Source organism: Sulfurospirillum halorespirans DSM 13726, assembly GCF_001723605.1.
GTDB classification, from domain to species: Bacteria; Campylobacterota; Campylobacteria; order Campylobacterales; family Sulfurospirillaceae; genus Sulfurospirillum; species Sulfurospirillum halorespirans.
Genome location: NZ_CP017111.1, coordinates 804,803 through 1,035,488 on the forward strand (window position 1 = coordinate 804,803; position 230,686 = coordinate 1,035,488).

Consider the following 230,686-nt stretch of genomic DNA (forward strand, 5'->3'; position numbering starts at 1 on the left):
AACAAATCACGCAAGATTTTGAAGCGAAAATTATCAATATTCACCAAAGTGATTTGACCGAAATGATTGGGGAAGAGATCCCTAAAAATAAGATTATTAAAATTTTAAAACAGTTAGGATTTGGTGTTAACTTTGCGTTTGAACAAGATGTCATTAATGTCAAAGTACCACAATTCCGATCGGATGTTGTGAATACACAAGATATTTGTGAAGAGATTGTGCGTATTGTGGGCATTGATAATATCACCTCAAAACCTTTTGTTTTTGCCGAAAAACTCAAAATTAATCAGCCCTATATTAACTTCAAAAAAAGACAAATGTACCGTCACCGTGCCGTTTCTGCAGGATTTTTTGAGACCTTGCATTTCGTTTTTGATGATCGTGAAAAGGCTGGAAAATTTCATTTACCGCTTTTAAATGAAGGCCTGGATGTTGCCAATCCGATTACGAGTGAGCTTAACACGCTTCGCAGTTCGTTGTTACCCAATATCTTAAATGCGGTTTCCAATAACCTCAAATTTGGTAAAAAACGTGTGGCACTTTTTGAAGTGGGCAGTGTGTTTGACTCTGAAAGAAATGAGAGCAAAAAAATGGCGTTCGTGTTTAGTGGCGAGAATGGCATCGCTGAGATTGCAAATCACGGGAAGCCTAGCGAGATTGACTTCTTTGCTTTTGCCAGTAAAATCCAGAGTATTTTAGGGAACTTTACCCTGCTTCCTTTAAACGATGTCAATGGCCTGTGCAGCCCGTATGAAGCTGCTCGTGTGCTTATTGACGGTGTGGAAGCGGGTTATATGGCGCGTGTGAATGTTCAAGTCGAAAAAGAGCTTGATTTGGTACGTACGTACATCTGCGAACTTGATTTTGATGCCCTGGTGTATCAACGTAAAATTGCCAAAGAGTACTCCAAACTTCCTTCTTCGTCACGTGATCTCAGCTTGCTTGTCGATGCGAAAATGCAATATTCTGAGCTAGAGCAGTTTATCGCGTCTATTGCTCCCAAAGCGTTGGTGAAATTTGCGGTCATTGATCGTTACGTGCATGAGAGCCTTGGCGATAAGGTCAGTTTGACGCTCAAACTTCAATTCCAATCAATGGAAAAGACCTTTGAAGAAGAAGAGATCGCTTCGATGGTCGAAGAGATACTTTCCAAAATTCACGAAAAATTTGGAATTTCTATCCGATGAAAACCTTACATGTAAACCCAAAAGGACACTTTTCGTTTACAACCGATCAAATCGCTAGCGATAAGTCGATTTCGCATCGCTGCGCGATTTTCTCCCTCCTCAGTGACCGACCTTCCATCATTCAAAATTATCTGCCTGCGGAAGATACGCTCTGCACGCTCAGTATCGTTCAATCACTCGGCGCGCAGGTTGAAAAAGCCATTGATGGCACACTCACGATTATGCCACCTCTGAGCATCGTGGAGCCTCCACTCATTTTAGACTGCGGCAATTCGGGTACAGCGATACGTCTTTTGATGGGCTTTCTCTCTACATGTAAAGGCTTTTTTGTCTTGTATGGCGATCAATACCTTTGCTCTCGCCCGATGCGTCGCGTGGCAGACCCGTTGCGCAGTATTGGCGCGCAGATCGATGGCAGAAGTAATGGTAATTATGCCCCTCTTGGGATTCGTGGTGAAACGCTGAAAGCGTTTCATTACGAGAGTAAAATCGCCTCCGCACAAGTTAAAAGTGCGCTGATTTTAGCCGCTCTTCAAGCGGATGGTATCTCCACCTTTAGTGAGCCCGAACTCAGTCGTGACCATAGCGAGCGCATGCTACGTGGCATGGGCGCAAATGTCATCTCTAAAGGTTTACATGTAACCATTCATCCCCAATCTTCACCGCTGAAACCGTTGCACATGAAAGTTCCCAATGACCCCTCCAGTGGCTTTTTCTTTGCGGTTGCGGCGGCGATCAATTTTGGAAGTTCTGTTACATTGCACAATATGCTCTTAAATCCTACGCGCATCGAAGCCTACAATGTGCTGAAACGCATGGGCGCTGAAGTTGTGTTTATCGAAAAAGAGAACGTGTACGAGAGTGTGGGTGATATCATCATTACGGGCAAAGAACTGCATGGCGTTGAAGTGAGTGAAAACATCTCATGGTTGATTGATGAACTGCCAGCACTCTCCATCGCTTTTGCCTGTGCAAAAGGTAAAAGCCTTGTCAAAAATGCTGGGGAACTGCGTGTCAAAGAGAGCGATCGCATCTCCAGTGTTGTTAAAAATCTCCGTTTATGTGGCATTGATGTCGAAGAGTTTGAGGATGGCTATGAAGTCAGTGGAGGAGCGCTTAAAAGTGCTACGATTAACAGCTTTGGTGACCATCGCATTGCGATGAGTTTTGCGATTGCAGGAACACGCGTACCGATGAAAATTGAAGATATTGAGTGCATTAATACCTCTTTTCCCAATTTCATTGAGCTTCTGTCTCAAATAGGAGAGGTGGAGCAATGAAAATTAAACTCGCTGAGAGTTACGGCTTCTGTTTTGGTGTCAAACGTGCGATCAAAATTGCGGAAAATACCAAAAATGCTTCGACGATTGGACCGCTTATTCACAACAACGAGGAAATTAATCGTTTGCGTGAGAATTTTAATGTTAAAACCTTGCACCATATCTCTGAAGCTGAGGGTGTTGGTAAAGCAATTATAAGGACGCATGGGATTCCTAAAAAAGATCTTGAAACGCTTCTCAAAAGTGATGTTCAAGTGATCAATGCGACGTGCCCTTATGTGACAAAACCCCAAGAAATTTGCGAAAAAATGAGTACGGAAGGGTATGAAATCGTCATCTTTGGCGATGCCGATCATCCCGAAGTTAAGGGTGTTGAGAGCTATGCGATTCATGGTGCTCACGTCGTTCAAAGTGTAGAAGAGCTTGAAAAAGTAAGGTTTAAAGGCAATAAAATTGCCGTCGTTTCACAAACCACACGAAAAATCAGTGAATTTTTAGAAATCACCAATTTTTTAGAGACACGCTACAAAGAGGTGCGCGTCTTTAACACCATCTGCAACGCAACCTTTGAAAACCAAGATGCGGCGCGTGAGCTTGCCAAAGAAGCGGATGTCGTGATCGTTATCGGAGGAAAAAACTCGTCCAATACGAAGCAATTGCACAGCATTTGCAAAGAGTATTGTAAGGATAGTTTTCTAGTCGAGAGTGAAAAAGATTTAGATCCGAGTTGGTTCGTAGGAAAAACGCTTTGTGGCGTGACTGCGGGCGCTTCGACACCGGATTGGATTATCGAAAAAATAGTTGGAAAAATCAGCGAAATTAAAGTATAATAGACAACTTTTACATGTTTACATGTAGCTAAATGTGTCAAAAATCAATCAAAAAAGGGTATAAAATGGTAAATGAGGCGAACAAAGCTGTTCATACTGACGCCGTAGACGAACATGAGGAGATGGATTTTGCGGCTATGTTGGAAGAGTCTTTCAAAGATTCTGAGAGAGATGCACTCATCAATGGTGTTGTTGTAGCGATCAAAGAAGATGTTATCTTAGTTGATGTGGGTAAGAAGTCTGAAGGACGTCTAAACGCATCTGAGGTTACAGATGAAAATGGTAACATAACATGCAAAGTGGGAGATGTCATCGCTGTAGTTATTACAGGATTCAGAAACGAAAGACCAGCGGTTTCGCACAAAAAGGCCCTTCGTAAAGGTCATATTAAATCATTTATCGCTGAATATAAAGAAGAAGACGATGTGGTTCTTGATGTTAAAATCACGGGTAAAAACAAAGGTGGATTTATCGCTGAGAACACTGAAGGTATTGAATTTTTCCTTCCACGTTCACAAGCAGCGGTCAAAGATATGAACGCACTTTTAGGTAAATCACTTAAAGTTAAAATCATCAAAATTGACACCGACACAGAATCAATCATCATTTCTCGCAAAAAATTCCTTGATGACGAGCGCAAAAAACGCAAAGAAATCGTTCAAGAGTTGATCGACCGTGACGAAGTGGTAGAAGGAACGATTAAAAAAATTACAACCTACGGTATGTTTGTTGATGTGGGTGGTATTGATGGTTTGGTTCACTACAGTGAGATCAGCTACAAAGGCCCTGTAAACCCTGGTACGCTCTACAAAGAGGGTGAAGTGATTCCTGTTAAAGCGATCAAATACGACAAAGACAAACGTCATCTTTCTCTCTCCGTCAAAGCGGCGATGCCTGATCCTTGGGATGAGATCAAAGATGAGTTAGAAACAGGTGATTCGATTCAAGTTACGATTAGCAATATTGAACCATATGGTGCCTTTGTTGATCTTGGTAATGACATCGAAGGTTTCCTTCACATCTCTGAAATTTCATGGGATAAAAACATCAAACACCCACGCGATTACATCGAAGAGGGACAAGTGGTTGATGTTGAAGTCATTGAAATTGATGCTAAAGAGAGAAGACTTAGAGTTTCTCTTAAAAACGTACTTCCAAAACCATTTGATGATTTTATGAAAAAATTCAAAGTGGGTGATGTGGTTAAAGGTGCTATTACGACCATTACAAACTTTGGTGCATTTGTTAAAATCGGTGGAATCGAAGGTCTTTTACACAATGAAGATGCCTCTTGGGATCGTAATAACAAATGTAAAGAGCTTTTCGCTGTAGCGGATGAAGTTGAAGTGAAGATTGTTAAAATTGACGAAGAGAATGAAAAAGTATCTCTCAGCAAAAAAGAGCTTGAAGATAGCCCAATCCAAAAATACGCAAAATCACACGAGAACGGCGACATCGTTCATGGTAAAATCAGAGATATTAAAGAGTTTGGTATCTTTGTTGAGCTTGAAGAGAATGTTGATGCGTTGATTCGTAAAGAAGATTTGGGTCAAGTGAATGAAGCTGATCTTAAAATTGGTGATGAAATCGAAGCTGCCATTACCTTTATTGATGACAAGAAAAACCGCATTCGTCTCTCCGTAAGACGTCTTTCAAAACTGAAAGAGAGAGAAGCGCTTAAAGAGATCAATAAAGAAGAGAAGATGACACTTGGGGACATCCTTAAAGACCAATTGAAATAATCAATGCAAAAAAAAGTACTTGGCGCACTCTTTTTGCTCCTCTTTGTAGGAGTAGGATTTTTTCTTTCAAAACTTCTGAATCACGAGACAGATGTGAAGGAAGAGGTCGCCAAGTACGAACCTTCCAAAACGCAAGAAATCAAACAAGAAACATCCCAAAACGTTTGGATCAAAGAGATGGCGCATAAAGACGCTAGGGAGTTTATTTTCCCTGTCAATGAGCTTTTTATGCAAATCGATGCGTATGGGCAAAAAGGCGGAACTGCAGGCAAATTAAAGTCGTTTCGCTTGGTGATTGATCGAGCAGATCGCTACTCACTTTTTTGCATTGTTCAGACACTCACCGCTTTGCACCTACCGTATATGGTGATTAAGGAAGATAAAATTCCTATTATCTATATAGAAGAAAAAAGTGAAAAGCAACTTGAAAATGTTGTTCTAGAGCTTGAAAAATACGATATAAAATCAAAAATTGTCGAGGTTTGGTTATGAAACAGAAGAAAATCATTGTATGCGATGCGATTCACGAAAAAGGTTTTGCAATCTTACGTGCTGAAAAAGATATCGAAGTTATTGACGCTGTGCGTTTGCCTAAAGATGAACTCCTCAAAATTATTGGCGAGAGTGATGTTGCGATTACACGAAGCTCCACCGATGTGGATGAAAAATTTTTAAACGCAGCCACAAACCTTAAAGCGATTGTAAGAGCGGGTGTAGGCGTTGACAACGTGGATCAAGATGGCTGTAGCAGACGTGGTATCATCGCGATGAACGTTCCAACCGCCAATACCATTGCTGCGGTTGAGCTTACGATGGCGCATCTTTTAGGCTGTGCACGAAGCTTTACCAACGCCAACAATCACCTCAAAATTGATCGTGTATGGAACCGCGAAAAATGGTACGGTGTTGAGCTGTGTGAGAAACGTCTTGGTGTCATTGGTTTTGGTAATATCGGTAGTCGCGTTGCGATTCGTGCCAAAGCCTTTGGCATGGAAGTGGTTGCGTATGATCCGTATATCTCTGCTTCCAAAGTAACCGATCTTGGCATGACCTATACCGAAAATTTCAATGACATTTTAAGCTGTGATTTTATTACAATTCATACGCCTAAAAACAAAGAGACGATTAATATCATTTCTCACGATGAAATCGCAAAGATGAAAGATGGCGTACGCCTCATCAACTGTGCGCGTGGTGGTCTTTACAATGAAGAGGCTTTAGTGGAAGGCATTAAAAGTGGCAAAATCGCTTTTGCGGGCATTGATGTTTTCTCCAAAGAGCCAGCAACCAACCATCCTTTACTGGATCTTGAGCATATTTGTGTGACCCCACACCTTGGTGCCAATACGCTAGAGTCTCAAGAAAAAATTGCAATTCAAGCCGCAGAAAATGCGATCAGTGCGGCACGTGGCATTAGTTATCCTAATGCACTGAATCTTCCGATTAAAGCCGAAGACATTCCTGCTTTTGTTGAACCTTACTTAGAACTTGTACAAAAAATGGGTTTTTTAGCTGCACAATTGAACCGCTCAGCGATCAAATCCATTAAGCTTGAGCTTGAAGGAGAGATTGGTGGCTACGCTAAATCCCTCTTAACCTTTGGTATCGTAGGCTCTTTGAAAGAGGCGAATGAAAACAAAATCAACTATGTCAATGCTGAATTTGTTGCTAAAGAGAAAAACATTGAAAGTAAATTTGAAGTAGCCGCAAGCTCAAGTGGCTATAAAAATAAAGTAACACTTGTTTTAACCACTGAAAAAGATGTTGTCAGTATCAGCGGAACCGTTTTTGGTGAAGATGAACAACGCATCGTTGGCATCAATGGCTTTAAGTTTGACTTTAAACCAAAAGGTAAGATGATTATCTTTAAAAATAATGACGTACCAGGTGTTATTGCCCATATCGCTACGATTTTAGCCAAAGAGGGCATTAACATTGCTGACTTTAGATTGGGTCGTGGTGCGCACCAATTTGCAATGGCAGTCATCTTGGTCGATACCGATATTGATAAAAAGATCATTACCGAACTGACAAAACTTGAGTCATGCATTTGGGTTGAGTACGCTGTTTTATAATTTTTTCAAATCTTCCATGGGAGTACCACTTTAGAAGTGGCACTCCTTTTTTTTATGTTAAATATAGTTAACTTATCTCTTCTTTTATTCTCATTATTATGCTTTAATAATGCTTTTAAAAAGTAAAATTTTATTATCTTTTTATAAAATGATCTGCTTAATATTTTTCAATAAATAAATAAACATTATAGTTTTGATAATATGAGTAGAATAAAACAATGAGATAAGGGATTTTGCATGCGAATCATTTTGCTTGTTCTTCTTGCATTGCGTCTCTGCTTTGCAGAGGAGGGGCTTCATTTAGACGATGCGATCCAAAAAGTCAAAGAGCACAACAGCGAGATTGTGATTGCCAAGTTTGATGAAAGAATTAAACTGCTAGAACACCAAGCTGCATTGGGTGCAAACTATGGAAGCTTGGAGCTCTCCCAAGCGGCACTTCGTAGTAATGATGCGCTGAACATTTTTGGTTATAAACTCCAATCGCGTGAAGCCACATTTGCGGACTTTGGCTTCAAGCAGTTTAGTGGAAGTAACTACATGTTAACACCCAATGATCTTAATAATCCCTCTGATCGTAACCATTTTCAAACTAAAATTGAATACACGCTTCCTATTTACACGGGTGGAAAAATCGAGCAGTATGGCAAAATTACCCAAGCATTGCAAACCATGAGCACGCTGGATAAAGAGGCACTAATCCTTCAAAAAATTTATGAGCTCAAAAAGAGTTTTTTTGCCATATCGCTTTTAGATGCTCACCTTTACACCCTTCATATTATTGCTTCCAATACCGCCAAACTCGAAGCAAAAACAGCAATGATGCTGGAAGAGGGCTATGTTAAAAAAGTCGATCTTTTAGAAGTTCAGAGCAAACAAGCCGATGTCGATCGACTGATCCATCAAGCCGAAGCCAACAGAACGCTTTTATATGCCTTTGTTTCCTTCTTGGTGGATGAGCCAGTGACGCAAATTTCGGGAAAGGATGAAGAGGCACCTACGCTTCTAAGCAGTGATGCGCAGATTTTGAGCGACAATCTTGAGATCAAAAAAGCCGAGCAAGGTGTGGAAATCTCTAAGATGGGCATTGCGCTTCAGCAGAGTGCTTTTCTCCCACAGGTGGGTGCGTTTGCAAACTATGGCAGCAGTGATGATAAACTGATGAATGACTTCTCAAAAAACGATGCTTATACGGTTGGGCTTCAAGTGAAATGGAACCTTTTTAACGGCGGAAGTGATAACAATAATTTGGAAAAAGCGCGCGTCGAAAACCTCAAAGCTTCGCAACAACTGGTGTTAGCAAAAAAGCAAATTGCTTTACATGTAAAGCAAATTCAAACGCAGATTCAAAATGATGAGTATGAGATCAATAGCCTTAAAAAAGAGGTGGAACTTTCCCATCTCATCTATGAAAACTATGCAGGAAGATACGAGCAAAAACTTGTCTCGATCAATGATGTTTTGATAAAACAATCCGAAGAGCTCACCAAAGTACTCAGGCTCAAAGAGGTGCAAAATGCACGCAATGAGAAGATCTTTGAGCTTCAAAAATTAGCCAGTAAGGAAGTGCAATGAAATCTTTACATGTAAAAGCGCTCATGCTTATTTTCATCACGACAGGAGCGCTTCAAGCCGGAAGTTTGACTCTCAGTGGTAGCGTGATTTCGGAGAACCAAAAAACGATTTCAAGCCGTTACATGGGCTTTGTGCAAACGGTCAATGTGAACGAAGGTGATGTCGTTAAAAAGGGCGATTTGCTCTACACCATTGACTCAAAAGAGGTCGATACGTCGCTTGCGCAAAGTGAGCTTGCCATTTCCCAAGCAGAGATTAGCCTAAAAATGTACGAAAACCAGTACCAAAATGCAAAGCTCAATTTAGAGCGTTATCAGCGCTTGCTTGAAAAAGATATGGTCTCAAAATACGAAGTCGAAAACTTAGAGCTTTCAACCTCTAATCTTAAAGGAATGGTTGAGATCGTCAACAAGCAGGTTTCCCAAGCCAAGCAAAAATATCAAGAGGTTCAAAACCAGTACCAATACCTCAAAGTCAAAGCGCCCAATGAGAGCGTGGTGATCGAAAAGCACATCAAAGCAGGCGAGATGGCACTCTCGGGAGTTCCCACATTGGTTTTAGCCGACCTTAGCGCACTGAGAGTGAGCACGGAGATTGCGGAAAGTTATTTAAGCAGTGTCAAAGTAGGCGATAAGGCGCGTGTGGAAGTGCCTTCCATTGGGTGCATTAGCGAAGGAAAAGTGGAAGCGATTATCCCCAGTTCCAACCCCATGGCGCACACGTTTCGAGTGAAACTCTCCTTTACATGTAACGATGCCAAAGCGTACCCTGGCATGTACGCGGTTGTGACGGTAGGTGAATAGCAATGAAGTACAAAGAGCGATACCTCGCAGGCTACTTAGCGCGCCTTTTTTTGAAAAATCCGCTGACAATGATTTTAGGGGTCAGTTTGATTGCTTTGGGGGTGATCGCACTCTCGTTAATGCCCAGAGAAGAAGACCCGCAAATCTCGATCAGCGGTGGTGTGGTGATTGTCTCAATGCCTGGTGCGAGTGCGGCAGAAATCGAGCAGATGATTGTCCGCCCACTCGAGAGGCGCATCAAAGAGATTAAAGGTGTGGAGCACATTTACGGGATTGCGAGCGATAATGTGGGCATTGTGAACGTGATGTATTTTATCGGTGAAAACCGCGAGGCGTCGAACCTCAAATTCTACGATAAAGTGATGCAAAATATGGACCAACTCCCCCAAGGTGCAGCAACACCACTGGTGCGTCCTTTTGACATCGACATTGACATTCCCATTCTTTCCATCGCTTTTTACGCCAAAACGCCTCAAGGGGTGGATAACGTAAGCCTTTACAAGCGCGTGGAAGCCTTTCGCAATTCTTTGGGCAATGTGGACAATGTCGCTAAAACGCAGATCAAAGGTGAGTACAAAGAGCAGTTTAACATCGAGATTGATCTTCCTAAACTCTCCGCTTATCATCTCTCTTTGGAGCAGATCGTAGGCTCGTTAAAATCACTCACTGCCTCCTCTCCTGAAGTAAAAAATAGAACGCACGAGGGAAAATTGATCGTTTTTGGTGTGAAAAATGCGTTAGAAAAAGTCGAAGATATTCAAAATCTGATCGTGGCAAATGTGGGCGGTTCGGTGGTGTACCTAAAAGACATTGCCGCCGTTTCGTTAGGAGAAGAGGTTCAAAACAAACAAAGTGCGCAGATCAGCTACAAACAAGGCGAGACCTTTACCACTTTGCAAGATCAAGTCACGCTCAGTGTTTCCAAACTCAAAGGCTCCAATGCTGTTGTGATCGCACGTGATGTGATCACCCGTCTTGATGCTTCCAAAAGTGCTCTGGAGCGTGAAGGCATTGGCTACATCGTAACGCGAAATTACGGTGAGCGCGCCAACGAAGCGGTGAATGAGCTGGTCTTTCACCTGCTGATTTCCATCGTGATTATTGCCCTTTTGCTGATCTTTATTTTGGGTTGGAGAGAAGGGTTGATCGTCACCCTCACGGTTCCTGCCATCTTGGCGATTACGATTTTTATCGCTTACATGAGTGGGCAAACGATCAACCGCATTACGCTTTTTGCCTTTTTACTGAGCCTTGGGCTTTTGGTCGATGATGTCATCGTTGTCATCGAAAACATTCATCGCCATCTGCACGCGAAAGAGGCAAAAGACAAAGCAATGGATGAGTTGCTGATTGAAGCAACCGACGAAATAGGCGCTCCAACAAACTTAGCAACGATTGCGATCATCTTAACGATGGTGCCGATGGCATTTGTGGGGCAGATGATGGGTGAGTTTATGAAGCCGATTCCACTCAATGTCCCTGTGGCGATGCTCTCTTCTTTATTGATTGCGTATATTTTTACACCATTTTTAGCGCGAAAGCTTCTTAAAAAGCCAACAAAAGGAGAGAGTCATGCAAAAATTTGAGTCGTTTGTCTACTCTCTTTTAATGGAAAAGCGTAAGAAAAAGCTCGTGCTTCTTTTAACATTTTTAGCATTTGTTTTAGCCGTGCTGATGTTTCCTACTAAAATTGTCTTAGCTAAAATGTTGCCGGGGAAAAGTACGAACACATTTTCGATCTATATTGATCTTCCGAGTGGAAGTTCGTACCAAGAGACCGACAGGGTCAATGCGTGCGTTGTGGGTATTTTGCAAAAAGAAAAAGAGATTCAAAACATCGAAGTCTTTAATGGCATGGGCTCTCCTTTGGATTATGCAGGGTTAGTGAAAGGCTCGGGGCTTAAAAGCGGCGAGCAAAGCAGTGAAATTGTGGTCAACCTCAGTGGGATTCATGAACGAGATGAGCGTTCCTTTGCGATGGTTCATCGTTTGCGTCCTCTCATCCACCAAGCATGTGAAACCTTAATCCCAAAGACCTCCATCAAGATGGTCGAACAACCCGCCGGTCCTCCAACGATGGCAGCCGTGGTGGTCGAGTTGTATGGAGAAAAAAGTGAGCCTTTAAACGCTTTAGCCGGAAGAATCAAGCAAATTTTAGCGCAAACCAAAGACCTCGTCGATGTGGATATTCTTTCCGATGAGGTGTATGAGAAGTACGCGCTTATCCTTGATAAAGAAAAAGTTACCCGCTCTCATCTTAGCATCGCGCAGATCAATGCACTTTTGTACCTTGCCTTTGAGGGCTCCCATGTAGCCCATAAAAACAGTGAAAATTCCCCTGAACAAATTCCGCTTTATCTGGTACTTAGCTCGCCTTCCAAGTCGCTTCCACATGCTTCCAAAGAGGAGCTCAGCGCAAAACTGAGTGAGCTTAAACTGCTGAATGCTCAAGGAATGATGGTGCCGCTCTCCGAGATGGTGCGTGTTGAGAGAGTCGCTTCGAGTCCGACGATAATGTCCAAGAACCTTCAAAAGATGGTCAGCATCGTAGCCGAAGCCGATTTGGTTTCGCAAGTCTATCCGCTTTTAGATGCACGCTCTAAAATCAAAGAGTCATTGGGAGAGGAGTTTGAAATAAGCAGAAGTCATCTGTTCGATCTCACGCTCAGAGATAAAAAGAGTGGTGACGTGTATGAACTGGTTTGGGATGGCGAGATGAAAGTGACGATGGACACGTTTCGTGACCTCGGCGCTGCGTTTATCGCAGCACTTCTTTTGATTTTTTTGTTGATGGTCGTTTACTACAAAAGCTTTGCGCTCTCTGGCATTGTGCTCTTGGGGAGTTTTCTTTCGATTATTGGCGTGATCATCGGGCATTGGATCATGGATCTTTTTTCCTCGACGACCTTTTTTCTCACCGCGACATCACTGATTGGGTTTATTTCACTGATGGGAATTAGCTCTCGAAATGCGCTTTTATTAATTGATTTTGCGCAGACATTGATCAAACAAGGCACTCCAAAAAAAGAGGCAATAGCAGAGGCGAGTGCGACCAGAGCGAAGCCGATTATGCTGACGGCGGCTGCGATTATTTTAGCCAGCACGCTTCTTGCGACGGATCCTATTTTTGGGGGATTGGGGGTTGCGTTGATCTTTGGAACGATAGCGGCTGTGATCGTATCGTTGATCGTGGTTCCGGTTCTTATGGACAGTACGAAGGCACTTTAGAAATTCTTACATGTAAACGATTGGGCAACTTAGCGTTTTACATGTAAGAGTTTTCGACGCGTTGAAACCAACAGGCGCATCATACGGTAGACAAAAAAACGTTTCGTCATGATGTTTATTTTACGGCAATTCTTATCTTTCAAACACTCAAATACCTCTTCTAACGCCAACTTCTCACTCACGGATAGATTTGTCATACCGTTCCTTTTTGCCCATCGTTTATTTTGCGCACTAATCTCACAATATCTTCATCTTTTAACATTCCGAGCATATTGAAAACCACAGGAATGCCCATAGGCGCGCTACTTCCAAGTCTCCACTCTTGATAGGTACGCATGGAAATACCAAAGGTTTCCGCCATCTTTTTTTGAGAAATTTTCTTCCCCATATTTTCGGCTTCAATGGCATTATGCAAAAGATTAATAATATCGCTTGTTTTCATCGTGTGATGATACTGAAAAATGTATTAAATATAAATTAAAAGGTATAAAATATGCTAATTAATTTATATATTAAATAATATAATGAATTATATATCTTTTAAAATGTTAATTATATCATTTATTTTGTTTTAAACATACACTATATTGTATAAAAATAGGTCGCTTTGTAGTCGTAACTTTTTTCGCTATAATGACGAAAACTAAAATTTAGGAGAATGTATGGCCTCTATAGGAATGGGCGACTTAAAAAAAGGGTTAAAGATCGAATTAAACGGTACACCGTATAAAATCGTCGAGTATCAACATGTCAAACCAGGCAAAGGTGCAGCCTTTGTACGTTGTAAAATCAAATCATTTATGGATGGCAAAGTCATCGAAAAAACATTCCATGCGGGTGATAAATGTGAAACGCCACATCTTGAAGATAAAATCATGCAATTTTTATACGATGATGGCGAATTTTTACAGTTTATGGACAGCGTTACGTATGAGCAAATCGCGCTAACACATGATCAAGTCGGTGAAGCATCAGACTGGATCATCGATGGTATGAATGTCGATATGCTTTACCATAATGGTAAACCAATCAGCGTTGAAGCGCCTCAATTTGTTCAGCTTAAAATTGTCGAAACACCACCAAACTTCAAAGGCGACACCCAAGGTGGTAAAAAACCAGCAACGCTTGAGAGTGGTGCGGTTGTTCAAGTGCCTTTCCACGTCGTTGAAGGCGATGTCATCAAAGTTGACACCGTTCGTGGCGAATACTTAGAAAAAGTAAAATAGTGCCCAAAGTTCTTCTTCCTTTAGCCATTGGCTTTGAAGAGATAGAGGCTATTGCCATAGTCGATATTTTAAGACGGGCTAGCGTAGAAGTGGTGATGGGCTCACTTGAGGGCTTACATGTAAAGGGTGCGCATGGCATAGAAGTCATAGCAGATACTCTTTTGTGTGAGCTTGAACATCAAGACTTCGATATGATAGTCCTCCCCGGAGGACTCCCTGGAGCTACCAATCTAGCCAAAGATTCCAAAGTTCAAAGTTTACTGCAAGACTTTGATAAAGCAAACAAACACATTGCTGCCATTTGTGCAGCGCCTTTAGCGCTTAAAAGTGCAGGTGTGCTCAAAAATCACTACACCTGTTATCCCTCTTTTGAAAATCAGATTAAACATCAAGGTTATAATGCCGATATTAATGTTGTTTGTGATGCCAATATTACGACTTCCAAAGGACCTAGTACGGCGATGGAGTTTACACTCAAACTCGTTGAAATTCTTTGTGGGGAAGAGATGGCTCAAAAACTCTCAAAAGATTTATTGCTCATTAAAAAAATAGGAGATAGAACATGTTAACAACTATTAAAGGTAAGCTCACATTACTGCTTGCTGTAGTGATTTTAGGTTTTGGTATTTTGGGTTATGAGATGATTAAACTTAGCCATGATGGTAAAATGGCAGCTACAAGGCATTTGACTATTTCCGAAGTTGATTTATCATTGGCGCAATGTATGATGGAACTTAGAGGTTATCAGCTTTTAGGTAAGCCTGAGAGACTCAAAGGGTTTGAAGATAATTATCAAATAGCGATAAAATCTATCGATTCACTTGTTCCTATTTTACCTTCCAAAGTCAATCAAGACAAAATTGCCAGTATCAAACAAGGTACTGAAGCGTGGTACAAACTCAATGTCCCTCGCCTTGAAATTTTAAAAAAATATGGTGCAAAAATTAATGAAAGCTCTTTTGCACAAGAGCATAAAGCTGAGTATGAAACACTTGCAACTTTAACTAAAGAATCAGCTAGTACTTTTGATAAGGTAATGAATGAGACAGATGCCTTAAAAGAAAGTGTCAAAAAAATCAACTTTGAGAGACTTGATACCAATGAAACGATTGGTGAAATAGTTCTAGGTATCGTGCTTATTGTCATTTTAATCATATGTTTCATCATTACTAACTCTATCAAAGCTTCTGTGGCAAAAGCAAAAGAGGGCTGTGAAAAGATTCGTCGTACAAAAGACTTGAGTGCGAAAATAGAATCAGGAGCAAAAGATGAGATTAGTGAAATCGTAGAGGCTATCAATGCCGTTGTTTCAGATGTCGCATTTGCTTTAAATGAAGCCAAAGGCAATGCGGTGGAAAATGCTTCGGTAGCAGAAGAACTCTCCAACACCAGTCTTCAAATCGGAAAAAGAGCAGAAGAAGAGTCAAATGTAGTCTCTCAAACAACACACGATGTTAGCGTTGTGGCGCAAGAGATGGATGAAGCAAGTAGCCAAGCTAAAAAAGTTAAAGAGGTTACTTTCCAAGCACAAAAAAGTCTTTCTATTGCGCAAGATTTGCTAGACGAAACTATTACGCAACTAGGTCAAACAGTACAAGCAGAAGCTGCTATCAATGAACGACTCAATCATCTCGCAGGCGAAGCACAACAAGTTAGATCTGTATTAGATGTTATCGGTGATATAGCAGACCAAACCAATCTTTTAGCCCTTAACGCTGCTATTGAAGCAGCGCGAGCAGGAGAACATGGGCGTGGATTTGCCGTCGTTGCCGATGAAGTGCGAAAATTGGCGGAGCGAACCCAGAAAAGTTTGGTAGATACCAACGCAACGGTGAATGTCATCGTTCAATCCATCGGCGATATCAGCGGCGAGATGAATGGCAATGCGAAATGCATCCATGAGTTAACGGAATTTTCCACCAAAGTCACGACTCAAACGAGTGATGCAGTGGCGATGTTGGCACAAAGCGTTGAAGCGACGGACGAAGTGGTTAACAAAGTCGATTCCAATGTTAAATTGATTCAAAGTGCAGTTATTGAAAAAATTAGCACGATTAATGAACTCTCAAGCTCGAATGCAAGAAGTGTCGAAGAGATCGCCTCTGCGGCTGAACATCTCTCCAAGTTAGCCGGTTCACTCAGCAGTACGCTCTCCCAGTTTAAAACCGCGTAAACTTTACATGTAAAGAGTAGAAATACTCTTTACTTCTCTTCGTAGTGGAGTTTTAAACCGTCACTGCCCATCACAAAACCGCTAATGACGATCTTTCCCTCATGCACCAGTTTATGATGTTTTGCACACAATGGGATAAGGTTGTAACGGTGATTTTGGTGAAAGTGGTCGATGTTGCCGTGCTCATCCGCACACTCTTGCGCTTTGATGTGATGCACTTCATCCACGTATTCATCGCACAGCGCACACTTGGCAAGGTAGAGGTTTTTGTTGTATTTACTGCGTTTTTTCTGCTTTAAAAGCTCTACATCACCCAGTTCTCCCGCAAGGCTACGACGAATGTCGTACGCGGTTTTGATGAACGTTGGATCCATATGCAATGACTTGGCAAACTCCAAACCATAGAGCGAACTACCACTGCCAAGCTCTAGTTTTCGATTGTAGAGGAGCTTGTCATTCTCTTCATCGTAACTCACGCCTAGATGCAGGTAAATCACTTTTTTGAGTTCCGCAATCAGAGGCAGGTTGTTCAGTTGATGCAGATGGGTGGCAAAGACGAAAAACGAGCCCAGCGTGTGCATCTTCACCACGCTACTCGCGACAATCGCCAACGCCGATTCGGTCTCCGTTCCATGGCTGATCTCATCGCCCAAGACGAGGGAAAACTCCGTAGCACGGTTGAAAATATTTTTAAGCTCTAACATCTCAACGGTGAAGGTCGAAAGCCCTTTGTAAAGATTGTCGTGACTAATGATACGCGTAAAGATTTTATCAAAGAGATGAAATCGCAAACTCGCGCACGGCACAAAAAATCCCGCTTGTGCCATGATGACCGCGATACCAAGACTTTTCATTAACGAAGATTTTCCACTCGAGTTGATGCCATAAAGCAAGATGCCTTGCACATCGTTTTCACGGCACGCTTCAAGGGTCACATGATCGTGGGTGATCTCTGGCGCACTGTGTCCTAGGAAAAGATCGTTGGGAATATAGATGCCATTCTCTTCGCGTGATTCGATGAGAGGATGGCGCAGTCCAATGGCTTCAATAAAGCGGTTTTTCTCCTGCATCGGCAAAAGTTCAGGGCGGACGTAGTTGTATAAAATAGCGCATTTGGCATTGCTGAGGGCTACATCAAGCGTTCCCACAAACGAGATGAGGTGCTCTAACGTCAGAGCATAATGCGTTTCGATTTTTTCCAACATCTCATCGTAGCGCTGTTTGACCAACGCGATCATTTGAAGGTTGCTCAGCGTAATCTCTTGAGAAATCTCCTCAATCAACGAGGCGGAAATCTTCACGCTGTTTTTGAGGTGTTTGTAGCTAAAATCTTTGAAAAAGTAGTGCTGCTCACCAATGGTGATAAAGCTTTGCATGAGCTTTTCTTCAATGAGTGCAAAACGGTTTTTGCTCATCGCGATGTAATGCCCTTCGCTCTCTAGCCATTCGATGCTCAGCGTCGTACGATTGCTCTCTTCAAAGAGTGCTTCGATGTGGCTTGCGATGTGTTCAAGGGCACTAAAACGCTCCTGTTTGCTCTGTTCGATCTTGTCGATTTGCGGAAAAACACCTTTTTGAAAGAGGTTTTCACTGATCTGGTCTTTACGAAACTTCGCGCAACTGTCTAAAATAAAGGTGTTTTTGAGCATTAAAAGCAGCGCTTCACTCTCATCAAAAAGCTCTTTGGGCGTAGGTACTTTCTTTAGCTCTGCTTCTTTTAAGATGCCCAAAATCGCCTCAAGCGAAGTGCCGAGGTAATCGAGCTCCAACGGGTGCAATTTTTTAAGCGCAATGCGTCTTAAAATGCGCTCCAAATCATACACTTGCTTGAGCGCGATCTCAAATTTTTTAGAGTCGCTGATCAGCTGAGCACTGAGATCAAAACGCTCATTGAGGGTTTTAAGATCACAAATGGGATTAAGCAGGCGCTCTTTCAACAGTCGTTTTCCAATGGCGGTCGAGGTTTGATCGATCAGGTTTAAAAGCGTCATCTCCGAAGGGTTTTTGGAGATAATGTCGAGCTGTTCTAGGGCGTTGTTGCCAATGTAGAGGTAGCGACTGTTACCAAGCAGGATAGGGCGGCTCATCTTCTCGATGATATTGGCATCGTGCTCGATGATAAAATCGCACAAAATTGCTAACGATTCACTCGCGTAAGGGTAGCGCTCGATGTCGAGGTATTCGATAGGCGAGAGCAGGGAGCGAATCGCGTAAATGCGCCCAAAGAGTTCATTTTGATAGGTTACTTTGAGGCGCTCTTTGTTGATGCTGTGCGCGACACTGGGGGTGATTTCAAGGTAATTTTGAACCCACTCTTTATCGATACTTTCTGTGTTAAACGTGAGTACAATTTCGCTGGTTTTATAGGTCTGAAGTAGGTTGAAAATCTCATCCAGCGCGTAGGTTTTATCTTCCCTTGTGCCGTGCACTTCGTTGATGATGGTCTTGCCCGTTGTGACATCAATCGCGCTGTAGCCGATGGAATAGATTTGATGGTTGCAGTCTACGAGCAGTGAAACAAGGTAGTTTTCACTGGGCTCAATGAGATAATCAAAGTTGGTACCAGGGCTGATGATATTGGAGATGTAGCGCTTGACGTGGGGTGGCTCGCCTTTTTGGCGGACTAAAACGATCGTGTATTTTTTCGCTTGTACCAGACGACTCAAATAGCGATCGAGCGAAACGGAGGGGATGCCTGCAAGCATGGGATTTTGTATGGAATTTTCTAAAATGGATTTGTTTTTGCGCGTGAGTTGGATGTTTAAAAGCTCACTGACTTCTTTGGCTTTGCCGATTTGATGGGTTTCATTATTGACTTCGTAGGTTTCAAAAAAAGAGCCAATTTCCATAAACACAATCGTATTTTTGCCATATTTTGCTTCAAAAAAGAGCTGAAGATCGAAGTAAATTTCAGTCAGGAGTCTCTCTTTGGAGCAGAGCATTTGCGCAATATTTTCAAGCATTCGTGTTGTTTCCACTTCGTTAAAGTGGCTAGATTATAGCGCAGGAAAGCATAAAGTTTGGTTTGGTAAAAGCCGTTTTAAGGTACAATAAAAGCACTTATTGTAAAAGGATAACTATGGAGATTGAAATCTCAACCCCCGCCCTTTTGTTCCCTGCCGTTTCACTTTTGCTACTGGCATATACCAACCGTTTTTTAGCGGTTGCGCAACTGATTCGCATGCTCCACCGTCAATCCAGTGAGCGCGAAAATTGCGAAGAGTACAAACAGATCGGCAACCTTAAACACCGTTTGGAACTCACCAAATGGATGCAATTTTTTGGCGTACTTTCCATCTTGCTCTGCACGCTTTCGATGTTTGAGCTTTTTTTAGGACTTTTTGGCATCGGCAAACAGATTTTTGGGCTGAGCCTCATTGCAATGTGCTTCTCTCTTTTCATCTCCCTTTGGGAAGTGATGATCTCCACTAAGGCTCTCAATATGGAGCTCAGCGATATGCACGATCGCTGTAAAATAATCGAGGATAAATGAATCAATATTTACTAGTAGGCGAGAAAAATCGTCTTAAAATCAACCGTTACACCGACAATGGCGTTTACCTGATCTGTGATGATCAAGACGAAGTTCTCATGCCCAACCAATACGTCACCTACGCGATGAAAGAGGGCGATGAGATCGATGTTTTTGTCTATTTTGACTCGGAAGATCGCATCGTGGCAAGTACCACCTTTCCCAAAGCAATGCTCGATCAATTTGGCTGTTTTGAAGTGGTTGATGTGACGGCATTTGGTGCCTTTTTAGACTGGGGTTTGCCTAAAGATTTGTTGGTTCCCAAAGCACTTCAAAAGTTTCCGTTTTATGTGGGAATGAAGGTGATTGTTCAGGTCAGTTTGGACGATGAGACGGGGCGCATCATTGGCTCTCAAAAGTACAACGACTTTTTGAAAAAAGATTTGAGCGCACTCAAGCTCAAACAAGAGGTCACAGTATTGGTGCGCGAGCGTACCCCGCTTGGCTTTAAAGTCATCGTCAATAACCTTTACGATGGGCTAATTTTTCACAATGAGATTTTTGAAAACATCGAAGTCGGCGATGAAAAAGTGGGTTACATCAAAACCCTTCGCAAAGACGGCAAACTGGACATTGTGTTGCGTCCTATTGGCGATAAAAGCGACGAGGTCGCAGTCGCTAAAATCGTTGAGATTTTAAGCCTTACGGGAGGTGCGTGCGAGATGAATTACAAGAGTACGCCTGAGCTCATTTCGGAACGTTTTGGGTTGAGTCGTAAGGCGTATAAACGCGCCCTTACGAAACTCATTGAGGCGAAAAAACTTGAAGTGAACGATGAAGGTATGAAGCTTTTATGAGTCGTATTGCCATCATTGGAGCGGGAGCATCTGGGCTTGTCTGCGCCATCGAAGCTTCCCGCAAAGGACATAGCGTCACGCTGTTTGAAAAAAACAGCAAAGTTGGGCGCAAAATCCTCGCCACCGGCAATGGCAAATGCAATATCTCCAATGAAAAAATCAGCATCGAGCGCTATCATGGCGAATCTGCAAGCTTTGCCAAAGAGGCGCTGAGACGTTTTGACACCTTTACATGTAAAACGTTTTTTCGCACGTTAGGACTGGAAATGCGCGAGGGCGAAGAGGGCCGTCTCTACCCGATGAGCCATCAAGCGTCCAGTGTGGTCGACATGCTGTTGCATGAAGTGAGGTCTTTACATGTAAACATTGTGCTGGAATCTGAAGTGACCAAAATCGAGAAAAAAGATGCCACATTTGTTTTACATGTAAACGCTCAAACGCACATTTTTGATGCCTGCGTGATTGCCACAGGAAGCGTTGCGATGCCAACCCTTGGGAGTTCTGGCAGTGGATATGGTTTTGCAAAAACTTTGGGACACAGCGTCATTGAGCCGTACCCTTCCTTGGTGCAGTTTGTGTGCGATGAGCCGCATCTCAAAGAGGTGAGCGGTGTGAAGATGGACGCAAATGTCGAGCTTTACATCGACAACCAAAAATGCCAAAGCGTGCAGGGCGATCTGCTTTTTACCGCGTACGGGCTCTCAGGTTCGGCGATTTTAGATCTAAGTCGCAAAGCGTCTCATGCGTTGGTTAACCATGAATCCGTGCATGTCGTGCTCGATCTTTTTCCCACGCTTTCGCGTGAAGCATTGACCTCTCTGCTTCAAAAAAGACTGTGTGTTGCCAAAGACAAATCGCTCTCGTTGTGGCTTGAGGGGATGATTCCTAAAAAATTAGCCCATTTTATCATCGAAAACACAAAAATAACGCATATCAAAGAGGCATCTTCTTTGGGAGCGAAAGAGATCAAAAAGATCGTCTTTGCTTTGAAAGCACTGCGTTTACATGTAAGGGCGACCAAGGGATTTGAAAGTGCGGAAGTGTGCGCAGGTGGCGTGGATGTACGAGAATTAGACGCTAAAAATCTAATGTCAAAAAAGATAGCCAATCTCTATTTCTGTGGCGAAGTTTTGGACATTGATGGCGATTGTGGAGGGTTTAACCTTCATTTTGCATGGGCTTCGGGTTATGTGGTCGGACAATCTTTGCATTGATATGAAAACATTTTTCGCTCTTTTGTGTATGGTTCTGCTGTGTGGTTGCGCAAGCTCTTCGCTTTCGATCGCATCGCTTCAAGCTCCCTTTTTTACCCCTGAAACACTTCCAACATCGCTTCCCCTAAAAGCGCAACATCGCCATCTCAATGCCACAGAGCCTCTTTGGATCGTGATCGAAGGTGATGGGTATGCGTGGAAAAGCGCTTCGATTCCTTCTTCTAACCCAACTCCGCATGATCCTGTGGGCTGGAGATTGGCTACGTCCATTCATGCGGACAATGTGCTCTATCTTGCGCGTCCATGCCAATATTTGAATGAAATAGAGCTCCAAGCGTGCAGTGTCAGTGACTGGACGGATGGACGGTTTGCGCAAAAATGGGTTCTGATAATGAACGAAGCGATCTCCACCATCAAAGCACGCTATGGTTACTCCGAGATTATTTTGGTGGGCTATTCGGGTGGAGGGACGATGGCAGCACTCTTAGCGACAAGGCGCAATGATGTCAGTTTGCTGATAAGTGTGGCTTCGCCTTTGGACGTAAGTGCGTGGAGTGCGTATCATCGTGTTTCGCCTCTTTTGCAATCGCTTGATCCTAGCGATGAGCGTGCTAAACTCTCGACTATTGCGCAGATTCATATCGTGGGACAAAATGACAAGGTTGTGCCACCTTTGTTGGCGCGAGAGTTTATCTCAGGGTATGTGAGTTCGAAAAAAGCGCGTATCATCGAAGTGGAGGCAGACCATACGATGCGTCTGCCTCTGGATCTTGTGGAAATTAGAAGGTCATTCTTAAACTCAATTGATGCGCAAGATAATCCTCTTTAGCTTCTAGGGTGTAGCCGACGCGAACGGTGTTCTCTTTGTCGCGTATACATTCATACGAGAGGTCTAATTGCACCGCGTCTCTTGGTGCTTCGGCATTGGTGACACTAAAGGTCGAGCCGCCACTGATAAATCCTGCTGTTGTGGTGGCTTCATCGGCAAATTCATGCAAGTAGCGAAGTCCCACAAGATAGGTTGCATCATTGCCATCGCGATACGCATATTCCGCTCCTACAATACTCTTAATTGAAGAGGCGTCATTGGCGTTTACATGTAACGCTCCCGAGCCTCCTTTTTCAGTGTAGCTTTGCGTCCAGTTGTAGCTGTATTGCGCTCCTATCAAAGGTTTGAAACCACCTTTTAAAGGGATTCCCGCTTCCACTAAGGCACCGAGTGCATAACCGTTGTATGAGCTCTCTTCGGTTTCATCAAAGCCCGAAAATGAGACGGCACGTTTGCCATTGTAGTGGTTAAAGGTTCCAATCACTGAACTGTTTAACGTATAGTCTTGGTCTGTTTTCCCATAATAAGCGCCTACATGTAAAGAGTTAATGGAGGTGTTGTCGCCTTGGCTTTCATCTCTGCCGTAACTTTTGGCACCTGTGTATCCGCCAGAGAGTCCAAAAATCTCTGTGGAGCTTAGCTCCAACTCATGCCCAAGTGCAACGCCCACGGCGTCTACTCGGTAGCCATCTGAGCCTTTGTAACTCTTTTGTTTTGCCGTATTGCCCAAGATCTCCATCCAGTAGGTTCCCTCTGCTTCATCCCCTGCAGAAAGACCGCTTTGTGTTGGAGAGCTGACATTATTCATTCGGTGTGAAAAGGCTCCAAAGAGTGTATTTTGCGCGACATTAACGGTTTGTGCAACGCTATTGTTGGTCGTTGGACTGAGCTGTTTCATCGCATTTTTAACCTCTTCGTTTGAGGAAAGCGCATAGAGGCTGTTTAAAAGCGATGAGGAGTCATCGGAACCCAATGCGTTAAAAAGTGCTTGATTGTTGGAACTCATCGCATTGAGCGTTGTGGTATCGTAGGTAGATGTCACTATAAGATCATTGCCTGTTTGGCTCAGTGAAAAATTGACAAGGGCTGAAGTATCGAGAATGCTGAGCTGAGAAACATTCGCATTCAGCGTGCCTGCCGTTAGAATGGTGGAATTTAAACCATTTGAGACACTGCCTACAATAACGGGTTTAATGATAGTTCCATCGGCTAATGTGACCGTCCCTGAAAAACTGAGCGTCTCTGCAGACGTTCCGCTCAAACGTGTCTCAAGAATCGCGCCGCTTTGCGTTGTCAAATTTTCAAATCCACTGAGCGATGTACGAGCACTCAAGGTTTGGGCGCTGCCTAAAACAACCGTATCATCACCCAATCCTCCCACAATGGTTCCGCTAATCGTGCCCCCTAAGAGAGACAGCGTATCATCGCCACTTCCCAGATCAATCGCAAGTCCATTTTGCCCTGTAATCGCTCCATAATTGGTTAAAGTATCGTCTCCCGCTCCCATTTGAATCGCCGCACCTGCGGTTGTGGATGAGAGTGCATCGACCAAAACGGCACTGCTTCCGCCGATTATGACACCCGTAGCGTTATTGACAATCACATCATCGTAATCCCCAACCAATCCAATCGCCGCTTTGGTTGCTCCTTGAATCGTACCGCTATTTGTAATTATAGCTGCTCCGCCCACTGCAGTCGAGGTTCCTCTGCCTGAACTCATTACCGTACCATTGGCGCCATCATCGATCAGAATACCCACGGATTGTCCGTAAATCATTGCACCAGCATAATTGGTAATCGTACCGCCACCCGCAGCAATTCCTTCAGCACCGTTGGCATAACCTGATGAATCCACTCCACCCGCACCTAAGCCTTGAATCGTTCCATAGTTGGTAATGGTCGCAATACCATCAATGTCAACACCGTCACCGTCGCCGTTAAGGGATGTCGGATCATTTCCTGTGTAAACGTTCCATGCTCCTGCATAACTTCCTGTAATGGTTCCATAGTTTATGACGGTTGCGGTACTATCACTGCCAACACCTGAGCCATTATTGCCTGTAATAACGCCTGTTGCATAGTTGGTGATCGTAGCGCTACTCCCATCGCCCAAATCAATACCATGACGAGGACCACTAATCGTACCCCAATTGTTAATAACGGCATTGGTTCTATCATCTTCTACTGCAACACCGTCGTAAGCACTAATATCATCATGCGAGCCATCTGCATCTTTCGTGTTTACGATACCTGTAGAAATAATTGTTCCATAGTTATTTAATGTCACATTGCTACCAATGCGGATTGCATCATTATTGCTTGCAGAAATTAAAGCAGAAGAACCGATGGCAGAGCCATTGTTAATAGTGCCACCTACTGAAAAGTTTTTATCGGCTTTAATAGCACGACTACCATCAAGTGCCGTACCACTTTGAATGATGGAACCTTCGTTATTAAGAATAAACGTAGTAGCGGCTCGATCAAAACGGATTGCTTCTGAAGAGCTACCTCCTGAAGCTTCTATCACAGCACCTTCGGCGATCGAAATAGTAATATTGGGTGTTCCAGCGCTACTATCAATAGCCCTTCCTGAACTCACCAAAAGTGTTGCATCTTCTTGAAGCGTAACAGTGCTTGTTCCTGTTAGAATACTGATAGCACTTGTACTCGTTGTGTTGCTTGCAATTGTAAAATCAGTTGCATGTAACAGGGTGGCAGATAAAGTCAAAGAGAGCAAAGCATAGCGACTGTAGCGAATCATAAAATCCCCTTTGTGTGATCAAATCCAAATTTGCTAATAATCCTAAGAAAAGAGTATTACCATTTAATTACATTTTGGAAAATTTATTTATAATATCAACCCAATAGGTTTAACTATAGCTTTGTATTTTCTTTGTGAATTAAGGTACAGACAAGTAGAATAACAGCCTTAAACTCATAGTTTAGTGAGAGTAAGTCTTACGTATTATGTTCAAAAGAGGTGCCGTGTTTACGCTGAAATACGATAGTTTTGATAAAATTAAAAATAGCATTATTGCGAGGGTTATTTTATTTGCATGTGTTATGATTCTTATTGGGGGATTAACACGGTATTACCTCTCCGTCAATACCATCCATTCAAATCTTTTTAAAATTATTTCGATTCATCAAGAAGCGCTTGCCAACGAGGCGGCTAAAGAGATCACGCATGATATAGATGTTCGCAAAACGTTGCTTTCACACATCGCTTCTCGCATGCCTTTAGGATTGCTTGAAAGTCCAAGTCAACTTCAAAGATGGCTTGGTGAGTTGCATGGGTTTAATCCGCTCTTCTCCAGTGCTTTGTTTGTGCTCAATGAAGAGGGAAGTTTGATCGCAGGGACGGGTTCTGAACTGTTAGAGGGTGAAAAAGCGTATGCTAGTGATGATTTTTTTAAGCGTGCGTTTACCCACGAGTTTGTGATTGGAACCCTGAAGGTCAGTAAGCGTTTAAACGAGCCCGTTCTTTCTATGGCGATGCCGATCAAAGATGCTTTGGGGCATGTGCGTGCCATTGTGGTAGGGATGACGTATTACGATGCCACGTTTTTCAATCGTGTCCTCAATGGGCGCATTGGCAAGACAGGCGGTTTCTTGCTGATTGATGCGAAACAGCAAATTTTCATTGCTGCGGCGAACAAAGAGCTGATACTCAAGCCCACACCTCCAAAAGGGAAAAACCTCTTGCATGACAAAGCGTTGGAGGGTTTTAGAGGCAGTGATATCACGATCAACACCGATGGTATCGAAGAATTATCGGCGATTGCCTCCATTCCCAACACCGACTGGTTTGTTGTTTCTCGCATCCAAACTAAAGAGGCTTTTGCGATGGAAGGTAATATTAAAACAACCCTAATTCAAGCTCACATTATTAGTCTCATCATTGCTCCAACCATACTGTTTCTTTTCTTGTTTTTCTTTTTTAGACCGCTTCGAACGTCGGCTTCTTTGGCAAACAAAATGTCTCTTGGCGAAGTTCCTCTCAAACCACTGCCGATCAAGAGAATGGATGAAGTGGGGTATTTGACGGTTGCGTTTAACCGCTTGATGGCGATGCTTTTAGCGAGTCAAAAAGAACTGAAAGAGATCGCACACTATGACTATCTGACCAAGCTTCCTAACCGTTTTTTGATGGTCGATCGGTTGGAGCAAGCTTTGGCACGGTGTGCACGAAATAATACACACGTGGCGCTATTTTTTATGGATTTGGATGGATTTAAGGCGATCAATGACTCTTTGGGGCACAGTGCAGGAGATGAAGCACTGGTTGAGGTTGCAAAGCGTTTTTCAGCATTGATACGCGAGAGTGATACATTAGCGCGTGTGGGCGGTGATGAATTTGTAATGGTGCTGAGTGACCTTGATAGCGATCTCGCTTCTGCAACAAATGCCGCACATTTAGTTGCACGAAAGTGTATTGAAGCCTTAAAAGAGCCCTTCTTATTTCAAGGCAATGCCAAAATCTTGGGAGTCTCCATCGGTATGGCAATGGGCGACAAAGAGAGCAGGGTTGATACCTTGATAGTTGAGGCGGATACAAAAATGTATAAAGCTAAAAATGCAATACATTCCAATTTTACTGAATAGTAATGCAATACATTACATTTTGTTTACATGTAACGCTATTTAAGTGATAAAAGGGAAAATCATCCTTTATGTTTCGGTTGCTGGAAAATCATGTAAATGACAAAGGCAAAAAAAGCGATCGTAATGGAAGTAAAAAGCAGTGAAAACGTTTTGACCACAACGTAAGCGACGATCAAAATAGAGAGCAGGGTTGGCACTTCATTGTATGCGCGGAAGAATTTGCCACTTTGAGTGCATTCATCGTTTTCCAACTGCACACGGTAGTATTCCAATGAAAAGGAGTAAGCGGTTAAAAGCGCAACTACCGTTAATTTAGCGTAAAGCCATTCGCCTGATTCAAATAAAATAGGGTTGATGATCAGCATCGCCGCACCGCTTAAAAGTGTTGCCCAAAAGGCAGGCAGACCGATGTACTTATAGATTTTGTACTCTTGAATCTTCACCACTTCGACAAATTCGCTTTTATGTGCGTGTTCAACATGGTAGACAAAAAGACGCGGCAGATAAAAAAGCATCGCCATCCACGACATAAACGACATAACGTGAAAGGTTAAAATCCAACTGTAATACTCCATCGCTCACTCCTGCAAAATAGTAAAGCAATTATAGCAAGTGTGAGAGGTTTTTTAAGGGATTTTTAACAGCATTCCATTTCAGCTTTTTCCATCAATTCGATTCCTTTTTCAAACGCATACGTTTCAAAAAGAGCCGAAAGATAAAAAACATGCGAGCAGATGTGGTACAAAATGTCCTTAGAATCATGCTTAGCAAAAATAGCCTTGTAATCTTTAGGTATCAACGTCTCAAAACGAATCCACAAACCATCTTTCGCTTCAGGGTAAAGCTCAAAAAGCTCATACATCGCATCTAACACTTGGGTCGCATTTTCATAGCAGTCGATGTTATGAAAACTGACATATCGATCGCGAATTTCGTCCATCTTATTGTGCCTTTTTAAGCTGTTTATGCACGTTGTGTTCCATAAGCTTACGTGATGTTTGAAGCTTTGTTTTTTAAAGTTTTTAAAGTTATTAAACGCGGAGGGTTTGCTGAAATGGTCGTCATAAAAATAGAGTAGAGACTTTTTTAAAGCTTTTTTCCCAAGTCATTTTGCATCTGCTTAAGCACCATCAACACATCAGCAATATTGTTTTTACAAATACCAAATATCATTTCTGCATCCAAATCAAAATAGTGATGCGATATAAAATCTCGAATCCCTTTTATCTTTTTCCACTCAATCTGTGGGTAAGCGGTCAAAAGCTTTTTATCGGTGATTTTGTCGATGTTTTTTAAACTTTCACCTATGGCGATGAGCTTCATACAAATGCTGTCTAATTTTTCTTGTCCCTCTTTGGTGTCCATAAAGTCATTTTGACAGGTTGCAAACGCACATCGCTCTTGTACGATCACGATAGCTTCGATAATCTGTTCTAAAATATCAAGAACGAGCTCTTTATCATACATAGATGCCATCCCTTAAAATCCTCTTTTTTAAAGCAGGATTCATCTTTTCTCGCAGTCTTACGACATCTACTTTTGTATCAAATGCTTTTTCTAAACGCTCTTTGAAATCATAAAGCAAAAAATAATCACTCAGGCTCGTGTCTATGGCTATGTCGATGTCGCTGTCATCACGGTTTTCATCTCGTGCAAATGAACCAAAGAGGGCAATGTTTGAAATATGGTATTTTTGAGCAAATTCATCTTTGTGATTTTTCAAGTACACCAAAATCGCATCTTTTTTCACTATTTCCCTCCTTATATCATTCATGTTCATTTTTTCTTAAGGAAGTATAGCAAAAATGCAATAGCTTATCGGTTCACATTTGCGCGATAGAAACAGGAAAATAGACTACTTTAAATGATTCCCCACTTTCTTTACATGTAAACAGGTTACCGAAGCACTAAACTCGCAAACGGCTTAGGTTCACTGAAATGGTACCCCTGAAAATAGTCAATCCCAAGCTCTTTACATGTAAGGTATATCTCTTCGTTTGCGACGAATTCTGCGACAGTTTGCATGCGCATTTTTTGTGCGAAGGTGACCATGGTTTCGACGACGGCTTTGTGGATGGCGTTTTTGTGGATGTTTTTAATTAAGCTTCCATCGATCTTGATGAAATCGGCTTGGAGTTTGACGAGGTATTCAAAATTCGAGTAGCCTGTTCCAAAATCATCGATGGCGATTTTCACACCTTGGCTTTTGAGTGAGCTTAAAAACGAGATCACTTCGGGGTGATTTTCGATGCCTTCGCCCTCGGTGACTTCAACGGTCAAGCGATCTGCTACGTTAAATTCGTACATTTTTTCAAACAAAAAGTCGATGCGGTTTTGATCTAGTATATCACTGAGTGCGAGGTTGATCGAAAATTCGGCGTGTTTGTCAGCAAAAAAAACAAACGATTTTTGAATGACGATTTTGGTGATCGCGCCATACAGATTGGCACGTTTGGCATGGTCTAAAAAAAGGTACGGCGAGATAATGCGCCCATCGGGGTGATGCAGACGCACCAAGCACTCAAATTTGGGGATTTTACCCCCTTCGATACTTTGCGCAAAGACATCAAAACGCCCTTTTTTCAGCCCCTCACGAATCGTCCGCTCCCACTCAACATCGGCTCTTGCAGTGGATTGGGGCGTGCACAACGAAGGAATCGCAGCATCGTACACCATCAAATCTTTGCCAATGCGTTTAGCCTGTTTGATCGCAAATTCGGCGTTGAGAAAAAGGTCGTCGTAGCCGATGGCAACACCGATGCGAAGCGGTGTGTAGATGCGCTCATTCGCCACTTCGATGGGCGAGTAACCAAAATACCAGAGGCATGATTCGATATTTTGCAAGAAGTGTTCAAGCGCGACCTCTTTTCCTGCAAGAATCGCAAAAAGATCGGCACCCAAGTGAAAAACGACGGCTCCTGAAAAGCGACGTTTGAGTCTTTGTGAGATGGTTTTTAAGATTTGATCGCCGACTTCGTAGCCAAAGGTGTGATTGAAATTCCAAAAGCCATTGACGTTGAGGAGGGCGAGTTTATTGGCGGTTGAGTTTGCAAGGGTGTTGACAAAGCGCTGACGATCGGGCAGTTCGGTGAGAGGGTGAATTCTGCCGTATTTTAATTCGTACTTGAGCTCTTTTCGCATCCTTGCTTAACCCTTATAGTAATAATTTTGTTATTGTACTATCACACTCTTTAAAAAATCATCGACCGCTTTGGTGTAGGTGGCGTCATATCCCAATAATTGATTGATCTCTTTGTGGCTCATATTCTCTTTAAGCAACAGCGTCTTGGTTCCAAGGGAAGCCGCTTTTTGAAGAAATTTCTCGGCTTGGGAGCAAGAGTCATCCCGTTTGGTGGAGCAAACCGCGAGAAGCGGCATACGAGCGGAGCTTAGTTGATGAAACGGTGAGAGGCTTTGCCAATACGCAGGATCGCTTCCAAACGCGTGATCGTACAAGCGCATATGCTTGGCACTCATCAGGGCTGGTGTGTCCATCACCGCGCTGTCGAGTGAAATAGCTGCGATGGGTGGTGTGATAGCGTTAGTAGCGTACAAGGCGTTTGAAGAGGCGATCATCACGATGATATGCGCTCCAGCGGAGTGTCCCATCACAATAAATTGAGCTCTGTTCCCGCCCCAAGAGGCACTTTTTTCTTGCGCAAACCCGAGCGCTTTCGCTACTTCTTTGACCTGCTCGCTCACCGGTGCATCGGGGAGCATTTTGTAGTTGGTGGAGATGACGATGTAGCCTTTTTTGACCCAATAATTGACCTTGTTTTCCACCACGCTTTGAGACGTTTTATCGCCAATGCGCCATGCCCCGCCGTGTACCATAAAGATGACGGGTGAGAGGGAGGAGGTGTTTACATGTAAAGGGGTGTAAACGTCCAAACGCTCTTTGGCATCTGCTCCATAGCTGACATTGGCGATGAGACGAATCTCTTTGGAAAACCGTGCTTCTTTCTCTTCATCCTCTTCGCCTCCAAGACTCAAACGATCGCGCAAAATGCCTGCGTGCAAACTTTGAAAGAGTACAAGCGTTAAAAGCGCAAAAAAGAGTTTCTGAACCATTTAAAACTCCTTACATGTAAAGTTAAAAGGCTCTCAAATACGAAGGCTCGATCAATGCTTTTTTCCCCTCATCTTTGGCTGTGAAAAAGACAAAATTGGGGTTGCGCAACAGCTCTCTTCCGTAAGCAACCAAATCGCAAAAACCGCCGTTTAAAAGCTTTTCGCCTTCTTCGGCAGTGGTAATGAGTCCGACGGCAATCGTTGGAATCTCAACACTTTCACGAATCACTTTGGCGTAAGCGGCTTGGTAAAGGGGAACAAGGGGAGGCATCTTTTGCGCTTCATTGTTACCACCTGCTGAGACGTGAATCATCGCAACACCAATGCTTTGAAGCTGTTTGGAGAGGTAAATACTCTCTTCAACATTCCAACCCTTTTCCATCCATTCATCGGCACTGATGCGCACAAACAGAGGCACCTCTTTGGTCGCATCTAAGATCGCTTGCGCCACTTCGAGGACAAATGCACAACGGTTTTCCAAACTGCCACCGTACTTATCGGTGCGTTGGTTCGAAAGAGGCGATAAAAATTCGCACAACAGATAACCGTGTGCGGCGTGCAATTCAAGGAACTCATACCCTGCATACGTCGCGCGAAGGGCGGCTTGCACAAAGTGTTTTTTGACAGTTTCTAACTCTTCAAGGCTGAGCTCATGCGGGAGTTTGTACCCGTTTGTTGCACTAAATGCAATCGCACTAGGTGCGACAGGCGAGGAAGAAGCGCAGATACTTTTGCGTCCTGCATGCGCGAGTTGTATGCCCATTTTGGCACCGTATTCATGGCACAACTGAACCAACTGTTGATGCCCTGGCACTTGCGCGTCATCCCAAAGACCCAGATCGGTTTCGCTGATGCGACCACGCGCTTCAACCGCCGTGGCTTCAACGATGATCAACCCCACACCTCCGATTGCACGCGTCGTGTAATGCACAAGGTGAAAGGGAGTCACTTCGCCATCACTCTCGGCTTTATACATGCACATCGGTGGCATCACCACGCGGTTTTTAAGGGACAGTCCGTTCTCTTCGTAAGGGCTTAACAGTAGGCTCATTTTCACTCCTTTAGTTTACATGTAAAAGTTCAGCTTCATTCCAACCGCCACCGAGGGCTTTAAAGAGTTCGGCTTGGTCGGTCAAAAGGGCTTGCTTGGTGGCGATGACACTCAAAGAACTACTGAGCACCCCTTTTTGTGCGTCTAGGACTTCAAGCTGGTTCGCAACGCCTTGATTGAAACGTTTGGTCGAGAGGTCTAACACTTTTTGGTAGGCTTTGAGTTCTTCTTGTTGAAAGACAAGGCGGCTTTGGGCTAGATTCTCTTTTGCAAGGGCGTCATGCACCTCTTTGTACGCTTTCTTCACGGTTTGCTCATAGCTTACTAAAGACGATTGCAAATCGGTTTCGGAGATGGAAACACGCTGTTTGATGCGCCCAAAATCAAAAATGGGCACACTGAGGCTGGGTCCCAAACTCCAACGATTCGCACTGGATTTGAGGATATTGCCCAGGTCATCGCTTTGTTGACCGTAACTGCCTGTCAGACTAATTGTCGGGAAATAAGCGGCTTTTTCAACCCCAATGAGTGCATTTTTGCTTTTGAGATTCTCTAAAGACTCTTTAATATCGGGGCGATTTTCCATCAAACTGGAAGGCACGCCTTGGGGAATCGCAAGTGCGCTTGGCAGGGTCGCATCTGTTTTTAACTCTTCAAAAAGTGCTTGCGGACTTTTACCGACCAAAATGGCTAAGGCACTTTTTTGAAGCGCAAAACTCTCCATCAAGCTGTTTTGAGAGGCTTTGGCATTGTTGTACTGCGCGAGGGCTTGGTTGGCTAAGAGATCGCTGATCGTGCCTGCTTTTTGCTGTTTGGAGCGAAATTCATAACTCTCTTTATAGGCTTGAGCGGTTTGCTCGAGCACACGCATGCGCGCTTGCAGGGAGGCTAGGTTAAAGTAAGCGCTGATCACATCGTGAATGAGGGTATTGCGAACCGTTTCACGTGCGGCCTGTGTGGCTAAGTACAGCGACCAGCTGGATTCACTCTGATTAGAAAGTCGTCCCCAAAAGTCGATCTCATAGGAGAGCGTACCACTCATAGCAAAATCGGAATACTCCGCTCCCTTGTTTTTCGTTGAGTAGGCTTCATCGCTGGTTTTTTGACGCGTGTTACTGGCGTTAGCATTGAGCGTTGGGAGCTCGTTAGCCGTGTTCAGTCCATACGTTTGGCGTGCTTTAAGCACTTTGAGCGCTGAAAGCTTGAGATCGTCACTGCCAAGAAGTGCTTCATCCACGAGGGCATTGAGCTTGGCGTCGTTAAACTGCTTCCACCACTCTTTGTTTACATGTAACGCTTCTTGGGCGCTTTTGGGTTGCTCCATTTGAGGAACATTAAGCTCAGGTTTGAGCGAACATCCACCCAAAAAAAGGATGGTAACAAAGGATAAAAGGGTAATGCTACGAGTCATGAACGACTCCTTTTTTGGTAAACTTTTCTTTCGTTTTCATAATCAGATAGAAAAAGAGCGGTACAAAAAACGTACCGATCAAGGTGAGTGTAATCATACCACCCACAACCGTTGTTCCGATGATATGACGGCTATTCGCACCCGCTCCCGTACTTAGAGCCAGTGGCAACGTTCCTGCGATAAAGGCAAACGAGGTCATAACGATTGGTCGGAAACGAATGCGCGCCCCCTCAATCGTAGCGTCGATCAAACTGTAACCTTCAGTGAGCTTTTGCATCGCAAATTCCACCATCAAAATTGCGTTTTTAGACGAAAGCCCCACGAGCGTCACCAGACCCACTTGGAAGTAGATGTCGTTTTGCAAATCTCTAAAATAGACCGCGAGTGCCGCGCCCAAAAGTGCAAATGGAACGGCTAAAACGATCGCAAACGGAATCGTCCAGCTCTCATACAGTGCCGCCAAGATCAAGAAAACAAAGATGATGGCATAGATAAAAGCGGTATTGCCACTTTTTTCAAGCAATTTTTCTTGGTACGAAGTACCTGACCAAGCGATGGTGTAGCCGTTTGGAAGCACACTTTTTGCGACCTCTTCGATGACGCGAAGTGCGTCACCTGAGCTGTAGCCTGGACTTGGCTGACCTGAAATTTGCGCCGCTTGGAACATGTTGAACTTTTGAACAATCGAAGGGCCTACGATGCGTTTAATGCTCGCAAGGGAGCTGATCGGGATGAGCCTTCCTTCGCTGGATTTGACAAAAACATCGTTGTAATTTTCCGTCCCTTCTCTAAAGGTGCTGTCACTCTGAACATTGACGTGGTACGTTCGCCCAAAGAGGTTAAAGTCGTTGGTGTAAGTATTGCCAAAAGTCGCTTGAATGGTGGTAAAGATGTCCGCAGTATCGACACCCAGCGATTTCGCTTTTTCGGTGTCAACGTTGATGAGAAATTGCGGCACATTGGTGTTGATGGTCGAACGCATCGCAGAGAGCTCTTTTCGTTCCGCCGCTTTGGCCAAGATCTCTTTCACATAGCCATCGAGCACTTGAATGTTCCCGCCCGTTCGATCTTGCACAAACATCTCAAAGCCACCCGTGGTACTCATACCCATAATCGGTGGTGGCGTTACGGCGATCAAAAATGCCTCTTTATTTTGAGACAGACCACCCATCATTTTACCCGCAATCGCTTGCGAAGTTTGATCCGCGTTGGGTCTTTCATCCCAAGGACGAAGACGAATAAAGCTAATACCCGAATCGGTTTTATACGCGTTGATAATAAAATCAAGCCCCGACATCGCTCCCACACGAATGACATCTGGGTTGGTAAAGGCAAAGTCACTGACTTGTTGGCTGACCTTTTGCGTTCGATCCAGTGAAGCACCGGGCATAAGGTTGTTGATGATAAGGATCATACCTTTGTCTTCGTTTGGAACCAAACCTGTAGGGATACGTGCGGTGATAAGGAAAATCGCAGCAATGAGGATACCAAAAATCGCAATGTTCATGACACCAAAGCGAATTGTTTTGCGCACTCCCGTTGAGAAAAGTTGCGTTCCCACTTCAAAAAAGTCATTAAATTTTTGAATAAACCAAAACGGTGCACTCTCATGTTTACGCAAAAGAAGGGCACACAATGCAGGCGTTAAGGTCAATGCCACGATACCCGAGATAGTAACGGAGATGATGACGGTCATCGCAAACTGTTTGTACATCGTACCGCTAAAACCACCCATAAACGCAGCCGGTACAAAGACCGCACATAAAACCATCACGATGGCGATAACAGGACTGGTGATCTCTTTCATCGCCTTAATCGTCGCATCTTTGACACTGAGCTCTTCTTCTTCTCTTAAAATACGCTCAACGTTCTCAATGACGACAATCGCATCATCAACAACCAGACCAATGGCTAGGGTCAAACCAAAGAGGGTCAGTAGGTTGATCGAAAAACCTGCGATATAAAAGCCTGCAAAGGTTCCAATGATGGAGACAGGAATAGCAAGAACGGGAATAAACGTTGCGCGCAAATTGCCCAAAAAGAGGTAGATGATACCTACAACAAGCGCAATAGAAAGAATCAACGTAAAGATCACTTCGTGGATCGATTCGCGTACGAAAATGGTCGGATCATACGCCGTGTCAATTTCAAGATCGCTTGGGAAGTTGGGTGAAATCTCCGCCAATTTTTGCTCCAAAAGGTTGGAAACTTCCAGTGCATTGGCGCCTGAGGCTAAGAAAATACCAATAGGAATCATCGGTTTGTTGTTAAAAATACCGCTAAAATAGTACGACTCGACGCCCAGTTCGACGTTGGCAACATCTCCTAGTCTTAAGGATGAGCCATCGCTGTTGGATTTGATGATGATTTTCTCAAATTCACTGGCGTTTTTAAGTCTGCCATCGGTTTTCACCGTGTAGGTATAAGTGGGCTGTTTTGCCATCGGCTCTTGTCCGATTTGACCTGCGGCGTACTGCTCATTTTGGCTTTTGATCGCATTGATCACTTCCGCGGTGGTGAGATCATAGGTTGATAATTTATCAGGCTTGATCCAGACGCGAATGGCGTAGTTTTTATTTCCAAAAATGGTCACATCACCGATGCCAGGGATGCGCTTCAGATCATCCACGATGTTGACAAGCGCGTAATTAGAAATGAACGTTGTATCGTGCGAATTGTCTTTGGAGGTAAGTGTTAAAACTTTGAGGATGTCAGGAGAGCGCTCTCTGGTGGAAACACCTTGCTTGCGCACCGCTTCGGGTAGTTTGTTGGTGGCGATTTGCACACGGTTATTCACATCGACTTTGGCTTGTGCGACATCCGATCCAATTTGAAAATAGACGTTGATGCTTACATTGCCACTGGGAGAGGCGGTGGTGGTCATGTAGAGCATATTGGTCACACCATTGATCCTCTTCCAAAGGTGCAGCCACCGTCGTTGCAATGGTTTGCGCATCCGCACCAGGATACGTTGCAGAGACGATGATCTGCGGAGGTGCGATGCTAGGATACTCTTGAATAGGCAGCGATTTGATCGCAATGATACCTGCCAAAATAATCACAATCGAAACAACGGTTGCAAAAATAGGGCGGTTGATAAAAAACTTCGAAAACATTATTTTGCCTCTTCGTTGATCACTTTATCCACCTTCACAGGTGCTCCTGCTTTGATTCTAAAGAAGTTGTTGACGATGACCACATCGCCAGCTTTAAGACCACTTTCAATCACATAGTCATTCTCACTCGCTTCGCCCATTTTCACAGGTTTAACGACCGCTTTGCCCTCTTCAACGACAAAGACAACGGTGCCAAGAGGGTTTTGAAGTACCGCTTTTTGTGGTACTTTTATGACGTTGTTACGGGTTAAACCCACCAAATTGACCTTAACAAATTGGTTGGGAAGTAGCTCTTTGCCTTCGTTTTTAAAGGTCGCACGCGCTTTGAGTGAGCCTGTTTTGGCATTGAGTGAGCTGTCTAAAAAGTCAACCATACCCATCTCTTTAAATTTCGCATCGCCAATCTGTAAAGAAGCTTTGAGTTTACCCTCTGTTGGGTTTGACCATTTGCCATTTTTGATGTTGTATTTTTGCTTCATCACATCAATATCAGGAATCGAAAACTCTACATGTAAAGGAGTGATTTGCGTGATGTCGACTAATGCCGTACCATCGGTAACAAGGGCTCCTACATCGACTTGCTTCAGTCCTGTCATACCGCTCATTGTGGCTTTAATCGTGGTACGATCTAAATTAATGCTTGCCGTTTGCAAAGATGCTTTAGCACTCGCAAGACTCGCTTTGGCCCCTTCATAGGTCCAATACGCACTGTCTTTTTCTTGCTCACTCGAAGCGCCTGATTCAAAAAGGGTACGAATACGATCCCAATCTTTGGACGCTTTTTGCAGTTGAACATCCAGAGAATTCACGTTGGCTTTGGCAAGATTGAGCGCTGCTTCATAGCTATCTGGCTCGATTTTATAAAGCACATCGCCCTCTTTGACAAAATCACCTTCATTGAAGAATTTCTTCATCAAAATACCATTGGCACGTGCTTTAATCGTGACGCTTTGCGAACTGATTGTTTTACCAGGGTATTGCAGGCTTAAAGCCTCTTCTTTTGCGGCAGCGATTTTGTAGACATCCACAGCAGGGGCTGGGGCGTTGGTGGTTGCAGGGGAAGGCTGTTTTTTTGCCTCTTCCGCATAACTTTGAGTGCCAAGAGCAAGGCACGTGACCAAAAGAAAGATCTTCTTATTGAGTAAAAACATCAGCATTCCTTAAATATGATTATAATTTAATTAAATTGTAACATATTGGGATTAATAGTAGGTAAATAACAATGGGTGGAGTAGGCGTTTAATCATCTTTAAAACAAACACACCTTATACTCAAATCAAAGACGCGTTTAAGGAATAGACAGATGCAAACCGTAGGTGATGAGATTTTGTTAGATGAAACCTCTTTGTTGGTCTCCGAAACAGATGCAAAGGGAACTATTGTTTATGCGGATGAAACCTTTGTCAAATTTTCTGAGTATAGCTTGGAAGAGCTCATTGGAAAACCCCACAATATGATTCGCCATCCCGATATGCCCAAAGCGACATTTAAAGAGCTTTGGGAGAGCCTTAAAAAAGGCAATGTTTGGCAAGGATTTGTTAAAAACCGTACCAAAAGCGGTAAATTTTACTGGGTTTACGCCACCATCTTTCCTTTTGGCAAAGACCATTATCTCTCTGTGCGAAAAATGGCAAGCAAAGATGAGGTCGAAAAATACACCCAACTGTACGCCACTATGCGTGCAAGTGAGAGGCAAAAATGAGACAGTTAAGCATTCAATTTAAAGTAACCTTGTTGCTGATGATCTCATTGGTACTCACCGCGGTGATCTCGACAGTGGTCGTGGTCGTTTTGATGCAAAAAGAGGCGGATGAACGCTTGGATGGGATTCGAGCGATCATGGCACGTGAAAAAGTAGAAGCGCTCTCTGATAAGGTCAAAATTGCGCATCATGTGGTCAATTCATTTTACGAGGCACTGCAAAAAGAGCCTGAAAAAGAAGCACCTGATGTGCTCAAAGCGTATCAAGAAAAAGCCAAAATGGCGGTCAAACAGCTTCGCTTTGGCGAAGATGGCTACTTTTGGATTAACGATTTTGCTCCTAAGATGGTCATGCACCCGATTAAACCAGCTTTAGATGGTTCGGATTTGAGCCGATCAAAAGATCCTGCGGGTAAATTTTTATTTAACGAAATGGTGGACGTGGCTTCCAAACAGGGAAAAGGTGTGGTGAATTACCAGTGGGAAAAACCAGGTTTTAACACGCCTCAAGCAAAAATCTCCTTTGTCGAAGCCTTTAAGCCATGGGGTTGGATCATTGGAACGGGTGTGTACGCTGATGATATTGATGCTTTGGTTGAGAAAGAGAAGCAAAAACTGGATGAGGCACTTTTGGAGATGGTGGTGCGCAACAGCCTGATTCTTTTGGTGGTCGTCATCTTTTTTTCACTTTTTTCACGCTATTTGAGTCAAAAACTCATTGGTCGTCGTATGGCGGATTTGAAGCGGTATGTGGAGGATTTTGGGCTTTATGTGACCAATAAAAAGAACGTGATCGATTTTCAGTTGGAAGATGCGTCGATGGATGAGATAGGCTCAACCATTCGCGTGATCGATAAGACGTTTAAAGATTTTGAAAAGCTTCGTTTGGATGATGTGCGTGTCGTGGGCGAGGTACTCATCATCTGCTCTAAAATGTCCAAAGGCTACATGGAGAACAAAACCTCGTATGTTTCATCAAACTTTTTGACCAATCGCCTCTCATACGAGATCGATGGGATGATTGCAAAAGTCAATGAAGTGATGGATGCAACACTGGTCTCTTTGAAAAATTTCCAAAAAGGGGATTTTAGCCAGCCGATTTCGATTCAAACCCATGGTGAGCTTCAAGAGTTGGTCGAAGGGGTGAATGCGCTAGGAAGTGCGCTCTCTTCGATGATCAGTGAAAATGCTGAACAGAGTGCAAAAATCCATGAGAATGCTAAGCATCTCGCAGATTCTGTTGCGACCATTAAAAATGAGCCTTTGAGCGATCTTAATCGCATTGTGAAAAAAACGACCATGTCGATGCAAGAGATGGGCTCGATTCAGCAACATCTTGCCGATACATTAAGCACGCTAACCCACAACGCGAAAGAGGCGAATGATATTTTAAATATGATTGGCGATATTGCCGATCAGACCAATTTGTTAGCCCTCAATGCTGCCATCGAAGCGGCGCGCGCAGGTGATCACGGGCGTGGGTTTGCCGTTGTTGCCGATAATATTCGTGAACTTGCCGATAAAACCAGCCACTCTTTGACGCAAATCCAAGCAACTATTGGGGTTATCGTGGGTGGCATCGTCGATAGCTCGGCTAAAATGAGTCACAACGCCAAAGAGATGAACAGCCTCACCAAAGATGTCGAAGAGATCGAAGAGAAGACCGGTGACATCTTAAACATCATGAGTAAATTGGGTTAAAAATCCTTACATGTAACGTGAAATTTCTTTACATGTAAGGTCTCTTATGAACTGTTTTCCCTTCATTTTTTTGAAGAATGCCCGATATGGTTAACGGGGGCAAATGAAAACATAAGGAGATGGTCATGAGCACCATTAACACATCGTATTCATCCCAAGTTCTGGTCGATCAAAATACCGCCAGTAGTAGTTCAGCACTCTTAACTTCAACGAATGAAGAAGAAGAGGAGAGTACAACCAGTTCGAGCAGTCTACCTGTAGACACCGTTGAAATTTCCGATGAAGCAAAAGCGTTAGCCGCAACTAGCAGTAGCAGCTCAACGAGCACCAGCGAAGAGAGTTCAACTGAAAGTTCAACAACGAGTGAAAGTGAAAGTAGTAGCACCCAAAGCGGGGGCGCAAGTGCCACTTCTGGAACCAGTAGTGCGTCAACAAGCAGCAGTGACAGCATTGATGCACAAATCGAAGCGTTAGAGAAAAAAATTGCTGCACTCGAAAAAGAGATCGCAGCGGCACAACAAAAATCAAGTGGTGACGAAAAGAGTACTCAAGATGTCCAGGCGAAACAAGCCATGGTCGCATCGTATCAAGCGCAAATTTCCACCCTTGAAGCGCAGGCCGCTGAAACATCTGCCTAAAATCTCCCTGTTTGGCTTGGGCAAAAGCTTTACATGTAAACTTACATGTAAAGCTTTTAAGGCAACTCTTACACCCTCTTAAGTCCTCATTTGCTACAATAGATTCTAATAAACTTTTACACAATTCGATAGCATTAAAGCACCAAGGGTGCGTGGGCATTCCGCCAAGGAAAACCCAGTGTTAACGTAGTTTTCAGAGCTTTGCTTTGAAAGCGTGTTAAAAGTTCTAAAAGAACTTTAATGAAAAAACTAAATTATTGATGAGAAACGATGAGCGACACACCTTACACCCATTTACATTTACACACCGAATACTCCCTTTTGGATGGCGCCAATAAAATAGGCAAGCTTGCCAAAAAACTCAAATCCCAAGGCGTCACTTCGGTTGCGATAACCGATCATGGAAACATGTTTGGCGCGATTGATTTTTACAAAACGATGCGCAAAGAGGGCATTAAGCCCATCATTGGCATGGAAGCGTACATTCACAACCAAGATGACATCGGCGATAAAACGACCAAACAGCGTTTTCACCTCTGTTTGTATGCTAAAAATGAGGTCGGCTATAAAAATTTAATGTACCTCTCTTCGATGAGTTATATCAAAGGCTTTTACTACTATCCGCGCATTAACAAACAGATTTTAAAAGAGCATTCGGAAGGCTTGGTCTGCTCAGGGGCATGTCTGCAAGGTGAAGTCAACTGGCATCTCAATCTCAACAACAAACGCAACGTCCAATTTGGCGCGAAAGGGTATGAACGCGCTAAAGAAATAGCCCTTGAGTACAAAGCAATTTTTGGCGAGGACTTTTACTTAGAAGTGATGCGTCATGGCATTCCCGATCAACACTTTATCGACGATGACATTTTGCGTATCTCCCAAGAGACGGGCATCAAACTTATCGCCACCAACGACACCCACTACTTAGAGCAAGACAATGCCGAAGCGCACGAGGCGTTTATGTGTATCGCGATGAACAAAGAGTTTGATGATCCAAACCGTCTGCGCCACTCCGTGCATGAGTTTTATGTCAAATCACCCGCACAAATGAGCGACCTGTTTGCCGACATTCCTGAAGCGATTTCCAACACGCAAGAGATTGTCGATAAGTGCAATTTAGAGATTAAACTGGGCGATCCAACCCCTCCAAAATTTAAATTTACCAAAGAGTATGCCGCTAAAGAGGGGCTTACTTTTGAAAATGACGATGACTTCTTTGCCTATAAAAGTCGCGAAGGACTCGAAAAACGTCTTTTACATGTAGAGCCTAGCAAACACGAAGAGTACAAAGCAAGGCTTGAGCGCGAGATCAAAATCATCTGCGATATGAAGTTTCCGGGTTATATGCTCATCGTTTGGGATTTTATCCGTGAAGCCAAAGAGCGTGGTGTTCCTGTAGGCCCTGGGCGAGGTTCAGCCGCGGGAAGCTTGGTTGCCTTTTCGCTTTTTATCACCGACATCGACCCGATGCCATACAATCTGCTCTTCGAGCGATTTTTGAACCCTGAACGTATTAGTATGCCCGATATCGATATTGACTTTTGTCAAAGCAGACGGGGCGAAATCATTGACTATGTGGTCGAAAAATACGGTCGTTTCAACGTAGCGCAAGTCATCACCTTTGGTAAACTCTTAGCCAAGGGAGTCATTCGTGACGTGGCGCGCGTTTTGGCGATTCCTTACGCAGAAGCCGATGCGATGGCAAAACTGATTCCCGATGAGCTGGGCATTACACTCAACGGCATTGGCGTGGAGGGCGAAGAGGGCTACAAAGGTGGCGCGTACCAAAAAGAGCCGAAGCTTCGTGAACTCATCGAAAGCAGTCCAAAAATGCAACGTGTTTGGAAGTTTGCGTTAGCGCTTGAAGGACTGAACCGAAACTCAGGTATGCACGCCGCGGGTGTGGTCATCAGCGATGAAGAGTTGTGGCATAAAACACCCCTTTATCAGCCCTCTGGCGAAGATCATCTCGTCACGCAGTATTCGCTCAATTACCTTGAAGATGTGGACTTAATCAAGTTCGACTTCTTGGGTCTGAAGACCCTTACGGTGATTGATAATGCGCTTAAATTGATTAAGTTACGTTACCAAAAAGAGATTGATTTTACGACGATTGATATGAACGATCCCAAAGTGTATGAGTTGATTCAAAGTGGCGATACGGTGGGACTGTTTCAGATCGAATCCAGTGGTATGCAATCACTCAATGAACGCCTTAAACCGACCAACTTTGAAGATCTTATTGCGGTGTTGGCATTGTACCGTCCAGGTCCGATGGAATCAGGCATGTTGGATGACTTTATCGACCGTAAAAATGGTCGTAAAGAGATCAGCTATTTCTTTGATGAGTTTACAGAACCTCTTCGTCCGATCTTGGAGCCAACCTATGGGGTTATCGTTTACCAAGAACAGGTTATGCAGATCGTTCAATCCATCGGTGGGTTTAGCCTTGGCGAAGCGGATTTGATTCGTCGTGCGATGGGTAAGAAAAAGATCGACTACATGAAACAAAAAGCCGAAGAGTTCGCGCAAGGTGCTGTCGATCAAGGCTTAGATCGTGCGCACGCCATTGAGCTGTTTGGACTGATCGAAAAGTTTGCAGGATACGGTTTTAACAAATCGCACTCCGCGGCGTACGCGATGGTTACGTTTGAGACCGCGTATCTGAAATGCTACTATCCGCAAGAGTTTATGGCGGCACTTCTCACCTCAGAGCAAGACAACACCGATAAAATCGTGAAGTACATTGATGAGGTCAAACGTCTTGGACTCAAACTTTTACCACCCTCCATTCAGCACAGTTTGATTGAGTTTAGTGCGATTACCGATGGTGATGGGCAAGAGGCGATTCTCTTTGGTATGGGAGCGATCAAAGGGGTTGGCAATGCGGCGATCAGTAAGATTTTAGAAGCCAGAGAAGGGGCACTCTTTTCCGATATGAGCGATTTTATCTCCCGCATTGACAGCTCTAAAGTCAATAAAAAAGTGTTGGAGTCGTTCATCAAATCGGGCAGTTTTGATGATTTTGGCTACTCCAGACGCGCTCTTTTAGAGGGGATTGATAGCATCATTGAAGCGAGTGCTGAGTGCAGTCGTGCGAAAAAGATGGCGGAATACTCCTTATTTGGCGACGCCGAAGAGATGACAACCGTACATGTAAGCATCGAAAATATCCCCGAATTTGATAACAAACGTATGCTGGAACTGGAAAAAGAGACCATTGGTTTTTACATTTCAGGACATCCTCTTGATGCGTTTAGAGCCGAAATTGATGAGATGAGTTATACGCTTTCCAGTGAAAAAGATCAGATCGAAGATGGCAGTAAAGCGCTGTTTATCGGCAAAGTAGAAGGCATTACGGAGAAGATCAGCAAAAAAGGGAATAAATTTGGCATCATCTCGCTGATGGATTTTCACGGCTCGATGGAGCTCACGGTGTTTGAAAAGCAACTCGAAGCACTCTCACGAATGGACATTGAAAAACCGCTCTGCTTTAAAGTCGATGTGAGCAACGATGGGCAAAACACCAAAATGCGCGTCATGAAAATCATGGAACTCAGTGATGCTAAAAAAGAGAAGATCGAAACCAAAGTCATTGAAGTGCCACTTGATCCAAAGGTACTTTTGATTGATCTGAGTGATGATTCCAGCAAGCTGGAATTTTTATACCAAATCGTACGCGAGAGTGCAGGGCGCAGACCTTTGCATCTGGTCATTACCTCCAAGTTGCAAGATGTGCTCATCGAAACAGGTTTTGGCGTGGATGATAGCATCGACGAGAAACTAGCAGGAATGGAGTTTGTGAAGGTGGTTGCTTAAACCACCTTCACGCCAAAATACCATGTAATGATGCAACAATAAATCGGATGACTCCACAAAATACAAAGGGCTCCTAGCGTGATCGCGCAACCAATGAAGAGAGCTACGGTGAGAAGTCCAAGCGAAGTAGGCACCAAATTCTCAGGCACGGTTTTGATAAATGCGATCTGAAAAAAGATCACCACGACAATAATGGGCATTAAATCTTTGGAAGAGTTTTTAAAATCCGTTGCAAAAAGGAGCAAACTCTCTTTAAACATTTAGCGTCCTATTTTAATTTCAAAACCTTTAGGATCTTCGAGTAAATTGATCTTACCACCATGTGCTTGAATAATCTGCAAAGAAAGAGCCAGTCCAAGCCCATTTCCCTTCGTTTTGGTCGTTTTGAAGGGTTCGAAAAGAATGTTTTTATTTTCAATAGGCTTGCCATCATCCTTTACATGTAAAAGAATAAACGCATCATCTTCCACATACGCGATGCTGACTAAGCCACTCTCTTTTTCACACTCTTCAATCGCATCGATGGCATTAAAAATGAAGTTTTGAATGACCAAATTGAGAAGCTCAAAATCGGCTTTGATCTCGACGTGTGGCAGGTCAAACTGAAAGGTAACCTCTTTGGTGTACGAGTAGTGCGAGATGGCTTGTTCACACTCTTTAATTAAGCGATCAAGGTAAAAATAGCTGGGGTTGATCTGAACATTTTTAGTGAAAAGCAGGGTTGCTTTGATAATGCGTTCCACCCGCCAAATCGCTTTTTTGATCTCGGTCACAAGAGGCTTCACACTCGGATCGACCTTTTTAAGCAGCGTGGAAGCGAGAAGCGAAACCGAACCGATGGGATTGCGGATTTCATGTGAGAGGTGCGCGGCGACTTGTCCCATGGAAACCAAGCGCTCTTGGCGTTTTCCCTCGGTGATGTCTGTGGCAGTGATGATCTTTTTATCGCTTTTGGTGACACCTTTAATAAGGTAAGAGCGCCCTTCAAAATCGATCTCACTCTCCTCTTCAAGCACCAACCCTTCTAAGATCGCGCCCATTTTTTTCGCTTCGCTGTTTTGCAAAAAGATAGCACCATCATTGTCAAAAACCCAAAGCGCATTGGGCTGTACTTCGATGATCTGGCGAATAAAATCTTGCAAGGTGGTGTAGGATTCGTTAAGCTTTTTATACTCATCTTCAATGACATACGTTTGGTTGATCAGATCTTCAAGCCCTTGTTTAAAGAGCTCTTTTTCTTTAGCGCTGAGGCTGTTGAGCAAATTTTCATCAATCATTTTTGATTCCCATCATCGCATAAGCTGTTTATAAAGGGTATAATACCCAAAAAGTTTTGGATAAAGTAGTGCAAGCCATACGCAAAAACATCATTAAAGATAAAAATCTTCTCTATTTCGACTACACCGCATCCGGTCAGGGCTATAAGCCGATTGAAAAACAGATGCAAACCATTCTTGAAACCTATGCTAATACCCACTCTGAAGTGGCGTCAAGTGCCATTCAAACGAGTGCATATTACGCTAAAGCACGCTTGGATCTCAAACATGCCTTAGCGGTGGATGAGCGTTTTTATCTTTTTCCGTGTGGCTCAGGTGCCACAGGAGCGATTAAAAAATTCCAAGAATTGATGGGGATTTACATTCCGCCTCGCACCTTAAAACGCTTTACATGTAAACCCCAAACGCTTCCTATTGTTTTTGTGGGACCTTACGAGCACCACTCCAATGAGCTCAGTTTTCGAGAAGGGTTGTGTGAAGTGATTCGTGTGCCTTTGGATGACGAAGAAAAGATCGATATGGCATTTTTACAGACCCAGCTTGAGCTTCATAAAGAGCGCGAGATCATCGCTTCGTTTTCCGTTGCTTCCAATGTTACGGGCATCGTGAGTGATTATAAAAATATTTATACCCTCATCAAGCGCTACAACGGCATCTTGTGCCTTGACGCTGCGGCCGCTTCGCCTTACATAAACATCGATTGTAACTACTACGACGCACTGTTTCTCTCACCGCATAAGCTCTTAGGTGGTGTGGGATCGTGCGGGCTTTTAGTGATGAAAAAAGCGTTGTGCACCGAAGCCACACCCACCTTCGCAGGCGGAGGAACGGTGGGGTATGTTTCAAGGGTTTCGCACACGTTTTTAAGTGACATGGAACTGATCGAAGATGCAGGAACGCCTGCTATTTTGCAGTTTATCAAAGCTTCTTTGGCGTACAATCTTCGCAACGAAATTGGTTTGGAGAAGATTCAAGCTGTGGAAGATGAGCTGAAATTTTATTTTGGTTCACGCATACGCTGTATCGAAGGGGTCAAGCTCTACTGCAAATATTCGCAAGACAAGCTTCCCATTTTCTCTCTTAATTTTGAAGGCATCAATCCGTATGATATTTCGCAATACCTTTCGGATCATTTTGGGATTCAAACCAGAGCAGGATGCAGTTGCGCAGGGCCTTACGGACACGATCTTTTAAAATTGGCAGATGGTCAAGATTTTGATGAAAAGCCAGGTTGGCTGCGTATTTCCATCCATTACACGCATACGAAAAAAGAGATCGACACGCTTTTAAAAGCGATCAAACATGCCGTATCAGCACTCAAAAAATAGCATAAATCCTTTTACATGTAAAGCGAAGGAAGAGGTTAAAACTTCTTCCAAAAATTACGACTGAGCATCATAAAAACGGTATAACACTCTAATCTTCCGATAATCATCGCCGCGGAAAGTACCAGTTTATCGTACCATGTAAAGAAAGCATAGTTTTGCGAAGGACCTGTGAGGTTGAGCCCAGGTCCAATGTTGCCGATCATGGAAATAGACGTACTAAAGGCAGTAAGGAAATCAAATCCTCTGGCAAAGAGGTACATCGTTACCATAAAAGCGGTGAGGATAAAGAGGGCAAAAAAGCCAAAAACCGAGTTGATGATGGAGCTTTTAATCTGCTTTCCATCGACAAAAATCGAGGTGATGACATCGGGCTGAATGGTTCGTTTGATCTCGAGCGCGATATTTTTAAAAAAGAGCACGTAGCGAATCATCTTAATACCACCTGCCGTTGAGCCAGCATTGGCACTCATGATCATAGCGATGATGGCGATCATCATCGTAAACTGTCCCCATTTTTCATAATCGAGCGAAGCAAAACCCGTGGTCGAAGCCAGCGTTGTGACGGTAAAAAAGGCGTGCATCAGCGAGTTGTAAAAAGAGTTTTGCGATGTTAATGTGTGTTCAAGCGCCATCATAAACGATAAGAAGACAATAAGCCCAATATACCACTGGTTTTCTTCAGTATTAAACGCCCATTTATCGCCATTAAAGAAACGAATATGGGCTAAAAAGTTGATGCCTGAAATCGTCATAAAGAAAGTCGTTGTCCAGATAACGCCATCACTAAAGCCAGCTAAGGAGCTGTTTTTAGTGGAAAAACCACCTGTGGAGATGGTTGCAAAGGCGTGATTGATCGCATCAAACCAGTTCATACCAAAAAGCATTAAAAGCGCAAAATTCGCCAGTGTAAAGAGGATATACACCGCCCAGATACGGTTAGCGGTATCTTTAATTTTTGGCGTGATTTTATCCATCGAAATGCCCGTCGATTCAGCTTTAAAAAGGCTTAGTGATCCACTAGGATTGATCAGTGGTAAAAGCCCAACGCCTAAAACGATGATACCAATACCCCCAATCCAATGCATCAAGCTTCGGTGAAACAAAATGGCTTTGGGCAAGATCTCAACATTGGTATAAGCACTTGCTCCCGTTGTTGTAAAACCGCTAATCGCCTCAAAAAAAGCACCTGCAGGATCGATATTGGTGTAAAGTACGAGTGGAATGGCTCCTCCGACACCTAGGAGAATCCAAATAAAATTAACCGAGACAATACTCTCTTTAATGCCTAAAATCATCTCATCATTTTTAAGAATCAAAAAAGTGGAGAGATTAATAATAAACAGAGCAAACATCGCTACAGCGTAGATAAAAACATCTTCGTTGTAAAAAAAACCTACAATGGGGGGAATGAGGAAAAGAAAAAAGACAACCAGTCCAACAGCAGAGACAAATTTTAAAATGCTTTTAATACTCATGGCGCTCTTTTATATTAGACATTTTGCTGAAGCCATTTGGCAACAACTTCAAAATCGGACTCTTTGGTAAACGCGACAATGACATCATCGCATTCAAAGGTTGGGATAAGGCGATATTCGTAAATATCATTACCACGCAAGATAATAAAATGCCCTTTGTCATCCACTTTGTCAGGCAGGTGCAGTTTCTCGCCAATCAATGAGGAGGTGGCATCAATTTTGCGCATAATGACGGAGCCTTCGCCACCGCAAAATTTCTTTTGGGTTAAAATGTTGTTGGAGTGAATGCGCTCCAAAATGGAATAGTAGGCATTGATCTTCTCACCCCTAACCACTTCGATATTAAGGTTACGCATTAAAGAGGAGTAAGCGATGTCATTGTTGATACCAATGATCTTTTTGATCCCTTTTTGCTTGGCTTCTATACATTTGGTGATGTTATACTCATCGTTCTTTGTCGCAGCGATAAACATGTCGGTGTCAAAACGGGTTTTATTCACAATATGATCGGCATCATAGGTTGTTTTAAGTACGGTCGCTTTGTTCTTAAGTTCAATATTGGCTTTACGGCACAGCTCAATGTTTTTATCCATAATCTGAACATCAATCCCTTTTTTAAGCAGTACCTTGGCAATCTCAATACCGAGCGAATCTGCTCCAAAAATAACACAATTTTTAATCGGAGTGGAAGGTTCATTGTTTTCGCATGCGAGTGAACGAAGCAAGAGAATGGCACTGGGGAAGGCAAAGAGATAGACTAGATCGTTGGGAAGCATCGTCTCAACAGGCTTGGGGACAAAAAACTGCTTTTTACGCTCCATACCAGCAACGGCAAGTTCGCCATTGAGTTCACCAATAAAGGTCGAGATCATCCGTGGGGTAAAGTCATCTTTAAGCCGAATGGAAACAAGAAGCGCTTTGGTAAACGCAAGGGCTTTGGCATTGTGCGCGTGTGAAAAATCAACAAGGTATTTAAAGGGTTGCGCTGCTTCAAAGGAGGGAACAATGGTATCGTTAATGTTGAGCTTTGTTTTGACTTGGTCGCTGGCGAAGAAATTGTTTTTAAGACGAATAATCTTGCGCTTCACTGTTGCGATGTTATCGATAATCAAAGAGGAGAGAAGATTCACTTCATCCGAATCGGTTACCGCAATAAAAAGATCGATGTGGGGGTTAATACCAAGGTAGGTATGCGGGTTTTCAATATTGCCGCAAATGCCTAAAACGTCGAGGTTTTCGTGAATGTTTTGGATGGCATATTCATTTTGATCGATGATCGTCACGCTGTTGTTGTGCATCAGGTGTTTGGCAATATTGTAGCCAACTTTCCCAGCGCCTGCTATAATCACTTGCATAGGGTTTTATCTCTCATAAAGTATTTTCAATGAATGTATAAAGAGGTATTGTATCACATTCTTGTAAAAAACAAGAGGGAGCTAAAAGAGGTATATTAAGCGTCAAACAAGCCCCAGCAAAGCAGCCAAAATTACTTTCGGCTACCTGATTCGCTGTACTGTTTCATACTTTCGCTGTAGGTATCGCGAAGCGTATTGACATAAGCGGTCGCTTTTTTAATGTCAGTGATGGTGATGAGGGCTTCATTGCCAAATTTATCACTGATTTTGGAAAGATCGTACGCCAGTTTTGATTTTTCATTGATTTTTTGAAGGGCTTTAAAAAAGGCTTCGTCCATCTCTTTGTTTTTAAGTTTATCGTTTTGGTAAAGGTAGAGTGCAACGCGGTACACTTCATCTTTGTCGGTGCTATAGACTTCAACGTATTCAATGGCACTGTCAAGAAGTTTAATATTGAAATAATTTTGATCCTTGGTCACACAGGAAAACTCGGTACATTTAAAGCCATTGGCTTCTAAAAAAGCTTTGTCTTTACCAATAAGATCATCTAAAAAACCAGCAGAAAGAGAAATATGAGAAACGAGTGCTAGAAAAAGAAGAGCTTTTTTCATAACATTTACCTTTGTGTATCAAATTAAACAAATTCACACTTAAGAAGCACGTGGTGGGTCCTGAGTGGCTCGAACACTCGACCACCCCGTTATGAGCGGGGTGCTCTAACCAACTGAGCTAAGGACCCATTTTAAAGAGTGAAATTGTATCTTTTTAATTGTTAAAAGAATATAAAAAATAGATGAAAAAAGAACGTTAGATAAGGCGTTAAATAGGGCGTTAGAGCGAATATTTAATGGAACGATAGGTCGGGTCAAATCGGAACGCTAAAAGGTTTTCCAAGATGCCAAAAAGAGCGAAAAAAGTGATGAAACTGCTACCGCCATAACTGTAAAAAGGAAGCGGAACGCCCACAACGGGAGCAAGTCCTATGGTCATAGCAATGTTGATACTCATGTAAAAGAAAATGAGCAGAGAGATACCACTGGTGATGACTCTGGCAAAGTAATCCTCTTTGAGAATAAAATTGAGACTTAAAAGATGCATCACCAAAAAGGCGTAACACAAAATCAGCCCAAGTGCACCCCAAAAACCAAGGCGTTCAACGGTATACGCAAAGATAAAATCGCTGGTGGCAATCGGTAAAAATTTGTAGTGGGTTTGGGTTGCTTCACTGCGTTCTTTTCCTGTGAGTCCTCCTGAACCAATGGCGATGATGGATTGCTTCACGTGGTAACTGGGTTTTTCAGAGACAAAGTCTGCAATACGCTGTTTTTGATAATCGTGCAAGCCATTGTAGAGCAGTGGACTGCTGATGCCTATGAGAATCGCCAAAGTGATCCAGATCTTTTTATGCACGCCGATAACAAAAAGTGTGCCATAGCCAAGAAGCAGTAAAATCATCGCCGTACCCAAATCAGGCTCTTTTGCCACCAGAATAAAGGGTAAAACGATGTAAAAGCTCAGCTTAAAAAAGGATTTCCAGCCATACCCTTTTTCATCGGGAGGATTGTGTTTAATAAGATAAGCAAGCATGAGAATAAACGCAGGTTTGAAAATCTCAGAGGGTTGAATGGTGAAATGGACAAAAGGGATTTCAAGCCATCTCCTCGCACCCAATTTGGCAATACCAAAAAAATCAACACTGATTAGTAAAATGATGGTAACCCAGTAGAAAAAAGGGATGACCCATTCGATTTTTTTGATGGGAATAATAAAAAACATGAAAAATGCAAAGCAACCAACCGCGTAATAAACGATCTGTTTATTGGCAAGCATTCCACTGGCTTCAGCGATAAGATAGTACGAGAGAGTGATGATAGGAAGGACGAGTATAGGAATTAAAAAATCAAAATGTGTTAAGATGCGCCTATCAATTTGAAACACTAGATCCCTTTGGAAACGTTTTGGAAAGTATATCAAAAAATAGAGGAAAGTAGGCTGGATGGAGTTTACATGTAAAGAGTCAAAAAGGCTCGATGCCGCCATGAGTGAAGCGCTGGAATTACCACGCAATCAGGTCGAAAAACTGATTAAAAATATCGGTGTCACGGTGGATGGAAAGCTGTGTACAAAGTGCAGTTTGAAGCTGGTAGAAGGCAATGTTGTGTATTACGAATTTGTAGAGGCAACGCAAAGCCCAAGCAGTTATGAGGTTGATTTTGATGTGCCAATTCTCTACGAGGACGATGATCTTTTGGTGGTCAATAAACCGCCGTTTTTAACCGTGCATGGTGCACCCAGCGTGAAAGAGGCGACACTGGTCGATTGGCTTCAATTTAAGGGCATCAATCTCTCAACGATCAGCGGCGAAGAGCGCCATGGCATCGTGCATCGCATCGATAAAGAAACCAGTGGCGCGCTCGTGATTGCAAAAAACAATGAAGCGCATTTAAGCCTCTCGTCTCAGCTGGAAGATAAAAGCATGGGTAGGTACTATCTTGCGATCATCGATCTGCCCCTTAAAGATGACATCGTGGTAGAACTTCCCATCGGTCGAAGTGTGAATAATCGTCTTAAAATGGATGTCGCAAAACGGGATGGACGAATGGCAAAAAGTGCGTTTACCAAACTCTTATTATCGCGTGATGGCAAAAAAGAACTGATCGCAGCAAAACTGTTTACGGGACGAACCCATCAGATCAGAGTGCACCTCCAAGCGCTTAGCCGCCACATCTTGGGTGATAGTTTATACGGCTTTAAGAGCCAAAATGGTACAATACCCAGAGTTATGTTACACGCCTATATTTTGTATCTTAAGCATCCAAAAACAGGGCAATTGTTGCAAATACATGCCCCATTATGGGATGATTTTGATGCCTATTTAACACACCATTTCAGTAAGGAAGAGGTCAATGAAAAAATTACTTTGGATAGCATCGTTAATGGTTTTAAGCTTAATAATCACTGGTTGCGAAAAGACACTTGAAACACCAAAAGAGCCGATCGTTGATGCTTCATTGCCCCGTATAGAGGGCATTCGAACCCTTCCTGGTTCCACCGACGTTGGGTTTGAGTGGACGCCTATTTACAGTGCGCAAGTCGAAGGGTACTATTTGTACCGCCAAAGCGGCAATAGCATGAAAAAAATCGCCACGATTAAAGACAAGTATATCTCGCACTATGTGGATACCGAGCTAAAACCCAATAGCAGTTATGCCTACCAGATGAGCACCTATTCACCCGATAAACATGAATCAGGACTCAGCATGATGGCAAATGTGACAACATTAGCACCTGTTGTGAAGAGTGCAACACTTGGTTCCGTTGAGCCTGTTTCGTTTATTACCGCGATTTCAGAGCTTCCTGCGCGTATCAAAATTATTTGGCGACCGCATGCGATGGAGAATGTGGAGTACTACATCATCGAACGCAACGAATACAAATCAACGTCATGGGATGAAGTGGGTAAAGTCAAAGGCAGGTTAAATGCCGAATACATCGATCAAGACATTAAAGATAACTACGTCTATCGTTACCGCATTAAAGTCAAAACCAATGATGGCGTTCTCTCCAAGCCAAGTGACACCGTTGAAGCGCATTCAAAAGCACTTCCTAAAGGCATTACGGGAGTTCAAGCAACGTCTAATTTACCGAAGAAAATTATCTTGACATGGAGTCCATCAACAACGAGTGATTTTGCCTATTATAAAGTCTATCGTTCTCCAACATCAAGCTTGTTTTACAGTTTTTATGGCAAAACAGTCAATACCGAGTTTGAAGATTTGATCAATGAAAATGGTAAAACCTATTATTACCGTGTTGTCGCCGTGGATGTCGATGGGCTTGAATCCAAGCAAGAAGGCACAGTAACGGGTATGACACTCTCCGCACTCAAGTCTCCTGTTGTTCGCTCCGTAAAGCATGATGGCGGCTCTATTTATATCACATGGGGTGGGGATGATAATGCGATTAAATATACCATCACCAAAGAGTTTGAACTCTCTGGCAAAACACAAAAACAGAGTTTTACAGGTATTTTTGAAAGCAATTTTATTGACCAAGATACGCTGCCTGGCGTGGAGTACAAATACAAAATTATTGCAATCGACAAATACGGCATTGCGTCTAATCCTTCGGATAGCGTCGTTATCAAGATTCCAAAGGAATAAAAGCTTTTTATGCCAAATTTTCATACCAAGACCCTAAAACCTTTACGTTATCCTTGCACCTATAAAGAGACCACATTTACGTACGAAGCCCACTCCAAGCGGGGTAATACGCTGGTGATGGCCTCGACGCAAGGGGAGCAAGTACTCATTCGGATTCAGCAAAAAGAGGATGGAGTTTTGTTGGTCAAGGGCGATAAAGTCACCCGTCCAACCCAAGCCTCTTTTTTACAAAAAGTGTTGATTGATTTTCGAGATGCGAGCGAAGCTGAGGAGATTTTCTCCAACATTGAGCCTAAAAAATTCTTACATGTAAAGCATTCGCCTTACCTCAAAGAAATTGAATTTTTTGCAAACCACTTTGATGTGGAGCGCGAAATTTGGATTGAAATTGGCTTTGGAAGCGGACGCCATCTGTTGCACCAAGCGAAGAAAAATCCTCACATCCAATTTATTGGACTGGAGATTCACAAGCCTTCCATCGAGCAAGTGTTAAAGCAGTGTGAGCTTCAAAACATTGAAAATATTCTCGTGATTGATTACGATGCGAGGCTGTTTATGGAGTTTTTACCTTCCAATGTCGTGGGGCGCATTTTTGTACATTTCCCCGTCCCTTGGGATAAAAAACCACACCGCCGTGTCTTCTCCGCCGCATTTATTGAAGAGGCACTGCGTGTTTTACATGTAAACGCAACATTGGAACTTAGAACCGATAGTCCGCTCTATTTTGAGTTTACCTTTTCGCAGATGATGCAACTGAGCAAAGCGGATGTACATGTAAAGAAAAATGCCGAGTTAGAGATTACGAGTAAGTACGAAGATCGTTGGCGTAAAATGGAAAAAGATATCTACGATGTGATCTTAACCAATGAAATGGAAGCCGCACCGATCCCAAAATTGGGCAGGTTGCACTTTGATGACGTGGTTGATTTTGCTAAAATTAGAGATGCTTTTAAAGACGAACTTCTGCGAGGTGAGGGCTTTTTTGTCCACTTTGAAGAGCTGTTTGAAATTGATGAAAAAAGTGGACTCATTCGCCTCTCTTTTGGTGCCAATGAACGCAACGAGCGCTGTTTTATACAGATCCAAGAAGGACAAGTAACGTATCTTCCTGAGACGATTTTGGCAACGAAAAGCAATGTGGCAGCCCATACCTTAATTAAAGAGTGGTTTCATGGAATATGTGATTAAAGCCACTGGCTTAAATATTAGCTATGGCAGAGATGAGCCCATCATTACCGATGCAAGTATGCAGATTAAAGCGCAAGAGTTTGTCTTTATTACGGGCAAAAGTGGTAGTGGCAAATCAACGATTATCAAGTCACTGTACGGTGAGCTTTTCCCTAATCACGGCAATCTAAATGTCTGTGGTATCGATTTTAAAAATATTAGCAGTTCCAAGCTCAACCTTTTAAGACGCTATTTGGGCGTGGTTTTTCAAGACTATAAACTCATTGATGAGTGGACAGTAGAGCAAAACGTGATGTTGCCTCTCATCATCGGCGGATTTTCAAAAAATGTCTGCACAAAACAAGCGCACAAGCTTTTAAAACACGTCAAATTGTTGCATAAAATCAATAAATATCCGTATGAACTCAGTGGTGGCGAGCAACAACGTGTCGCGATGGCACGCGCACTCGCACACAATCCCGTCCTCATTTTAGCCGATGAACCAACAGGCAATCTGGACAGTTATTCCAGCGAAGTGATCTGGAACCTGCTCAAAGGTGCCAAAGAGCATTTGGGCACAACCGTACTGGTGGTAACGCACAATATTCCCTCAACGCTAGGGATCGATTATAAACACTATTTCCTAGAAGGTGGCGTATTGCATGAGGTCAGTTAGCAGCCATTTTTCCATCATGATCTCTGTTTTTGTCCTGCTCTTTTCGTTTCAATTTACGAATCTGATTAAGAGCATTGTCAATGACTACGCGACTAAAATTGTCAATGACTACGCTATTGTCGTTGTCTCCTCAACGGAGCTTAAAGAAGAAGAGCTTAAAAAACAGATTCCTGAGATTGAGAGTTTATCGGAAATCAGCAGTAAAAAGATCTTGGATCGTCTTAAAAATGATATGTCTTCTAAAAATTTAGCTCTTTTGCAAGTGGCGTTGCCTAAGTTTTATTCCCTCAAACTTGAATCCATTCCCAATAAAAAAAGAGTCGAAGCCATCAAACAAAAACTCTTGAGCATTACCTCCATTTCGCGCATTGAAACCTTTGCAAAGACGCATGAAAAGATGTTTAAAATGTTACAGCTTTTGCAAACGATGGTCTATATTTTTGCATTTTTTGTCGCGTTTGTGGCGATTTTGCTCATCTTTAAACAGATCCGAATTTGGACCTATGAGCATCATCGACGTATGTCCATAATGACACTTTTTGGAGCCTCCTTTTTTATGAAAAGTGCGATGTTGTACCGTATGACGCTGGTTGATTCACTCTTCAGCTCCATTGTGGTGTGCGCCCTTTACACCGTTGCCCCTAAGATGAATGTTGTTCAAACATTTGCCGCTGAGCTTGATATTGTCATTCCTCCCTTTGATCTTTTGGTGGAAGGAGGCACACTGATAGGTGCGTCTATCCTCTTTTCACTCTTTGCCGTGACGATTGTGGCACGTAAGATTGGTCGTGTATGAGAGCATGGCGTTTGGGTGTGGCAGTTTTACTGCCGTTGATGGTGCTCGCAGCTCCCAATACGGCGCAAAAAATTGATGAAAAAGCCAAAACACTCCAAGAGAAGCTTCAAACAGAAAAGCAGATTCATGGAAAACTCCAAGACATAGCCAGTGACATTGTTGAAGGAGAAAAAGAGATTGAGAAAATCAAAGACAAAATTGAAAATTTAAGCAACACGATTGATGAATCCCAAGAGACTGTGGCTCGCAAATCAGAATACCTTGAAAAACTGACCAAAGATACCCAACTGCTCTCTTCACAAAAGAAGGATTTAGAGCAGAAAATCATCAAAATTATTGCAGAAGATTTCTCCTTTTATCTGGTTTCAGATAGTGATTATTTGGACAATGAAGATGGTATTTTAGTCGATGAAGTGCTTCAAAAAATGGATACGATTATGCGCAGAGAGTTTGGTAAACTCTCTTCTGATTATAAACAAATCAACGATCAAATCTCCTCCCAAAGCCACGAAATTAAGACGATTCATACGGAAATTCAAAGTGCAAAAAGTAAAAAAGATGAATTAATTTCTTTAGAAAAAAAGCGTGAAAGTTCCATTTTGACGCTCAATGCTAAAAAAGAGAGTTACAAAAAACAGCTCGATGACATTGCCAAAGAGCGCGATGAAATTCGCACAACGCTGGAGCAACTCAAAATCATTAAAGTGCAAGAAGATACGAAACTTCAAGCTGAAAAAAATGCTGCCAAACGAGACAAATCGCCTACAACGGTAGGTGGGAGTGATAATAACATCCGACAAATCGGCTCTTCGTATCAAAACAGTACGGTTAAAAAATATGTGGGAGAGCGCACCATTGCACCTCTGGATAGTTACAGTGTTAAGCGCAAATTTGGCGACTATGTCGATCCGATTTATAAGATCAAGATTTTCAATGAATCCGTTGTGTTAGCCTCTTCAACCCCTGATGCAACCGTTAAAAGTGTCCTCAACGGTAAAGTCATTTTTGCCAAAGATACCGCTTCAATGGAAAAGGTGGTTATTATTGAAAATGGCGATGAGATTCATACGATTTATGCGCATCTTTCTAAAATTGCTCCTACGATTCAAGTTGGGCAGAAGATTAAAAAAGGGTATGTGATTGGTCGGGTGGATAACGATCTCACCTTTGAAGTGACACAGAAGAACTTCCATATTGACCCACTAGAGCTGATTGCAAAGTAACTTTTTAGGTCTTTTAGGGTAGAATAAAGAAGTTTTCTATGCCTAGAAGCAGAAAGGTTTATACAATATGGAGAAGAGAAAAAGGGTTTTAGTTAAATTCTCTGGTGAAGCGCTTGCGGGTGATAATGGGTTTGGTATTGACACTTCGATTTTGAAATTTATCGCCGATGAGATTAAATCATTGGTAATTCATAATATTGAAGTGGGTATCGTCATCGGTGGGGGAAATATCATCCGAGGAGTGAGTGCCGCAAAAGATGGTATTATCAAACGTACCAGCGGAGATTATATGGGAATGCTATCAACTGTGATTAATAGCATTGCAATGCAAGAAGCGCTTGAACACGTTGGAATGGAAGTCCGCGTTCAAAGTGCGATCAAAATGGAAGCTATTTGTGAGACGTTTATCGTAAGACGTGCACAGCGTCACTTTGAAAAAGGGCGTATTGTTATTTTTGCCGCAGGTACTGGCAACCCTTTCTTTACAACCGATACGGCTGCAACACTGCGAGCGATTGAAATTGGCGCCGATATGATTATTAAAGCGACCAAGGTTGATGGTGTGTATGACAAAGATCCTAAAAAATTCCCAGATGCCACCAAACTCGCAGAGCTTACGTACGACAGAGCGATGGATGACAATATTAAGGTCATGGACGATACCTCTATTGCGCTTGCAAAAGACAATAATCTCCCTATCGTTATCTGCAATATGTTTGCTAAAGGGAATTTACAGAAAATTATTGAGGGTAACTTAGAGAGTTGCTCAATCGTTAGAATTAAATAAGGAAAACAAAATGGAAAGAACAGAAGAAATTACCGCAAGAGCACTATCCCTTGTTGGACAAGATCGTTATAGATTGGTGATGATGGTTTCTAAAAGAGCGGATCAGCTTTCAAATGGTGCAGAGCCACTCATTAAAGCAGATAAAAACAAACAAAAGTTTACAGACATTGCCCTTCTTGAAATTGCCGAAGGCAAAATTAGATTAGAATCAATTACGGACTTATAGTAGCCTATTTTGGAAGAGTTAGTCGAAATTGTTAAAGAGTGTAAACGCTCTGATAAAGCGGTTGAACTCTTATACAAATACATCAAACCAACTGCTAATGTTGAAAAAGCCATTGCTTTTACGATAGCCAAACATCAAGGGCAGTATCGTAAAAGCGGTGAAGAGTATGTCATTCACCCTATTCTAGTGTGCGTTTTTGTCGCCTATTTAGGGGGTGATGAATCGATGATCGTTGCTGGCTTATTGCATGATGTCGTCGAAGATACCTCCTGTCCAACCGAAGATATCAAAGCGATGTTTGGTGAAGAAGTTGGGCACTTGGTGGATGGTTTGACAAAGATTGTTGAGATTCGCGATATAGAACTCATTCCTTCGTCCTCCAACGATAAACTGGTCGCTTCAGCCCTGACGTTTCGCAAGATGTTGATTGCTTCCATTCGCGATGTACGCGTTTTGGTTGTTAAATTGTGCGATAGATTGCACAATATGCTGACCCTCTCAGCCCTTGATCCTGTCAAACAGCGTCGTATTGCCGAAGAGACTTTAGTGGTTTATGCCCCTATCGCGCACCGTTTGGGTATCTCTTCGATTAAAAATCTCTTGGAAGATTTTAGCTTTTACTATGTCATGCCCAATGAATATAACAAGATCGATGGTTATATCAAAGAGCATGGGCAACAACTTCAACTGCGCCTCAATCACTTTATTTCTAAAATTAAAAACCATATGCTTCAAGAGGGATTTATCGAGAGTGATTTTACGATTCAAAAACGTATTAAGCACTACTACTCTATTTATCTTAAAATGCAACGCAAAGGTGTGACCATTGAAGAGGTTTTGGATCTTTTAGCGATTCGGATTATTGTGCGTACACCGATTGATTGTTACCGTGCGCTTGGTATTGTGCACCAGCATTTTAAACCTCTGATTTCACGCTTTAAAGATTATATTGCGATTCCAAAAGAGAATGGGTATCAGACGATTCATACAACCGTCTTTGATGATAAGTCCATTGTTGAGTCGCAAATACGAACCTATGATATGAATAAAACAGCAGAGTATGGCGTAGCCGCGCACTGGAAGTACAAATCAGGCGGACTCAATCCAAAACTCGATTGGCTCAATGATCTGAACAACCAAAATGAAGATATTGAAAATATTGAAGATTTTTATGCGATTGCCAAAGATAATCTCTACAGCGAAGATATTGCCGTCTTTTCCCCTAAAGGTGACATTTTTACATTACCACGAGGCGCCACGGTTTTAGACTTTGCGTACGAAGTGCATACCGAAGTAGGGACTTACGCGGATGAAGCGTATGTGAATAAACAAAAAGTTCCCCTTTTAAGCGAGCTTAAAAACGGTGACATCGTTCGCATCGTCACCTCCAAAGAGCCAAAATACCGATGCAGTTGGGTCAATAGCGTCAAAACAGGAAAAGCAAAAAGTACGATTCAAGCGAATTGTCGTCAAAAGATTAAAGAGATTAACCATAAAGTGGCGATTAAGATTCTTTCTCATGCGTTTGGCGTGGCGGAAAATAAAGTAGAAGCGTGGGTAGAACAAGAACATGCAACGAAAAAAATCTTTAAAATCGCAACCGATTCGATCTATTTGCAAGATGTCTCCAATACCCTAAAACTGTATGCTATGCAAGACACTTTGCTCTTTCCACTGCTTAAAAAAGATCGTTATCACATTAAAAAGCAGAAGTTTGAAAACATTGTAATTTATTCCAATCATCACATTGCCAACGTCTATTTTGACTACTGTTGTCATCCTAAACGAGGCGATGACATCGTTGGATTTAAAAAAGGCAATGATGTTTTTGTGCATCACAAACTGTGTGAACGTGCTGCGAGCTTGATGGAAGAGAGTGAACCAATGGTCTTTGTAAAATGGACGAAAGAAGCGCCCGATCGTTACAAACTCATTGTAAGTTTAGAGAATAAAAAAGGCTCTTTAGCCTCATTTTTAGCTTATTTGGCTAAAATGCAGATCAATTTGGTGACCATAGAGCTTGGAAAAGCCGAAGATGAGGGACATGCAGACTATTTTGAGATGATTTTAGAACTGCCTGACAAAAATGTGAATGCAGTGCGTGAGAACCTCAAAGGAAAATACCGCGTGATCGAATTTGTTTCGGTCAATGATGCTTATAAATAATCGAAGAAGGAAATAAGAGATATGGATATGCGGATTCAAAATGCGCTTAAAGAGATCAAACGAGGCATTAGTGAGATTATTGATGAAGAGCGTATTGGTACATTACTCAAAAATTATTTTGAAAAAGGGGAGACCTTTTTAGTCAAAGCGGGGTTTGATCCCACTGCTCCTGATCTTCACTTAGGACATACTGTTTTACTTCAAAAAATGGCGCTGCTTCAAAAATTTGGCGCGGTTGTACAATTTTTGATTGGCGATTTTACAGGGATGATCGGTGATCCGACGGGCAAAAATGAGACACGTAAAAAACTGACACGTGAAGTGGTTTTAGCCAATGCACAAAGCTATAAAGAGCAAGTTTTTAAAATTTTAGATCCTGCAAAAACCGTTGTGATGTTTAACTCAGAATGGTTAAATTCTCTGGGTGCAAGTGGCTTAATTGAACTGACAACGACCTTTAGTGTCGCTCGTATGCTAGAACGTGAAGATTTTGAGAAGCGCTACAAGTCTCAAATGCCTATTTCGATCAGCGAATTTTTATACCCACTGCTTCAAGGCTATGACAGTGTTGCGATGAAAAGCGACATCGAAATGGGTGGAACCGATCAGAAGTTTAACCTTTTGATGGGACGTCATATGCAACGCACCTACAACATCGGCAAAGAACAAGCGGTTATTATGATGCCTCTGCTTGAAGGGCTCGATGGCGTCAATAAAATGAGTAAATCGCTTGGCAATTACATTGGTGTAACAGATATCCCAAGCGAGATGTTTGGGAAGATGCTGAGCATCAGTGATGAATTGATGTGGCGTTACTATGAACTACTCAGTACCAAAAGTTTAGAAGAGATTGCGCTCCTTAAAAACGAGGTCGAATCTGGCTCTGTGCATCCAAAACATGCCAAAGAGATGATCGCGTTAGAAATCATTGAGCGCTACCATGGCAAAGTAGAAGCACTCGAAGCCAAAGCGGAGTTTGATCGAGTTCACTCTCAAAATGAGATTCCAACCGATATTGAAACCTTTACATGTAACGAGTCTCCGATTTGGATCGCTAAAGCTTTGGTGGATTGTGGACTTGAGATTTCAACGTCTCAAGCCAGACGTGACATCAAGCAAGGTGCTGTCAAACTGGATCAAGAAAAAGTAGACGATGAACAATTGCAACTGGAATGTGGAGAATACATTCTGCAAGTTGGTAAGCGAAAATTTGCTCGATTAAAGGTGCAATAATGGCATTTAACCCTCTCAAAATTGGCAAATACACCCTTGAATATCCTATCATTCAAGGCGGTATGGGACTCGGTATCAGCTGGGATAAACTTGCTGGAACAGTGAGTTTAGAAGGCGGTTTGGGTGTCATTAGCTCTGTTGGAACAGGCTATTATGAAAATACACATTTTAGTAAGAAAAATATCAATACACGCCCTTTTGAAACAGAGAATTTTTACTCAAAAGAGGCATTAACCGCGATTGTGAACAATGCGCGCAAAATTTGTGGATCAAAACCACTGGCGATGAATATTCTCTACGCAATTAACGATTATGAGCGTGTCATTAAAGACTCGTGCGAAGCAGGCGTTGATATTATTATCACAGGAGCTGGACTCCCCACCAATATGCCCGAATTTACCGCAGATTATCCTGATGTGGCTTTAGTCCCGATTGTCTCTTCGGCTAAAGCGCTTAAAATTATCTGTAAACGCTGGACGCAACGTTATAACCGACTTCCTGATGCTATCGTCGTTGAAGGCCCTTTGAGTGGCGGACACCAAGGGTTTACCTATGAGCAATGCGCTATGGAAGAGTATCAGCTTGAAAATTTGATTGCTCCTATTAAAGAAGAGATCAAAGCGTGGGGCGATTTTCCACTCATTGCCGCTGGAGGTATTTGGGATCACAACGACATTTTGAAAGTCATGGCACTCGGTGCGGATGGCGTTCAAATGGGAACCCGTTTTATTGGAACCCATGAGTGTGATGCGGCTCAAAATTTTAAAGAAGTTTTACTCAAAGCGCATAAAGAAGATATTCAACTCTTTAAATCCCCCGTTGGCTACCCAGCGCGAGGGGTAAGAACCAATCTTATTCAGATGGTCGAGAAAAGAGAAGGACCTCCTATTCGCTGTATCAGTAACTGTGTCAGCCCCTGTCACAGAGGACAAGAAGCTAAAGCCGTAGGTTACTGCATTGCCGATAGTTTGAGTGACGCCTACATGGGAAAATTAGAGACAGGGCTCTTTTTTACAGGAGCCAATGGCTATAAACTCAATGAAATTATTAGTGTAAAAGAACTTATTGCAAAGCTGGTACATGGGGAAGCAAATTAGAGCATTTTTTGTTTTACTGTTGATGTGTGGTGCTCTTTTGGGAGCACCCAATTACATGCAACAGCTAGAGCAATACGATGCCCAAATGAAAAATGCAAATAACGATGAGATGTTGCGTGTCTTTCATGGACTTAAGGCGATCTATATTCAAGCGATTATTGGAAGCGATGATGCGCTTAAAAAAGAGACCTTAGAACGCCTTATTAAAACAGCAAAACTCCTTAAACTGGATGCTTCCAAGTATGAATCTGAACTTGCCACAATGAGTAAAGGCAGTCAAAAAACAGCCCCTTCAAAGCCACTGATTCCCCCACCTGCGGCGGAAGAGAGTTTTGCAGACTCTAGCAGTAGCCCTAAAAACACAACTGCCCCTGTCGTTTCTGCCTTTCCTCCTGAAAAAGAGAGCCGCGTGAGTGCTCAGCCTGCAACAACGCAGGTCGCTTCCACGCTACCTAAAAACTATAATGGCAAAAATGTACTGCACCATGTCAAAACCAGTGAAGAGGAGATCGTGCTTGATTTTGGCTCTGCGGTTACTGAGAATAGTGTCAAGATTTTTGTTCTTAAAAGTGCAGATAGCTATAAAAAAATTATCGATATTCCTGCCATTATTATGAATGCTCCTTTAACCATTGCAACTCCTAAGAAATTGCAAAATCTACGCATCAGTCAGTACAATACCAATACGATCCGCATTATTTTAGATGCTCCAAGTGCCTTTGAGACGTATGTAAGTGTGCTGGATAATCAAGTGATTTTATCGCTCGATAAAAAACCAATTTTGCGTGAGAAGAGAATCATAGCACCAACGGCAGAAGCCCCTAAAAAAGTTCCTGTTGTGGCAACTGTTCCTGAGCCTTCTTCCAAATCGTATACGGCTGCAACTTCTGCTGTTCCTGTAGAGCCAGTTCTTGTGCCCAGTAAAGCCTCCAATAAAAAAGGGGTGAAACGAGATAAAACGATCGTGATTGATGCGGGGCATGGTGGTAAAGATGCAGGTGCGATTGGGTATAAGCAACGCATGGAAAAGCATCTGGTGCTTGATATGGCGCTGCAGCTTGGAAAAGAGCTCAAATCTCGTGGATATAAAGTCTATTATACCCGTCAAAGAGATGAGTTTATCAACCTACGGGATCGTACCAAAGTCGCCAATGATAAAAATGCCGACCTGTTTGTTTCCCTGCACGCCAATGCAGCCCCGACGGAAGCAAAAAAACTCTCTATGAAAGGCTTAGAGACCTTCTTTCTCTCTCCCGATCGTTCAGAGCGTTCTAAAAACGTCGCTGCTTTAGAGAACCAATCGGATATGGAAGAGATGGATTTTTACTCCAAAGAGACCTTTCTCAATGTCTTTAATCGTGAAAAGATAGTGCTCTCCAATAAAATCGCGATAGATGTGCAATCGAGTATGCTCAAAAGTGTGCGCAAAAAGTACAGTGTGGAAGATGGCGGTGTCAGAGAAGCGCCATTTTGGGTCTTAGTAGGCGCTACGATGCCTTCCGTTTTGGTGGAATTAGGCTACATCAGCAACCCTGAAGAGTCCGATAATATGTTCAATCCTCAGTACCAAAGGCATTTGGTTGATGGTATTAGCGATGGAATTGATCAGTATTACGCTAACAATCCTTGATCGTTTTACCTTTTTTCAAAGCAGCCTCTTTAAAATAGCGTGACCACTGCTCGACTTTCTCTTTATCGGTATGGGCAATGTAAATCTCCGCGATACGTTTATCGCCCACAAAACGAGGCAAAGAAGAAAAACTAAGCTCCTTCGGAAGCGCTTCCATAATCTCGATCAGATCATTTTCGGTCGTTTCCACAATGAAGGACTCACTGTAAAGTTTAGGTTGAGTAGGGAAGTATTGATCGAGGGCTTCTTTGACCATTGGCCATGCCATAGAGGGAAATCCTGGGGTGAAAAAGAAGCGTTGAAAGAGAGAAAATCCAGGGACTCGATTGACCACATTGTGTAAAAGTTCAGCCTCTGGAGGAAGCATCGCCATCGTGACACGATGAGGATAGGCCTCTTTACCATACTGCGCTTCAATGAGCTCTTTTGCTTTTACATGTAAGCTTAGAGGTTGGGCTGTAAACACCTTGCTGGCGATAGGGCGGGTAAGATCATCGGGTGTGGCACCAATGCCACCAAAGCAGAACATTACACTTTGCGGATCATTTAGAATCATCTTAAAACAGTTTTGAATCAAAAGAGGTTTGTCTTCGATCACGAAACTTCCTACATGTAAAAGTCCGCGGTTTTGTAGTTCTTGGTTGATAAAGGCGAAGTGTTTATCTACCCTGCGACCATTGAGCAGCTCAGTGCCGATGATCACAGAGTAGAAGTGGTGCATCAGATGTTGCTTTTGACGAAATCTTCCATTTCGTTGACGATTTCTTCAATGCTTCTCTCTCCATTGATTTTATGAAGAAGACTTTTCGCACCGTAAAATGCTTGAATGCCAGCTAGTGGCTCTGTGTAAACTTTCATACGGTTTTTGAAGACTTGAACGTTATCGTCCGCCCCACGTGCACGTCCTAAAACGCGGTCACATGCGACTTGCTCGCTGACTTCAACTTCAATGACCGAAACCAGTTTAACGGTTGTCTCTGTAGAGAGGATGGCATCGAGTGCTTTCATCTGCTCATCGGAGCGTGGGAAGCCGTCTATGAGGACAACATTTTTAGGGCTATTTTTGATAGCACTGACGATGGTATTGATAACAATGTCAAGAGGGACGAGATTGCCTGCACTGACAAACGAATCAATCGTTTTACCCAGTTCACTACCACTTGCCACTTCATCGCGAAGCAACTCACCGGTTGAATAGTGTGCGATCACATCGCTATTTTTCTCAGCAATTAAACTTGCATCCGTTGTTTTACCACTGCCTGGGGCACCAATAATCAAAAATAGTCTCTTCACTAATAAACTCCTCTTTATTTGGTTTTTTCTCTAAGTCTAATGCCAAGGTCACGCAATTGATCACCTTCAACTGCACTTGGAGCGCGTGTTAATAAGCATTGTGCTTTTTGGGTTTTAGGGAAGGCAATCACATCACGAATACTTTCACTTTTGGTGATCAGCATCATCAAGCGATCAAGTCCGATGGCTAACCCACCATGCGGTGGTGCTCCGAATTTAAGTGCATCGAGTAAGAATTCAAACTTCTCATGCGCCTCTTCATCGCTGATACCAAGGAGATTAAAGACTTTTTGTTGAATCTCTTTTTTATGAATCCTAATACTTCCGCCACCCAGTTCAACACCGTTGAGAACGACATCATACGCAATCGATTCCATCTCATCGATAGGTGTGTTGTCAATGTCTTTTGGCATGGTGAAGGGATGGTGAAGTGCTTTGACTCTGCCATTTTCAACTTCAAACATCTCAAAATCAACGACCCACACAAACTCAAATTGATCTTTGGGGATGATGTTCATCGCTTCGGCTAAGAAGATACGAAAACGTCCCATATAATCTAATACGAGCTTTTTCTCACCAGCACCAAAGAAGATCGCGTCGCCTACATGTAAATCTGCTGCGCTAACAATTGCTTGTAAATCTTCTTCATCAAAGAATTTTGCTAAAGGCCCTTTAAGCCCTTCTTCTTTCATTTGAAAATAGCCCAGACCAGAGGCTCCAAATTTGCGAACATACTCTTCAAAGCCTTGCATTTGGCGTTTGGAGAAAATGTTATCGCCGTTTGGCACTTTAAGCGCTTTAATGCGGTTTTTCTTGGTATCTTTCGCAATGTTGCTAAAAATCTCATTTTTACACTTTGCAAAGATATCGATCACATCAATCATCGAAAGATCATAACGAAGGTCAGGTTTGTCGGAGCCGTATTTTTCCATAGCCTCTTTAAAACGAATACGATTAAACGGAGTGGTGATCTCATGGCCGCACGCTTTGAAAACATCTTTTAAAAGATTTTCAGTTACTTTCATGACGTCTTCTTGGTTACAAAAACTCATCTCGATGTCAATTTGTGTAAATTCTGGTTGACGATCAGCGCGTAAATCTTCGTCACGGAAACATTTTGCCACTTGGAAATAACGATCAAATCCTGCACACATTAAAAGTTGTTTGAAAAGTTGAGGCGATTGGGGAAGGGCATAAAATTCACCATTGTGAACACGACTTGGAACGAGATAATCGCGTGCTCCCTCAGGCGTTGATTTGGTTAAAATGGGCGTTTCAACCTCTAAAAAACCTTGCGAATCGAGTGAATTACGAACGGCAATCGTTGCTTTACTTCTGAGTTTGAAAATTTCGTAGGCTTTAGGATTACGAAGATCTAAGTAACGGTATTTCAGACGGACATCTTCACCCACATTGTTATCGCCGATGACAAATGGAACAGTTTCACTAGCATTTTCAATGATCAATTCATCGACAACAATTTCGATTTTACCGGTTTTAAGACGAGGATTTTCCAATCCTTCCCCTCTGGCTCGCACGCGACCTTTGGCTTTTAAGACAAATTCATCTCTCACGTGGGCGGCAAGGTCATGCGCGCTGATGCTATCTGCTGGGTCGCACACCAGTTGTACCAACCCTGATTTATCACGAAGGTCAATGAAGATAACCCCACCGTGATCTCTGTTGCTATTTGCCCAGCCACACACTTCTACAATCTCGCCAATGTTAGCGATATCTAAATCTGTACAATAATGACTTCTCAATGGTTCTTCCTAAAACGCTTTTTTAAAGTTAAGAGTATAGCTAAAAGTAGCTTTTCTTTAGTTTATTTTTAGAAGGGATTGTCATCTTTTGTGGTACAATCAACCCCAAGCTGTTATAAAAAATCTCTCAATTTTGGGGTAGCATGCATCTAATGATTATGATCGGTGAATTGGTTTTTTTAATTATCGGTGCTCTTTTCTTAGTGCGCGCACTCTCCCCCATTAAGCGGTTAATTTCTGAGCTGCCAGAAGGAACGCTAAAGCGACGTTGGCGACTCTTAAGCAATCTTACACTCTTCTTTCTCCTCTTTTACTTTGTTTTTGGTTACAACTTATGGCTACTGCGTGAAAGCATCACCATGCTCTCAATGCTTGGCTCTTTAATGCTTCTTTTAGGCGGTATTGCTTCGTATGTGATGGGGCAACTGGCACTTCAAACAGCCAATGATGTCAAAGACATGGCAATTTTACAGCATGAAAGCATTACAGACGCGCTTACGGGACTTAAAAACAGACGTTATTTTGACCAGCGTATGAGTGAAGAGGTTGCTCTCTCCTTGCGCCATAAACTTCCCTTGAGTTTAATGCTTTTGGATGTGGATCATTTTAAAAAAATCAACGATACGTATGGACACCAAATTGGGGATGAAGTCCTCTCCTCGCTTGCTAAACTCATTTCAGGAATGGTGCGCGATAGCGACATCGTCGCCCGATATGGGGGCGAAGAGATTGCCATTATTACCCCTCGAACCAGCAAAGAAGAGGCGGCACTTTTAGCGGAGCGATTACGTGATTTGATTGAAAAAACGACGGTTGCAATGGTTGGAACCACACAAGAGGTTGTGCAAGTGACGGTGAGTTTGGGGATTTGCTCCCTTAGCGCCGTTATTACCGATAAAGATGCCCTCTTAGAAGAGAGTGATCAAGCCCTTTACTTGGCAAAAAAATATGGACGAAACAGGGTTGTAGTGAGTAATTGGTAGAGGGAAGAGAACTCTCTTCCCGAGGGCTACATACGTGTTAAGCGTGTTACGATTTGATCGATACTGTCTGTAAATAACGAGTACAAGAACGGCTCTAAATCTTTTGAGTTATACGAAGGTGCGATCCATTTGCTCCCTTTTTGGCGGAAGTTTTGGGTGATCACATCGTCCCCTTTACGCACAACCACTTCAATTTCGATCTCGCCGTTAAGGTTTGCATCAAAATTTTTGTCATTGTAGATGAGCTCAATATCTTTAATAGAGACTTCGACAATCAGGTTCGCTTCACTGCTTGAAGCGTCGGTGTTAAAGCCCGCAAGATTGAGTGCATATCCTAACCCTTCTGTGTATTTCTCAGCAAAATTTTCGTTACTGTAGAAGTTGATGGTGGTGGAACTTTTTTGATCCACATAACCGATAATATTTTTCTTCGCACGTAGATCTTTCACAGGTTTCAGATAAACGACTTTCTTATCGCGTGTGATGGGGCCTTTGTATTCGGCTTTGTACGATTCTAAACTCAGTGCTTCATTTTTGTAGGTACAACCGCTAAAAATAAGCAGTGCAACCGCTGCAAAAAAGAGATGTTTCATGGTAGTGCTCCTCGTGTTTGACCTTCTGTGTGGTCTGTCATATCGGCGAATTATAGCATAATCGCTGATTAATAAAAGAGACGCTAAAATGAGGTATCATGAAAATAACCAATCATACAAAAAAATTAACCACGATTACAACCGTAGGGCTTGTCAGCAAACCCAATGATGGCACGCTGTGCGGGTACGTGCATGAGATTGAAACAGCGCTCAATAAACACGGTGTTAACTTGCTCATTGAAGAAAAAAGTGCCCAACTTTTAGGGTGTGGCGAAGGGATAAGTTTTGAGCACATGTGTAAAGCGAGTGATTTTCTGATCTCCCTAGGCGGTGATGGTACCCTGATCTCGTTGTGTCGCAAAAGCTTCAAGTATCATAAACCCGTTTTGGGGATTCATGCGGGGCAATTAGGGTTTTTAACCGACATTCAGACCGATGAAATCAGCGATTTTATTGAAGAACTTTTTGTGGGAAATTACCGAATTGATACGCGAATGATGCTGGAAGTCTCTTTACATGTAAACGGTAAAGTGGAAAAAGTGGTTGCCTTTAACGACATTGTGTTATCGCGTTCTAAAATATCGCACATGAGTACCATCAAAGCCTATGTAGATGGGCAACTTTTTAATTCGTATTATGGCGATGGTTTGATCGTCTCAACCCCTACAGGCTCGACCGCCTACAACCTCTCAGCCGGAGGTCCTGTGGTGTATCCACTTACCGAAGCGCTGATCATCACGCCGATTTGCCCGCATTCGCTCTCTCAAAGACCACTTGTGTTGCCTGTCGATTTTGAGATTGCGTTTGAGAGTGATGGCGATACCGTGATTGTCGTGGATGGGCAAGATACCTATACGATGAATGAGATTGAGCGGGTGAGTGTGCGCATCGCGAAGCAAGGAGCGGAGCTGATTCACAGTTTGGATCGCGACTATTTTGAGATATTGAAAAAGAAACTGCATTGGGGGCATCTGTGATAGAGCGCTTGTTGATTAAAAACCATCTCTCCTTTTCGGAGTGTGATATAGCATTTGAAAAAGGGTTAGTGGTTTTTAGCGGTCCGAGTGGGGCGGGTAAATCGGTGTTGATGCAAGGGCTTTTGTCGCTTTTTGGCTATGGCGATGTTCATGCTGATGTGATTGAAGCCGTTGTTGGGGAAAAATTAGGACTCGAAGCCTTTGGTTTTGAAGAGGAAGAGCCAAATATTTTTAAATTTCTCAAAGCGAAGAATGCGCGTTATTTTATCAACACCCAAGCGGTCTCTAAAAAAGGGATGGTGGAGCTTTCGCGCACCTTCGTAAACTACCTATCGGTCAAAGATAACAGTGAATTTGAAAATAGCCGTCTTTTAAGCTTATTGGATGGTGTATGTGCGCGTCAGGAGCCCGATCATCACGAGGTAGTGAGTAAATTTGAAACACTTTTCGGCGAATATAAAACCTTCAAAGAAGAGCTCAAACAGATCGAAGCAGAAGAACAAAAAGTCGAAGATCTCAAAGAGTTTGCACGTTTTGAAATTGCCAAAATCAATGAAGTCTCTCCTAAGATCGGCGAAGATGAAGAGCTGCTCCGTTTTAAAAAATCGCTCTCTAAAAAAGAGAAGATTGAAGCGGCGATGCAAAAAGCAGGATCTATTTTTGAACTTGAAAGCAGTGTGATTGAAGTACTCACTCTTATTGAAACCAATAGCAGCTTTTTTGATGCGTGCATGAATGAACTGCGTTTGGTCTTTGAAAAGCAAAATGAAACCCTAGAAGCCCTTGAAGAGATCGATGTGGAATCGCTTTTAGATCGTATCGAAAAGATCGCACAGCTTAAAAAACGGTATGGTTCGATTGAAGAGGCATTGGCACATAAACACAAGCGTGAAGAGGAGCTTGCTCGTTATGAAAACATCGCTTTTGAGAAAAGCCAGTTGGAAAAAACCGTTGCTACTTATGAGCGCGAAGTAACGCAAAAGAGCCTGCACATCAGTCAAACGCGCCAGACCTATTTACCGCTGTTAGAAGCGCGCCTCAATGACTACCTTTCCCAGCTGTATATGCCTTCATTAAATCTGCGTTTGGAAGAGGGCGCCATGAGTGAACTTGGGTGTGATGCTTTACATGTAAACCTTGGCAAAGTCGATCTTAAAAAGATTAGTTCTGGCGAATACAACCGTGTCCGTTTGGCATTTTTAGCCACACAGAATGAATTTTTACTCTCACGTGGTGGTGTGCTCATCCTCGATGAGATCGATGCAAATCTCAGTGGTAAGGAGTCCATGAGTGTCGCAAATGTCTTAAAAACGCTCTCATTGAAGTACCAAATCTTTGCGATTTCGCATCAACCACAGCTCTCGTCCGTTGCCAATCAGCATTTTTTGGTCACCAAAGATGCTTTACATGTAAGCCATGTGGTACCACTTGGAGACGCGGAGCGCATTGTGGAATTGGCGCGCATGGTGAGTGGTGAAAATGTGAGCGATGAAGCGATCGTTTTTGCCAAGTCTCTTTTAGAGAGTGCAAATTTGTAACAGTTTTTTTCCACCTCATTTCTACTCGTTGCAAAAATCATACGAATATCATATCTTTTCTTTACTCTGCGTGTAGAGTTTACATTTAAGAGGAGGTTTGTATGCAAACTTGGCAACAAGTTTATTCCCCCATTGCGGGCAGTTTAGGGCTATCTGCACTCGTGGCGTTAATCCCTATTATCTTTTTCTTTCTAGCACTTGCCGTGTTTAGAATGAAAGGTCATTACGCCGCAACGATTACATTAGCGCTTTCTATGATAGTGGCTGTTGTTGGTTTTGGTATGCCTACGAATATGGCATTTGCTTCAGCAGGGTACGGCTTTTTATACGGCCTTTGGCCTATTGCTTGGATTATCGTCGCGTCGGTTTTCCTTTACAAGCTAACGGTCAAAAGTGGTCAATTTGGAATTATTCGTAACTCCATTCTTACGATTACCGATGATCAACGTATCCAAGTCATTCTCATTGGTTTTGCCTTTGGTGCGTTTTTGGAAGGTGCTGCTGGTTTTGGTGCTCCTGTTGCGATTACAGCGGCTATTCTTGTTGGACTTGGGTTCCAGCCAATCTATGCAGCAGGTCTTTGTTTGATCGCCAATACTGCACCGGTTGCCTTTGGCGCTTTAGGTATTCCTATCTTGGTCGCAGGTAAAGTCACTGGCATCGATCCTTTCTTAGTCGGTGCAATGGCAGGACGTCAGCTTCCATTCCTTTCTGTCCTTATTCCTCTTTGGATTGTTGCAATGATGGATGGTTGGAGAGGTGTTAAAGAAGTATGGCCAGCAGCTCTTGTAGCAGGTGGTAGTTTTGCATTGTCTCAATACGCAACGTCTAACTTCATTGGACCAGAGTTACCCGACGTAACCTCTGCAATCCTCTCTATCGTCTCTTTAACCGTTTTCTTAAAATTCTGGAAACCAAAAAATGTGATGAAAGGTCATGTTTCTGCTGAACTTGAGAAAGAGACCCAAAAAGCACATACGGGTGGCGAAGTGCTTAAAGCATGGTCACCGTTTATTATTCTCTCTGTTATGGTTACTATCTGGACAACCAATGCCTTTAAAGCGTATTTCGCTAAAGGCGCAATCATGGCAGGTACCATATTCAACTTTGAGTTTACAAGTATCAGCAACACCATTTTCAAAATGATGCCAATTGTCGCTAAACCTACTGCATTCTCAGTGGTTTATACTTTCAACCCGATTTCGGCTACAGGAACAGCGATCTTCTTTGCGGCAATTATCTCTATGTTTGTGTTACGCGTCAATGTTTCAACAGCGATTAAAACAATGGGTGAAACACTCTTTGAGCTTAAATGGGCGATTTTATCTATCGGTATGGTTTTGGGCTTTGCCTTTGTGATGAACTATTCAGGCATGTCAACAACGATGGCACTTGTGCTTGCAAACACAGGCTTCTTGTTCCCATTCTTCTCTCCAATCCTTGGTTGGTTAGGCGTATTCTTGACAGGTTCAGATACATCATCCAACGCACTTTTCTGCGGATTGCAACAAAATACAGCGCAACAGCTTGGATTGAATGAGACCTTGATGGTTACAGCCAATACAACCGGTGGTGTTTGTGGTAAGATGATTTCTCCTCAATCTATCTCCATTGCATGTGCATCTGCTGGTATTGTTGGAAAAGAGTCAGACCTCTTTAGATTTACCGTAAAACACAGCTTGATTCTTGTCACCATTATGGGCTTAATGACAATGGCACAAGCGTATATCTTTACGTGGATGATTCCTTAATCTTTCGTAATATTCTCACGTTTTGAGGCGGTGGTTTGATCCTCCACCGCCCTCTTTAGGAAATTTCCAAAATTTTATGTTAGAATTGACTTAATCTTACATGTAATGATTAGGAACATTGATGGCACGCGAAAAGATTTTAATTGTTGAAGATAACAAAGCACTTTCCAAATTGATCGTCAAAAAGATGGAGGCCAGTCTGAATTTTGATGTGGATGCCGCCTACAGTTTTGAAGAGGCTCAAACGATTGTTGAAAAGAACAATGATTATTTTGTCGCACTTCTCGATCTTAACCTTCCCGATGCTCCCGATGGTGAAGTGGTAGATATGATCTTATCCTATAAAATTCCCTCCATAATTCTCACAGGTTCGATGGATCAAGAGATACGTGAAAAGATTTTGAAAAAAGATGTGATTGATTATGTCTATAAAGGTAATATCGATGATGTCAATTATATTTTCACGCTGATTGAGAGATTGCATAAAAACCGTGATATTAAAGTCATGATCGTGGATGATTCTATGGCGACACGTTCCCAAATCAAATCCCTGTTACATCACCAAATGTTTAAAGTATTGGTTGCCGCACACGGTGAAGAGGCATTAGCGTTTTTAAAAGACAACCCTGACATCAAGCTTATCTTAACTGATTATTTAATGCCGGTTATTGATGGTGTGGAGCTGACCAAAGAGGTTCGCAAACTCTACAATAAAAATGAACTCTCCATCATTGCGATGACAGCAAGCAATCAAGAACTGATCTCTGCTAAATTTCTTAAAATCGGTGTAAATGATTTTATCAACAAACCTTTTTTGCGAGAAGAGATAGCATGTCGCATTAACAATTCATTGGATGCTTTAGAGTACATTGCTAAAATCAAAGAGATGGCGCAAAATGATTTTTTAAGTGGACTTTCAAACAGGCGCCATTTCTTTGAAGTGATGCGAGAGTATTTTCACGAGGCAAAAAAGCGTGATGAGTCATTTGCCATAGCCTTAATTGATGTGGATAATTTTAAACAGATTAACGATACATTAGGGCATCATGTGGGCGATACGGTGATTGTTGAGCTGGCAAAAGCCTTGAGTAAACACCTCACGCATGATCATTTTATTGCACGTTGGGGTGGTGATGAGTTTTGTGTCGTGCTTAAAAATATTGAGCAAAAAAAGGCATTGGAATTTTTTATAAAACTCAAAAGCGCCATTTCAGGGCTTCACATTAAAACCAAAGAGAAAAAAGAGGTGAGTGTGAATATCTCCATTGGGGTGACGTTTGGTGATTTAGAAAGCGTGGAAGAGATGATCAATCAAGCCGATAAGGCACTGTATATTTCAAAAAAGAATGGACGAAACAGGGTTGAGGTCGCTTAAATGATCATTGATACCCATTGCCATTTAGATGATATTCAGTTTCGAAACGATGTCGATAGTGTGATCCAAAATGCGTATGAAAAAGGGGTGCAAGGGATTATTATTCCAGGTGCTGATCGTGAAGATTTAAGCTATGCCCAAGAGCTTTCCCATCGCTATGAACATATCTTTTTTGCCGCAGGTATTCATCCGTATCATCATGAGCAGTATGACGAAAAAATACTCCGATCTTTTTTGAAAGATGAAAAGTGTATCGCCGTGGGTGAATGTGGATTAGACTATTTTAGATTGCCTGAAGATGCCCATGAAAAAGAGTTTGAAAAAGAGCAACAGCACCATATTTTTGCAAAACAGATTGCTTTAGCACGGGAGCTTAAGAAGCCATTGATCGTCCATATTCGCGATGCAAATGAAGATAGTAAGCGTCTTTTACAAGAAGGCAATGCAGGCGAAGTTGGAGGTGTCCTACACTGTTATAACGCGTCAAAACATCTTTTAGAGTTAGCACAGCATGGCTTTTATTTTGGTATTGGTGGCGTATTAACGTTTAAAAATGCCAAAAATTTAGTCGAAGTTTTACCACTGATTCCCCGCGAAAAACTCCTTATTGAAACGGACGCTCCCTACCTAACACCGATGCCTCATCGAGGTGAACGCAACGAGCCAGCCTATACACTTTTGGTTGCAGAAAAAATGGCAGAGCTTCTAAATATGAGTGTCACCGAACTTCACAATTTAACCTCAAAAAATGCTTTTACACTCTTTAAAGCTTTGGAAAAGATAAAGTTAGCTACAATCTAATAAATCATAAGCAACATTAACACGATAAAGGAGAGGCATGTATAAGGTTATTTTAACCCTTTTTTTTCTGTTTCAGAGTCTCCATGCTTTTTTAAATACCGATAATAACTACGAAAAACAACTCATCGCCCTCAAAAATTTTGATCTTCCAAACACCTTCTTGAAAGATTCTATCTTTATCTCTATGCAAGAAGATGTTGAGATTTATAAGACCAAACACTTTTTACGCACACTTGAGAGTGGCGACCGATTTGTGCCTATTTTGCAAAAAATGATGCAAGAAGCGGGCGTTCCTACCGAGTTCTTATACCTTGCCATGACCGAATCGAGTTTTGATCCTTACTCCTCTTCTCCTGCACGAGCTTCAGGCATTTGGCAATTTATCCCTGATACTGCGCGTCGTTATGGTTTGGTGAACAATGCCTTTGTGGATGAAAGGCGTGATCCTATCAAATCCACTGAAGCGGCGATTGCTTATCTGAAACGTTTACACGATATGTTTGGGAAGTGGTATTTAGCAGCTCTTGCGTATAACTGTGGCGAAGGGGCTGTTACCAAAGCGATCGCTAAAGCAGGAAGCGATGATATTAGCGTTTTACTCGATGAAAATCAAAAATACCTTCCCAAAGAGAGCAGGCTGTATATTCGTAAAATTCTGATGATGAGCTTTATCTCAGGCAGTACCGATTTTATGCTGGATAATGGCTCTGAGTATCTGCTAAACCGTGCCAATAATGCAACGTTTGTCAAAGTTACTGTTCAAAGCGGTACCTTGCTCAAAGATGTCTCGGAGAGTATTGGTATTTCGGTTAATGAGCTTAAGTCGTATAATCCCCATCTCAAACACGCTTTTGTCTCTCCACTTGGTGCCAAAGGGTATCTTTATATTCCCCAAGATCGTCAAGTCTCTTTTTCTCAAAATTTTGATCAAACCAAAGAGCCTCAAAAATACGCTGTTTATACGACCCAAAAAGGCGACTCTCTGCAAAGCATTGCTAAAAGGTACGGTGTAAGCTATCAGTCGTTGATGGATCTTAATAACCTAAAAACGGCTGCTTTAAAACCAAAAACAGACTTGGTGGTACCTTCTGGTGTTCCAATGCCTGTAACAACACCTTCTTCTAATAATGCTGAAAAAATCTACGTGATTAAAGCAGGTGACACCATTGAAACCGTAGCGAAAAAGCATGATATTCCTGTTGCCCAATTGATCAAAGCCAATAAGAAAAAAAATGCACTTGTAAAAGTGGGAGAGAGTATTGTCATTCCAAAAAATTAGTGGATTAAGCCTTTGTGTTGTCATGGTTTTGACGTTTTACGGATGCTCTTCTAAAAATAACTCTTACCCGTATCGTTCTAGCGGAGGTGCTACTATGGCGCCTCCTGAAGGTACTGGATCCATCAATGATTCTCCTGCCATGCACAGAGCTACGATGCGCCCTTACAGTATTGATGGGAAAATGTATACGCCCACGATGGTCAGCGTTGGGGATTATTTCAGTGGCATTTCGAGTTGGTACGGCAAAGATTTTCATGGTAAAAAGACCTCGAATGGTGAGGTTTACAATATGTATGAGATGACAGCAGCCCACAAAACCCTTCCAATGAATACGATGCTTAAAGTCACCAATCTTAAAAACAATAAAAGCATTGTGGTTCGCGTGAACGATCGTGGCCCTTTTGTGGGAACACGGATTATTGATCTTTCGTATACGGCGGCAACGCGGATTGAGCTGGTTGCCAATGGCACAGGTCCTGTGGGTATTGAAGTCATTGGTTTTGCCGGTGTTGTCGCTCCTTCTGGTTCACCAAAACAGAGTGTCGTAGAGACCGATTATCTGATCCAAATTGGAGCGTTTAGAAGCAAAGAGGGTGCAACGCGCTTTGCTCAAAGCAATATGAATGTCAATAATCGCTACAATGCGATTATTAAAGAGGGAACCTTTGACAATGAGCCAATATACCGTGTATGGCTCAAAGGGTTTGGCAGCGAAGCTGAAGCCTCTGATTTCATTGCAAAAGGGCCACATAAAGGCTCATTTATCGTAAGGGAATAGTATGCAAACACTCCAACGCATTACCAAAGAGACACAGATCAGTGTTGAATTAGAGATTAATGGTACGGGAAAAGCCGTTATTGAGACAGGGATTGGTTTTTTTGACCATATGCTTGAAGCTTTTGCTAAGCACTCCTTGATCGACTTAACGCTTACATGTAAAGGCGATACGCACATCGATTTTCATCACAGTGTCGAAGATGTCGGCATTGTTTTAGGGCAAGCTTTGCGTGCTTCGATTTATCCGATTGAGTGTGTTGAGCGTTATGGCAATGCGGTTGTGGTGATGGACGAAGCGGCTGTTGAATGCGCCTTGGATCTAAGCAATCGTGCTTACCTCGTGTATGAAGTTGAGATGGAAGGCAAAGTCGGCGCCTTTGATGTTGAACTCGCAGAAGAGTTTTTCAGAGCCCTCATTGTCAATGCAGGCATCAGTGCGCATATCGTTGCGCGTCGTGGTAAAAACAGACACCACCTGTTAGAAGCGGCGTTTAAAGCGTTTGCCGTAGCCCTTCGCAGGAGTTTAGTGAAAAATGAGCGTGCGGGAATTCCAAGTACTAAAGGTGTGTTGTAATGATTGAATTATTGGTGTTTGATGTGGATGGCTGTTTGACCGATGGTGGCATCATGTATGGTAATAGCGAAACAGAAGAGTTTAAAACGTTTAATGTCAAAGATGGTTTTGGCATTGTCTCATGGATGAAGCTTGGCCGCAAAAGTGCGATTATTACAGGACGAAGTTCGGATGTCGTAACCAAACGGGCGAAAGAGCTGGGAATCACCCATTTGTATCAAGATGTTAAAGATAAAAAAGCCGTTTTGCAAGCCATATTGAACAAAGAGGGTTTGGGTTTTGAAAATGTGGCTGCCATTGGGGATGATCTGAATGATCTAAGCCTTTTACGCTCCGTGGGTCTCTCTTTTTGTCCCAAAGATGCTATGCCTTTGATTCAAAAAGAGGTTGATGTGGTCTTGTCCAAAGAGGGTGGACGTGCAGCCGTTCGTGAAATGATCGACATTGTGGTCGAAAAAGAAAACTTAAGCGAGGCATTCGTAAACCTTTGGCTCTAAAAATCCTTTCGTATGCAACCGTGCTCTTTTTTGGCATGATGATTTTTCTAATGATCAAAGAACCTTACACGATTGATATGCTTGATGCCAATGGAAATCTTGTCCCTGAAGTAGAGCTCTTTAATGCCCAAAATTATCAACTGAAAGAAAACAGTATAGAAAGCATTGTCCATTCGGAGTATGTTGCTCGGTACAAAGATTTTGATAAACTTTATGTCATTCATGCTGGGCATAAAACTAAAGAGGGATTGCGTGGCATACTCACCTCTGATGAAGGAACCCTGCAAGATAACGTGATGCATTTTATGACCAATTCGCACTATTATAGAGATGATGGTGTCTCTTTAGAGGGTGAAGATATTTATTATGATCTTAAACAAGAAATTTTAAGCAGTGAAAAACCCTTTATTTTTGCCCAAAAGCAGAGCCGTAGCCATGGGCTTTCATTTGTTTATCAGATGAAAGAGGGCACAATAAGCGCCACGAATATACACTCCTTTATTCAACAACTAGGAAAAACGAAATGAAAAAATTGGGTTTACTCTGCCTTTGTCTTTCACAACTGCTCATCAGTGCAGAAGTGGAAGTGACTGCCGATAAATTTTTTGCCGATGAAAAAAAACAGATCAGTATTTTTGAAGGGCATGTTGTGGTTATCAAAGAGGGCGATAAACTGACCGCTAAGAAAGTTGTGATTGAATTTGATGAGAAAAAACAACCCCTTCGTTATATCGCTACAGGCGATGCGAAAGGGAACTTAACGATGAACCAAAAGAAGTACTATGGCGAAGCGGAAAAGATGACCTATGAGCCAACCAAAAGCCTTTATACCCTTGAAAAGAAAGCTTTTTTACATGAGATAGAGACCGATAAAAAAGTGTATGGTGATTATATTCGCGCAAATCAAAACACAGGGCAGTACGAAGTCGATGGCAAGGGTGCGGGGCCTGTGAAATTTATCTTCAAAGTTGAGGATAAAAAACAGTGATCAAAGTCAAAGACGCCTTCTTTGTGAAATCTGCCTCTAAAATGGAGGAGACGACACCTGAGGGAATGAGCGAAGTCGCTTTTATTGGTCGCAGTAATGTAGGTAAAAGCTCGATTATTAATGCACTCACGAATAAAAAAGGGCTTGCCAAGAGCTCTTCAACGCCAGGTAAAACACGCCTGATTAACTTTTTTCAGATTGTTTTGGCGAAGGATGAGAAGACTTACCACATGCAACTGGTGGATCTTCCCGGTTTTGGGTATGCTAGAGTATCGCACAGCCTCAAAGAAGAGTGGCAGAAAAATTTAACGACGTACATTCAAAAGCGTGTCTCCATTCGCACCTTTGTGCATCTCATCGACTCGCGTCACCCTTTTTTAGAGATTGATCAAGCAGTGCACACCTATCTTCAAGAGATTGTAAGAGCTGATCAGCATATTTTGCGTATTTTTACCAAACTCGATAAATTAAAACAGAGCGAAATCAGCGTGATTAAAAAAAATTATCCGTGCGCTCTTTTGGTCTCAAGCAGCAGTAAAAAAGGGATTGATAAAGCCTTAGAAGCCATCTTTGAAACGCTTTTTGGAGATCAAGAATGATTCATTACACCAAAGCAAAACTCAGCGATATTATCCTGATGCAAGACGTCGTGCAACCTGAAGTGGAGAAGGGCATCATTTTATTTCGCAGTTCCGATGAGATGGCGACGAACATTCGCTCGTACATTCTTGCCAAAGAGGATGAGAAGATTATTGGCTTTGGAGCGCTTCATTTTCATGCCGATGATCTCGCAGAAATTCGCAGTCTCGTGGTCAAAGATGGTTTTCGTGGGCGTGGTGTTGGCAAAGGTATTGTTCAAACACTTATGGTTGAAGGAGAGGGTTTGGGTGTGAAAAAAGTCTTTACCTTAACCTATCAAAAAGCCTTTTTTGAATCGGTTGGTTTTAGTGAAATCCCCAAAGAAGCACTGCCTACGCATAAAATCTGGGCAGATTGTATCAAATGCAAACATTTTCCAATATGCGACGAAATAGCGCTCATCAAAACTATCTAACCCTCTTTTGGATCAGTGGATGGCTTTTGTGTGGGCTCGCGATGTCCTCGCTCTATCCGCTTATTCCCTCATTTGTGGGGGTGGTTTTTTGCTATCTTATTTTAAACTCCAATCGTCATGAAGAAAATGCTATGCCACTGTTCTTAGCGTTTTTCTATCTTTGCTTGTATGATCTCACCAAAGGATTCTACCTCTTTTCGTATGTGATCTTATTTACACTTATCTACAAATTTGCGATTTATCGAATTCAAAATATTATTACATGTAACAACTGCATTTTAGCTGCGTATGTGACTATGGCGTATTTGGGGCATTACCTGCTCAATGCTTTTTTTGCCTACTTGGACAACGAATCTTTCCCCTATTTTTCCAATGTCTATTTTTACTATATTGCGATTGATTCCATACTTTCGTTTATGCTTTTTAAGGTGACACGGTGAGAATTAAGATCGTTCTTGCCATCTTCATTTCGGTGTGGATTGCTCTTTTGGTGAGGGTTTATTATATTAGCATTAAATCCAATGCCTATTACGAAGAGATTGCTAAGCAAAATGCGGTCAAAGTGGATGAACTCGCACCTTTGCGTGGTGTTATTCTGGATCGAAATTTAAACCCACTCTCTGTCAATCGTCTGGGTTTTTCCATTGGCATTAAACCAAGGCTTAGCCTGAAAGCCAGCCGTGAGATTTTGGACGAAGAGATCGCTTTTTTATCATCTATCTTGCCTGATTTTAGTGTCAAAGAGCTCAGCAAAGAGTATCTCAAAGCAGACTCGGCGTACAATCATGATTTTGTCGAAGTCATCCCCTTTATTCCTTATGATAAGCTCATCCCCCAATTTGCTAAAATCGCGCAACACGACAATTTGATGATTAAAATTACCTCGAAACGACACTATCCGTATGGCACGCTCGCATCGCATGTGATCGGCTATGTGGGCAAGTCCAACACCCAAGATGTGGCAGAAGATGAAACCGCAAAGTTGGTAGGCTTTTCGGGCAAAACGGGCATCGAAAAATTTTATAACACCGTTTTACAAGGGGTCAAAGGTGAGAAAAAGACCAAAGTAACGGCATTTAACCAAATCATTGAACAGGTGAGCAAAACGCTTCCCCAAAGTAATGATCTTATCTTAAGCCTTGATCTTGACTTGCAACGCTACATTGCAGAACTTTTTAGTGATGACAGTGGCGCGGTGGTGGTGATGAACGCCAAAAATGGTGAAATATTAGCCGCTGCGAGCTTCCCTGAGTATGATCTCAATACATTTGTCAACGGCATTTCACGGGAAGAGTGGGCCGTGTTGGCAAACGACCTGAACCATCCTTTTACCAATAAATTGGTCAACGGTCTCTACCCTCCAGGCTCGGTTGTGAAGATGGGCGTGGGCATGGCGATGATGAACTCAGGCATCGTTACGCCCACGATGACGTTTGAATCAACAGGGACGATGGAGTTAGGCGGTCGGGTTTTTCGTGATTGGAAAAAAGAGGGGCATGGCATTATCTCGTATGCACGGGCGATTAAAGAGAGTTGCGATGACTACTTTTATAAAGCCAGCTTGAAAACGGGCATTGACAACATTGCACCGTTTCTTTCTAAAATTGGCTTTGCTCAAAAAACAGGTATCGATCTGCCGCGTGAATTCATTGGAACGGTTCCGAGTCGCGAGTGGAAAAAAGCACGTTTTGGCAAAGGGTGGTCACAAGGTGAAACGCTCATTAGCTCCATCGGGCAAGGTTATTTTCTCGTAACGCCCGTTCAAGTGGCAAAATACACCGCATTTCTTGCCACAGGTAATGGTGTGACGCCACATTTTGTGAGTAAAATTAACGATGAAGCGCTTGATTTCCCCGTAGATCCAAATATAGTCAGTGAAAATGAAAAACGCTATTTGAAGATTACAAGAGATGCGATGTATGAAGTGGCGAATGTTCAAGGGGGTACGGCTCTTAGACACATCAACCTCACGGCTCCTTTTAAGATCGCTGCGAAGACGGGAACGGCTCAAGTGGTGGGTATTTCGCAAACCGACAAAAAGCGTATGCGCGAAGAGGATATGGACTACTATCAACGTTCTCACGCGTGGCTTACCACGTATGGCCCTTATGATAATCCTCAGTATGTTGTAACGGTTTTGGTTGAACATGGAGGGCATGGCGGAAGTGAAGGCGGTCCCATCATTTCTAAAATTTACGATAAGCTCTATGAAAAAGGGTATATTAAACTCAAATAATCGTTACATGTAACGTTTAAAGCTTGTTCACATCAATCTCATACTCTATTTTCTCTGCCACTTCTTGCGCGAGCTTCACGCCAAAAAGTTCACGCAAAAGGTAAAATCCAAGTTCTAAGCCAGAACTCACACCCGCGGCAGTGATGATCTTTCCATCATGAACCACTTTGCTAGAGACGACATTGACGCCATACGCGGCTAATTCATCAAACGTGCTGTGGTACGTCGTTGCCTCTTTACCTAAAAGCAACCCCGCTTCTGCTAGAAAAAAAGCGCCTGTACAGACAGAGGTAAGGTAGGTCGCTTCATTGTGGCGTGCTTCTATAAACGCGCGCATCGAAGGCTCTTTCATCCACTCAATGCGACCTTTCCCTCCGGGAAAAAGCAAAATATCTAAAACAGGTGCACTCTCAAAACTCGCATCGGGCAAGATTTTAAGACCATTAAACGCTTGCACTGGTTCTAAACTGGGGGCGATGAGCATGACTTTCGTGCTGTTAGGTGCTATTTTATTGATGTAGCTCAGCACCTCAAAAGGAGCGACAAAATCCAACTCTTCGACATTGGAAAAAATAACAATACCAATGGTAACCATGACCTAATCCTCCGTACGAACAATTAAACTCTTGGGTAAATGATACTGCGTTATCCATGATTTTTCCATATCGCGCATCTGCCCGCTGTCCACTTCATGATCAAACCCTAAAAGATGTAGCATGCCGTGAATGAACAAAAGGGTGATCTCCTCTTCCACACTGTGCCCCAACTCTTTGGCTTTTTGCGCTGCGAGCTCATGGTTGATAACGATGGAACCAAGAGGGGCGTGGGGAAAATCATCAATGGGGAAGCTTAGCACGTCGGTGGTTTTATCCATCCCTCGATGCTCTAAATTGAGCTCGTGCATACTTTCACCATCAATGATCAAAAGCTCTACCTCTTTAGGTGTATGCTCCGTGCAAATCTGCTCTAAAATCTTTACACGTAAAGGGATGTTGAATTCATTTTCGATCAGCAGCATAAAAATATCCTTTTAAAACAGGCTGGGCTGGTTGGTAAATGTTTTGATAAACAGAGGCTCACATGCCTCTTTATCGCTTAAAATCAGAGCGTATTGAAACGATGTGTCGCCCAAGATGGCAAGCTCTTCGATGGATTCAAATAAGATCGTTTTTCCGCTAAAGTCCAATGCTTCTTGAAACGTTTTGGGCACGCAGAGAATCACATGGGAAGCATCAACTTGGGTTAGAAGGTACGCTATCAAGGAAGGAATTAACGAAGGTGCAGGCTCAAAAATAAGCGCTTTATCGCTGCTTCCAAACTCCTTTTTACACAGCGCATGTGTGATAAATTGTGGGTAAAAATGGTCACAAAAGCCAAGATGCTCCAAACTGTAGGCGATCTCATGGGTATCACAAAAGCCAAGTAAACAGAGCAGCTCTTCGACAAAAAGAGAGGGAATTTTTTGCTCTGTGTAGTAGCGTTCATTGTGCCAAAAAGAGCTGAGAAACAGCCCTTTTGCCATCACCGTAGGCTTTACATGTAAAGTGGTTTCAATGCTTTGAGAAGCAGGGGCAATGTCGTGTGCAAGGGTTGGATTGCTTAGGCAAAAACGCTCTTCTTCTTTCGCACCCAGAATGGTTTTAACGATGCTAAAAAGATCGTTTCGCAGACGTTTGATACTGCGAGGCGTTTGAATGATCTCCAAAAGTGCTTCTTGTACAGGGGAAAGTAGAAGGATGTCGAGTGATTTTTGGGTGATCGTGTAGCGTAACAGTTTGATGAGAATCTGCTCAATGGAGTTCACTTCGATCCACGCGCACTCTTCATCTTCATTGGCAAAAGCAAGAGTCGTGACAATGGCGTAAGCGCCTTTTTCAAGCGCTTGGTGGATCAGCTCGCGTGATGCTGTGGTGTCGATAAAAAGATCGCCATGCGAGACGCGCATACTCTCCAGTGCGATGGAAGCAAACGCATCAATGGGAGGCGTAGTTCTAAGCCTTCCATCAATGATGCGTACAAAGTTCTCTATCTTCATCCAATTGAAGCGCCACTTTGGCGAGGACGTTCTGGGCGAACCAAACAGAGTCCCTCTTTGTCTTTTGCTGCTAGGAGCATACCTTGGCTGAGTAGCCCTTTGATCGTGGCAGGTTTGAGGTTCGCAACCACGCACACTTGGGTGTTGATAAGCTCTTCAGGCGTGTAATACTCACGAATCCCTGCGACAATTTGTCGTGGCTCTGCTTCACCCAGATCGACTTTGAGTTTCAAAAGACGATCGCTTCCTTCTAAAATGCTCGCTTCTAAAATCGTTCCCACTTTCAAAGCGGTTTCAAAAAATTGGTCAATCGTAATGATCGACTCGATCTTTGCCTCTTTCTTCTCTTTTTTAGCAGGTTGTGGTGCGACTATGGGTGCAGATTCAACAGGTTGTTCCATCAACTCCTCTTCGATGCGTGGGAAAAGTGGTGGCACTTTTTCGATCGTAAATTCATCTAAAAAGGTTTTACGCAAAACGATTTTGTCATAGTTTGCAGTGTTGATCTCAAAGCCCATCGCTTTGGCGATCGTCATAGTTGTTTTAGGCATAACAGGGTGCAAAAGTATGGAAACACGCGCCAAGATGTTGGAAACGAGGGCGACGAGTGCTAAGGCTTGCTCTGTTTTTCCCTCTTTGATTTTGACCCACGGCTCATGCACGGTAATCGCTTGGTTGGCGATGCTCAGCACTTTCCAAAGCTCTTCAAGGTAACGGTTGGTTTGAAGCTCTAAGAGGTTGTTTTCGACAGTTTTTAAGATCTCATCCACCGCCACCAGCTCACTCTCATGAAAGGTCGTGACATCCTTGGAGTTAATCACGCCATTGCTGTATTTGCCACTCATTCCGATGATACGATTCAGTAGGTTCCCAAGCTCATTGCCCAGATCGGAGTTGATACGATCCATCAAGGCTTTTTGGCTAAAGTCACCGTCTTGACCAAACGGCACTTCACGAAGCATAAAGTATCTAAAGTTCTCTAAGCCATAGGCATCGGCAACCTCTTTAGGATTAACGACATTGCCTTTACTTTTGCTCATCTTCTCACCATTTCTCGTCCACCAACCGTGTGCGGCGACATGTTTTGGAAGCGCCAAACCAAGGCTCATCAAAAATGCTGGCCAGTAGATGGCATGAAAGCGAAGAATGTCTTTGCCCACTAAGTGCATCGTTGCGGGCCAAAAGTCCATGTTTTTTTCATCGGTGCCGTATCCAAGTGCGGTTGTGTAGTTTAAAAGGGCGTCCAACCAGACATACATGACGTGTTTATCATCGTTCATTGAAGCGGGCAATTTCACACCCCAGTCAAAACTGGTACGTGTAATAGAGAGATCACGAAGTCCTTGTTTGACAAAGCTAATCACTTCGTTTTTTTTGCCTCGTGGAAGGACACATTTCTCATCGTTGTTGTACCATTTGATGAGATCTTCTTGGTATTTAGAGAGTTTAAAGAAGTAACTCTCTTCTTTGACCAGACGGGTGAGTTTGCCACAATCGGGGCATTTGTCCTCATCGACCAGTTGGGTGTCCGTAAAAAAAGTCTCACAGCTCACACAGTAGTGACCTTCGTATTCGCCTTTGTAAATGTCGCCTTTGTCAAACATGACTTGAAACGCTTTTTGAACCCCCGTTTTATGCTCGGCGTCCGTCGTGCGGATGAATTTGTCGTAACTGATCTCAAACTCATCCCAAAGAGCGCGGAATTTGCCACTGATCTCATCCGCATAGGCTTGAGGCGTTTTGTTGCGTAATTTTGCCGCTTCTTCGATCTTTTGACCGTGTTCATCGGTTCCTGTTAAGAAAAAAGTCTCATAGCCTTTCAAACGATAATAGCGTGCCATGGTGTCTGCGATAATGGTCGTGTACGCATGTCCGATATGCGGAACATCGTTAACATAGTAGATTGGGGTGGTAATGTAGGCTTTTTGGGACATCGTTTTTCCTAGTTAAATTGATTCATTGTATTGTTAAAACTCAAATCCGCCACCGTGTCCTTTTGCCATACTTTCGTAAACGGCTTTGACATAGGTTTTGCGGATTTCACACTCAAACATTTTTTCACAATCGCTGCACGTTACAAGGTTTTTATCCTGTTGGCATGCTTGTAAAAGTGCTTTTTTCTCTTGCAAATCTTGTTCGTAAATGTCACTGACTTCACTACTCATAGCACTTCCGAACGCGTTTTATCTCTGTTGTCGAGCCAAAGAAACACGGTGTCGTGTCATGTGGATGCGAAGGGGTGAGGTCAAGCACTCTGTGTTTGCCATCGATCGCCTCGCCACCTGCTTTTTCGTACACAAACGCAAAAGGGAAGACTTCAAAAATCATGCGCAGTTTGCCTTTTGGCACATCGCTTGTTGCAGGGTACGAGAAAAGTCCGCCACCTTTGAGAAGAATTTGATGCAAATCTGGCACCATTCCGCCTGAATAACGCAAGCGATAGCCATCGGCAAAGATTGCATCAATCAATGCTTTATGCTTAGGTTCCCAACACATTTGGGTTGAACCTGGCGCATTGAGTTTGCCTTTTTCTTTCAGCGTGATTGTTTGAATGAAGACAAATTCACCGTTTTTATTGAGACGGTACATCTTAACATCAACTTCCGCAATGACCAGCTCAACGCGAGGTCCATAGACAACGTAGACCGCTGCTTTAAGATTTGCCCCTGCATAGCCACCCTCGTAGATGCCAAAGATGGAGCCGACACTGAGGTTAACATCAATGAGGCTTGAACCATCCAGTGGGTCGTACCCAACACCGTAAATGCCGTTTACATGTAAAGGTGTTTTGTCTGCTTTCTCTTCGCTCACGATCTCTTTGATCGAAGCAACTTTGGCAAACTCCTCTTCGATGATAAGGTCACTTTTGATGTCCAGTTTGAGTTGGGTGTCGCCTGTGGAGTTGATGTTCTCAGAATAGCCCGTATCATCAAACTCAATGGCTTCTCGAATGCGTATGGCGGAACGTTTTATAGCTTCGTATATTTCGTGCATGTTATTTCACTTTCTTAGCATTTTTGAGTATCCAAGCAACGACTTGCTCGGGGTTATTCAGATCTAAAATTGCAATATGGGAAGGGAGGTCATAATCGCTTAAATTGATACTCTCATCAATCGCAATGGCGTCGGAGCAGTCAAAATAGTCCACATCCAGTTTGTTACGAAAAATCGCAATGCGCGGAAGCGGTAGATTTTTAAGCCCTTCCACCAACAAGAAATCAAAGCTTCCTAGCATATCAATGATCTCATCCAAACTTTTTTGATGTTTCGAAAAAAGCGTCGTACGCGTTGGAGAGGTTATCACGACTTCAGCGCCCGTTTGCGAAAACTTCCAGCTATCTTTGCCTTCCACATCGAAGATCGCTTTATCGCTTGGGTCATTTTTAATGATCGCAAGTGCATGGTCGTTTTTAAGAATGTTTGCCACCTTAAGGATCAGCGTTGTTTTGCCGCTATCTGATGGTCCCGTGAATGCAACAGCTAAGGATTTCATTTTTTCCTGCTTTTTATGTTATTATCGTGCTAATATAAAAAATTATAGCAAAAAAAGATTTAGCTTTTGATGAGTTGATCTGCGTGTGTGCTAAGTATGAGGAATGATAATGCGATATATTTCAATGGTTTTGATACTGTTTTTACTCTCGGGATGTGCTTCAAAATTGAGCGAAAATGAAAGTGAAAAGACCTTGGATTATGGAATGGCAAACTCTAAAAAGATTGAAATTCAAAACTCAAAAACCTCTAAGACCTTTGTGCTTATCACCTATCTTAACCCCATTCATCATGATCTTGTAACGCAAGAGAGCGAAAAATTTGTCGTAGGAACCTACAAAGCTACAGGCGATGGCGCCTTTGATAGAGTCACTCTTTCAAAGTTTAAAGTCAATGGAAGCGATGAAAATCTGACGGTTACACCTCTCAATCAAGATGCACCCCTACTCAAATTGATCTCAACGTCAAACGCTTGGACCAACTATGTGTTAATCCAAGCGCCAAAGACAGAGGAGATCAAGATGGAGATTAGTTTCGAAAACGATCAGTCGCAGAGGGTATCAACAACATTTCGAAAAGATTTTTGATCGAAACATCTTCGCCTAAAAGATGGCGGTACACGACATAATTTGCCAGTACTTTTTTGCCGTACTCTCGACTCTCTTCGTTGATCATGCTCTCCATACTTAAAAACGGCTCATACTCACCTTGTGAAAATGCCCCAGCTTGCAGATGTTTTTTGGTAAATCCCATACCGCCATTGTAAGCGTACGCTATAAAGAGCGGGTGCATGAGATTTCTCTCTAAAAAATTAAGATGAAGATTTCCAAAGAGATACGCCACCCGAGGGTCAAACATCATAGCGATTGAAAATGTTTCCAGCTTCTCTTTTTTAGCAATGTCACGTGCCACAAAAGGCATAAACTGCATCATTCCAAGCGCATACGACGTTGAGACGACCGAAGGGATAAAACGGCTCTCTTGACGCGCGATGGAGAGCATCAATGCTTGGCGATGAATGGAATAACTTGAAAGTTCTTCAGGGTAAGGAATCGGGTAGTAGTTTTGGGCATACCGTGTGGCGCGTTCCATCAAGTAGCTGTAATGCGGCAATGTGTTGGCGTATTTGAAGCTTTGCGCCAAGGTTTCGACCTCTTGAGAGCTCATGTGATAGACTTTATTCATCACTTTAATCCATGCAAATGGATCGCTCACATTAAATGTTGGGTGCGTGCCTTCTAAAACGGGTGAGACGATATTTTGCATCGGTCGACCCAGCTGTTCGTAGGCATAAAGGGAGTACATGTTGATGTCGCCATCTTGCACGATGCGTTCTAAAAAGCGAGCATCTTTGGTCACTAAATAGAGCCAAAAGAGCGCTTTGTCTTTCTCTTCACTCTTCGTGGAGCGCTCAATAGAAAGTTCAAAAAACGTCAATGCTTGCTCTTTTTCACCGTATTTGAGGGCATTGAGTCCCATATAAAAGAGCGCTTTGGTGTTTACATGTAAAGAAGGGCTTACATGTAACAAGGAGCGTTGCACATTGTCCAGTTTATCGTTTTGGACAACATTGTAAGCAAGCTGGTTGAATTTGACCGATTGGGAAAGTCGATCCATCTGCTCTTTGGGGATGATCTGTTGGTTGAAAACAGCCGCTTTATACGCGGTGATACTGCCGTTAAAAAGGTTTAAGAACGTGTTGACATCGCTGCTCAGTGCAGCTTCATACACGTTGTCATTTTCCATCAAGGTAATGAGATTGACCAGCTCTTTGTTCTGTTTGAGACGCGGTTTGATGAATTTCAGTTGCCCTTTTGCCACAGAGGTGACTTTCGCGATGTTGATGCCGATGTTGAGGCATTCATCATCTTCTTTCATCAACGCGGTGACATCAAGATCAATACATTTGGAGATTTTTTTATACTCAAGATTGTCCATTTTTTTAGCAAAAAGATGAAAAAAACGAATGTTCATCGTATGCACCATCCCAAAGAGCGCTTTGGCTTCTTTGGGGGTGGTGGCATCGCTTTGAAGGTATTCGTAGATGTAAAAATCTTTCGCAAGACTGCGCGGTTTATCATCAAAAAAGGCAAAGTCAACAGGCTCATCCGCAAACAGGTCAATGCAAATACAAAGGCAAAAGAGAAGGCCTAAAAAAAGTTTATAAAGCATTGGCAAGCGCAAACAGTAGTTTGACCGCAAACAGGTCGACAAATTGAAGTGTCAAAATCACGATCAAGGGCGCAAGGTCGATGCCACCAATCAGTGTTGGAACCAATTTACGAATAAAGGCATACACTGGGTTGGTGAGCCGAAAAAGAATCTGTACAATCGGATTGTACGGATCAGGGCGCACAAAGGTAATGAGAGCGGCTATAATCACCACCCAAATATAAATGTTAATGAGGGTATGTAAAATGTTGGCAAACGCTTCAATAAATGTTGATAAAACGATCATCTAACAATCTCCTTAAGGTAGTTTTTAATGAATGGATATAAAAGGGCAAGATCAAGCCCCGTGTCAGCTCCTGTGAGCCACAAACGAAGGAGTTTCAAAAAAGGTTCATCTTCAAGCCCACTTTTTTCTGCCAAATAGGCTTTAAACGCATCAAAGCTCGCACAATAGGGCGCATTTAAAATGAGCTCTTGAAGTAGTTTACTCTCTTTTTCAAAGGTTGTATCCAATGCTTTTTTGGCAAAGAGTGCATCTACTTTTTGTTTGATCTCATACGTCGTGCTTGCTTCTTCCGTATACAGTTTAGCAAGTTTTCCAATGTTCTCACAGGCGTACCCGATGCGTTTTGAAAGCTCCATATCAGGGATGCGTTTGATATGCTCACGATTGATAAAGCGCAGTTTATCAATGTCAAAAGGTGCAGGTGATTGTGAAATCGTTTTGATGTCAAACCACGCGATCGCCTCTTCAAGCGTGAAAATTTCCGTTGGTGCAGGATTGCTCAACAGGAGAAGATAATTCATAATCGCTTCAGGCATAAACCCTTGGTCTAAAAGTCTCTTAACAGCGCTTTCATCTTTTTGGCACAGAAGCGAAGGCACATGCGTGTAGTGCATCGCTTGGTCATACCCTATCGATTTGCGAATATGCTCCTCTTTTGGCGCAGTGGGTTCCTGCTCATTTTCTCGAATGATTGTGGTAACGCCTTGAAGCATATCGTCGCAAGCACAGGCGAAAGTGTAGGTCGGGTATTTGTCGGTGCGCATAATGACAAAGCTATCACAGGTGGTATCGAGTTTTTTCATACGAATAACAAAGGGTTTTGGAGTGTTTAAAACCTCATCTGGGCTTAAATGCTCGCATGTTCCAATACAAGGTGACTCCTCGTTTTCATGGAGGCAAAAACAGATAAAGGCTTTTTTCGTGTCCAAAAGCGTGGAGGCGAATTGGAGGTGGTATTTGAAATTGTTGCTTTGGTAGTAAAGCTGTGAATAGGAAATGCCAAAGAGTTCCAACATCTCTAAAATCTCTTGGTCTTTGCCTTCGATCGTGCGTGCTCTATCGCCATCTTCAATGCGCACAATGAGTGACTCACCCGCTTGTTTGGCGCAGATGGAATTTAAAAGCGCAACTCTGAGGTCATTGACGCTCATATCGCCCGTGGGAGAAGGGGAAAATCTATACATGCTTCAACGTCTCAGTCACAAGTTCATTAACTACGGTTGGGTTCGCTTTGCCACCACTGTTTTTAAGCACTTGTCCTACAAAGAAGCCAAAAAGATTGGTATTGCCTGCTTTAAATTTTGCGACATTGTCAGGGTTTTTGGCGATGACTTCATCAATAAGGGGCTTTAATTTTTCAGGATCACTGATCTGTGTTAGCCCTTTTGCTTCAACGATGACGGTTGGATTTTCTCCTGTCATAACCATCTCTTCAAAGACGTGTTTTGCAATTTTATTGGAAATCGTTCCCTCATCGATCATTGTGACAAGTTCAGCTATCTCTTTAGCGCTAAATTTTAAGGGTGCATCAAGTTTAAGTTCTCTTGCCACTTCGTTTGCGACGATGTTTGCAAGACTGATCGGACTGTTGACAAAAGTGAGCGTCTCTTCATAAAATGAGGAGAGTTGCTCATCGCGCGCTAAGATATTGGCGATTTCATGGTTGAGCCCAAGCTCTTTCGTGTAAGTATCAAAATGTGCCTGTTCAGATTCACTCATAGGAGCGACAACACCCTCAACGATGGAGGGCTTTTTAGCTTCAGGTTTTGGTGTGGATGGCGTTACTTCTGTCTTTTTAGCCCATGAGTCTTTAAGCCCGACAATTTTATTAAACACAGGTTTTTCATCGGTGTAATCAATCGGATCAGCGTAAAAATAGCCTTGTCTCTCAAACTGGAATCTCACATCAGGTTTTTCGCTGATAACAGCGGGTTCTACAAAGGCATGCGTGATTACATGTAAAGAATTAGGATTGAGATCTTCTAAGCCATCGGGTGCTTCGTTAGAGTATAACCGCTCATACAGTCTGACTTCGACTTTTTTAGCATGTTTTGCACTGACCCAGTGAATAGCACTTTTCGTTTTAATATTGCTTGTGTCTTCACCACTTTTGGAGTTAGGATGATACTCTGCTTTTAGTTCTATGATGGTGCCGCTAGCATCTTTCACGACCTCTTTACATGTAAGAATGTACGCATGTTTAAGCCTCACAGGTTGTGTAGGTGTCAAACGGTAATAACCCTCAGGAGGATTTTCACTAAAATCATCTCTCTCAATGTAAATCTCACGAGAAAAAGGAAGTTTACGTGAACCCTCTTTAGGCACATCGTGTGGGAAATAAGAAGCGTCTATCTCTTCTTCACCGTCATAATTTTCGATGGTCACTTTGAGTGGGTCTAGGACACACATCACGCGTGGTACTTTTTGATTTAAATCGTCGCGGATGCAAAATTCAAGCTGTGCCACATCGACCATCGAGTTTGCTTTGGCGATGCCGATTTGATCGCAAAAATTGAGGATGGATTCGGGTGTATAGCCTCTTCGTTTATAACCTGCAATGGTCGGAAGGCGAGGGTCATCCCAGCCGTTGACATGGTTGCCGTTCACCAATTCTAAGAGTTTGCGTTTGCTCATGACCGTATAGTTTATGCCTAAACGTGCAAACTCATGTTGGTAGGGACGAGGAGGGGTAAGATCGAGTGCATCGAGTACCCAGTCGTAAATATCGCGGTTGTTTTCAAACTCTAGGGTACAGATCGAGTGCGTTACCCCTTCGATGTAGTCGGACAAACAGTGTGCAAAGTCATACATCGGGTAGATGCACCACTCATCGCCAGATCTGAAGTGATGGGCATGACGGATGCGATACAGTAGCGGATCGCGCATTTTCATATTGGCAGCACTCATATCGATTTTAGCGCGTAAAACGTGTTCGCCATCTTTAAACTCGCCCTTTTTCATGCGCGCTAAAAGGTCTAGATTTTCTTCAATGCTGCGTTCTGCAAATTGACTGCGTCGTCCTGCTTCTTTGATCGTGCCACGGTATTCACGAATCTCTTCTTCATTCAGGCTATCCACATAGGCTTTGCCCATTTTGACAAGCGTCACAGCATAATCGTAAATTTTTGGGAAATAATCAGAAGCAAAGCGCACATGATCCGCCCAGTTAAACCCAAGCCATGTGACAGCATCTTTAAGCGCTTCAACGTATTTCATGTCTTCCGTCGTTGGGTTGGTGTCATCCATTCGGAGGTTACAATGCCCGTGATAATCCCGTGCAATGCCAAAATTGATACAGATAGATTTAGCATGTCCAATGTGCGGAAATCCATTAGGCTCTGGAGGAAATCTGGTAATAATTTCTTTATACTTTCCAGACTTTAAATCCTCTTCCACAATGGTGCGTAAAAAATCTTTGCTCTCACTCATCTTATTCAAACCTTTTTGATTGATAACTCTTATATGCTCTGTATTTTACCATGCTCTGTATTAATTAACCCAAAAGCGTTGATGATTGCATAGGCAAGAACCATTAAACTGCTTCTACAAATTGGGAGATATTGAGTAATTTTTACTTTACATGTAAAGTAAATAAATAGAAGAAATTAGGAACGATCTACAAGTACCAAGAATACAAAGTATCACTTTTTTGAATTTTTTTGAATGAGGTTCATTGCGAGAATAACTAACACGATAAGAAGAACATTTAAGAGTATCATTAAAATGAAAAAAACCTTCAAAGACATGACCATCCCTTTTTTAATGAAAGAGGGAAGAGTTCTTTTGACTCTTTCCTCTTCAATAATGATATTATGTGAAACTATCTAGTTGGAACTCTTGAAGAGAGTGGTGCTGGTTTATACTCTGGTAAAATACGGCAATCACTTTGTGGATTCCATTTTGCATCAAGAGTGCGGCATTTTTGTACAACCTCAAAAGGTGTTGGCTTTTTCCTTGTATCAACCCATGTTAAAAGAACATCCATAGCTGCTATATATTGGGCATCGCTTAGATAACTATGCTCTTTGTCATTGGTGTAAAGTTGTACCATGTTGTTAGCATGTCCTGCTTTTGCAACAGTCTCTTCCCACGTGCTTGCAAGTTCAACAAATGCAATAGGGTCATTAATACCACGCATTGTGATAATAGGTAATGCAATGTTTCCTGTTGGATCGGTATCTTTACCAAAATCCGCAACAGCTGTTGGGTCAGCTTTATAGCGGAGTACTTTTTTATTGAGTTCTTCATCATTGGACGAACCAACGTATTTTATCGTCTCATTGCCAAAAGGATTGCGACCATTTAAGCGGTTAAAGACAATATCTTGAAAGTGATTGGTTGCCCAACCAAGATGACCTTGAATGCTTTTCTCTGGGATTTTAATCACATTGGCAATGGTTTTAAGATTCTCTTTTTGTTTCTCAGAGCGTTCAGCTTCAGGTTTATTAAGCCCTAGGCATTCATTGACTCTTTGTGTAAGATCGTCTTTACTCATCTTAGCATCTTTTGAAGCCAATCCTTGCCAAAGTGGATATTGCATCTCATTGGCACGTGGGTGATTTTCACAAATAGCTTGCCATACAACTCTTAGATCAAGTCTAAAATCATACGATTTTGTTCCTCCAGCTAAAACACCACTGGTGAGAAGAACAGCGTCAATTTTTGGCTGAACTTTTGAAAGTGGACCATCTACTTCAGCAGCACGTGCCGCAACACCACCACCCCATGACTGCCCATGTAAAATTACTTTTTTTGTCTTTCCTACAAGTTTAGATGCTATAGGTAAAAGGCGTGCAGTATCTTCAGCGGCTGACATAAGTGCCACACCACCTTGTCTGTATGAAGTGACAGCGAGTGCATTACCACTCCTGACCCAAATAGACCAACGTTCAAAATCTTCGATAGCACGTTCTGCTTTCGGAAGCTTTCCTAGTGCTGGACCTCCATGGGAATGCAGAACAAGATTGCCATTCCACTCTTTTGGCTTAGCAACCCAATAATAGGCACCCGCTTCATCTTGTCCTGCCCAACATATTGTACCAACGGGAAGGTGTTTGACTTCAGAAGGGCATGGTTGCTCTGTGGGTGCAGCAAAAGAAAAAGAGAGTGCGGTACTTGCTAAAAGACAGCTTTTGATTAAAATTGATGATAGGTTTGGTTTAGATTTCATGATAGATTGCTCCATATCGTTATGTTTTACACCCTTTGAGGCACCATAAAACTGCCTCAAAGGAACTTACAAAAAGGGTGTGTTAAAATTTATAGTTGGCTTTGAACCAAAGTTCTTCGCCTTTACCCGTTCCAGCTGCTGCTGTTTCTGCAGACTCGTCTCCTAAAATGGTATAAAGTAGTTCAGTCTCTAAGCCTTTAAGTGCACCAATAAATTTGTAACTGCCGTAAAAATCCGTAATGCTTTGATCGTTTTGATTTGCTGCTTTGGAAGCGACATCAAGCTGTGTATAGCGAGCACCTGCAGTTAAACCAATTTGTTTGAAGTTATAGTTTGCATCCACGGTGTAACCTGAAGTGTCTGAACTATAGGTTCCAACTCGGACTTGTTTACCTTTAACATAGTTCGGTTGTGCACCACCACCAAGTCCTGCTTTAACGCCTTTATTACCCGCATCATCGCTAATAGAAGAGTAGGCTACATAGGTTTTAAAATTACCATAGCCAAGGTTGAGCTTTACACCGTACATCGTTGCTTCCTCGTAGTGCTTCCAGTCAGTATAAAGATAATTTGCTGCTATACCATAGTCAAAATTGTTGTATTTGTTGGTGTATTCAGCTTCAAAGTAGTAGTCTTCATAGCCTTGAATACGACTGCTTGCTGTTGAACCTTTTGAGTCATCATCAAAGGTTAAGTATTGGAAGGTGAGTTCAACATTGGGGATAGATTTGTTAATCACCATCGCGGTATAAGCGTAATCATGGTCTTTATTGAGCTCTTCAAACTGGCCAACACCACCATCTCCATCAGCTCTATCTTGAAATTTAGTAACAGCACCTACCATAACGCTGGTATCAGGTAAGTCTGTATTGGTAATCAATGCTCCTTCAAATGATTGAGTAATCATACGCGATGTACTACTCCCAATGAGAGGCGTTTTAATAAATTGACGACCAATTTTTGCGGTTGTTTTGCCAATGGTATAGTTAACATACGCTTCTGAGAGTTGAGTACCAGAGCCATAGAGGTCATCATTTTGGTTCGTTCCAAAGACCTCTTTTGCTTCATCGTCAGCAAAAGGAGCCGCACTGGTTTGTGTTGTAAACCCTAAACTAAGGCCGTAAAAAGTACCTGTGTTATAGCGTAATTGCATACCTGTCAAAAAAATATCAGAGCTTGAATTTGCAAGATCTTTGTCACGGTCAATGTACCATGCACGGAGTTCTCCGCTAATTTTACCCTCTTTAAATGCGTCAGCAAGAGTATCTGCTGCAAATGAACTGGTCATAAGACCAGCAACGACGATAGCCGCCAAACTAAGTTTAGCTAATTTCATACCTTTCTCCTTATGTGAAATAATTCTGGGGACAAGAGAAGTGTAGAAGAAAAAAGTTTCTGGAAAGTCGCTTTTTGACCCTTTACAAAAAATGATTTCATCGAATGGTTTAAAGAAGATTTTACATGTAAAAAAGTGATTAAAAAAAGAGTTTTTAGGATAAAAGAATGCGGTAACCAACCCCTGAGATATTTTCAATGGCTTCTTTTCCTATTTTGGTACGCAGTTTATTGACAAGGCTTTTAAAGGCACTTTCACTTCCCATATCCTCTTCCCAAAGAGTTGTTTGAATCTCTTCCTTGGAGGTCATACGGCTTTTGTTGGAGATAAGCTGATCCAAAAGTTTGACCTCTTTTGCCGTAAGAGGATGTATTTCATTATGAAAAGTGATACTACGTTGTTGATAAGAATAAATAGCACCTGTAATAAATTGCACGCTCAGTATTTTGTTCTGAACTATTTTTCGAGCAGCGCTTTTCAGGGTTTTTTCTAAAATAGTGAAGTCGATAGGTTTAGTAAGATAATCGACCAAAGAGAGCTTCACTGCTTCAAAAAGATATTCTTTATCGGTATAAGCGCTCAAAAGAAAGATTTGTGATTTTTCGTCAAATTGGCGTATCCATTTGACAAACTCAATACCATTGATACCCGGTAAATTAATATCGCAAATAATAATATCAGGATGAAAGATCTCATATATTTTCATTGCTTCTTCGGCAGATTCAACGGCTAAGATAGTGTTGCTAAAGTAATGAAGAACTTTGGATATAGTTGCACGAATCGAAGCATCATCTTCGATGTAGAGAATATGAAGCGATTTCAGTGTTGTTTGCAGTGAAAAATCGTTATCTATGTGGTATATTGACATCTCTAATTCCTTTATATCTTAATACAATCCAACCATCTTCCACCAAGCTAAACCCACTACAATAAAAATAAACTGATTAAGTAAATTGATTATAAATCCAGCACTTAACCACTCTTTTTTACTGACATACCCTGAATCAAAAAGTATCACACCTCTCGCATGAGTATAAGGTGTAAGTGACCCGTATAAACTACTGGAAAATCCCAAAAGTAAGGCTAATGGATAGATGGGAATGCCCAATTTGACGCCTACGCCTAAAAAAACAACGTATAAAGCCGCTACTTGTGCCGTACCGCTGGCAAAAAAGTAGTGGGTGTAGGTGTAAATAGCATTCAGTACGACTAAGATAATGACCCAGTGCATAGAAGTCATACCGTAAAGATGTTCCCCAACCATAGAGCCAAACCATTTAGTGAAGCCCAATTTATGTAAAAATTCTGCCATCATCAACAAAGCAGAGAGCCAGATAAGCGTATCCCATGCTGTTTTCTCACCTTTAATATCATCCCAACTCAACACACCTGTAACAATCAGTGTAGAAAGACCGATAAGGGCTGTTGTCGTCGCGTGAATGCCAAAATTGGCACCAAAAATCCAAAGGATTAAGACGCCTAAAAAAGTAAAGCCCATGATGAATTCATTACGAGAAAAAGCCCCTTTTTTGATGAGTTCATATGTGGCAAAACGATGTGCTTCTCGTGACTCTTCAATACGAGGCTTCATAATGAAATAAAGCGCAATAGGCACAAAAAATAAAGAGACCAGTGCAGGTATACTTGCAGCAATAAACCAATCCCCCCAGCTTAGCTGAACACCAAAACTACTGGCAAATTTAACAATAAGTGGATTTGCCGCATAGGCTGTAATAAAGAGCGTTCCTGTGATGTCATTGATATGACTTATACACATAATGAGGTAAGCGCCCATTTTGTGGCGACTTGGATCATTGGGGTATGATTTGAACGTATGGGCTAATGCCGTCGTAATAGGATAAATGATACCACCCGAACGTGCCGTACTGCTGGGTGTTGCAGGGGCTAAGATAAGATCGGCTAAAGAGAGTGCATAGGCAAGCCCAAGGGTTCGTTTGCCAAAATAGCGAATCATAAGAAGCGCAATGCGTTCACCAAGCCCCGTTTTAATAAACCCTTTTGCCATAAAAAATGCAATTACAATGAGCCAAATAAGATCACTGTTGAACCCACTTAAAGCATCCGTAACTGCTTTTTTGGATGAGATGGCTCCGGCAGCTCCGGTGATCGCAAAAATGGTGATACCCAAAACACCAATGGCTCCCATAGGCATGACATTGAACATAATTGCTGTGATAGTACTCAGAAAGATAATAAGTGTGTGCCATGAGTGTAATTCTATGGCGTCTGGTCTAATAAACCATGCAATAGATGCAATAAGTGCAATGGTAAAAAGAGGGATGATTTTGACAGTATCCTGCATCTTTAATCCTTACATGTAAAAGAAGGTAGCGTTATTATAAGCAAAAAAAGTCGCTAATAAGCTTTTTTTTGTTTGTATGTTATGATAATCGCTATGAAGCGATTCTCCTATTTTGTGTTCACATTGGCTTTAATGTCATCTGCTCTGTTGGCTGGAACTGAAACGTTTTTAAATAAAAAAGAGAAAGCCTACATTGATGCAAAACCCATTTTAAACGTTTACGTAGAACCTGATGTCTACTCTTACAGTTACACGTATGATAATTATCTCAATGGCTATGCTATTCACTATTTACGGCTTTTAGCCAAAAAACTCGATGTTGATCTTCGTTTTATAACCGATATAACACGAGAGGAAGCTAAAAAACGGCTTGATTCTGGAGCGTTAGATGTAGCGCTTTTCCCTACCTTTGAGCCTTTGGATGACAATGCCTTCCAGTTTAGTAAATTTCCTATAGGCGTTTTGCAACCTGCCTTGCTTATGCCTAAAATTTATCAATTATCCCCCACCTTAGAATCCATTGAAAAATTACGTATTGTGATGTTAAAGGATGATGCATTTGCTTCCACCATCAAAGACAAAAATCCCGATGCAACCATAGAGATTGTCAATACTATTGAAGAGGCTGTTTTAAGAGTTGCTGAGCAAGAAGCTGATCTTGCTATTGGCTTACATGAAATTTTTACAGCACATCTTGAGTCTAAAATGATCACTTCTTTGCAAAGTATTCCGCTTCGCAATAATGCAGATTTTCCGATGGTCAAGATATTTTTAACCACAGCTAAAGAAAATATTGTTTTTATCTCAATTTTGAATAAAGCTATGGCAGAAATTGATTATAAAGAACTTGTATTTGCTCGAAATCGCTTTTTCCCTTCCGATTCATTTCGCCAAACCAATATTAAAGTACCACTGAGCAAAGAAGAGAAATTTTTCTTGATGGGACAGCATGTTTTACAGTTCTGTGCCATTCCAAACAGCCTTCCTTACGGAGATATTGTACAAAATCGTTACGAAGGTATTGGGTCTGATGTGATAGCCCTTTTAGAAAAAAATTTAGACATTCCTATCCAACTTGTTCCCACACACTCAAAAGAGGAGTCTGTGCAAAAACTGCTTAGTAAAAAATGTGATTTTATTGCAATGGCGAGTGAAACATCGGGCACTGATTTACAAATGGCGTTTACTTCTGCTATTTTGCAGGTTCCTCTTGTTGTTTTAACAACCGATGATAGGCTTTATGTTTCTGATTTTAAAGAGATTGCAGATCGCTCTTTTGCGATACAAAAAGAGCATCCCATGATTGCTTCGCTACAAGCAGTGTACCCTTCACTCAAGCTTACCTTGGTCAATACTGAAATTGAAGGATTGAAATTGGTAGAAGAGGGAATTCAGTATGGGTTTATAACCTCTAATTTTACGGTTTCGCATCTTTTTGCGTATCACATTGCCAATAATCTTAAAGTCTCTGCTCAAATTCCTCTTAAGATGCCCGTTGGTTTTGCGCTTTTGGCTGAAAATCAACTGCTTTATTCCATTTTAGAGCAATCTATGCAGAGTGTTTTGAGTGGTGAAATAGAGCATTTAATTCTAAAATGGGTTCCTGATCGTTCTCCTAAGGGATTTGATTACACTGTAATCTTGCAGTTAGTGTTCTTATTTATGCTTTTCTCTGTCATTGCGTTTATCCTTTATTTCGAGGTGAGACTGAAAAAAAGCCGCTTGGAAGAGGCAACACAATCTCTTGATATCCTCAATCATGAGTTAGAATCAAGAATTAAAAAAGAGGTTGAGATCAGCCGTGAAAAAGATATGGTGATGTACCGCCAAAGCAGATTTGCAAGTATGGGTGAGATGATAGGCAATATCGCCCATCAATGGCGCCAGCCTTTAATGGAGTTATCGGCTATTTTGATGGATTTACAAGCGGCGATTCACTTTAAAAAAAAGGTGACAGAACATGGAATAATTGATACAATTAACGCTTCAAACCGGGTTATTCAGTTTATGTCCCATACGATTGATGACTTTAGAAACTTCTTTTCACCACAAAAAGAACTAAGTGCTTTTTGCATTAACGAAGTGGTTGCAGAAGCTATTAACATCATGAAAGCAACTTTACATCATCACCGTATTGCTTTAGAAGTGGTTGAACATTTGCCTAACGCTATGGCATATGGGCTTAAAAATGAATATGCCCAAGTCATCATTAATCTCATTTCCAATGCAAAGGATATTTTGACGGTTCGAGCAGTGGCAAAAGGCCGTATTATCATTGAAATTGATCAAAATGCAGAATACTCTAAAGTCTCTGTGATCGATAATGCAGGAGGCATTAAAGATGAAGATTTTTCTCATATTTTTGAGCCTTTTTTTACCAAAGAGAAAAGCAATGGCACAGGAATTGGACTTTTTATGTCGCGTATGATTATTGAAAACAATATGAAAGGTATTATTACAGTAGGAAATGTGGATAATGGTGTAGCGTTTTGTGTAACAGTTCCAAGACCTCATAACGTATGAGAAAGCAACTTTAACGCAACTTTCTTTAGCTAGTATCATTAGGTTATGGTATGCTAATTAGCTTTACATGTAAGGAAATGTATGTCATGGACATTTAACCAACGCATTGCCCTTGTTGCAGGCGTTTTACTCACCTTTTTTTTGTTACTTTTTGGCAGTGTATCGTATTTTAAAATGAAGTTTTATTTGGAAAAAGAGATCACAGCAAAGCAGATGAGCATTATGAAATCGCTTCAAACAGACATCAATGGATGGATGCAGCCTAGTATGCGCCAAGTACAAGATGTTGCTAAAGAGCTTGAGATGCATACTCCTTTTATTAAAGAGGAGATTGTTCCTATTTTGGCACGCTCTAAAAAAGCGATTAATGCTGTTCAGGTCTATTTTGGTTTGGAAGATGGGCGAATGATGTACGATACGGGAAAAGAGCTGAACAGGGATTGGTACGATCCTCGTAATAGACCGTGGTATGCGGAAGGGCTGGACGCAAATGAAACCGTTATTTCAGAGCCTTTTGTGGGCTTTGCAAGCAATCAACTGACCGTAACGATTATGACACCTGTATTTGTACATGGGAAAAAACAAGGGGTTGTGGCAGCATCATTTTATGTTAATAAGCTGTACCGTAAAATTAAAGCAGTGCATATGGAGGATGGTTATGCGTTTATTGTCAATGCTCAGGGTAAAATTATTATCCATCCCGACAAAGCCATGATCAATGTGAATTTACAAGAGCAAAATCCCGCTTTGAAAAAAATGTATGCGTATATGACGATGCATAAAGAGGGTTCATACACCTATGAATTTGATGGGAGGAAAGAGCTTATTACCTTTGGAGAATTACGCAATGGTTGGTTTAGTGTTGTTTCCATTGAAAATGCGAAAGCATATGCATTTAACCATAGTATGCTAAAACTCTATTGGGTTATGGGTTTTCTTATGATTGTTCTTACTGTGATGATTTTGGTGCGTATGACTCACAAAAGTGTTGAGCACGAATAAGCCATGAAGTACGCGATTCTTTGTTCTCTTTTATGGCTAACACATAGTATCGCTACACCGCTTTCACTCTCCGATGAGGTTTTTCAAGAAGCACAGCACATCTTACAAACACAGCAAGAGAGCCATTATGATCATAAAACAGTCATTAATGAATCTAAAGGCTATTACCGTGTAGATTGCTCCTCTTTTGTATGCCATGTTTTACGCAAAAAATCACCGTTGGCTTTAGCGATGCTTCCTATCGATGTCCATCACGTACATGCAAGAGCACAGAATTTTTACGACTACTTTAAACAGTTAGAAAGCGTGCCCAATGCGCACTGGATGGCAGTTAAAACTCTCTTTGATCTTGAGCGTGGTGATATTATTGCATGGAAATACGACCTCTCTTCCCATAAAAAAGATACAGGGCATGTTGTTATTGTTGCTGAAAAACCAATTCAAGAAGAGCAGACTCTCTATCGTATTCGTGTGATTGATGCTTCAAAAGGCAAACATGCTAATGACACTAGAGCCAAAGAAAGCGATGGCATTGGTAGTGGTGATATGTGGTTTCGAGTCAATGAAAAGGGCGCACCAATAGGGCTTTATTGGTCAAGTAAAGAGAAAAAGGAGCGTCAACATTTTATTGTAATGGGACGTGTACAGCACTAAAATCAGCTTATTATTCGAGCTTATTAGTAGTAATGCTAATACTTTTATTTTTATTTAAAATAAACAAACTATTTTCTTTCTTTCCTCAATCACTCTTTTCAATTCATTTATGTAATGTGTGTTGCATGTAACGAAGGTCTATAAAATAGGTTATGGAGTTCTCCCTTATATTATTGTGGTAAATCAGGTGTTGAAGGTACCTTATAATCAATTTTGATCTGGTACCCTACACCGTTAATATTTTCAAAAAAATCAACATCACAGATTTCTCTGATACGGTAGATCACCATTTGAAGTTTTTTAAGATTGAGTTGCTCATCATCCCAAAGCGTTGCATAGAGTCGTTCGTAGCTTACGCAGTGGTTTTTATGCTCACACAGCGTTTGAATCAGTTTTAGCGCATTGGGACTCATTTTGATCATTCGACCTTGTTTATAGAGTAAACGTGTCTCATGGTTAAAACAAAATCCGCCTGCAATTTTACTGATTTTTGTGCTCGGAAGAGGGTTTTTTTTGGCGCTTAAAAGTGAAATGGTTGCTATGATTTCCCTCTCGTTATAGGGTTTGATGATGTACCCGTCCGCTTTGGCGTCTATCGCATAAGTGATCATTTCATCATCGGCATACGCTGTCGTAAAGACGATGGCGCAGTCACTGATAGAGCGAAGATGCATCGCTACTTCACACCCACTCATAGCGCCTTTAATCATAATATCAAGTAACACCAAATCAGGTTCATATTTACGAACGCTCTCCAACGCATCGGCTCCATTATCGACACTCTCAACAACGCACCAGCTCTGTTTTTCGACGATCATTTTGAGGTATTCTGCGGCGATACACTCATCTTCTACGATCACTATTTTATACATGTTCACCTCTTTTGTAGGCTATTTGGTAACATAAGCCATGGTTGTAAGAGACTTTGAGTGTTCCTTTGAGCTGTTTGACGTTTAAGTCGACCAACTGTAGACCGAAGTTTCTTTTCATGTTGGAGTCATACCCACTCCCGTTGTCAAAATAGGTCAGTAAAACGGTATCACCACGACGTTTTAGGACAATGATGATTTTTGGATTTTCTTCCGTTTTAAATGCGTATTTAAAACTATTCACAAGTAGTTCATTGATAATCAAACCAATGGGGATGACTTCATTGAGTGAAAGCTCTAGCGTGTCTGCTTTGAAGAGAATGTTAACATGCTCGCTGAGTGTACTTTGGATGTTTCGATACAATTTTTCAATAAACTCTTTGGCATTGACTTTTTCAAGATCATGCGAGACGTAGAGCATAGAGTGTACCATCGCCATCGCATCGATTCTGCTTTTACTCACTTGGATGATGTCGCGTACTTTTTGATCCTCTTTTTCCGCTTGAATGGCAAGCATAGAGGAGACAATATTAAGATTGTTTTTAACGCGGTGTTGTAATTCATTGTAAAGGAGATCTTTTTTGTAGTTTGCGTTAATTAAACGTTTATACGTGTCGATTCGTGTGATTTCATAATACAAAGCAAAAATGATGACAATCACGAAAACCGATATAAAATTGATAATAGCCGCAGGAGTATGCAAAAAAATGCTGGTTTGCAAAGCGTCTTGATAATACAGAAGCAAGAGTCCTGTAATAGCAATCATAACGAAGCTAAACACGAGTCCTTTTTTCCAGCTAAAAAGAGAAAAAATGCCTAATATTAACGGAAATAAAAATCCGGATATATAATCATCAAAGCGGTAGATAAAGATAGCCGATACTGTTTCAACGCAGAGGATGAACCCCATGGTATACGAAGCATAGTCGTATTTTCTTTTTCGATAAAACATAAAAAAAGAGAAAATAATCAGCAGAAGCATCATTGAGGTAAGGGGGATAATTTGATAATCGTGATTTGACAGATCCAAACCAATATGAAAACAAAAGATACAAAAACATACGGTATGGATGATCCAGATAATCTTCCCTCGCCTTCCTTCTGTTGCCCTTTGTATTTCCGCATTCAATGGGAGATGTGATGTTTTCATGAAATTAAATTTATCACGTTTCAACTTAAAGGATTCAATCTTTCCTCAACCGTATTTTCATGTGACTAGAACGTGGTTTTTTATTTATATAATTATTGAAAGAAAAAATTTAGATTTGTGGTTTGACGTTTTTACATGTAAAGGTTTACACATGATGACAGTGAGTGAAATTTTAGACATTGATATTGAATCTTTGAACCCTGACGCATTGGCTTTGCTTCGCACGACAATCGTAGAAAATCAGTCGTTGTTTCGCTTAGAATGTGAAGTCTTTTATCAGTGGGGTAAAATTGAGCAAAAACTCAATATGCCCCATTCTGCTGAAGTGCGTTTTAAAAATGCACTCTTTTTGAATCAAGAGCACACGAAGAGTATGCGTGAGCTTGGATTGTTGTATGCACAAAGTGAACGGTTACATGACGCGCTTAGGTTGTTTGCGATGCTCGTGACGATTGACCCCACAGACTACGAAGCATGGCGTGATGGTGGAACTATCTTGCTCAGCATGCACGAACCTTATAAAGCAATGGAGTGGATGAAAATGGCAAAAAAAGCCAATACGATGGTTTTTTGATCACCTGTATTGGAATTATAAATTTTTTGCTATGGATAAAAACTCATGCGCAATTTTGGATAAACGTTTGTCTTCTCGATACGCTAAAACAACCGTTCGAGTAAGCAGTGGTTCATCTATGCTAAAAAGCAAGAGTTTGTCTTGTTTATCTTCTTTAATAAATTGAGGCACTGTAAAACAAGCACCAATACCTGAAGCAACAATGGAATTGGCGATATCAAACGTTTCTGTTTCACAAAAAATATTGGGTTCAAAGCCCGCTTCTTTAAAGATTTTGTCGTATATCGGCCTACTTCTTTGCGTATCTTTCGGCAAGATAAATTTTTCATTTTTCAGATCACGCAAAGAGATCATAGGGTAGCCTTTAATCCTTTTTTTCACTTTCTGCGCAAGAGGATGGCTTATCGGTAAAGCAAGTAAAGCTTGCTCTTCTTTAATAACTTTATAACTCAGCCCTTCAGAGTGAAGTGGCAATATAAGTGTCGCTATATCAACATCGCCATCTAGAAGCATTTTTTCCAATTTTAAAGTCGAAAATACTTGGGATACTTTGATATCCGCATTGGGGAATTTTTTATAAAATTTCGACAATGCGTCGGGAATAAAATGGTATCCCGTTTGTGAAAACCCCAGTCGTAACTTTCCATTTTCAAAGCCTGTAACATCACGCATTTGTACATTTAAATCATTGTAAAGCTCTATGATAGCGTTTGCTTTCGAGAGATAAATCTCTCCCGCATGGGTCAGACTAATAGGCGTTGTGCTTCGATCAAAAAGCGGTACACCAATTTGCTTTTCTAATATATTAATACTCTGACTTAAAGAGGGTTGGGCTATTTTTAGTTTTTGAGCCGCCTTTGTAAAGCTTTTTAATTTTGCCACCATAACAACACACTCTATTTGCTTTAAACTCACTAAAAATCCCTTAAATACGATATTTTGCAGAACTTTACCCCATAAGAAAAGACCTATGAGAACATATACAAAACAGTCTTTGACTTATGGATAAAAGTGTATTAATATTTTGCTGTTATTAAATTTAAAATGTATTTAAAAAATATAATTTTAAATTTATAAAATCATTTACGAGGAAATCTTATGAGTGAACAGTTTACCAGAAGAGAGTTTCTGCAGTCAGCCTGTATTACCATGGGTGCATTAGCGGTAAGTACGGGTGGTGTTGAGCAAGCTTTTGCTGCGACTTCAACCTCCACACCCAATACTTCAGGAATGCCAACATGTGATGTATTGATTATTGGTTCAGGTGCTGCAGGGCTTCGTGCTGCTGTTGCCGCACGTAAAAAGAACCCAAATCTAAGTGTTGTTGTTGTGAGTAAAGTCATGCCAACCAGAAGTGCTACAACCATGGCAGAGGGTGGCATTAACGGCGTTATTGATTTTAGCGAAGGAGACTCATTTGAGCTTCACGCGAAAGATACCGTAAAAGGTGGTGACTTCTTGGTTGATCAAGATACCGCACTTAAATTTGCTACATACGCAGGTGCGGCAATTCATGAACTTGACTACCTTGGTATGCCGTTTTCTCGTAATGCCAAAGGCGAAGTCAATAAACGCTACGCGGGTGGTGCTTCAAAAATCCGTTGTAACTTTGCTTCGGATAAAACAGGGCATATTCTTACCCATACCTGTTTAGATGACGCGCTTAAAAACGGTGTAAAGTTTTTGATGGATCATCATATGCTCGATCTTAGTATTGAAGATGGTCACTGCGAGGGTGTTGTTCTTAGAAATATCCGCACGGGTGATATCGCTCCTGTTCGTGCAAAATCTGTCGTTTTAGCAACGGGCGGCTATACCCGCGTATTTTGGAACAGAACATCAACCCCCTACATCGCAACAGGTGATGGTGCGGCAGCGGTCCTTCGTGCTGGATTAGCGTTTAAAGACCCAGAGATGCTTCAATTCCACCCAACCGGTGTCTGCCATGGTGGTACATTGATTACCGAAGCGGCACGAGGAGAAGGTGGTATCTTGCTCAATAACCTAGGGGAACGTTTTATGAAACGCTATGTACCAAACAAAATGGAACTTGCCCCTCGTGATATTGTTGCACGTTCTATTGAGACAGAGATTCGTGAAGGTCGTGCGTTTGGTCACGATATGGAAGCGTATGTACTGCTTGATGTAACGCATTTGGGTAAAGAAAAAATCATGAGAGATTTACCTCAAATCCGCCACATTGGTATGTTGTTTGAAAACATGGATTTGGTTGAAAAACCAATTGCAATTCGCCCAACAGCGCACTACTCCATGGGTGGTATTCATGTCACAAGTATTGACACGATGGCTACTCCTGCTCCTGGTCTTTTTGCAGCGGGTGAAGCTTCATGTGTATCCATTCATGGTGCAAACCGTTTGGGTGGTAACTCACTGTGTGATGCAACCGTTACAGGAAGAATTGCAGGTATTAATGCAGCAGAGTATGCGGCTAAAGCAGATTTTGGTAAAGGTAAACGCCTTAATGATTTAACACTCAAATGGACAAGTCATTTTAAAGAGATAACCAGCTCTGGTAAAGGCAATGATAACGACATGTACGCCCTTCGTGAAGAAATGGGTGCTGCTAACTGGTACAACATGGGTATCTTTAGAACTGAGTCTAAATTACTCGCTCTTGCTGACAAACATGCTGAATTCCAAGCACGTTACGAAGCAATTCGTATCCCAAATGCTAATCCTGTGTTTAACACAGCCTATACAGAGTATGTTGAACTTGGTAACTTGTTGCTTGCTTCTCGTGCTGCACTTATGGGTGCTACGGCGCGTAAAGAGTCACGTGGTTCTCACTTTAGAGAAGATTACTTAAAACGTGATGACGCAAACTTCTTGAAGCACTCCATGGTCACCATGGATGAGAGCGGTAAAATGCATTTAGACTGGAAAGATGTTGTTGTCGGTCAGTTTAAAATTGAAGAGAGGAAATACTAATGAAATTTATCATTGATCGCTTTGATGGCAACAAAAATTATCAACAAACCTATACGGTAGAGAAAAAGGATATAGAAGCGTTGACCTTGTTAGGGACTTTGCTTTTTATTAAACAACACCAAGATCTTACGCTTAACTTTACAGCTTCATGCCGTATGGCAATTTGTGGTGCCTGTGGGGTGCGTGTGAATGGTCACGCGTATCTTGCATGTGATACCAAAATGACAGAGCTTTTTGAAGAGTACAAAGATACCGATATATTTCGTATCTCTCCACTCTCTAATTATACGGTCATTTCTGATCTTGCAGTAGATTGGGAACCTGCTATTGAGAATCTTCGTAAAGTAAAACCAGGTTTGGTTGCAAAATCGGAATTTTCAGAAAAAGAGGGTTGTCGCCAAAACCAAGAGCAATACGATCGTATTGTAGGACAATGGGATTGTATCTTATGTGGTGTGTGTGCTTCAGAGTGTAATAAGCTCTCAGCAGATCGTAGTGATTATATGGAGCCATTTGTTTATACTCGTGCATGGAAAGTAGCGAATGACTCACGTACAAAAGATCCGATGATTCACGTTAAACCTTCTGTCACCAATGGCCTTTGGAACTGTGTTCACTGCCATGAGTGTACAAACCGCTGTCCAAAACATATTAGCGCAGCAGAAGACATCGCAGGACTTCGTGCAATGGCTATGAGAAAAGGCTTGAATTCTGGCGTTGGCCCAGCACACGCTAAATCATTCTATACAGACTTAGTTGAAGATTCAGGTCGCCTCAATGAAATTCGTCTAGCACTTAGAACGGAAGGTGTTAGTACCGCACTTCGTGCAGGCACAGCAGTTACCTTAATGCGTGCAGGTAAAATGAATCCACTTGAGATTTTCGGTGGTCATACCATTGAAGGTCACAAAGATTTAGTAAAAATGATTAAAGCAGCACAAGCTGCAAACAAGGAGTAACGTATGCAAAATGAATTTGCTTTTTTCCCTGGATGCGTGCTTACTCAAGCCGCTATTGAAGCGAAAATGTCTCTTGAAGCCATAGCCCCAATTTTAGGCATTAAACTTAAAGAGATTAATGGATGGAGTTGTTGTGGTGCTTCTCAAGCACAAGACGTTGATCCTCTAGCAACCTTGGTTGCCAATGCACGTAACCTTGCTTTGGCAGAGAAGATGAACTTGCCAGTTCTTACAACATGCAGTACCTGTTTACTCATGTTGCGTCGTGCAAAAATACAATTAGACAATGGTCAAAAAGAGAAAATCAATACCTACCTTGCAAAAGGTAACATGACTTATAAAGGAACCAGTGAAGTTACAAGCCTTCTTTGGGTCTTGGCTCAAAATGCTGAGATGATTAAGTCTAAAGTAAAAAAACCTCTCTCAGGTCTAAAAGTAGCTGTTTTTTACGGCTGTCACAGTGTAAGACCTGGCAAAGATCTTGGATTTGAAAGTTCAGTGAATCCAACCAGTTTTGAAACCGTTGTCAAAGCGTTGGGGGCAGAGGTTGTACCTTTTGAAAAACGTTTGGACTGCTGTGGTTTCCACGCGGTTTATCCAGCGGAGAAGTCTGTTATGAAGATGACCAGTGGCATTGTTAACAGTGCAGCTGAGTCTAAAGCAGACTGTGTAGTCACTCCTTGTCCTTTGTGTCAAATGCAATTAGACATCTATCAAGATGATGCACAAGATACAACAAAGTCTAAAGCGCGTGTGCCAGTGCTCCACCTCTCTCAATTGGTGGGTTTAGCACTAGGGGTTCCTGCTAAGAAATTAGGACTTGATTACAACGTGATTGATGCAAGTAAACTTGCATAAGACTTGGGCATAGAGGTAGGTACGTTGAAAACTGTTTTGACAATCCTCCTCTCTCAAGTATTTAAAATACGACACTGATCTTAGGAGTAAAGTGATGTTAAAGTTTTTTTCTAAAGTGACGTCGGTTGCATTTTTATCCCTTTTATTCGTATTTGGGGTACAGGCTGCAACCATTGAAGTTATCAGTTCAGGAGCTTTTTATGCCACTATGGCTGAATTAAAGCCGGTGTTTGAAGAAAAAACAGGGCACCAAATCCATCTCTCTTCTGGTTCATCGATGGGTGCTTCTGCAACGTCTATTCCTAACCGTCTTAAAAACGGTGAAACATTCGATCTTATCATACTCGCCAGTGATCAACTGGATAAAATGATTGCCGATGATTTTGCACTCAAAGGAAGTAGGGTAGATCTCGTTCACTCGTCAATTGGTATGATGGTGAAAAAAGGACAACCAAAGCCAGACATTAGTACACAAGCTCAATTTGACAAGGTGTTAGTAGATGCAAAATCGATTGGATACTCTGCAAGTGCTAGTGGAACCCACTTGAACGAAAAGGTATTCCCCTATTTTGGAGAAGATGTCAAAGCTAAAACTAAGCTGATTGTAGGTGATCGTGTTGCTACGTGGGTTGGGCGTGGCGATCTGGAAATCGGTTTTCAACAAGTGAGTGAAATCGTGCCTTTTACCGGAGAAAATGGCAGTGTTGATTTGGTGGGTTCTATTCCTTCTCCTTATCAAAAAGTGACTATTTTCTCTGTTGGCGTTGCGAAAGGGAGTAAAGAGCCAGCAGCAGCGCAAGAGCTCGTCATATTTCTCACCGCTAAGGAAAATTTTCCTCGTTTGAGAGCACAAGGGCTTATTCCAGCAGCCGTTGCACGAGATATAGCCAAATAAGTACTACCGTATGATCAATAACACATTGAAACAACACGCTATTTAAACAATACCAAGCTTACAATGGATTTGGATGAGTTAATCTTTAACGCAAATTATAAATTTTAATGTGTCACCTCTGCTTTAGGGTTTATGTCTCTTGAAAGGTAAAACAGGGAGCATCCGTTTAATGGATGCCCCCTGTATGAGTTAAAAATTTGTTACTTCACTAAAGGATCTCTATGACACTCTCAAAGCAACTCCTTATTATGTTGGTATCTGCTATTGTAGGTGCTTCCACGATTTTTGGTATCAGCTTACTCAAAATGGATCAAATCTATACAACCACTACTACCTGTCAAAAAGAGACATTACCCAGCGTATTGTTGTTGGATGATATGCAAAGAGGGTTTTATCGCATTAGGCTTTTATTGTGGGAACATATAGGCACAGATGTCAATAATAAAGATGAAATCAAAATACTTGATGATAGGTATCGTACTTACAGAGCAGAATATGAAACGAATTTAAAAAATTATGAGACATATTTATCTGATGCCCAAGATAAAGAAATTTATGAAAAAGAGAAACAGCTTTACGCCATCTACATAGCGATGGCAGATAAAGTTTTGCAACTATCCCGTGAAGATAAAAAAGCAGAAGCGAAAGACTTTATGCTTAAAAATCGAAAAATGTCACGTAATTTAACCGATACCATCGATGAGCAAATGACGTACAATAAAAAACTTTCGGAAAACAATGCTCTTGTAGCTCAAGCTACTAAACAGACTGCAAGCATTGAAATGACCATTATTATCACGTTGGTCATACTTTTAACGGTTATGCTCAGTTATCTTATTAAGAATAACATCATGCAAGGCGTACACTTAATCAGAGACAGTATCACACATTTTGTCAAAGATAAAAATCTTAAATTCAGAATTGGTTATGAAAAGAACAATGAAATCAAAGAGATTGTTGATAGCTTTAATGATTTGGTTACAACCTTAGAAAATACCATTGTAGATGCCAAAAACTCTTCCAATGAAAATGCCTCTGTTTCTCATGAGTTAAGCACGACCAGTATGCAGATAGGAAGAAATGCAGAGCAAAGCTCGATCATTGTTGAAAATACCATTTTTGAGATAGACAGCATCAAATCCTTTGTTCAAGAGACAGCTAAACTCTCTGAGAGTATGAAAGAGGAAATTATAGATGCGGGTAAAAAACTAAACCATGCTAAAGATGAAATTATCTCCTTGCGAAATGAAGTTGATCAAGCAAGCGAAGCAGAAACAGCACTTGCAGGACAGTTAGAGCAGATGAGTAAAGATGCCGAACAAGTGAAACAAATCTTAACGGTTATTTCAGATATTGCTGATCAAACCAATCTTTTAGCTTTAAATGCCGCTATTGAAGCAGCAAGGGCTGGTGAGCATGGCAGGGGCTTTGCTGTAGTTGCCAATGAAGTACGTAAATTGGCTGAACGAACCCAAATCTCACTCACAGAGATCAATGCCACTATTAATGTCATTGTTCAGTCCATTGTGAATTCATCCGATCAAATGAATAAAAATGCAAAAAACATTCAACGACTCTCAGCGGTTTCAAGCGTAGTCGAAAACACCATTATGGGGACAAGTCAAGTGATGCAAAACAGTGTTGAGTCTGTCAGTACGAGTGCACAAAACTCTCGAAAGATTTCAAGCGATACCGATAAGATTGCGGATATGGTCTCTAACATCAACACCTTAACCTTCCAAAATGCTAGAAGTGTTGAGGAGATTGCAGCAGCGGCAGATCATCTTTCTCGTTTATCTGAAACCTTAAATGGTAAGCTTCAACAATTTAGATAAACATGAAAATTTAATATGCCAAAACCATAAAGATTTTGTAAATGAGGTTCCATCAACAGTGTTGCAATTTCTTAAATTTTAGGAAGAATATACAATGGATGAATTAACTTTAGGGTTTATTAGTTTTTGTACATCCGTCATAACAGGGGTCATTGGTATCGGTGGCGGATTATTACTCATTGCTATACTTCCTTCATTTTTACCTCTTAATGCTCTCATCCCTATACATGGGTTAAATCAAATTACAAGTAATTTATCAAGAGCTTATTTTGGATACAAAGATATACAATTTCAAGTCATACCAAAATTTTTAGTAGGATCATTCATTGGTGTTGGAATATTTATGTATTTTTTAAAAACGATATCTCTAACATATATTCCTTTATTGATAGGAGTATATATTTTATTGTCATTATGGTCACGAAATTTTAATACTAAAATAATGAAATATGAAAGTTATTATGTCATTGGATTTTTTCAAACAGGAGTATCTGTTATTGTTGGTACAACGGGGCAGCTTGCAATGACAAAATTACTTAAAGAATTTAAAGATAAAAATAAAGTAGTTGCTACATCAGCTATTCTTATGAGTATAACGCATATATTAAAAATCACTGTTTTTATCTATTTTGGATTTGTTTTTTATGACTACCTTAGTATCGTCACTAATATGGTTGTTGGCTCAATTTTGGGCTCTTATGTTGGAACAAAATTAAGAAATAAACTAGATAGTAAAAAATTAATTTTTATATTAAAAATATTTCTTTCTGTCTTGGCAGTAAAAAATATTATAAGTATTGGCTAATTTTATTCTCTCCTTGATCTCTATTCTCTTTCTAAGCCTGAGTCAATTTTGATAGAAAAGTTATACTCGAAAAAGAAAATATTTTATAGTTTAAAGAAAGTTCTAATCATGCTTAAGTTAGGATAGCTCACTTTTATTGAAAGGCTTTATCCCATGGATAGAATTCGAAACGTTTCTTGTTTTTCAAAACTAAACGACGCACAACTTGAAAAGCTTAAGAAGATTTCGGTCATCAAAAAGTTTAGCGCCAAAGAGATTTTGTTTTACGAAGGCGATGCGCCCATTTATCTTTATGTACTGCTTCAAGGAACGCTCAAAGTCTATAAAACCAATCACAAAGGACAACAGATCTTTTTGCACCAGTTTTACCCAGGTGGTTTAGTCGCGGAACTGGCAAATTTTGAGAACATTCCTTACCCTGCAACGGCGGAATTTATGAGTGAGAGTGAAGTGCTTCGCATCGACTACAAGGCGTTGGAGCATGATTTTTTCAAAAATCCTGACATTTCGTTTGAGATTATTAAATCGCTCATTGCAAAGCATAAAATTTTGATTGATGTCATTCAAAAAGAGGTGATTTTAACCGCCGATGCCAAAGTGGCGAAGTTCATCCTCGAAAATGGCGAACTCTTTAAAACGCTTAAAAACACTCAAGTCGCTTCCATTCTCAACCTGACTCCTGAAACACTCTCCCGTACCCTTTCTAAGTTTAAATCTTCAGGATTTATCGAGCTTGATGAAAAGCATCATATTCGCATTCTAGACACGCAGAAACTGGAAGAAGTCCTCTAGCTTTATTTACATTTCATTGACATAGGTCAAGGTTTTTTTTCGCCTTTCTTTATACAATACCCTATAGCTTTCACTAGATTATTACATTCAATTAAAATTAATAATTAGGAGGTTGTGAGTCTTTGGGTACAAGGTGCGATTTTGCCTTGTATTGGGTCGAATAAGGCGTTGTTGCTTTACATGTAAAGCAACACAGAACATCAAAGGAGGAAATGTGAAAAAGAGTAATTTCCTAAAGTACGCGGCACTCTTTGTTTTTGTCGTAGCCATCGGCTTTTTTGCCTACGTGGTTCACGCATCCAAAGCGCTGTCGTATCTCTCCAGTGATCCAAAAGCCTGTATCAACTGTCACGTCATGAATACGCAATATGCGACATGGCAACACAGTTCACATGCACAGAGGGCTGGGTGTATCGATTGTCACTTACCACGCGATAATATGGTTAACAAATACATTGCCAAAGCGCGCGATGGGTATAACCACAGTGTAGCATTTACGTTCAATACGTACAAAAATGCGATTAAAATCAGTGACGATGGTGCGAAGAGAGTTCAGGAGAATTGTATTTCGTGTCATGCAAGTTTAACCTCACAAATGGTTAAAAATGCGGATGCCAATCACAATTATGACGATCCAAGCGTCGCTACGGGTAGACGTTGTTGGGAGTGTCATAAGGGCGTGCCACACGGCAAAGTAAGAGGTCTTACCACGACACCGAATAATTTGGGTGTTAAAGAAGTCCAATAGCTTTATTTTTAAAGCGCAATAAAAAGAGTTCTGCCTCAAAGAGGCAAGCTTTAGTGCATAGCGCAGCGTAGCTTTAAGAGCTTTGCTTTTAAAGCGTGTAAAAATAGAAAAGGAAGGTACAAAATGAATAAGTTCAAAGTATTACTGGTTGGCTCATTGGTTGCTATCGGCGCAATGGCATTGTTAGCTGGCAATATCACCGAAAGAGAAAAACAAAGAGTCGAACTTGCTAAAGCACCAAGCGAGGCAGGCATCGAAGGCAAAGCAAAAAGTGAAGAGTGGGCAAAGTACTATCCACGTCAGTTTGATTCTTGGAAAAAAACCAAAGAGAGCGATAACATTGACGATATGCTCGCTAAAAAACCTTACCTTGCCGTTGCTTGGGCGGGTTATCCGTTTTCAAAAGATTACAATGCACCACGAGGACATTACTACGCGGTACAAGACAATGTAAATTCCCTTAGAACCGGCGCTCCAACCGATGCTAAAACAGGTCCGTTGCCAACAGCATGTTGGACATGTAAATCGCCTGACGTTCCTCGTTTGATCGAAGAAGATGGTGAATTAGAGTATTACACGGGTAAATGGGCAAAATACGGCGCGCAAGTGGTTAACTCAGTCGGTTGTGCAACGTGTCACGATGATAAAACAGCGCAGTTAAGCGTTCGTGTGCCACATCTCAATCGTGGTCTAGCCGCTGCAGGTCTTAAAAGCTTTGAAGAGTCTACGCACCAAGAGAAACGCTCACTTGTTTGTGCACAATGTCACGTAGAGTACTACTTCAAAAAGACAGAGTGGAAAGATGCGAAAGATGTGAACAAAACAGCGATGGTGGTGACCCTTCCATATGCTAAAGGTTTGAGCGTTGAATCGATGGAAAAATACTACGATGAGATCAACTTCTCTGACTGGGTTCATAGCATTTCTAAAACACCAATGATCAAAGCGCAACACCCAGACTGGGAGCTTTGGAGAACGGGTATTCATGGACAAAAAGGTGTTTCATGTGCGGATTGTCACATGCCTTACACACAAGAGGGTTCTGTGAAGTATTCTGATCACCAAATTGGAAATCCACTTAAAAATATGGATAAAAGTTGTATGAACTGCCACAGAGAGAGTGAAGATAAACTCAGAGGCATCGTTCAACAAAAAGTGGAGCGTAAAGACTTTATGATGGACATCGCGTTTGATAATATCGCTAAAGCACACATCGAGACGGGAAAAGCGATGGAAGTGGGTGCAAGTGATGATGAGCTTAAAGAGATCAGAACACTCATTCGTCATGCACAATGGAGAGGCGATATGGCGATTGCAGGTCATGGTGCGTTCTTCCACGCTCCTGAAGAGGTCTTACGCCTTTTAGGATCCGCCAACGAGCAAGCACAACAAGCCCGTCTAAAACTGGTCAGCGTTCTTGCAAAACACGGTGTTATGGACTACGTTGCACCTGATTTTGACACGAAAGACAAAGCGCAAAAAATCGCTAAAGTCGATATGCCAGCATTGATCGCTGAAAAGCTTAAATTTAAAGAAACTCTGGAGAAAGAGTGGAAAAAAGAGGCATCTGCAAAAGGCAGACTCGCTCCAAATTCCGTTGCTCTTGATCCAGCGGTGGACAGCAAATCTTCTTACTTCGATAAAAACAAGAAGTAAACTTCATTCCGAAGAGAGGGAAACCTCTCTTCGTGTATGCTATACTTAAACTGCCAATACCGTGGCATCTTAAGTGTGTTATACAAAGGACAAACGTGTTGCTCAAAGTTTTTGGCTCCTACAAAACAACGCTGATACTGCTCTTCTTTTTAGCCGTGGGCGCTGCGATTGCAACCTTTGTGGAAAATGACTTTGGCACAGCGGTAGCGCGTTATTATGTCTATAATTCTATCTGGTACGAAGTGATTTTAGTTCTTAGTGCGATTAACCTTGCTATAGCCCTTTACCGCTCCAAAATGATTTTACATGTAAGCCGTTTTACCTTTCATGCGGCGTTTATTCTTATTCTTATAGGATCAGGTCTCACGCGTTATTTGGGTGTCGATGGCGTGATGAAAATACGCGAAGGCTCAAGCTCAAATCTCATCTTTAGCAGTGAAAAAAACGCGGAGATCACGTTACCGTTTGCACTGCATCTGAATGACTTTGAGCTAGAACGCTATTACGGCAGTCGCTCACCCTCAGCCTATACCAGCGATGTTCACGTAAGAGATGGCAATACAACGCTCGATGCGCAGATCTACATGAACCATACACTCACCTACAAAGGGTACAAATTTTTCCAAACCTTCTACGATCCCGATGAAAAAGGCACGATTCTCTCGGTCACCAAAGACCCTGGGGTGGAAGTGACCTATGTGGGCTACACGCTGCTTTTTTTAGGGCTTCTTTTAAATTTAGTTGATCCCAAATCGCGCTTTCGTAGGCTCATTTCCGAGGTCAAAAGCAGTTCACTTCTGGTTGTTTTCATGCTGTTGGTTCAAACACCGTTATGGTGCGAGAGCGAGTATGTGCAAACGTATTTGAGTGAGCATCAAGCGAACAGCAAAGAGGTCAGTGACGCGTTTGGAAAACTGGTCGTGCAGTCGCGCATGGGGCGCATGAAGCCTTTTGATACGTTAAGCCAAGAGGTACTGTATAAACTGAGCGGTAAAAATAGCCTGTACGACATGGACGCGATGCAAGTGGCGCTTGGGATGCTCTCACACCCGAGTGTGTGGAAGAATCTGCCGATGATTCAGACCAAAACGCCTAAGCTTCGAGAGTTCATCGGCATTGCGAAAGATCAAAAATTGGCAAGCTTTGAGGACTTTTTTGATGGACATCGCTACAAACTAGACGCAGAGCTTCAAAAAGCGCTTGCGATGAAACCAAGCACACGCGGCACCTTTGAGAATGATTTGATCAAAGTCGATGAGCGCCTGAGCATCGCTTTTATGCTCTACCAAGGAGTCCTCTTTAAAATCTTCCCACTGCCCCATGATGCCAACCACACATGGCTCGCCTTCGAGCAGATGTTTGCGCAATTAGAGGGCGCGGAAGCCGACAAAGTGCAAGAGAGCTCCACCGCATTTATCGAGGCACTGTTTGAACGCAATTACGCCAAAGCACTTTTACATGTAAAGACGTTTTCGCAGTTTCAAAGCAAATATAGTGCTGAAATTATGCCCTCATCCACGCACATTCAGATCGAAATTTTCTACAATAAACTGATGCTTTTTGAGCGTTTAACCTTGGCGTATGTATTTTTAGGTTTGATACTTTTAGTCGTCGCGTTTGGACGCGTTTTTGCGCCTGCTACCTTTACATGTAAACTGGATCGACCGCTCTTTTTTATCGTCGCAACGTTATTTGTCGTGCACACCTGTGGACTCGCACTGCGTTGGTACATCAGTGGTCACGCGCCACTCAGCGATACGTACGAGTCCATCGTTTATATCGCGTGGTCGTGTCTGCTTTTTTGCATGCTCTTTTTGCGCCGTTCGTTGTTTGCCCTTTCAGGCTCGGTGATGATGGCGGGCATCTTTATGTTTGTCGCACACTTGGGGCACATCGACCCTGAGATCACCAATCTTGTGCCCGTTTTAAAATCGTTTTGGCTTAGCGTTCATGTCTCCATCATTACAGCGAGTTATGGCTTTTTGGCACTGGGCTGTGCGTTGGGACTGTTCACGCTGATACTCTTTACATGTAAACGCTCAGCCAAGATCGTTGCCACCATCAAACACCTCACCGCCATCAATGAAATCACCCTGATTTTGGGCTTGAGCCTTTTGGTTATCGGCAACTTTTTAGGCGGTATTTGGGCGAATGAATCGTGGGGGCGTTACTGGGGTTGGGACCCTAAGGAGACGTGGGCGTATATCTCCATTTTGGTCTACGCGATCATTTTACATGTAAGACTGGTGCCACGGTTTTATTCGCACTATCTCTTTGCCGTGCTTTCGCTTTTAGGCTTTGCCTCCATCTTGATGACCTACTTTGGCGTGAACTTTTACTTAGCAGGGATGCACTCCTACGCCACGGGCGATCCTGTGCCAATTCCCATGTGGGTCTATGTCTGCAGTGGGGTAGTTGCAATGTTGATTATAATGTCATATAAAAATAAAAATCTTAAGGAAGAAAAATGAAAAAATTCTCTATTGCTCTTGTGACGCTTGCTTGTAGTTTAGCCCTTCATGCAGGAGATGTCTTTGAAGGCACGGTGGTTGACACACTGAATGGCGGTGGTTACACCTATCTGCAAATTGATGATACAAAGAAAAAATACTGGGTTGCCGTTGAGGGAACGAAAGTTGAAAAAGGGACGGAAGTTCGTTTTACTGAGGAACTTCGTGCCAAAAATTTTGAGAGCAAATCGCTTAACCGCACGTTTGATGAGATCGTTTTTGCCTCGAACCTTCAGTACCGTACACAAGTTCCTGAAAAGGGCAATTTAGCGCTTATTAACGAGCAAGTTAAAGAGTCTCCTTACAAACAAAACGATACTATGAGTGTTAAAGAAGCGTGGGAAAAACGCGCCAGTTTGAAAGATAAAACGATTGCGATTCGAGGTAAGGTTGTCAAAGCGTCTCCCAATATTTTAGGGCAAAATTGGATTCATATTCAAGATGGTACGGGCGAGGGCAGCGACGTAGGGCGTATTGTGTTTACCTCCAAAGAGCTTCCTAAAGTGGGGGACATCGTGACCGCAAAAGGTGTCGTGAGTGTGGATAAAGATTTTGGTTCGGGCTATTTTTACAAGATTATTGTGCAAAATGCTACCTTTAGCAAATAAACCGTAAAGCGTAACGATGACAAACGATCCTTTGGCGCTTATTGCTTCCTTGCCACTGTTTGATTCTCTGCAAAGTGACGATATCCAAAAAATCGCCTCCTTTTGCAGTGTGCGTCACCATAAAGCTGGTGATGTGCTTTTTTATGAAAAAGACACCAAAGATGCGATCTATTACATCATCAAAGGCTCGGTCAAATTTTACAAGGTAGACCGTTTTGATAATGAAATTTTCCTCTACAAACTCTACTCCAACTCCCTTATTTTCAATGTTTCCAAGCTGATTGATAGCTTTTTTATCAGCTGTTACGCGAACGCCGAATTTTTGGAAGACAGCACGGTGCTCTCCATCCAAAGTGAGCCGTTTCGCGCGATGATCTACACCAATCACCGTTTGATGACGAAGATATTGGAAGAGTCGTTTAAGATGATTCAGCAGATGCAGTGTATTATTAGCCGTGATGTTGTGTTTGATGGAACGGCGAAAGTCGCGCACATGCTCGTTAATGAGCTGGAAACGTTTAACCGCCTTAAAAAACATGAAATTGCCTATATGTTGCACATTCAACCTGAGACACTTTCACGTATTTTAAACAAACTCACCCGTAACGGCACGATTGAGATCGAAAAAAACAGCGTTGTGGTCTTGAATATTCAAGAGCTCAAAGAGATTTATGAGTAGGACATTATGATTAAACCAACCACCATTAGCACCAAAATGAAACTCGCAGGCGGACTGCTTTCGTTTGTGATTATTTTCATCATTTCACTCACCGTCATGATGAACCAGATGAGCAAAAAAGACTCCTACATCATCAACATCGCAGGCAAACAGCGCATGCTCTCCCAAAAGATCAGTAAAGAGACCTTTTTCATCGTGCATCGCCATACCAATGACTTCCGCGAGCTCAACACCGCGGTCGGTCTGTTTGAAAGCAGCCTCAAAGACCTTTTGTACGGCAATGATGCCAAAGGCATTTACGCCCCTCAAAATGATCGCATCCAAACCAAACTGGAAGAGGTCATGGCGCTGTGGCTTCCGTTTCGCGTTGAGGTTGAAGCGCTTAAAAGCGGCATCGAAGAGGTGCGCCCAGATATGGAAGTCTTAACGCCTCGCATCGAAAAACTCCTCGTGCTCTCTGACACGGTGGTGCAACGCATGGTGGGAGCGAATCTCAGCAACATTCACATCGATCTTTCAGGTCGTCAACGCATGCTCTCTCAACGTATGGGGCTGTATGTGAATCGTTATTTGCGCTCGGCCAATGCACAAGACTTGCTCGTTTATGCCGATGCCAAGGCACTTTACAACAAAACCATTAAAAGCTTTTTGGATGATGCTGCGGTGAAAAATGCTCCCGAAGTCTACGCCATCGTCAAAGAGAACAACGCGTATTGGGAAGAGTACATGCTCTACTTAGACCATGTCATCGCACTGGAGAGTGAGATCAACAAGCACTTGGCGTTTGTGTATGAAAAAAACGTGCAACTGCTCAATGCAATGGATGAAGCGGTCTGGCTCTACACCGACCACAGCGAAGCCAAAAACGATATGTTTCTCAAATTTCAGTACATCGCGCTTTTGATTGGGCTTATTATCATCGTGTATGCGTTTGTGATGACCAAAGAGATTACGGAACATTTAGAAGGGTTTGTGCAAAAAGCCAAAGAGCTCGCACATGGCGATATAAGTAGTTTTTCGGGGCAAAATGTGACGCTCTCTTCCCACAGCGAAGATGAGCTCAAAGAAGCTTCAACGCACATTTCACTCTTTGTGCAAAAGGTCAATCTCGCGATGAAAGACTCCGAAGATGCGCTCAAAAAAGCAGAAAATGCCGTCTCACAACTCCAGCAACTCGCGGAAGAAGTTGAAGATGTCATCGAAGATATGGGCATTGACGAGAATGCAAAGAAGACGTTTGATAAAAATGTGAACGCGACAGAAGACATCGCCATCCAGTCGGCGGAAAATCTCATCCATGTCAACCGCATGCTTCAAAAGCTGAAAAAAAGCCTTAATGCGATGGTCGAGAGTAGCAACCAAACGGACGAAAAAAAAGAGGTGTAACAATTCATTTAAACTCTTGATGTATCATCATTGAAAAGATTGTATAAGAGGCTTGAATGAAAAAAGTTTACATTATTCATGGCTATTCCGCTTCGTCCAATGACCATTGGTTTCCGTGGTTTGTTGAGAAAGTTCATACCGTGTACGGCATAGAGGTGGCACTGCTACGCATGCCGATGTCCGAAACACCGCAGGTTGAGGCGTGGCTTGAAAAACTTCGCGACAAGATCGGCACGCCGAATAATGAGACGTTTATCATCGCGCACAGTCTAGGCTGTATCACCCTTTTGCGCTACCTTGACGCACTCCCTGAGAGTTTTGCTCTTGGCGGCATGATCTTAGTCTCCCCATTTGATAAACCCCTCGAAATTTTCCCCAACCTTGACGCGTTTGTTGACACCAAACTTGACTACGCCAAACTCTCACGCAACATCCTCCAAAAGCACGTCATTTTCTCTGACAACGATATGTACGTTCCCTCTTTCATCAGTAAAGAACTGGGCATCAAACTCGACAGCGCCCTTCTAGAAATCCCACGTGGCGGACATTTCTTAGGCATTGAAGGCTTTGAAATGTTCCCCGAATTGTATGAGATTTTTAGGCAGATGATTACGAAATATTAATTAGGCTAATTTAGAAGACAGTGGTAGTTTTAATCATTTTAATGAATCTAGTTTATCCATATTCATTGATTTCCAAAAAGAATTTGTAAAACGAAAGTTGCTCCATTGATTAATACCATATTTGTCAATACCTTCTTTGTGATTTGCTGTCCGAATGTCGCCGATTTTTACAATGTCTTAAATCAGTTTTTTGGAATTTCGGCTCGCATTAATAGTTATTAATTTTAGCTGTATCGCCCAAAGCTGCTGTAATAAAAACAATCCTTTTTTAAAATTAATTTATGGAATAAATCAGAAAATTATTTTTACCATCTTCGTACTTGTATTTTAAGGTATGACCATGTTTTTTAAAAATTTGATTTGCTATATAAAGTCCAAGACCCAGCCCTGAATTTGACGCCTCTACCTTTCTGTTAAAAGCCCTTTCAAAATCAAGTCTTTCTGCCTCAAGCTTCTCTCCTATGCTACTTATGCAGACCGTATTTTTATCTATGCTTACAAGAACTTTGCCACTAGAGTATTTTAAAGCATTGTCAATTAAATTTTTAACGCCAGTTGCGTAAAGTTCAAAATCAACCTCTACCGCACTTATTTTGTTGTCCGCTCGCACTTCTATGCGACTCGTATCTTTTAATAAAAGTAGATCTATTGAGTGATCAATGATATCTATGACTCGGTGTTTATTTTTTTTAAATGCCCATTCATTGGATACAAGTTTTTCTACCTTGACGACTTCGCCCAATATTATTTCAAGTCGTATAAAAATTTTTTTTAATATATTTTTAAATTTATCATCTTGTAAGAGCTCAGCTATCACGTCCGCCATAATCCGCCCCTTCATTATCGGGTTGCGAAATTCGTGCAAAATATTGCGTAAAAATAGTGCTCTGGCTTCCTTTAGTGTATATAGTTTTTGCATTGTCGCATTAAATTCGCTGGCGATTTGGCCTATTTCATCATTTGCTTCTATTTTTATCGGTTTAAATTTATCTTTTTCTCCTGTTTCCCTTATCAAATTTTTTAAATTTCTAAGTTTTAGCAGCTTTCTTAAAACGGCTATAAAAAAAGCCATCATTACACTATTTACTATAAACCAAAGTATCCAAATTCTAGGTGAAGAGAGTTCTTTTAAATTTTCTAAAGGCACCCCGTTCCTAATGATACTACTTCTTGATGGGGCAAGCCCTGCCGCAGCCATAATTTGAGATAGCATTTCAGAATCTACAGAAAAAAATCTAGGCACAAAATAAAGCTTTTTATTGTATCTTATCATATCAGCATATGAATCGCTAAAAATTTTCTCACCGTTTTGCCTAATCTCACTAGGGTTAAGGCTACTGTCTTTAAGTCCGATTTGCTCTAGCTGTTGAGTTATATTGCCATCTTCTTGTCCGCGTATGCGCATACCTAACATAAAGCGCTGGTAAGTAAAGTACTCCGCATCTCTTATTTGTCTATTGGATTCGATAAAAAATGCCGAATTTATTGTAATTAGAGCTACAAAAAAGAAAAATGATATTAATTTGACTATAGATATACTACCCATTGATAAATTTATACCCTATACCGCGCACAGAGTGAATAAAGCGTGGATTTTGAGGATCATCTCCAATTTTTTGGCGTAGGCGCCCTATAGCTACATCAATACTTTTTAGTCCACTTTGAAATTTTGACTGACCTAAATGTATCAAAATATCTTCTCTTGGTATAACTATCCCCTCTTTTTCATAAAGGTAGGTAAAAATATCAAATTCCAATTTTGTTGGTGCTATTTCCTCTTTATTCTTTACAATGATACGTCTTTGTTTATCGACTAAAAAAGTTTTGGAGTCATTGCTAACCAGTATCCCTCGGCGTAATATGGACCTTAGCCTAAAAGCAAGTTCTATGGGCTCATACGGCTTTGTCACATAATCATCTGCCCCAAGCTCAAACCCTTTTATCTTATCTAGTGTCTCGGTGCGAGCCGATGATATAATTATAGGTAGCGACAGATAGGTCCGCCTAACATTTTTGCACACTTCAAGACCGTCCATATCGGGCAAGCCCAGATCAAGTACCAATGCATCGAAGGTACTTTTTTCGTTTAAAATTTTAAGTCCTTCAAGCGGATTTGTGGCTATCGTTACGCCAATCTCACTTTTTGCCAAAGCATATTTTAAAAGCTCAGCCAGATCAAGATCGTCTTCTATAAGTAAAATTTCTATCATAGTATCGAAGGTATTTTTTTCGTTTAAAATTTTAAGTCCTTCAAGTGGATTTGTGACTATAGTTATGCCAATCTCACTTTTTGCCAAAGCATATTTTAAAAGCTCAGCCAGATCAAGATCGTCTTCTATAAGTAAAATTTCTACCATACGTAGTGATTATACCGAAATCTTACCAAATTATAAAAATTTAGAACTAAAAAATATTTTTATGTAATGTTACCAAAATGTTACCAAACCTTATCATATTCTAAAAATTTATAACTAAAAAAATATTTTTAGAAATGTTGCCAAAATCTTGCCGTTTTTAATAAGCCTACGCGTTAAAATTATGTTTTTGTTAATAAATCTAAGGAGGATATCAAAAGTTAAGGGGGGAAATTTTTACGTAACGCGGTATTGATCTTTGGCGCTCATAATGATAGCCCGGTGCAACGGGCTTCAAAACAAGTGGCATTATTAAACAAACTGAGCTTACGGCTCTCTTGCAAAATGTGCCCAAAAAAAATTAAAAAGGTTTATGATGTTAACATGTTTTTTGACAAAAGGCAAGTGCAATCTCACTCTTAGTTTCGCTACACTTATGGCTATGGGATTCTGTAGTGTAAATGCTAGCGATAGCCTTGCAGAGGCCTTGAAAGCAAGCACGATGAGTGGAACTGTATTTTCATACTATGATATGGATTCAACTGAGTACTTTCCACCAGCTAGCGCAACAAATAGAATTCGCCAACATATTGGTGGCATTGGCGCTGAGCTCAGATTTTTGACTGGTTTTTACAATGATTTTAGGGTAGGTCTTACAGCTCAGGGCTTAGCAAATTTTGCTCCATCAAGTGCTGCAAAAGATTATTTCGCATACGACTGGAATAGCGAAGGTGCAGCATTATCAGAAGCTTATCTCGAATACAAACGTGACTTCATTGACCTTAAAATCGGTCGTCAGTACTACAACTCAAAATACACTGGACTCGTACCACCACTTGTTGCTACAAACACAGATGTAGGCTACAAAGAGGCATTTGAGGGCGTGAGCACTAGGATAAAGCTTGATAGCATCGATACTGTTATTGGTTTGGCTGACTTTTGGAAATTTGCCGGTAGATCAAGGGCTGTAACAGGCGTATCCAGCGATGATGGTGCACCAGAATTTAAAGATAAAGTTATCATCGGTGGCTTTGGACCTTTTGCTTATAAATTTGATAACATCTTTAACTCATTTGTAACATATAATGGAGTTCCAAGCGTCTCGCTCACGGCTGCTTACGCAAATGTATCGGATCTTGAATATGACAACGTGACAAAGGGTGATATAAACTTTTACTTTGCAGCAGCTGGCTACAAAACGCCTGCGCTTTTTGAAAATGCAATGGTTGGCATAAACGCTATGTATAAAGGTTCAAGAACAACCGGCACTTTAAAAGAGAATTATGACTTTGATGGCAACTACTACACAGGCATGGTGGGACTATATAACGCTTATGGCTTTGATTTTGGATACGCATACTCAACTGTTAGCAAAAATCAAGCTGCACTTCAAGGCATAGGCAACGATTGTGGGGCATTTACAGCCACTCCGATTTATGGTCCATTTTTGTTTATGTCATTTGCGGGTATGGAGTTACATAAGCTTAGCGTAGGCTACGATCTTAGCAATGTAGGCGTTAAGGGTCTTAGGCTAGATGCTGACTACTGGTATGGCGAGCAGCATAACGGCAGCAACGTCCGCGCAGGCGGTTTGCATGGTCAAGCACCTGGCACAAGGATAGATGTAGAGGGATGGGATACACAAGTTACCTACAAAGTCCCTGCGGTCAAAGGCTTAAAGCTATCTGCTATTTATGAAACTATGGATAGAAAACTAAAATACACTAGCGGTGGCTCTGATGGCAAAACGACAGACGAGGAGCTTTGGCTAAGAGTATCTTATGACTTTGACATATTAAAATAAAATTTTAAGAAAGGAGTATAAAATGATAGAAAAAAATGAATTACCACGCCGCACGTTTTTTAAACGTAGTGGTGTGCTCACACTTGGTTCGGTTGCAGCCGGATCGGCACTGCTAACAGGCTGTGAAAACCCAGACAACCACCTTATCCCTCCAAAAAAGGAGGTCTCAAAAGGACCTGAGGTGCCAAAGTGGCTAGGTGTTGAGCCACAAATTTCAGAAAAAGAGATCAAAGGGACACTTGATACTGATGTGCTTATCATCGGTGCTGGCGCCTCTGGGCTCCATGCTGCGCGCGCTGCTAGTGAAAAAGGTGCAAGAGTCATCGTGATAGAAAAAGCTGGTCGATTTCAGGTTAGAAGCGGTCAGTACGGCACTCTTGGAAATAAATATCAAAGACAGGTTGGTATAACATATGATAAGCATGAAGCCATAAACGAGCATTTAAAACAGATGGGATACCGCGCCGATCAACGTGTATGGAACTATTGGGCGGATCACAGCGGCGAGGACTTTGACTGGATGATAGACCTTGCACCTGCGGTGCATTTTATGTTTGAAACTGATACGCAGCTTGATAGAAATAAGATAAATTTGATGCTCATGCACTATCCACTCCCGGCTGCATACGATCGAAGCAAAGAAAATAGTCCAACTTATCCAACCGTTATGACATTTTTGCCTAGTCAAGAGCCAATGATGGAGCTAGTTTATAAAAAGTCTATAGAGCAAGGCACAAAGTATATCTTTAAAACTCGCGCACAAAAACTGCTTCGTGATAAAACCACTGGCAAAATGCAAGGAGTAATCGCACAAGATATGGCTGATGGCTCATATATCAAGATAAATGCTAAATCGGTAATTTTAGCCTCAGGCGATTATATGAATGACCATGAGATGGTAAAAACGTTTGTACCGTATGTGGCAAATTTCTTCTGTCCATTTCCAAACGTGGATTACAAAAACCACCCAACAAACACAGGAGACGGACACAAGCTAGGCTCATGGATAGGTGCAAAGCTAGAAGACGGACCGCACGCACCAGTTGCTCACACTCTTGGCGGACCACTTGGTGTTGATGCGTTTTTGCTTACGAATGCAAAGGGAGAACGCTTTACAAATGAAGATATAAGCGGACAGCAAGTTACCCAGCCAATCTCTCGTCAGCCAGGAGGCTTTGGCTGGCAGGTGTTTGACGCTAAATTTCCAGAGCAAGTTGGGTTTATGGGCGTATCGCACGGTAGTGTAAATCACTGTGTAGCACCAGAGGATAATCCAAAACTTCCACCTGACTGCCAGTGGGCGATAGGCAAAACATCGTATATATCGGTAAAAGATCTTGAAGAGATGCCTGATGTCGTAAAAGCAAACAGCATAGAAGAGCTTGCTAATATGCTCTATCCTGATAACAAAAAGGCACAAATGCAGTTTTTAGCGACTACAAAACGCTATAACGAGCTATGCGACAAGGGTCATGATGATGATTTTGGCAAGACTGCCAAGAGAATGTTCCCAGTTCGCCACGCGCCGTTTTATGCTGGCAAGATGGGTGTGGGTGCAAGCCTAGTTGTCATGGGTGGTTTTACTGTTGAACCAAGTACCGCAAATGTACTCGATACTGACTATAACGAAATTGCAGGACTTTATGCCTGCGGCAATGTTATGGGTGGACGCTTTTTGGGCGATTATCCAGTAGTTTTAGCTGGTACTAGCCATGCAACATGCCTATGCTACGGACGCTTAGCAGGCTATCAGGCTGCGGCAAACGCAAAAGGAAAAAGAGCATGAGTGAGAAAAGAATATATATATTAATAGGACTAGTAGTAGTAGCTGCTATCGTGGGGTTTTTTGCGTTTCATCAGGTAGAAAAAGCTAGCCACAAAGCTGGATTTTGTATCATGTGCCACAACATGCAGCCAGAGTACGACTCTTTTGTAAAGGGAGATATGCTTGCCAAAAAGCATAATGACGCAAATGTAACATGTCATGGTTGTCACGTTCCAACTATAGGAGAGCAACTAAATGAGCTTAAGATGTATGCAACTGGCAACTTTGAGATCCCAACACCACAAAGAGGCTTTACAAACGAGCAGTGCACAGGCTGTCATAAGGTAGATGAGATCAGGAAAAAGACCTCACACTATGGTAAGTCTAACCCACACGAAGGCGCTCATAACAAAGACAATGAAATGCTACAATGTCAGTCATGTCATGCCGTACATCATCCGCAAAAGTTAAACACTTGCACGTCTTGCCACCCGATAGACTGGAAAGTAAATAGTAGCTGGAAGATGCATTTGCTAGATAAAAAATAATCTCTAATCCGCCTTGCTTAGGGCGGATTTATCTCTTTTGCAAATATAAATTTACATTCAAGTTAGGTTAAAAACTTCTAAAGGAGTTTTTAACCTTTATACTTCAAAAAATAGGGGGGCTGGGCTAAACTTTTAACCATCATAGTTTACATGTAAAACATTCTGCAAGTGTAGTTTTCTTTTCTGCAAAATTTCTGACGTAGCGTTCACAAGCGTTTTACATGTAAAAGTTTCATGATGTCCTAAAGAGGAAACTGATCTGGCTACACTTATTAGGACACAGAAATGATAAGATTTCTACATAATAAAAGAGGATTAATAAGATGGTCAACAAAGGTCAGAAATATACTCAAGAGTTTAAAAAGTTTAATTGATCTTGTGGCACATTTAAGCTCAAAGAATATCCATTTCAAAAGCTTAACGGACTCCATTGACACATCAACACTAAGCGGAAGATTCTTTTTTCATGTCATTGCATCTTTAGCTCAAATGGAAAGAGAACTCATTGTTGAGCGAACGAAAGCTGGACTTGCTGCTGCAAAAAAACTGGGAAGAGTTGGTGGAAGAAAAAGAAGTATGACAGATAGCAAACTTGCAAATGCTAAAAAATTATTAGCAGCTGGAGCGCTTCCAAAAGATGTAGCAAAGGATCTAGGGGTTTCAATTGCTACACTCTACAGGTGGATCCCTGCAAGGTAATTTCTCTTAACGTACTATATATTCCGTTTTCTCAGGGGACCCCTTACATGTAAAGCTACAAAAACCCAATCACAATTGGCAATAAAACGGCGATAAACACCCCAATCAACCCCATCGCTAAGGCTGAAAATGCCGCGGCATTTTCGCTGATCTCGAAGGCTCGGGCTGTGCCTACGGCGTGTGAGATGAGTCCGAGGGCGAAGCCTTTGGCGGCGTCGTGTTTGATCTTTAGGAGTTTAAAAATGAACGTACCAAAGAGTGCTCCCAAAAGTCCTGTGATGACGACAAATCCGATGGCTAAAGCGGCATTGGCGCCAATGTCATGCGCGGTGATAAGCGTAATGGGCGCCGTGACCGACTTGGTGGTCATCGAGAGCATCGTGATCTTAGAAGCGCCAAAGAGCCATAAAATGGCAACAGCGCTGAGAATGGTAAAGATGCCGCCAAAAGCGAGCGTGATGAGAATGGGCAGAAAATAGGACTGAATCAATTTGAGATTTTTATACAACGGAAGCGCTAAGGCAACCGTGGCAGGTCCTAGAAAAAAGTGCAAAATGCTGACCGACTCAAAATACTGTTTGTAAGGAATTTGCGCCACGATAAGAATGGGAAGCATGATGACATACGCGATAACAATGGGTTGCAATAGCGCGTGTTTACCTGTTTTTTCGTAAATAATAATCCCGATTTTATAAGCACTTAGGGTGATAATAATCCAGCTTAGAGGCGTATTCATCACATAAGCGATCAGTGCGTCAACGTTCATTTTCTCTCCTTGCGCGAGATCAACACATCCATGAGTTTGACACTAAACGCGAGGGCTAAAAAGGTTCCCACGATCAAGGACGCAAGAATGGCAAAAAGCTCGTTTGAGATCGTCTCAAATTGGGTGATGATGCCTGCGGCGGCAGGAATAATGAAAAGGGGCAAATAGCGCAGTAGCCAAAACACCGAGCTATCAAGGGCTGGAAAACTCCCTTTTCGGAGCATCAAAAAGAGCAAAAGCAAGACCATACCGATGATGGCTCCTGGGATTTTGAGCATAAACAGTTTACTGATGCACTCTCCGACAAATTGGAAGAGTAAAAGGGTCAAGATACCGTGTAGCATAGTTTTCCTAAAGTTTTAAATTAGACAAAAAGTCTATTATACAGAATTTAATTTCGATATAAATCGTTTAGAGAACACATTGAAACCACCACACACACGAAAGCAATGAAAGCGTGAATTTACGCGCGCTTGGCAAGTGTATCTAACGCTTCTTTAACCCTTTGTATCACGCCGTCCCAATCGCCAAAAGCGGTTTGTCTAAAAAGACGAAGCGTGGGATACCAAGGCGAATCCTCTGTGTGCAACATCCATCTCCAGCAGGTATCCAAGCGGTTCAAAAGCCATACGGGCTTTCCCATAGCGGCTGCTAAATGCGCTGTTGACGTATCGACGGATATAATGAGATCCAGTTGAGAAATAAGTCCTGCGGTATCGGCAAAATCATCCACATCATCCATAAAGTTAAAAAGATTATCGCTCTTCCATAGTTCATGGCGGCGCTCTTTGAGTTCACTTTGTGCAGGATCTCCTTTTTGTAACGAGTAGAAATCTATATCGGCTCTGTTTAGTGTAACGATCAGCTCTAGAGGGATGTTTCTGCGATTATTGGCTGTCCACAGCTCGGGTTGATTGGCTCGGAAACCACCGTTCCAAACCACGCCTACCCGTAACGCCCTTTTTTCACCTAATCTCTTTTTCCAAAGATGAATCTGTGCCTGATCCACCTCGATGTAAGGAATGTGATGTGGAATGGTTTCTAAGGTTGTCCCAAACGCATGCGGTAAGCTTAACAATGGAGCGTGGTAATCAAACGCTGGAAGCGGTAAGCCTTTTTCAATGAGGGTACCGACTCCTTGAAGGTTTTGAAGTAACCGCACCAAAGGCTTTTGAACTTCAAAGATGACGTGAGCGCCTTGATGGGCTAATAGCTCAATATACCTGCAAAACTGCACCGTATCGCCCAGTCCTTGCTCACTATGAATCAGTATGGTTTTCCCGCTTAGAGCTTCTTTACCTAGCCACAGAGGCTCTGCAAAAGTACGTTTAAATCTTTTGAGGCTACCTTCTACTCCCCAGCGGTACTCATACCCTTCAAATCCCTCTTTCACTTTACCTAAAAGCAGTAGGGCTAAAGCTTGATTCCAATGGGCATCCGCATGCTGTGGAGCGAGCGATAAGGCTTTTGCATACGCACGAAGCGCCTCGTCAATTGCCCCCTTATCGTAGAGGGCATTGCCAAGATTATTATAAGCATCGACATACTGGGGGTTTAGCGACAAGGCTTTGGTGTATGCCTCTATGGCATCATCAATCTTATCTTGAGATTTCAGTGCTGTTGCAAGGTTATTATAGACACCTGCGTGGTTTGGATTGAGCGATAAGGCTTTGGTGTATGCCTCTATGGCTTGATCTGCATTTCCTTGAGCTTTGAGCGTAACGCCAAGATTGTTATAGGCATCGACATACTGTGGATTGAGCGATAAGGCTTTGGTGAAGGCTTCGATGGCATGCGTGAACTTTTTTTGACTCTGCAATACGTTCCCAAGATTGTAATAGGCATCAGCATAGTGTGGATTGAGGGATAACGTTTTGATAAAGACTTTGATGGCTTGATCCATATGCCCTTTGTGATGTAAGGAAACGCCAAGATTATTATAAGCATCGACATGGTTTGGATTGAGAGAGAGGGCTTTGGTGTATGCTTCGATGGCTTCATCCATTTTATCACTGCTTTGCAGTGCAATTCCAAGGTTGTAATAGAGATCCGCATGGTGTGGACTCAGCGGCACAGCTTTGTGAAATGCTTCGATGGCATCTTGAATTTGATGGTTGTCATACAGCGCCATGCCAAGATGATAATAGGCATCGAAGTAGTTTGGATTGAACGATAGCGCTTTGGTATAAGCCTCTATGGCTTCAGGGATGTTGCCTTTTTCATGCAGGACGTTCCCAAGATTGTGATGAATGACCGCATCGCGTGGACTTAAGGACAAGGCTTTGGTGTATGCCTCTATAGCGTCATCCAGCCTTCCTTGCGCTTTTAGGACAGAACCTAGACTATTATAATAGACGTGATGTTGTTTGATCTGTAGCGCTTGCTGAAGGAGTGTGATGGCTTTATCTCTTTGAGCGCGCGCGTTGTAAATCATCCCTAGAAGGTGCAGTGCATCGGAATGATGGGGCTCTGATGCTAAAATTTTTTCATACAGAGAGAGCGCTTCATCTAGCTTTGAATGCTGATGCAAGTAGAGTGCTTGGTTCATAAGTGCTTCATGGTGCACCTTCTGAGCGGGTGAAACTCTTTTGTGTTTCATTAAAAAGCCTTCATTCGTTTATGAACCCACATTGCTCGTTTAAAAAAAGGTACTGTCACTGTTTTAATTTCCATTAAACGTTTAAAGAGCCCTCTATGCGGTGAAAAATTATAGCAGTTTATTGTTAAATTGCTAAAGCATGTCAAGATGCGAAAATCTCAATAAACGACCAAATTTTCATCGCAAGAGTGCGTGGTGCTCAGTTTTTATGGTGTGGTGTGTAAAAGCGTGAAAATTTGGTGGGCGAAACGCCAAGCCAGTATAAAAAGCTTAACGTACGGTTGCGAAGCGTGACATAAAAAATCCCTTCTTTATGCCATCGGCGCGGTGATGTAAAGACTTTGGACTTTATAAGAGTGATTTTTTGACCTCGTTTTTTAAGCCGTTTCATGATCTCCACATCTTCCATCAATGCAATCTGCGCATACCCTCCAAGCGTTTTGAAAAACGAAGCTTGGAAAAAATGGGCTTGATCGCCGTAGGGAATTTTCGTTATTTGGGTGCGAAGATTTGCCATCGTTTCGATGAAAAAAAGCCCCAGATGCGAGGTGTTAATGCCAAGGCTAAAAGCCCCCGCTTTGTTTACATGTAAAGCGTTTTCGATCTTTTTATCCCAATGATAGGGCAAAAGCGTGTCGGCATGTAAAAAAAGAAGCATTTTTCCTCGTGCCTTTCGCGCCCCCTCATTCATCTGCGTACTTCTGCCTTTAGACGAAAAAGCGACACGAACAGCACTTACATGTAAACGCTCCACGGTGGTTTTTTCATGCGTGTCAACCACGATGATTTCGTAGTTTTGGGCGTGTGCCATCGCTTTGAGATGGAAAAGCGTGTGAAGCAGTGTCTCATCTTCATGATAGACAGGAATGATGACACTGATGCGCGGAAGGTCGCTTAAAATGTCCTGCGCGAACTTGCTTAGAGGCGAGAGTTTTTCTTTACATGTAAACGCGCGCAAGTCCTCTAACGTGTCGATGTCACGCAGCATTTCTCCTTTGGCGACACGAAGAGGCGAGAGTTTTAAAAGCGTGTTGGCATAGACATCGCTTTGACTGTAGGTGATGCCCTCAAACGCCTCTTTGCAAAAAGTGTGTGCGTGAAAACCGATGAGGTAGTAGCCGCCATCTTCCGTGGGGGAAAGGATCGCATCATGGTTGCAAAGATGGGTAAATGCCTCTTCTAAAAGGCGCCCATCTACGTCAGGAATGTCTGAACCCACTAAAATCGCACGTTTATAGCCTTTGGCAAACACTGCTTCAAAAGCGTTTTTCATACGCTCGCCTAAGTCGTTTCCACTTTGGTAAAAAAGTGATTTTTCCTCCAAATATGAGGGCAAAGCGGTGCGCTCTTCATCATCGTACGCTACGATGACATCGGTGTTTTGTGGCACGGTGAGGTTCAAAAGGTGTTCACACATCAAGCAGTAAAGTGTGGTCGCATTGTCGGTTCCAAGACCTTCTGCCAGACGTGTTTTAACACGCCCAAGAACCGGCGCTTTCATAAAAAAGATCAGTGCGTTTTGACGCATAAATGCCGCTCCACAACCTCGATAAAATCTTCAAAACGCTTTACATGTAAAAAGGATTCAACCAATTCAATGCTCAGTTTTTCGCACAGCACGTACGCTTTGGTTTTAGCTTCCAATGGCTCAATTGCTTCCAGCGGTTTGGCTTTGGCAGGTACGACCAAACGGCGCGAAAGTTCAGTGCCACAAAACCCAATGCTGTGTTGGATGATGTGCAAAGGCACGCTCTGCATGTTCGTTTCAAACGCTTTCCACAGTGCGCGAACGATGGGCTGAAACTGAACGGGTTTGTGCATAAAGCAGTTGTAAATCTCCCCAAAAAGGATGTGCGCCAACAGCGTGCCGATGTCAAATCCTAACGGTCCCCAAAAGGAGAATTCTGCGTCGATGATGGCGAGATTTTCATGTTTGATCATCACCGAGCCTGTATGCAAATCGCCGTGAATCAGACACTCTTTTTCGTTTTGAAACAGGTTTAAAAGCACGTCAATATTTTCTAGGAAAGTCGCACTTTTAGGCGCAGGGTTAAAGTATGAAGGCAGCATTAACGCAGGGTGGTTTTCAATGTATGGAAAAATGAAAATATACTCTTCGCTAATGCGCTTGAGTGTGGTATTTTCATAGTAATTCGCTTCGTGTTTAGGAGGCGCTTTCGTGTAAAGTGTTGCTAAAAATGCGCCCAGTTTGGCGTACAAGGAGAGCGCAATAAACTGATCGAACTGCGCTGTTTGCAAGAGTTTATAGCCCACAAGATCTTCCATCGCAAAGCAAAAAGAGGCTTCATCGAGGTGGTAAAGCGTTGGAATGAGTGAGGGAGCAATGCTTTTAAAGTAGCCAAGCGTGTGCATCTCGACGCAAATACGGTTCTGCGGAAGCGGAAAGTCTTTGCCCAAAAGCCTAAGATAGGGTGCGGCGTATTTGAGAATGAGCGAAGTGCCGCTTTGATCGCTGATGCGAAAGATAAAATTTAAATTACCATCGCCTATCTCTTCCACGCGTAAAGGTGGGTTTTGAAAAAAAGCGTTTAAAGCCGTTGTACGGTCGATGTAGCTTCGTATCTTATTTTCAGTCTGCACGATTAAAATCCTTACATGTAAAAGCGCCATTATAGCAAAACCAGTCAATAAACATTGACCATGTTAACCTTTTTCTAAGTCACAATAGCTTATGATAACACCCAAATCATGTAACGGCTTAAGGTTTAAGCGTACATCAAAATGACATGACACTGCTCTTTTTGATATATTGGACTTCTTTCATAACCCCTTACATGTAAACATTTCCCTTAGGAGAATCGATGAAACTCTCTTCATTGTTAGCGTTATCCATTGCAGCATTATTGCTTATTGGATGTGGCGGAAAAGTTGAGCCAAAGGCTAAATACAACTACATTACGGCAGAGGAAACGGCAAAGTTGATGCGTGAGGACGCTTCTAAAATCGTGCTTATAGACATTCAAGAGAAAAAAGATTTTGAGGAAGAGCACTTAAAAGGTGCGCTTGAAACGTATGCGTACCCTGTTAAAACCGAGGATGAAAAAGCGCGACTTGCGGCATTGCTTCCTCAGATTAAACCTGATCAAAAAGTGATTATCGTCTGCCCAAGAGGCGGTGGAGGAGCAGATCGCGCGTATGACTTTTACCTTGAAAAAGGGCTCAAAAAAGAGCAACTCTTAACGCTCAAAGACGGTCAATACGGTTGGCCTCGCGATAAAATCAAAGACGTTTTAGCCGTCAGCAAATAATGCTCAAACCCTCTAAAATCGCGATACTGCTCTTATGCGGTGTCGCACTTACCCTTTTTTTCATCTGCCCTCAGACACGCCATTACTTTTTTGAGTTGATTGCCCTGTTTCAAAGCCTCGACATTGAAACTATCAAAGCGTACATTCTCTCTTTTGGCATGTTAGCACCGCTCATCTCGTTTTTACTGATGGTGTTTCAAGCTATACTAGCCCCTTTGCCTGCGTTTCTCATCACCTTTGCCAATGCGGCATTGTTTGGCTGGGTATACGGAGCTGCACTTTCATGGTTTAGTGCTATGGTTGGAGCACTGTTATGTTTTTACATCGCCAAGTTTTTGGGGCGCGAGGTGGTCGAAAAACTGACGAGTAAAATGGCGTTGGAGAGTGTGGATGCTTTTTTTGAGCGTCATGGAGCCTACGCGATTGTGATCGCACGATTGCTTCCGTTTATCTCGTTTGATGTGGTCAGTTACGCCGCAGGGTTGACTTCGATGAGACTGAGCTCTTTTTTGATTGCGACGGGTTTGGGGCAACTACCTGCAACGCTTGTGTATTCGTACGCTGGGGAGATGCTTAGCGGTGGCGCGAAGACGATCGTTTATGGACTCTTGATTTTGTTTTCCGTTTCTATTTTGGTCTATCTGATCAAGCGAGTGTATCGTGGAAAGTGAGATTAACGCGTATGAAAAGGCGTGCGTAGATTGCAGAAGCTGTATGAAGGGCTGTCCAATGCTCTACGGCTTCACCATCTCGCCCAAAAAATTGCTGAGCAAATTCACGACAGAACTTCCGACAAGCGATATGGCATTTGCCTGTGCCAACTGCGGACTCTGCGCGCACATGTGCCCACAAGACATCGACTTTGGAAAGGTGTTCACCGCTTCTAAAACAACGTTTGCAGATGATAAAAACGTGTTGAAAAAATACGGCTATGGTGCGGTCATCTTCCACCAAAAAAGTAGTTTTTCAAGACTTTTTTCTACTACAAAAAAGTTTACAACGGGAGAGTACACCCATATGGCATTTATGCCTGGATGTGCGCTTAGCTCGTACTCTCCTAGTCTTGTTCATAGCGTATTTTCGTATTTGCGTTCCAAATGCTCTGGCATTGGCATCATTCAACAGTGCTGTGGCACGCCCACACGCATGATGGGCGATATGGCGCAGTTTAAAACGTACCACTCTCAGCTTGAGCGTGATCTTGAAAAAATGGGTGCAACGACCGTTGTGACGGCATGCGAAAACTGCTTTATGAGCCTCAAAACGTACGCGCCACACATTAAGATCGTCTCACTCTATTCACTATTAGCCCAAATTGGACTGCCCGAAGCGGCAAAAGCACGCCATAAAAATGCGCCCAAAATGGCACTGCATGACCCGTGTCCGACGCGCTATGAAAAAGAGATTCACCAAGATGTGCGCACGCTTTTAGCACAGATGGGACAGCCTTTTGAAGAGTTCAAACAGAATCGTGAAAAAACGCTCTGTTGTGGCAGTGGTGGCATGTTGGAGCTGACCCATTCGGGCTTGGCGCATGAGCAGATGCGTTCTCGTGCCCATCAAACCGAGTGCGAGAGCATTGTCAGTTACTGCCAAAGTTGCGCTGAGTCGATGAGCAAAGGGGGTAAAAATGGGGTACATCTACTTGATCTCATCTTTAATCCTGATTTTGCGATGAAACAAGAAGCACAGGGAACGCTTAAAAAATGGTACAACCGTTTTCGTTCACGCCAGAAAATCAGCGCCTTAAAGGATAACGCATAAAAAAGGTCACTCTTTTTTTAGCCTTTGGCATCTTGATGTTTCTCTTTTATAAAACGGGCGTGCTCTCTTACGCGCAAGTCGAATCGATCAAAAGTTTTGTGCTTGGCTTTGGCATCTATGCACCGCTTATCTTCATAATTCTTTTCACGCTCGCACCCCTTATCTTCTTCCCTGATGGTATTTTGGCTCTTGCGGGTGGGCTTATTTTTGGGTTTGCGTGGGGAAGCGTTTACATCATCGTGGGTGCGCTCTGTGGGGGAACTTTGTCCTTTTACCTAGCACGACTGTATGGCAATAAAATGCGCGAAAAATTGGCGCATGAAAAACTGATAAACTTTCAAAAAAGCGTTCAAAAGCATGGATTTGTGATGATTTTACTGTTGCGATTGGTGCCTTTGGTTCCGTTTAACATCATCAGTTACAGCGCAGGGTTTTCAAAGATTCGCTACCGTGATTTTCTCTTCGCAACGCTTTTGGGCATGTTGCCTGGCGTTTTGGTGTACGCGAATATCGGAGCGCAATCGCTGAGTTTTGGAAGCCAAGAGTTTTACATCTCCGTTGGCTTATTGGTCGTGCTTGTGATGGTCTCGATGGTTTTAAAACAACGTGTGAAAAAGAGGTTAGAAGCGTATGAAAAGTAGTTGGCAGAGAATTGTTTTTGAAGAGCGTCCGATTTATGTACACCGCCACAGTGCGGACTGGTTTGTGCCCAATGCACATGCCGACGCGTTATTGCAAAGTGCGGAGAAAAGCCTTGCGTTTGAGCAGTTAAAACACCGCATTTCAGAGCCAAATCCGCGGCATTACACGCCAAAACAAACGTCTAAAACAGCCCTTCACGAGTTTTGGATACACCTCACCAACCGTTGCAATCTTAGCTGTACGCACTGCCTTTTTAGCTCTTCGCCCACCGAAAAAGATACGCTGAGTTTGGAAGAAATTATTTTACATGTAAACGAAGCGTACACCCTTGGCTGTCGGCTTTTTATCATTTCTGGTGGCGAACCGTTGGTGCATCCTGAGTTGTTGGCGTTGGTGGAGTTGATTTTAGCACTCAGCGACACCGAAGTGGTCATCTTGACCAATGGCATGTTACTTGAAAAACTCTTTACATGTAAAGAGTTCCCCACATCTCGTCTGCATTTTCAAATCAGCCTTGATGGACTGCCTAATGAACACGATGCGATTCGTGGACGTGGGAGTTTTGAGAAGCTTGAACGCAACATTGTTTGGCTTCAACAAGCGGGTTATTCGTTCTCACTCTCCGTCTGCTTGCATCCTCTAAATATTCAGAGTTTAGAAGCCATTATTGCGTTGGCAAGTGAACTTCAAGTGGGGCATTTGCATTTCTTGTGGTATTTCTCGCGTGGTCGTGGTGAAAATGAGGGCTTGATAGCGCATGACACGCTTTTTAATGCTCTGATTAATGCCTATGAAAAAGCACAAAATTTAGGCTTAGTTATTGACAATTTTGAAACCTTAAAAACGCAAATTTTTGCCCCAAAAGGCACGGTGCATGACGGCTCTAGTTCAGGACGCAGTTCCATCGCTTTAGGCTACGATGGGCACTTTTACCCGAGTGCGGCGATGGTCGGTGAGAACGCACTTTTAATGGAAGGCAAAAGCATCGACGAAGCGCTTGAAAGTAGGGTGGCTAAAGCGATTGCGTCGCATTCGATTACGTCTCTCACCTCTCCGCTTCGCTTTTTACTCGGAGGAGGCGACTTAGATCACAGTTTTTCCCATGCTAAAACGTTTATGGGCGATGACCCCTATGAACCGCTTTTGGAAAAGCTCGCATTGTGGCTGATTTTTCAAGAAGCGAAGCGGTTTGAGCCTTTACATGTAAAGCCTGCTTTGTGTTTGGAAATGGGCGACATCTTGCAGAGTTGTGGGGCGAACGAGGGCGTGGCACATACCCATGCGAACTGTCTGCTTGCCACAGGCGAGAGCGAGTCGTTGCGCCTTGTCAAAGCCTTTTACCATGACGCGGCATTGGAGAACAAGGAAAGCATCCTCAATCCTGCATGCTACGAAGAGCAGTATCTTGAACAGATCCCTGCGCATTTGCGATTCCGTGGGTACGGCTGTGGCAGTCCTATCTTAGATGCGAAGCTCAAAGAGGGTGAATCCATGCTAGACCTTGGTTCTGGCAGAGGCATTGAGTGCTTCATCGCCGCTAAACTCGTGGGGAAAAGTGGACGTGTTGTGGGTGTCGATATGCTCGAATCCATGCTGAAAATAGCGCGAAGTGGGGCAGAAGAGGTGGCGCAAAGTCTTGGGTATAGCAATCTCACCTTTGCCAAAGGCTACCTTGAAGCACTGCCAGAGGAAGAGGGGAGTTTTGATGTCATCACCTCTAACTGCGTGCTCAACCTTTCCAGTCACAAACGCAAACTCTTCGCGGAGATCTTTCGCGTACTTAAAAAGGGCGGAAGGCTTGTGGTCTCCGATGTCATTTGCGATGAAGAGGCAAGTGCGCTCATCCGCAACGACGCGAAACTAAGCGGCGAGTGCATCGGTGGCGCACTCACACAAGTGCATCTTTTAGGACTGCTTCGTGAGAGTGGTTTTGAGAACATTGCGCTTATCAAACGCTTTTTTTACCGTGAAGTGCAAGGGCATACGTTTTACTCGCTCACGTTTGAGGCACATAAGCCAAGCGAACAAAAACAGGTGGAAGTCATCTACAAAGGTGTGGGCGAAAGCCTAGCATTGGAGAATGGTGTGGTGCTGTTTAAAGGCATCAAAACACACATCGATGAGGCGTTGGCGAAGCGGTTGGAAAACGAGCTGTTTCTACTCGATGAAAAGGGAAATGTCACCAATCAAGAGGGACAAAGCTGTTGTTGTGCGACACCACCTGAATCCAAACCGAGCCTTTTACTCAGTCCCAAACCAACGGCAAAACTCTCTTTTAGTTTAACACCACCAAAACAGCGCCATAACTGCATGGTCTGCTCCTCAGAGCTTGTATATAAAGCAACACTTGAAGAAGCCACATGCTACTACTGCGGAAGTGTGAGTCATCAAAGCGTTACATGTAAAGAGGGTCATTATGTCTGCGATGCGTGTCATGCGAAAGAGGCGCTCAGCGTGATAGAGCACATCTGTGCAACATCCAAAGAGCGCGATATGCTCAAACTGTTTCAGCAGATCCGTGAGCATCCAAGTATTCCAAAACACGGACCAGAGCATCATGCGATGGTGCCAGCCATCATCGTGACAGCCTATAAAAACAGCGGTGGCAAAGTGAGTGAAAGCGCACTTAAAACCGCGATTTCAAGAGGTTCTAGCATTATGGGTGGCGCGTGTGGGTTTTTGGGTATCTGCGGTGCGGCAAGTGGCGTTGGCATCGGCTTTGCCATTCTTTTAGAGTCTTCGCCTGTAGCAAAAAAAGCGCGCTCCTCTGCTCAAAAAGTAACGTACGCCGTACTGGGAAAAATAGCTGAGTACGAAGCAGCGCGCTGTTGCCACAGGGAAGTCTGGACAGCGCTCAACATCGCTTCGTCGCTCTCCGAAACCTTTTTACATGTAAAGCTTTTGGCGCAAATGGAAACGAAATGCGATCAGAAGAGATTCAATCAGTATTGCTACGGAAAAGAGTGCCCGATCTTTTAAATCAATGGGTCTGGTAACGTTTCATAAAAAAATGATGCAACCACAACGAAAAGGCGATGACACCGCTTCCCAAAGCAAGCAAGGTGTAATTGGTCGGTGCTCCCCAAATCAGAAGGTTCATCACCAATCCTGCGGGAACTAAAGCGTTGTTCATGATGCCAAGCACGCCTGCATCGACTTCGCACGCGCCCTTGTTCCACAAAAAATACCCAAGCCCTGAGGCTACGATGCCCAGCCACAGTAAAACGCCCCATTGTGTGAAGGTTGGGGAGAGTTTTTCTGTGTTGCCAAACCATCCAAACGCGACTAAACTGACGATCAAGGCTCCAAAATGAAAGTACCCAAACACATCGCGTTGTGAAATGTCTTGATGCGACTCCATCACTTTTTTATACGCACTTTGCCCGATGGCAAAACAGATATTGGCCCCTTGAACCATCAAAAACCCGGTGATAAACTGCGATGTCACATCGTGATAACGGATGATATACGCTCCCAAAACCGCCACGCCCGTGCTCACAAGGTAGAGGGGTTTAAATTGAGCTTTTAACGCGTCATAAACCAAGGTCACATACATGGGGGTAAAAATGGTAAAAAGAATGACTTCATGCACGGTGAGAAACAAAAAAGATTGGTAGAAAAAGAGGTACATTATGCCTATTTGCACACTGCCGATCAGCATAATTTTAAGCTTTAATTCTGTGGCAATACCTCGAAATTTTGTGAGAGGTAAAAAGATGAGTGAGGCAATCGACACACGCACCAAGACGGCAAAATAACTATCGATTTTTCCTGCTAAAACTTCACCAATAAAACTAAATGAAAACGCCCAAATAAGCGTCACCACAATCAAATATCGCATAGGTATCCTTCAAAAAATGAAGCCATTACTATACCATGAGGATGATTATGTTTAACGTAAAAAAGTGTGAGAAGAAAAAAGGCAGGGTTAACTGCCTTAAGCGTGTGAATTAAGCACCTAAAACAATACAGCCCTCTGTTGGACAGGCTTCGATACATGCAGGTGATGAATGATGACCGACACACTCAACACATTTGTCTGCAAAAACATAATAGGTCTCAGCGCCCGTTGGGTTCTCGCTATCATCAACAATAGCCTCCACAGGACACTCATCGATACAGGCGCCACATGCAATACAAATATCCGTAATTTTCGCTGCCATAACTTTTCCTTGTTTTGTTTTTTCGTTCATCAAGACAACATCTCTCAAAACGTTTTATCGAAAAATAGTACAGTAAGTTCGTAGCATGAAAATAGCTTTATATCTAAATTAATTTTATTAATCTTTTATGTTCATATTATGAAGAAGTTAGCGAAAGTTTAATTGTATTTCTTTTGACTGATTAAGTATGCGCTAGTCATATTTTATATTACGCTATCATTCTTCAAAAATAGTAAAGATAAATAAGAGATAAAAGGTTATATTTTTCATGAATAAAACAATAGTGAATAAGCTCAATACATTTTTAAAACAAGATGGTTTTTACAATACTTTTTTAGATGAAGTAAAACTATTAAAAATAAGTGCACCCATGGTTTTAAGTCCTTGTATTTATGATAACTGGATTGTTTTTACGTTTCAGAATAGTAAAACTGTTAAATTAAATAACCATACTTTAGAATATAATGAAAGTAATTATTTAGTGGCTTCATCAAAACTACCACTGGAAAGTCAAACAGATTTTGCTTCTGAGGCAGAGCCAATGATAAGCATGATTATTTCAATCGATTCGAATGAAATACATCAACTGATACAAGAGTTATCGCCAGGGTTTCCTCTTCAAGATACGGATACTCTGCAAGGGACCTTTGTAGATAGAGTGACACCTGAAATAGAAAATATTTTATATAGATTGATAGAAGTTATAAAATCAAAAGAGGAATCAAAAATCTTAGGTAAATTACTTCTTAGGGAACTGTTTTATAGGGTCTTAAAAGGTGAAAATTCAAAATTTCTCTATAAATTATTTGATCAATCTTCAAAAGAAGCAAAGATTGCAAGAACATTACAAACGATACATAATGACTTTGCAAATGATCTCGATATAGAATCTTTAGCACGAAAAGAGGATATGAGTGTCGCTTCTTTCCATACCCATTTTAAAAATATTACGGCACATAGCCCTTTACAGTATATAAAAAAGATTCGTTTAGCAAAAGCAAGAGATTTAATTATCCAAGAAAAACTAAAAGTAAATGAAGTGGCTATCAAAGTGGGATATGATAATATTTCTCATTTTAGTAGGGAGTTTAAAAAATACTTTGGTTTTTCTCCAAAGGATACAAAAGCATCTTATGAAGAGTATGATTTAGAATAAATCTCTACTTTTCATATCTTGAATTGGTACTACACTTTAAATCTCAAGAATCTGAATATATCTCCAATGCCTTTCATTTAACGGTAAGCTGCTTTATAGAATTATGCATACAATTTATAGAAATTTCTATTTACATAATTAGGTGTAAAAAATATACTAACCAGATGCATATGAATAAATAAAGGAGAACAAATGAATGATAGCATTCTTATTATTGGAGCTGGAGAACTAGGTCTTGCAATGATAGACGCATTTGCTAAAAAGTTAAAAACAAATCAAGGATCCCTTAATGTTTTACTCAAAAAGGAATCAATAGAATCATCCGATAAACGCAAAATTCAACGCCTTTGTGACTTTGAAATGAATCATATAGGCGTTACTACGGGTGACCTAGAAAAAGATTCAATAGCAACGCTTAGTGGCATTTTTTCTAAGTTTGGGACGATCATTAATTGTAGTGGTTTTGTAGGTGGACAAGGAACACAGATTAAGATTACCAAAGCAGTGCTGAATGCTCAGGTTCCCACCTATGTGCCTTGGCAGTTTGGTGTTGACTATGATATTGTTGGAAAAGGAAGTGGACAACCTGTATGGGATGAACAATATGATGTTCGAGAATTATTACGTTCTCAAAACACGACTGACTGGATAATCGTCTCTACGGGGATATTTACCAGTTACTTATTCTCATCAGATTTTGGAATCGTCGATCTTAAAGAAAAAATAGTTCACGCACTAGGAGATTGGAATTATAAAATCACGGTTACAACCCCTGAAGATATTGGTCGATTAACTGCGGAGATTGTTTTTTTTGTACCTAAGATCAAGAACGAAATAGTTTTTGTTGCAGGCGATACACTCTCGTATGAAGAGCTAGCCAATATAACTGAACATGTCGTAGATGAACCGTTCAAAAGAGAGTTACTCTCTATGAGCGACTTAACTAAAGCAATAGAGAAAGATGAAAATAATGTAGCTGCCAAATACAGAATCGCTTTTGCAAGACCCGATGGAGTAGCTTGGGAAAAAACAGCAACATTCAATTTCCACCACAATATTGAAGTATCTGATGTCAAAGACTGGTTAATGAAGAGTATGCGTTAATTTAGTGTGAGCCAAAATAAAAAAGAAAGATACCGTGCTACTTTTTGATAGTCTCCACTTTTTTCCATAAATGTAGTAAGACGCTATTCATGTTCTCTAAGCAATTGTATAGCAAAAGGAGACTATAAAGTGAAAACGAAACTACAAGGAGCTGTATGCAAAACAGTCACAAACTTGACGTCATCGACGTAACCGCATGGACCGATAAATACTTTTCCAACACCAAAGCGATCGTCGAGCATTTTGGTGACACGGAAGTCACCTACGCTTTCTTTTTACGCCGTCCCGTTTTATCCGCGACACGTTTAGCCATGCAGTGGATTCAAGCACAAGCGAAAAAGGAAGGCATGAGCGTCACCATCGAAGTGATGCACGAAGAGGGCGAATGGGTTGGAGCGGGTGAGCCTCTGTTTTATCTCAGCGGTTCTTTTGCTTTTCTCACCGAACTCGAAACCATCATTTTGCAAAAGTTAGGCTCTGCCTGTGTCGCCGCTTACAATGCTTACGAGATGTGCCAAACACTTCCTCATGTTGCTTTTTTAGCGATGGACGCACGCCACTGTGCAGGGACGGAAATGGCTGAAATGATGGCATATGGTGCATCGGTTGGCTCAAAAGTAGCACAATGTACCCTAAAAGCAGTAGGATTTATCGGCAACGCGACCGATGCGACGGCTCATTTTTTCGGACGTGAAAAAGGGCTGGGCACGGTTCCTCACGCTCTCATAGGCTACGCTGGCTCAACGCTAAAAGCGGCTCAAATGTTCCATGAATGTTTTCCCGATGAAAACATCCCTATCTTGGCGGACTATTTCGGACGTGAAATCACTGATACCTTAGAAGTCTGTAACGCATTTACTGAATTAGCGCAAGAGGGCAAGATCGCCGTGCGCCTCGATACCCACGGTGGACGCTTTTTAGAGGGACTTGATACGCAAAAAAGTTATCATGTCCTAGAACGCCATGCACCTGATGCCGTGCGTGACTACCGTACCGAAGCAGAACTGCACGACCTGATCGGCACAGGCGTTTCAGCCGCGGCGATATGGAGTATGCGAGAATCTCTGGACAACGCAGGATTTCCAAAAGTGCGCATCATCGCCTCTTCAGGCTTCACACCGCAAAAGTGTCGCTCAATGGCATGGGCAAAAGCGCCCATCGACATCATCGGTACAGGCTCTTTTCTACCCGATAAATGGAGTGAAACCAATGCCACAGCCGACATCATCGCTTACGGTGGTGAGCCGAGGGTTAAAGTTGGACGGGAGTTTTTGTTGAAAAAGGGGCGTTAGACTTCTTGCAAAACTCATTTTGCAAGAACAAAAAGTACCAAGGGTGCGTGGGCACTCTGCCGAAGAGAACCCAGTGCTAACGTAGTCTTTAGAGCTTTGCTTTAAAGACGTGTAAAGAGTGCTGCAAGAACTCTATTAAAAAAAAGGCTATTTTTCTTCGATACTCTCATAAGCCAAGACGATGCGCTTGCGCTCTATTCCCCAGCGATAACCACGCATAGCTCCAGTTTGACCAATCACTCTGTGACACGGGATGAGGTAGGCTATGTGGTTTGAGCCTATGGCACTTGCAACCGCTCTTGTGGCTTTGGGGTTATCGATGCTTTTTGCAATTTCATGGTAGGTAGTGACACGACCTTGAGGTATATTTAATAATGCTTTCCAAACATTGATTTGAAAATTTGTTCCTTTTACCAACAGTGAAATGGGTTTTTTATCTATAAATATCTCACGAAGTTTTTTTTCAATTTTCACATCATCTTGAATTAAATGTGCATTTGTCCAATGTTTTAGAAAATTTTTAAAAATATTTTCTTCATTTTCATCGCAAAACTCCATATAGCAAATACCTTTTTGCGTCAATCCTAAAAATGTTTTGCCAAAGGGGCTAAAACCATACCCATAAGTTATCTCCATATCTTTGCCCATGTATTTATATTGGGCAGGCGTAACACCTGTAAAATTGACAAAGAGTTCATGAAGCCTACTCACACTTGAAAGACCACTTTCATAGGTACTCTCCAAAAGACTCTTAGACGCTTCAAGTTGTTTTTTGGCATATTCAAGTGTTATCGCTTGTAAAAATTTCATAGGAGAAACGCCGACATACTCCTTAAAAATTCTAGAAAAATGAAACTTACTTAAGTTTACATGTAAAGCGATCTCTTCTAAGCTGGGTTGGTCTAAAAAGTGGTTATCTATAAACACGATAGCCTCTTTTATCGTGAGATAATGTAAACTTTTTGTCTTTAAATTTTCACTCATTTTTTATCCTTGATAATCAAAAAAAGTGCTATAAATATCGTTATCATACCCAGATACATAGTGGGAGTAAATGCTTCATTTAAAAACAACACGCCCAGTATTGACGCACTAATAGGGATGAGAAATGTCACCAAAAGCAGTTTGGTAGCACCCACACGCGCTAAGAGTTCAAAATATAAGATATACGCAATCGCTGTTGAAAAAATAGCCAAAAAAACCACATGTTTTAGGTGCTCAAATTGCTCTATATTTACCGCATGTATGGCCGTGTGAAAAAACAGATACATGATAAGTGAGCTACATGTAAGCATTCCAAAAGCTGAGAAAATCGGATCTTTTCCTTTTAAAATTTTACCAAAGATGCCAGCAAAAGCGTACGATATGGGGGCGATTAACGCGATGAGTTTATACACATCAACAACCATTTTTTCATGCGGATTCAAAAGAAATACAATACCTAAAAATCCTATAGTGATACCTAGAATTTTCAGTTTCGATAACTTTTCATCTTGGGTGAGAAGGTGAGCAAAAGATGCCACAAAAATAGGTGTTGTTGCATTAAAAAGTGAAGCCATGGAAGCAGTGATGCCGTTTTGAGCGTAGGTAAACGCTAGGAAAGGAATAACATTGTTTAAAATTCCCATGACCAAAAAAGAGAGCCAAAGCTTCCAATCAAAATCAAACTTAACGCGTTTGAGTAGCAAAAACCCAAAAAGCGTCAATGCTGCAAAAAAAACTCTGAAAAAAACAATCTGCTCATACGAAAAAAAGAGCAATGATTTGGCAATAAAATAAAAAGACGCTCCCCACAATAGCGAGAGAATGAGAAGTAAATTGAAGTTTTTAAGTTCCATATTAACCCTTTTTTTAGGGTTAGTGTATAGCAACACTGACACTAAAAACAATCCGAATCTTGCTGTTACCTTTAGGGTACAAGGCATAAAAATAGGGTGGCTTAGCGCTTTACTTTTTGGCAATAACCCATCTGAACTGCTGTTCGGTAACCACGGAGCCCCATTGGTTCCCATTTTCTTCTTTTATAAGCTCAAAGCCAAATGACTCATAAAGCTTTCGTGCTGCATGTAAGCCTTTAAATGTCCAAAGCTCTATCGCATCAAACCCTGATTTTTCACAAAATATGACTGCCTCGTGAAGCAGTTGGCGCCCAATCCCTTGACCTTGACATTTTTCATCCATGATAAACCATCGCAAGTGCGCGTTGTTGTCTCCTAAATCTTCGCCATCAATTGCAATTGAACCCACAATGGTGTCATTGTACCGTGCCATCCAAAGATTATTGCGAGGGTTGTTTAGACGACTGACAAATTCAGCCATTCCCATAGCGACTTTACTTTCAAAAAATTGTCCAAAATGGGAAGAGTGCGCGTAAAAAGTAGCGTGCATTTCAGTGACTCTGCCCACAACACCAGGACGATACCCTGAGTCTAGTGTGATTGCATTGAGCGTTGTGTTTGGGGTGGTTAAACGACATCCTTGCAAAGCCTCTGCGTAGGTGCAAAGCCCTTGTACAACGGCTTGCTGTTGCGAAACATCTAAATGTTCCATGGCAGTTTTAACTTGTTTTTGCCCGTACAAATGTATGGCTTCAACCGTTTTTTCACCTTGTTTTGTTAATAACAGATTTTTAATACGACCATCTTTGGGATCAGTATTTTCTATCACTTCGCCCGTTTTAATGAGTTTGTTGACCATTCTGCTAACACTTGATTTTTCCAAGCTGAGTGTATGCACAAGTTGCAACGCTGTCATAGCGCCTTGTTTTTCAATTTCTAACAATGCGTGAACGGCGGATGGGGAGTAGTTGGTCCCAGCCAAAGTCTTTTCCATGAACCCGAGTTCTCTTACCATGTGCCGTGAAGCCGTACGAATCTGGTTTATCGTAGAGGATGGATCTGTATTCATTTAAAAACCTTGTCCATGAAATAATAGTTGTATAGTACAACTATTGTAAACAAGAGTCAAATGTGTAAATAAAGGAGGCTATTTTTACATGCCCATTTACAGCACTTTGTGCATCACATACGTATTGACATAACCCAATTTTCCATGCTTATAGGCGTTGGGGATGGTACCGACAATAGCAAAGCCAAGTTTTTGCCATAATGTGACGGCAACGGTATTGGTCGATACGACAGCATTAAATTGCATGGCGGTGTAGCCAAGGGAACGACCCATTTCTTGGCTGTGTTCACAAAGAGCGCGCGCTACGCCTTTGCCTCTCGCGTTTGAAGAGACCATATACCCGCAGTTGCAGATGTGTGAACTCGGTCCCATGCCGTTTGCTTTTAGGAAGTAACTGCCGAGTATTGTTTCGCCTTCTTTGGCTACAAAACAGACTTGCGGTACTTCACACCATAATGTATAGGCTTCTAGATAGGTCATATGTGGTTCATACGCATAGGTTTCTTGGGCTTGAATGATCGCCTCAAATTCAGGCCAAAACTGATGAAAATCTTTTTCACAAATCGGAACGATGTTCATAAAATTCCTTTACATGTAAATACGAATAGCTAGTTATCCAAATAAATTTCAATTCTCTCTTTGCCTTTGCCAATATTCTTTCGTTTTAAGGAGAGTTGACCCACTTCGCCTGTGTGTTTTAAGTGTGTTCCTCCACAAGGAACCTCTGCGAAACCGTCGATTTTCCAGTAGCGTCTTTGATTTGCAATGTCGCTGTAGTCACTTTTGATGGGTAGGTTTTTCTCGATTAATTCAGCTGCTTTGAGAAGAAGTAAGGGAAACAAGGTGCTGATGTTTTCATGCCAAAAAAAATCAATTCGAGCTTTATCTTGGGCGATGTGTGCACCAATTTTTTCCACAGAACCTAGCTCTTGATAGAGGAGTTCCAGGATTAATTCCGCGGCAAAATGGTGTTGCATCAGGCTATAACGCCTTTGCCAGTCGATCTTGACCATTACTTCTTGACCTATGTGAAGATTATGTTCGCTTGGCATGGTGTAGCGGATATTGGTGCCTTCTTTTGTAGCTTCTAAGACTTCAATGCCACCAATGGTTCCAAAATCGCTCTCTTGTCCGCCTGAAAATGCGTAAAAAATGGTTTGATCTAAGTAAATACAATCACCCTCAACCGATTCAATTTTTGCTTGAATTTCGCTCAAATAGGGGTCATTCCAAAAAAGTTTTTGTAGCATAACGTTCTCCATGGTTTAGTGCATGGGTATTATATAAAAAATCGAAGGGAAAAAGGATAAGGAAAGAGGCTACTTTTTAGCTTTACATGTAAAGACAAAAAGTAGCCTCGTCACTTTCTTTTCCAAAGCTATCAATGACGATCAACCGTTTATCGGAGAAGGCATTTTACGCAAATTTTTGAAAGAGACCTACTATGAGCACATACTTCCACCCAAAAGCGAAGAAAGTGAACAGGAGTCCTCTTTTATGGAGCATATCGAGAAGATTAAAGAGTGGATTTTGAGATGAAGTGAAGGGGCTACTTTTTAACTTGCTGACCCCCTTTTATTCTTTTTGACTAATGGCACGCAAATGATGCACCTAGATGAATTACATGGGCATAGGTCTCTTCACTAAAGCCAGGGTTGTTTTTAATTAATTCTTCTCGAGCTTTTTCATATCGAATACTGCTTGCCACTTTTTGATTTGCCATTTCTACTAGGGCATCACCTACTTCGTAGTTACTTGTTAACAACTTTCTGCAGCGTTCAATCCATTCTTGAATTTCATTTCGTGATTTAGATTTGAAAATTTGAAAAATATTAATTTGGTTGTTGTTATTTGAATAGGTTTCATTATAATAAAAAACAATATAAATTCCATCAGAAAGATTGACTGACAGTGCTCTATCAATAGTTTTCTGTTTATATTTATCTTCTAATTCTTTTTGGCTATCCATCAATTTTTTCCTTTCACAACGAACATTCTTGAAATAAAATAGAGGGCTTAACTTTTTAACTTTCTTACATGTAAAGATTTTTCTGCTTATTTTCAACAAATTATTGTAGCAAAAAGAAGGAGGTATTTCAATTTTTAATCAAGAGGACAAGCTATTTTTTATCTTTACATGTAAAGAAGATAGGAATGTCCTATCTCACCACTAATCTCAAACCAACCCATACCAAAGCCTTTATACACTAAACTGCACCACACTACAAAGGCATCATCCATGAATCACGATTTACTCACTCTCCAACCCGACAGGCCGCCAGTTATCACCTCAGAGATTGAACTGATACATTTCTATCATGACACGAATGTGAAGGCTGCCGTTCAGCAGATGATAGCAGGGACGTATGTTCTGGTGGAAGAGTTGTATAGCAATGGTTTAGAGATTTTGGCGGAACTCAAACGAACGCTTTTAGTTTATTACACCGACACAAAATTTCAAGGACAACGCGATTTTCGTAGCGCCTTTAGAGAGGCATCGCACCGTTTATTAGTGGAAGTCAAAGGTCATAAATTGCTTGTTAAGAAGGCTCCCGTGATTGGTTGGTTGGAGGTGTTATACCCCGAGGTTTCTGACTTTTATGTCTCTTTCCCTGAAGTACAGGGCATGAATAGCGCATGGCAGTGGTATAAAAAAGGTATTGAAGTGAAAACCTTAGGCATCACGCTTCACCCATTTTACGGCACGTACTTTCCCACACGATTTGACCATTTAACCCTCTTTGATAAATGGTTGAAAAAATACGTTGGCTCAAAAGAGAAGGCGATAGAAATAGGCGTAGGAAGTGGCATTTTATCGTTTCAACTCATTCAAAATGGTTTTAAAAATATCTTCGCAACCGATACCAATAAAAATGCGATTATCGGTGTTGCGCAAGAGTGTAAGCGATTGGGTTATGAAGGGAATATAACCCTAAATCATGGTGATTTATTTGAAAATTGCGATGTTAAAGCGGATGTGATTGTTTTTAATCCGCCTTGGTTACTGGCAAAACATACTTTGGAAGAGGGGCTTGATAAAGCGATTTATTATGAAAAAGAGCTCTTTCCACGATTTTTTGAACAAGCATTAAAGCACCTTGCACCTGAAGGAAAACTAGTGCTACTCTTCTCAAATCTCGCGCAAGTCATTGATGAAAAAAGCGCTCATCCCATCATAGAAGAGTTACAAAATCACAACCGTTTTAGAAAAGAGTTACACCTCAGACGTGATGTGAGCGCTTCATCGAAAAAAACAAAACGCACCGATGCAAGAGAGAATGAAAAAGTCGAATTGTGGGTTTTAGCGCCAAAAGAGAAGGACGCGTTATCGTAAAAGTGTGTGGATGGTTTCGTTTTTGGCTTTACATGTAAACGTAAAGCCCTTTTACGTTTACATGCGAAAGAGGCTTTTTATATTCCGTCTATACTTAGCAGTATGACAGTCGCCAACAAGAAAAAATTGATCTTATGAAAAAGGGCACCTGCGTGGCTTGGCGTAAGCGGTTCAGAGAGAATTTTTGTTCCGAAAAAGACTGCCGTTAGATCCAATCCTACTAACAATGCAATAACCATTGGATTATGCACACGAAAAATCAGCATAGCAAAAATACCGCAAAGAATCGTAAATGTCCACCATACAAAAAGCACCCGACGAAATGCTTCATCACCCAATACTTCACTAGCAGTAGGAAATCCTCCTCTTTTGTAGTCTTCATCATGCTTCGCCATCAACAGCCAAAAATGAGGTACCTGCCAGACAAAGAAAAGCAATCCAAGTGCTAGAAATTCTGGTTCTGCCAGACTGCGTCCAGCTGCCAACCAACCGATAGCGGGAGGAATGACGCCTAAAAGTCCTCCTGGAACGACGGTAAAAGCCGAATGAGGTTTAAGATAGGTATAAAGACCGTTATACCACAAAGGCACGAAAAGAAAGAGGATCAAGCCTGAATTTCCGAGTTCGCTGTGGATTAAAAGCATCGCCACTACGATCAAAACGATCGAGAGAAGCAAAACGTTAGAAGGCGTGATACGCCCAGAAGGTATAGGGCGTCGTTTGGTACGTGCCATTTTGGCATCACTTTCTCTTTCTTGGTATTGATTGAGCGCTGATACCCCTAAAGCAAGGAGCAAGACCGCAAGGACAGACCCTGCCATCTGCATGACATTTTCACCTCGTACCAGTATAAAGGTGAGCACTGCTGAGAGTGTTACGGCTGCTGAGAGGCGAAATTTGGTTACCTCAAAAAATAAGCGGATCATTGGATCTCTTTAATATAGTTTACAAGTGCATCTATCTCAGCTTGCGTGAGCGTCTTTCCAAAAGAGGGCATCATGTTTGCAGAAAAGCCTTCCACCACATCGGCATTTGGATCGTGAATAGATGTGTGCAGATACGCTTCATCCGCCTTCACTTCCCGTTCTTTTCCATCTGTAAGGACTTTTCGGACACTCATATAAATGCCTTTAAGGCTTGGTCCTATCTTTTTAGTCCCATCAAGGCTATGGCAGGCGATGCAACCTTTACTCTTAAATAAGGCAGTGCCATCTGGCTTACTTGGCGCAACTGCTTGTTGTTCTGTTTTGACAACCTCTTCGACGACGGGTTTGACTTCTTCATGACCCGTAACGGGTGTTGTATCGTTTTGCTGTTTCATAAACTCTATGAGAGATTCCATCTGGTCTTTGTCTATCTGGTCTGAAAGATTTGGCATGATCCCACTTTGGAACCCTTGAGCGACATCTTTATCAGGCGTGCGAATGGATGAGCGAATATACTCATCATCGGCAATCACTTCGCGTAGTTTTCCCTCTGTCAGTACTTTGATCTTTGCGCCGTACATGCCTTTAAACGAAGGTCCTACGCTCTCTGAGCCGTCTAAACTATGGCATGAAACGCATCCGAGTGTCTTATATACCTCTTCGCCTTTTCCTTTGGGTTCCTCTGTGTCGTGAGGACTAAGTTTTCCACTGGCGTACCAGGTATCAAAAGCTGTTTTATCCATCACTTCTAGCTTCGTCAGCATCATCGCGTGTCCGACACCACAATACTCTGCACATTCGATGTCATAGCTCCCTATGGCGGTCGCATTAAACCATAAATGAGTTATTCTGCCTGGTACTACATCTTCTTTGACGCGAAAAGCTGGAACAAAAAAACTGTGCAATACGTCGTTCTCAAGTGAAGCAAGACGTAGTTGAATGTTCTCTCCAATAGGAACATAGAGTTCCGCCGTTCTTTTACCGTTAGGGTAGGTAAATGTCCACGACCACCGTTTCCCCAACACATCCACCGTAAACGCATCCTTGGGCATCGTCCGTAACTCTCTAAAAGAGGTATATCCGTAATAGAAAATGATGAACAACAAGATCGTCGGAATAACCGTCCAAGCTATCTCAAGCGGCAGATAATGCCTGATGTTTCGTATCTCTTCGGGCTTGACTCGGCTGTGATGGTAACGAATAATAAAAAAGACCATGAGTCCCACGACCAACACAAACATTGCCGCAGAAATGCCTGTAGAAATCCAAAACGCCTGATCCACATCATCCGCGAAGGTAGAAGCATGCTTGTTAAATCCTTCCAACATAGGGACTCCTTTACGAATGTGCCACGTCGATACCGACGATCACAAAAAAAATAAGCATGATGATCAAAGCCATCACGATATAGCCTTTTAAATAGGCGTTTTCACTACGCAAATGCATGTAAAATGCACTGACAAGCCCTATCTTTATAATACTTATCCCTAACTGTACACCCGCTGTATTTCCCGGTGTCAGATGATACAATGTGGGCTGTATGAACGTGAGCAGGGTCAGTAACAACAGACCTGCCAATACTTTTGTATAAAGAGCAAGAGTGTATGTCATCTTAGACTCCTATCATGTAAAGTAGCGGAAAAAGAACGATCCAGATCAGATGTACAAAATCCCAATACAGAGTGACATTTTTCATAACGATGGTATGTTCAGGATGGATACCGCCCGAGCGCATAAGCAGCAACACCCAACTCATAAGCGCTATTCCTATGATTACATGTAACCCGTGAAGTCCTGTCATGACAAAATAAAGACCGAAAAAAAGTATCTCTCCTGTGTCTTTGGCGTCAAGCAGTTTGGAGCCAGGATAGATACCATGGCTGATATCTACACCCCATTCCGAAGCTTTGATGCCTAAAAATACAATAGCGATGAAAATCGTCAAACCGACTAACATAGCAGAGAGTTTTAGCTTTCCCTGACGCATCATCAGCGTAGCAACCCCCATCGTATACGTGCTGATCAAGAGTAACACCGTATTGGTGCCGCCCAGCCAGATGTTTAAATCTGCGGAGGAGAAAGCAAACATGGCAGTATGTCGGTAGAAATAGATGCCATAAAGTAAAAAAAGTACACCGAACATCATTCCCTCAGTGAGCAAAAAAACCCAAAAGCCAAGTTTATCACCACTGTAATCATCCTTAAAATCAGCTACCGGATAGGACTTGCCCTGCCTATCATAAGCCATCTCCTGTTCCATTAGCGTATCCTTCTAAAATTTTCGTCCAGCTGAACCAACGGTTCGCCGTCTTCATATTCGTAAGGGTCAAAATCCACATAAGGAATCTTAGAAAAGTTCTCTAAAGGCGGTGGAGAAGGGATATGCCACTCCAATGTCGTACCTCTCCAAGGATTTGGACCCGCTTCTTTACCCTCTTTGAGCCCTTTGTAAAACGTATAAAGAACAAGCAGAAGCCCCAATGCAACTAAAAGGGCTCCGATACCCGATAGTTGATGGTAGATTGTAAACGTCGGTAGATAGTCAAAATAGCGTCGTGGATTGCCAAGAAAGCCTGCGATAAACATCGGGAACCAAAGCATGTTAAAGCCCACGAACATCAAACCAAAAGCGACACGCCCTTTAACTTCATCATACATTTTCCCCGTGATTTTTGGATACCAGTAATGCATTCCACCGATGAACATAAAAACAACGCCACCCAAAATGGTATAGTGAAAATGCGCCACGACGAAGTAGGTGTCATGAAGATGGATGTCTGGACCCAAAGCCCCAAGCGTGAGTCCTGTAAGCCCGCCAACGGTAAAGTTTACGATACTTCCAAGAATCCACAGCATGGGTGTTGCTAGAACAATAGAGCCTTTATAAAGCGTGGCTAACCAGTCAAATATTTTCACTCCCGTGGGTATGGCGACAAGAAAAGTCAAAAATGAGAAGATGAGACGTGCTATGTCGCTTATGCCTGAGGTAAACATATGATGTCCCCAAACCAAATAACCAATCCCTGCAATCGAAGCAGAGGAGATGGCAATAGAGCGGTATCCAAAAATGGTACGTCTTGTGAACACGGGCAAAACTTCTGAGATAATGCCAAATCCAGGAAGAATCATAAGATAGACCGCTGGATGAGAATAGATCCAAAAAAGATGCTCAAATAGGATAGGATCACCACCTTTTGATGGATCAAAGACGCCAATGCCCAGTGTTCGCTCCAAGATGACCAATATGAGTGTAATGCCTATGACAGGCGTTGCAAGCACTTGTATCCAAGCTGTGGCATACAAACCCCAGACAAAAAGTGGCATCTTGAAAAAATCCATACCGGGTGCTCGTAGACGGTGAATCGTCACGACAAAATTGAGCCCCGTCAAAATGGAAGAGAGCCCCAAAATGAATGCGGCAATAAGCGTGGAGAGCACATGGGAATCCGTGCGGATACTATAGGGTGCATAAAACGTCCAACCCGTGTCTGCAAATCCCGCTCCTGTGACCAAAGAGGAGAGGGCTACCACCACTCCTAGGATATACAGCCACCATGACAACAGATTTAAACGCGGGAAGGAAAGATCTCTCGCTCCGAGCATCAATGGCAATATGAAGTTTCCAAGTCCTGCAGCAATTCCTGGGACAATGAACAAAAAGATCATTGTTACTCCGTGGAAGGTAAAAAGCTGATTGTATGTTTGGGCTTGTATCAACTGCTGTCCAGGGAAAAACAGTTCTGCACGCATGGTCAGTGCGGCACCGACCGCACAAAAAAACAGTGCGAACAGTACACCTATATATAAAATAGCTATGCGTTTATGATCTATCGAAAATATCCACTGCAGTATCTTGCTTTTATGCGTCCCAAAGATGGTATGTGTCTCATAATAAAAACTAGGCATCATTTTCCTCCGATGAGTCTTTTTTTCTTCCTGTTAAAACTAAGTAAAGGAAAAAACCGCCTAATATAAGCGATAGAACCACAGCAACTATTTTTTCTGTCGCTAAGACATAGGTCTTGGCGACAGAATCGAAAGAAAAGCAAAACAGCAGTGTCTTTGCGATGGTCGGTCTTACCGTTCCCTGCGACGCTTCCATCATTGCCATCTGAATATCAAAAGGAAGTTGTTTTATGCCGTTGAGATAACGAGTGATCTTACCTTCTGGTGAGAGAGCAATTAGTACGGCAGGGTGTATGTACTCCACCATCCCATGATGCCCCATCTGTTTTTCATAATGAAATCCTACGCTTTGTGTCACCTGAGAAATATCTGCCTCGCTCCCTGTTAGAAATGTCCATGCACTTGTATCGAAATGTGTCATGGGAGCCATCAGCTCGGACTTTTTATGCGCTGCATCTTTGGGCGTTTCTTCAGGATCAAAACTTAATGTAATGACCTTATAGTCTTCATTTTCTGTCAGTTTGACTTTCTCTAGATTTTTTGCAAGGTCTTGGAGTTGAAGGGTACACAAAGCGGGGCATACGTAGTAGTTTAATGTAAGGATGATCGGTTTACCGTCCATAAGTTGCCTAAACGTCACCTGTTTGCCAGTTTCATCTAAAAACGGGATATCTAAAGGCACATAACTGCCTAGATGTTCTTCTTCCCCCAGTTTTTCATTTGCACATAAAGCAGAACAGAACAGCATTACAGCAAAAAATTGACTTAAAAAAGATGAAAACACACTATTTTTTTTTAATGTATAAGTCGACATATTTAAAATCTCCTCTACCTAAGAAACATCACATTACATCAATCACCTATAACTATTATTTATATTCTAGGTTGCATCCTAACTTAAGAATTTAAAAATCAATCTTTCATATTCTAGTTACATCCGCGCTATGTGTTTTTTTTAAATTAACGGTTTTTCTATCTCTTTTCCCCTTGTCACAAACCCATATAATCCCTTTTACATGTAAAGAAGAGCGTAAACGTTAAAAGTTAGTTCTTCCCTCATTTATTTTAAAGTATTCTTAAAATTTTATGCTATTTTCATGCTACACAGTTAATGTAAGATTTTAACAGACTTCTTACATAACTTAACCCATTCCATTGTATTAGGTTATGAAAGAAGTCTAATATGCTTTAAGGAGGCAATATGAAAATAGTTAAACTTAGCTTGGTGGCTTTCGTCGTTGCTGGACTTGCGTCTAGCTCTTTTGCTGCGAGTGATACACTTGCAGACGCATTTAAAAACGGAAAAGTAACGGGTGAATTACGCGCCTGGTATTTTGATCGAGACACGGGTGATCAAAATAATGGGACATTGGCGAAAGGTGATGCCGATATTTTTACTACAGGCGTTATGCTAAGTTACGTGACAGATTCGTTGAATGGTTTGAGCTTTGGTGCGACATTCCAAGGAAGTTACTCTCCTTTTGCTGACAATGACGCAAAAAATCTTTACGGTACCGATATGTACGGTTCGGGTGCGGTGCTTTCAGAAGCATACGTAACGTATACGCTTGGTAAAACAACGGCAAAAGTGGGTCGACAATTTATTGCAAGCCCACTTGTTAACAGCTCTGGTTCACGTATGATTAAAGAAGCGTTTCAAGCAGCCGTTTTGATCAATACAGACCTTCCCAATACAACATTGGTTGCAGGGTATTCTGACAGATTTCAAGGCAGAACATCCGATTATGACAGAAGCGTAGATGGTTCTGATTCTGAAATGCCTAGCTTTAAAAAAGAAGCTGTATTTTATGGAACGGGTACGACTGCAGGATCAAACGTTTTTGGATTTGATGGAGCGTACACAGCGGCTGCTATCAATAAATCAATCACAAACTTGACATTAACAGGTCAATACCTCTTTGTCAATGATGTTGAATTCACAGAAGGCGGTGATGCCAATGTCTTCTACGCTGAGGGTAACTATGTTGTGCCTTTAAGCACAATGAAACTCCTTTTTGATGTAACGTACCGTGGTTCTAGAACATCCAATGAGACATTTGATGGTTTCCATGTTGAAGGTGATATGTACCAAGGTCGTATCGGTTTTAGCGAGTTAGCAGGCTTTAAGGCGTCTTTTGCGTATAGTACGGTATCCGATGACCAATCCGTTCTCTTAGGTGCAGGAAATGGACCATCAACCTATACAGCACCACTGGTCAAAGGTGCGGAAGTAACTTCAGGTGCTAATACAGATGCCTACAAGATTGAAGTTGGTTATGATTTTACTACCGTTGGCGTTACTGGTCTGAAAGTCTTAGGTCAATATGCAAAAATCAATCAAGACAAACACACTGCCACATCAGGCATTGTATTGAACGGTGCAACGGTTGATACGGAATCTACTTACTGGGAAGCACAAGTTGCTTACGATCTTCCAACCATCAAAGGTTTAACACTCTCTTTAGAGTATGAAGATGGTCAAAAAGAGACAACCACAACGGTAGATTCAAGCGAGATACGATTTAGAGCGAACTACAAATTCTAACGTGTACAGACGCTAATTTTTGCTAAACCAGTGGCAGTAATGCTGCTGGTTTTTCTTTTAACTCTTTAAGCCTCAATTTTTTTTGGTTTTTAGCTTTACATGTAAAGAAAGTTAAAAGCCAAGTTTGCGACCATCTTTGCTTCAAAATTGCTAAATAAAAGAAAAATAATTTTTCTTTAGAACCTGTTTTGTAAGGAATACAATATGCTTACAACTAAATAACATGGTATCGATTTGATATTTATATCACATCAAATCGATATAATCGTGCTATAATATTTTCATATTTGACACGTTTTTTAAAAATATGTATAATCCACACTCAAAAGTTAATGAAAGGAGTTAAAATGTGCAACGATATCAAGTTGTTTTTTGTTGGTATTGCTAATAGCCTAAGTTCTGATGGCTATCGTGACATTGTAATTGCTCCAAAAAAGTTAGGTACAACAGCTAAAGATATTCACGATAAACGACAAGAAAATTATAAAGAAATTGTAAAGCGTACCAATGGGCAAATTGAGCAGATCAAAGCGATCTCCTAATACCACTCATAGAGGTGCACAAAATGATGCACCTTCTCAAGACTCTACTATTAAACAACAAATAGCTAATATTCAAAATAATTTTAATTTTGCTCAAAATATTGATCTTGGCAAGTTATCCCAATTAGAACAAATCAATCCAGATCTTGCCCACAGAATGACAACAATTTATGAAGAACAATTCAAGCATGCCGTATTCTGTGATACTTCTATCATTGAACTTGAAAAAAAAGAACAGCAATTAAGAGAAACTGAAATTCCACATCAGAGAAAATTTGCTTTTAGGGCACAGTTCTTTGCTGTATTTATTTCGTTAGCTGGACTTGGTACTGCGATTTTATCGATGTATTATGGTTATCCTTGGCTTGGCGGCACTGCTATTACAATTCCCATTGGCGTTGTTGCTGTCAATCTATTAGGAATTAGGAATAAGAACCAGAAATAAGCCAGCTAGATATTGCCCCCCTTTAAACCCTTCCAAAACTTCAACAACCCTTTTACATGTAAACCCCAAAATCCCCACAAACTTAAATTTATCACATTAAAGTATTGACTTAAGTCATAGATTGGATTTTTGCTTAGTGATAGAATGACCTCGTAACTCAAATCAGGAGGTATCACTATGTCGCTTTCAAGAAGAGACTTTCTAAAAACAACTGCCGCTGCGACGGCTGCCGCGAGCGTGGGTATTAGCGTACCTAGCGAGCTTAAGGCTGCGGGCGAGCAAGCAGAAGCCGGTTGGCGCTGGGACAAATCCGTTTGCCGTTTCTGTGGTACCGGTTGTGGTATTATGGTTGCGACCAAAGAGGGTAAAATCGTCGCAGTCAAAGGTGATCCAGCAGCTCCCGTCAATCGCGGACTGAACTGTATCAAGGGCTATTTTAATGCCAAAATTATGTATGGCGCGGATCGTCTTAAAGAGCCACTTTTACGCATGAACGACAAAGGTGAATTTGACAAAAAAGGTCAATTCAAACCTGTCTCATGGAAAAGAGCATTCGATGAGATGGAAAAACACATGAAAGCCGCGATGAAAGCGGGTGGCCCTGAAGCCATCGGTGTGTTTGGTTCAGGTCAATACACCATTCATGAAGGCTATGTTGCCGCCAAGCTTATGAAAGCGGGCTTTCGCTCTAACGCCATCGACCCCAATGCCCGTCACTGTATGGCTTCAGCGGTTGCTGGCTTTATGCAAACCTTTGGAATTGATGAGCCATCAGGCTGTTACGATGACATTGAACTGACCGACACCATCGTGACATGGGGTGCCAATATGGCGGAGATGCACCCGATTTTGTGGTCTCGCGTGAGTGATCGTAAACTTACATCACCTGACAAAGTCAAAGTAGTGAATCTCTCTACCTATACACACCGAAGCTCTGACCTTGCGGATGTTGAGATCATCTTCTCTCCAAGCACGGACTTAGCGATTTGGAACTACATCGCTCGTGAGATTGTTTACAATCACCCAGAGGCGATTGATTGGGACTTTGTGAAGAAAAACACCATTTTTGCAACAGGTTTTGCTAACATCGGTTACGGTATGCGAACCGAAGCAGATGCTCGTAAAAATGGCTACTCTGAAAAAGAGCTGGTAATCAATAAAAAAGAAGATGCAAAAGTGATCTCCGAAAAAGAGGCTCCCGGTCTTGCGCACTTAGGTGTCAAAGCAGGCGATGTCATGAAAATGGACAAAGCTGCGGCTGCGGGCGTTCACTGGGAAATTAGCTTTGAAGATTTCAAAAAAGGACTTGCTCCTTATACGCTGGATTATGTTGCCAAAATTTCTAAAGGTAATCCAGACGAGAGCCTTGCAGATTTCAAAGCAAAACTTCAAACACTTGCGAACCTTTACATCGAGAAAAGTAGAAAAGTGGTCAGCTTCTGGACCATGGGTATGAACCAACACCAACGTGGTACGTGGGTCAATGAGCAAGCGTACATGGTTCACTTTTTACTCGGCAAACAAGCCAAACCAGGCGATGGCGCGTTCTCTCTAACAGGACAACCAAGTGCATGTGGAACTGCTCGTGAAGTCGGTACCTTTACACATCGCTTACCTGCAGATATGGACGTTTCCATTCCTAAACACAGAGAAATTACGGAAAAAGTATGGAAACTTCCTGCTGGTACACTAAACCCTATGGGCTACCAACACATTATGAATATTCACCGACAAATCGAGAGTGGAAAAATTAAATTTGCATGGGTCAACGTGTGCAATCCTTACCAAGACACCGCTAATGCAGAACACTGGATCAAAGCGGCACGTAAAGAAGGAAACTTCATCGTCTGTTCAGACGCGTATCCTGGTATTTCGGCTAAAGTATCTGATCTTATCTTGCCTTCAGCGATGATCTATGAGAAATGGGGCGGATACGGCAATGCAGAGCGTCGTACACAACAATGGAAACAGCAAGTTCTTCCAGTCGGCGACGCGATGAGTGACACATGGCAGTGGGTTGAGCTTTCAAAACGCTTTACGATCAAAGATGTATGGGGCGAGCAACCGATCAAAGATGGCAAACTTCCAAATGTCATCGAAGCCGCCAAAGCTATGGGCTATAAAGAGACGGACACGCTTTATGATGTTCTCTTTGCCAATGAATTCTTTAAATCATTCAAAGCTAAAGACCCTATCGGTGAAGGTTTTGACAACAGTGAAGTGTTTGGTGATAAACGTGGCGTGATGGGTAGTGATGGTAAAGAGTGGAAAGGGTATGGCTTCTTCTTGCAAAAAGCAATTTGGGAAGAGTACCGACAATTTGGACTAGGTCATGGACATGACTTGGCGGATTTTGACACGTATCATAAAGTCAGAGGTCTTAAATGGCCGGTTGTGGATGGCAAAGAGACACAATGGCGTTTTAATGCCAAATACGATCCGTACGCGGCAAAAGCGAACAATGGTGAATTTGCATTCTACGGTGACGCGGCAAAAGCACTTAAACGTGGTGATCTTTTAAAACCAACCACCGAAGAGACCTTCTCTTTGAAAAACAAAGCAAAAATCTTCTTTAGACCGTATATGGACCCTTGCGAAATGCCAGATGCTGAGTATGACAGCTGGTTATGTACAGGACGTGTGTTGGAGCACTGGCATAGTGGTACGATGACCATGCGTGTACCTGAATTGTACCGTGCCGTTCCTGAAGCATTGTGCTATATGCACCCAGACGATGCGAAAGTCAAAGGGTTTAAACAAGGTGAGCTGATCTGGATCGAGAGTCGTAGAGGTTCGTGTAAAGCGCGTGTTGAAACACGTGGTAGAAACCGAACGCCAAAAGGTTTAGTCTATGTTCCTTGGTTTGATGAGAAAGTGTTCATCAACAAAGTGTGCCTTGATGCCACATGTCCGATCTCTAAACAGACAGACTATAAAAAATGTGCGGTTAAGCTTTATAAAGCGTAATCATAAAAATGGAAACAACCGATAAAATCGCAATCACCCCTCGCCGTAAATTCCTCGCTTTGATGGCTCAAAGTGGTGGACTCATGGCGCTGGGAGGCATGGTTTGGACAGGGTACTTGGAAGAGGCAAAATCAGCACCGCTGATTCTTCGTCCTCCTGCTGCAGTCCTTGAAGTAGACTTTATGCGTTTATGTATCAAGTGTGGTCAGTGTGTTACTGCCTGTCCATACCATACGCTCAGTCTTGCCAAGCCAGGTGATACAAAGCCTCTTGGAACACCTTTTTACATTCCAAGAGAGGTTCCGTGTTACATGTGTACGGACATACCCTGTGTGCCTGTATGCCCAAGCGGAGCGTTGGATGTGAAAAGTGTTTCTAAGATCACTGAGGGTGTTCAAGAACTTGACATTACCAAAGCACGTATGGGACTTGCCGTCGTTGATGTTGAGTCGTGCATCGCGTTTTGGGGCATTCAGTGTGATGCGTGTTACCGAGCCTGTCCTATCATGGATAGTGCGATTAAGTTAGAGTATAAACGCAATGAGCGAACAGGCAAACATGCTTATTTAACACCGATCGTGAACAGTCTCACCTGTACGGGGTGTGGCTTGTGCGAGAGGGCGTGTGTCACTGAAAAAGCGGCGATTCATGTGTTGCCTTTGGACATTGCCAAAGGGGCTATTGGTTCGCACTACATCAAGGGCTGGGAGCAGGGTGATGAAAAGCGCTTAGAAAAAGCTGGAGGCGATGTCACAACACATACCAAACGTAGTGAGAAGTCTGCGACAGATTATCTCAATACGAATGAGGAGATGTTCAAATGAGAGAATGGATGAGAAGCCACCGTTTTATGATGGCACGACGTTTGACTCAGCTGGGCATTCTTGGGCTATTTATAGCAGCCAATAGTTATGGCTTTATGCTGTTAAGTGGCAATCTCAGTGCCTCTTTGGTGCTGAAAAAGCTTCCTTTAGCCGATCCGTTTGCCCTGTTGCAGATGTTCTCAGCTGGGGCACTGTTAGGGGTTGATGTTCTTCTTGGAGGAGCATTGATACTTCTGTTTTACATCGTTGTTGGAGGTCGCGCGTTTTGTTCATGGGTATGCCCACTCAATATGGTCACAGACGCGGCAAATTGGACGCGTAGAGTCTTTTTTCTTGAAAAAACGATTGAAAAAAAGCTCTGGCTCGGTCGCACTGTTCGGTACTGGGTTTTGGCCCTTACGCTGATACTGTCGTTCATCACAGGTGTTGCGGCGTTTGAGATGGTCAGTCCTATCGGGATTTTAAGTCGAGGTATCATCTTTGGAATGGGGCTAAGCGTTGCTCCCATACTGTGCATTTATCTGTTTGATCTTTTTGCGGTGAAAAATGGCTGGTGTGGACATATCTGTCCTTTGGGTGGTTTTTACTCTCTTGTTGGGAAGCTGAGCCTCATTCGTGTGAAGCACGATCACACCAAATGTACGTTGTGCATGAAGTGTAAAGAGATTTGTCCTGAAAAACAGGTTCTTGGCATTATTTCCAAACGAAGTGGTGCGATAGATTCTGGAGAGTGTACCAACTGTGGCAGATGCGTTGAGGTGTGTGAGAGTGATGCACTCTCTTTTGGTGTGAGGAATTACATTAACACAAATGTAGGAGAAAAAGAATGATTAGTACAAAAACATTGATAATGGTCTCTTTGTTAGGCGTGATGGTAGCCAGCGGATGCGCGGTGTCTCAGTCATACAACGAAGAAGAATTAGGGCTTAGAAAGGTGGATCTCTACAGCGAGAAAACCGTTGTAGGTGAGCCAACATCGTACTCTACGGTGAGTGCAGGTGAATCAAAAATGATTCAAAGATCGTTTGAAAACGCGCCTCCGATGATCCCACATGATGTCGAAGGTATGATGGATATGACCAAAGATAGCAACGCATGTACAGGGTGTCACTTACCTGAAGTGGCTGAAGCAGTGAAGGCGACTCCGATTCCAAAGTCACACTTTTTTGACATGAGAACGCAAAAAGTGCTCACAGAGATGAGTCAAGCTCGCTACAACTGTTCAGCATGTCATGCGCCACAATCGGCAAACGAGCCTTTGGTTAAAAATGAGTTTAAACCAGACTATCGTAAAGCCAATGGCATGGAGCGCTCAAACCTCATTGACAACCTTAATGAAGGCGTGAGATAACCATGACGAATGGCAGCAGAAGAGGGGTTTTTACCTCTCTTTTTGGTATGAAAAAGGCGCAAAAAACTCAAAATGAGTTCTGTGTGCGCCCGCCGTATCACCAAGAGGGGTATGAATTTTTAGATCATTGCATTACATGTAACGATACGCCGTGCATGAGCGCTTGCGAAGAAAATATCATCTTCCTTGATGCTGCTCATACGCCTTGCTTAGACTTTACCAAACGAGGTTGTACGTTTTGTGAAGCGTGCGCAAGTGCGTGCCCCAGTGGGGTTTTAAGCCTTACATGTAACGATAAAAAAGAGTTACATGTAAAAGCCGAAATCGACCTTATGCGCTGTATGGCATGGCATCAAAGTTTGTGCAACAGTTGCTTGGATGCGTGTGAAAGTCGAGCCATTTTGTTTTTAGGACTTTTTCGTCCACACATAGAGATGGATGCGTGCAATGGCTGTGGTATGTGCGTTGGCATCTGTCCAAGTAGTGCGATTTTCATCAAAGAGGAGGCGAGGGTATGAGGTGTTTTTTTATCATAAGCCTGTGTGCAAGCGTTCTTTTAAGCGCAGAACTAAGCCCACGAAGCATCATCGAAGCTACTGGAAATGTGCAACACATAGCGCTTGTGGAGGGTAAAATCATCGCAGGAACGAGTGCGGGAACGCTTGAGATATTTAAGATGGATGACGCTTCTAAACTTTCTCACACTGTTTTTCCAAAGATCAAGGACTTTACAGGCGATGAGGTCGCGCCCAAACTCTTCTCGGTCGATATGCTAGACAAAACGCTTTTAGCCGTTGTTCAAGCCAGTAATGGCGCTCGTGAGCTTTACCTTGTTGAAGAGGGCAAGCCAAAAGTGCTCATCGATGCACACGCCAATCTTTTCATCTCTAAAGCCAAATTTGTTGATAAAAACCGCATCTTGGTCGCACTTCTCAGCAATGAGCTTCTGTTGTGGGATGTTAAAGAGAAAAAAGAGATTTACCGCGTTCAGCCTTCCTCTTCGCACTTTAGCGATTTTGCGTTGAATGAAACCAAAACCATGGTGGCAAGCTCATCTGAATCGGGCGAAATCACCCTTTTTGATGTGCTCAGTGGCAAAGTCATCAAAGTGCTGAAAGGCGGCAATGTGGACAATGTCTATAAAGTTGACTTTAAAAAAGATGCCATTTTGTGCGCAGGACAAGACAGACGTGGCATTATTTACGATCTTAAAAATGGGGCGTACGAGCGCTATGATGGCTCGTTTCTCATTTACGCAGGCGCTCTTAGTCCGAGCCTTCATTTGGGGGCTTTTGCCTTTAATGAACAAAACGATATTGTCTTGTTTAACCTTGCAACCAAGAGCAAAATCCACACGCTCAAAGGGCAGAAAAGTACGCTTAATACCATCGTTTTTGCCAGCGACAAAGAACTTGTCAGCAGTAGCGACGATCAATTTATTATGATTTGGAGACTCCCATGAATATTTCAAGTATTGTGATACAAACAAAGCCTTTACATGTAAAAGAGATCATCGCTATTTGCGAGGCGAGTGATTTTTGTGATTACCATTTTTCCGATGAGCAAACAGGCAAGATTATCGTGACGATTGAGGGTGAAAACCTCGATGAAGAGATGTCAAAGATGAAAAAAATCGAGCAGATTCCTCACGTCATCTGTGCCGATATGATGATGGCATACAGTGAGGATGAACTCGATGAGCAACGTGAAATGTTAGAACATTCTCCAAGCGTGCCAGAGATCCTCAATGATGAAACGATTGCACTCAAAGACATCGTCTACAAGGGTGATTTGAAGAAAAAAATCCATTAAGGAGTGTGCATGCAAACGACCTATCAGATGTTTATTGAAACGTTAGTGCCCAGTGATGAACTCATCGTCTCGCGTACGGATTTACAGGGGAACATAACCTATGCCAACGAGACATTTGCGCAGATTTCGGGTTATGAAGTGGATGAACTCATCGGAAAACCGCATAACATCGTGCGCCATCCCGATATGCCTCGTTCGATCTTTCAAACTCTTTGGCAGAGTTTAGCTTACGGTCAAATGTGGAGAGGTTATGTTAAAAACCTGCGTAAAGATGGCGGTTATTATTGGGTCTATGCGGAAGTTTCAGGCGTGTACAAAGAGGGCGTTTTAGTGGAGTATAAATCGCTTCGTGCTCCCATCGATGAAGCGACAAAAGTCATCATGCAAAAAGCATACGATGAGCGCAAAACACAGGAAGAAAAGATCAGCAGAGCGGTCATCTATTTGCAAAGCGATTTGGTTGAAAAACTCGAAAAATTGGCACATGAACAGAAGCGTTCCGCCGATGAGATCATGAATGAGATCGTAAGCGACACACTCTTTTAGAGGAGCCTTAAGCGCATACGCGGTACAATACCTTTAAAAAATATAAAGGCAATATCCATGGGTTTAGGTGTCGGTATCGTAGGACTCCCCAATGTCGGAAAATCAACCACGTTTAACGCGCTCACCAAAGCGCAAAATGCAGAATCTGCAAACTATCCTTTTTGTACAATTGAACCCAATAAAGCGGTGGTTCCTGTTCCAGATCCCAGACTTGAAGAGCTTGCAAAGATCGTCAATCCTGAGCGTATTCAGCACTCAACGGTCGATTTTGTCGACATCGCGGGTTTGGTAAAAGGTGCTAGTGCGGGTGAAGGACTTGGCAATCAGTTTTTGTCCAACATTCGTGAAGTCGAGGTCATTTTACACATGGTGCGTTGTTTTGAAGATGAGAACATCACCCACGTTGAAAACAGCATCAACCCGCTTCGTGACATCGAGATCATTGAGAGTGAGCTTATTTTTGCGGACGTTCAACAACTCGACAAAAAGTTAGATCGTCTCAAACGTCAAGCTAAACTTGAAAAAGGTGCGCAGGCGATGGCAGAAGTTGCAACAGAACTTCGCGCCCATCTTGATGACATCAAACCGGTGAGTACGTTTGCACGACGTGATGATGAAAACTTCCAAGCGCTTGATAAAGAGCTACGTTTCCTTTCCAACAAAACCATCATTTACGGTGCCAATGTTGATGAAGCAGGACTTTTAGAAGAGAATAGTTTTGTCAAAGCGGTTAAAGAGCATGCCAAATCAGTCGGTGCGGACGTTGTTGTTCTCTGTGCCAAAATTGAAGAAGAGATGATCGGCCTTGAAGATGATGAAGCCGAAGAGTTTTTAAAAGAGCTTGGCATTGAAGAATCAGGTCTGAAACAGATCATCCGCCTTGCGTTTGATAAACTAGGTCTCGCGTCGTACTTCACCGCAGGTGTTAAAGAAGTGCGCGCGTGGACAATTGAGAAAGGCTGGAAAGCGCCAAAAGCGGCGGCGGTGATTCACAATGATTTTGAAAAAGGATTTATCCGCGCCGAAGTCATTGGCTACAATGATTTTATCGCATTCAAAGGCGAAGCTGGCTCAAAAGAAGCAGGCAAAATGCGCCTTGAGGGCAAAGAGTACATCGTTCAAGATGGCGATGTGATGCACTTTAGATTTAACGTTTAACCTTCAACCGCGTTTACATGTAAGCTTACATGTAAACGCGGTTTACTTCACTATATTTTCAATTTTTCTTCATTTGCAAAAGAAGCAGCCTTGTGTTTCGTGAGCTAAAATAAAGCGTCAAGGCAAAGAGTAGTACAGCGATGGAAAACATCGTAACGGTTGCCATATCCCATTCACCATTGCCATTTTGTGCTTGCGAAAGTTTTCCGCCCGTACTTGCTTTGGCTTTCACATCCGCAGGAAATCCATCCAAAGGCGCGATGCCTTCTTTGACCACACTGTGTCCAGGACCGCCATCGAGTACGACTTGGTACGGCTCTTTGGGAATGGCGATGATAAGCTCACTTGATTCTGGCAAGCGTTGTTGAAACAACACATTTCCACTTAGGAGTGACTCCAACTTAATGAGTGCGCCCGAAGCGAGCTCTCCTGTACTAAACTCGCCACGAACGGTGATGGTGTCATCATCGTTGTTCATAACGTTCATCAACAGCGTGTGTGCCTCTAAAAACGATGCCACACACAGTGCCATAATGAGTATGCCTAATTTTTTCATATCAATCCTTCAGTTGAAATTTTTGTGTCCAAAATGCTTGAATTTTCTCTTGCTCTTGCGGGAGTTTAAAACCGATCCAAAGCAGCAAAGTGCCTACAACAAACAGCCCTATATCCACACTTAAAATGCTCATCATGCCCTCTTGCCACAAGCGAAGCGGTGAAAAACCACTGGTGTAAAAGTGAATGAGGGGGCTAATGAAAAATAAAACTCCGCCCAGTTTTAAAAACTCTTTTGCCGTTTGGTAGGAGTTAAGACGGTAAAACGACCACGTCAATGTCGCGGTCCAAAACAGCGCAAAGGCACTTTTATGCCAGAAAAAGCGCTCAGGTAGATCAAACGGCAAGCTCCATTGCAGCGCAAACAAGAGTCCCGTTGCGGGGATAACACCGACCATAACGCTGAGAGAGAGCTTACCCATCCAGTGGTAGATGGGAACATTCTGCGGAAATTGGCGCGCCTGTTTTTCCATGTAAAGCAGCACACCAAAGCCCAATGCGAAGGCAGAAACAATCATGAGTGAGGCGATAAAAAGCCTCGTAACGGTGTCAACCCCAAAAAGAAAATGCAAAAAGAAGATCGCATCGTAAAAAAGCCCAGACCAGTGTTTATCCATCACCTTATGTTGCGCAATAAGACTGCCATCAACGCCACTCAGCGTCACGCTTGGTTCATTAGAAATACCGTTTAAAAATGGCATATAAGGATTGTAGCCTTCGACTTTGGCTTGCGCACTCGAATCTCTCCAGTTGCTGAGCGTAATTTTATGGATTTGAACCTCAGGCATGATCGCTTTGGCTTTGAGTAAAATCTCATTCATCGAAAGCATAGCAACCGTGTCGTTTTTCTTCTCTATGCGTGTAAGATTGGGAAAAAGCACAGGGCCTACCAGTTTCCACGTCTCAAAGGTTTCGCCTTTGGATGCCAGAAATGCCATCGGCGCTGAAGCACTGTAGCCGATGTTCATCAGCGCTCCCGTGAGTGTGATGATGATGAACGGTGGAAAGACCCATGTAAAAATCTTGCGGTGCCATTTGGCAAACTTACTTTGGGCATTTTTGCCGCTGTTTTTATAGTTGATTTTCCAAATAAGCATCAGTCCGCCGATAATCAAAAACATCGCCGCAACGGCAGTAAAGCCAAAAACAAGGTAGCCAAAGAGTTTAAACGGTCTGCCATAGTGCATATGGTTTAAAAAGCGTGCGAGTTGAGACTGTTCGTCTTCGTTTTCCACCTCTTGTGCGGTGTTGGGATTGAACACTTTGGTTTTCATAAACATCGTTGAGATGCGAAGCGCTGGGTCGTGCATGGAGCCTGGAAGGCTGATGGTAATGCCATTAACTTGCGGATAATCAGGATCGGCAAGCACAGGATCGATCATCGCAGAGTAGTCCACTTTTTCGACATTGGGCATCGCATAATGGCGCGAAGGCTTCTCCCACACCTGAACAAAGGGCAGCAAAATGGCAAAAATCCCAAAGAAAACAGCCACATAAAGCAGCAGCGAAATGTTAATGCCCACCGCAACATGAATGCGTTGGAGGCGTTGTTTAAAAATCTTTTTTGCCTCTTCGTTCATACACTCTCCTTAAAAAACAAAACAGCGATAACGATGGCAAAGCTTAGTGTGGGCACAGTGCTTCGAAGCAGCGCGCTCAGTTTGGTGGGCGCTAAGACGATCCACAGTGCCGCTACTGCCCAGACAAATGTGTTAAACAACAAAGGAATGATGATGGACTCACCTGGCGTTACAGGCAGAAGAAAAATGAGCAAAGTCATGCCCAAATACGCAACGCATAAGCCTCCGATGATGGCACAGATGCCTCTGAAAAGTCCGATGGTTTTACCACTCTTTTCAGGTTGTGAGAGCTCTTTGAGTAAGCTCATTCCTTTGGTTTTTAGCATTTTTATCCTTTACATGTAAAGATCTTGCGCCATACAGACGCAAGATCTTTGGTTTTTAAAATGTGTATTTAAAGCTAAGCGTAGCATTGCGTGGTGAGCCATACACCATGCCATCTGAGCCGATACCTTCGTAATACTCTTTATCAAAAATATTATTCACATTGAGTTGGAGTTTCATATGTTTATCCACATCGTATGAAACCATCGCGTTGGTTAAGATATACGCATCTTGGGTGATTTCGGTTGCACCACTTCCCGTGTAGATTTTACTTCGATAGTTCAGCCCCAGACCAAAACCGAATTTTTGAATGGTGTATTTGGTAAAGAGATTTGCCATCGTGCGAGAAGCTTTCGTTGAAATTTTGTTGCCATCTGCATCCTTAGCTTCAAAATTGGCGATTCCAAAGCCCATATTCCAGTTATCGGTTATTTCGCCGTTAATATCGATTTCAAACCCTTTACTCACAACGCCATCGACGGCTTCGTACGCATAATCGGTAGAGCCTGGAACAAACTGGCTGGTCACTTCGCCGACATTGTCTTGCTCAACCCTAAAGACGGAAAGTGACGCGTTTAAGCGTTTATCAAAGTATTCACCTTTTATGCCCGTTTCGTAATTTTTTCCAACAATAGGATCAAGATAATTTCCGCTTATATCTTTGTAACTTTGCGGTTTAAAAATATCGGTGTAACTGACGTAAATCGAGTGATTGTCATTGAGATCGTAAATGAGCCCTGCATATGGGGTTAGTTCGTTGGTAAACTCTTTATCTCCAGCTCCCGTATCGCTTTTGTATTTCCAATCCGAAATTCTAAGACCTGTCACAAGTTTTAAGTCCTCCATCAATGAGAATTTACCAGCGATATAGGTTCCCGTTTGCGTGGTTTTATCAGGAGTCGTTGCATAATCCATCGATAAATTAGGATTCGCTACATTGATAGCATATAAATTCATAACAGGGCTCGCCAGAGAGGATACAGGATAATCCATACCCCATTTATTGTATTTCATATCGGATGTATTGCGCATAACGCCAAAGATAATTTCATGATTGAGATTCGCTAATTCAAACGGTGCAGAGATATAAACATCGATATTTTGCTCGTTATAAAGCGCATCATTGACATAGCGATAAACATAGCCTTCACCCGTCCCCGAATCTTTATCCACCGTTCCACCAAAATAGAGTAGCGACGTATCGCTGTAGAGTTTGCGGTACGAATAGGCAAGGTTAAACGAGATGTCGTTGTAAAGGTACTGCTTAAAATCAAGATAAAGCGCTTTTGTTTCGCTGTTCCAATAGGTCCAATCTTCGCTGACCGTTTGAGATCTTGAAAAATTGGTTCGCGTACCATCACTGTAAAACGCAGGCAACCCACCCCAACGAATGCCACTACGATCCAGTTTTTGATACTCTGCTGCGATGGAGAGGTACGTGGTCTCCGTTAAGTCCATATCCACAACGCCATAAACGATGTCATTTGTTTTTTCATAGCCGTTCATAAATGATTTTTTATCTTCATGTTTGGCGACAAGACGTCCTCTGATATTTCCCTCTTCATTAAGTGGCGCTGAAACATCCATCGTAGAACTGTAAGCATCCCATGAGCCAGCAGAGACTTCGACTTCGCCTTTGACCTCTTTGGAATTGGCATGTTTACGAATAAAATTGAGTCCAACGGCGGGGTTGCCAGCTCCCGTCATCAAGCCATTGGCACCTTTAACGACTTCAACGCGATCGTAAATGGAGAGATCAATATCGCTTGCAGTCGTATCGGAAATTGTGTAGGTTGGCATGCCATCCAGCAGATAATAATCGACATCAAAGCCCCGTGCCGTTGGGTAAATTCTCTCATCCCAACGATTGATCGAGACACCCGTGACGTAACTGAGCATCTCTTGGTAAGAGGTGACGCCTAAATCTTCCAGTTTTTGATCGGTCAGCACGGTCACCGATTGGGGCGTTTCGCGTGTGGATAAGTTTAGTTTGGTTGCTGTACGCATACTTTTGGTTGTGTACGAACCCGTTCCTTCGCTAATGGCTGATTCACTTCCCGCATGAATCGTAATCGCGTCTAGTGCGACATTGGCATCGTCTTTTTGTTTAACGATGATGGTACTATCTTTAATAACCGCCTCAAGTCCCGTGCCTTCTAAAAGCAGTTTCAAGGCTTTCTCCAATCCCTCGACATTTTTAATCGGAGTCGCTTTTTTGCCCTTAAGGATGTTCATGTCCATGATGTAGGGCAGTTTGGATTGCTCTGAGAGGGTTTCGATCGCCTCTTTGAGTGACGTTGTCGTGATGGTGTACGTGCCATCTCCTGCATACAAGCTTCCCGCCAGAAGCAATGCAGCTGAGTGTGCTACCAAAGAGTGTTTGAGTAAGCGCATAGTTTCTTCCTTTTTCTCTTTACATGATTTTGAGAATGAATCTCTAAAAAAGAAGACGTAAAAGAATGAAATCTCTGACATAAAATTTTGACCCATTTATTTGATGACGATTTTAGTGGCGCTTTTTTCGATCATCACAGGATGAATAAGCGGTAATGCGTCTAAAAAAGCGTCGAGTCGGTGCACGTCAAAATTGCCACTTATGGGCAGGGACGCAACGCGAGTGTCTAAATAAACCGTGATGTCAAGGTGCTTGGCAAATTCGTTAAACACCTCTTTGAGGCTTGCTTGGTAAAAGGTGTACTTTCCTTGTTGCCACTCTCCTACTTTTTGGGCATTGATTTTTTGAAGATCGATACGTTGTGTCACTGGATTGAAACTAAGGCTTTCTCCTTTGGTAACGAATGCAATAGGCTTATCGTTTTGATCACGTGCGGAAACTTCCACTTTTCCCTCTTGGACATTGACTTGAAGGATGTTTTCAAAATTGATCACCTCAAATTTGGTGCCTAGCACTTTGATGTTCACCCTGTCCGTTTGAATGATAAAAGGCGCCGTCTGGTTGGGAAAAACATCGAAAATGGCTTTGCCACGCGACAATTTCACCAAACGTTTGCTTTTAAAGTAGGTCACGTCGATGCTGGTATTGGCATCGAGGGCAATTTTTGACGTGTCAGGCAAGAAAATGTCGTTGTGAACTTTGGTTGTGGCAACATACTGCTCTGAAAACGTGATGTGATCGTAAAAAAGGGTGAAATAAACCACGCACAGCGTACAGGCGGCAACGGCAAGCGGTGCCACGTAGCGCAAAAAGAGGGGTTTTGTATTTCGTACTTCGCGTGTTTGTCTCACTTCACGTTTCAAATCATCCAAAAATGCTTGCGGCAGTGCATGAACCTCTTGCAGCAGCTTTTTTTCATCCTGAAAGGCTTCATGATGGCGCGCATCACAGGCAATCCATGCGAAAAAGGTTGAGTCGGTTTGAAGGTTTTCGCCTTCGCTCTCCTTGGAGAGCCATAAGCGTGCTTGATGCTGTATATTTTCTTGGATCGACATCAAAAACCACCCTCTTTACGTTTGATCTTCTCTTTGAGTTCTATGCTGGCACGTGAGAGATGCTTTTCAACCGCATCGATGGAAATGCCCATCATCTGCGAAACTTCATCCCTGCTGTAGCCTTCGAGTACATGTAAAACAAAGGCTTCTTTACGTTTTTGAGGCAGCGTTTGAAGCGCTCGCATCAGTGTTTTTTGACGATCTTGTTCAAGCAACACCTCTTCAGGCTCAACGGTTTTTGCGGTGTATGCGTGCTCTTCATACAGGACTTCTTGGAGGTTAAAGTTTTTACGGGCTTTATCGATCATAAGATTTTTTGCGATTTTATACAGTAGTGCCCGTTTGTTGAGGATCTCTTGGCTATTTTGCAGAGCAATGGCTTTCATATACGATTCTTGAACAAGATCTTGCGCATAATCTTTATTAGGGATTCTGCTCTTAATAAAAAACAATAATTCTTTATAATACTGAATCATTACCCTACCATTTTCTCATGAAATAATTTTGATAACTATAGTCAAAAAGTAGTAAAGCGGTGCTTAAAAGGTGAGGTTAGGCAGAAAATTGACGAAAAAAGTGAGGTGATTTGAAAAAAAAAGGAAGGAATATCTTTTTACATGTAAAGATTAAGAAGTGTAACCAAAGAGCATAAACAGGCTCTTTGGTTGCTTTGGAGTTTCCTTACTCCCCGCTCTGCGTTTCCCCATCGTACGCCATAATGCCGTATTCGAGATTGAGCACGGTTTTAAAACCCATGTGTTTTAAAATACGTTGACAATACGCACTTCTGCTTCCGCTGTAGCAGTATAAAATGACAGGTGTGTTCTCTTTACCGTTTAACTGCTCCATAGCATTGTGAAAGCTGGTCGTGGGGATCAAAAAGTCGGTGCCTTTGATGCGGTTTCCTATCCACTCCATCCATTCGCGTGTGTCGACAAGGTTGAACTTCACGCAGCCTTGTTCTCTGGCTTCTAGGAGCGCTTCAAGTTCACTGCCATCGAGTTGCTCTTTTTTCATCAAGACTTCGCACTCTTCTTTGCTGAGACCGCGAGTATGCGTATGCGCTACTTCTTCTGTATTTTCTTCTTGGGCGAGTTCGCGTGCGTGCTCTGGGGTGCAGAAAATCGTGCAGTGGCATTTGCCCTTTTGAGGGATTTCTACCGTGAGTGCAGGCGTACAGGGGCATAAACGGTTATCCGCTTTGGCTTGTTCTTCAGGTGTGCTTCCGATGACCATAAAACAGGGACAATAGCGTTTTCCATAGATCAGTTTATTACGTGTTAAGCCTTGTTGGATGGACTCTTTAACTTCGGTGAGTGGGGTGTAGGCGAATCCAAATTGCTCGCATACTTTGTCGGTAAATGTCTCTGTTTTTTCAAATTCTGCTAGAAATTCGGGTGAATTCATATCTATTTTAGTTATCAAATGTATTTCCTTCATTTATTTTTATATGCCGTATTATAAAGAATTTGCATTGGAAGAAAATTAAAAGAACGCTTTACATGTAAAGCATCAAGAAAAGAGAGCGTTTACTCTTTACATGTAAAAGCATTTTTGCGATTTTTTTGCTCTTTTTTTGCTTTACCATTTCTCTAGTTGGTTAAAAAAATAAATTAAAAAAAGAGTTTAAGATGAAAACGATTCAACCGCACACTAGTTCAAGACTGGACGAGGTCAAACATCTTCGGGATATCTTCAATGCTCAAAATTCCAAAGAGCTTAAAGTTGCGTTTGATGCACTGAATGCTTCCATTGAAATTTCGGAAGAGGATTTGGAAGTGCAGTTCAATCGTTATTTTATAGGTCCGATGGAGCCTATCGCCGATCCGTTTGCTTCCATTTACATCGATGATCCTGATGTGGTGATGTCAAAAAGTACCTTACATGTAAGGGAATTATACGAAACGATGGGCTTTACGTATCCACTTAAAAACATCATTCCCGATGATCATTTAGGCGTTGAACTGGATGCTTACTACCAACTACTCTATCTTGAAGAGGCGAAAGAGATAACCTATTTAAGTGACCTTCGTCACTATTTTTTACATGAACACCTAAGCCTTTGGGTGCCGCGCTTCATAGCGCGCGCCTTAGAGCACAGTGAGCATGACTCCAAAGCCATGACCTTTATTTTATTACAGCTCAAATCGTTATTGATAAGAGAAACTACTACACAAGGAGTTACCGCATGAGTTACTCAAAGGAAAACGTTGAGTCCATTGTGAACAATGGCATCAGCCGAAGAAGTTTTTTAAAAGGACTAGCCGCCAGTGGTGTGTTATCTTCATTTCCCGGAGGCATTCTCCAAGCCAATGAAGATCTTAATACTAAAATACCGTATTTAGGTGAGAAGAGCTATCAAACGTTCCGCAATGCCTGTCCTAGAAACTGTTACGACACCTGTAGCATCAAAACCTATGTCAAAGATGGCGTGATGCAGTTTATCGAAGGTGCGACTGAATCTACCTATACGCATGGTGGCTGTTGTGTCAAGGGCAATTCGTACGTTAAGAGAGTTTACTCAGCCAGACGTTTGAAATTCCCGATGATGCAAGTGGGTGGCAAAGGTTCAGGTAACTGGAAACGTATCTCTTGGGATCAAGCGATGGACATTATCGCGAAAAAACTGTTAGAGATGAAAAAAGAGGACGGCACGCTTTTAGGTGCGGCGCTGACGAAATACTCGGGTAACTTTGGTATCACGCATTATGGTATCGAGGGAATGTTTAACTCCATTGGGTATACGACACGACTTGCTGGAACTCCTTGTTGGCCAGCAGGCATTGACGCGCAAAACCTTGATATGGGCGATATGTGGTGTAACGATCCTGAAGAGATGAAAGACAGTAAATTTATTATTTTGTGGGGTGTCAATCCTGCGAGTAACTCCATTCACTCGATGAAGTACATCTATGAAGCCAAGAAAAAAGGGGCAAAAGTTGTTGTCATCGACCCCGTTTTTACCGAAGCCGCTTCCAAAGCGAGTCAATACATTCAGATCAAAGCGGGCACCGATGGTCTCTTAGCCCTTGGTATGGCAAAGATTATTATTGAAGCAGGACTACATGATCAAAAATGGCTCGATGCGAACTCAAAAGGGTATAAAGAGTACAAAGCGTATCTTGATAAAGAGGTCAAATTAGACAATGTTTCCAAAATCACAGGCATTCCTTTAGCGATGATTAAAGAGTTGGCTTTATCGTTTGCCAAAGCGAAACCTGCGACGATTTGGATGGGTTATGGCATGCAACGCCACACCAATGGTGGTTCGATGATTAGGGCGATTGACGCATTCGTTGCCGTATCTGGAAACATCGGAAAATACGCAGGTGGAGCACGTTATGGACACCTCAATACCTGGGGCTTTAACTATGCTGCGCTGAGCCAGACAAAACCAGAAGGCAGTGTCGGATACACTGGACCTGAGGGGGCAAAAGGGGATGTTGCGCAAGGTAAAGATGCAAAATCAAACTATACCGACCGTTTCTTAAACATCAACAAAACCGCGCGCGAACTGATCAATGCCAAAGAGCCAAAAGTAAGACTTCTTTGGGTGGCATGTAAAAACGTTTTTGCGCAAGATTTTGACCGCAATCAACTCATCCGCGCTTTCCAACAACTTGACCTTGTTGTAGTGGCAGACCAATTTTTCAATGAAACCGCTAAATGGGCAGACATCGTTCTCCCCGTTGCGACGCAATTTGAAGAGTACGATGTGAACGTCTCTTACTGGCACTATTGGTTGACACTGAATGAGCAAGCGATCAAACCACTCTTTGAAGTAAAGTCCGATCTTGAAATCGCAGCGATGCTTTCCAAACGTATGAATCAACTCCAAACTGGCTCGTGTACCTTCCCTCAAAGTGTCGACACCAAAGCGATGATGGCCAAAGAGTTTAACCCTGGTATATACGAGCAATTTGGCATCAAATCATGGGAAGAGCTTAAAAATGGACCGGTCAAAGCCAAAGCGGTGATCCCGTATGCCGATGGCAAGTTTAAAACACCAAGTGGTAAATTTGAGTTTTACTCGGACAAAGCGTTGGAGCTTTTTGGAAGCGCCTTGCCAACGTATCTTGAAGTGCGCAAACCCTACGATAAATTCCGTATGACTTCGCCTCACAGCAGATGGAGCTTGCACTCACAGTTCCAAAACTTGGAATGGATGGAAGACGTGCATCCTGAACCTTATGTGTACATCAATCCTGATGATGCGGAAGCGAAAATGGTCAAAGAGGGCGATACCGTAGCGGTCTTTAACAAACAAGGGCTTTTGAGAGTCAAAGCCAAACTCACCGACAATGTTCAAGCAGGAACCGTTTTGATGTATGAGCAGTGGTATAACAACAACATTTACAACGTCAATGAGCTTGTCGATGACACCAGCTCTGACATGGGTGCGTTTAAAACGGGTGCGCCTGGTGTTGCACTGCACGATACCTTTGTCAATTTTAGAAAACTATAACAGGAGATTGTGATGCAAAAAGCTTTTTTAGTCGATGGCAGTATCTGTCTAGGATGTAATACGTGTGCAATGGCCTGTAAAAATCAGTATCATCAAGATAAAGGAATTTTGTGGCGCAAGGTGCGTGAGATAGGGGCGGAGGAGTATCATATTGATAACAACAATATTTTACCAACCTTAGTTTCGTACCAAAAAGCACCCAAAGCGGAGATGCCGATGGAGCGATTCTATTTTTCACTTGCATGTAACCATTGTGAAAACCCAGCCTGTGTGGCGATCTGTCCTGTGGGAGCGCATACGAAAGACCCTGAAACGGGCATTTGTAAACATGACCAAACGATCTGTATTGGCTGTGGAGGATGTGTCAAAGCCTGCCCATTTGGTGCTTCAAAGTTCAATGAAAAGATGGGACAAGCGGAGAAATGCAGTATGTGTTGGGAAAGACAAGCCGATGGTAAAACAACGGCATGTGTTCAGTCCTGCCCTGTAGGTGCGATCGCGATTATTGATCTTCACGATCCAAAGTATAAAGAGTATGCAAATGCTGCGCCAATTGGCATTGACTATGCGATTAACGCGGAGACGAAACCGACAACACGCTTCATTCATCCATCCATGCCCAAAGAGGTTTACAGACTTCCAAAAGGATAATCTTATGAAAACAACACTACGATGGATTGTGAGTCTTTGTGGTGTTTTTCTTTCACTCGCTTGGGGGCATCCTGCCCCAAGCACCTGTAGTTTTGGCGATCCTCGTTTTGAAGAACTTTCCCATCAAAACGTTGTGCTCATCGAGCCCAAAAACTACGTGGTGGGCGAAGAAAACTTCGTTATAATACAGCTCGAAAAGCCAGAACTTCCCTCGGGCTACATGGTAAGTGTCTTTGTCGATACGATCACATCGCCCAAGAGTGAGCCTGAAGTGCAAGGCTGGTACCCTAAGACGAGCATTAAGCCTTTGGTTGAGGGAGTCTATGAGCTGTCGGTTCGCGTGAACCTGATGTATAAGGGAAGCTGAGGCGGTATTTTGGTTGCAAGTCTTGCAAATACAAAGATACGTTTTACCGCAACAAAGCCAAAATGATAAGGAGCATCAAACGTGGATAAACTTTTTTTTGAACGATTGAAGACGCTCACCATTCTTTATGCCGAAGATGAAGAGGGCATCCGTAAAAATATTGCGGCATCGCTTCGCTACTACACCAAAGAGGTCATCGAAGCGGAGAACGGCAAAATTGCTTTAGAGCTCTACAAAAGCGAAAAACCAGACATTGTACTGACCGATATTTTAATGCCCGTGATGAACGGCGTGGATCTGGTACGAGAGATTCGTAAAACCGATGAAGAGACACCTTTGGTCATTATCTCGGCGCACACCGATAGGGAGTATCTGCTTAAAGTGGTCGATCTGCATTTAGAGCAGTACATCATCAAACCTGTCAATCTCAACGGTCTTTTAGAAGCCCTCGCACGCTGTTTGAAACGCATTGCTCAAACGCATACGATTGTGTATGAACTTCCCTGTGGGTACTCGTACGATGTCGATCATAAGCTGTTGACGTATGAAGAAGAGACGATTCATCTCAATAAAAAAGAGGCGGGATTTTTGGAGTTACTGCTGCATAACAAACAGCGCATTGTGACCTACGATGAGTTGCAAGCCCATGTCTGGCAAGATGATGTGATGACCGATAGCGCGCTTCGCTCACTGGTGCGAAATTTACGCAAGAAGTTACCGAAAGATTTTATTACCAATTTATCAGGGGTTGGGTACCGATTTGAGATGTGCTAGACTCTTTGTTTTACTGCTTGTACATGTAACCTTTGCCATGGCTCAGGAGTGGAAAAATCCTTTTTATTACCGCAGTGACGACACCGCTTCTGTACTCGTCAATGAGCGCGTGGCGGGCTCTCACATCAAAGTTTTTTTACCTACCATGCCTTATTTGTATGTCTCAAAACTGGTTAATGGCACATTGGTTCGCTCTAGCGGCAACCATGAGGGATGGGAGTATATGATGGCAACATCGTATACGAAGATAGACGAGCTCACCTATGAATTTTCCTTGCGTAAAGGGGTTCTGTTTCAAGATGGAACACCGTTTAACGCGGACTCTGTGGTGGAAAATTTTGCCTATTTTATGAAAGACCCTGTCGTTTATTCGGATATTCATAAACGACTCAAAGGCGTAACCAAAGTCGATGATACGACCATTCGCATTCATCTGCACAAACCCTACGGACTGCTTTTTAGCGACCTGACCTCCATCAATCTTTACACATCTGCCTACCTCAAACGCTACGGCTGGAGTACCAAAGAGGGTTCTACATGTAACAGTATGCAAGCCCCTGGTCCGTATGGTTTGGGACCGTATATTTTAAAGCAAGGGTACGCGACAGGGCGGTTTCAAACGCCTATTTTAGAGCTCAAAGCCAATCCCAACTATTATGAAGCGGGCTTGCCTTACATTGAAAATGTGACGATCTATACCGAACTAACCTCCAATCAATCAGTCTCAATGGCGTTGGAAGAAGAGCGTTTAGACATTACGCCCATCCCGTTTAATAAAAAAGTGGAGACGGTGCTTTCCAAATATGCAAGGCTCTACACCAAGCCTTCAACGCACAGTATTTCGATCTACTTTAATATGCTCAAACCTAACAGTAAACTCCAAGATCAAAATGTACGCATCGCGCTCAATAAGGCGCTCAACCAAGCTAATCTGCTCAACTTTGTCTACAAAAAAGAGGGTGAGTTAGCCCCCACGGAAGCTTCGGTGAATTATCGCTCCGTAAAACTGGCAACAGAAAATCTTCAAACATGGGGTGAACGTGCACGCCAAAATCCCGAAGAGGAAAAAGAACTCAAAAAGATTTTGAACGGTTTGGAGCTCGATGTCATCACGATGGATCGTTTTATGTTTTTGTGGCGAGGCATCGAGTATCAGCTTAAAAAGTACGGCGTGACCCTGCATTACACGACCACACCAAATGAAAAAGAGATCTACGAGCAACTGCTCACCAATAGAGAATCGCCTAAAAAATGGGATATTTTGACATGGGGCAATGATGACTGGAGCAGTCATAATCCTTGGACAGCCTTTTTTGCGTATCGCATCTCCGATAAATGGTCGGCGATCGATAAAGACGATGTGATGCAAGAGTACATCGAGCACTTTTTCGATGTCGAATTTCAAAGCCCTGCCTTTGATGAGGTGGTTTCTAAAATTGTCAAACGGGCGTATGAGAAGGCGTATATGCTTTTTGTGCCTTCTCCAAACATCGTGCTAGCCGTAAATAAAGAGGTTTCGTATGAGCCTTCATCGGTTCTATTGATGCCTTTGTGGAAGGCAAAATTGACGAAATATCACTGGTCAATCAGGGGCAATACAGCGTACCCTAAAGAGCGTGAGGCTCCCATGTTACCATTAAGGTTTGATTATGATTAAGTATCTCTCCATGCGCTATAAATTTTTTCTGATGGCATCTTTGGGCATTTGTGCGATTGTTATGCTCTCGTTTTTAGCCTTTGACATTACCAACAAAGGTGTGGTCAATGTCAACAATGTTTTTGAAGGCTCCAAGCGGGTTCAGACGATTCAGCAGAGTTACATTTTGCCGCTGTTTAAGCTTCGCGAACAATCGCTCTCACTGATTATGGCGCCCAATGAAGACCTACGCAAAGACATTCTTCAAAAAATCAATGAGATGCACCTTCAAATGGAAACACCGTTTAGTAAACTTCCCGCACAAGTGTATTCCCAATGGAAAAACTACGTCGGATTGATCTTAGCCAATCAAGCGTACCTCAAAGAAGATTTTGAAGAAGGGGCGTTTATTAACGCCAATACGGCGGAGCGCGATCAGTTTTATGCCCTGATGGATTCACTCGAAGTGTTGCAGCAAAACGAGCTCACCCATTCGTCTGAAACGTACTCAAAAGCCAACAAAGAGGCGATTAATTCGCGTTATTTTATTGCAGTTTGGTTGATTATTATTGTGCTTTTGACCTTTATGTTTGGCTTTTTTATTGCTAAAAATATTGTCGATTCTATTTTACATGTAAGACGTGGACTGAGAGAATTTTTTGACTACTTGAAGTCGCCTTCCACCGAAGAAGCCACGCGCATTCACATTCCGCTGACCAACAAAGATGAGCTAGGCGACATGGCACGCCAGATCAATCAAAACATCGAGATCATTCAAGCCAATCTAGAACAAGATAGCAAACTGATCGAAGATGCAACCAATGTTGTGGAAGATCTCAAACTGGGCAATCTAGATCGCAGACTCGTGGCTTCGGGCAATTCTGACCAACTCAATCTGCTTAAAGCGGTGATGAACGAGATGCTCGATAATTTGGAACTTCGCATTCAACAAGAGATCGATGAGCGCACTCGCCAAGAACAGCTTTTGATTCAGCAAAGCAAACTCGCCGCTATGGGGAATATGATCGGCAATATTGCGCATCAATGGAGACAACCCTTAGGTGAAATCAACGCACTTTTAATGATTATTCAAGTCAGGCAACACTTTGATGACTTTAACGAAGCGTTTTTAACGGAAAAGATTGAAGAGTGTAACCGCATCACCGCGTATATGTCCAACACGATCAGCGACTTTCAAAACTTTTTCAAACCCTCCAAAGACAAAGAGATTTTTGAGATCAACGATGCGTGTGAGCGGGCGAGCTCCATCATTCAAGCATCGCTTCGCTACCACTCGATTGAGTTCGCATTTGAGGCAACTGAATCGATCAAAGTTTTAGGTTATCCTAACGAATTTGCCCAAGCGCTTTTGAACATTCTCTCCAATGCCAAAGATGTCTTAACCGACAGGCAGATTGAAAATCCGTTCATTCACATGAGCGTAAAAAACGGCGAAAAATACACGCTGATTAAGATCGAAGACAATGGTGGTGGCATTGCTCCTGAGTATCTTGAACGTATTTTTGAGCCATATTTTACGACCAAACATGCCAAACAAGGCACGGGAATTGGGCTTTATATGACTAAGATGATCATCGAAAACAATATGAACGGCATCGTAACGGTTAAAAATACAGAGCATGGCGCGCTTTTTACGATTAAAATTAAACATCATTAAACATATTGAATTCTTGACACGTCTTTAAAGCAAAGCTTTAAAGACTACGTTAACACTTGGTTCTCTTTGGCAGAGTGCCCACGCACCTTTGGTGCTCTATTAACTTAAAAAGATTAATTAACTTCTCTTTTTCATCTCAGCCACATTTTTTTGCCACTTTTTTTCACTACTATTCTCGAAACATTCAAGGAGTCGTAGATGAAAATTATCTCAAAATCACTTATTATTGCCACCATGTTGGCGATTAGTGCGCAAGCAACCCCACTGTATACCAAGTGTGTTGCCTGTCATGGAGCCGCGGGTGAGAAAGCTGCGTTAAACAAAAGTTTGATCATCAAAGATATGAGCAAGGCTGATTTCATAAGTGCCATGAAAGGCTATAAAGATGGCAGTTATGGCAAAGATCAAAAAGCGTTGATGAAAGCGCAAGTAGCAGCTCTAAACGATACTCAGATCGAAGAGATTGCCTCTTTTATCACGAAAAAATAGCGGTCTTGACGATGGCAACGTGTCAAAAAAGACGTGATTTTATAGGCATGGCACTCACAGGCGTTACCGCCGTGGGTGGCGTGTGTGCATTGGGTGCTATGAAAAAGAGTTGGGATCCACTCCCCAGTGTTCAATCAGCTGGCTTCGTCACCGTCGATGTTTCCACGATAGAAGAGGGCGAGGCGCGCAGTTTTGCGTGGCGCGGAAAGCCCATCTTTGTGTTACGTAAAAGCGCTGATACCCCTAAAAATGCGAAGCGCGATGTGGTCATTGGCGAAAAAGTTTTTACGCTTGTCATCGGACTGTGTACCCATCTTGGTTGTATCCCTTCGTATGATGCAAAGCAAAAAAGTTTTATCTGCGCCTGTCACGGTGGCGTTTTTGATGCAAGCGGCATCAACACCTTTGGCCCGCCTCCTCGTCCACTGGACATTCCTCCCTTTAAAATTGCTGGTGAAACGCTTGTTTTGGGTGAAGAAGGCGAAGAGTACAAAAAATTAACCGCTAAAAAAGCGTAGGAGTAGGGCATGGCAGAAATACGAAAAAGCGAAGGCTTGATAGACTGGCTCGACCAACGTTTAGCAGTTAAAGCGTTTATGCGCGTGATGATGACTGAGTACTGGATCCCTAAAAATATTAATTTTCTCTGGGCAATGGGTGTTGTTTTGGTGGTGCTTTTTGGCGTGTTGTTGGTAACGGGACTACTTTTGTTGATGTACTATAAACCAGACATCAACCTCGCGTTTGATAGTGTAAATTACACGATTATGCAAGAAGTAGAATACGGTTGGTTGTGGCGCCACATGCACGGCGTTGCAGCTTCGGCGACGTTTCTTATCATCTACATTCACCTTTTTACGGGCATTTATTATGGCTCTTACAAAAAAGGGCGTGAGATGATCTGGATCACAGGCATGGTGCTTTTTATCGCCTTTTCCGCCGAAGCCTTTAGTGGTTATATGCTTCCGTGGGGGCAGATGAGTTACTGGGCAGCGCAAGTGATTACCAATCTTTTCAGTGGTATTCCTGTCATTGGGGATGATGTCGTCATCTGGATACGGGGTGATTACGTGGTAGCGGATGCAACGTTGACGCGCTTTTTTATGCTGCATGTTGTGTTGCTTCCTTTGGTGATTATCGTCGTGATTGCGGTGCATTTTTACTCACTTCGCTTTCCGCATGTGAACAATCAAGAGTCTGAAGTTTTGAACTTTGATATGGAATCGAAAAAGTTTCTAGAGGGGCGCAAAAAAGAGTCAAAAGTCGTTCCTTTTTGGCCTGTGTTCCTCTCCAAAGATTTCTTTGTGGTTGGCTTTTTTATGACGGTTTTCTTTGCATTGGTCTGTTATCAGTTTGATTTTGCGATGGACCCGATCAATTTTGAGCCTGCAAACTCAATGAAAACGCCTGCACATATCTACCCTGAGTGGTACTTTTTGTGGAACTACGAAGTGCTTCGAGGCTTTTTCTTTGACATCGGTGGCATGGCGGCGATGGACATTGGGTTGATCGCATTTGTGATCGCTAATATCGTCTTTATGGTATTGCCTTTTTTAGATCGTAATCCGATGAATACAGCCCCTGCGCACAAACGCCCCGTGTTTAAATACTGGTTTTGGCTTTTAGTGTGCGATATGATCGTGCTTACGGTCTATGGCAAGCTTCCTCCCACTGGTGTGAATGCGTGGGTGGGTTTTGTGGCTGCGGTTGTTTTCTTAGGGCTGTTTATCGCCCTTCCATTCATTACCAAGCACGAAGCCAAAGGAGATGCACAATGAGAGAGATCAAAATTTTAGCCATTGTGCTTTTCTTTACCGCCGTGACCTATTGGGGTGTGGAGCCTTATGCGCATTCGCAAATGCACCCGCATGTTGCACCTGCTGACTTTAGTTTTAAAGACATAGAGCCTTTACATGTAAACGGAAATATTGAAAATGGTCAAGTGTTGGTCGAAGCCAATTGCATTGCGTGTCATAGCATTAAAACTCTAGGTCTGGAAGCGCCTATGAGCGTTGAAGATGCGGCGAGTGCCTATGGTGTCGTGCCTCCAGATCTCAGTCATGCAGGCGTGATTTACGATAAAAATTACCTTGCAGGCTTTTTGAAAGACCCTGTGGGTGCGACCAATCTTTCGCATAAATTTGGGGATGCAAAACCGTATGCAATGCCTAGCTACAGCTTTTTAAGCGAGCAAGAGATCGCCGATGTGGTGGCGTATCTTAAAAATATTGTCGCTACAAAGGCGTCCGATAAAACAGTCTTTGAAGAGGCGTGTGGCAGATGTCATAGTATGAAGTACGATGGACTCAAAGCGCAAACACCGAACGCTTTTATCAAAAGCTATCTTGGAGCTGAGGCACCTGATGTGTCGATGATGATTCGCTCCAAAAAAGCGGAGTATCTGAGCACGTTTATAAATGAGCCGACAAAGATGGTTGAGGGCATTGCGATGCCTCGTGTGGGACTTACCGAAGCGTCTCAAGATCAAGTGATCAACTACATGGAAAGTGTGGGAGACCGCAAAAAAGCGGAGCGTGAAAGCCTTGGCTTAAAGCTCATTGGATTTATGGCTATTTTTACCCTAATAGCGTATTTGTGGAAAGTTCAAATTTGGAAAGAGGTGGAGTAATCCGCCTCTTTTTTTCGTGTCAACTTAAAGGTAAGATGATGTTAAAAACAATCAAATCAAAAACTATTTTTACGCTCTTTGTTGCAACGCTTGGTACGCTTGGTATTTTATTTTTTTTAATATCGTATGACTTTGAAAAATTGGCTAAAAGTCAATTTAAAACCTCTTCAACCATGCTCTCTTCCGCCATTTTTCAAACCATCAAAGAGAGTATGAACTCTGGTGATCCACAAGTAATCGCAACTACCATTCAAAATGCTGCATCTATTTCGGGTGTAACGCAACTGAAAGTGTATAAAAGTCCATCGGTTAAAGAGCTTTTTGCAAGCCCGAAAGATGAGCAGATTCCTGCAAAATTAGAACCGCTTTTACACCAACACACAGAGTTTTTTGAAGAGTTTAAAGAAAAAGATCAAGAGTACATACGCATAGCGCTTCCTCTCAAAGCTGAAGTATCGTGTCTTAGCTGCCATGCCAATGTGAAAGAAAATGATGTTTTAGGTGTGAGCGAACTGATTATCTCGACACAAACATCTAAAGAGAGTATTTTTCGTGCCAAACTGCGCATTGTCTTTTTTATGGCATTAGCGGTAGCCCTTATCTTGATCAGTTTTTCGCTCTTTTTTAAAAAAGAGATTTTTGGTGTCATTGAAACGTTACGGTTGATGGTTTATAACGTGGCAAAAGGTGATTGTGATTTAACAAAACGCCTTGAGATCAAGCAGTACGATGAACTAGGGGTTGTTTCATCGCTTATCAATGAGTTCTTATCTAAAATACAAACGACACTTCACGATGTTAAAATAAGCTCCTCTCTCAATCAAGAGTCTGCCCAAGCCTTAAGAACGATTGCTGCTTCTGTTGTTGAAAAGATTGCTTCGCAAATTGATGCGATTGCACAAGTTCACCGTTCCATCATGGCAATACGCAGTGAAACAAATGAGTCGTATTCCCTCTCTCAAATAAGCTCTACGAATCTACAAGAAGCACGAAAATCGCTCGGTCAGCTCTTTTGTGAGCTTGAAGCTTCCGTTGCAGCTATACAGTATGATAGTGAGCACGAAAGTGCATTAGCCGATAAAATGACACAATTAACCACGCATGCCACACAGATCAAAACGGTTTTAGAGACGATTGAAGAGATTGCATCGCAAACCAATCTGCTCTCTTTAAATGCGGCGATTGAGGCAGCGCGTGCGGGTGAGCATGGAAGAGGATTTGCCGTGGTGGCAGATGAAGTACGTAAGTTGGCAGAGAAGACTCAAAAAAGCCTTGAAGAGATAAGTCTTGTCGTGCATGCCATTACCACAGGAATTTTGGAAATTAGCGCTGAAATTCAAAAGAGCTCTGAAAATGCCACAGCTATCTCGCTAAACTCTCAAACGTTGATTGATGAGGCAAAGAAGTCTGATGCAAAGCTTCTGTTGGCAACCCATAATGCAGACGAGACCATGCAAAAAAATAGCCAAACACTGCATCATATTGAAGCCTTGGTTGATGTGGCGCACACCATGGTTCACCTCGCAGAGGAGACTCAAGAGACAACGCTCGGGTTACAAACCATTTGCACGGAGCAAGCAAAAAAGAGTGATGATTTAAAAAGCATGCTTCAAGCCTTTCGTACCCAAAAATAATCTCAACTCTCTTCCTTTTTTAGCCGAAGAGAGTTCTTCTTTTCTTTCCTATTTTTTCGCCAAAAAACTCTTTTTACCTGCGGTTATTTTGCTCTTTTTTTTATTTAAAATTTTCCTTGAAGCTTCAAATTAATTGTGGAAACAACGGGCATATTAAAGGTTTAGACGGATGGGTTTATGCGTCTGTCTGGATGCGTTTGAATGTAAAACGTAGCGCATCACTTTTGGCATAAATTAACGTCATAACGGCTTTACATGTAAAGTCGTTTTATCTTCAAGGAGAAACGTATGAAATTGGCAAATCTTAGCGTGGCAGCGCTGTGTCTTGCAGGGCTTAGCACCTGTTCTTTGGGTGCCGATACCTTAGCGGATGCTTTCAAAGAGGGCAAAATCAGTGGTGAACTCAAAGCATTTTACTGGGATCGCGACCGCAATCCTGCCATCAATTCGGCTTCTATTTTCAATACCGGTGTCGTACTTGGCTACACCACAGGCTCTTACAATGGCTTTAGTCTTGGCTTAACAGGGCAAGCCAATAGCGCGCCATTTGCAAGTTCCAACGCTAAAACACAATTCGGGTGGGATGAGTACGGCTCAGGTGCACAACTTTCCGAAGCCTATTTGGCGTATAGCGCAGGTAAAACCACCGTTCAAGTCGGACGCATGTTTTTAAATACGCCACTCATCGCTTCTTTGGGCAATCGTATCGTCAAAGAGGCATTTGAGGGCGCTAGTATCGTCAATACCGACCTTCCCAACACGACATTGACCGCGGCATACGTGCAAAAATTCCAAGCGCAAACCGATGGGACTGGCAATATCGGCAAATTTACCACCTATAATAATCCGTATGGCACATCTCCTCTATTAGAAGATGGTGCATACACCCTCGTTGCGGTCAATAAAAGCATCACAGGCTTAACCCTAACCGCGGCGTATGCGGAAGACGTGGAAACCAACGGAGCGATGGCGTACGCAGAAGCGGCGTACAGTATTGCCGTGAACGCCTTTACCTACGGCTTGAGCGCACAATACTACTACAGCGACAAAGAAGTCACAGGGAGCAACGATGCCGATCTTTACGGTCTTAAAGCAAGCCTCGGTTATGGCGCACTCAGTGGTTATGTTGCCTATACAACCGTGAGCAAAGAGGCAACGCTCACACCAGGCATTGGTTGGGGCGCAGACCTTGCGTACACAGGAACCATCATTCTCTCCAGCAGTTACCCAGCCAACACAGATGCTTATGCCATCGGGCTTGGCTACGCGTTTACGCCGACAACAACGCTTGGGGCAAGTTATACGATAACCGATGATGATGACCTCGCGTACGGCAAAGCATCATATGTTTCACTCACGGGCAATTACGCCTTTGATGGCGCACTTAAGGGGCTCAGCTTCTTAGTCATGTACGATAAAGAGTACCGTGATTTAGCAGGGGTTCAAGACAAAGATGAGTTTAGGTTTAGCGCCAGTTATAAGTTCTAAAACGCCTCAGCGCTTTTACATGTAAAGCTTACATGTAAAAGCGTTTTCTAAAACATTTCAGGTCTTCCAAAGTGGTATCCTTGGGAGTAATCAACGCCTATGTCGCGTACCATCTCGTAAATGGCTTCTGTTTCGACAAACTCTGCGACGGTGGTGAGGTTTTGTTTTTTGGCAAACAGAACGATGGTCTCAACAATGTGCTGACTGGCGGTGTTGTGTTTAATATTTTTAATTAAACTTCCATCGATTTTAAGAATGTCAGGCTCGTAGGAAAGCAGTCGCTCAAAGTTAGAATACCCCGTTCCAAAGTCATCAATCGCGATCTTAACGCCCCTTGCTTTCACCCTTTGAATAAAATGTTTAATCAGAAAAAAGTCTTTAATATCTTCACTCTCCAAGAGCTCAAAAATGACACGATGCGCTTCAGTTTCATGCTTAATCAAAAGGTGTTCAATGTAGTCTGTGATCTCGTCGCGCTCAATGTCATGCACGGAGAGGTTGATGGAGATAGAAACGTCGGGTACTTTTAGCAGTGCCTCAAACGAGTTATCCAAAACGATCTTGGTGATTTTGGAGTAGTAGCGCCCTTTTTTGGCGATTTCTAAGAAATAAAACGGCGTTAAAAGCTGCCCCTCTTCGGTTACAAGGCGTACTAAAGATTCGTATTTTTCCACTTCTTGAGTGATGTTGTTGACGATGGGCTGGAAGTAGGAGATGATTTTACGATTGTCAATCGCGGTCTTAATCATATGAATCGTCTCAATATTTTTAAGCGCATTTTCATACTCAATACCTGAGAGCCCATCGGCGTAGATGATGGGTTGCTTATTTTGGATCGCATTTTCGATGCCTATTTTGGCGTCTTCAAAGATTTTGAAAATGCCATACGTAAAGCTGCAAATCACAGAAATGTCGTACTCCACGGTATCGACTTTGACGATATACTCTTTGACATTGGCTAAAAATTGCTCTAAAACAGCGTGGATTTCCTCTTTACTTGCCTTGCAGTTACGTCGATCGATCGCAAAGGCGTACAAGCCATTTTCAAGGTGGTACACCCTTTGAAATCCCCAACGATTGGGCATAAGATAGAGCATGTTTTTACCAAAAGCCATTTCGATTTTTTCAACGCTGGCTTTGTCATAAAACTTCTCTAAGATGGTGTAGTCTTCGATTTGCACCAAAATCAGCACGGAAAGACGGTTCGCTTCTAAAAAGTCGAAAAGTTGCTTTTTATCGCTCATGATCGCGGTAATGTCATGGCGCAATGAGATGTACTCTTCCACCTCACCGTTAGGATTTAAGATGGGTTGAATGGTTGTCTTGACATAGTAGGTATCACCGTTTTTAGCGCGGTTTTTCACGATGCCTTGCCATGTTTTTTTCTCATCCTTAATCGTTTTCCATAGATCCCTAAAAGCCGTTTTAGGCATATCGGGATGGCGAATGATGTTATGCGGTTTGCCGACAAGCTCTTCTTTAGTATAGCCTGAAATTTGGCAAAATTTATCATTGACAAAGGTGATAACCCCTTTGGGGTCGGATTTAGAGATGATGGAGCTTATATTCGTGATATTTTCGTATTGTTTAAGTAGGAGGACATTTTTAAGATTTTCATAACGAAGGTGAATTTTTTCGATCACCTTGTGCAACGTCTGGATCAGTTGCGAGATATTTAAAGGCTTGAGTAGATACCCATCCACGCCTGCTTCAATGGTTTGTGTGAGAAAGTTTGACTCATGGTGTGCTGAGAGAACGATGATCGCCACGTCAGAGCTGATGGTGCGAATGCTCTGTATCAGCTCGATGCCATTCATGCGTGGCATTGTAATGTCTGTGATGACAAGGTCGATCTTTGCGTGCGAATCGGCATACAGACGTGCGCCTTCCTCTCCGTCTTCGCCTACAATAACCGTGTCAAAAAATTCTGAAAAAAGACTGGTCGCCGCATGCCTTGCTTGTGGATCATCTTCAATGTAAAGAAGCGTCATCCCCCGACTCATCTGCTTCAACGATGCTATTTGCTTGCGCTCCATAGCGTATTCCCCCTATTGGTTGCCCGAATTTTATAGGACCTGTATTGCCAAGGTCGAGATCGATAGACTCTTTTTCAAAAAGCATAACAATGGTAGACCCCATTTCAAAATGACCAAGTTCATCTCCTTTTGAGAGCGAAAGATCGTCATAACGATAACATTGTTGAAGACTTGCTTTGGCATTTGTTTGAATGTTGGCATCAAATGTAAACGCCATTTTGCCCACATTTAAAGCACCAACGAAGATCATGTAAAAAAGTCTATTCTCTTTAGTATAACATTCTAGCACAACACGCTCGTTTTCGATGAAAAGTCCATCAATTTTACGAAGCCATGTGAAGTTTACGGGGTAAAGCTTCCCAGGAATGTGCACCGCTTTGGCAATTCGCATATCAATAGGAACGTGGTAACGGTGATAATCACGCGGTGAGAGGTAGAAATTGACAAACATTCCGCCATTCAAACGCGCTTTTTTGTCTTTGGCGATGTAATCACCCAAAAGGCGTCTCACATCGTAGCTAAATCCTTTAATTTGTAACGCAAGCTGCGCTTCAATGACGCCAAAAGCACTCACACAACTATCGCAAGGAGAGATCACGGTTTTTTCACTGATATTAAAAAGGCGACGCGTTTTAAAACGTCTCGTAAAAAGCGCGTTCAAACTTTTGTACGAAGACGCTTCTTCAAATTCCGTCAAATCCACCTTCATCATCGCCGTATACGACTGGTTGATGATGCGTTGCAGTGAGCTTGGAAACTCTTTAGACGCGAAAACGCCAAAAAGACGAGACGCAATAGAACTCTTAAAGTTAGGGTAACGTTGCATGAGACTCTTTCGATTTTTTTCATAGATTTCTTTAAAGGATTGATTATACCCAATCAATACGTTTCTTGCAAAAAATGTGATATATTTGCGCCATGAAAACAACACAAACCCACTCTTTTGAGCAACTTATCACCAATGCGGACATGTTAGCCAACCTCTCACAGCTTGGCTACACCACCATGACGCCCATCCAAGAGGCATCTTTAGCCCACATCATCGCAGGACGCGACATCGTCGCCAAAGCCAAAACCGGCAGTGGCAAAACCGCCGCGTTTGGACTGCCACTGCTTTTAGCTTTACATGTAAACTCCATGCGCATCCAATCGGTCGTGCTTTGCCCCACGCGTGAACTAGCGGAGCAAGTCAGCGCAGAGCTGAGACGACTTGCGAGATTTGCCCATAATATCAAGATCGTCACGCTCTGTGGTGGAACGCGTTTTGTGCCGCAGTGCATCAACCTAGAGCATGGCGCGCACATTGTGGTCGGAACTCCTGGGCGCATTTTGCAACATTTGCAAGAGAAGACCATCAACTTTGAGCATATCAAAACGCTCGTTCTTGATGAAGCCGACCGCATGCTCGACATGGGCTTTTTCGAAGACATCGAGAAGATCATCGCCAAGATGCCACAAAAACGTCAAACCCTGCTGTTCTCCGCCACCTTCCCCAAAGAGATCGAGCGCATGTGCAATGAAGTGCAAAGCGACGCCTTACATGTAAGCATCGAAGAAGAGGCAACCACATCTCCGAACATCACGCAAGTGTGCTACACCGTCGAGCCACGTGAAAAAGAAGCAGCACTTAAAGGCGTTTTACTGGAAAGCGATGCCAAGTCAGTCATTATCTTTTGCAAAACCAAAATCGGGGTCGCGGAACTTCAAGGCTATCTGTTAGATGAAGGCTTTGACGCACTCTCCTTGCATGGCGATTTAGAACAAATCGACCGTGACGAGCACCTGCTTCTCTTTGCCAATGGCAGTGCCCAAATCCTCGTAGCGACCGATCTTGCTTCCCGAGGACTAGACGTTAAAGATGTCGAGATGGTCATCAACTACGAACTCCCTCAAACGATGGAGATCTACACCCATAGAATTGGACGAACAGGACGCATGGAAAAAGCTGGTCTCGCAGTAAGCTTTGTCACACCACGCGAAGAGGGCTTCTTTGAAGAACTCACAGAAGCCAATTTCGCCTTTACATGTAAAGCCATCAGCGACCTAAATCCAACCCTTACAAAGCCCAAAAAAGCCCTCTACATCACGCTTTGCATCGACGCAGGCAAAAAACACAAAATGCGCGCAGGCGACATCTTGGGAACCCTCACCAAAGACTTAGGACTGGAAGCGAGTGTGATTGGTAAAATTGACATCTTAGAGAAGTTTTCTTATGTTGCTATAGCGCGTGAATATGCTGATAAAGCGTTTGATGGACTCAGTACTACGACGATTAAAAATAGACGGTTTAAGATATGGAAGTTGGGGTAAAGGTTTAATAATAAAATTATGTTTAAGAAGGAAAAGATGACGCTTCTGTCTCCTTGCGATTACCATGTTGTACGTGAATATTTACGTGCAGTAGATGCCAATGTATTGTTTGCGTATTCGGTTGTCAATCATGATATAGAAGGAAAAATCTTTGTTGATGATTGTCATACACCAACGGTTTTTTATATTGTGCATCCTTACGGTATGGCGTTGCTCCTTGGCAATACAGAACAAAAAGAGTTTAATAATGTTTTGAAAAACTATCTGTCTAATCATTTAAACCAAAGGACACGTCCTGAATGGTTACAAGTGTACCCCAGAACGTGGGAAGTTACTTTAAATGAACTCTTAAACAAACAACTATGTTTTGATAACGTTAACCAACACGCTATCTCTGTACTAGAGCGTTTAAACTTTGAATTTTCTTCTGAAAAATACTATTTACAAAAAGAGACAATAGATTTAGAAGGCAATACCCTTCAAAGAACCGATAAATCCTTGTACGAAAAAATTTCTGGAAGCGTCATTCCCTCTCGTTTTTGGAATAATTATTCCGATTTTGAACGCTTTGGTGTTGGGTTTTCCCTTGTTGATACAAAAGGTACGCCTCTTTCAACAGCATTTTGTTCTTTTATATACGATGGGCAACTTGAATTAGGTATCGAAACAGATCCTCGTTATTTGGGGAAAGGCTATGCGTATGTGGTTTGTTCTGCGTTAATTGATTATTGTCTTGGGAATAAACTCATTCCTGTTTGGGCGTGTAGTTCTCTGAATAGTGGGTCTCAAAAATTAGCTCAAAAACTGGGTTTTAGTATTATTCGTAAGCGTCCGTATTATCAATTACCTAACTCCTAACCGCTTTGAGCCAATTATAAATCGTAGCCTTAGAAACATTTAACACCGAGCAGATATACCCCACAACATTGCGAATGGCGAAGATGCCTTCGCTTTCTAAGAAAATCACCAACTCTTTTTTATCGTCACTTGAAAGACCTGAGAGGGCAATGTTTTTGGAGCTTAAATACTTCTCTATCGTCTCATCGGTATGTTCTCTCCAGCTTTGGGAAAAAAGTACGGAAGGTTTGGGTGCGGAGTCGTTTACATGTAAAAAGCCTTTGAGCGACTCAAACAGCGTCTCTATAGGTTCTGTGTTGTAGTTGATGCAGATCATCCCGATGGGTTTTTCGTCCGCGTCTCGCACGATGATGCTGACGGCTTTGAGGCGTTTGCCTTCACTGCTGGTTTTATCGTACGGTCCGACCCAGTTCTCTTTGATGCTGTTTAAGTCTTTGAGCTCGCTCAACATCGCATCACCCACGCGACGCTTAGAGAAAGCATTGACGATGTGAACCAGTTTTTTGGCTTCTAGGTCATGCATCACAACTTCCACATTAGGGTAAAACAGTTTGCCGATGGCGTCGCAGAGTGCGACATAAGGTTTGAGTTCTTTTTTCATGTCAAAATCATAACACAACTTTTTGCAAAATTATCTTGATAAAGAGTCTAATTTAGACTATAATTCTAAAAAATAGCTCAAAGGAGTCATCATGGCAATCGGTTTTATAGGATTAGGCAATTTAGGTGCAGCCATCGCAAAGCGTTTAACGAGTATGGGCGAAGAGGTCATCGTTTGGAACCGTACCAAAGCGAAAGCTGAAGCCAAAGGCTTTGTGTGTGAAAGCTCACCCAAAGCGCTCTTGGAAAAATGCGACACGGTGCTCATGTGTCTGTTTGACTCTGATGGAGTCCGAAATGTTTTAACGATGGAAAATGGGCTTTTAAGCGCAAACCTAAAAGGCAAAACCATCATTGACCTTTCGACGAATCATTTCAACGATGTCATTGAGTTTCATGCTATGGTTAAAAAGCAGGGTGGAAATTACCTCGAATCGCCTGTTTTAGGCAGTGTCGTGCCTGCAAGTAAAGGCGAGTTGACCGCGGTGTGTGCTGGCAAAGAGGGTACATTTCTTACATGTAAACCACTTTTAGAAAAATTTGCCTCTACCATTTTTCATCTCAAAGAAGCTGGATTTGCGGCGAAGATGAAGCTCATCAATAACCTTTGTTTGGGTTCTTTTATGGCGACGATTGCGGAGTGTACGGCACTGGGTGAAGCGTGTGGCATCAATAAAAAAGAGCTTTTAGAGATATTGGGAGCAGGGGGCGGAAAGTCACTGGTACTGGCTGCTAAAACACAAAAACTGATCGATGAGGACTTTAGCCCGCATTTTAGCACCTCTGCAATCACCAAAGATTTGCATTGTCTGCAAGACTTGGCGTACAGTCTGAACCGTCCGCTTTACACCGCAAGTGTCACCAAAGAGCTTTTTTCCAAAATGAAAATGATGGGAAAAGGTGACGAGGACTTTAGTTCTATTTACCAACTTTTCAAAGCGTAATTTCACCTTTTAGAGAGTTTTACATGTAAAGCTCTCTTTGAGGGGAAAATGGATGATATTTCAAGCTGTTTTAAATTGAGCGAGAGAGAGGTTAAGCCCTTCAGAGAGCTTTGCAAGGTGTTCAGCCGCTGAAGCAATCTCTTCGACGCTTCTGGCATTAGTGTTTGAAATCGTACGAATGTTGCGAATACGCTCAATCACATGAATGGCCTTTTCACGACCTATATTGGCATCACTTGCCGTTTTAATTGCTCCCATTTTAGCGTTATCCATATTAGTAACCGTTGTTCTCATCAGTGTTTGTGTCGTTTCTGCACGATCACCCAAATGCTGAATCTCTGTTGCACTTTTACGCATCATCTCTGAGGCTGCACTGACGGATTGAACAATGACGGCAACGGTTGCATTACTCTCAACGAGGCTTTTTTGAGTACGTTCTGCCAATTTTCTGACTTCGTCTGCGACAACCGCAAAACCACGACCATGTTCTCCTGCACGTGCGGCTTCAATAGCGGCATTGAGTGCTAAAAGGTTGGTTTGTTCGGCAATCTCTGCAATAACTAAAAGCACTTGTCTCACTTGCGCAACATCTTGATCCAAATGCTCAAGTCTTGAAGAGAGGTCTGTTTGATTGACAACCACGTTTTTGAGCTCATCAGAAACGGCAAGTACCTCTTCCGAAGCGCTTGTCAGTTCATCTGAAACAGTGGCAATGACTTGACCTGATTGTTGAGAGCTAGTAGCACTTACTTCCAAGATAGAGACAACGGATTCGGTTTCATGCGTTGTCTCTTCGATTTCTCGTGCTGAACTCTCGGTACTTCGACCAATATGAAGTGAGGTGCTCGAAAGTTCTTCTGCCACGGCTGCATTTTCTTGAGCACTTTGTTTTGCTTCATCAATCGCTTTGGCTAGTTGGACTAAAAGGGCGTTGAAGATGTCCATCATTTGAGCAATTTCATCCTTTTCACCCGTTTTTATTTTATAATTAAGATCTTTGTGTTGAGCGATATAGGTACAACCATCGGATGCTTTTTGGATGGAAAGATAAATTTTATTGATAATAAATAAAAAGAGTGATGTGACTATAGCTGTTAAAAGAACGGAAGTTACAATGCCGATTATTTTCGAAGTTTCTAGTGCTTTAAATTCAGATTCTTGAATAGTGCTGCTTAATTCTTTGATCATCGTTAGAAGCTTAAAATAGTGACCTGCTCCTTCTTCACTAAGCTTTTTAAGAAGTTGCCCATCGTTAGAATCGACAAATTTTGGTGCATGAATTTCATACGTATGTTCTTTGATAATTCGAAAACGTGTTTCATTGCCTGTATGATAGGCGAGAGTGCTTTCTTTGATAGCATCTAAATTTTTTGTATACAATGGGTTCTTGACTTCTTCTTTTAACATGTCAATGGTTTTTAGAATTTCTTTATAGGTTTGATCGTATCCATCATAATTTTTTGCATCATAGTTTAGTTGATACCCTCTAGCATAGGTTCCAAGCGTAGCACTTAAAGAACGCAATGCCCCGACTGTTTCTATGGTAGTTGCTGCATTACGAGCGCCTGTTGTATTTGAGATTAGAAGATAGGTGAGGCTTCCTGTAGTGAGAAGAAAGAGCAATAATAAAAATATCATTTTTGCTCTTATAGTGATTAACATGTAATGCCTTTGTGAAAAGAATATGACTAAATTTATTTATTTTGAACCAAAATTGCTAGTAAAAAATGCTTTAATGCAACCTGCTCACTCGAAAAATTTTATATTATAAAATTATATAGTAAGTTTATAGCCTGAAAATAGCTTAATCAAAATCTGTAGATAAAGGAATTTTGCTATTTTCAACTTCTGTGCTATACTTTTGTCAAATTTTCTTAAAGGAGACCCGATGGCAACTTTTATATCCCATCAAACCATATACCAACCTCAGACAATAGCGCAATTTTCTAACGCATCTGTCCTCGTCGTCCTCCTCCTGAAGCTCCGTTAAACCTTCACACTCACCCCTTTATTTTTCACTGTTGATTTTTAAATTGGCTTTTTAGCCCTGAGGATACCTCTACCTAATTAGCTCAATTTTCATTATTTTCATGGTTGTTTTTCTTGCCATAACGCAAGATTTTTCTGCCTGATTTTAGGCATATATGAGCATTTTGGCTCATTATTACACTATTAACAAGGATATTTCTATGCAAAGTACACAAACATTTAAAAAATACAAACCGTACCCATTGGTACCTTTAGCACACCGTGAGTGGGCAAGTAACATCATTACACAAGCGCCCATTTGGGTTAGTACGGATCTTCGAGATGGCAATCAAGCCCTTGTAGCGCCAATGAATGCGACCAAAAAATTGGCGTATTTTCAAAAATTGGTGGAGATGGGATTTAAAGAGATTGAGATCGCGTATCCGAGCGCTTCTCAAATGGACTTTGATTTTTGTCGCATGTTGATCGAGCAGAACTTGATTCCTGAAGATGTTAGGGTTGCAGTTTTGATGCCTTCCATTGAAAAACACATCAAAAGAACTTTTGAAGCGATGAAGGGCGCAAAGAAAGTAACGATGCACCTTTACAACCCAACTGCGGACAATCAGCGCAAAATTGTGTTTGACAAAAGCAAAGCGGAGATCATCGCTTTAGCGGTTGAGGGCACACGCATCATCAAAGAAGAGGCGGCAAAATTCAAAGGTGACGTGATGTTTCAGTATTCACCTGAGAGCTTTTCACAAACCGAGTTGGAGTTTGCGCGCGATGTGGTCAATGCGGTTATCAGTGAGTGGATGCCGACTAAAAATGCACCGATGGTTATCAATTTGCCCAACACCTTGGAGGCGTGCACACCCAACATCTATGCCGATAGAATCGAGTGGATGAGTAAACAGATGTTGGAGAGAGACGCCGTTATTTTGAGCGTTCATCCGCACAATGACAGGGGCACAGCCGTAGCGAGTGCGGAGATGGCGATCTTAGCAGGGGCGCAAAGAGTTGAGGGTACGCTTTTGGGCAATGGGGAGAGAGCGGGTAATGTTGACTTGGTTACGATGGCGTTCAATCTTTACTCTCAGGGAATCGACCCGATGTTGGATATTTACAATATCGATACGATTTTACAGGAGATCATCACATTGACGCACAGCACGATTCCTCCCCGTCACCCTTATGTAGGTTCCATGATTTACACGGCTTTTTCGGGCACGCATCAGGACGCAATAAAGAAGGGTATGGAGTTTCAGAAGGTGGCGTTAGATGGCTATTGGCACGTCCCGTACTTGATCATCGACCCAAAGGATATTAAGCGGGATTATCGCGATGTGGTGCGCATTAACTCGCAGTCGGGCAAAAGCGGCGTGGCGTATGTTCTGAAGGAATTTTATGGCATTGAGACCACGAAGTCGATGCAAATTGAGATTGCTACGGAAGTGCAAAGGTTGTGCGATGAGAAGGGAATTGAGGTGAATGCGGAGGAGATTTTCAAAGTCTTTCGCCAAATGTGCAAGCTTTAAAAGCGTTACATGTAAAAAGGAAAAATGATGAATGGACATTGGAAGGCTGATGATTACGCGGCAAATTCAAAAGGGCAGGCGGTTTGGGCGAATGAGTTGATCGAAAAGATGGCGCTTAGGGGCGATGAATCCATTTTAGACATCGGGTGCGGCGATGGAAAAATCACCGATGCTTTGAGTCATCTCACAAACGGCGAAGTGGTCGGCATCGATTTGAGTAGCGAGATGATTGCGTATGCTCAAAAGAGTTTTTCAAAGCCAATTTTTATGCAGATGGATGCGCAAGCGTTGAATTTTAATGAGCGCTTTGATGTCGTCTTTTCCAACGCGGCATTGCACTGGGTCAAAGACCATAAAGCGGTGTTGGAAGGTATCTATAAAGCACTCAAACCAAATGGCAAAGCGATTTTGCAGATGGGAGGAGAGGGCAATGCCGATCTGTTTTTTAAAGCGATTAAGCAGGTAATGCCTTTTTACGCCGTCTATTTTGAGGGGTTTGAAATGCCCTATACATTTCTTTCCGATAAAGCGTATGAAGGCCTTTTAGAAGGAATGAGCTTTCGTTTGTATACCGCATCTTTAATTCCTAAAGATATGGTGCATGCGGATGTAAAAGCCTTTCGAGGCTGGATCGAAACGACATGGTTTCCCTATATCCAACGTGTTCCAGCTCAGCACAAAGAGGCGTTTATTGAGGCGTGCATAGAAGCGTATTGTACGCTTTGTCCGCTCGATAATGAGGGAAGAGTGCATCTTGGTATGATGCGTCTTGAAGTGCAATTGAGCAAGTAAAAATGTTTACATGTAAAGATTTTGAGGCAAATAAAATAGCTCCTGTGGTACACTAAAGCAATCATTTTAGAGGAGTTACCATTATGCTAAGCGTTGAATTTCTTATCACCTCATTGATTGTGGTGCTGATCCCTGGTACGGGTGTTTTGTTTACCATCTCGACAGGGTTGGCACAAGGTCGAAAAGCCAGTGTGTATGCCGCTCTTGGGTGCACGGCAGGAATTGTGCCGCATCTTTTGGCAACGATTTTTGGGCTTGCTGCCATTATGCACACGAGTGCTCTGGCGTTTGAAGTCTTGAAAATTGCAGGTGTTGTGTATCTGTTTTATCTGGCATACATGACATGGAAGGACAAAAGTGGTTTTGAGGCTCAGGCAATTTCTTCGCGTTCCAGTGCGCTCTCTTTAGCGACCAAAGCGTTTTTACTGAACATTCTCAATCCCAAATTAACCATCTTCTTTTTGGCGTTTTTACCACAATTTGTCTCGCCTGAAACGACGTCGCCACTGGGTGATATGGTGATTTTAAGTGCGGTGTTTATGCTGATGACGTTTGTGGTGTTTGTAATCTACGGTCTTTTGGCGCATGGGTTTCGCCACAGTGTTATAGAATCACACCGTGTTCAAACATGGCTAAGACGTGGTTTTGCGTTGACCTTTGCAGGGCTTGGTCTACAGTTGGCTTCTTCAACGCAGAAGTAGTTTAGATCGCGTAGTTGATGGCGTCTTTGAGGCTATCGCGAATCGCTAGAAAGTCTTCTTTGGCGTTGAGGAAAAGATCGACGATTTGCGGATCAAAGTGTTTTCCGCGTTCGTGTTCAAAAAATTCAAAAACAGCCACATCTTCCCATGCTTTTTTGTAACAACGATCGTGGCTAAGGGCATCAAAAACATCGGCAACCGCGACGATGCGCGCATAAAGATGAATGTCTCTGCCTTGAAGATTGAGCGGGTAGCCCGTTCCATCGTACTTTTCATGATGTTCTTTCGCGATGATGGCTGCTGCTTGAAGCAGTGGGCGTGTGGAGTTTTGCAAAATCGTATAGCCTAACATCGCGTGGGTGCGCATAATTTCCCATTCTTCTTCATTTAAAGAACCTGGTTTTTGCAAAATCGAATCAGGAATGCCCACTTTGCCGATGTCGTGCATCGGAGAAGCAGAGCCTATGAGGTCGGACTCTTTTTTATCCAGTCCGTATTTTAACGCCAAAAGGCGGGAATAAGCGGCGACGCGTCTGACATGATTTCCAGTCTCTTTGCTACGACTCTCCGCGATCTCGCCCATACGGTAAATAACCTCTTGCTGGGTCGCTTCAAGCTCTTCATGCAGGTTAATGATTTCGGTGATGTCGCGGCGAATTGCCATGTATTCAAGCGGAATACGGTACTTGTTGAAAATGGGTAAAATCGTGGAGTAAAACCAAGAGGCATTTCCATCTTTACGCTGGTTTTTAAAGACACCGCGCCAGACTTTCCCTTTTTTTAGGGTTCTCCACAAATCGGTAAAAACTTCGTTTGGCGTGTCTTTGTGGCGGATAATGCTGTGATTTTTCCCAATGACTTCTTCTTCGCAAAAGCCCGTTGTTTTGTAAAAATTTTCATTGGCAAAGGTGATGTTTCCTTCCAAATCGGTACGGGTTAAGATGGTGCTTTCATTGATGGCATGTTCGTATTGTTTAAACATGTGGTACGCATCTTCAAAGTTTTTTTCAGAAATTTTGAGTTGCGTTTGAAGCGAATCATGAATCTCATGCACACTGCTAATGTCGGTTCGGATGCTGATAAATTCGACAATATTTCCCTTGTGATCGATGATAGGATTGATCACAGCATTGACCCAATACGCGGAGCCATCTTTGCGCCTATTTTTGACCACACCTTCCCACTTTTCACCCTTTAAGATCGTCTCCCACATCTGTTTGAACGTTTCTTTTGGCACACTGGGATGGCGCACGATGCTATGGGGTTGCCCGATGAGCTCTTCATAACGATAGCCTGAGATTTTACAAAATTTGTCATTGGCATAGGTGATGATGCCCTCTTTGTTGGTTTTTGAGACAATGGTACTGCGATCAACCGCATTTTTATACTCTTGCAAGAGTATCTTTTGATAGCTGTTTTCTTGGGTTTTACGCTCAAAATCGATCCAAAAATTGACTTTTAACAGTAGCTCTTCTTCAATAAATGGCTTATGAAAAAACTCATTCGCCCCTTGTTTGATGAGCTTTCTAACAGTGTTAGCATCGTAATGCTCTGTAAGAATAAAAATGGGAATGTGCATGCTTTGTTTCATGTTCCGAAGCTGCACCAGCAACGACTCTTTGATGGCACTAGAAGCCGAAAAATCTAAGATAATCAGATCAAATGCGGTGAGATCAAGAAGCTTTTGAGCTTGCGCGCTATCCTGAGCAATCTCAACATCGTAATGATGCGGCCGTAAAATAGTTTGAATGTACTGCGCACTTATGGGCGAGGCATCCACCACCAAAATGGAATAAATGGTGTTGTACAAAAGCGCTTTCATCGTTTTATGAATCTCTTTTATCACAACAGGCAGTGGAGAAGTTTTGCAAAGAGAACCCAAAACGCCATACTGTGACCACTCTTCATACGGGTTTGTTTTGACGTCTGAAGTGTAAATAAAAATTTTATGTTTTTCAAAAATATGCAGATTTTGCAGAATCATCTCCCCTTCACCATCCGGAAGTGTGAGATCTACAACAATGAGGTCAAACGAGGAAAATGTCAGAAGTTCGATGGCTGCATGCAGTGTGCTTGCGTGGTGCACAGGATACCCCAGTGCTTCGAGTGACCTTTGCAGCATTTTTGAAAACATTTTGGAGGGGTCGATAAGAAGAATTGAGCCGATCTTTGGCTCTCCCAAAGTACTGTTTAGGGCAATGGTCATGCAAATTCCTCATAAAGCGTTAAATGAAGGGCTAATTATACATAATTGAAAATTTATTCTGCTGATATTTTACATGTAAAGAGCGATTTTTCCCTCTTTACATGTAAAAAGATGCGAATGCTTTTCTACTGAAATTGCCCCAGCTTCAGATTAAGACCTTCCGCCAACTTCGAGAGATGATCCGCAGCACTTGCGATCTCTTCCACGCTTCTGGCATTCTCACTTGTTATGGCGTTAATGTTGGTGACAAGATCAACAATCTTATCGGTATCTTTGGCGATCTTATTGGAGTTATTGGCACTAATCGTAACCGACTTCACACTCTCATCCATCACCGATGTTGTACTAATAATCGTCTCTTCCACATTGGTAGAAACCCCTGCTAATCGTCTGATATTTTGAGCATTTTTTGTCATTTTATCCGAAGAGTTGACAATGGATTGAACTATGATATTAATCGTCGCATTGATCTCGGTTAAAGAGGTTTGGGTTCGCTCAGCTAACTTCCTCACTTCATCGGCAACTACCGCAAACCCACGTCCATGATCTCCTGCACGCGCCGCTTCAATCGCAGCATTAAGCGCGAGTAAATTGGTTTGATCGGCAATATCGGAGATAACGGTTAAGATTTGTTTGACTTGCTCAGCATCTCTGCTCATCTGTTCTAATTGTGATGCTAAAGCCGTTTCTGCTTCACTCGCCAGTTCGACTTCATCTTTAAGCATGATGACCTCTTTCTTAGCTGATTCCAGTTTATCACCGGCTAAGGCAATGCTTTTTTTCATCTCTTCAGAAAGCAGTGCTGTTTCTTGAACAAACTTCTTAATCGTCACAATCTCTTCAATCGTGTTGTTAACAATCACGGTACTGTTTTCTGCATTTCTGCCTATTTGCATACTCGTGGTAGAGAGTTCATGGGAAACTGAAGCATTCTCAGAAGACGAGCGTTTCACATCTTCAATAATTACTTCTAAGGTATCCACCAAAGAGTTAAAGCTATTGACGATCTCTTGAATCTCATTGTTTTTACCGTATTTGATTCTAAATTTGAGCTCTTTGTTTTGCACGAAGCCTGAGATGCCATCACGTATCAGTGATACACCGTGCATGATGTTGTTGCGAATGACAATGCCTATGATGATCATAGCAATGGCAATGAGCAAGGAGAGACTTATCATGATGGTGCTGGCACTATTTTTCTCGATAACAGCATTTTTAGCATCTTTGTCCGCTAATTGTTGATTGTATTCCATGTGTTCATCAATAGCTCGCATCATATTTTGCGCAATTGTTTGGTTTGCTAAATTGAGTGTTTTTGCTTCAGCATTTTTATTTGCATTGGAAAGAGTGAAGAATTTTTCTATAAAAGTAGAATATTGTGTAAAATACTCCTTCTCTTTATCATATAACTCTTTATCTTTTGCATCTGAAAGAAGTGATTCATAGCCTTTAAACTCTTTTTCAAATTCTACTTTATATTTTCGATATTGTTCTTCCAATTTTTTCATTTCATTCATATCTTCAGTACCAAGATGCTGCCAAATAGTAAGTCTAATGCGATACATGCTCTTTTGTAAATGGCTCATTACGATAACGCTAGGTAATGAATTTACATTACATGTATTCGTCTCTTCATAAACTTTATCCATCTTATTTAACCCAATGCTAAAGACAGCAAAAATACCTAAAATGGCAATGGCTAGCATTGTCATCAACTGTTTGGATATACTCATATTAACTCCTTTTAAATGTTCAATTTATAGTATTAAAGATTTTTAAATAAAATTGATGTGGGGGAAGTGTCGTTAAATCTACAATTGTGCCCCCATTGCATTTAACCTGAATAGAGTTTCCAAATGCACTAAAATAACAAACCTAATAATTTGGTAAAATGCCATATCTTAGATAGATTTTTTCTCTGTGCTTGGGTAACTCTTTTAAGAACAACTATTAATAAAAAATTAATATTCTGAGCATTGTAAGCCAATAAAAGAAATACTGCAAAGTCCTATAGGACATTGAAGCAAACGCGTTATCAAAGTAAACTCACAAAAAAGTCACCTATGTTAGGTACCGTTTTGAAAGAGCAGAGGATTATGTGTCAATATGATGTTGAAGAAATACATGCTCAAATACGCCATAATGTAAAGCTATTGAGGGAAATGAGGGGAAAGAGTCAACTTGAAATGGCGCTTGCTATCGGACACTCATCGGCAGCGTTTTACGCCAAGGCAGAACTTGGTATTCAGCGCAAGAAATTCAATGTTGAGCATTTGTGTAAAATTGCGAATGTTTTAGAAGTTGATATTCGGGATTTTTTCAATCATTTAAGAGAGTAGGGCTTTACATGTAAAGCCCAAAAGTGTGTTAACCAATATTCGTGTAGTCAGCATAAACCAACACAATTCCATCTTCTTCCTCGATCTCTTCAAGTCCAGCGTCGATGAGTTTAAGTTCTAGCTCTTCGATGTCCATGTCTACTGTTTTTGCAAACTCAAAAACGGCTTTACGTGAGAACATGAATTCGAATGAGCCATGAGGGCCTTTGCCTTCAAAGGTGGCTTCGCTAAGGATTTGAGTATCTTTGCAAAATTGCAGAGGTAATAGAAGTGGATATTCGAGATTTTTTTAAAGATTTATTTTAGAGTAGGAAGAGAGCTTTACATGTAAAGCTCTCACGAGGATTTAAAAAAGCTCTTTGAGCGTTAATTGAACGGATACTTTTTTTGACAAGACCAACGTTATTTTCAGATTAGAATTTATAACTTAAAGTGACCATTGTAGCCGTGTTCAAATCTTTTTTTGTGAGTGGGCTATCAGCGGCATCAGATAATAATTTATCTGCCGTGAGCATAACTTTTGCTTCCCAACTTTTTGTTATCGAATAGAATGTACCAAGCGAAACTCCAGCAGATTTAATTCCTGATTTTGCCTCATATTGGTTATAGCCAGAACGCATTGCTTGTGCTGGAGAAATGCCAAAATAACTTTGCATATGCTCTTCATCCGCCCATGTATTACCAGCAGCAACTTTTAACTTCAGCTTTTCTGTCAGTGAGAATGTCTTGCTTACCTCTATTTTTGCCGTTGTGCCATATTCTTCATCTCCCTTTGAGATTTTGCCTGAAAGTTTCATAGGACCAAAATCATATTCTCCAAGAAGATTGACTATTAATCCCATATCAATATCGCCCACGCCTCGTAGATTTTCTCTATCATCTTTTTCTTCTCTACCAAAAGAGGGGCCTATTGAAGCACCGATTTTATAGTTTTCTCCATAAATGGGATAGCCTCCAATCCCATTCCAATTTGCAAAAATCAAACCTTCTTTATACCTAGCGGAGATGTCAGGGATGAGTATCGCATGGTAATTGTTAGAACCTTCATATTTTGCTCTATACATCACGCCACCACCAAGTGCAAAAGCCCAGTTTTCTTTTGCAAATAGCGCAGAAGAAACCTGCTCTGTTTGTATGGGTTCAGGACGATTTGGTATCTCTTTGCCAAAGGCATTGAGCGTAAATATTGCAGTAAGTACAGCGAGACTCATAAATGAGATTGAACGTGAAGTGTATGGCATAGTATAGCTCCTTTTAAGTGTGATTTACGTGTTTGGAAATATAGCTGATTATTATAGTTTGCACATCGGTCTAAAGTATGAGATACAACAAAGAATTGCACATCAGACTTTAGACTGATGTATTTTTCTAAAAATTATTTTATAATGAAGATATGAAAAATTTATTCAACTATTATCTGACTTTTATGAATCGTTTGTGGTGTCAGCTTGCGATAAGTTACGCGTTGCTTTCTTTTTTTGCCATGATCTTACTTGCTGTAATGCTAAATAGCATAAACAATTACAATGATTTTCATTCAACCATTACGCTTGAAAATGTTGAAAGAATCATAGACAGTGAAGAGCTTATTGTTACACAAGCCATTCTTGATACGAATAGCGTCGAATGGTTGAACAAAGCTCGCAATAATATCCGTGAAAAATTGATAAACTTGGAGCAGGGTAGGGGTTCTTCAATTTACCGTATTACGAGCTCTAGTTCTCCTGAGGTCTATATTGAGATTACCGATAAAAATGGTTATCCTTTGATGTCGGATCTTGATAATTTTTCAAAAAAAAAATCACCCTATCTTAATCAAATAAAAAGTCAGGGCGCAGTAAAAAACAGTGTTCAATGGCTAGCAAAAAATGGACCTATCTTAGCAGATAAGGAACTCATAAAGCATGACAATAAAGAACTCATCGGACATTTACGCATTGTGTATATCGCTGAATTTGATCCATGGATACAGTTTAAGAGTGTCATTCTTTTTCTGTTTCACAGATGGGATAAGATTTTATTGCTTTCGGTGCCGATAGGTATTATATGTGGACTCATTGCCTCTCGTTATGTAACGAAGCAATTGCAAAAAATGAATGAGATTACTGAAAGCTGGCGGCAAGGTAACTTTCAAAAGAAGATTTCTCTGCCAAATGATGATGTTCTGATGCGGCATAGTGAACACCTTAATAACATGGCACGGGATTTGGAAATGTATCTGAATTTGAAACAAAATCTTGCCATAAGTGATGAGCGAAACCGTCTGGCGCGTGAACTTCACGATACGGTAAAACAGAAACTCTTCGCTTTAGGTTTACAACTGGCAACCATCAAGACCAAGTCTGCCGCAATGGAATTTGCTGGCGAACATATCTTTGAGGCGGAAGCTATCACTCGCGAAGCACAGCATGATCTCATGGAAATTATCACGCAACTACACTCCACAGAAGGCAATAACACTTCATTTTTTGAACGTATCGTTATGATTGCCGAAGATTTTAAGCGCCGTTTTGGCATAAGCGTAGAACTAAAGTATTCTGAACTCCTTCAGTGTAACGCGTATACGGAGCATCATATTTTACGTATTGTTCAAGAATCGCTAATCAATGCAGTGCGCCATGGTAAGGCGTCTAAGATCGTGATCGCAAGTGAAAGACACTACGATACTATTACCCTTACGATCACCGATAATGGAGTAGGCTTTATGCCTGAGCAAAAAACAGGAGGATTTGGGCTTATTTCCATGCACGAACGCGTACAAGAGCTGCCAGATGGAACACTTGACATTCAAAGTACCGCAGGTGTGGGAACTCAAATCACACTTTCATGGAGAAATGAATCATGACTGAAAAAATTACACTTATTCTTGCTGACGACCATGCTATGGTTCGCAAAGGGCTAACGGCCTTTCTTTCCACCGCGGAGGATATTCAAGTGATGGCCGTTGTGGAATCTGGTATGGAAGCTGTGAGTGCTGCGATGCAATATGCCCCTGATGTTGTATTGCTTGACCTATTTATGCCAGATAAACCAGCCGTTGAAACGATACGGCAGATTAAAAAAGTGAGTCCTCGTAGCCAGATTATCATGGTAACCTCACACGAAGGCGATGAATACGTGGTGCCAACAACACAAGCAGGAGCTATTTCGTATATACTCAAAGATGCAACGCCTGAAGACCTTATTCGTACCGTGCGAAAAGCGGCACGAGGAGAAAGTACCATAAGTTCGCGTGTCGCTAAAGCACTCGAAAAGGTTGTCTCCCTAAAAATGGAAGATGAACAGTTCCATGAGGATTTAACAAGTCGCGAAATGGAAGTGTTGCATTATATTGCAGAAGGATCGTCGAATATGGATATTGCAACGCATCTAAATATTTCAGAAAAAACTGTAAAATCGCATGTCAGCAATATCCTAAGTAAACTCTATTTAACGGATCGAACCAAAGTTGCGGTGTATGCATGGCGTCAGGGGCTTGTAAAGAAATAAGACAAACTTTATCTTACCCCTTTACAAAACGTCACTCTTAATCAGCCAACAACTCTTTAGCATAAGCAAAGTAATAATGACGTCCATTTGCACTTGTTTCTTTTTGCGCTAAGATGATAAGACCTTGGGCTTTATACTGTTTAACAGCCTTATGGTTGCTCTCTATCGCCAAAATAATATCCGCTAACTCAATAGCCCATTGTGCATCTCTCTTTTTCAAAGCATCTTGTATTGCAACAATCACAGCTTTTTTCCCACCCATAAGTGCAAGGGTCTTTTTGGCATGCTCTTTTGCTGGTAAAGGATGCAGTTTTGTTGGGTTTTCATCAAACCACCCCATGTAGCCTGTAAATATACCCCGAACCGTCCACTCAACCGTTCCATAGTATTCACCAAGGTAAGGAAGTTTAGCCCACTTTTCAGGCAATTTAACCACTTCAGCGACTTGGTCTATACTCAAACCTTGATTGATAGATTTAAGTGTTTCGTTAAAAACAAACTCAATAGCATCATGGTAATTTGTGAGGACTTCTTTAACATTGGACTCTCCCATAAGCGGACGAGTATGACCAGGTAAGACATACTTGGCATTATACGAGAGCATTTTTTCTAACGTATCAATCCATGCGCTTATATCACGATATTGACCACCGCGAATAGGAGAAATATTTGGCCAGCAACCGTAATAATTATCGCCACTAAAAAGCACTTTGTAGGTTGGTAGCCAAATCAGTAAATGGTCATCCGTTTCACCAAGAACGCCACTCAGTTCAAATGTCACACCATCGATTTCACGCACTACTTTTCGCTCCGTCAACACCGTCGTTGGAGCGACAAACACCTGTTTATCACCTTGTTTCGTGGTGATGCCTTCACGGATGCCAATGCCTTGAGAGAGCGCTTCTTCATCACTTAACTGATAGCCATGTTGCCTGATGCTCCGTAGATCAAAGACCTCTTTTAGTGCATTCATCTTTCCTAAAACAGGCTTTAGTGGAGCAGCGGCAATAATTTCTGGCGCGGTATCCATAAAAACCCCAGCACCTCCACGATGATCGGGATGCCCATGGGTATAAATAATCGTTTTTACAGGCTTATTGGTATGCTCTGCAATAATTTTCTTCAACGTCATCGCTCTTGATTCAGAATCCAGCGTATCAATTAAAATAACGGACGTATCACCAATGATAAAACTCGCATTACTATGTGCGTATCCCATCACATGATAGACTTTATTGGGGATAATTTCGGTAACTTGTTTTGGATAAGCTGTCGATGAAAACGCTTTTAAGGATTGTTCATCGACAGTATTTTTGATCGGTTCTGATGCTGCAAACAGACTACTCGCCATAATGGCTAAAGTGCATAAGAGAGCATATTTCATATCTTTTCCTCATTAGATATTTATTGTTGGGTGATGATGTTAAGTGTCATTGTATTGATAAAGCCAACATCATCTGCTTTAATATAATCTCCATTCTCTCCTGCCCACTTTTTCTTACAAGGGGTTAAAAAAGCTCTTTAAGTGTTAATTGAACTGTTTTTAACATCTCTTTACGTGTGAGATCATCACTTGTAGAGATTCCTCCAAAAAAGAGATGGTTGAGTGTCGCAACACCACAAAAACTAAAGATGCCTTCATCGGTTGTCTGTTTTAAACTTTGTGTCATTCCCGAAGCATCGTAGTACATATTAGGCGTTCCATGTGTGGTAATCATAAAACCTTTTTTGCTTGCCAATAAGCCTTCAACCATGCCTTTTTTGCTATATTGATAAGCAAACCCATACGCAAAGACACGATCAATATAGCCTTTTAAAATAGCAGGTAATCCCGTCCACCAAAGTGGGTAGATGAGCGTGATAGCGTCGGCATTTTTGATGAACGCTTGCTCGGTTGCAATATCTTCTGGCGTATTACCACTGCGTAATTCTTTAAAGTCCACAGGGCTAAGAACGGGGTTAAATCCAAGTGCATAGAGGTTTCTTACGACAACGCTGTGACCTTTACTCTCAAGTGCTGCGACAGCACTTTCTAAAATGGCATGATTGAAGCTATCCTCAAAGGGATGAGCATAAACGATAAGATGATTCATAATAACTCCTTTTTAGTTTTATATCTAACTATTTGATGTTTAAAAAATTATGACAAATTGTGCATGATCTTTTCTAAAATAGGATCGACCACGTTCATTTCTGCCTCTGAAATACCTTGAAAAATTTTAGTGTTCAGACTTTGCGAAATCTCTTGAAAATCTTTCTCAAACGCCTTGCCTTGTTCGGTTAAACGAATGTAGGTTACGCGACTGTCTGTATCACTTTTCTCTTTGAGCACATAGCCTAAAACAACCAGTTTGTCGACCAGCACGGTGATCGTTGGTTTGCTACGATGGATTTTCTCAGCGAGCTCTTTCATCGTAATGTTCTCATGACTGTAAAGAAATGACAATATTCCACCATGCGATGGCACGATGCCATAAATACCTCGTTTTTCAAGTTCTTGAATAATGAAGCGATGGGCTTTGTCTGAAATTCTGCTGATGCGTGCAATGGTAATTCTAGGTTTCATGAGGAGCATTATAGTTAGATGTCTAATAAAAATCAAGGGGAAAAAAGAAATTTAGGGCTTTACATGTAAAGCCCTACTGTGTTAACCAATATTCGTGTAAACTGCTTGTACGTCATCATCATCTTCGATTTTTTCGATGATTTTATCGACATCGACCATCTGCTCTTCGCTGAAGCTCACAGGATTGTTGGCGATGCGTTCCAAGTTGGCTTTGGTAAGGGTGATGCCAAGGCGATCAAAGGCAGCATTGAGCGTTCCAAAGTTGGTGTAGTCAGCATAAACCAACACAACTCCATCTTCTTCCTCAATCTCTTCAAGCCCTGCGTCGATGAGTTCAAGTTCTAGCTCTTCGATGTCCATGTCTGCTGTTTTTGCAAACTCAAAAACCGCTTTGCGAGAGAACATAAATTCGAGTGAGCCATTATTGACCATCTCTCCGCCTGCTTTTTTAAACGCGCTTTTGATGTTCGCAACACTACGTGTATTGTTGTCCGTTGCGCATTCCACAAAAAAGAGTGAACCATGAGGGCCTTTGCCTTCAAATGTGACTTCGCTAAGGGTTTGCGCATCTTTGCCAAGCGCTCGCTTAATCGCCGCATCGATGTTGTCTTTAGGCATATTTTCCGCTTTGGCGTTGAGGATCGCTGTTCTGAGTTTTGCATTGCTCTCAGGGTCTCCACCGCCTTCTTTTGCCGCCATCATAATGGTTCGGCCAAGTCTTGGAAATACGCGTGACATATTTCCCCATCGTTTCATTTTTGATGCTTTTCGGTATTCAAACGCTCTTCCCATAGGGGTCAATTCCTTGTGTCATGTTCTTAATAGTGCATTATTATAGCTTGTTTATACCTTGTTTAAAATAAGAGATTTTTCTATAATCTATCAGCAATTCACACATTCAAAGGATGGTACAATGGAAAATCTTAAAAAAATTTATAAAAAACATGGCTTCGAGCTGATTTGTGTTCCCACGCAAGAAGAAGCGCTGAGTGTCGCGATGAGTTTTATTAAGCCGCACATGAGCATCGGATTTGGCGGATCGACGACGGTCAAACAAATTGGGCTGTATGACTATGTTACTTCTCGTAAGGACATCACACTTTTTAATCAGTACGAAGCGGGCATCAGCATGGAAGAAAATAGCGATCGAAGGCATAAAGGCATTCTCGCAGATCTTTACATCACGAGTACCAATGCCCTGACAAAAAATGGGGAACTCGTCAATGCCGATGGCAGTGGAAACAGGGTCGCTGCACAGATTTTTGGGCCTAAAAAGGTGCTGATTATCGCAGGCATCAATAAACTGGTTGAAAACGTGGAAGAGGGATTTGCACGCATTCGCGATGTGGCAAGCCCTAAGAACATTGAGCGCATGAATAACCTTGCCATCAGTATGGGAAAAGAGCCACGCCATAACATGAGTAACATCGGTCGAAAATTCGCCTACATCAACGGCGATGACGAAGGGCGCACGACGATTATTTTGGTGGATGAGGAGCTTGGTTATTAAAATGCTTCGCAGGGAAACATTTTACATGTAAAGCAGTAATGGTGTGACTTTTTTAGATTCTCCAAGGAAATTTGCATTAAAGTAAAAGTATAAGAAGTTTAGTAAGCCCCACACATTAAAATAAGACTAATGGGGCTTAATACCTCTTTGATGTAATATCAAAATTTCATAAGGAGTCATTGATGAAGAAATCACTTTTAGTAGGTGCAGCGGCTGTATGTTTGAGCGTTTCCGTGTATGCGGCAGAGTTTATCAACGTTTTGACGGGTGGAACGAGTGGGATTTATTATCCTCTTGGTGTCGCACTGTCGCAAATGTATGCCAAAGCGATTCCCGATTCTAAAACAGCGGTTCAAGCAACCAAGGCGAGTGTCGAAAACCTCAATCTTCTCCAAGCAGGACGAGGCGAGGCGGGCATCTCTTTAGGCGATTCGTTCTCCGACGCGTACAAAGGCGATGCAGATGCTGGCTTTAAAGCACCACTCGATAAGCTTCGTACCATTTCAGCCCTTTATCCCAACTACATTCACTTTGTAGCCGCCGCCGATTCTGGCATCAAGTCATTTGCCGACATCAAAGGCAAACGCATCTCTGTCGGTGCTCCAAAATCAGGTACCGCTTTGAATTCTAAAAAGATTTTGGAAGCCGCAGGCATTAACTACAAAGACTTCTCCAAAGTTGAGTACCTCTCCTACGCAGAATCCGTTGAGTTAATGAAAAATAGACAGCTTGATGTCACATTGCTCTCTTCAGGTGCAGGCGTTGCCGCCCTTCGCGATCTTGCGACGTCACAAAAAGTCGTTTTCTTGACGATTCCTGAAGAGATTGTCAAAAAAATCGATGATCCAGCGTACCAAGTGGGCATCATTCCTGCCAATACCTATGAAGGTCAAACAGCGGATGTTAAAACCGTTTCCGTTCAAAACTTCCTTGTCACACACTCTGGTGTTTCGGAGCAAACAGTTTACACGATGACCAAAACGATGTTTGAAAACTTAGATCAAATGGTTGCAGCGCACGCCGCAGCAAAGGGCATTAGCTTAGAAAATGCTGCAAAAAATCCTCCTGCACCATTGCACCCAGGCGCTGAGCGTTACTATAAAGAAGTGGGTATTTTAAAATAAACGTGAAGTTTTATCAAACATGTAAGGAATAAGTATGTCTGCCTTAATAAACGAGGAAGTCCACGAAGAGACTTCCGATTTTGAAGAACACGGTCACCAGCGTCAACTTGTAGGTTGGGCATCGCGCTTGATGATGGCTGGAGCGCTCGCTTTTTCTGCCTATCAGATCTCTGTTGCGGCGTTTCACCCATTTTCCAGTTTGATTATTAGAGCTTTACATGTAAGCTTTTTGGTCTTCTTGATTTTTATGCTTTACCCTGCCACTTCAAAAGGGCGTACACAGCAAAGCATCCCTTGGTATGACCTTTTGCTCTCCTTTTTTGGCTTTGCCCTTGGCTTTTACCATCTCGTTTTTGAAGCAGACCTCATTGAACGCTCAGGCGATCCGACAACGATGGATCTTTTTGTGGCAACGGCGGCAAGCATCTTGGTCTTTGAAGCGGCACGTCGTGTTGTGGGTTGGGCACTGACGCTTGTGTGTGGACTGTTCTTGGCGTATGGCTTTTTGGGGCAATATCTGCCGCTTTCCATCGCGCATCGCGGTTTTGGGTTTGACCAGATCGTGAGTCAACTCTACCTTGGAAGTGATGGTATTTTGGGCACACCAACACTGGTTTCAGCTACGTACATCTTTTTGTTCATTCTTTTTGGAACGTTTTTGGAACATGCAGGGATGATTCGCCTCTTCAATGCCCTTGCGCTTGGCCTGGTTGGTCGCGCGCAAGGAGGTCCTGCAAAAGTTGCGGTTATCTCTTCTGGGCTTATGGGAACGATCTCTGGCTCAGGCGTTGCCAATGTCTTAACCGTTGGTCAATTTACGATTCCGTTAATGAAACGCTTTGGCTACACCTCTGTTTTTGCAGGAGCTGTTGAAGCGACCGCTTCGATGGGTGGGCAAATTATGCCTCCTGTTATGGGTGCAGTGGCGTTCATTATGGCGGAGACGCTCAATGTTCCCTATTCGGACATCGTGATGGCGGCGATTATCCCTGCGATGCTTTACTATTTCACTGCATTTTGGATGGTGCATCTTGAAGCAGGGCGTTTGAAACTTTTAGGTATCCCAGCCGATCAATGTCCTAATCCTTGGAAAGAGTTAAAAAATAGTTGGTATTTAGCCCTTCCTTTGGCGGCGTTGGTCTATATGCTTTTTCATGGCTTTACCCCGATGTTTGCAGGTATGATGGGCTTAACGCTGACGTCTGTGCTTATTTTAGGTGCCGCGATTGCGGTGCGTATTTCTCAAACAGCACTGCGGTATGTCTTTTGGTTTGCACTTGGTCTTAGTGCGGCTTCGTTTATCGAGTGGGGCATTGTGCCTGTAATGGGTGTTATCGTCATTTTGGTGCTTCTTAACTTTGTGGTTCAAGGTGGACGCGATACGCTTCGGACGATGAAAACAGCCCTCATTGATGGGGCGAAACAAGCTCTTGGCGTGGGAATCGCATGTGCGATCGTGGGTGTCATCATCGGTGTATTAACACTTACAGGTGCGGCATCGAATTTTGCAGGGTTTATTTTGGAAGTGGGCGAGAAGAGTCTCTTTTTATCCTTACTTCTGACGATGGTAGCGTGTTTGATCTTGGGTATGGGCATTCCGACCATTCCGAATTACATCATCACGAGCTCCATCGCAGCGCCTGCACTTTTGAAACTGGGCGTTCCACTCATTGTGAGTCACATGTTCGTTTTTTACTTTGGCATTATGGCAGACCTCACGCCTCCAGTTGCGCTTGCTGCTTTTGCGGCGGCTTCCATCGCTAAAGCTTCTGCGATGAAAATCGGCTTTAAAGCAACGCAAATTGCTGTTGCAGGCTTTGTTGTACCGTTTATGGCGGTGTACGATCCAGCCTTAATGATGCAAGGTGATCCGACATGGATCGCGGTTGTTTATATCGTGGTGAAAGCGCTGCTTGCTATTTTCTTATGGGGATGTGCGGCGATTGGGTATCTGTGGTCACCGCTTCCTATGTTTGAGCGTGTGTTTGCTGCGTGCTCAGCGGCACTTTTGGTCGCGGCGATTCCTTTAACCGATCAGATTGGATTTGTGTTAGGGGTTATGTTTATCGCGTGGAATGGGTGGAAAAACCGTAAGCGATGATGTCATTGTGTCTTAGTTCAGGAGCAGTCACAGTGAGCTTGTTCCTGAACTCTTTTACCCTTGCATGGATGCACTCGGTCGAGAAAATTCGCTGGGAAGAGCAGTGGAAAATCGAGGGAAAATCTTTACATGTAATCTCTGCCAGTGTGCGCGGAAGTGGCGCAGGGATGGAACCGCCACCTGATGCTGTTTTTAAAGAGGGCGCTTGGCACTACACGCCGCATGTTCCACCACTTCAAGAGCTTCGTTTGGCGCATTCTCCTTTTACAACGGAGTACGAGCTCTGTTTTGATGGCAGATGCACACCGCTCAATGAGCTCTTCTTAACGCTTCCTTCCATCGACACTATTGTTCTTGAAGCCTGCGAACGCTAGAATAGCGCCATTATTTTCTTACATGTAAGGTTTTTCCTCTTGAAATCAGAATTCAAAAATTACAGTTATATTTTCTTAGGTTCGCTCTTCTTGAGCTTTGGTGTGGTGGCTCTGTTTATTCCCAATGCGTTGGTAACGGGTGGCACATCGGGTATGGCACTTTTGGGGCATTACCTTTTCAAACTGCCCGTGGGTGTGCTTATGATCGCGATTAATGTCCCACTGCTTTTCTTGGGCACCAAATACTTTGGCAAGCATTTTACCCTTCGTAGTATCATCGCGATCGGATTTACCTCTGTGTGTATTGACTTCATGGTTGAATTCTTACATGTAAACGCTCTCAGCCACGATGTGATTTTAGCATCGATCTTTGGTGGTATTGCGGTTGGCATTGGTTTAGGATTTATTTTAAGCGGTCATGCTTCCGCAGGTGGTTCTACCATTATCGCCAAAATCGTCGCGTCAAAGACGAGCATCAAAGCCTCTTCGGTAATGCTTTTTATCGATATGCTCGTGATCCTTGCGATTGCGTTTATCTCTCAAAACATTGACTTAGCGCTTTGGAGTTTGGTGAGCATTTATATCAGCGCGAAGAGTATCGATATGTTTTTAACGCGCGGTCCTTCTAAAAAAGTGGTGCACATCGTCTCTACAAAAATCGAAGAACTCTGTGCTCAAATCGTGCCACTGCTAGGGAAAAATGGAACGATTGTTGAAGGAAATGGCATCTTTGAGCATGAAAACAAACGCATGATCTTTTTGGTCGTCGAAAATCGTAAAATTCCGATGCTCAAAGAGCTGATCCAAACTGCGGATAAAGAAGCATTTATGGTGGTGATGGAAGCCTCAGAGTTGTTGGGGCGAGGGCATTAAAACTTACTTTTGAAGTTGATGCTGAACTGATCGTTTTGTTTATCTTGTCCTGTTTTATCAAAAGCGACGCCTAGATTGAACCCTTTAGAAATTTCATTGAGCTGAAAGTTACTGTACACGCCCGTGTAAGAGAGATTGGTTTGCACTTCACTGGCTACAACATAGCGAGAGCCTAGCGTAATGTCTTTGCGAGGCGAGTAGTTTAGATCAACCGCGTACGCTTCTGTATTGGGTGTGTAGTTGTTGGAGCTGAGCACCGAAGAGGTTGGAAGAAGATGATCTTTCCCATCCAAATCACCATTCGCACTATGACTGCCTTCTAGCACCTTTGAATACGCAACATAACTTCCAAAATTTTCATAATTCACCTGCGCTTTAACCCCAAAGGCATTGGTCGTTTCAATACTACTTTGCTCCACACTTTGACGATACGTATCGGCATAATAGTTGGCTCTTAGTTTATACCCAATATCGTCTGCTCTGCCATCATAAAGTGCTTCCGTGTAATAGATAGTGTTATCGGTACTGCTTTGGCGTGTTTCAGTTGCAAACGATTGGGTCGCGACTTCGAGTCGTACGCCCTCCACGGGAGCCGTTTTGTAGTGAAAAAGAATTTTTTGAGTTTTGGTACTCGAAAAGGGACTCTCTTCGTCGCTTGCTTCATTGGAATTGGCATTGATTTTATGCGTTAGATTGCCATCAAGGAGTGCGTCCATCAATGAATCAGCGGCAAATAAGGAAGATAAAAAGATGAGAAGGAGGGTAAGTTTTTTCATGATGTGTGAAAGCGTAAAGCCACCGAGATGGCTTTACATGTAAAGCAGGAGGGAATGATTACATCATTCCGCCCATGCCTCCCATTCCGCCCATGCCACTCATATCTGGCATTGCAGACGCTTTATCTTCTTTTGCATTGGTGATGGTCGCTTCCGTTGTCAAAAGGAGACTTGCCACAGAAACCGCATTTTGAAGTGCAATACGTGAAACTTTAACAGGATCAACGATGCCCGCTTCAAACATATCGACATACTCACCCGTTGCAGCGTTAAAGCCATAGTTTGGTTTGTTGCTTGTTAGAACATTGTTCGCCACAACGCCTGCATCAAAGCCAGCGTTCTCAGCGATTTGTTTTAATGGAGCTTTAAGAGCACGTGTAACGATCTCAGCGCCAATCGCTTCATCGCCAGTGAGGTTGAGTTTGATTTTTGCGTTTGCAAGCAAGAATGCAGAACCACCACCCACAACGATGCCTTCTTCAACAGCTGCTTTTGTTGCTGAAAGTGCATCATCCACACGGTCTTTTTTCTCTTTCATCTCAGTTTCAGTTGAAGCACCCACTTTAATGACCGCAACACCACCGCTGAGTTTTGCTAAACGCTCTTGAAGCTTTTCTCTATCGTAGTCACTGCTTGTTTCTGCGATTTGTGCTTTGATCTGACCAACACGAGCGTCAATTCTAGCTTTGTCGCCATTGCCATTCACGATGGTTGTGTTGTCTTTGTCGATCACAATGCGTGCTGCTTGACCAAGATCTGCCAAGGTAGCCGCTTCAAGTGTACGTCCTAGCTCTTCACTGATCACTTCACCACCACTGATGATCGCGATGTCTTCAAGCATCGCTTTTCTTCTATCGCCAAAACCTGGTGCTTTAACCGCAGCGATGTTAAGAACGCCTCTGAGTTTGTTTACAACTAACGTTGCCAATGCTTCACCGTCGATGTCTTCTGCGATGATAAGCAAAGGTTTACCTGTTTTTTGAACTTGCTCAAGTACAGGAAGAAGATCTTTAAGGTTAGAAACTTTTTTGTCATACAATAAAACATAAGGATGCTCTAAAATCGTTTGCATTTTCTCAGGATTGGTCACAAAGTAAGGAGAAAGGTAACCACGATCAAACTGCATACCCTCAACGACGTCAAGTTCGTCTTGGATACCTTTGGCTTCTTCAACGGTAATAACGCCATCTTTGCCCACTTTTTCCATCGCTTCAGCGATCAACTCACCGATAACCGTGTCTGAGTTGGCAGAAATAGTTGCAACTTGTGCGATCTCTTTTTTATCTTTAACGGCTTTTGCCATTTTTTTAAGCTCAGCGATAATCGCTTCAGCCGCTTTGTCCATACCACGTTTCACTTCAATAGGGTTTGCACCCGCAGTGATGTTTCTAAGACCCTCTTTGAAAATAGCATGCGCCAAAACCGTTGCAGTGGTTGTACCATCCCCTGCTTGATCCGCTGTTTTTGATGCAACTTCTTTAACCAGTTGAGCACCCATGTTTTCGATGGTATCTTTAAGTTCGATCTCTTTAGCCACAGAAACACCATCTTTGGTGATGCTAGGAGCGCCAAAGCTTTTTTGGATCAAAACATTGCGACCGCGTGGTCCCATTGTAACTTTTACAGCGTCATTGAGTTTTTTAACACCTTCGTAGAGTGCATTGCGAGCATTATCTGAAAATTGAATCTCTTTTGCCATGTTTATTTCCTTTTTTTATATGATTGATTATAAAACGCCAAGAATGTCGTCGATAGTCATCACCACGTAGGTTTTGCCATCAAGCGTAAGCTCTGTACCTGCATATTTTGCAAAAACAACCTTATCACCAACACTTACAAGTCCTTTTTCTTCAACTTTAGGACTGACTGCTCTAACAATACCGCTAAGAGGTTTTTCTTTGGCATTGTCAGGAATGATAATACCTGATGCTGTTTTCGTAGCTTCTTCGACTCTTTCAAGAAGTACACGTTTTCCAAGTGGTTTGAAAGTCATTTGTATGTCCTTTTGACTAAAATTTTAGCACTCGTTTGTTTCGAGTGACAAAATTTTACACAAATACCGCTCAAAAGTCAAGAAAAAAGCGGTAAAAGTTTAGTCTGATATACTCAATGTTTTCAGCTTTTTTTCATGTTTTACGTAATACGCTATAATTAACCAAAGTATAAGTTTTATGACTATATAATGCCAACCTCTTTTAACCATGTCAAGGTAGCTCAGCTGGTTAGAGCGCTGGTCTCATAAGCCGGAGGTCGAGGGTTCGAGTCCCTCTCTTGACACCACTCCTAATCCCTAAATATAGGGTTTTTCAATACAATACAAACATATTTCAAGCTCTTAAAGATTCAAGTGTCACCTAAACTGTCACCTGTTTATAATCTTTATTAATAAGGCTTTCATATAGATTAATACTTGTATCAGCATCAATCGCTTTGTCTTTAAGCCACTTAGCATAATGTTCAAACAACATCTTTAAATCGCTATGTCCTAAGATATTCGCGATCTGTTGCGGTGTAAAAGCATTACTCTCAAGCGCTAGTACAGCAAACGTATGGCGGCAATTCTTGATATCTCTATATTCGACTCCACAATCTAAAAGAAGCTTATACCATTTTGTATTTTGTTTAATGGACTTGCCGTCTTTTATGATCTGTCTGGTCCCTCGAATATCTTTTATATCCTCCAAATTATTTCCATCCTCTTTTGAAAAAAGCCAAAGAGAATGTTTACGCCTAGCTTCTGCAACTAAACGTTCAATATGCAACATAGCACCAGTAAAGATAGGAATTATACGCTTACGATAAGCTGTCTTTGTTCCTTTTACCTTTGATTTAGTTACGTTACGGCGAATTTTAATAGTACGTCGCTGTAAATCAATATCTCCGACTTGTAATCCAAGGATCTCTGCCGGTGACATTCCCTCGTTAAAAGCTATGCCTAAATAATTGTGTAGCAATGAGCCATATTGTGTATCTTGAGCTCTTATCATCAAAAGATTGACTTCTTCTTTTGAGAAAGGTCTAATCTCCTCTAAATCACGATTTTTTCGCTCATGCAGTTTGATGTCAAACGTGATATTGCGATCAATCAATCCGGCATCAACTGCTACATCGAATATTCCATGAAAAACACGCAAGTATTTATTTTTGGTGCTTTTGTCTAGGGACTTACCTGTTTTTACGTTGGTGAGCGGGCCAAGATACTGTTTGATATCCAATTTAGTGATAGTTCGGATATCTTTTTTACCAAATTCAGCCAAAATACGATTTGTGCGATACTCGATATTTTGATAGTCCTCCCAGACCTCGTAATTTTTCAAAAAGATATTTGCAAAATAGTTAAACTCTTTAGATTTAACCATTGTACGTTTACTATCTTCAATCCTACGCGCTAACCATGCCGGTAAAAACTTACTTTGCATATAAGCAAGTGTTTTTTCAGCTTTTTTAACGCCTGTACTTTCTTCATACTTTGATATAGAGCCATCGGCCTTGGTTACAAAATAGCGTATATACCAAAATTTACGATCTGAGCGATTTAAGATAATCGCTCTTATATCTTGCATATTCTTCCTCCTTGGGTTACAAAAGAGGATTTTGAACTACTGACAAATAACATAGTTATTTTATCTTTTTTGTGAGCGCGATAAAAGCTCGTCAAGCTCATTGTCAATATGATTGCCTTTCATCCAATTAATTAGTGCATCGATATCCCAAAGAATCGCTTTTTTGGTTTTAGAAGGAGAGGGTGGTATAACGTAATGAATACCCTCAATTAGCTCTTTTCCCATGCGCTTTGTAAAATAATCATCACTTAAATCAAAAATATCTTTGAGGTTTTTTGTTTGCTTGAATGTTGTCATGACGCGCTCTTTTGGTGATTGAAATTTTGAACTAGCTTGTAAAATTCTTCCTGACCAAGATATAAAAACTCAAAATCCTCAAAAAGAATTTTAAATGCACCATCTTTTTTTAATTTTTCAACTTGAAGAATAGTTTTTTTAATAACGTTATTTGAGAATACACAGCCACGTAATTTATCAAGAAGCTCTTTTTCCCTGCCCTCAGAAATTTTTTGTTTCCATTCTTCAAAATCTCTTAAAAATTCAGGGTTATTTTGAATAAATAGCTCTTTTAATTTTGTTTTATATGCACTACGTGAAACTATTTCTTTTTTCGAATTTTGTATGATAGATTCACAAAACATATCAAGCTCTTGTTCTGTTGTGTTGTTATTAATTAAATTATTGTCTAATACGTTGTTGTGTTCTGTTATAGCTTGAGGGTTGCTCAAGCCACCCTTAGTTGAGTCTTGAGGACTAAAGCCTAATAGCGCTGCTTCTTGTGCAGCTAATTTTTCTTTTTTTGCTTGAGCACCTTTTTTCCCGCTCTCACTTGCAAGTTGTCTTTTTTCATCCCATTTTTGCATTCTACGCAGAAGCGAAGGTGAAAAAAAGAATTGGTCACCGTCTATCGTAAATAAATCATAAGATTCGATGACAACACGCATTTTTTGCGATGTTGTGTTGTAGCGTCTGGCAAGTGCATCAACTGCTTTTAATTGTAATTTATAGCCCTTTTGAGCACGTAGAGTCTCAATAAGAACCCAAAATATGCCAAAACCTTCAAGGCCAAGCTCATCAATTAAAAGAATGATTTTGGGATCATCTTTTGCATTACAGTCGTGACTAAACCATAATTGATTATCTTTTTCTTCGCTCATTTTTAATCCTCAAAATCATTTATTTTAAGGATTTCTTCGGTTTCTTCAAAATCTAAAACCTCTTGGAAAGCCCCTTTTTTTAGGGCTTTTGTAAATTCTACCGCGGCACCAATGTGGACTATCTGGGCTTTTTGAAAATCTTTTTTTTGTTGAATATTTTCATCATTTTGGAATTGGCAAACTGCACTAATGTTGATGCGGACATCTTGGGAAATTTGAAAATTATGATTTTGCCAATATGTCCAAGCGGCACTTGCAATAATATCTGCAATTACAGGGAGATCCCCCGCTTCAGCAGCTTCTATAAGGCGCTTATCCCGTCCATTTATACGTCGATTCTCAATGTTTTCCAATGCCAAAAAAAGAGGTTTTTGAATTTCTGTTAAACAAACTTCACGGTCAGCATCACCTGCATTTAAGGGGTTGGCAATGAAATTTTTACCATTCGAATGGATTTCGACCCATTTTGACAATTCTTCAAAAGTGTCTATAAAAGCTAATTTTTGCAAGATATTTTTTTGTTTCGCAAGCGAAACACCTAATTTTTTTATTGAAAAAATGTTAAAATCACCCCTACCTGATAAGGTAGGGAGATTATCGACTGTGGTCGGGAAGCTCATCGGGATCTCCTTTTTGTAATATTACTATAATATTACACTATCCAAAGTGGCATGTCAAGGAAAAATGTGAACAAAATTGAAATTAATGTTGATACAATTACCTATGAATTTTTGGTAAACCAGGCTAAACAGCTTGACCTATCACTATCTTTACTCTGTCAACATATTCTTACATCACATGCACTTGCATTTACTCATAAATTATCTGATGAAACAAGATTTATCAAACAGCAAATAAAGGAACCTAATGAAGAAAATCGTGAACTGAAAGAAATTATGGTTGCCTATCAAATAACACAATTAGATATGGCTTCTTATTTAAAAATATCACAAACAGCAGTGAGCTTATACCTTTCTGCTAAAAAAGAAAATGCTCTTATTAAAAAGCATTTAGATCAATTGGGCATAGACAAATTTTTAATGAAAATTTTCAAACATAAACATTTGTCTTTTACAGAAAATGAAGTTAGAGTTGACTTTAATCCAAGCTTTTCGAATTATATGTATAAAGAGTCTTCTTCATATGAAATTGTAAAAAACTGGTCAGAATCAAAAAAAATACTTTTTAGCTATATTATAAGCCTTGATTATATTGATGAAGAGGGAGAATCAATTGCTAAAGAAAAAATTTTTGAAGCAATAGACAATACTCCCAAAACTTGTGAAAATGAACTTACAAAAGCAGAAAAAGAAGGGCTTGATACGTACATAAGTATTTTACGATATTGCTTTGAAACCAACCCTTTATCTCCTCCTACACTTGGCGCAAGCCCTTTTTAATTGCATATTTATAATAGTTTGATAATCCTAATTTAAAATCTTCAGGCAAGTGGCTATTCACAATCAATCTTATATTAGGAATAGTAACACCAAGATCTATTAATTTTTTTATCTCTTCATAATGGTCGTCTAATATACTTTTCCCCCATTTAATTTTTGGTCTTACAAGTTGTACATTTTCCATTTTTAACTCCTGAATTTTATTTATATCTACTATTCGTTTTAAATCTGAAACTTTCTCTTCTTTAATGTGCAATACTTGGCATAATTGACAATATCTTCCAAATCATCACTATCAAATATAGCTTTACCATCAGCATATTCTTCTAATAAAGCCATTTCAACATTATCGGCTTTACAGGTAACGATAAAATCTGTAAAAGTAATATCAGCTTTAACATAATCCCAAAATTGTTCATGATCACTTGCGATAACCATTTGTGGAGCAATAACATTAATGCTAAATTCAAATAGCTTTTTAGACGTCTCAAATAAGAGAATATCAGTGATTGAATTTCCAACATAGAGTAAACATATCACATTTAATTTCATACTTTTGAGATACTGTAAAAACTCATTGGCTGCTTCAATAAACTGCAGGTTTTTGGAATGACTCTTAAAGCTGGAATATCTCACATACCGCTCAATACTCAGTGGTGTTTGATGAAGGAAAGCAGACAAGCACTTAGCGATAATTCTATCGCTAAGTAAAATTGCTTTCAATGTGTCATAACACGCCATAGCCTCCAAATGTATTACTTCTTTATGCTTTACTATAGTCATCATCTTTTATCTCACTTGCATTTTAGAACGATAGAGTTCTGTACCACAATGACGGCAGATATGGCTATGGATTAAATAATGGTATGTAAAAGCGATTTGTTTCATGTATATATTAGAAGTATTGCAATGATAACAATAAACCTTTCCATGACGTACCAAATGAGGGTAGCGTTGTTCATACTCTTTTAAAGTACATTCATCAGCCATATGTTCTATTTGTTTAGTATAGAATCGATTCATGACAATAATGAGTAATGCGATCACACCTATGAGGACAATAACACCAATGAATATATAATCAAAATGATCTTCTTTTAAAAACATGGAAACTCCTTTTATTTTTTAACGTATATGACTATTCGTTTGAAAATTAGGAGAGATCTCACATCTCTCCAACATATGTGTCTAATGCTCAAAATCAATAATAAAATCAGGCTCAATTTGAGAAAGGATTACACGCTCAAGCAACGTCTCTCTTCGTTTAATTCTCATCTTGGATTTATCGTACATGTTAATCACCGCACTGTCATCGCTTGGCGCACCGATGAAGAAAAATTGTGGAAACTCTTTTTCTAGCTTCATGCAAAATTTATCAATATCTTTTACGCTTTCGGTTGCTTGGTACAATGCAATATTTTCTTCCGAGAATATCTCCGCAAATAATTGCTCCTCTTGTTGTTCGTCCATGGGTAACTCCTTTAATTTTTCAGAAATTTCTTTCTGTTAACACTATTCGTTTTATTTTGGGTTACTTTTTGGTTTTAGCTCGGAATAGAAGACACTAAAGCCATAAACGAAGCGCCTGATCTCTTCTTTTGAGATGTAAAACTCTTTTTTGAGCCACTGGTATGAGATGTACAGAATTATTTTCTTGATCAGTCGTTTCTCAAGCTCTCTTGGTAATTCATTGATGATATTGGATTCAATGGTATGCAGTGCCTTTTGGATGCGACGTATCTCTTTTCGATGGATAGATCTTGCATTAGAGAGAATTGAATTTTTAACGGATTGTGCTGCATCAATAAAACCTTTCTTGATAATGTAGTAATCCACATAATGCAAGGTCATTTTATTGCTGAAGGGAAACATCTCACTTTGGTTCTCAAGACGTCTTATGAGTTCTTTTTTGATCGTTCCACGAATGATTGTGAGCATATGCGTACCTGTTCTTTCTTCTAATGGATGTTCATCGTTTTGT

215 protein-coding genes, 2 tRNA genes and 2 pseudogenes (2 of these 219 cut by a window edge) are annotated in these 230,686 nt (G+C 42.1%); 124 read left to right on the plus strand and 95 right to left on the minus strand.

Annotated features, from left to right (window positions below; genetic code table 11):
- The 10 genes from pheT to SHALO_RS15610 form a co-directional block, all read left to right on the plus strand.
- Positions 1-1,187: the 3' portion of a phenylalanine--tRNA ligase subunit beta gene (gene pheT, locus SHALO_RS04025; protein WP_069477462.1), read on the plus strand. The gene continues 1,153 nt to the left of window position 1, outside the view; 1,187 of the gene's 2,340 nt are visible here — the last part of the coding sequence; the start codon falls outside the window, past its left edge; its stop codon occupies positions 1,185-1,187.
- A complete protein-coding gene (gene aroA, locus SHALO_RS04030; protein ID WP_069477463.1) occupies positions 1,184-2,467 on the plus strand; it encodes a 3-phosphoshikimate 1-carboxyvinyltransferase in 1,284 nt (427 codons plus the stop codon). The genes pheT and aroA overlap by 4 nt, the downstream gene beginning before the upstream one ends.
- The gene (locus tag SHALO_RS04035; RefSeq protein ID WP_069477464.1) at positions 2,464-3,297 is read left to right on the plus strand and encodes a 4-hydroxy-3-methylbut-2-enyl diphosphate reductase; all 834 of its coding nucleotides are present in this window, start codon (positions 2,464-2,466) and stop codon (positions 3,295-3,297) included. The genes aroA and SHALO_RS04035 overlap by 4 nt, the downstream gene beginning before the upstream one ends.
- Positions 3,298-3,362: 65 nt before the next feature.
- Complete coding sequence (locus SHALO_RS04040) at positions 3,363-5,039, plus strand: 30S ribosomal protein S1 (RefSeq protein WP_025343973.1); 1,677 nt, start codon at positions 3,363-3,365, stop codon at positions 5,037-5,039.
- Between the two features lie 3 nt (positions 5,040-5,042).
- Complete coding sequence (locus SHALO_RS04045; RefSeq protein WP_025343974.1) at positions 5,043-5,531, plus strand: hypothetical protein; 489 nt, start codon at positions 5,043-5,045, stop codon at positions 5,529-5,531.
- Positions 5,528-7,114, plus strand: a complete 1,587-nt coding sequence (gene serA / locus SHALO_RS04050) for a phosphoglycerate dehydrogenase (protein WP_069477465.1) — start codon at positions 5,528-5,530, stop codon at positions 7,112-7,114. The genes SHALO_RS04045 and serA overlap by 4 nt, the downstream gene beginning before the upstream one ends.
- Positions 7,115-7,351: 237 nt before the next feature.
- Positions 7,352-8,689 (plus strand): TolC family protein, encoded by a 1,338-nt coding sequence (locus SHALO_RS04055; RefSeq protein ID WP_069477466.1) that lies wholly within the window; start codon positions 7,352-7,354, stop codon positions 8,687-8,689.
- The gene (locus tag SHALO_RS04060; protein WP_069477467.1) at positions 8,686-9,492 is read left to right on the plus strand and encodes an efflux RND transporter periplasmic adaptor subunit; all 807 of its coding nucleotides are present in this window, start codon (positions 8,686-8,688) and stop codon (positions 9,490-9,492) included. Before SHALO_RS04055 ends, SHALO_RS04060 begins: the two co-directional genes overlap by 4 nt.
- A gap of 2 nt (positions 9,493-9,494) precedes the next feature.
- Positions 9,495-11,078 carry an efflux RND transporter permease subunit gene (locus tag SHALO_RS15605; RefSeq protein WP_069477468.1) on the plus strand — a complete coding sequence of 528 codons (1,584 nt, stop codon included), beginning with the start codon at positions 9,495-9,497 and terminating at the stop codon, positions 11,076-11,078.
- Positions 11,065-12,720 carry an efflux RND transporter permease subunit gene (locus tag SHALO_RS15610; protein ID WP_069477469.1) on the plus strand — a complete coding sequence of 552 codons (1,656 nt, stop codon included), beginning with the start codon at positions 11,065-11,067 and terminating at the stop codon, positions 12,718-12,720. Before SHALO_RS15605 ends, SHALO_RS15610 begins: the two co-directional genes overlap by 14 nt.
- Before the next feature lie 29 nt (positions 12,721-12,749).
- On the opposite strand, the gene SHALO_RS15330 is transcribed toward SHALO_RS15610, so the two are convergent.
- Positions 12,750-12,917 carry a hypothetical protein gene (locus SHALO_RS15330; protein ID WP_158513706.1) on the minus strand — a complete coding sequence of 56 codons (168 nt, stop codon included), beginning with the start codon at positions 12,915-12,917 and terminating at the stop codon, positions 12,750-12,752.
- On the minus strand, positions 12,914-13,162 hold the full coding sequence (locus tag SHALO_RS04075) for a DNA-binding protein (protein ID WP_037958366.1): 249 nt from the start codon (positions 13,160-13,162) through the stop codon (positions 12,914-12,916). The genes SHALO_RS15330 and SHALO_RS04075 overlap by 4 nt, the downstream gene beginning before the upstream one ends.
- Before the next feature lie 220 nt (positions 13,163-13,382).
- Between SHALO_RS04075 and efp the strand changes: the two genes are divergently transcribed.
- Genes efp through SHALO_RS15615 form a run of 3 tightly spaced genes read left to right on the plus strand, consistent with a single transcriptional unit; the run spans position 13,383 to position 16,119 of the window.
- The gene (gene efp / locus SHALO_RS04080) at positions 13,383-13,946 is read left to right on the plus strand and encodes an elongation factor P (RefSeq protein ID WP_069477470.1); all 564 of its coding nucleotides are present in this window, start codon (positions 13,383-13,385) and stop codon (positions 13,944-13,946) included.
- Complete coding sequence (locus SHALO_RS04085) at positions 13,946-14,515, plus strand: DJ-1 family glyoxalase III (RefSeq protein WP_069477471.1); 570 nt, start codon at positions 13,946-13,948, stop codon at positions 14,513-14,515. Before efp ends, SHALO_RS04085 begins: the two co-directional genes overlap by 1 nt.
- Positions 14,509-16,119 carry a methyl-accepting chemotaxis protein gene (locus SHALO_RS15615; RefSeq protein ID WP_069477472.1) on the plus strand — a complete coding sequence of 537 codons (1,611 nt, stop codon included), beginning with the start codon at positions 14,509-14,511 and terminating at the stop codon, positions 16,117-16,119. The genes SHALO_RS04085 and SHALO_RS15615 overlap by 7 nt, the downstream gene beginning before the upstream one ends.
- 29 nt (positions 16,120-16,148) lie before the next feature.
- Here SHALO_RS15615 and SHALO_RS04095 read toward each other — a convergent pair whose 3' ends face one another.
- Positions 16,149-19,082: a MutS-related protein gene (locus SHALO_RS04095; protein WP_069477473.1), complete on the minus strand. Its 2,934-nt coding sequence runs from the start codon at positions 19,080-19,082 to the stop codon at positions 16,149-16,151.
- A gap of 116 nt (positions 19,083-19,198) precedes the next feature.
- On the opposite strand from SHALO_RS04095, the gene SHALO_RS04100 reads away from it, so the two are divergent.
- Genes SHALO_RS04100 through SHALO_RS04115 form a run of 4 tightly spaced genes read left to right on the plus strand, consistent with a single transcriptional unit; the run spans position 19,199 to position 22,491 of the window.
- On the plus strand, positions 19,199-19,612 hold the full coding sequence (locus SHALO_RS04100; protein ID WP_069477474.1) for a DUF2721 domain-containing protein: 414 nt from the start codon (positions 19,199-19,201) through the stop codon (positions 19,610-19,612).
- Complete coding sequence (locus SHALO_RS04105; protein ID WP_069477475.1) at positions 19,609-20,448, plus strand: CvfB family protein; 840 nt, start codon at positions 19,609-19,611, stop codon at positions 20,446-20,448. The genes SHALO_RS04100 and SHALO_RS04105 overlap by 4 nt, the downstream gene beginning before the upstream one ends.
- Positions 20,445-21,662 carry a BaiN/RdsA family NAD(P)/FAD-dependent oxidoreductase gene (locus tag SHALO_RS04110; protein WP_069477476.1) on the plus strand — a complete coding sequence of 406 codons (1,218 nt, stop codon included), beginning with the start codon at positions 20,445-20,447 and terminating at the stop codon, positions 21,660-21,662. The genes SHALO_RS04105 and SHALO_RS04110 overlap by 4 nt, the downstream gene beginning before the upstream one ends.
- A 1-nt stretch (position 21,663) precedes the next feature.
- Complete coding sequence (locus SHALO_RS04115; protein ID WP_145923223.1) at positions 21,664-22,491, plus strand: alpha/beta hydrolase; 828 nt, start codon at positions 21,664-21,666, stop codon at positions 22,489-22,491.
- Here the strand turns inward: SHALO_RS04115 and SHALO_RS04120 are convergent.
- Positions 22,442-25,252: an autotransporter outer membrane beta-barrel domain-containing protein gene (locus tag SHALO_RS04120; RefSeq protein ID WP_069477478.1), complete on the minus strand. Its 2,811-nt coding sequence runs from the start codon at positions 25,250-25,252 to the stop codon at positions 22,442-22,444. The two genes, SHALO_RS04115 and SHALO_RS04120, sit on opposite strands and share 50 nt — an antisense overlap.
- Before the next feature lie 224 nt (positions 25,253-25,476).
- Between SHALO_RS04120 and SHALO_RS04125 the strand changes: the two genes are divergently transcribed.
- Positions 25,477-27,096: a diguanylate cyclase domain-containing protein gene (locus tag SHALO_RS04125; RefSeq protein ID WP_158513710.1), complete on the plus strand. Its 1,620-nt coding sequence runs from the start codon at positions 25,477-25,479 to the stop codon at positions 27,094-27,096.
- A gap of 59 nt (positions 27,097-27,155) precedes the next feature.
- On the opposite strand, the gene hemJ is transcribed toward SHALO_RS04125, so the two are convergent.
- From hemJ to SHALO_RS04175, 10 genes and pseudogenes are all read right to left on the minus strand, one after another.
- A complete protein-coding gene (gene hemJ, locus SHALO_RS04130; RefSeq protein ID WP_069477480.1) occupies positions 27,156-27,671 on the minus strand; it encodes a protoporphyrinogen oxidase HemJ in 516 nt (171 codons plus the stop codon).
- A 62-nt stretch (positions 27,672-27,733) separates the two neighbouring features.
- On the minus strand, positions 27,734-28,036 hold the full coding sequence (cowN, locus tag SHALO_RS04135; protein WP_025343992.1) for a N(2)-fixation sustaining protein CowN: 303 nt from the start codon (positions 28,034-28,036) through the stop codon (positions 27,734-27,736).
- Between the two features lie 146 nt (positions 28,037-28,182).
- The gene (locus SHALO_RS04140) at positions 28,183-28,572 is read right to left on the minus strand and encodes a HepT-like ribonuclease domain-containing protein (RefSeq protein WP_238585286.1); all 390 of its coding nucleotides are present in this window, start codon (positions 28,570-28,572) and stop codon (positions 28,183-28,185) included.
- Positions 28,556-28,846, minus strand: a complete 291-nt coding sequence (gene mntA / locus SHALO_RS04145; RefSeq protein WP_025343994.1) for a type VII toxin-antitoxin system MntA family adenylyltransferase antitoxin — start codon at positions 28,844-28,846, stop codon at positions 28,556-28,558. The genes SHALO_RS04140 and mntA overlap by 17 nt, the downstream gene beginning before the upstream one ends.
- Before the next feature lie 146 nt (positions 28,847-28,992).
- Positions 28,993-30,237, minus strand: coding sequence for an EAL domain-containing protein (locus SHALO_RS04150; protein WP_069477482.1), 1,245 nt, complete (start codon positions 30,235-30,237; stop codon positions 28,993-28,995).
- Positions 30,238-30,267: 30 nt separating this feature from the next.
- On the minus strand, positions 30,268-31,167 hold the full coding sequence (locus SHALO_RS04155) for an alpha/beta hydrolase (RefSeq protein ID WP_069477483.1): 900 nt from the start codon (positions 31,165-31,167) through the stop codon (positions 30,268-30,270).
- A 22-nt stretch (positions 31,168-31,189) separates the two neighbouring features.
- Positions 31,190-32,218 carry an NADH:flavin oxidoreductase/NADH oxidase gene (locus tag SHALO_RS04160; protein WP_069477484.1) on the minus strand — a complete coding sequence of 343 codons (1,029 nt, stop codon included), beginning with the start codon at positions 32,216-32,218 and terminating at the stop codon, positions 31,190-31,192.
- A 10-nt stretch (positions 32,219-32,228) separates the two neighbouring features.
- A complete protein-coding gene (locus SHALO_RS04165; RefSeq protein ID WP_069477485.1) occupies positions 32,229-33,629 on the minus strand; it encodes an efflux transporter outer membrane subunit in 1,401 nt (466 codons plus the stop codon).
- Positions 33,619-36,745, minus strand: a pseudogene (locus SHALO_RS04170) (efflux RND transporter permease subunit). Before SHALO_RS04170 ends, SHALO_RS04165 begins: the two are co-directional and overlap by 11 nt.
- A complete protein-coding gene (locus tag SHALO_RS04175) occupies positions 36,745-37,896 on the minus strand; it encodes an efflux RND transporter periplasmic adaptor subunit (protein WP_069477486.1) in 1,152 nt (383 codons plus the stop codon). The pseudogene SHALO_RS04170 and the gene SHALO_RS04175 overlap by 1 nt, the downstream one beginning before the upstream one ends.
- 152 nt (positions 37,897-38,048) lie before the next feature.
- Between SHALO_RS04175 and SHALO_RS04180 the strand changes: the two genes are divergently transcribed.
- The 4 genes from SHALO_RS04180 (at position 38,049) to dnaE (ending at position 44,604) form a co-directional block, all read left to right on the plus strand.
- On the plus strand, positions 38,049-38,447 hold the full coding sequence (locus SHALO_RS04180; protein ID WP_069477487.1) for a PAS domain-containing protein: 399 nt from the start codon (positions 38,049-38,051) through the stop codon (positions 38,445-38,447).
- Entirely contained in the window at positions 38,444-40,147 is a 1,704-nt protein-coding gene (locus SHALO_RS15435) for a cache domain-containing protein (RefSeq protein ID WP_069477488.1), read from the plus strand. The genes SHALO_RS04180 and SHALO_RS15435 overlap by 4 nt, the downstream gene beginning before the upstream one ends.
- A gap of 125 nt (positions 40,148-40,272) precedes the next feature.
- Entirely contained in the window at positions 40,273-40,785 is a 513-nt protein-coding gene (locus SHALO_RS04190) for a FlxA-like family protein (RefSeq protein ID WP_069477489.1), read from the plus strand.
- Positions 40,786-41,055: 270 nt separating this feature from the next.
- Entirely contained in the window at positions 41,056-44,604 is a 3,549-nt protein-coding gene (dnaE, locus tag SHALO_RS04195; protein ID WP_069477490.1) for a DNA polymerase III subunit alpha, read from the plus strand.
- Here the strand turns inward: dnaE and SHALO_RS04200 are convergent.
- The gene (locus tag SHALO_RS04200; protein WP_069477491.1) at positions 44,601-44,864 is read right to left on the minus strand and encodes a hypothetical protein; all 264 of its coding nucleotides are present in this window, start codon (positions 44,862-44,864) and stop codon (positions 44,601-44,603) included. The genes dnaE and SHALO_RS04200 overlap by 4 nt on opposite strands.
- Entirely contained in the window at positions 44,865-45,881 is a 1,017-nt protein-coding gene (locus tag SHALO_RS04205) for a sensor histidine kinase (protein WP_069477492.1), read from the minus strand.
- 68 nt (positions 45,882-45,949) lie between these two features.
- Between SHALO_RS04205 and SHALO_RS04210 the strand changes: the two genes are divergently transcribed.
- Positions 45,950-47,209 carry an aminotransferase class V-fold PLP-dependent enzyme gene (locus SHALO_RS04210; RefSeq protein WP_069477493.1) on the plus strand — a complete coding sequence of 420 codons (1,260 nt, stop codon included), beginning with the start codon at positions 45,950-45,952 and terminating at the stop codon, positions 47,207-47,209.
- A 35-nt stretch (positions 47,210-47,244) separates the two neighbouring features.
- Here the strand turns inward: SHALO_RS04210 and SHALO_RS04215 are convergent, their stop codons facing one another.
- The 5 genes from SHALO_RS04215 to SHALO_RS04235 all read right to left on the minus strand — a co-directional run bounded on the left by SHALO_RS04215 (position 47,245) and on the right by SHALO_RS04235 (position 51,977).
- Entirely contained in the window at positions 47,245-48,684 is a 1,440-nt protein-coding gene (locus SHALO_RS04215; protein WP_069477494.1) for a TrkH family potassium uptake protein, read from the minus strand.
- 14 nt (positions 48,685-48,698) lie between these two features.
- On the minus strand, positions 48,699-50,039 hold the full coding sequence (locus tag SHALO_RS04220) for an NAD-binding protein (protein ID WP_069477495.1): 1,341 nt from the start codon (positions 50,037-50,039) through the stop codon (positions 48,699-48,701).
- Between the two features lie 131 nt (positions 50,040-50,170).
- Entirely contained in the window at positions 50,171-50,650 is a 480-nt protein-coding gene (locus SHALO_RS04225) for a hypothetical protein (protein ID WP_069477496.1), read from the minus strand.
- Positions 50,651-50,701: 51 nt separating this feature from the next.
- Positions 50,702-50,778: transfer RNA gene (locus tag SHALO_RS04230), tRNA-Ile, on the minus strand.
- A 92-nt stretch (positions 50,779-50,870) separates the two neighbouring features.
- Complete coding sequence (locus tag SHALO_RS04235; RefSeq protein ID WP_069477497.1) at positions 50,871-51,977, minus strand: FtsW/RodA/SpoVE family cell cycle protein; 1,107 nt, start codon at positions 51,975-51,977, stop codon at positions 50,871-50,873.
- 58 nt (positions 51,978-52,035) lie between these two features.
- On the opposite strand from SHALO_RS04235, the gene SHALO_RS04240 reads away from it, so the two are divergent.
- The 12 genes from SHALO_RS04240 (at position 52,036) to SHALO_RS04295 (ending at position 65,203) form a co-directional block, all read left to right on the plus strand.
- Complete coding sequence (locus SHALO_RS04240; protein ID WP_069477498.1) at positions 52,036-53,019, plus strand: RluA family pseudouridine synthase; 984 nt, start codon at positions 52,036-52,038, stop codon at positions 53,017-53,019.
- Entirely contained in the window at positions 52,946-54,202 is a 1,257-nt protein-coding gene (locus SHALO_RS04245; protein ID WP_069477499.1) for a fibronectin type III domain-containing protein, read from the plus strand. The genes SHALO_RS04240 and SHALO_RS04245 overlap by 74 nt, the downstream gene beginning before the upstream one ends.
- 9 nt (positions 54,203-54,211) lie before the next feature.
- Positions 54,212-55,390, plus strand: coding sequence for a tRNA (guanosine(46)-N7)-methyltransferase TrmB (gene trmB, locus SHALO_RS04250; RefSeq protein ID WP_069477500.1), 1,179 nt, complete (start codon positions 54,212-54,214; stop codon positions 55,388-55,390).
- The gene (locus tag SHALO_RS04255; protein ID WP_069477501.1) at positions 55,374-56,045 is read left to right on the plus strand and encodes a cell division ATP-binding protein FtsE; all 672 of its coding nucleotides are present in this window, start codon (positions 55,374-55,376) and stop codon (positions 56,043-56,045) included. The genes trmB and SHALO_RS04255 overlap by 17 nt, the downstream gene beginning before the upstream one ends.
- Positions 56,032-56,841: a cell division protein FtsX gene (locus tag SHALO_RS04260; RefSeq protein WP_069477502.1), complete on the plus strand. Its 810-nt coding sequence runs from the start codon at positions 56,032-56,034 to the stop codon at positions 56,839-56,841. The genes SHALO_RS04255 and SHALO_RS04260 overlap by 14 nt, the downstream gene beginning before the upstream one ends.
- Before the next feature lie 17 nt (positions 56,842-56,858).
- Positions 56,859-58,064, plus strand: a complete 1,206-nt coding sequence (locus tag SHALO_RS04265) for a murein hydrolase activator EnvC family protein (RefSeq protein ID WP_238585287.1) — start codon at positions 56,859-56,861, stop codon at positions 58,062-58,064.
- A gap of 67 nt (positions 58,065-58,131) precedes the next feature.
- Positions 58,132-58,851 carry a UMP kinase gene (gene pyrH / locus SHALO_RS04270; protein ID WP_025344019.1) on the plus strand — a complete coding sequence of 240 codons (720 nt, stop codon included), beginning with the start codon at positions 58,132-58,134 and terminating at the stop codon, positions 58,849-58,851.
- Between the two features lie 10 nt (positions 58,852-58,861).
- Positions 58,862-59,077: a DNA-directed RNA polymerase subunit omega gene (locus SHALO_RS04275; protein ID WP_037956525.1), complete on the plus strand. Its 216-nt coding sequence runs from the start codon at positions 58,862-58,864 to the stop codon at positions 59,075-59,077.
- Between the two features lie 9 nt (positions 59,078-59,086).
- On the plus strand, positions 59,087-61,243 hold the full coding sequence (locus SHALO_RS04280) for a RelA/SpoT family protein (RefSeq protein WP_069477504.1): 2,157 nt from the start codon (positions 59,087-59,089) through the stop codon (positions 61,241-61,243).
- A 27-nt stretch (positions 61,244-61,270) separates the two neighbouring features.
- Positions 61,271-62,476, plus strand: coding sequence for a tyrosine--tRNA ligase (gene tyrS, locus SHALO_RS04285; RefSeq protein WP_069479314.1), 1,206 nt, complete (start codon positions 61,271-61,273; stop codon positions 62,474-62,476).
- Positions 62,476-63,573, plus strand: a complete 1,098-nt coding sequence (locus SHALO_RS04290) for a nitronate monooxygenase (protein ID WP_069477505.1) — start codon at positions 62,476-62,478, stop codon at positions 63,571-63,573. The genes tyrS and SHALO_RS04290 overlap by 1 nt, the downstream gene beginning before the upstream one ends.
- Positions 63,542-65,203: an N-acetylmuramoyl-L-alanine amidase gene (locus tag SHALO_RS04295; RefSeq protein ID WP_238585288.1), complete on the plus strand. Its 1,662-nt coding sequence runs from the start codon at positions 63,542-63,544 to the stop codon at positions 65,201-65,203. Before SHALO_RS04290 ends, SHALO_RS04295 begins: the two co-directional genes overlap by 32 nt.
- Here the strand turns inward: SHALO_RS04295 and SHALO_RS04300 are convergent.
- From SHALO_RS04300 to aspS, 3 genes are read right to left on the minus strand one after another with little or no spacing between them, the layout of a single operon-like run.
- Entirely contained in the window at positions 65,190-65,924 is a 735-nt protein-coding gene (locus SHALO_RS04300; RefSeq protein WP_069477507.1) for a competence/damage-inducible protein A, read from the minus strand. The genes SHALO_RS04295 and SHALO_RS04300 overlap by 14 nt on opposite strands.
- Positions 65,924-66,496 carry an adenylate kinase gene (locus tag SHALO_RS04305; RefSeq protein ID WP_069477508.1) on the minus strand — a complete coding sequence of 191 codons (573 nt, stop codon included), beginning with the start codon at positions 66,494-66,496 and terminating at the stop codon, positions 65,924-65,926. The genes SHALO_RS04300 and SHALO_RS04305 overlap by 1 nt, the downstream gene beginning before the upstream one ends.
- 14 nt (positions 66,497-66,510) lie before the next feature.
- On the minus strand, positions 66,511-68,259 hold the full coding sequence (aspS, locus tag SHALO_RS04310; RefSeq protein ID WP_069477509.1) for an aspartate--tRNA ligase: 1,749 nt from the start codon (positions 68,257-68,259) through the stop codon (positions 66,511-66,513).
- Between the two features lie 143 nt (positions 68,260-68,402).
- Here aspS and SHALO_RS04315 point away from each other — a divergent pair, with 143 nt between their 5' ends.
- On the plus strand, positions 68,403-69,242 hold the full coding sequence (locus SHALO_RS04315; protein WP_069477510.1) for a GGDEF domain-containing protein: 840 nt from the start codon (positions 68,403-68,405) through the stop codon (positions 69,240-69,242).
- A gap of 26 nt (positions 69,243-69,268) precedes the next feature.
- Here SHALO_RS04315 and SHALO_RS04320 read toward each other — a convergent pair whose 3' ends face one another.
- Positions 69,269-69,835, minus strand: a complete 567-nt coding sequence (locus SHALO_RS04320; protein ID WP_069477511.1) for a YajG family lipoprotein — start codon at positions 69,833-69,835, stop codon at positions 69,269-69,271.
- 98 nt (positions 69,836-69,933) lie between these two features.
- On the opposite strand from SHALO_RS04320, the gene SHALO_RS04325 reads away from it, so the two are divergent.
- The 15 genes from SHALO_RS04325 to mrdA all read left to right on the plus strand — a co-directional run bounded on the left by SHALO_RS04325 (position 69,934) and on the right by mrdA (position 83,683).
- Entirely contained in the window at positions 69,934-70,812 is an 879-nt protein-coding gene (locus SHALO_RS04325) for an NAD(+) kinase (protein WP_069477512.1), read from the plus strand.
- Positions 70,809-72,350 (plus strand): AAA family ATPase, encoded by a 1,542-nt coding sequence (locus SHALO_RS04330; protein WP_069479315.1) that lies wholly within the window; start codon positions 70,809-70,811, stop codon positions 72,348-72,350. The genes SHALO_RS04325 and SHALO_RS04330 overlap by 4 nt, the downstream gene beginning before the upstream one ends.
- 101 nt (positions 72,351-72,451) lie before the next feature.
- Positions 72,452-74,101 (plus strand): lactate permease LctP family transporter, encoded by a 1,650-nt coding sequence (locus SHALO_RS04335; protein ID WP_069477513.1) that lies wholly within the window; start codon positions 72,452-72,454, stop codon positions 74,099-74,101.
- A 121-nt stretch (positions 74,102-74,222) separates the two neighbouring features.
- Positions 74,223-75,476 carry a response regulator gene (locus tag SHALO_RS04340; RefSeq protein ID WP_025344033.1) on the plus strand — a complete coding sequence of 418 codons (1,254 nt, stop codon included), beginning with the start codon at positions 74,223-74,225 and terminating at the stop codon, positions 75,474-75,476.
- Positions 75,477-76,277, plus strand: a complete 801-nt coding sequence (locus tag SHALO_RS04345; RefSeq protein WP_069477514.1) for a TatD family hydrolase — start codon at positions 75,477-75,479, stop codon at positions 76,275-76,277.
- 37 nt (positions 76,278-76,314) lie between these two features.
- Complete coding sequence (locus SHALO_RS04350; protein ID WP_084010702.1) at positions 76,315-77,556, plus strand: lytic transglycosylase domain-containing protein; 1,242 nt, start codon at positions 76,315-76,317, stop codon at positions 77,554-77,556.
- Positions 77,537-78,334, plus strand: a complete 798-nt coding sequence (locus SHALO_RS04355) for a septal ring lytic transglycosylase RlpA family protein (RefSeq protein ID WP_174543299.1) — start codon at positions 77,537-77,539, stop codon at positions 78,332-78,334. Before SHALO_RS04350 ends, SHALO_RS04355 begins: the two co-directional genes overlap by 20 nt.
- Position 78,335: 1 nt before the next feature.
- Entirely contained in the window at positions 78,336-78,908 is a 573-nt protein-coding gene (hisB, locus tag SHALO_RS04360; RefSeq protein WP_069477516.1) for an imidazoleglycerol-phosphate dehydratase HisB, read from the plus strand.
- The gene (locus SHALO_RS04365; RefSeq protein ID WP_069477517.1) at positions 78,908-79,405 is read left to right on the plus strand and encodes a KdsC family phosphatase; all 498 of its coding nucleotides are present in this window, start codon (positions 78,908-78,910) and stop codon (positions 79,403-79,405) included. The genes hisB and SHALO_RS04365 overlap by 1 nt, the downstream gene beginning before the upstream one ends.
- Positions 79,396-79,932, plus strand: coding sequence for a hypothetical protein (locus SHALO_RS04370; protein ID WP_069477518.1), 537 nt, complete (start codon positions 79,396-79,398; stop codon positions 79,930-79,932). Before SHALO_RS04365 ends, SHALO_RS04370 begins: the two co-directional genes overlap by 10 nt.
- Positions 79,929-80,393: a lipopolysaccharide transport periplasmic protein LptA gene (gene lptA / locus SHALO_RS04375; RefSeq protein WP_069477519.1), complete on the plus strand. Its 465-nt coding sequence runs from the start codon at positions 79,929-79,931 to the stop codon at positions 80,391-80,393. The genes SHALO_RS04370 and lptA overlap by 4 nt, the downstream gene beginning before the upstream one ends.
- Positions 80,390-80,992, plus strand: coding sequence for a ribosome biogenesis GTP-binding protein YihA/YsxC (gene yihA, locus SHALO_RS04380; RefSeq protein WP_084010704.1), 603 nt, complete (start codon positions 80,390-80,392; stop codon positions 80,990-80,992). Before lptA ends, yihA begins: the two co-directional genes overlap by 4 nt.
- Positions 80,989-81,447 (plus strand): N-acetyltransferase, encoded by a 459-nt coding sequence (locus tag SHALO_RS04385; protein ID WP_069477520.1) that lies wholly within the window; start codon positions 80,989-80,991, stop codon positions 81,445-81,447. The genes yihA and SHALO_RS04385 overlap by 4 nt, the downstream gene beginning before the upstream one ends.
- Complete coding sequence (locus SHALO_RS04390) at positions 81,414-81,887, plus strand: hypothetical protein (RefSeq protein ID WP_069479318.1); 474 nt, start codon at positions 81,414-81,416, stop codon at positions 81,885-81,887. Before SHALO_RS04385 ends, SHALO_RS04390 begins: the two co-directional genes overlap by 34 nt.
- Entirely contained in the window at positions 81,884-83,683 is a 1,800-nt protein-coding gene (gene mrdA / locus SHALO_RS04395; RefSeq protein WP_069477521.1) for a penicillin-binding protein 2, read from the plus strand. Before SHALO_RS04390 ends, mrdA begins: the two co-directional genes overlap by 4 nt.
- Before the next feature lie 16 nt (positions 83,684-83,699).
- Here mrdA and SHALO_RS04400 read toward each other — a convergent pair whose 3' ends face one another.
- The 7 genes from SHALO_RS04400 to mobB are packed head-to-tail and all read right to left on the minus strand — an operon-like array spanning position 83,700 to position 89,211.
- Positions 83,700-84,278: a DJ-1/PfpI family protein gene (locus SHALO_RS04400; RefSeq protein WP_069477522.1), complete on the minus strand. Its 579-nt coding sequence runs from the start codon at positions 84,276-84,278 to the stop codon at positions 83,700-83,702.
- 3 nt (positions 84,279-84,281) lie between these two features.
- Complete coding sequence (gene ybeY, locus SHALO_RS04405) at positions 84,282-84,701, minus strand: rRNA maturation RNase YbeY (RefSeq protein ID WP_145923225.1); 420 nt, start codon at positions 84,699-84,701, stop codon at positions 84,282-84,284.
- A 12-nt stretch (positions 84,702-84,713) separates the two neighbouring features.
- Positions 84,714-85,718 (minus strand): hypothetical protein, encoded by a 1,005-nt coding sequence (locus tag SHALO_RS04410; protein WP_069477523.1) that lies wholly within the window; start codon positions 85,716-85,718, stop codon positions 84,714-84,716.
- The gene (gene metG / locus SHALO_RS04415) at positions 85,715-87,652 is read right to left on the minus strand and encodes a methionine--tRNA ligase (RefSeq protein ID WP_069477524.1); all 1,938 of its coding nucleotides are present in this window, start codon (positions 87,650-87,652) and stop codon (positions 85,715-85,717) included. Before metG ends, SHALO_RS04410 begins: the two co-directional genes overlap by 4 nt.
- 33 nt (positions 87,653-87,685) lie before the next feature.
- Positions 87,686-87,883, minus strand: coding sequence for a hypothetical protein (locus SHALO_RS04420; protein ID WP_069477525.1), 198 nt, complete (start codon positions 87,881-87,883; stop codon positions 87,686-87,688).
- Positions 87,876-88,712 carry a class 1 fructose-bisphosphatase gene (locus SHALO_RS04425; protein ID WP_069477526.1) on the minus strand — a complete coding sequence of 279 codons (837 nt, stop codon included), beginning with the start codon at positions 88,710-88,712 and terminating at the stop codon, positions 87,876-87,878. The genes SHALO_RS04420 and SHALO_RS04425 overlap by 8 nt, the downstream gene beginning before the upstream one ends.
- A gap of 1 nt (position 88,713) precedes the next feature.
- Positions 88,714-89,211, minus strand: a complete 498-nt coding sequence (gene mobB / locus SHALO_RS04430; RefSeq protein WP_069477527.1) for a molybdopterin-guanine dinucleotide biosynthesis protein B — start codon at positions 89,209-89,211, stop codon at positions 88,714-88,716.
- 109 nt (positions 89,212-89,320) lie between these two features.
- Between mobB and SHALO_RS04435 the strand changes: the two genes are divergently transcribed.
- Positions 89,321-89,797 carry a hypothetical protein gene (locus SHALO_RS04435; RefSeq protein WP_069477528.1) on the plus strand — a complete coding sequence of 159 codons (477 nt, stop codon included), beginning with the start codon at positions 89,321-89,323 and terminating at the stop codon, positions 89,795-89,797.
- Here SHALO_RS04435 and SHALO_RS04440 read toward each other — a convergent pair.
- From SHALO_RS04440 to SHALO_RS04475, 8 genes are all read right to left on the minus strand, one after another.
- Positions 89,739-91,382 carry a lytic transglycosylase domain-containing protein gene (locus SHALO_RS04440; RefSeq protein ID WP_069477529.1) on the minus strand — a complete coding sequence of 548 codons (1,644 nt, stop codon included), beginning with the start codon at positions 91,380-91,382 and terminating at the stop codon, positions 89,739-89,741. The two genes, SHALO_RS04435 and SHALO_RS04440, sit on opposite strands and share 59 nt — an antisense overlap.
- Positions 91,372-91,668 (minus strand): YggT family protein, encoded by a 297-nt coding sequence (locus SHALO_RS04445; RefSeq protein ID WP_084010706.1) that lies wholly within the window; start codon positions 91,666-91,668, stop codon positions 91,372-91,374. Before SHALO_RS04445 ends, SHALO_RS04440 begins: the two co-directional genes overlap by 11 nt.
- Positions 91,665-92,852 (minus strand): glutamate--tRNA ligase, encoded by a 1,188-nt coding sequence (locus SHALO_RS04450; protein ID WP_069477530.1) that lies wholly within the window; start codon positions 92,850-92,852, stop codon positions 91,665-91,667. The genes SHALO_RS04445 and SHALO_RS04450 overlap by 4 nt, the downstream gene beginning before the upstream one ends.
- The gene (locus SHALO_RS04455) at positions 92,845-95,097 is read right to left on the minus strand and encodes a glutamine--tRNA ligase/YqeY domain fusion protein (protein WP_069477531.1); all 2,253 of its coding nucleotides are present in this window, start codon (positions 95,095-95,097) and stop codon (positions 92,845-92,847) included. The genes SHALO_RS04450 and SHALO_RS04455 overlap by 8 nt, the downstream gene beginning before the upstream one ends.
- 391 nt (positions 95,098-95,488) lie before the next feature.
- A complete protein-coding gene (locus SHALO_RS04460; protein WP_202968811.1) occupies positions 95,489-96,838 on the minus strand; it encodes a hypothetical protein in 1,350 nt (449 codons plus the stop codon).
- A gap of 82 nt (positions 96,839-96,920) precedes the next feature.
- A complete protein-coding gene (locus SHALO_RS04465) occupies positions 96,921-98,174 on the minus strand; it encodes an OprD family outer membrane porin (protein ID WP_069477533.1) in 1,254 nt (417 codons plus the stop codon).
- 154 nt (positions 98,175-98,328) lie between these two features.
- Positions 98,329-99,042: a response regulator transcription factor gene (locus tag SHALO_RS04470; RefSeq protein WP_069477534.1), complete on the minus strand. Its 714-nt coding sequence runs from the start codon at positions 99,040-99,042 to the stop codon at positions 98,329-98,331.
- 18 nt (positions 99,043-99,060) lie between these two features.
- Positions 99,061-100,497, minus strand: coding sequence for a DASS family sodium-coupled anion symporter (locus SHALO_RS04475; RefSeq protein ID WP_069477535.1), 1,437 nt, complete (start codon positions 100,495-100,497; stop codon positions 99,061-99,063).
- A 93-nt stretch (positions 100,498-100,590) separates the two neighbouring features.
- Between SHALO_RS04475 and SHALO_RS15190 the strand changes: the two genes are divergently transcribed.
- The 3 genes from SHALO_RS15190 to SHALO_RS04490 all read left to right on the plus strand — a co-directional run bounded on the left by SHALO_RS15190 (position 100,591) and on the right by SHALO_RS04490 (position 104,676).
- Complete coding sequence (locus tag SHALO_RS15190; RefSeq protein WP_158513711.1) at positions 100,591-103,020, plus strand: ATP-binding protein; 2,430 nt, start codon at positions 100,591-100,593, stop codon at positions 103,018-103,020.
- 81 nt (positions 103,021-103,101) lie between these two features.
- Positions 103,102-104,022, plus strand: coding sequence for a cache domain-containing protein (locus SHALO_RS04485; protein ID WP_069477536.1), 921 nt, complete (start codon positions 103,102-103,104; stop codon positions 104,020-104,022).
- Between the two features lie 3 nt (positions 104,023-104,025).
- The gene (locus SHALO_RS04490) at positions 104,026-104,676 is read left to right on the plus strand and encodes a hypothetical protein (RefSeq protein ID WP_069477537.1); all 651 of its coding nucleotides are present in this window, start codon (positions 104,026-104,028) and stop codon (positions 104,674-104,676) included.
- A 170-nt stretch (positions 104,677-104,846) separates the two neighbouring features.
- Here SHALO_RS04490 and SHALO_RS04495 read toward each other — a convergent pair whose 3' ends face one another.
- Positions 104,847-105,548 carry a response regulator gene (locus SHALO_RS04495; protein WP_069477538.1) on the minus strand — a complete coding sequence of 234 codons (702 nt, stop codon included), beginning with the start codon at positions 105,546-105,548 and terminating at the stop codon, positions 104,847-104,849.
- Positions 105,541-106,326 carry a sensor histidine kinase gene (locus SHALO_RS04500; protein ID WP_158513713.1) on the minus strand — a complete coding sequence of 262 codons (786 nt, stop codon included), beginning with the start codon at positions 106,324-106,326 and terminating at the stop codon, positions 105,541-105,543. Before SHALO_RS04500 ends, SHALO_RS04495 begins: the two co-directional genes overlap by 8 nt.
- 520 nt (positions 106,327-106,846) lie before the next feature.
- Between SHALO_RS04500 and SHALO_RS04505 the strand changes: the two genes are divergently transcribed.
- A complete protein-coding gene (locus SHALO_RS04505; RefSeq protein WP_145923228.1) occupies positions 106,847-107,269 on the plus strand; it encodes a hypothetical protein in 423 nt (140 codons plus the stop codon).
- A gap of 15 nt (positions 107,270-107,284) precedes the next feature.
- On the opposite strand, the gene SHALO_RS04510 is transcribed toward SHALO_RS04505, so the two are convergent.
- Entirely contained in the window at positions 107,285-108,184 is a 900-nt protein-coding gene (locus tag SHALO_RS04510; protein ID WP_069477541.1) for a LysR family transcriptional regulator, read from the minus strand.
- Positions 108,185-108,367: 183 nt separating this feature from the next.
- Between SHALO_RS04510 and sdhA the strand changes: the two genes are divergently transcribed.
- The 14 genes from sdhA to SHALO_RS04580 all read left to right on the plus strand — a co-directional run bounded on the left by sdhA (position 108,368) and on the right by SHALO_RS04580 (position 124,572).
- Entirely contained in the window at positions 108,368-110,218 is a 1,851-nt protein-coding gene (gene sdhA / locus SHALO_RS04515) for an 8-methylmenaquinol:fumarate reductase flavoprotein subunit (protein ID WP_069477542.1), read from the plus strand.
- Complete coding sequence (sdhB, locus tag SHALO_RS04520) at positions 110,218-111,177, plus strand: 8-methylmenaquinol:fumarate reductase iron-sulfur subunit (protein ID WP_069477543.1); 960 nt, start codon at positions 110,218-110,220, stop codon at positions 111,175-111,177. Before sdhA ends, sdhB begins: the two co-directional genes overlap by 1 nt.
- 3 nt (positions 111,178-111,180) lie before the next feature.
- On the plus strand, positions 111,181-112,035 hold the full coding sequence (gene sdhE, locus SHALO_RS04525) for an 8-methylmenaquinol:fumarate reductase membrane anchor subunit (RefSeq protein WP_069477544.1): 855 nt from the start codon (positions 111,181-111,183) through the stop codon (positions 112,033-112,035).
- Between the two features lie 94 nt (positions 112,036-112,129).
- Positions 112,130-112,930, plus strand: coding sequence for a substrate-binding domain-containing protein (locus tag SHALO_RS04530; RefSeq protein WP_069477545.1), 801 nt, complete (start codon positions 112,130-112,132; stop codon positions 112,928-112,930).
- A 221-nt stretch (positions 112,931-113,151) separates the two neighbouring features.
- Positions 113,152-114,765 (plus strand): methyl-accepting chemotaxis protein, encoded by a 1,614-nt coding sequence (locus tag SHALO_RS04535; RefSeq protein WP_069477546.1) that lies wholly within the window; start codon positions 113,152-113,154, stop codon positions 114,763-114,765.
- 94 nt (positions 114,766-114,859) lie between these two features.
- On the plus strand, positions 114,860-115,570 hold the full coding sequence (locus SHALO_RS04540; RefSeq protein WP_069477547.1) for a sulfite exporter TauE/SafE family protein: 711 nt from the start codon (positions 114,860-114,862) through the stop codon (positions 115,568-115,570).
- A gap of 153 nt (positions 115,571-115,723) precedes the next feature.
- Entirely contained in the window at positions 115,724-116,362 is a 639-nt protein-coding gene (locus SHALO_RS04545; RefSeq protein WP_069477548.1) for a Crp/Fnr family transcriptional regulator, read from the plus strand.
- 214 nt (positions 116,363-116,576) lie between these two features.
- Positions 116,577-117,110 (plus strand): cytochrome c nitrite reductase small subunit, encoded by a 534-nt coding sequence (gene nrfH, locus SHALO_RS04550; protein ID WP_069477549.1) that lies wholly within the window; start codon positions 116,577-116,579, stop codon positions 117,108-117,110.
- A gap of 123 nt (positions 117,111-117,233) precedes the next feature.
- The gene (gene nrfA, locus SHALO_RS04555) at positions 117,234-118,766 is read left to right on the plus strand and encodes an ammonia-forming cytochrome c nitrite reductase (protein WP_069477550.1); all 1,533 of its coding nucleotides are present in this window, start codon (positions 117,234-117,236) and stop codon (positions 118,764-118,766) included.
- A gap of 95 nt (positions 118,767-118,861) precedes the next feature.
- On the plus strand, positions 118,862-121,237 hold the full coding sequence (gene ccsA / locus SHALO_RS04560; protein ID WP_084010710.1) for a cytochrome c biogenesis protein CcsA: 2,376 nt from the start codon (positions 118,862-118,864) through the stop codon (positions 121,235-121,237).
- Entirely contained in the window at positions 121,234-121,884 is a 651-nt protein-coding gene (locus SHALO_RS04565; protein ID WP_069477551.1) for a hypothetical protein, read from the plus strand. Before ccsA ends, SHALO_RS04565 begins: the two co-directional genes overlap by 4 nt.
- 16 nt (positions 121,885-121,900) lie before the next feature.
- The gene (locus tag SHALO_RS04570) at positions 121,901-122,563 is read left to right on the plus strand and encodes a Crp/Fnr family transcriptional regulator (RefSeq protein WP_069477552.1); all 663 of its coding nucleotides are present in this window, start codon (positions 121,901-121,903) and stop codon (positions 122,561-122,563) included.
- A gap of 6 nt (positions 122,564-122,569) precedes the next feature.
- Positions 122,570-123,949 carry a type IV pili methyl-accepting chemotaxis transducer N-terminal domain-containing protein gene (locus tag SHALO_RS04575; protein ID WP_069477553.1) on the plus strand — a complete coding sequence of 460 codons (1,380 nt, stop codon included), beginning with the start codon at positions 122,570-122,572 and terminating at the stop codon, positions 123,947-123,949.
- Between the two features lie 56 nt (positions 123,950-124,005).
- Positions 124,006-124,572 (plus strand): RBBP9/YdeN family alpha/beta hydrolase, encoded by a 567-nt coding sequence (locus SHALO_RS04580; protein WP_069477554.1) that lies wholly within the window; start codon positions 124,006-124,008, stop codon positions 124,570-124,572.
- A gap of 274 nt (positions 124,573-124,846) precedes the next feature.
- Here SHALO_RS04580 and SHALO_RS04585 read toward each other — a convergent pair whose 3' ends face one another.
- Together SHALO_RS04585 and SHALO_RS04590 are read right to left on the minus strand one after the other, a co-directional pair.
- Complete coding sequence (locus tag SHALO_RS04585; protein ID WP_069477555.1) at positions 124,847-126,118, minus strand: ArsS family sensor histidine kinase; 1,272 nt, start codon at positions 126,116-126,118, stop codon at positions 124,847-124,849.
- A complete protein-coding gene (locus SHALO_RS04590) occupies positions 126,111-126,929 on the minus strand; it encodes a response regulator transcription factor (protein WP_145923229.1) in 819 nt (272 codons plus the stop codon). Before SHALO_RS04590 ends, SHALO_RS04585 begins: the two co-directional genes overlap by 8 nt.
- A gap of 499 nt (positions 126,930-127,428) precedes the next feature.
- On the opposite strand from SHALO_RS04590, the gene SHALO_RS04595 reads away from it, so the two are divergent.
- The 4 genes from SHALO_RS04595 (at position 127,429) to SHALO_RS04610 (ending at position 131,742) form a co-directional block, all read left to right on the plus strand.
- Entirely contained in the window at positions 127,429-128,730 is a 1,302-nt protein-coding gene (locus SHALO_RS04595; protein WP_168156743.1) for a metalloid reductase RarA, read from the plus strand.
- 22 nt (positions 128,731-128,752) lie between these two features.
- The gene (locus SHALO_RS04600) at positions 128,753-130,516 is read left to right on the plus strand and encodes an FAD-dependent oxidoreductase (protein ID WP_069477557.1); all 1,764 of its coding nucleotides are present in this window, start codon (positions 128,753-128,755) and stop codon (positions 130,514-130,516) included.
- On the plus strand, positions 130,513-131,043 hold the full coding sequence (locus tag SHALO_RS04605; protein ID WP_069477558.1) for a cytochrome c3 family protein: 531 nt from the start codon (positions 130,513-130,515) through the stop codon (positions 131,041-131,043). The genes SHALO_RS04600 and SHALO_RS04605 overlap by 4 nt, the downstream gene beginning before the upstream one ends.
- A 285-nt stretch (positions 131,044-131,328) precedes the next feature.
- Entirely contained in the window at positions 131,329-131,742 is a 414-nt protein-coding gene (locus SHALO_RS04610; RefSeq protein WP_069477559.1) for a recombinase family protein, read from the plus strand.
- Positions 131,743-131,797: 55 nt separating this feature from the next.
- On the opposite strand, the gene SHALO_RS04615 is transcribed toward SHALO_RS04610, so the two are convergent.
- The 5 genes from SHALO_RS04615 to SHALO_RS04635 form a co-directional block, all read right to left on the minus strand.
- Complete coding sequence (locus SHALO_RS04615; protein ID WP_069477560.1) at positions 131,798-132,508, minus strand: LrgB family protein; 711 nt, start codon at positions 132,506-132,508, stop codon at positions 131,798-131,800.
- On the minus strand, positions 132,505-132,852 hold the full coding sequence (locus tag SHALO_RS04620) for a CidA/LrgA family protein (RefSeq protein WP_069477561.1): 348 nt from the start codon (positions 132,850-132,852) through the stop codon (positions 132,505-132,507). Before SHALO_RS04620 ends, SHALO_RS04615 begins: the two co-directional genes overlap by 4 nt.
- Positions 132,853-132,971: 119 nt before the next feature.
- Positions 132,972-135,107 carry a tetratricopeptide repeat protein gene (locus tag SHALO_RS04625; protein ID WP_084010712.1) on the minus strand — a complete coding sequence of 712 codons (2,136 nt, stop codon included), beginning with the start codon at positions 135,105-135,107 and terminating at the stop codon, positions 132,972-132,974.
- Between the two features lie 199 nt (positions 135,108-135,306).
- Complete coding sequence (locus SHALO_RS15335) at positions 135,307-136,635, minus strand: TIGR04283 family arsenosugar biosynthesis glycosyltransferase (protein ID WP_069477562.1); 1,329 nt, start codon at positions 136,633-136,635, stop codon at positions 135,307-135,309.
- Positions 136,617-137,708 (minus strand): phosphotransferase, encoded by a 1,092-nt coding sequence (locus SHALO_RS04635; protein ID WP_069477563.1) that lies wholly within the window; start codon positions 137,706-137,708, stop codon positions 136,617-136,619. The genes SHALO_RS15335 and SHALO_RS04635 overlap by 19 nt, the downstream gene beginning before the upstream one ends.
- A gap of 221 nt (positions 137,709-137,929) precedes the next feature.
- On the opposite strand from SHALO_RS04635, the gene SHALO_RS04640 reads away from it, so the two are divergent.
- Genes SHALO_RS04640 through SHALO_RS04660 form a run of 5 tightly spaced genes read left to right on the plus strand, consistent with a single transcriptional unit; the run spans position 137,930 to position 143,761 of the window.
- Complete coding sequence (locus SHALO_RS04640) at positions 137,930-138,376, plus strand: rhodanese-like domain-containing protein (RefSeq protein WP_069477564.1); 447 nt, start codon at positions 137,930-137,932, stop codon at positions 138,374-138,376.
- Positions 138,376-139,047 (plus strand): TVP38/TMEM64 family protein, encoded by a 672-nt coding sequence (locus SHALO_RS04645; protein ID WP_069477565.1) that lies wholly within the window; start codon positions 138,376-138,378, stop codon positions 139,045-139,047. The genes SHALO_RS04640 and SHALO_RS04645 overlap by 1 nt, the downstream gene beginning before the upstream one ends.
- 58 nt (positions 139,048-139,105) lie before the next feature.
- Entirely contained in the window at positions 139,106-140,140 is a 1,035-nt protein-coding gene (locus SHALO_RS04650; RefSeq protein WP_069477566.1) for a heterodisulfide reductase-related iron-sulfur binding cluster, read from the plus strand.
- A 35-nt stretch (positions 140,141-140,175) separates the two neighbouring features.
- Positions 140,176-140,781, plus strand: coding sequence for a TVP38/TMEM64 family protein (locus SHALO_RS04655; RefSeq protein ID WP_069477567.1), 606 nt, complete (start codon positions 140,176-140,178; stop codon positions 140,779-140,781).
- Positions 140,771-143,761, plus strand: a complete 2,991-nt coding sequence (locus SHALO_RS04660) for a DUF5714 domain-containing protein (RefSeq protein WP_069477568.1) — start codon at positions 140,771-140,773, stop codon at positions 143,759-143,761. The genes SHALO_RS04655 and SHALO_RS04660 overlap by 11 nt, the downstream gene beginning before the upstream one ends.
- A 1-nt stretch (position 143,762) precedes the next feature.
- On the opposite strand, the gene SHALO_RS04665 is transcribed toward SHALO_RS04660, so the two are convergent.
- Both SHALO_RS04665 and SHALO_RS04670 read right to left on the minus strand, forming a co-directional pair.
- Positions 143,763-144,623 carry an EamA family transporter gene (locus SHALO_RS04665; RefSeq protein ID WP_069477569.1) on the minus strand — a complete coding sequence of 287 codons (861 nt, stop codon included), beginning with the start codon at positions 144,621-144,623 and terminating at the stop codon, positions 143,763-143,765.
- A gap of 109 nt (positions 144,624-144,732) precedes the next feature.
- Positions 144,733-144,945: a 4Fe-4S dicluster domain-containing protein gene (locus SHALO_RS04670; RefSeq protein ID WP_051492669.1), complete on the minus strand. Its 213-nt coding sequence runs from the start codon at positions 144,943-144,945 to the stop codon at positions 144,733-144,735.
- A 268-nt stretch (positions 144,946-145,213) separates the two neighbouring features.
- Here SHALO_RS04670 and SHALO_RS04675 point away from each other — a divergent pair, with 268 nt between their 5' ends.
- From SHALO_RS04675 to SHALO_RS04685, 3 genes are all read left to right on the plus strand, one after another.
- Complete coding sequence (locus SHALO_RS04675) at positions 145,214-146,101, plus strand: AraC family transcriptional regulator (protein WP_069477570.1); 888 nt, start codon at positions 145,214-145,216, stop codon at positions 146,099-146,101.
- 192 nt (positions 146,102-146,293) lie between these two features.
- A complete protein-coding gene (locus SHALO_RS04680) occupies positions 146,294-147,205 on the plus strand; it encodes an aromatic alcohol reductase (RefSeq protein WP_069477571.1) in 912 nt (303 codons plus the stop codon).
- Between the two features lie 155 nt (positions 147,206-147,360).
- Entirely contained in the window at positions 147,361-148,497 is a 1,137-nt protein-coding gene (locus SHALO_RS04685) for a nicotinate phosphoribosyltransferase (RefSeq protein ID WP_069477572.1), read from the plus strand.
- Positions 148,498-148,644: 147 nt separating this feature from the next.
- On the opposite strand, the gene SHALO_RS04690 is transcribed toward SHALO_RS04685, so the two are convergent.
- The 6 genes from SHALO_RS04690 to SHALO_RS04715 form a co-directional block, all read right to left on the minus strand.
- Positions 148,645-149,481: a bifunctional transcriptional activator/DNA repair enzyme AdaA gene (locus tag SHALO_RS04690; protein WP_069477573.1), complete on the minus strand. Its 837-nt coding sequence runs from the start codon at positions 149,479-149,481 to the stop codon at positions 148,645-148,647.
- Complete coding sequence (locus tag SHALO_RS04695) at positions 149,478-150,335, minus strand: DMT family transporter (protein WP_069477574.1); 858 nt, start codon at positions 150,333-150,335, stop codon at positions 149,478-149,480. The genes SHALO_RS04690 and SHALO_RS04695 overlap by 4 nt, the downstream gene beginning before the upstream one ends.
- A 109-nt stretch (positions 150,336-150,444) precedes the next feature.
- Positions 150,445-151,404, minus strand: a complete 960-nt coding sequence (locus SHALO_RS04700; protein ID WP_069477575.1) for a bifunctional helix-turn-helix transcriptional regulator/GNAT family N-acetyltransferase — start codon at positions 151,402-151,404, stop codon at positions 150,445-150,447.
- Between the two features lie 96 nt (positions 151,405-151,500).
- Entirely contained in the window at positions 151,501-151,983 is a 483-nt protein-coding gene (locus SHALO_RS04705) for a GNAT family N-acetyltransferase (RefSeq protein WP_069477576.1), read from the minus strand.
- Between the two features lie 29 nt (positions 151,984-152,012).
- Entirely contained in the window at positions 152,013-152,654 is a 642-nt protein-coding gene (locus SHALO_RS04710) for an alanine--tRNA ligase-related protein (RefSeq protein ID WP_069477577.1), read from the minus strand.
- 338 nt (positions 152,655-152,992) lie between these two features.
- Entirely contained in the window at positions 152,993-153,373 is a 381-nt protein-coding gene (locus SHALO_RS04715; protein WP_069477578.1) for a hypothetical protein, read from the minus strand.
- A gap of 270 nt (positions 153,374-153,643) precedes the next feature.
- Here SHALO_RS04715 and SHALO_RS04720 point away from each other — a divergent pair, with 270 nt between their 5' ends.
- Positions 153,644-154,738 (plus strand): methyltransferase, encoded by a 1,095-nt coding sequence (locus SHALO_RS04720; protein ID WP_069477579.1) that lies wholly within the window; start codon positions 153,644-153,646, stop codon positions 154,736-154,738.
- A gap of 77 nt (positions 154,739-154,815) precedes the next feature.
- Here the strand turns inward: SHALO_RS04720 and SHALO_RS04725 are convergent, their stop codons facing one another.
- From SHALO_RS04725 to SHALO_RS04750, 6 genes are read right to left on the minus strand one after another with little or no spacing between them, the layout of a single operon-like run.
- Positions 154,816-155,664 (minus strand): protoheme IX farnesyltransferase, encoded by an 849-nt coding sequence (locus SHALO_RS04725; RefSeq protein ID WP_069477580.1) that lies wholly within the window; start codon positions 155,662-155,664, stop codon positions 154,816-154,818.
- Positions 155,661-156,992: a cytochrome c oxidase subunit II gene (coxB, locus tag SHALO_RS04730; RefSeq protein ID WP_069477581.1), complete on the minus strand. Its 1,332-nt coding sequence runs from the start codon at positions 156,990-156,992 to the stop codon at positions 155,661-155,663. The genes SHALO_RS04725 and coxB overlap by 4 nt, the downstream gene beginning before the upstream one ends.
- A gap of 10 nt (positions 156,993-157,002) precedes the next feature.
- Entirely contained in the window at positions 157,003-157,275 is a 273-nt protein-coding gene (locus SHALO_RS04735) for a cytochrome C oxidase subunit IV family protein (RefSeq protein WP_069477582.1), read from the minus strand.
- 1 nt (position 157,276) lies between these two features.
- A complete protein-coding gene (locus SHALO_RS04740) occupies positions 157,277-157,924 on the minus strand; it encodes a cytochrome c oxidase subunit 3 (protein ID WP_084010720.1) in 648 nt (215 codons plus the stop codon).
- Complete coding sequence (locus tag SHALO_RS04745) at positions 157,924-159,573, minus strand: cytochrome c oxidase subunit I (protein WP_145923232.1); 1,650 nt, start codon at positions 159,571-159,573, stop codon at positions 157,924-157,926. The genes SHALO_RS04740 and SHALO_RS04745 overlap by 1 nt, the downstream gene beginning before the upstream one ends.
- Positions 159,563-160,384, minus strand: coding sequence for an SCO family protein (locus SHALO_RS04750; RefSeq protein WP_069477584.1), 822 nt, complete (start codon positions 160,382-160,384; stop codon positions 159,563-159,565). Before SHALO_RS04750 ends, SHALO_RS04745 begins: the two co-directional genes overlap by 11 nt.
- A gap of 387 nt (positions 160,385-160,771) precedes the next feature.
- Between SHALO_RS04750 and SHALO_RS04755 the strand changes: the two genes are divergently transcribed.
- From SHALO_RS04755 to ychF, 12 genes are all read left to right on the plus strand, one after another.
- Positions 160,772-162,115 (plus strand): OprD family outer membrane porin, encoded by a 1,344-nt coding sequence (locus tag SHALO_RS04755; RefSeq protein ID WP_069477585.1) that lies wholly within the window; start codon positions 160,772-160,774, stop codon positions 162,113-162,115.
- 347 nt (positions 162,116-162,462) lie between these two features.
- On the plus strand, positions 162,463-162,657 hold the full coding sequence (locus SHALO_RS04760; protein WP_069477586.1) for a hypothetical protein: 195 nt from the start codon (positions 162,463-162,465) through the stop codon (positions 162,655-162,657).
- Positions 162,623-163,102, plus strand: a complete 480-nt coding sequence (locus SHALO_RS04765) for a hypothetical protein (RefSeq protein WP_069477587.1) — start codon at positions 162,623-162,625, stop codon at positions 163,100-163,102. The genes SHALO_RS04760 and SHALO_RS04765 overlap by 35 nt, the downstream gene beginning before the upstream one ends.
- Positions 163,103-163,279: 177 nt before the next feature.
- Positions 163,280-166,069, plus strand: coding sequence for a nitrate reductase catalytic subunit NapA (gene napA, locus SHALO_RS04770; RefSeq protein ID WP_069477588.1), 2,790 nt, complete (start codon positions 163,280-163,282; stop codon positions 166,067-166,069).
- Between the two features lie 8 nt (positions 166,070-166,077).
- Positions 166,078-166,893, plus strand: a complete 816-nt coding sequence (napG, locus tag SHALO_RS04775) for a ferredoxin-type protein NapG (protein ID WP_069477589.1) — start codon at positions 166,078-166,080, stop codon at positions 166,891-166,893.
- The gene (gene napH, locus SHALO_RS04780; RefSeq protein ID WP_069477590.1) at positions 166,890-167,723 is read left to right on the plus strand and encodes a quinol dehydrogenase ferredoxin subunit NapH; all 834 of its coding nucleotides are present in this window, start codon (positions 166,890-166,892) and stop codon (positions 167,721-167,723) included. Before napG ends, napH begins: the two co-directional genes overlap by 4 nt.
- A complete protein-coding gene (locus SHALO_RS04785) occupies positions 167,720-168,244 on the plus strand; it encodes a nitrate reductase cytochrome c-type subunit (RefSeq protein ID WP_174543300.1) in 525 nt (174 codons plus the stop codon). Before napH ends, SHALO_RS04785 begins: the two co-directional genes overlap by 4 nt.
- A gap of 2 nt (positions 168,245-168,246) precedes the next feature.
- Positions 168,247-168,762, plus strand: a complete 516-nt coding sequence (locus SHALO_RS04790) for a ferredoxin-type protein NapF (protein ID WP_069477591.1) — start codon at positions 168,247-168,249, stop codon at positions 168,760-168,762.
- Complete coding sequence (locus SHALO_RS04795) at positions 168,759-169,706, plus strand: WD40 repeat domain-containing protein (protein WP_069477592.1); 948 nt, start codon at positions 168,759-168,761, stop codon at positions 169,704-169,706. The genes SHALO_RS04790 and SHALO_RS04795 overlap by 4 nt, the downstream gene beginning before the upstream one ends.
- Positions 169,703-170,056: a chaperone NapD gene (locus SHALO_RS04800; RefSeq protein ID WP_069477593.1), complete on the plus strand. Its 354-nt coding sequence runs from the start codon at positions 169,703-169,705 to the stop codon at positions 170,054-170,056. The genes SHALO_RS04795 and SHALO_RS04800 overlap by 4 nt, the downstream gene beginning before the upstream one ends.
- 9 nt (positions 170,057-170,065) lie before the next feature.
- Positions 170,066-170,602, plus strand: a complete 537-nt coding sequence (locus SHALO_RS04805; protein ID WP_069477594.1) for a PAS domain-containing protein — start codon at positions 170,066-170,068, stop codon at positions 170,600-170,602.
- A gap of 57 nt (positions 170,603-170,659) precedes the next feature.
- Complete coding sequence (gene ychF / locus SHALO_RS04810; RefSeq protein ID WP_069477595.1) at positions 170,660-171,760, plus strand: redox-regulated ATPase YchF; 1,101 nt, start codon at positions 170,660-170,662, stop codon at positions 171,758-171,760.
- A gap of 58 nt (positions 171,761-171,818) precedes the next feature.
- Here the strand turns inward: ychF and SHALO_RS04815 are convergent, their stop codons facing one another.
- The 7 genes from SHALO_RS04815 to SHALO_RS04845 form a co-directional block, all read right to left on the minus strand.
- Entirely contained in the window at positions 171,819-172,316 is a 498-nt protein-coding gene (locus SHALO_RS04815) for a hypothetical protein (RefSeq protein ID WP_069477596.1), read from the minus strand.
- A 1-nt stretch (position 172,317) separates the two neighbouring features.
- Positions 172,318-173,895 carry a PepSY-associated TM helix domain-containing protein gene (locus SHALO_RS04820; RefSeq protein ID WP_069477597.1) on the minus strand — a complete coding sequence of 526 codons (1,578 nt, stop codon included), beginning with the start codon at positions 173,893-173,895 and terminating at the stop codon, positions 172,318-172,320.
- Complete coding sequence (locus SHALO_RS04825; protein ID WP_238585289.1) at positions 173,892-174,221, minus strand: hypothetical protein; 330 nt, start codon at positions 174,219-174,221, stop codon at positions 173,892-173,894. Before SHALO_RS04825 ends, SHALO_RS04820 begins: the two co-directional genes overlap by 4 nt.
- A gap of 55 nt (positions 174,222-174,276) precedes the next feature.
- Positions 174,277-176,613 carry a TonB-dependent siderophore receptor gene (locus tag SHALO_RS04830; protein ID WP_084010722.1) on the minus strand — a complete coding sequence of 779 codons (2,337 nt, stop codon included), beginning with the start codon at positions 176,611-176,613 and terminating at the stop codon, positions 174,277-174,279.
- A gap of 96 nt (positions 176,614-176,709) precedes the next feature.
- On the minus strand, positions 176,710-177,669 hold the full coding sequence (locus SHALO_RS04835; protein WP_084010724.1) for a FecR family protein: 960 nt from the start codon (positions 177,667-177,669) through the stop codon (positions 176,710-176,712).
- Complete coding sequence (locus SHALO_RS04840; RefSeq protein WP_069477598.1) at positions 177,669-178,145, minus strand: RNA polymerase sigma factor; 477 nt, start codon at positions 178,143-178,145, stop codon at positions 177,669-177,671. Before SHALO_RS04840 ends, SHALO_RS04835 begins: the two co-directional genes overlap by 1 nt.
- Before the next feature lie 205 nt (positions 178,146-178,350).
- Positions 178,351-179,094 (minus strand): ferredoxin-thioredoxin reductase catalytic domain-containing protein, encoded by a 744-nt coding sequence (locus SHALO_RS04845; protein ID WP_069477599.1) that lies wholly within the window; start codon positions 179,092-179,094, stop codon positions 178,351-178,353.
- Positions 179,095-179,300: 206 nt separating this feature from the next.
- Here SHALO_RS04845 and SHALO_RS04850 point away from each other — a divergent pair, with 206 nt between their 5' ends.
- From SHALO_RS04850 to SHALO_RS04910, 13 genes are all read left to right on the plus strand, one after another.
- Complete coding sequence (locus SHALO_RS04850; protein WP_069477600.1) at positions 179,301-179,861, plus strand: TorD/DmsD family molecular chaperone; 561 nt, start codon at positions 179,301-179,303, stop codon at positions 179,859-179,861.
- A complete protein-coding gene (locus SHALO_RS04855) occupies positions 179,858-182,134 on the plus strand; it encodes a molybdopterin-dependent oxidoreductase (protein WP_174543301.1) in 2,277 nt (758 codons plus the stop codon). The genes SHALO_RS04850 and SHALO_RS04855 overlap by 4 nt, the downstream gene beginning before the upstream one ends.
- A 12-nt stretch (positions 182,135-182,146) precedes the next feature.
- Positions 182,147-182,785: a 4Fe-4S dicluster domain-containing protein gene (locus tag SHALO_RS04860; RefSeq protein WP_069477601.1), complete on the plus strand. Its 639-nt coding sequence runs from the start codon at positions 182,147-182,149 to the stop codon at positions 182,783-182,785.
- A 4-nt stretch (positions 182,786-182,789) separates the two neighbouring features.
- Complete coding sequence (locus SHALO_RS04865; protein ID WP_069477602.1) at positions 182,790-183,152, plus strand: hypothetical protein; 363 nt, start codon at positions 182,790-182,792, stop codon at positions 183,150-183,152.
- Positions 183,153-183,233: 81 nt separating this feature from the next.
- On the plus strand, positions 183,234-183,926 hold the full coding sequence (locus SHALO_RS04870) for a response regulator transcription factor (protein WP_069477603.1): 693 nt from the start codon (positions 183,234-183,236) through the stop codon (positions 183,924-183,926).
- The gene (locus SHALO_RS04875; protein WP_084010726.1) at positions 183,913-185,583 is read left to right on the plus strand and encodes an ABC transporter substrate-binding protein; all 1,671 of its coding nucleotides are present in this window, start codon (positions 183,913-183,915) and stop codon (positions 185,581-185,583) included. The genes SHALO_RS04870 and SHALO_RS04875 overlap by 14 nt, the downstream gene beginning before the upstream one ends.
- Complete coding sequence (locus tag SHALO_RS04880; protein WP_168156744.1) at positions 185,576-187,240, plus strand: sensor histidine kinase; 1,665 nt, start codon at positions 185,576-185,578, stop codon at positions 187,238-187,240. Before SHALO_RS04875 ends, SHALO_RS04880 begins: the two co-directional genes overlap by 8 nt.
- Positions 187,241-187,438: 198 nt before the next feature.
- Positions 187,439-187,729, plus strand: coding sequence for a c-type cytochrome (locus SHALO_RS04885; RefSeq protein WP_069477604.1), 291 nt, complete (start codon positions 187,439-187,441; stop codon positions 187,727-187,729).
- Between the two features lie 11 nt (positions 187,730-187,740).
- The gene (locus tag SHALO_RS04890) at positions 187,741-188,247 is read left to right on the plus strand and encodes a Rieske 2Fe-2S domain-containing protein (protein WP_025344120.1); all 507 of its coding nucleotides are present in this window, start codon (positions 187,741-187,743) and stop codon (positions 188,245-188,247) included.
- Between the two features lie 9 nt (positions 188,248-188,256).
- Positions 188,257-189,507: a cytochrome b gene (locus tag SHALO_RS04895; RefSeq protein ID WP_069477605.1), complete on the plus strand. Its 1,251-nt coding sequence runs from the start codon at positions 188,257-188,259 to the stop codon at positions 189,505-189,507.
- Positions 189,504-190,358, plus strand: coding sequence for a c-type cytochrome (locus SHALO_RS04900; RefSeq protein WP_069477606.1), 855 nt, complete (start codon positions 189,504-189,506; stop codon positions 190,356-190,358). The genes SHALO_RS04895 and SHALO_RS04900 overlap by 4 nt, the downstream gene beginning before the upstream one ends.
- A 35-nt stretch (positions 190,359-190,393) precedes the next feature.
- Positions 190,394-191,992 (plus strand): methyl-accepting chemotaxis protein, encoded by a 1,599-nt coding sequence (locus tag SHALO_RS15500; protein WP_145923233.1) that lies wholly within the window; start codon positions 190,394-190,396, stop codon positions 191,990-191,992.
- Between the two features lie 288 nt (positions 191,993-192,280).
- The gene (locus tag SHALO_RS04910) at positions 192,281-193,480 is read left to right on the plus strand and encodes an OprD family outer membrane porin (protein WP_069477608.1); all 1,200 of its coding nucleotides are present in this window, start codon (positions 192,281-192,283) and stop codon (positions 193,478-193,480) included.
- Between the two features lie 47 nt (positions 193,481-193,527).
- On the opposite strand, the gene SHALO_RS04915 is transcribed toward SHALO_RS04910, so the two are convergent.
- Positions 193,528-195,516, minus strand: a complete 1,989-nt coding sequence (locus SHALO_RS04915; RefSeq protein WP_238585290.1) for an EAL domain-containing response regulator — start codon at positions 195,514-195,516, stop codon at positions 193,528-193,530.
- A complete protein-coding gene (locus SHALO_RS04920) occupies positions 195,452-196,342 on the minus strand; it encodes a phosphatidylserine decarboxylase (RefSeq protein WP_069479334.1) in 891 nt (296 codons plus the stop codon). Before SHALO_RS04920 ends, SHALO_RS04915 begins: the two co-directional genes overlap by 65 nt.
- Positions 196,343-196,434: 92 nt before the next feature.
- On the opposite strand from SHALO_RS04920, the gene dbpA reads away from it, so the two are divergent.
- Together dbpA and SHALO_RS04930 are read left to right on the plus strand one after the other, a co-directional pair.
- Entirely contained in the window at positions 196,435-197,826 is a 1,392-nt protein-coding gene (dbpA, locus tag SHALO_RS04925; protein ID WP_069477609.1) for an ATP-dependent RNA helicase DbpA, read from the plus strand.
- Between the two features lie 36 nt (positions 197,827-197,862).
- Entirely contained in the window at positions 197,863-198,684 is an 822-nt protein-coding gene (locus SHALO_RS04930) for a GNAT family N-acetyltransferase (protein WP_069477610.1), read from the plus strand.
- On the opposite strand, the gene SHALO_RS04935 is transcribed toward SHALO_RS04930, so the two are convergent.
- On the minus strand, positions 198,674-199,285 hold the full coding sequence (locus SHALO_RS04935) for a helix-turn-helix transcriptional regulator (RefSeq protein ID WP_069477611.1): 612 nt from the start codon (positions 199,283-199,285) through the stop codon (positions 198,674-198,676). The two genes, SHALO_RS04930 and SHALO_RS04935, sit on opposite strands and share 11 nt — an antisense overlap.
- A 91-nt stretch (positions 199,286-199,376) precedes the next feature.
- Here SHALO_RS04935 and SHALO_RS04940 point away from each other — a divergent pair, with 91 nt between their 5' ends.
- A complete protein-coding gene (locus SHALO_RS04940; protein WP_069477612.1) occupies positions 199,377-200,228 on the plus strand; it encodes an NAD(P)-dependent oxidoreductase in 852 nt (283 codons plus the stop codon).
- A gap of 60 nt (positions 200,229-200,288) precedes the next feature.
- On the opposite strand, the gene SHALO_RS04945 is transcribed toward SHALO_RS04940, so the two are convergent.
- Complete coding sequence (locus tag SHALO_RS04945; RefSeq protein WP_158513714.1) at positions 200,289-201,866, minus strand: methyl-accepting chemotaxis protein; 1,578 nt, start codon at positions 201,864-201,866, stop codon at positions 200,289-200,291.
- A 551-nt stretch (positions 201,867-202,417) separates the two neighbouring features.
- On the opposite strand from SHALO_RS04945, the gene SHALO_RS04950 reads away from it, so the two are divergent.
- From SHALO_RS04950 to SHALO_RS04960, 3 genes are all read left to right on the plus strand, one after another.
- Entirely contained in the window at positions 202,418-203,734 is a 1,317-nt protein-coding gene (locus SHALO_RS04950; protein WP_069477614.1) for a 2-isopropylmalate synthase, read from the plus strand.
- A 24-nt stretch (positions 203,735-203,758) separates the two neighbouring features.
- Positions 203,759-204,526 carry a class I SAM-dependent methyltransferase gene (locus SHALO_RS04955; RefSeq protein ID WP_069477615.1) on the plus strand — a complete coding sequence of 256 codons (768 nt, stop codon included), beginning with the start codon at positions 203,759-203,761 and terminating at the stop codon, positions 204,524-204,526.
- A gap of 83 nt (positions 204,527-204,609) precedes the next feature.
- Entirely contained in the window at positions 204,610-205,227 is a 618-nt protein-coding gene (locus SHALO_RS04960; RefSeq protein ID WP_069477616.1) for a LysE family translocator, read from the plus strand.
- Position 205,228: 1 nt separating this feature from the next.
- Here SHALO_RS04960 and SHALO_RS04965 read toward each other — a convergent pair whose 3' ends face one another.
- Complete coding sequence (locus SHALO_RS04965) at positions 205,229-207,433, minus strand: PAS domain S-box protein (RefSeq protein WP_069477617.1); 2,205 nt, start codon at positions 207,431-207,433, stop codon at positions 205,229-205,231.
- Between the two features lie 125 nt (positions 207,434-207,558).
- A complete protein-coding gene (locus SHALO_RS04970; RefSeq protein ID WP_069477618.1) occupies positions 207,559-209,166 on the minus strand; it encodes a methyl-accepting chemotaxis protein in 1,608 nt (535 codons plus the stop codon).
- Positions 209,167-209,496: 330 nt separating this feature from the next.
- Between SHALO_RS04970 and SHALO_RS04975 the strand changes: the two genes are divergently transcribed.
- Complete coding sequence (locus tag SHALO_RS04975) at positions 209,497-209,772, plus strand: helix-turn-helix domain-containing protein (protein WP_238585291.1); 276 nt, start codon at positions 209,497-209,499, stop codon at positions 209,770-209,772.
- Between the two features lie 31 nt (positions 209,773-209,803).
- Here the strand turns inward: SHALO_RS04975 and SHALO_RS15200 are convergent.
- Together SHALO_RS15200 and SHALO_RS04980 are read right to left on the minus strand one after the other, a co-directional pair.
- Positions 209,804-210,019 (minus strand): annotated as a pseudogene (locus SHALO_RS15200) (YebC/PmpR family DNA-binding transcriptional regulator); the annotation flags it as partial.
- 166 nt (positions 210,020-210,185) lie between these two features.
- A complete protein-coding gene (locus tag SHALO_RS04980) occupies positions 210,186-211,013 on the minus strand; it encodes a MipA/OmpV family protein (protein ID WP_069477619.1) in 828 nt (275 codons plus the stop codon).
- 152 nt (positions 211,014-211,165) lie between these two features.
- Between SHALO_RS04980 and SHALO_RS04985 the strand changes: the two genes are divergently transcribed.
- The gene (locus SHALO_RS04985) at positions 211,166-212,617 is read left to right on the plus strand and encodes a sensor histidine kinase (protein WP_084010736.1); all 1,452 of its coding nucleotides are present in this window, start codon (positions 211,166-211,168) and stop codon (positions 212,615-212,617) included.
- Positions 212,618-212,655: 38 nt separating this feature from the next.
- Positions 212,656-213,261 (plus strand): LuxR C-terminal-related transcriptional regulator, encoded by a 606-nt coding sequence (locus tag SHALO_RS04990; RefSeq protein WP_238585318.1) that lies wholly within the window; start codon positions 212,656-212,658, stop codon positions 213,259-213,261.
- A gap of 37 nt (positions 213,262-213,298) precedes the next feature.
- Here SHALO_RS04990 and SHALO_RS04995 read toward each other — a convergent pair whose 3' ends face one another.
- The 4 genes from SHALO_RS04995 to SHALO_RS05010 form a co-directional block, all read right to left on the minus strand.
- The gene (locus SHALO_RS04995) at positions 213,299-214,645 is read right to left on the minus strand and encodes an alkyl/aryl-sulfatase (protein WP_202968812.1); all 1,347 of its coding nucleotides are present in this window, start codon (positions 214,643-214,645) and stop codon (positions 213,299-213,301) included.
- 124 nt (positions 214,646-214,769) lie between these two features.
- On the minus strand, positions 214,770-215,354 hold the full coding sequence (locus SHALO_RS05000; protein ID WP_069477622.1) for an NAD(P)H-dependent oxidoreductase: 585 nt from the start codon (positions 215,352-215,354) through the stop codon (positions 214,770-214,772).
- Positions 215,355-215,401: 47 nt separating this feature from the next.
- Positions 215,402-215,827 carry a MarR family winged helix-turn-helix transcriptional regulator gene (locus SHALO_RS05005; RefSeq protein WP_069477623.1) on the minus strand — a complete coding sequence of 142 codons (426 nt, stop codon included), beginning with the start codon at positions 215,825-215,827 and terminating at the stop codon, positions 215,402-215,404.
- A gap of 81 nt (positions 215,828-215,908) precedes the next feature.
- On the minus strand, positions 215,909-216,619 hold the full coding sequence (locus SHALO_RS05010) for a YebC/PmpR family DNA-binding transcriptional regulator (RefSeq protein ID WP_069477624.1): 711 nt from the start codon (positions 216,617-216,619) through the stop codon (positions 215,909-215,911).
- Between the two features lie 121 nt (positions 216,620-216,740).
- On the opposite strand from SHALO_RS05010, the gene SHALO_RS05015 reads away from it, so the two are divergent.
- From SHALO_RS05015 to SHALO_RS05035, 5 genes are all read left to right on the plus strand, one after another.
- Entirely contained in the window at positions 216,741-217,337 is a 597-nt protein-coding gene (locus SHALO_RS05015) for a lactate utilization protein (RefSeq protein ID WP_069477625.1), read from the plus strand.
- 182 nt (positions 217,338-217,519) lie between these two features.
- Entirely contained in the window at positions 217,520-218,461 is a 942-nt protein-coding gene (locus SHALO_RS05020; RefSeq protein ID WP_069477626.1) for a TAXI family TRAP transporter solute-binding subunit, read from the plus strand.
- A 34-nt stretch (positions 218,462-218,495) separates the two neighbouring features.
- Positions 218,496-220,562: a TRAP transporter permease gene (locus tag SHALO_RS05025; protein WP_069477627.1), complete on the plus strand. Its 2,067-nt coding sequence runs from the start codon at positions 218,496-218,498 to the stop codon at positions 220,560-220,562.
- Between the two features lie 32 nt (positions 220,563-220,594).
- Positions 220,595-220,936: a DUF1850 domain-containing protein gene (locus SHALO_RS05030; RefSeq protein WP_202968813.1), complete on the plus strand. Its 342-nt coding sequence runs from the start codon at positions 220,595-220,597 to the stop codon at positions 220,934-220,936.
- A gap of 39 nt (positions 220,937-220,975) precedes the next feature.
- Positions 220,976-221,809: a YitT family protein gene (locus SHALO_RS05035; protein ID WP_069477629.1), complete on the plus strand. Its 834-nt coding sequence runs from the start codon at positions 220,976-220,978 to the stop codon at positions 221,807-221,809.
- On the opposite strand, the gene SHALO_RS05040 is transcribed toward SHALO_RS05035, so the two are convergent.
- Genes SHALO_RS05040 through groES form a run of 3 tightly spaced genes read right to left on the minus strand, consistent with a single transcriptional unit; the run spans position 221,806 to position 224,578 of the window.
- Positions 221,806-222,585 (minus strand): hypothetical protein, encoded by a 780-nt coding sequence (locus SHALO_RS05040; RefSeq protein WP_069477630.1) that lies wholly within the window; start codon positions 222,583-222,585, stop codon positions 221,806-221,808. The genes SHALO_RS05035 and SHALO_RS05040 overlap by 4 nt on opposite strands.
- A 58-nt stretch (positions 222,586-222,643) precedes the next feature.
- Positions 222,644-224,284 carry a chaperonin GroEL gene (groL, locus tag SHALO_RS05045; RefSeq protein WP_069477631.1) on the minus strand — a complete coding sequence of 547 codons (1,641 nt, stop codon included), beginning with the start codon at positions 224,282-224,284 and terminating at the stop codon, positions 222,644-222,646.
- A 27-nt stretch (positions 224,285-224,311) separates the two neighbouring features.
- The gene (gene groES, locus SHALO_RS05050) at positions 224,312-224,578 is read right to left on the minus strand and encodes a co-chaperone GroES (protein WP_025344147.1); all 267 of its coding nucleotides are present in this window, start codon (positions 224,576-224,578) and stop codon (positions 224,312-224,314) included.
- 210 nt (positions 224,579-224,788) lie between these two features.
- On the opposite strand from groES, the gene SHALO_RS05055 reads away from it, so the two are divergent.
- Positions 224,789-224,865, plus strand: a tRNA-Met gene (locus SHALO_RS05055).
- A gap of 74 nt (positions 224,866-224,939) precedes the next feature.
- On the opposite strand, the gene SHALO_RS05060 is transcribed toward SHALO_RS05055, so the two are convergent.
- The 4 genes from SHALO_RS05060 to SHALO_RS05075 are packed head-to-tail and all read right to left on the minus strand — an operon-like array spanning position 224,940 to position 227,925.
- Complete coding sequence (locus SHALO_RS05060; protein WP_069477632.1) at positions 224,940-226,148, minus strand: tyrosine-type recombinase/integrase; 1,209 nt, start codon at positions 226,146-226,148, stop codon at positions 224,940-224,942.
- A 60-nt stretch (positions 226,149-226,208) separates the two neighbouring features.
- Complete coding sequence (locus SHALO_RS05065) at positions 226,209-226,445, minus strand: hypothetical protein (RefSeq protein ID WP_069477633.1); 237 nt, start codon at positions 226,443-226,445, stop codon at positions 226,209-226,211.
- Positions 226,442-227,305 carry a DUF4373 domain-containing protein gene (locus SHALO_RS05070; protein ID WP_069477634.1) on the minus strand — a complete coding sequence of 288 codons (864 nt, stop codon included), beginning with the start codon at positions 227,303-227,305 and terminating at the stop codon, positions 226,442-226,444. Before SHALO_RS05070 ends, SHALO_RS05065 begins: the two co-directional genes overlap by 4 nt.
- A 2-nt stretch (positions 227,306-227,307) precedes the next feature.
- Positions 227,308-227,925, minus strand: a complete 618-nt coding sequence (locus SHALO_RS05075; protein WP_069477635.1) for a hypothetical protein — start codon at positions 227,923-227,925, stop codon at positions 227,308-227,310.
- 66 nt (positions 227,926-227,991) lie between these two features.
- Between SHALO_RS05075 and SHALO_RS05080 the strand changes: the two genes are divergently transcribed.
- Complete coding sequence (locus SHALO_RS05080; RefSeq protein ID WP_069477636.1) at positions 227,992-228,705, plus strand: hypothetical protein; 714 nt, start codon at positions 227,992-227,994, stop codon at positions 228,703-228,705.
- Here the strand turns inward: SHALO_RS05080 and SHALO_RS05085 are convergent.
- From SHALO_RS05085 to SHALO_RS05105, 5 genes are all read right to left on the minus strand, one after another.
- Entirely contained in the window at positions 228,680-228,889 is a 210-nt protein-coding gene (locus tag SHALO_RS05085) for a hypothetical protein (protein WP_069477637.1), read from the minus strand. The two genes, SHALO_RS05080 and SHALO_RS05085, sit on opposite strands and share 26 nt — an antisense overlap.
- A 38-nt stretch (positions 228,890-228,927) precedes the next feature.
- Positions 228,928-229,491, minus strand: a complete 564-nt coding sequence (locus tag SHALO_RS05090; protein WP_145923234.1) for a hypothetical protein — start codon at positions 229,489-229,491, stop codon at positions 228,928-228,930.
- A 3-nt stretch (positions 229,492-229,494) separates the two neighbouring features.
- Positions 229,495-229,812: a hypothetical protein gene (locus SHALO_RS05095; protein ID WP_069477639.1), complete on the minus strand. Its 318-nt coding sequence runs from the start codon at positions 229,810-229,812 to the stop codon at positions 229,495-229,497.
- An 81-nt stretch (positions 229,813-229,893) separates the two neighbouring features.
- Positions 229,894-230,175 (minus strand): hypothetical protein, encoded by a 282-nt coding sequence (locus tag SHALO_RS05100; RefSeq protein ID WP_069477640.1) that lies wholly within the window; start codon positions 230,173-230,175, stop codon positions 229,894-229,896.
- A gap of 51 nt (positions 230,176-230,226) precedes the next feature.
- A protein-coding gene (locus SHALO_RS05105) for a hypothetical protein (protein WP_069477641.1) crosses the window boundary here: on the minus strand, positions 230,227-230,686 show its 3' portion. 35 nt of this gene lie beyond the right edge of the window; 460 of the gene's 495 nt are visible here — the last part of the coding sequence; the start codon falls outside the window, past its right edge; its stop codon occupies positions 230,227-230,229.

Bases quoted from the DNA above. Each gene is read 5' to 3' on its own strand.
- napG (WP_069477589.1), top strand. From the start codon at position 166,078: ATGGAAACAACCGATAAAATCGCAATCACCCCTCGCCGTAAATTCCTC.
- serA (WP_069477465.1), top strand. From the start codon at position 5,528: ATGAAACAGAAGAAAATCATTGTATGCGATGCGATTCACGAAAAAGGT.
- SHALO_RS04400 (WP_069477522.1), bottom strand. From the start codon at position 84,278: ATGGTTACCATTGGTATTGTTATTTTTTCCAATGTCGAAGAGTTGGAT.
- SHALO_RS04710 (WP_069477577.1), bottom strand. From the start codon at position 152,654: ATGCTACAAAAACTTTTTTGGAATGACCCCTATTTGAGCGAAATTCAA.
- SHALO_RS05060 (WP_069477632.1), bottom strand. From the start codon at position 226,148: ATGCAAGATATAAGAGCGATTATCTTAAATCGCTCAGATCGTAAATTT.
- SHALO_RS04685 (WP_069477572.1), top strand. From the start codon at position 147,361: ATGCAAAACAGTCACAAACTTGACGTCATCGACGTAACCGCATGGACC.
- SHALO_RS04060 (WP_069477467.1), top strand. From the start codon at position 8,686: ATGAAATCTTTACATGTAAAAGCGCTCATGCTTATTTTCATCACGACA.
- SHALO_RS04935 (WP_069477611.1), bottom strand. From the start codon at position 199,285: ATGAAAAAAGAACTCAAACCTTATGTCGCACTCTGCGACGCCATCGGC.
- SHALO_RS05085 (WP_069477637.1), bottom strand. From the start codon at position 228,889: ATGGAAAATGTACAACTTGTAAGACCAAAAATTAAATGGGGGAAAAGT.
- SHALO_RS05005 (WP_069477623.1), bottom strand. From the start codon at position 215,827: ATGAAACCTAGAATTACCATTGCACGCATCAGCAGAATTTCAGACAAA.
- SHALO_RS04150 (WP_069477482.1), bottom strand. From the start codon at position 30,237: ATGCGAAAAGAGCTCAAGTACGAATTAAAATACGGCAGAATTCACCCT.
- SHALO_RS04725 (WP_069477580.1), bottom strand. From the start codon at position 155,664: ATGATCCGCTTATTTTTTGAGGTAACCAAATTTCGCCTCTCAGCAGCC.
- SHALO_RS04200 (WP_069477491.1), bottom strand. From the start codon at position 44,864: ATGTTTAAAGAGAGTTTGCTCCTTTTTGCAACGGATTTTAAAAACTCT.
- SHALO_RS04045 (WP_025343974.1), top strand. From the start codon at position 5,043: ATGCAAAAAAAAGTACTTGGCGCACTCTTTTTGCTCCTCTTTGTAGGA.
- SHALO_RS04850 (WP_069477600.1), top strand. From the start codon at position 179,301: ATGAAAACGATTCAACCGCACACTAGTTCAAGACTGGACGAGGTCAAA.
- SHALO_RS04800 (WP_069477593.1), top strand. From the start codon at position 169,703: ATGAATATTTCAAGTATTGTGATACAAACAAAGCCTTTACATGTAAAA.
- ychF (WP_069477595.1), top strand. From the start codon at position 170,660: ATGGGTTTAGGTGTCGGTATCGTAGGACTCCCCAATGTCGGAAAATCA.
- SHALO_RS04320 (WP_069477511.1), bottom strand. From the start codon at position 69,835: ATGAAACATCTCTTTTTTGCAGCGGTTGCACTGCTTATTTTTAGCGGT.
- SHALO_RS04275 (WP_037956525.1), top strand. From the start codon at position 58,862: ATGGAAAGAACAGAAGAAATTACCGCAAGAGCACTATCCCTTGTTGGA.
- lptA (WP_069477519.1), top strand. From the start codon at position 79,929: ATGAAAAAATTGGGTTTACTCTGCCTTTGTCTTTCACAACTGCTCATC.
- SHALO_RS04345 (WP_069477514.1), top strand. From the start codon at position 75,477: ATGATCATTGATACCCATTGCCATTTAGATGATATTCAGTTTCGAAAC.
- SHALO_RS04505 (WP_145923228.1), top strand. From the start codon at position 106,847: ATGATGACAGTGAGTGAAATTTTAGACATTGATATTGAATCTTTGAAC.
- SHALO_RS05075 (WP_069477635.1), bottom strand. From the start codon at position 227,925: ATGAGCTTCCCGACCACAGTCGATAATCTCCCTACCTTATCAGGTAGG.
- SHALO_RS04745 (WP_145923232.1), bottom strand. From the start codon at position 159,573: ATGATGCCTAGTTTTTATTATGAGACACATACCATCTTTGGGACGCAT.
- SHALO_RS04930 (WP_069477610.1), top strand. From the start codon at position 197,863: ATGACGCTTCTGTCTCCTTGCGATTACCATGTTGTACGTGAATATTTA.
- sdhE (WP_069477544.1), top strand. From the start codon at position 111,181: ATGCAAAATGAATTTGCTTTTTTCCCTGGATGCGTGCTTACTCAAGCC.
- SHALO_RS04465 (WP_069477533.1), bottom strand. From the start codon at position 98,174: ATGAAATTAGCTAAACTTAGTTTGGCGGCTATCGTCGTTGCTGGTCTT.
- SHALO_RS04035 (WP_069477464.1), top strand. From the start codon at position 2,464: ATGAAAATTAAACTCGCTGAGAGTTACGGCTTCTGTTTTGGTGTCAAA.
- SHALO_RS04565 (WP_069477551.1), top strand. From the start codon at position 121,234: ATGAAAAAATTCTCTATTGCTCTTGTGACGCTTGCTTGTAGTTTAGCC.
- SHALO_RS04880 (WP_168156744.1), top strand. From the start codon at position 185,576: ATGATTAAGTATCTCTCCATGCGCTATAAATTTTTTCTGATGGCATCT.
- SHALO_RS04955 (WP_069477615.1), top strand. From the start codon at position 203,759: ATGATGAATGGACATTGGAAGGCTGATGATTACGCGGCAAATTCAAAA.
- SHALO_RS04365 (WP_069477517.1), top strand. From the start codon at position 78,908: ATGATTGAATTATTGGTGTTTGATGTGGATGGCTGTTTGACCGATGGT.
- nrfA (WP_069477550.1), top strand. From the start codon at position 117,234: ATGAATAAGTTCAAAGTATTACTGGTTGGCTCATTGGTTGCTATCGGC.
- SHALO_RS04190 (WP_069477489.1), top strand. From the start codon at position 40,273: ATGAGCACCATTAACACATCGTATTCATCCCAAGTTCTGGTCGATCAA.
- SHALO_RS04490 (WP_069477537.1), top strand. From the start codon at position 104,026: ATGAAGTACGCGATTCTTTGTTCTCTTTTATGGCTAACACATAGTATC.
- SHALO_RS04995 (WP_202968812.1), bottom strand. From the start codon at position 214,645: ATGAAATATGCTCTCTTATGCACTTTAGCCATTATGGCGAGTAGTCTG.
- SHALO_RS05025 (WP_069477627.1), top strand. From the start codon at position 218,496: ATGTCTGCCTTAATAAACGAGGAAGTCCACGAAGAGACTTCCGATTTT.
- SHALO_RS04965 (WP_069477617.1), bottom strand. From the start codon at position 207,433: ATGACCATTGCCCTAAACAGTACTTTGGGAGAGCCAAAGATCGGCTCA.
- SHALO_RS04640 (WP_069477564.1), top strand. From the start codon at position 137,930: ATGAAACTCTCTTCATTGTTAGCGTTATCCATTGCAGCATTATTGCTT.
- mobB (WP_069477527.1), bottom strand. From the start codon at position 89,211: ATGAAATCCTTAGCTGTTGCATTCACGGGACCATCAGATAGCGGCAAA.
- SHALO_RS04670 (WP_051492669.1), bottom strand. From the start codon at position 144,945: ATGGCAGCGAAAATTACGGATATTTGTATTGCATGTGGCGCCTGTATC.
- SHALO_RS04610 (WP_069477559.1), top strand. From the start codon at position 131,329: ATGATAAGATTTCTACATAATAAAAGAGGATTAATAAGATGGTCAACA.
- SHALO_RS05040 (WP_069477630.1), bottom strand. From the start codon at position 222,585: ATGAAAAAACTTACCCTCCTTCTCATCTTTTTATCTTCCTTATTTGCC.
- SHALO_RS15330 (WP_158513706.1), bottom strand. From the start codon at position 12,917: ATGACAAATCTATCCGTGAGTGAGAAGTTGGCGTTAGAAGAGGTATTT.
- SHALO_RS05000 (WP_069477622.1), bottom strand. From the start codon at position 215,354: ATGAATCATCTTATCGTTTATGCTCATCCCTTTGAGGATAGCTTCAAT.
- SHALO_RS04460 (WP_202968811.1), bottom strand. From the start codon at position 96,838: ATGAAATCTAAACCAAACCTATCATCAATTTTAATCAAAAGCTGTCTT.
- SHALO_RS04600 (WP_069477557.1), top strand. From the start codon at position 128,753: ATGATAGAAAAAAATGAATTACCACGCCGCACGTTTTTTAAACGTAGT.
- SHALO_RS04595 (WP_168156743.1), top strand. From the start codon at position 127,429: ATGAGTGGAACTGTATTTTCATACTATGATATGGATTCAACTGAGTAC.
- SHALO_RS15605 (WP_069477468.1), top strand. From the start codon at position 9,495: ATGAAGTACAAAGAGCGATACCTCGCAGGCTACTTAGCGCGCCTTTTT.
- SHALO_RS04700 (WP_069477575.1), bottom strand. From the start codon at position 151,404: ATGAATACAGATCCATCCTCTACGATAAACCAGATTCGTACGGCTTCA.
- SHALO_RS04160 (WP_069477484.1), bottom strand. From the start codon at position 32,218: ATGAGCCTACTGTTAAGCCCTTACGAAGAGAACGGACTGTCCCTTAAA.
- SHALO_RS04350 (WP_084010702.1), top strand. From the start codon at position 76,315: ATGTATAAGGTTATTTTAACCCTTTTTTTTCTGTTTCAGAGTCTCCAT.
- SHALO_RS04890 (WP_025344120.1), top strand. From the start codon at position 187,741: ATGGCAACGTGTCAAAAAAGACGTGATTTTATAGGCATGGCACTCACA.
- SHALO_RS04100 (WP_069477474.1), top strand. From the start codon at position 19,199: ATGGAGATTGAAATCTCAACCCCCGCCCTTTTGTTCCCTGCCGTTTCA.
- SHALO_RS04830 (WP_084010722.1), bottom strand. From the start codon at position 176,613: ATGCGCTTACTCAAACACTCTTTGGTAGCACACTCAGCTGCATTGCTT.
- SHALO_RS04980 (WP_069477619.1), bottom strand. From the start codon at position 211,013: ATGCCATACACTTCACGTTCAATCTCATTTATGAGTCTCGCTGTACTT.
- SHALO_RS04075 (WP_037958366.1), bottom strand. From the start codon at position 13,162: ATGAAAACAAGCGATATTATTAATCTTTTGCATAATGCCATTGAAGCC.
- SHALO_RS04530 (WP_069477545.1), top strand. From the start codon at position 112,130: ATGTTAAAGTTTTTTTCTAAAGTGACGTCGGTTGCATTTTTATCCCTT.
- SHALO_RS04900 (WP_069477606.1), top strand. From the start codon at position 189,504: ATGAGAGAGATCAAAATTTTAGCCATTGTGCTTTTCTTTACCGCCGTG.
- SHALO_RS04695 (WP_069477574.1), bottom strand. From the start codon at position 150,335: ATGGAACTTAAAAACTTCAATTTACTTCTCATTCTCTCGCTATTGTGG.
- dnaE (WP_069477490.1), top strand. From the start codon at position 41,056: ATGAGCGACACACCTTACACCCATTTACATTTACACACCGAATACTCC.
- trmB (WP_069477500.1), top strand. From the start codon at position 54,212: ATGCCAAATTTTCATACCAAGACCCTAAAACCTTTACGTTATCCTTGC.
- SHALO_RS04690 (WP_069477573.1), bottom strand. From the start codon at position 149,481: ATGAGTGAAAATTTAAAGACAAAAAGTTTACATTATCTCACGATAAAA.
- SHALO_RS04590 (WP_145923229.1), bottom strand. From the start codon at position 126,929: ATGGTAGAAATTTTACTTATAGAAGACGATCTTGATCTGGCTGAGCTT.
- hisB (WP_069477516.1), top strand. From the start codon at position 78,336: ATGCAAACACTCCAACGCATTACCAAAGAGACACAGATCAGTGTTGAA.
- SHALO_RS04860 (WP_069477601.1), top strand. From the start codon at position 182,147: ATGCAAAAAGCTTTTTTAGTCGATGGCAGTATCTGTCTAGGATGTAAT.
- SHALO_RS04570 (WP_069477552.1), top strand. From the start codon at position 121,901: ATGACAAACGATCCTTTGGCGCTTATTGCTTCCTTGCCACTGTTTGAT.
- SHALO_RS04220 (WP_069477495.1), bottom strand. From the start codon at position 50,039: ATGCAAGTGATTATAGCAGGCGCTGGGAAAGTTGGCTACAATATTGCC.
- coxB (WP_069477581.1), bottom strand. From the start codon at position 156,992: ATGTTGGAAGGATTTAACAAGCATGCTTCTACCTTCGCGGATGATGTG.
- SHALO_RS04795 (WP_069477592.1), top strand. From the start codon at position 168,759: ATGAGGTGTTTTTTTATCATAAGCCTGTGTGCAAGCGTTCTTTTAAGC.
- metG (WP_069477524.1), bottom strand. From the start codon at position 87,652: ATGTCCCAAAAAGCCTACATTACCACCCCAATCTACTATGTTAACGAT.
- SHALO_RS04585 (WP_069477555.1), bottom strand. From the start codon at position 126,118: ATGGGTAGTATATCTATAGTCAAATTAATATCATTTTTCTTTTTTGTA.
- SHALO_RS04990 (WP_238585318.1), top strand. From the start codon at position 212,656: ATGGTTCGCAAAGGGCTAACGGCCTTTCTTTCCACCGCGGAGGATATT.
- hemJ (WP_069477480.1), bottom strand. From the start codon at position 27,671: ATGGAGTATTACAGTTGGATTTTAACCTTTCACGTTATGTCGTTTATG.
- SHALO_RS04110 (WP_069477476.1), top strand. From the start codon at position 20,445: ATGAGTCGTATTGCCATCATTGGAGCGGGAGCATCTGGGCTTGTCTGC.
- SHALO_RS15500 (WP_145923233.1), top strand. From the start codon at position 190,394: ATGATGTTAAAAACAATCAAATCAAAAACTATTTTTACGCTCTTTGTT.
- SHALO_RS15435 (WP_069477488.1), top strand. From the start codon at position 38,444: ATGAGACAGTTAAGCATTCAATTTAAAGTAACCTTGTTGCTGATGATC.
- aroA (WP_069477463.1), top strand. From the start codon at position 1,184: ATGAAAACCTTACATGTAAACCCAAAAGGACACTTTTCGTTTACAACC.
- SHALO_RS05070 (WP_069477634.1), bottom strand. From the start codon at position 227,305: ATGAGCGAAGAAAAAGATAATCAATTATGGTTTAGTCACGACTGTAAT.
- SHALO_RS04410 (WP_069477523.1), bottom strand. From the start codon at position 85,718: ATGAAGATAGAGAACTTTGTACGCATCATTGATGGAAGGCTTAGAACT.
- SHALO_RS04920 (WP_069479334.1), bottom strand. From the start codon at position 196,342: ATGCAACGTTACCCTAACTTTAAGAGTTCTATTGCGTCTCGTCTTTTT.
- dbpA (WP_069477609.1), top strand. From the start codon at position 196,435: ATGAAAACAACACAAACCCACTCTTTTGAGCAACTTATCACCAATGCG.
- SHALO_RS15335 (WP_069477562.1), bottom strand. From the start codon at position 136,635: ATGCGTCAAAACGCACTGATCTTTTTTATGAAAGCGCCGGTTCTTGGG.
- SHALO_RS04215 (WP_069477494.1), bottom strand. From the start codon at position 48,684: ATGAGTATTAAAAGCATTTTAAAATTTGTCTCTGCTGTTGGACTGGTT.
- SHALO_RS04240 (WP_069477498.1), top strand. From the start codon at position 52,036: ATGGAGTTTACATGTAAAGAGTCAAAAAGGCTCGATGCCGCCATGAGT.
- SHALO_RS04655 (WP_069477567.1), top strand. From the start codon at position 140,176: ATGTTTCTCTTTTATAAAACGGGCGTGCTCTCTTACGCGCAAGTCGAA.
- SHALO_RS04660 (WP_069477568.1), top strand. From the start codon at position 140,771: ATGAAAAGTAGTTGGCAGAGAATTGTTTTTGAAGAGCGTCCGATTTAT.
- SHALO_RS04335 (WP_069477513.1), top strand. From the start codon at position 72,452: ATGCAAACTTGGCAACAAGTTTATTCCCCCATTGCGGGCAGTTTAGGG.
- SHALO_RS15615 (WP_069477472.1), top strand. From the start codon at position 14,509: ATGTTAACAACTATTAAAGGTAAGCTCACATTACTGCTTGCTGTAGTG.
- SHALO_RS04435 (WP_069477528.1), top strand. From the start codon at position 89,321: ATGCGATATATTTCAATGGTTTTGATACTGTTTTTACTCTCGGGATGT.
- SHALO_RS04970 (WP_069477618.1), bottom strand. From the start codon at position 209,166: ATGAGTATATCCAAACAGTTGATGACAATGCTAGCCATTGCCATTTTA.
- SHALO_RS15190 (WP_158513711.1), top strand. From the start codon at position 100,591: ATGAAGCGATTCTCCTATTTTGTGTTCACATTGGCTTTAATGTCATCT.
- SHALO_RS04760 (WP_069477586.1), top strand. From the start codon at position 162,463: ATGTGCAACGATATCAAGTTGTTTTTTGTTGGTATTGCTAATAGCCTA.
- SHALO_RS04175 (WP_069477486.1), bottom strand. From the start codon at position 37,896: ATGTTTTTACTCAATAAGAAGATCTTTCTTTTGGTCACGTGCCTTGCT.
- SHALO_RS04605 (WP_069477558.1), top strand. From the start codon at position 130,513: ATGAGTGAGAAAAGAATATATATATTAATAGGACTAGTAGTAGTAGCT.
- SHALO_RS04535 (WP_069477546.1), top strand. From the start codon at position 113,152: ATGACACTCTCAAAGCAACTCCTTATTATGTTGGTATCTGCTATTGTA.
- SHALO_RS04750 (WP_069477584.1), bottom strand. From the start codon at position 160,384: ATGTCGACTTATACATTAAAAAAAAATAGTGTGTTTTCATCTTTTTTA.
- SHALO_RS04665 (WP_069477569.1), bottom strand. From the start codon at position 144,623: ATGCGATATTTGATTGTGGTGACGCTTATTTGGGCGTTTTCATTTAGT.
- SHALO_RS04055 (WP_069477466.1), top strand. From the start codon at position 7,352: ATGCGAATCATTTTGCTTGTTCTTCTTGCATTGCGTCTCTGCTTTGCA.
- SHALO_RS04445 (WP_084010706.1), bottom strand. From the start codon at position 91,668: ATGATCGTTTTATCAACATTTATTGAAGCGTTTGCCAACATTTTACAT.
- SHALO_RS04675 (WP_069477570.1), top strand. From the start codon at position 145,214: ATGAATAAAACAATAGTGAATAAGCTCAATACATTTTTAAAACAAGAT.
- groL (WP_069477631.1), bottom strand. From the start codon at position 224,284: ATGGCAAAAGAGATTCAATTTTCAGATAATGCTCGCAATGCACTCTAC.
- SHALO_RS04120 (WP_069477478.1), bottom strand. From the start codon at position 25,252: ATGATTCGCTACAGTCGCTATGCTTTGCTCTCTTTGACTTTATCTGCC.
- SHALO_RS04720 (WP_069477579.1), top strand. From the start codon at position 153,644: ATGAATCACGATTTACTCACTCTCCAACCCGACAGGCCGCCAGTTATC.
- SHALO_RS05100 (WP_069477640.1), bottom strand. From the start codon at position 230,175: ATGGACGAACAACAAGAGGAGCAATTATTTGCGGAGATATTCTCGGAA.
- SHALO_RS15610 (WP_069477469.1), top strand. From the start codon at position 11,065: ATGCAAAAATTTGAGTCGTTTGTCTACTCTCTTTTAATGGAAAAGCGT.
- SHALO_RS04680 (WP_069477571.1), top strand. From the start codon at position 146,294: ATGAATGATAGCATTCTTATTATTGGAGCTGGAGAACTAGGTCTTGCA.
- SHALO_RS04450 (WP_069477530.1), bottom strand. From the start codon at position 92,852: ATGTATAGATTTTCCCCTTCTCCCACGGGCGATATGAGCGTCAATGAC.
- SHALO_RS04835 (WP_084010724.1), bottom strand. From the start codon at position 177,669: ATGTCGATCCAAGAAAATATACAGCATCAAGCACGCTTATGGCTCTCC.
- SHALO_RS04255 (WP_069477501.1), top strand. From the start codon at position 55,374: ATGGAATATGTGATTAAAGCCACTGGCTTAAATATTAGCTATGGCAGA.
- SHALO_RS04915 (WP_238585290.1), bottom strand. From the start codon at position 195,516: ATGGAGCGCAAGCAAATAGCATCGTTGAAGCAGATGAGTCGGGGGATG.
- SHALO_RS04180 (WP_069477487.1), top strand. From the start codon at position 38,049: ATGCAAACCGTAGGTGATGAGATTTTGTTAGATGAAACCTCTTTGTTG.
- efp (WP_069477470.1), top strand. From the start codon at position 13,383: ATGGCCTCTATAGGAATGGGCGACTTAAAAAAAGGGTTAAAGATCGAA.
- SHALO_RS04260 (WP_069477502.1), top strand. From the start codon at position 56,032: ATGAGGTCAGTTAGCAGCCATTTTTCCATCATGATCTCTGTTTTTGTC.
- SHALO_RS04765 (WP_069477587.1), top strand. From the start codon at position 162,623: ATGGGCAAATTGAGCAGATCAAAGCGATCTCCTAATACCACTCATAGA.
- SHALO_RS04625 (WP_084010712.1), bottom strand. From the start codon at position 135,107: ATGAAACACAAAAGAGTTTCACCCGCTCAGAAGGTGCACCATGAAGCA.
- SHALO_RS04165 (WP_069477485.1), bottom strand. From the start codon at position 33,629: ATGACTCGTAGCATTACCCTTTTATCCTTTGTTACCATCCTTTTTTTG.
- SHALO_RS04645 (WP_069477565.1), top strand. From the start codon at position 138,376: ATGCTCAAACCCTCTAAAATCGCGATACTGCTCTTATGCGGTGTCGCA.
- SHALO_RS04705 (WP_069477576.1), bottom strand. From the start codon at position 151,983: ATGAACATCGTTCCGATTTGTGAAAAAGATTTTCATCAGTTTTGGCCT.
- SHALO_RS04840 (WP_069477598.1), bottom strand. From the start codon at position 178,145: ATGATTCAGTATTATAAAGAATTATTGTTTTTTATTAAGAGCAGAATC.
- SHALO_RS04735 (WP_069477582.1), bottom strand. From the start codon at position 157,275: ATGACATACACTCTTGCTCTTTATACAAAAGTATTGGCAGGTCTGTTG.
- sdhA (WP_069477542.1), top strand. From the start codon at position 108,368: ATGAGTGAACAGTTTACCAGAAGAGAGTTTCTGCAGTCAGCCTGTATT.
- SHALO_RS04325 (WP_069477512.1), top strand. From the start codon at position 69,934: ATGAAAATAACCAATCATACAAAAAAATTAACCACGATTACAACCGTA.
- SHALO_RS04495 (WP_069477538.1), bottom strand. From the start codon at position 105,548: ATGTATAAAATAGTGATCGTAGAAGATGAGTGTATCGCCGCAGAATAC.
- SHALO_RS04575 (WP_069477553.1), top strand. From the start codon at position 122,570: ATGATTAAACCAACCACCATTAGCACCAAAATGAAACTCGCAGGCGGA.
- SHALO_RS04755 (WP_069477585.1), top strand. From the start codon at position 160,772: ATGAAAATAGTTAAACTTAGCTTGGTGGCTTTCGTCGTTGCTGGACTT.
- SHALO_RS04950 (WP_069477614.1), top strand. From the start codon at position 202,418: ATGCAAAGTACACAAACATTTAAAAAATACAAACCGTACCCATTGGTA.
- SHALO_RS04945 (WP_158513714.1), bottom strand. From the start codon at position 201,866: ATGATATTTTTATTATTGCTCTTTCTTCTCACTACAGGAAGCCTCACC.
- SHALO_RS05020 (WP_069477626.1), top strand. From the start codon at position 217,520: ATGAAGAAATCACTTTTAGTAGGTGCAGCGGCTGTATGTTTGAGCGTT.
- SHALO_RS04715 (WP_069477578.1), bottom strand. From the start codon at position 153,373: ATGGATAGCCAAAAAGAATTAGAAGATAAATATAAACAGAAAACTATT.
- SHALO_RS04615 (WP_069477560.1), bottom strand. From the start codon at position 132,508: ATGAACGTTGACGCACTGATCGCTTATGTGATGAATACGCCTCTAAGC.
- SHALO_RS04885 (WP_069477604.1), top strand. From the start codon at position 187,439: ATGAAAATTATCTCAAAATCACTTATTATTGCCACCATGTTGGCGATT.
- SHALO_RS04300 (WP_069477507.1), bottom strand. From the start codon at position 65,924: ATGCACCACTTCTACTCTGTGATCATCGGCACTGAGCTGCTCAATGGT.
- SHALO_RS04785 (WP_174543300.1), top strand. From the start codon at position 167,720: ATGATTAGTACAAAAACATTGATAATGGTCTCTTTGTTAGGCGTGATG.
- SHALO_RS04960 (WP_069477616.1), top strand. From the start codon at position 204,610: ATGCTAAGCGTTGAATTTCTTATCACCTCATTGATTGTGGTGCTGATC.
- SHALO_RS04540 (WP_069477547.1), top strand. From the start codon at position 114,860: ATGGATGAATTAACTTTAGGGTTTATTAGTTTTTGTACATCCGTCATA.
- SHALO_RS04425 (WP_069477526.1), bottom strand. From the start codon at position 88,712: ATGCACGAAATATACGAAGCTATAAAACGTTCCGCCATACGCATTCGA.
- sdhB (WP_069477543.1), top strand. From the start codon at position 110,218: ATGAAATTTATCATTGATCGCTTTGATGGCAACAAAAATTATCAACAA.
- SHALO_RS04650 (WP_069477566.1), top strand. From the start codon at position 139,106: ATGCTCTACGGCTTCACCATCTCGCCCAAAAAATTGCTGAGCAAATTC.
- SHALO_RS04865 (WP_069477602.1), top strand. From the start codon at position 182,790: ATGAAAACAACACTACGATGGATTGTGAGTCTTTGTGGTGTTTTTCTT.
- SHALO_RS04225 (WP_069477496.1), bottom strand. From the start codon at position 50,650: ATGAAAAAAGCTCTTCTTTTTCTAGCACTCGTTTCTCATATTTCTCTT.
- SHALO_RS04315 (WP_069477510.1), top strand. From the start codon at position 68,403: ATGCATCTAATGATTATGATCGGTGAATTGGTTTTTTTAATTATCGGT.
- SHALO_RS05065 (WP_069477633.1), bottom strand. From the start codon at position 226,445: ATGACAACATTCAAGCAAACAAAAAACCTCAAAGATATTTTTGATTTA.
- SHALO_RS04115 (WP_145923223.1), top strand. From the start codon at position 21,664: ATGAAAACATTTTTCGCTCTTTTGTGTATGGTTCTGCTGTGTGGTTGC.
- SHALO_RS04740 (WP_084010720.1), bottom strand. From the start codon at position 157,924: ATGGAACAGGAGATGGCTTATGATAGGCAGGGCAAGTCCTATCCGGTA.
- SHALO_RS04385 (WP_069477520.1), top strand. From the start codon at position 80,989: ATGATTCATTACACCAAAGCAAAACTCAGCGATATTATCCTGATGCAA.
- SHALO_RS04245 (WP_069477499.1), top strand. From the start codon at position 52,946: ATGAAAAAATTACTTTGGATAGCATCGTTAATGGTTTTAAGCTTAATA.
- SHALO_RS04790 (WP_069477591.1), top strand. From the start codon at position 168,247: ATGACGAATGGCAGCAGAAGAGGGGTTTTTACCTCTCTTTTTGGTATG.
- ybeY (WP_145923225.1), bottom strand. From the start codon at position 84,701: ATGCTGCTGATCGAAAATGAATTCAACATCCCTTTACGTGTAAAGATT.
- SHALO_RS04155 (WP_069477483.1), bottom strand. From the start codon at position 31,167: ATGGTTCAGAAACTCTTTTTTGCGCTTTTAACGCTTGTACTCTTTCAA.
- SHALO_RS04620 (WP_069477561.1), bottom strand. From the start codon at position 132,852: ATGCTACACGGTATCTTGACCCTTTTACTCTTCCAATTTGTCGGAGAG.
- groES (WP_025344147.1), bottom strand. From the start codon at position 224,578: ATGACTTTCAAACCACTTGGAAAACGTGTACTTCTTGAAAGAGTCGAA.
- SHALO_RS04485 (WP_069477536.1), top strand. From the start codon at position 103,102: ATGTCATGGACATTTAACCAACGCATTGCCCTTGTTGCAGGCGTTTTA.
- SHALO_RS04545 (WP_069477548.1), top strand. From the start codon at position 115,724: ATGGATAGAATTCGAAACGTTTCTTGTTTTTCAAAACTAAACGACGCA.
- SHALO_RS04290 (WP_069477505.1), top strand. From the start codon at position 62,476: ATGGCATTTAACCCTCTCAAAATTGGCAAATACACCCTTGAATATCCT.
- pyrH (WP_025344019.1), top strand. From the start codon at position 58,132: ATGGAGAAGAGAAAAAGGGTTTTAGTTAAATTCTCTGGTGAAGCGCTT.
- SHALO_RS04040 (WP_025343973.1), top strand. From the start codon at position 3,363: ATGGTAAATGAGGCGAACAAAGCTGTTCATACTGACGCCGTAGACGAA.
- SHALO_RS05090 (WP_145923234.1), bottom strand. From the start codon at position 229,491: ATGATGACTATAGTAAAGCATAAAGAAGTAATACATTTGGAGGCTATG.
- SHALO_RS04975 (WP_238585291.1), top strand. From the start codon at position 209,497: ATGTTAGGTACCGTTTTGAAAGAGCAGAGGATTATGTGTCAATATGAT.
- SHALO_RS04340 (WP_025344033.1), top strand. From the start codon at position 74,223: ATGGCACGCGAAAAGATTTTAATTGTTGAAGATAACAAAGCACTTTCC.
- SHALO_RS04820 (WP_069477597.1), bottom strand. From the start codon at position 173,895: ATGAACGAAGAGGCAAAAAAGATTTTTAAACAACGCCTCCAACGCATT.
- SHALO_RS04095 (WP_069477473.1), bottom strand. From the start codon at position 19,082: ATGCTTGAAAATATTGCGCAAATGCTCTGCTCCAAAGAGAGACTCCTG.
- SHALO_RS04855 (WP_174543301.1), top strand. From the start codon at position 179,858: ATGAGTTACTCAAAGGAAAACGTTGAGTCCATTGTGAACAATGGCATC.
- SHALO_RS04455 (WP_069477531.1), bottom strand. From the start codon at position 95,097: ATGAGTGAGAGCAAAGATTTTTTACGCACCATTGTGGAAGAGGATTTA.
- SHALO_RS04440 (WP_069477529.1), bottom strand. From the start codon at position 91,382: ATGCTTTATAAACTTTTTTTAGGCCTTCTCTTTTGCCTTTGTATTTGC.
- SHALO_RS05015 (WP_069477625.1), top strand. From the start codon at position 216,741: ATGGAAAATCTTAAAAAAATTTATAAAAAACATGGCTTCGAGCTGATT.
- tyrS (WP_069479314.1), top strand. From the start codon at position 61,271: ATGCGGATTCAAAATGCGCTTAAAGAGATCAAACGAGGCATTAGTGAG.
- SHALO_RS04940 (WP_069477612.1), top strand. From the start codon at position 199,377: ATGGCAATCGGTTTTATAGGATTAGGCAATTTAGGTGCAGCCATCGCA.
- SHALO_RS05095 (WP_069477639.1), bottom strand. From the start codon at position 229,812: ATGTTTTTAAAAGAAGATCATTTTGATTATATATTCATTGGTGTTATT.
- SHALO_RS05010 (WP_069477624.1), bottom strand. From the start codon at position 216,619: ATGGGAAGAGCGTTTGAATACCGAAAAGCATCAAAAATGAAACGATGG.
- SHALO_RS04470 (WP_069477534.1), bottom strand. From the start codon at position 99,042: ATGTCAATATACCACATAGATAACGATTTTTCACTGCAAACAACACTG.
- SHALO_RS04985 (WP_084010736.1), top strand. From the start codon at position 211,166: ATGAAAAATTTATTCAACTATTATCTGACTTTTATGAATCGTTTGTGG.
- SHALO_RS04815 (WP_069477596.1), bottom strand. From the start codon at position 172,316: ATGAAAAAATTAGGCATACTCATTATGGCACTGTGTGTGGCATCGTTT.
- SHALO_RS04580 (WP_069477554.1), top strand. From the start codon at position 124,006: ATGAAAAAAGTTTACATTATTCATGGCTATTCCGCTTCGTCCAATGAC.
- napH (WP_069477590.1), top strand. From the start codon at position 166,890: ATGAGAGAATGGATGAGAAGCCACCGTTTTATGATGGCACGACGTTTG.
- napA (WP_069477588.1), top strand. From the start codon at position 163,280: ATGTCGCTTTCAAGAAGAGACTTTCTAAAAACAACTGCCGCTGCGACG.
- SHALO_RS04825 (WP_238585289.1), bottom strand. From the start codon at position 174,221: ATGCTAAAAACCAAAGGAATGAGCTTACTCAAAGAGCTCTCACAACCT.
- SHALO_RS04805 (WP_069477594.1), top strand. From the start codon at position 170,066: ATGCAAACGACCTATCAGATGTTTATTGAAACGTTAGTGCCCAGTGAT.
- cowN (WP_025343992.1), bottom strand. From the start codon at position 28,036: ATGGACGAAATTCGCGATCGATATGTCAGTTTTCATAACATCGACTGC.
- SHALO_RS04390 (WP_069479318.1), top strand. From the start codon at position 81,414: ATGCGACGAAATAGCGCTCATCAAAACTATCTAACCCTCTTTTGGATC.
- SHALO_RS04205 (WP_069477492.1), bottom strand. From the start codon at position 45,881: ATGATTGATGAAAATTTGCTCAACAGCCTCAGCGCTAAAGAAAAAGAG.
- SHALO_RS04140 (WP_238585286.1), bottom strand. From the start codon at position 28,572: ATGGCATCTATGTATGATAAAGAGCTCGTTCTTGATATTTTAGAACAG.
- SHALO_RS04420 (WP_069477525.1), bottom strand. From the start codon at position 87,883: ATGAGTAGTGAAGTCAGTGACATTTACGAACAAGATTTGCAAGAGAAA.
- SHALO_RS04105 (WP_069477475.1), top strand. From the start codon at position 19,609: ATGAATCAATATTTACTAGTAGGCGAGAAAAATCGTCTTAAAATCAAC.
- SHALO_RS04910 (WP_069477608.1), top strand. From the start codon at position 192,281: ATGAAATTGGCAAATCTTAGCGTGGCAGCGCTGTGTCTTGCAGGGCTT.
- SHALO_RS04475 (WP_069477535.1), bottom strand. From the start codon at position 100,497: ATGCAGGATACTGTCAAAATCATCCCTCTTTTTACCATTGCACTTATT.
- SHALO_RS04895 (WP_069477605.1), top strand. From the start codon at position 188,257: ATGGCAGAAATACGAAAAAGCGAAGGCTTGATAGACTGGCTCGACCAA.